The 230686-nt window shown below is 68.2% G+C and carries 189 protein-coding genes and 46 pseudogenes (1 of these 235 only partly in view); 124 read left to right on the top strand and 111 right to left on the bottom strand.

From position 1 onward, the window contains the following. The first annotated feature begins 142 nt into the window (after nt 1–142). From OG978_RS40765 to OG978_RS40755, 3 genes are read left to right on the top strand one after another with little or no spacing between them, the layout of a single operon-like run. A complete protein-coding gene (locus OG978_RS40765; RefSeq protein WP_326763237.1) occupies nt 143–877 on the top strand; it encodes a hypothetical protein in 735 nt (244 codons plus the stop codon). Further along, nucleotides 874–1284 carry a hypothetical protein gene (locus OG978_RS40760; RefSeq protein WP_326763238.1) on the top strand — a complete coding sequence of 137 codons (411 nt, stop codon included), beginning with the start codon at nt 874–876 and terminating at the stop codon, nt 1282–1284. Before OG978_RS40765 ends, OG978_RS40760 begins: the two co-directional genes overlap by 4 nt. Nucleotides 1285–1329: 45 nt before the next feature. Beyond that, on the top strand, nt 1330–3258 hold the full coding sequence (locus tag OG978_RS40755) for an integrase (protein WP_326763239.1): 1929 nt from the start codon (nt 1330–1332) through the stop codon (nt 3256–3258). Between the two features lie 255 nt (nt 3259–3513). Here OG978_RS40755 and OG978_RS40750 read toward each other — a convergent pair whose 3' ends face one another. Further along, entirely contained in the window at nt 3514–4410 is an 897-nt protein-coding gene (locus OG978_RS40750; RefSeq protein ID WP_442817626.1) for a trypsin-like peptidase domain-containing protein, read from the bottom strand. Between the two features lie 230 nt (nt 4411–4640). Here OG978_RS40750 and OG978_RS40745 point away from each other — a divergent pair, with 230 nt between their 5' ends. Then, a complete protein-coding gene (locus tag OG978_RS40745; protein WP_326763240.1) occupies nt 4641–5180 on the top strand; it encodes a hypothetical protein in 540 nt (179 codons plus the stop codon). A gap of 46 nt (nt 5181–5226) precedes the next feature. On the opposite strand, the gene OG978_RS40740 is transcribed toward OG978_RS40745, so the two are convergent. Next, nucleotides 5227–5496 (bottom strand): hypothetical protein, encoded by a 270-nt coding sequence (locus OG978_RS40740; protein ID WP_326763241.1) that lies wholly within the window; start codon nt 5494–5496, stop codon nt 5227–5229. Between the two features lie 129 nt (nt 5497–5625). Here OG978_RS40740 and OG978_RS40735 point away from each other — a divergent pair, with 129 nt between their 5' ends. From OG978_RS40735 to OG978_RS48570, 5 genes and pseudogenes are all read left to right on the top strand, one after another. Then, a complete protein-coding gene (locus OG978_RS40735) occupies nt 5626–6456 on the top strand; it encodes a hypothetical protein (protein ID WP_326763242.1) in 831 nt (276 codons plus the stop codon). Beyond that, a complete protein-coding gene (locus tag OG978_RS40730) occupies nt 6453–8813 on the top strand; it encodes a hypothetical protein (RefSeq protein WP_326763243.1) in 2361 nt (786 codons plus the stop codon). The genes OG978_RS40735 and OG978_RS40730 overlap by 4 nt, the downstream gene beginning before the upstream one ends. A 391-nt stretch (nt 8814–9204) precedes the next feature. Continuing rightward, nucleotides 9205–10008 (top strand): annotated as a pseudogene (locus tag OG978_RS40725) (TniB family NTP-binding protein); the annotation flags it as partial. A 164-nt stretch (nt 10009–10172) separates the two neighbouring features. Next, nucleotides 10173–10961: a hypothetical protein gene (locus OG978_RS40720; protein WP_326763244.1), complete on the top strand. Its 789-nt coding sequence runs from the start codon at nt 10173–10175 to the stop codon at nt 10959–10961. Between the two features lie 266 nt (nt 10962–11227). Beyond that, the gene (locus tag OG978_RS48570) at nt 11228–11584 is read left to right on the top strand and encodes a helix-turn-helix domain-containing protein (protein WP_442817627.1); all 357 of its coding nucleotides are present in this window, start codon (nt 11228–11230) and stop codon (nt 11582–11584) included. 165 nt (nt 11585–11749) lie between these two features. On the opposite strand, the gene OG978_RS40715 is transcribed toward OG978_RS48570, so the two are convergent. Further along, nucleotides 11750–12298, bottom strand: a complete 549-nt coding sequence (locus tag OG978_RS40715; RefSeq protein WP_326763245.1) for a hypothetical protein — start codon at nt 12296–12298, stop codon at nt 11750–11752. Between the two features lie 39 nt (nt 12299–12337). On the opposite strand from OG978_RS40715, the pseudogene OG978_RS48565 reads away from it, so the two are divergent. Beyond that, a pseudogene (locus tag OG978_RS48565) lies at nt 12338–12464 on the top strand (DUF4259 domain-containing protein); the annotation flags it as partial. Between the two features lie 12 nt (nt 12465–12476). On the opposite strand, the pseudogene OG978_RS40710 reads toward OG978_RS48565, so the two are convergent. Both OG978_RS40710 and OG978_RS40705 read right to left on the bottom strand, forming a co-directional pair. Then, nucleotides 12477–12740 (bottom strand): annotated as a pseudogene (locus tag OG978_RS40710) (helix-turn-helix domain-containing protein); the annotation flags it as partial. Between the two features lie 96 nt (nt 12741–12836). Then, nucleotides 12837–13046, bottom strand: coding sequence for a hypothetical protein (locus OG978_RS40705; RefSeq protein WP_326763246.1), 210 nt, complete (start codon nt 13044–13046; stop codon nt 12837–12839). A gap of 14 nt (nt 13047–13060) precedes the next feature. On the opposite strand from OG978_RS40705, the gene OG978_RS40700 reads away from it, so the two are divergent. After that, nucleotides 13061–16084, top strand: a complete 3024-nt coding sequence (locus OG978_RS40700) for an NACHT domain-containing protein (RefSeq protein WP_326763247.1) — start codon at nt 13061–13063, stop codon at nt 16082–16084. A gap of 345 nt (nt 16085–16429) precedes the next feature. Here the strand turns inward: OG978_RS40700 and OG978_RS40695 are convergent, their stop codons facing one another. From OG978_RS40695 to OG978_RS40655, 9 genes and pseudogenes are all read right to left on the bottom strand, one after another. Next, nucleotides 16430–17149, bottom strand: a complete 720-nt coding sequence (locus OG978_RS40695) for an IS6 family transposase (RefSeq protein ID WP_326763248.1) — start codon at nt 17147–17149, stop codon at nt 16430–16432. 47 nt (nt 17150–17196) lie between these two features. After that, on the bottom strand, nt 17197–17394 hold the full coding sequence (locus OG978_RS40690) for a hypothetical protein (protein WP_326763249.1): 198 nt from the start codon (nt 17392–17394) through the stop codon (nt 17197–17199). Nucleotides 17395–17576: 182 nt separating this feature from the next. Beyond that, a complete protein-coding gene (locus tag OG978_RS40685; protein WP_326763250.1) occupies nt 17577–17747 on the bottom strand; it encodes a hypothetical protein in 171 nt (56 codons plus the stop codon). Between the two features lie 503 nt (nt 17748–18250). Next, nucleotides 18251–19501: an MFS transporter gene (locus OG978_RS40680; RefSeq protein WP_326763251.1), complete on the bottom strand. Its 1251-nt coding sequence runs from the start codon at nt 19499–19501 to the stop codon at nt 18251–18253. Then, a complete protein-coding gene (locus OG978_RS40675; protein WP_326763252.1) occupies nt 19498–20136 on the bottom strand; it encodes a GrpB family protein in 639 nt (212 codons plus the stop codon). Before OG978_RS40675 ends, OG978_RS40680 begins: the two co-directional genes overlap by 4 nt. 94 nt (nt 20137–20230) lie before the next feature. Next, nucleotides 20231–20776, bottom strand: coding sequence for an ISAs1 family transposase (locus tag OG978_RS40670; protein WP_326763253.1), 546 nt, complete (start codon nt 20774–20776; stop codon nt 20231–20233). 43 nt (nt 20777–20819) lie between these two features. After that, nucleotides 20820–21206, bottom strand: a pseudogene (locus tag OG978_RS40665) (hypothetical protein); the annotation flags it as partial. Next, nucleotides 21176–21403 (bottom strand): annotated as a pseudogene (locus tag OG978_RS40660) (transposase family protein); the annotation flags it as partial. The pseudogenes OG978_RS40660 and OG978_RS40665, both read right to left, overlap by 31 nt. Before the next feature lie 403 nt (nt 21404–21806). Further along, nucleotides 21807–21995: a hypothetical protein gene (locus OG978_RS40655; RefSeq protein WP_326763254.1), complete on the bottom strand. Its 189-nt coding sequence runs from the start codon at nt 21993–21995 to the stop codon at nt 21807–21809. A gap of 117 nt (nt 21996–22112) precedes the next feature. On the opposite strand from OG978_RS40655, the gene OG978_RS40650 reads away from it, so the two are divergent. After that, nucleotides 22113–23243, top strand: coding sequence for an alpha/beta hydrolase family protein (locus tag OG978_RS40650; RefSeq protein ID WP_326763255.1), 1131 nt, complete (start codon nt 22113–22115; stop codon nt 23241–23243). A gap of 221 nt (nt 23244–23464) precedes the next feature. Here OG978_RS40650 and OG978_RS40645 read toward each other — a convergent pair whose 3' ends face one another. The 5 genes and pseudogenes from OG978_RS40645 to OG978_RS40625 form a co-directional block, all read right to left on the bottom strand. Further along, nucleotides 23465–23887: an RICIN domain-containing protein gene (locus OG978_RS40645; protein ID WP_266767452.1), complete on the bottom strand. Its 423-nt coding sequence runs from the start codon at nt 23885–23887 to the stop codon at nt 23465–23467. Between the two features lie 44 nt (nt 23888–23931). Next, nucleotides 23932–24213 (bottom strand): hypothetical protein, encoded by a 282-nt coding sequence (locus OG978_RS48560; RefSeq protein ID WP_442817628.1) that lies wholly within the window; start codon nt 24211–24213, stop codon nt 23932–23934. Between the two features lie 190 nt (nt 24214–24403). Next, nucleotides 24404–24751: pseudogene (locus OG978_RS40635) on the bottom strand (Tn3 family transposase); the annotation flags it as partial. A 382-nt stretch (nt 24752–25133) separates the two neighbouring features. Continuing rightward, nucleotides 25134–25388, bottom strand: coding sequence for a DUF6332 family protein (locus OG978_RS40630; RefSeq protein WP_326763256.1), 255 nt, complete (start codon nt 25386–25388; stop codon nt 25134–25136). A gap of 55 nt (nt 25389–25443) precedes the next feature. Then, nucleotides 25444–26622, bottom strand: coding sequence for a peptidoglycan-binding protein (locus tag OG978_RS40625; protein ID WP_326763257.1), 1179 nt, complete (start codon nt 26620–26622; stop codon nt 25444–25446). 223 nt (nt 26623–26845) lie between these two features. Between OG978_RS40625 and OG978_RS40620 the strand changes: the two genes are divergently transcribed. The 3 genes from OG978_RS40620 to OG978_RS40610 all read left to right on the top strand — a co-directional run bounded on the left by OG978_RS40620 (nt 26846) and on the right by OG978_RS40610 (nt 31094). Next, complete coding sequence (locus OG978_RS40620; protein ID WP_326763258.1) at nt 26846–28555, top strand: GH25 family lysozyme; 1710 nt, start codon at nt 26846–26848, stop codon at nt 28553–28555. A gap of 497 nt (nt 28556–29052) precedes the next feature. Then, on the top strand, nt 29053–29415 hold the full coding sequence (locus OG978_RS40615) for a hypothetical protein (protein WP_326763259.1): 363 nt from the start codon (nt 29053–29055) through the stop codon (nt 29413–29415). A 1100-nt stretch (nt 29416–30515) separates the two neighbouring features. Beyond that, nucleotides 30516–31094, top strand: a complete 579-nt coding sequence (locus OG978_RS40610; protein ID WP_326763260.1) for a hypothetical protein — start codon at nt 30516–30518, stop codon at nt 31092–31094. 1023 nt (nt 31095–32117) lie between these two features. On the opposite strand, the gene OG978_RS40605 is transcribed toward OG978_RS40610, so the two are convergent. Beyond that, a complete protein-coding gene (locus OG978_RS40605; protein ID WP_326763666.1) occupies nt 32118–33809 on the bottom strand; it encodes an ISAzo13 family transposase in 1692 nt (563 codons plus the stop codon). Between the two features lie 179 nt (nt 33810–33988). Between OG978_RS40605 and OG978_RS40600 the strand changes: the two genes are divergently transcribed. Continuing rightward, complete coding sequence (locus OG978_RS40600; protein ID WP_326763261.1) at nt 33989–34276, top strand: hypothetical protein; 288 nt, start codon at nt 33989–33991, stop codon at nt 34274–34276. A 139-nt stretch (nt 34277–34415) separates the two neighbouring features. On the opposite strand, the gene OG978_RS40595 is transcribed toward OG978_RS40600, so the two are convergent. Beyond that, on the bottom strand, nt 34416–35438 hold the full coding sequence (locus tag OG978_RS40595) for a DNA-directed RNA polymerase subunit alpha (protein WP_326763262.1): 1023 nt from the start codon (nt 35436–35438) through the stop codon (nt 34416–34418). Between the two features lie 364 nt (nt 35439–35802). On the opposite strand from OG978_RS40595, the gene OG978_RS40590 reads away from it, so the two are divergent. Further along, a complete protein-coding gene (locus tag OG978_RS40590) occupies nt 35803–36231 on the top strand; it encodes a hypothetical protein (protein WP_326763263.1) in 429 nt (142 codons plus the stop codon). A gap of 77 nt (nt 36232–36308) precedes the next feature. Then, nucleotides 36309–38588, top strand: coding sequence for an FxSxx-COOH system tetratricopeptide repeat protein (gene fxsT / locus OG978_RS40585; protein WP_326763264.1), 2280 nt, complete (start codon nt 36309–36311; stop codon nt 38586–38588). Nucleotides 38589–38655: 67 nt separating this feature from the next. Here the strand turns inward: fxsT and OG978_RS40580 are convergent. Beyond that, nucleotides 38656–38871, bottom strand: a pseudogene (locus tag OG978_RS40580) (IS6 family transposase); the annotation flags it as partial. Between the two features lie 186 nt (nt 38872–39057). Here OG978_RS40580 and OG978_RS40575 point away from each other — a divergent pair. Then, nucleotides 39058–40717 (top strand): annotated as a pseudogene (locus tag OG978_RS40575) (transposase domain-containing protein). Nucleotides 40718–40823: 106 nt separating this feature from the next. On the opposite strand, the gene OG978_RS40570 reads toward OG978_RS40575, so the two are convergent. After that, nucleotides 40824–40952 carry a hypothetical protein gene (locus tag OG978_RS40570; protein ID WP_326763265.1) on the bottom strand — a complete coding sequence of 43 codons (129 nt, stop codon included), beginning with the start codon at nt 40950–40952 and terminating at the stop codon, nt 40824–40826. A gap of 46 nt (nt 40953–40998) precedes the next feature. Further along, complete coding sequence (locus tag OG978_RS40565) at nt 40999–41262, bottom strand: hypothetical protein (RefSeq protein ID WP_326763266.1); 264 nt, start codon at nt 41260–41262, stop codon at nt 40999–41001. A gap of 648 nt (nt 41263–41910) precedes the next feature. Between OG978_RS40565 and ltrA the strand changes: the two genes are divergently transcribed. Continuing rightward, complete coding sequence (gene ltrA / locus OG978_RS40560; protein ID WP_326763267.1) at nt 41911–43365, top strand: group II intron reverse transcriptase/maturase; 1455 nt, start codon at nt 41911–41913, stop codon at nt 43363–43365. A gap of 189 nt (nt 43366–43554) precedes the next feature. Here ltrA and OG978_RS40555 read toward each other — a convergent pair whose 3' ends face one another. Further along, nucleotides 43555–43950 carry a GNAT family N-acetyltransferase gene (locus OG978_RS40555; RefSeq protein ID WP_326763268.1) on the bottom strand — a complete coding sequence of 132 codons (396 nt, stop codon included), beginning with the start codon at nt 43948–43950 and terminating at the stop codon, nt 43555–43557. 41 nt (nt 43951–43991) lie between these two features. After that, nucleotides 43992–45410: pseudogene (locus OG978_RS40550) on the bottom strand (ISL3 family transposase); the annotation flags it as partial. A 71-nt stretch (nt 45411–45481) separates the two neighbouring features. Here OG978_RS40550 and OG978_RS40545 point away from each other — a divergent pair. Together OG978_RS40545 and OG978_RS40540 are read left to right on the top strand one after the other, a co-directional pair. Beyond that, nucleotides 45482–45865, top strand: a complete 384-nt coding sequence (locus OG978_RS40545) for a hypothetical protein (RefSeq protein ID WP_266726502.1) — start codon at nt 45482–45484, stop codon at nt 45863–45865. Nucleotides 45866–45885: 20 nt separating this feature from the next. Then, entirely contained in the window at nt 45886–46890 is a 1005-nt protein-coding gene (locus tag OG978_RS40540) for an IS3 family transposase (RefSeq protein WP_326763270.1), read from the top strand. A 33-nt stretch (nt 46891–46923) separates the two neighbouring features. Here the strand turns inward: OG978_RS40540 and OG978_RS40535 are convergent. From OG978_RS40535 to OG978_RS40510, 6 genes and pseudogenes are all read right to left on the bottom strand, one after another. Beyond that, nucleotides 46924–47121: pseudogene (locus OG978_RS40535) on the bottom strand (ISL3 family transposase); the annotation flags it as partial. Between the two features lie 435 nt (nt 47122–47556). Beyond that, on the bottom strand, nt 47557–48186 hold the full coding sequence (locus OG978_RS40530) for a hypothetical protein (RefSeq protein WP_442817629.1): 630 nt from the start codon (nt 48184–48186) through the stop codon (nt 47557–47559). Between the two features lie 111 nt (nt 48187–48297). Continuing rightward, nucleotides 48298–48525 (bottom strand): hypothetical protein, encoded by a 228-nt coding sequence (locus OG978_RS40525; protein WP_326763272.1) that lies wholly within the window; start codon nt 48523–48525, stop codon nt 48298–48300. 1032 nt (nt 48526–49557) lie between these two features. Then, nucleotides 49558–49746 carry a hypothetical protein gene (locus tag OG978_RS40520; protein ID WP_326763273.1) on the bottom strand — a complete coding sequence of 63 codons (189 nt, stop codon included), beginning with the start codon at nt 49744–49746 and terminating at the stop codon, nt 49558–49560. A 266-nt stretch (nt 49747–50012) separates the two neighbouring features. Next, nucleotides 50013–50621 (bottom strand): NAD(P)H:quinone oxidoreductase, encoded by a 609-nt coding sequence (gene wrbA, locus OG978_RS40515; RefSeq protein WP_326763274.1) that lies wholly within the window; start codon nt 50619–50621, stop codon nt 50013–50015. Between the two features lie 149 nt (nt 50622–50770). Next, nucleotides 50771–51073 carry a muconolactone Delta-isomerase family protein gene (locus tag OG978_RS40510; RefSeq protein WP_326763275.1) on the bottom strand — a complete coding sequence of 101 codons (303 nt, stop codon included), beginning with the start codon at nt 51071–51073 and terminating at the stop codon, nt 50771–50773. 202 nt (nt 51074–51275) lie between these two features. Here OG978_RS40510 and OG978_RS40505 point away from each other — a divergent pair, with 202 nt between their 5' ends. Both OG978_RS40505 and OG978_RS40500 read left to right on the top strand, forming a co-directional pair. Beyond that, nucleotides 51276–51989, top strand: coding sequence for an SDR family NAD(P)-dependent oxidoreductase (locus tag OG978_RS40505; RefSeq protein ID WP_326763276.1), 714 nt, complete (start codon nt 51276–51278; stop codon nt 51987–51989). A 217-nt stretch (nt 51990–52206) separates the two neighbouring features. Continuing rightward, entirely contained in the window at nt 52207–53238 is a 1032-nt protein-coding gene (locus OG978_RS40500; protein ID WP_326763277.1) for a nitronate monooxygenase, read from the top strand. A gap of 105 nt (nt 53239–53343) precedes the next feature. Here the strand turns inward: OG978_RS40500 and OG978_RS40495 are convergent, their stop codons facing one another. Next, nucleotides 53344–53964, bottom strand: a complete 621-nt coding sequence (locus OG978_RS40495; protein WP_326763278.1) for a TetR/AcrR family transcriptional regulator — start codon at nt 53962–53964, stop codon at nt 53344–53346. Nucleotides 53965–54117: 153 nt separating this feature from the next. On the opposite strand from OG978_RS40495, the gene OG978_RS40490 reads away from it, so the two are divergent. Further along, the gene (locus OG978_RS40490; RefSeq protein WP_326763279.1) at nt 54118–54471 is read left to right on the top strand and encodes a nuclear transport factor 2 family protein; all 354 of its coding nucleotides are present in this window, start codon (nt 54118–54120) and stop codon (nt 54469–54471) included. A 335-nt stretch (nt 54472–54806) separates the two neighbouring features. Here the strand turns inward: OG978_RS40490 and OG978_RS40485 are convergent, their stop codons facing one another. Next, nucleotides 54807–55526, bottom strand: coding sequence for an IS6 family transposase (locus OG978_RS40485; RefSeq protein ID WP_442817630.1), 720 nt, complete (start codon nt 55524–55526; stop codon nt 54807–54809). Nucleotides 55527–55697: 171 nt separating this feature from the next. Here OG978_RS40485 and OG978_RS40480 point away from each other — a divergent pair, with 171 nt between their 5' ends. After that, nucleotides 55698–55829 carry a hypothetical protein gene (locus tag OG978_RS40480; RefSeq protein WP_326763281.1) on the top strand — a complete coding sequence of 44 codons (132 nt, stop codon included), beginning with the start codon at nt 55698–55700 and terminating at the stop codon, nt 55827–55829. Nucleotides 55830–55853: 24 nt separating this feature from the next. Beyond that, nucleotides 55854–56942 (top strand): serine hydrolase domain-containing protein, encoded by a 1089-nt coding sequence (locus tag OG978_RS40475; RefSeq protein ID WP_326769876.1) that lies wholly within the window; start codon nt 55854–55856, stop codon nt 56940–56942. 131 nt (nt 56943–57073) lie between these two features. On the opposite strand, the gene OG978_RS40470 is transcribed toward OG978_RS40475, so the two are convergent. Together OG978_RS40470 and OG978_RS40465 are read right to left on the bottom strand one after the other, a co-directional pair. Next, nucleotides 57074–58123 (bottom strand): IS110 family transposase, encoded by a 1050-nt coding sequence (locus OG978_RS40470; RefSeq protein WP_326763282.1) that lies wholly within the window; start codon nt 58121–58123, stop codon nt 57074–57076. Between the two features lie 266 nt (nt 58124–58389). Then, a complete protein-coding gene (locus OG978_RS40465) occupies nt 58390–58632 on the bottom strand; it encodes a hypothetical protein (protein ID WP_326763283.1) in 243 nt (80 codons plus the stop codon). Nucleotides 58633–59882: 1250 nt separating this feature from the next. Here OG978_RS40465 and OG978_RS40460 point away from each other — a divergent pair. Continuing rightward, nucleotides 59883–60266 (top strand): hypothetical protein, encoded by a 384-nt coding sequence (locus OG978_RS40460; protein WP_266726502.1) that lies wholly within the window; start codon nt 59883–59885, stop codon nt 60264–60266. 20 nt (nt 60267–60286) lie between these two features. Next, nucleotides 60287–61291, top strand: coding sequence for an IS3 family transposase (locus OG978_RS40455; protein ID WP_326763270.1), 1005 nt, complete (start codon nt 60287–60289; stop codon nt 61289–61291). Between the two features lie 13 nt (nt 61292–61304). On the opposite strand, the gene OG978_RS40450 is transcribed toward OG978_RS40455, so the two are convergent. Next, on the bottom strand, nt 61305–62168 hold the full coding sequence (locus OG978_RS40450; RefSeq protein ID WP_326763284.1) for a hypothetical protein: 864 nt from the start codon (nt 62166–62168) through the stop codon (nt 61305–61307). A 115-nt stretch (nt 62169–62283) separates the two neighbouring features. Between OG978_RS40450 and OG978_RS40445 the strand changes: the two genes are divergently transcribed. The 8 genes from OG978_RS40445 (at nt 62284) to OG978_RS40410 (ending at nt 68351) form a co-directional block, all read left to right on the top strand. Beyond that, nucleotides 62284–62802 (top strand): tyrosine-type recombinase/integrase, encoded by a 519-nt coding sequence (locus OG978_RS40445; protein WP_326763285.1) that lies wholly within the window; start codon nt 62284–62286, stop codon nt 62800–62802. Between the two features lie 64 nt (nt 62803–62866). Next, nucleotides 62867–63298 carry a hypothetical protein gene (locus tag OG978_RS40440; RefSeq protein WP_326763286.1) on the top strand — a complete coding sequence of 144 codons (432 nt, stop codon included), beginning with the start codon at nt 62867–62869 and terminating at the stop codon, nt 63296–63298. Next, a complete protein-coding gene (locus OG978_RS40435) occupies nt 63282–63989 on the top strand; it encodes a tyrosine-type recombinase/integrase (RefSeq protein ID WP_326769896.1) in 708 nt (235 codons plus the stop codon). The genes OG978_RS40440 and OG978_RS40435 overlap by 17 nt, the downstream gene beginning before the upstream one ends. Next, complete coding sequence (locus tag OG978_RS40430; RefSeq protein WP_326763287.1) at nt 63989–64330, top strand: helix-turn-helix domain-containing protein; 342 nt, start codon at nt 63989–63991, stop codon at nt 64328–64330. Before OG978_RS40435 ends, OG978_RS40430 begins: the two co-directional genes overlap by 1 nt. Beyond that, nucleotides 64327–66783, top strand: coding sequence for a site-specific integrase (locus tag OG978_RS40425; RefSeq protein ID WP_326763288.1), 2457 nt, complete (start codon nt 64327–64329; stop codon nt 66781–66783). Before OG978_RS40430 ends, OG978_RS40425 begins: the two co-directional genes overlap by 4 nt. 6 nt (nt 66784–66789) lie before the next feature. Beyond that, entirely contained in the window at nt 66790–67215 is a 426-nt protein-coding gene (locus tag OG978_RS40420) for a hypothetical protein (RefSeq protein ID WP_326763289.1), read from the top strand. 12 nt (nt 67216–67227) lie between these two features. Next, nucleotides 67228–67836, top strand: a complete 609-nt coding sequence (locus OG978_RS40415) for a hypothetical protein (RefSeq protein ID WP_326763290.1) — start codon at nt 67228–67230, stop codon at nt 67834–67836. After that, nucleotides 67833–68351 carry a DUF6262 family protein gene (locus tag OG978_RS40410; protein ID WP_326763291.1) on the top strand — a complete coding sequence of 173 codons (519 nt, stop codon included), beginning with the start codon at nt 67833–67835 and terminating at the stop codon, nt 68349–68351. The genes OG978_RS40415 and OG978_RS40410 overlap by 4 nt, the downstream gene beginning before the upstream one ends. A gap of 178 nt (nt 68352–68529) precedes the next feature. Here OG978_RS40410 and OG978_RS40405 read toward each other — a convergent pair. After that, a pseudogene (locus OG978_RS40405) lies at nt 68530–69761 on the bottom strand (IS701 family transposase). 167 nt (nt 69762–69928) lie between these two features. Here OG978_RS40405 and OG978_RS40400 point away from each other — a divergent pair. The 3 genes and pseudogenes from OG978_RS40400 (at nt 69929) to OG978_RS40390 (ending at nt 72980) form a co-directional block, all read left to right on the top strand. Then, nucleotides 69929–70334, top strand: a pseudogene (locus OG978_RS40400) (type II toxin-antitoxin system PemK/MazF family toxin). 165 nt (nt 70335–70499) lie between these two features. Continuing rightward, nucleotides 70500–71850: pseudogene (locus OG978_RS40395) on the top strand (IS630 family transposase). Nucleotides 71851–72323: 473 nt separating this feature from the next. Continuing rightward, nucleotides 72324–72980, top strand: a complete 657-nt coding sequence (locus OG978_RS40390; protein WP_326763292.1) for a class I SAM-dependent methyltransferase — start codon at nt 72324–72326, stop codon at nt 72978–72980. Nucleotides 72981–73046: 66 nt separating this feature from the next. Here OG978_RS40390 and OG978_RS40385 read toward each other — a convergent pair. Both OG978_RS40385 and OG978_RS40380 read right to left on the bottom strand, forming a co-directional pair. Continuing rightward, nucleotides 73047–74271 (bottom strand): annotated as a pseudogene (locus tag OG978_RS40385) (IS30 family transposase); the annotation flags it as partial. Between the two features lie 74 nt (nt 74272–74345). Continuing rightward, nucleotides 74346–74810 (bottom strand): MarR family winged helix-turn-helix transcriptional regulator, encoded by a 465-nt coding sequence (locus OG978_RS40380; RefSeq protein ID WP_326763293.1) that lies wholly within the window; start codon nt 74808–74810, stop codon nt 74346–74348. A 57-nt stretch (nt 74811–74867) separates the two neighbouring features. Here OG978_RS40380 and OG978_RS40375 point away from each other — a divergent pair, with 57 nt between their 5' ends. The 5 genes from OG978_RS40375 to OG978_RS40355 all read left to right on the top strand — a co-directional run bounded on the left by OG978_RS40375 (nt 74868) and on the right by OG978_RS40355 (nt 81817). Next, a complete protein-coding gene (locus OG978_RS40375) occupies nt 74868–75734 on the top strand; it encodes an SDR family NAD(P)-dependent oxidoreductase (protein WP_326763294.1) in 867 nt (288 codons plus the stop codon). A gap of 173 nt (nt 75735–75907) precedes the next feature. After that, nucleotides 75908–78142, top strand: a complete 2235-nt coding sequence (locus OG978_RS40370) for an MMPL family transporter (protein WP_326763295.1) — start codon at nt 75908–75910, stop codon at nt 78140–78142. Between the two features lie 197 nt (nt 78143–78339). Then, complete coding sequence (locus OG978_RS40365) at nt 78340–79659, top strand: sensor histidine kinase (protein WP_326763296.1); 1320 nt, start codon at nt 78340–78342, stop codon at nt 79657–79659. Further along, complete coding sequence (locus OG978_RS40360; RefSeq protein ID WP_326763297.1) at nt 79656–80333, top strand: response regulator transcription factor; 678 nt, start codon at nt 79656–79658, stop codon at nt 80331–80333. Before OG978_RS40365 ends, OG978_RS40360 begins: the two co-directional genes overlap by 4 nt. A gap of 206 nt (nt 80334–80539) precedes the next feature. Then, entirely contained in the window at nt 80540–81817 is a 1278-nt protein-coding gene (locus OG978_RS40355; protein ID WP_326763298.1) for a metallophosphoesterase, read from the top strand. 444 nt (nt 81818–82261) lie between these two features. Here the strand turns inward: OG978_RS40355 and OG978_RS40350 are convergent, their stop codons facing one another. After that, nucleotides 82262–82444: a hypothetical protein gene (locus tag OG978_RS40350; RefSeq protein WP_442817631.1), complete on the bottom strand. Its 183-nt coding sequence runs from the start codon at nt 82442–82444 to the stop codon at nt 82262–82264. A 36-nt stretch (nt 82445–82480) separates the two neighbouring features. Here OG978_RS40350 and OG978_RS40345 point away from each other — a divergent pair. The 4 genes and pseudogenes from OG978_RS40345 to OG978_RS40330 form a co-directional block, all read left to right on the top strand. Further along, nucleotides 82481–82901, top strand: a pseudogene (locus OG978_RS40345) (ISAzo13-like element transposase-related protein); the annotation flags it as partial. Nucleotides 82902–83341: 440 nt separating this feature from the next. After that, nucleotides 83342–84156 (top strand): annotated as a pseudogene (locus OG978_RS40340) (IS110 family transposase); the annotation flags it as partial. A gap of 428 nt (nt 84157–84584) precedes the next feature. Beyond that, on the top strand, nt 84585–85826 hold the full coding sequence (locus OG978_RS40335; protein ID WP_326769881.1) for an IS110 family transposase: 1242 nt from the start codon (nt 84585–84587) through the stop codon (nt 85824–85826). 23 nt (nt 85827–85849) lie between these two features. Further along, a pseudogene (locus OG978_RS40330) lies at nt 85850–86239 on the top strand (transposase); the annotation flags it as partial. A gap of 22 nt (nt 86240–86261) precedes the next feature. Here OG978_RS40330 and OG978_RS40325 read toward each other — a convergent pair. Then, nucleotides 86262–86657, bottom strand: coding sequence for a hypothetical protein (locus OG978_RS40325; protein WP_326763299.1), 396 nt, complete (start codon nt 86655–86657; stop codon nt 86262–86264). 624 nt (nt 86658–87281) lie between these two features. Between OG978_RS40325 and OG978_RS40320 the strand changes: the two genes are divergently transcribed. Continuing rightward, the gene (locus OG978_RS40320; protein ID WP_326763300.1) at nt 87282–87992 is read left to right on the top strand and encodes a hypothetical protein; all 711 of its coding nucleotides are present in this window, start codon (nt 87282–87284) and stop codon (nt 87990–87992) included. Between the two features lie 336 nt (nt 87993–88328). Here the strand turns inward: OG978_RS40320 and OG978_RS40315 are convergent, their stop codons facing one another. Both OG978_RS40315 and OG978_RS40310 read right to left on the bottom strand, forming a co-directional pair. Further along, nucleotides 88329–89216 (bottom strand): alpha/beta fold hydrolase, encoded by an 888-nt coding sequence (locus tag OG978_RS40315; RefSeq protein WP_326763301.1) that lies wholly within the window; start codon nt 89214–89216, stop codon nt 88329–88331. Nucleotides 89217–89218: 2 nt separating this feature from the next. Next, on the bottom strand, nt 89219–89668 hold the full coding sequence (locus tag OG978_RS40310) for a DUF6204 family protein (protein WP_326763302.1): 450 nt from the start codon (nt 89666–89668) through the stop codon (nt 89219–89221). On the opposite strand from OG978_RS40310, the gene OG978_RS40305 reads away from it, so the two are divergent. The 6 genes and pseudogenes from OG978_RS40305 (at nt 89661) to OG978_RS40285 (ending at nt 93876) form a co-directional block, all read left to right on the top strand. Then, nucleotides 89661–90221 (top strand): GNAT family N-acetyltransferase, encoded by a 561-nt coding sequence (locus tag OG978_RS40305; protein WP_266816616.1) that lies wholly within the window; start codon nt 89661–89663, stop codon nt 90219–90221. The two genes, OG978_RS40310 and OG978_RS40305, sit on opposite strands and share 8 nt — an antisense overlap. A gap of 422 nt (nt 90222–90643) precedes the next feature. Then, entirely contained in the window at nt 90644–91708 is a 1065-nt protein-coding gene (locus tag OG978_RS40300; RefSeq protein WP_326763303.1) for a 2,3-butanediol dehydrogenase, read from the top strand. 1 nt (nt 91709) lies between these two features. After that, entirely contained in the window at nt 91710–92264 is a 555-nt protein-coding gene (locus OG978_RS48555) for a substrate-binding domain-containing protein (RefSeq protein WP_442817632.1), read from the top strand. After that, nucleotides 92204–93061 (top strand): annotated as a pseudogene (locus OG978_RS40295) (IS256 family transposase); the annotation flags it as partial. The gene OG978_RS48555 and the pseudogene OG978_RS40295, both read left to right, overlap by 61 nt. Nucleotides 93062–93076: 15 nt before the next feature. Further along, entirely contained in the window at nt 93077–93631 is a 555-nt protein-coding gene (locus OG978_RS40290; protein ID WP_326770306.1) for an alpha/beta fold hydrolase, read from the top strand. Further along, the gene (locus tag OG978_RS40285) at nt 93628–93876 is read left to right on the top strand and encodes an alpha/beta fold hydrolase (protein WP_326763304.1); all 249 of its coding nucleotides are present in this window, start codon (nt 93628–93630) and stop codon (nt 93874–93876) included. The genes OG978_RS40290 and OG978_RS40285 overlap by 4 nt, the downstream gene beginning before the upstream one ends. Nucleotides 93877–94227: 351 nt before the next feature. Here OG978_RS40285 and OG978_RS40280 read toward each other — a convergent pair whose 3' ends face one another. Beyond that, complete coding sequence (locus tag OG978_RS40280) at nt 94228–96060, bottom strand: alpha/beta fold hydrolase (RefSeq protein ID WP_326763305.1); 1833 nt, start codon at nt 96058–96060, stop codon at nt 94228–94230. Continuing rightward, nucleotides 96057–96650 (bottom strand): TetR/AcrR family transcriptional regulator, encoded by a 594-nt coding sequence (locus OG978_RS40275; RefSeq protein ID WP_326763306.1) that lies wholly within the window; start codon nt 96648–96650, stop codon nt 96057–96059. Before OG978_RS40275 ends, OG978_RS40280 begins: the two co-directional genes overlap by 4 nt. A 123-nt stretch (nt 96651–96773) precedes the next feature. Between OG978_RS40275 and OG978_RS40270 the strand changes: the two genes are divergently transcribed. Next, nucleotides 96774–97100, top strand: coding sequence for a recombinase family protein (locus OG978_RS40270; RefSeq protein WP_326763307.1), 327 nt, complete (start codon nt 96774–96776; stop codon nt 97098–97100). A gap of 30 nt (nt 97101–97130) precedes the next feature. On the opposite strand, the gene OG978_RS40265 is transcribed toward OG978_RS40270, so the two are convergent. Both OG978_RS40265 and OG978_RS40260 read right to left on the bottom strand, forming a co-directional pair. Continuing rightward, nucleotides 97131–97385 (bottom strand): hypothetical protein, encoded by a 255-nt coding sequence (locus tag OG978_RS40265; protein WP_326763308.1) that lies wholly within the window; start codon nt 97383–97385, stop codon nt 97131–97133. 11 nt (nt 97386–97396) lie between these two features. Further along, nucleotides 97397–98302: a PhzF family phenazine biosynthesis protein gene (locus tag OG978_RS40260; RefSeq protein ID WP_326763309.1), complete on the bottom strand. Its 906-nt coding sequence runs from the start codon at nt 98300–98302 to the stop codon at nt 97397–97399. Nucleotides 98303–98364: 62 nt separating this feature from the next. On the opposite strand from OG978_RS40260, the gene yczR reads away from it, so the two are divergent. The 3 genes and pseudogenes from yczR to OG978_RS40245 all read left to right on the top strand — a co-directional run. After that, nucleotides 98365–99732 (top strand): aminotransferase-like domain-containing protein, encoded by a 1368-nt coding sequence (yczR, locus tag OG978_RS40255; RefSeq protein WP_326763310.1) that lies wholly within the window; start codon nt 98365–98367, stop codon nt 99730–99732. A gap of 151 nt (nt 99733–99883) precedes the next feature. Further along, a complete protein-coding gene (locus OG978_RS40250; RefSeq protein WP_326763311.1) occupies nt 99884–101119 on the top strand; it encodes an IS110 family transposase in 1236 nt (411 codons plus the stop codon). Nucleotides 101120–101509: 390 nt separating this feature from the next. Further along, a pseudogene (locus tag OG978_RS40245) lies at nt 101510–101614 on the top strand (hypothetical protein); the annotation flags it as partial. 80 nt (nt 101615–101694) lie between these two features. Here OG978_RS40245 and OG978_RS40240 read toward each other — a convergent pair. Together OG978_RS40240 and OG978_RS40235 are read right to left on the bottom strand one after the other, a co-directional pair. Further along, a pseudogene (locus tag OG978_RS40240) lies at nt 101695–101919 on the bottom strand (ISAzo13 family transposase); the annotation flags it as partial. 97 nt (nt 101920–102016) lie between these two features. Beyond that, entirely contained in the window at nt 102017–105463 is a 3447-nt protein-coding gene (locus OG978_RS40235) for an ISAzo13 family transposase (RefSeq protein ID WP_326770305.1), read from the bottom strand. A gap of 185 nt (nt 105464–105648) precedes the next feature. On the opposite strand from OG978_RS40235, the gene OG978_RS40230 reads away from it, so the two are divergent. The 5 genes and pseudogenes from OG978_RS40230 (at nt 105649) to OG978_RS40210 (ending at nt 110201) form a co-directional block, all read left to right on the top strand. Continuing rightward, nucleotides 105649–107028 (top strand): IS1380 family transposase, encoded by a 1380-nt coding sequence (locus OG978_RS40230; protein ID WP_326769875.1) that lies wholly within the window; start codon nt 105649–105651, stop codon nt 107026–107028. Between the two features lie 218 nt (nt 107029–107246). Next, a pseudogene (locus OG978_RS40225) lies at nt 107247–108416 on the top strand (IS4 family transposase); the annotation flags it as partial. A gap of 16 nt (nt 108417–108432) precedes the next feature. Further along, on the top strand, nt 108433–109383 hold the full coding sequence (locus tag OG978_RS40220; protein ID WP_326763312.1) for a family 78 glycoside hydrolase catalytic domain: 951 nt from the start codon (nt 108433–108435) through the stop codon (nt 109381–109383). Nucleotides 109384–109396: 13 nt separating this feature from the next. Beyond that, on the top strand, nt 109397–109519 hold the full coding sequence (locus tag OG978_RS40215) for a hypothetical protein (protein ID WP_326763313.1): 123 nt from the start codon (nt 109397–109399) through the stop codon (nt 109517–109519). A gap of 61 nt (nt 109520–109580) precedes the next feature. Further along, entirely contained in the window at nt 109581–110201 is a 621-nt protein-coding gene (locus OG978_RS40210) for a DUF7691 family protein (RefSeq protein ID WP_326763314.1), read from the top strand. A gap of 167 nt (nt 110202–110368) precedes the next feature. Here OG978_RS40210 and OG978_RS40205 read toward each other — a convergent pair whose 3' ends face one another. Further along, complete coding sequence (locus tag OG978_RS40205; protein ID WP_326763315.1) at nt 110369–110953, bottom strand: DNA-binding protein; 585 nt, start codon at nt 110951–110953, stop codon at nt 110369–110371. 333 nt (nt 110954–111286) lie between these two features. On the opposite strand from OG978_RS40205, the gene OG978_RS40200 reads away from it, so the two are divergent. Beyond that, complete coding sequence (locus OG978_RS40200; RefSeq protein WP_326763316.1) at nt 111287–111673, top strand: hypothetical protein; 387 nt, start codon at nt 111287–111289, stop codon at nt 111671–111673. A 254-nt stretch (nt 111674–111927) separates the two neighbouring features. Here OG978_RS40200 and OG978_RS40195 read toward each other — a convergent pair whose 3' ends face one another. The 3 genes from OG978_RS40195 to OG978_RS40185 form a co-directional block, all read right to left on the bottom strand. Beyond that, complete coding sequence (locus OG978_RS40195; RefSeq protein ID WP_326763317.1) at nt 111928–112686, bottom strand: IS6 family transposase; 759 nt, start codon at nt 112684–112686, stop codon at nt 111928–111930. Between the two features lie 62 nt (nt 112687–112748). Further along, nucleotides 112749–113165, bottom strand: coding sequence for a nuclear transport factor 2 family protein (locus tag OG978_RS40190; protein ID WP_326763318.1), 417 nt, complete (start codon nt 113163–113165; stop codon nt 112749–112751). Nucleotides 113166–113274: 109 nt separating this feature from the next. Continuing rightward, entirely contained in the window at nt 113275–114243 is a 969-nt protein-coding gene (locus tag OG978_RS40185) for an NADP-dependent oxidoreductase (protein ID WP_326763319.1), read from the bottom strand. Between the two features lie 129 nt (nt 114244–114372). On the opposite strand from OG978_RS40185, the gene OG978_RS40180 reads away from it, so the two are divergent. Then, nucleotides 114373–115353, top strand: coding sequence for a GlxA family transcriptional regulator (locus OG978_RS40180; RefSeq protein WP_326763320.1), 981 nt, complete (start codon nt 114373–114375; stop codon nt 115351–115353). 54 nt (nt 115354–115407) lie between these two features. Continuing rightward, a pseudogene (locus OG978_RS40175) lies at nt 115408–115791 on the top strand (transposase); the annotation flags it as partial. A gap of 27 nt (nt 115792–115818) precedes the next feature. Here OG978_RS40175 and OG978_RS40170 read toward each other — a convergent pair. After that, a protein-coding gene (locus OG978_RS40170) for an IS3 family transposase (protein WP_326769883.1) occupies nt 115819–117029 on the bottom strand; the annotation gives its coding sequence in 2 pieces (ribosomal slippage) (nt 115819–116735 and nt 116735–117029; 1212 coding nt in all). Nucleotides 117030–117080: 51 nt separating this feature from the next. Beyond that, nucleotides 117081–118706, bottom strand: a complete 1626-nt coding sequence (locus OG978_RS40165; protein ID WP_326763322.1) for an IS4 family transposase — start codon at nt 118704–118706, stop codon at nt 117081–117083. Between the two features lie 645 nt (nt 118707–119351). Here OG978_RS40165 and OG978_RS40160 point away from each other — a divergent pair. Both OG978_RS40160 and OG978_RS40155 read left to right on the top strand, forming a co-directional pair. Further along, nucleotides 119352–119525 carry a hypothetical protein gene (locus tag OG978_RS40160; protein ID WP_164495457.1) on the top strand — a complete coding sequence of 58 codons (174 nt, stop codon included), beginning with the start codon at nt 119352–119354 and terminating at the stop codon, nt 119523–119525. Between the two features lie 5 nt (nt 119526–119530). Then, entirely contained in the window at nt 119531–121663 is a 2133-nt protein-coding gene (locus OG978_RS40155) for a SpoIIE family protein phosphatase (RefSeq protein WP_442817633.1), read from the top strand. Here OG978_RS40155 and OG978_RS40150 read toward each other — a convergent pair. The 4 genes from OG978_RS40150 to OG978_RS40135 all read right to left on the bottom strand — a co-directional run bounded on the left by OG978_RS40150 (nt 121647) and on the right by OG978_RS40135 (nt 127238). Next, nucleotides 121647–123137, bottom strand: coding sequence for an ISKra4 family transposase (locus OG978_RS40150; protein WP_442817814.1), 1491 nt, complete (start codon nt 123135–123137; stop codon nt 121647–121649). The two genes, OG978_RS40155 and OG978_RS40150, sit on opposite strands and share 17 nt — an antisense overlap. Before the next feature lie 29 nt (nt 123138–123166). Continuing rightward, nucleotides 123167–123586, bottom strand: coding sequence for a hypothetical protein (locus OG978_RS40145; RefSeq protein ID WP_326763325.1), 420 nt, complete (start codon nt 123584–123586; stop codon nt 123167–123169). Nucleotides 123587–124304: 718 nt separating this feature from the next. Beyond that, the gene (locus OG978_RS40140) at nt 124305–126134 is read right to left on the bottom strand and encodes a hypothetical protein (RefSeq protein WP_326763326.1); all 1830 of its coding nucleotides are present in this window, start codon (nt 126132–126134) and stop codon (nt 124305–124307) included. Between the two features lie 207 nt (nt 126135–126341). Then, the gene (locus OG978_RS40135; RefSeq protein ID WP_326763327.1) at nt 126342–127238 is read right to left on the bottom strand and encodes a LysR family transcriptional regulator; all 897 of its coding nucleotides are present in this window, start codon (nt 127236–127238) and stop codon (nt 126342–126344) included. 212 nt (nt 127239–127450) lie between these two features. On the opposite strand from OG978_RS40135, the gene OG978_RS40130 reads away from it, so the two are divergent. From OG978_RS40130 to ku, 5 genes are all read left to right on the top strand, one after another. Then, a complete protein-coding gene (locus OG978_RS40130; RefSeq protein WP_326763328.1) occupies nt 127451–128329 on the top strand; it encodes a carbon-nitrogen hydrolase family protein in 879 nt (292 codons plus the stop codon). Continuing rightward, entirely contained in the window at nt 128326–129696 is a 1371-nt protein-coding gene (locus OG978_RS40125) for an APC family permease (RefSeq protein ID WP_326763329.1), read from the top strand. The genes OG978_RS40130 and OG978_RS40125 overlap by 4 nt, the downstream gene beginning before the upstream one ends. A 915-nt stretch (nt 129697–130611) precedes the next feature. Beyond that, nucleotides 130612–130938: a hypothetical protein gene (locus OG978_RS40120; RefSeq protein ID WP_326763330.1), complete on the top strand. Its 327-nt coding sequence runs from the start codon at nt 130612–130614 to the stop codon at nt 130936–130938. A 5-nt stretch (nt 130939–130943) separates the two neighbouring features. Beyond that, on the top strand, nt 130944–131135 hold the full coding sequence (locus OG978_RS40115) for a hypothetical protein (protein ID WP_326763331.1): 192 nt from the start codon (nt 130944–130946) through the stop codon (nt 131133–131135). Between the two features lie 236 nt (nt 131136–131371). Beyond that, nucleotides 131372–132319 carry a non-homologous end joining protein Ku gene (gene ku / locus OG978_RS40110; protein ID WP_326763332.1) on the top strand — a complete coding sequence of 316 codons (948 nt, stop codon included), beginning with the start codon at nt 131372–131374 and terminating at the stop codon, nt 132317–132319. A gap of 207 nt (nt 132320–132526) precedes the next feature. On the opposite strand, the gene OG978_RS40105 is transcribed toward ku, so the two are convergent. Then, nucleotides 132527–133894 carry a transcriptional regulator gene (locus tag OG978_RS40105; protein WP_326763333.1) on the bottom strand — a complete coding sequence of 456 codons (1368 nt, stop codon included), beginning with the start codon at nt 133892–133894 and terminating at the stop codon, nt 132527–132529. Nucleotides 133895–134088: 194 nt separating this feature from the next. On the opposite strand from OG978_RS40105, the gene OG978_RS40100 reads away from it, so the two are divergent. The 8 genes and pseudogenes from OG978_RS40100 to OG978_RS40065 form a co-directional block, all read left to right on the top strand. Continuing rightward, complete coding sequence (locus tag OG978_RS40100) at nt 134089–134958, top strand: aspartyl/asparaginyl beta-hydroxylase domain-containing protein (protein WP_326763334.1); 870 nt, start codon at nt 134089–134091, stop codon at nt 134956–134958. Nucleotides 134959–134998: 40 nt separating this feature from the next. Further along, on the top strand, nt 134999–135913 hold the full coding sequence (locus OG978_RS40095) for a nucleotidyltransferase domain-containing protein (protein ID WP_326763335.1): 915 nt from the start codon (nt 134999–135001) through the stop codon (nt 135911–135913). After that, nucleotides 135910–136464: an LOG family protein gene (locus OG978_RS40090; protein WP_326763336.1), complete on the top strand. Its 555-nt coding sequence runs from the start codon at nt 135910–135912 to the stop codon at nt 136462–136464. The genes OG978_RS40095 and OG978_RS40090 overlap by 4 nt, the downstream gene beginning before the upstream one ends. Next, a complete protein-coding gene (locus OG978_RS40085; RefSeq protein WP_326763337.1) occupies nt 136461–136985 on the top strand; it encodes an orotate phosphoribosyltransferase in 525 nt (174 codons plus the stop codon). Before OG978_RS40090 ends, OG978_RS40085 begins: the two co-directional genes overlap by 4 nt. Then, nucleotides 136982–137641, top strand: a complete 660-nt coding sequence (locus OG978_RS40080) for an HAD family hydrolase (protein WP_326763338.1) — start codon at nt 136982–136984, stop codon at nt 137639–137641. The genes OG978_RS40085 and OG978_RS40080 overlap by 4 nt, the downstream gene beginning before the upstream one ends. A gap of 188 nt (nt 137642–137829) precedes the next feature. Further along, a complete protein-coding gene (locus tag OG978_RS40075) occupies nt 137830–139242 on the top strand; it encodes an NF041680 family putative transposase (protein WP_326763339.1) in 1413 nt (470 codons plus the stop codon). A gap of 201 nt (nt 139243–139443) precedes the next feature. Next, entirely contained in the window at nt 139444–140373 is a 930-nt protein-coding gene (locus tag OG978_RS40070; protein ID WP_326763340.1) for a phosphotransferase family protein, read from the top strand. Nucleotides 140374–140775: 402 nt separating this feature from the next. Then, a pseudogene (locus OG978_RS40065) lies at nt 140776–142032 on the top strand (IS1380 family transposase); the annotation flags it as partial. Here the strand turns inward: OG978_RS40065 and OG978_RS40060 are convergent. Continuing rightward, nucleotides 142000–142149, bottom strand: a pseudogene (locus OG978_RS40060) (NUDIX domain-containing protein); the annotation flags it as partial. The pseudogenes OG978_RS40065 and OG978_RS40060 sit on opposite strands and share 33 nt — an antisense overlap. Before the next feature lies 1 nt (nt 142150). On the opposite strand from OG978_RS40060, the pseudogene OG978_RS40055 reads away from it, so the two are divergent. The 9 genes and pseudogenes from OG978_RS40055 to OG978_RS40015 form a co-directional block, all read left to right on the top strand. Further along, nucleotides 142151–142696, top strand: a pseudogene (locus OG978_RS40055) (PLP-dependent aminotransferase family protein); the annotation flags it as partial. A gap of 211 nt (nt 142697–142907) precedes the next feature. After that, nucleotides 142908–143124 (top strand): annotated as a pseudogene (locus OG978_RS40050) (MBL fold metallo-hydrolase); the annotation flags it as partial. A 482-nt stretch (nt 143125–143606) separates the two neighbouring features. Continuing rightward, entirely contained in the window at nt 143607–144659 is a 1053-nt protein-coding gene (locus OG978_RS40045; protein WP_326763341.1) for a LacI family DNA-binding transcriptional regulator, read from the top strand. Nucleotides 144660–144670: 11 nt separating this feature from the next. After that, the gene (locus OG978_RS40040) at nt 144671–146266 is read left to right on the top strand and encodes an FAD-dependent oxidoreductase (RefSeq protein WP_326763342.1); all 1596 of its coding nucleotides are present in this window, start codon (nt 144671–144673) and stop codon (nt 146264–146266) included. A gap of 24 nt (nt 146267–146290) precedes the next feature. Beyond that, nucleotides 146291–147586: an extracellular solute-binding protein gene (locus OG978_RS40035; RefSeq protein WP_326763343.1), complete on the top strand. Its 1296-nt coding sequence runs from the start codon at nt 146291–146293 to the stop codon at nt 147584–147586. 116 nt (nt 147587–147702) lie between these two features. Further along, nucleotides 147703–148560: a carbohydrate ABC transporter permease gene (locus OG978_RS40030; protein ID WP_326771045.1), complete on the top strand. Its 858-nt coding sequence runs from the start codon at nt 147703–147705 to the stop codon at nt 148558–148560. After that, nucleotides 148550–149422 carry a carbohydrate ABC transporter permease gene (locus tag OG978_RS40025; RefSeq protein WP_326763345.1) on the top strand — a complete coding sequence of 291 codons (873 nt, stop codon included), beginning with the start codon at nt 148550–148552 and terminating at the stop codon, nt 149420–149422. Before OG978_RS40030 ends, OG978_RS40025 begins: the two co-directional genes overlap by 11 nt. Before the next feature lie 8 nt (nt 149423–149430). Then, on the top strand, nt 149431–150804 hold the full coding sequence (locus tag OG978_RS40020) for a glycoside hydrolase family 5 protein (RefSeq protein WP_326763346.1): 1374 nt from the start codon (nt 149431–149433) through the stop codon (nt 150802–150804). A 26-nt stretch (nt 150805–150830) separates the two neighbouring features. After that, on the top strand, nt 150831–152786 hold the full coding sequence (locus tag OG978_RS40015; RefSeq protein ID WP_326763347.1) for a hypothetical protein: 1956 nt from the start codon (nt 150831–150833) through the stop codon (nt 152784–152786). A 418-nt stretch (nt 152787–153204) separates the two neighbouring features. On the opposite strand, the pseudogene OG978_RS40010 reads toward OG978_RS40015, so the two are convergent. Further along, nucleotides 153205–153395 (bottom strand): annotated as a pseudogene (locus OG978_RS40010) (IS630 family transposase); the annotation flags it as partial. A gap of 155 nt (nt 153396–153550) precedes the next feature. After that, a pseudogene (locus OG978_RS40005) lies at nt 153551–153820 on the bottom strand (hypothetical protein); the annotation flags it as partial. Here OG978_RS40005 and OG978_RS40000 point away from each other — a divergent pair. The 3 genes from OG978_RS40000 (at nt 153819) to OG978_RS39990 (ending at nt 155536) form a co-directional block, all read left to right on the top strand. Then, complete coding sequence (locus OG978_RS40000; protein ID WP_326763348.1) at nt 153819–154025, top strand: hypothetical protein; 207 nt, start codon at nt 153819–153821, stop codon at nt 154023–154025. The pseudogene OG978_RS40005 and the gene OG978_RS40000 overlap by 2 nt on opposite strands. 10 nt (nt 154026–154035) lie before the next feature. Continuing rightward, nucleotides 154036–154653 carry a TetR/AcrR family transcriptional regulator gene (locus tag OG978_RS39995; RefSeq protein WP_326763349.1) on the top strand — a complete coding sequence of 206 codons (618 nt, stop codon included), beginning with the start codon at nt 154036–154038 and terminating at the stop codon, nt 154651–154653. 88 nt (nt 154654–154741) lie between these two features. Then, nucleotides 154742–155536, top strand: coding sequence for an SDR family NAD(P)-dependent oxidoreductase (locus OG978_RS39990; RefSeq protein ID WP_326763350.1), 795 nt, complete (start codon nt 154742–154744; stop codon nt 155534–155536). A 152-nt stretch (nt 155537–155688) separates the two neighbouring features. On the opposite strand, the gene OG978_RS39985 is transcribed toward OG978_RS39990, so the two are convergent. The 7 genes and pseudogenes from OG978_RS39985 to OG978_RS39955 all read right to left on the bottom strand — a co-directional run. Beyond that, entirely contained in the window at nt 155689–156366 is a 678-nt protein-coding gene (locus OG978_RS39985; protein ID WP_326763351.1) for an IS6 family transposase, read from the bottom strand. Nucleotides 156367–156524: 158 nt separating this feature from the next. Continuing rightward, nucleotides 156525–156782, bottom strand: a complete 258-nt coding sequence (locus tag OG978_RS39980; RefSeq protein WP_326769884.1) for a hypothetical protein — start codon at nt 156780–156782, stop codon at nt 156525–156527. Nucleotides 156783–157115: 333 nt separating this feature from the next. Then, nucleotides 157116–157328, bottom strand: a pseudogene (locus OG978_RS39975) (DUF3761 domain-containing protein); the annotation flags it as partial. Between the two features lie 82 nt (nt 157329–157410). Next, nucleotides 157411–157818 (bottom strand): annotated as a pseudogene (locus tag OG978_RS39970) (transposase); the annotation flags it as partial. A 23-nt stretch (nt 157819–157841) separates the two neighbouring features. Further along, nucleotides 157842–159083: an IS110 family transposase gene (locus OG978_RS39965; RefSeq protein WP_326769885.1), complete on the bottom strand. Its 1242-nt coding sequence runs from the start codon at nt 159081–159083 to the stop codon at nt 157842–157844. A 428-nt stretch (nt 159084–159511) separates the two neighbouring features. Continuing rightward, nucleotides 159512–160324 (bottom strand): annotated as a pseudogene (locus OG978_RS39960) (IS110 family transposase); the annotation flags it as partial. 286 nt (nt 160325–160610) lie between these two features. Further along, nucleotides 160611–160739 (bottom strand): annotated as a pseudogene (locus tag OG978_RS39955) (undecaprenyl-diphosphatase); the annotation flags it as partial. Here OG978_RS39955 and OG978_RS39950 point away from each other — a divergent pair. Together OG978_RS39950 and OG978_RS39945 are read left to right on the top strand one after the other, a co-directional pair. Continuing rightward, complete coding sequence (locus OG978_RS39950; RefSeq protein WP_326770308.1) at nt 160696–160845, top strand: hypothetical protein; 150 nt, start codon at nt 160696–160698, stop codon at nt 160843–160845. The pseudogene OG978_RS39955 and the gene OG978_RS39950 overlap by 44 nt on opposite strands. A gap of 176 nt (nt 160846–161021) precedes the next feature. Continuing rightward, nucleotides 161022–161939, top strand: coding sequence for an IS5 family transposase (locus OG978_RS39945; protein WP_326763352.1), 918 nt, complete (start codon nt 161022–161024; stop codon nt 161937–161939). Here OG978_RS39945 and OG978_RS39940 read toward each other — a convergent pair. From OG978_RS39940 to OG978_RS39920, 5 genes and pseudogenes are all read right to left on the bottom strand, one after another. Beyond that, nucleotides 161896–162429: pseudogene (locus tag OG978_RS39940) on the bottom strand (hypothetical protein). The gene OG978_RS39945 and the pseudogene OG978_RS39940 overlap by 44 nt on opposite strands. Nucleotides 162430–162491: 62 nt before the next feature. Beyond that, nucleotides 162492–162872: pseudogene (locus OG978_RS39935) on the bottom strand (transposase); the annotation flags it as partial. An 82-nt stretch (nt 162873–162954) separates the two neighbouring features. Continuing rightward, complete coding sequence (locus OG978_RS39930; protein ID WP_326769886.1) at nt 162955–163446, bottom strand: NUDIX hydrolase; 492 nt, start codon at nt 163444–163446, stop codon at nt 162955–162957. Nucleotides 163447–163550: 104 nt separating this feature from the next. Continuing rightward, a complete protein-coding gene (locus OG978_RS39925; protein ID WP_326763353.1) occupies nt 163551–163823 on the bottom strand; it encodes a DUF6225 family protein in 273 nt (90 codons plus the stop codon). A gap of 337 nt (nt 163824–164160) precedes the next feature. Next, nucleotides 164161–165099 (bottom strand): alpha/beta fold hydrolase, encoded by a 939-nt coding sequence (locus OG978_RS39920; RefSeq protein ID WP_326763354.1) that lies wholly within the window; start codon nt 165097–165099, stop codon nt 164161–164163. A gap of 128 nt (nt 165100–165227) precedes the next feature. Here OG978_RS39920 and OG978_RS39915 point away from each other — a divergent pair, with 128 nt between their 5' ends. After that, a complete protein-coding gene (locus OG978_RS39915) occupies nt 165228–165863 on the top strand; it encodes a TetR/AcrR family transcriptional regulator (protein ID WP_326763355.1) in 636 nt (211 codons plus the stop codon). Nucleotides 165864–166023: 160 nt separating this feature from the next. Next, complete coding sequence (locus OG978_RS39910; protein WP_326763356.1) at nt 166024–166500, top strand: hypothetical protein; 477 nt, start codon at nt 166024–166026, stop codon at nt 166498–166500. 27 nt (nt 166501–166527) lie between these two features. Here OG978_RS39910 and OG978_RS39905 read toward each other — a convergent pair whose 3' ends face one another. Beyond that, nucleotides 166528–166716, bottom strand: coding sequence for a hypothetical protein (locus OG978_RS39905; protein ID WP_326763357.1), 189 nt, complete (start codon nt 166714–166716; stop codon nt 166528–166530). 32 nt (nt 166717–166748) lie between these two features. Here OG978_RS39905 and OG978_RS39900 point away from each other — a divergent pair. Together OG978_RS39900 and OG978_RS39895 are read left to right on the top strand one after the other, a co-directional pair. Continuing rightward, nucleotides 166749–167408: pseudogene (locus tag OG978_RS39900) on the top strand (TniB family NTP-binding protein); the annotation flags it as partial. Nucleotides 167409–168039: 631 nt separating this feature from the next. Next, nucleotides 168040–168239: pseudogene (locus tag OG978_RS39895) on the top strand (ferredoxin). 30 nt (nt 168240–168269) lie between these two features. Here the strand turns inward: OG978_RS39895 and OG978_RS39890 are convergent. The 3 genes and pseudogenes from OG978_RS39890 to OG978_RS39880 all read right to left on the bottom strand — a co-directional run. Next, the gene (locus tag OG978_RS39890) at nt 168270–169409 is read right to left on the bottom strand and encodes a lipid II:glycine glycyltransferase FemX (RefSeq protein WP_442817634.1); all 1140 of its coding nucleotides are present in this window, start codon (nt 169407–169409) and stop codon (nt 168270–168272) included. A gap of 217 nt (nt 169410–169626) precedes the next feature. Further along, nucleotides 169627–170373 (bottom strand): cation:proton antiporter, encoded by a 747-nt coding sequence (locus OG978_RS39885; protein ID WP_326770304.1) that lies wholly within the window; start codon nt 170371–170373, stop codon nt 169627–169629. A 187-nt stretch (nt 170374–170560) separates the two neighbouring features. Continuing rightward, a pseudogene (locus tag OG978_RS39880) lies at nt 170561–171259 on the bottom strand (ABC transporter transmembrane domain-containing protein); the annotation flags it as partial. Nucleotides 171260–172124: 865 nt separating this feature from the next. Here OG978_RS39880 and OG978_RS39870 point away from each other — a divergent pair. Continuing rightward, nucleotides 172125–172398, top strand: a pseudogene (locus OG978_RS39870) (IS5/IS1182 family transposase); the annotation flags it as partial. 160 nt (nt 172399–172558) lie between these two features. Here OG978_RS39870 and OG978_RS39865 read toward each other — a convergent pair. From OG978_RS39865 to vanH, 4 genes are read right to left on the bottom strand one after another with little or no spacing between them, the layout of a single operon-like run. Then, nucleotides 172559–173230 carry a hypothetical protein gene (locus OG978_RS39865; protein ID WP_326763359.1) on the bottom strand — a complete coding sequence of 224 codons (672 nt, stop codon included), beginning with the start codon at nt 173228–173230 and terminating at the stop codon, nt 172559–172561. Continuing rightward, nucleotides 173202–173810, bottom strand: a complete 609-nt coding sequence (vanX, locus tag OG978_RS39860; RefSeq protein WP_326763360.1) for a D-Ala-D-Ala dipeptidase VanX — start codon at nt 173808–173810, stop codon at nt 173202–173204. The genes OG978_RS39865 and vanX overlap by 29 nt, the downstream gene beginning before the upstream one ends. Beyond that, nucleotides 173807–174847 (bottom strand): D-alanine--(R)-lactate ligase, encoded by a 1041-nt coding sequence (gene vanA / locus OG978_RS39855; protein WP_326763361.1) that lies wholly within the window; start codon nt 174845–174847, stop codon nt 173807–173809. The genes vanX and vanA overlap by 4 nt, the downstream gene beginning before the upstream one ends. Further along, a complete protein-coding gene (gene vanH, locus OG978_RS39850) occupies nt 174835–175875 on the bottom strand; it encodes a D-lactate dehydrogenase VanH (RefSeq protein WP_326763362.1) in 1041 nt (346 codons plus the stop codon). Before vanH ends, vanA begins: the two co-directional genes overlap by 13 nt. A gap of 441 nt (nt 175876–176316) precedes the next feature. On the opposite strand from vanH, the gene OG978_RS39845 reads away from it, so the two are divergent. Together OG978_RS39845 and OG978_RS39840 are read left to right on the top strand one after the other, a co-directional pair. Next, the gene (locus OG978_RS39845; protein ID WP_317865730.1) at nt 176317–177699 is read left to right on the top strand and encodes a UDP-N-acetylmuramoyl-tripeptide--D-alanyl-D-alanine ligase; all 1383 of its coding nucleotides are present in this window, start codon (nt 176317–176319) and stop codon (nt 177697–177699) included. 266 nt (nt 177700–177965) lie between these two features. After that, a pseudogene (locus OG978_RS39840) lies at nt 177966–178259 on the top strand (peptidoglycan bridge formation glycyltransferase FemA/FemB family protein); the annotation flags it as partial. A 118-nt stretch (nt 178260–178377) separates the two neighbouring features. Here the strand turns inward: OG978_RS39840 and OG978_RS39835 are convergent. Further along, the gene (locus tag OG978_RS39835) at nt 178378–179499 is read right to left on the bottom strand and encodes a sensor histidine kinase (protein ID WP_326769889.1); all 1122 of its coding nucleotides are present in this window, start codon (nt 179497–179499) and stop codon (nt 178378–178380) included. After that, complete coding sequence (locus tag OG978_RS39830) at nt 179492–180187, bottom strand: response regulator transcription factor (RefSeq protein ID WP_317865726.1); 696 nt, start codon at nt 180185–180187, stop codon at nt 179492–179494. The genes OG978_RS39835 and OG978_RS39830 overlap by 8 nt, the downstream gene beginning before the upstream one ends. Before the next feature lie 86 nt (nt 180188–180273). Here OG978_RS39830 and vanY-N point away from each other — a divergent pair, with 86 nt between their 5' ends. Further along, nucleotides 180274–180825 (top strand): D,D-peptidase/D,D-carboxypeptidase VanY-N, encoded by a 552-nt coding sequence (gene vanY-N, locus OG978_RS39825; RefSeq protein WP_266694172.1) that lies wholly within the window; start codon nt 180274–180276, stop codon nt 180823–180825. Next, nucleotides 180806–181498 carry an ATP-binding protein gene (locus OG978_RS48550; RefSeq protein WP_442817635.1) on the top strand — a complete coding sequence of 231 codons (693 nt, stop codon included), beginning with the start codon at nt 180806–180808 and terminating at the stop codon, nt 181496–181498. Before vanY-N ends, OG978_RS48550 begins: the two co-directional genes overlap by 20 nt. A 28-nt stretch (nt 181499–181526) precedes the next feature. Here OG978_RS48550 and OG978_RS39820 read toward each other — a convergent pair whose 3' ends face one another. The 3 genes from OG978_RS39820 to OG978_RS39810 form a co-directional block, all read right to left on the bottom strand. Then, the gene (locus OG978_RS39820; RefSeq protein WP_326763363.1) at nt 181527–182447 is read right to left on the bottom strand and encodes an IS3 family transposase; all 921 of its coding nucleotides are present in this window, start codon (nt 182445–182447) and stop codon (nt 181527–181529) included. Next, nucleotides 182444–182752, bottom strand: a complete 309-nt coding sequence (locus OG978_RS39815) for a transposase (protein ID WP_176740405.1) — start codon at nt 182750–182752, stop codon at nt 182444–182446. The genes OG978_RS39820 and OG978_RS39815 overlap by 4 nt, the downstream gene beginning before the upstream one ends. Before the next feature lie 951 nt (nt 182753–183703). Next, a complete protein-coding gene (locus OG978_RS39810) occupies nt 183704–183898 on the bottom strand; it encodes a helicase associated domain-containing protein (protein ID WP_266767368.1) in 195 nt (64 codons plus the stop codon). Between the two features lie 288 nt (nt 183899–184186). Between OG978_RS39810 and OG978_RS39805 the strand changes: the two genes are divergently transcribed. The 4 genes and pseudogenes from OG978_RS39805 to OG978_RS39790 all read left to right on the top strand — a co-directional run bounded on the left by OG978_RS39805 (nt 184187) and on the right by OG978_RS39790 (nt 186267). Then, nucleotides 184187–184495 carry a hypothetical protein gene (locus OG978_RS39805; protein WP_326769874.1) on the top strand — a complete coding sequence of 103 codons (309 nt, stop codon included), beginning with the start codon at nt 184187–184189 and terminating at the stop codon, nt 184493–184495. 326 nt (nt 184496–184821) lie between these two features. Further along, nucleotides 184822–185214, top strand: a complete 393-nt coding sequence (locus tag OG978_RS39800; RefSeq protein WP_326769873.1) for a helicase-related protein — start codon at nt 184822–184824, stop codon at nt 185212–185214. Next, a pseudogene (locus tag OG978_RS48545) lies at nt 185193–185690 on the top strand (helicase associated domain-containing protein); the annotation flags it as partial. The gene OG978_RS39800 and the pseudogene OG978_RS48545, both read left to right, overlap by 22 nt. Before the next feature lie 148 nt (nt 185691–185838). Next, nucleotides 185839–186267: a helicase associated domain-containing protein gene (locus tag OG978_RS39790; RefSeq protein ID WP_326769872.1), complete on the top strand. Its 429-nt coding sequence runs from the start codon at nt 185839–185841 to the stop codon at nt 186265–186267. Nucleotides 186268–186319: 52 nt separating this feature from the next. On the opposite strand, the pseudogene OG978_RS39785 reads toward OG978_RS39790, so the two are convergent. Together OG978_RS39785 and OG978_RS39780 are read right to left on the bottom strand one after the other, a co-directional pair. Continuing rightward, nucleotides 186320–186640: pseudogene (locus OG978_RS39785) on the bottom strand (DinB family protein); the annotation flags it as partial. Next, nucleotides 186637–186996 (bottom strand): ArsR/SmtB family transcription factor, encoded by a 360-nt coding sequence (locus OG978_RS39780; RefSeq protein ID WP_317860415.1) that lies wholly within the window; start codon nt 186994–186996, stop codon nt 186637–186639. The pseudogene OG978_RS39785 and the gene OG978_RS39780, both read right to left, overlap by 4 nt. A gap of 85 nt (nt 186997–187081) precedes the next feature. On the opposite strand from OG978_RS39780, the gene OG978_RS39775 reads away from it, so the two are divergent. Together OG978_RS39775 and OG978_RS39770 are read left to right on the top strand one after the other, a co-directional pair. Continuing rightward, on the top strand, nt 187082–188161 hold the full coding sequence (locus OG978_RS39775; RefSeq protein ID WP_326769871.1) for a cation diffusion facilitator family transporter: 1080 nt from the start codon (nt 187082–187084) through the stop codon (nt 188159–188161). A gap of 44 nt (nt 188162–188205) precedes the next feature. Then, nucleotides 188206–188748, top strand: a complete 543-nt coding sequence (locus tag OG978_RS39770; protein WP_326769870.1) for a GNAT family N-acetyltransferase — start codon at nt 188206–188208, stop codon at nt 188746–188748. A 267-nt stretch (nt 188749–189015) separates the two neighbouring features. Here the strand turns inward: OG978_RS39770 and OG978_RS39765 are convergent. The 10 genes and pseudogenes from OG978_RS39765 to OG978_RS39715 all read right to left on the bottom strand — a co-directional run. Next, nucleotides 189016–189381, bottom strand: a pseudogene (locus OG978_RS39765) (flavoprotein); the annotation flags it as partial. A gap of 150 nt (nt 189382–189531) precedes the next feature. Beyond that, the gene (locus OG978_RS39755) at nt 189532–190203 is read right to left on the bottom strand and encodes an HAD family hydrolase (RefSeq protein WP_326769869.1); all 672 of its coding nucleotides are present in this window, start codon (nt 190201–190203) and stop codon (nt 189532–189534) included. Nucleotides 190204–190287: 84 nt separating this feature from the next. Next, the gene (locus OG978_RS39750) at nt 190288–193329 is read right to left on the bottom strand and encodes an alpha-mannosidase (RefSeq protein WP_326769868.1); all 3042 of its coding nucleotides are present in this window, start codon (nt 193327–193329) and stop codon (nt 190288–190290) included. Between the two features lie 80 nt (nt 193330–193409). Continuing rightward, entirely contained in the window at nt 193410–195089 is a 1680-nt protein-coding gene (locus tag OG978_RS39745) for a glycoside hydrolase family 13 protein (RefSeq protein ID WP_326769867.1), read from the bottom strand. Nucleotides 195090–195168: 79 nt separating this feature from the next. Further along, nucleotides 195169–196923, bottom strand: a complete 1755-nt coding sequence (locus OG978_RS39740) for a glycoside hydrolase family 35 protein (RefSeq protein WP_326769866.1) — start codon at nt 196921–196923, stop codon at nt 195169–195171. Between the two features lie 48 nt (nt 196924–196971). Further along, complete coding sequence (locus tag OG978_RS39735; protein ID WP_326769865.1) at nt 196972–198939, bottom strand: glycoside hydrolase family 5 protein; 1968 nt, start codon at nt 198937–198939, stop codon at nt 196972–196974. Nucleotides 198940–199026: 87 nt separating this feature from the next. Next, nucleotides 199027–199872 (bottom strand): carbohydrate ABC transporter permease, encoded by an 846-nt coding sequence (locus OG978_RS39730; RefSeq protein WP_326769864.1) that lies wholly within the window; start codon nt 199870–199872, stop codon nt 199027–199029. A gap of 5 nt (nt 199873–199877) precedes the next feature. Continuing rightward, nucleotides 199878–200870 carry a carbohydrate ABC transporter permease gene (locus OG978_RS39725; RefSeq protein WP_326769863.1) on the bottom strand — a complete coding sequence of 331 codons (993 nt, stop codon included), beginning with the start codon at nt 200868–200870 and terminating at the stop codon, nt 199878–199880. Then, on the bottom strand, nt 200867–202141 hold the full coding sequence (locus OG978_RS39720) for an ABC transporter substrate-binding protein (RefSeq protein ID WP_326769862.1): 1275 nt from the start codon (nt 202139–202141) through the stop codon (nt 200867–200869). Before OG978_RS39720 ends, OG978_RS39725 begins: the two co-directional genes overlap by 4 nt. Before the next feature lie 141 nt (nt 202142–202282). Then, a complete protein-coding gene (locus OG978_RS39715; protein WP_326769861.1) occupies nt 202283–203440 on the bottom strand; it encodes an ROK family transcriptional regulator in 1158 nt (385 codons plus the stop codon). Between the two features lie 154 nt (nt 203441–203594). On the opposite strand from OG978_RS39715, the gene OG978_RS39710 reads away from it, so the two are divergent. The 3 genes and pseudogenes from OG978_RS39710 to OG978_RS39700 all read left to right on the top strand — a co-directional run. Then, nucleotides 203595–205712, top strand: a complete 2118-nt coding sequence (locus OG978_RS39710) for an alpha-galactosidase (protein ID WP_326769860.1) — start codon at nt 203595–203597, stop codon at nt 205710–205712. 42 nt (nt 205713–205754) lie between these two features. Then, entirely contained in the window at nt 205755–206615 is an 861-nt protein-coding gene (locus OG978_RS39705; RefSeq protein WP_326769859.1) for an alkaline phosphatase family protein, read from the top strand. Nucleotides 206616–206631: 16 nt separating this feature from the next. Next, nucleotides 206632–207336: pseudogene (locus OG978_RS39700) on the top strand (IS6 family transposase); the annotation flags it as partial. Nucleotides 207337–207699: 363 nt separating this feature from the next. On the opposite strand, the gene OG978_RS39695 reads toward OG978_RS39700, so the two are convergent. The 3 genes from OG978_RS39695 to OG978_RS39685 form a co-directional block, all read right to left on the bottom strand. After that, nucleotides 207700–208410, bottom strand: a complete 711-nt coding sequence (locus OG978_RS39695; protein WP_326770302.1) for a tetratricopeptide repeat protein — start codon at nt 208408–208410, stop codon at nt 207700–207702. 10 nt (nt 208411–208420) lie between these two features. Further along, nucleotides 208421–210745: an AfsR/SARP family transcriptional regulator gene (locus OG978_RS39690; RefSeq protein ID WP_326769858.1), complete on the bottom strand. Its 2325-nt coding sequence runs from the start codon at nt 210743–210745 to the stop codon at nt 208421–208423. 498 nt (nt 210746–211243) lie between these two features. Continuing rightward, nucleotides 211244–211999 carry an IS6 family transposase gene (locus tag OG978_RS39685; RefSeq protein ID WP_326769857.1) on the bottom strand — a complete coding sequence of 252 codons (756 nt, stop codon included), beginning with the start codon at nt 211997–211999 and terminating at the stop codon, nt 211244–211246. 17 nt (nt 212000–212016) lie between these two features. Between OG978_RS39685 and OG978_RS39680 the strand changes: the two genes are divergently transcribed. From OG978_RS39680 to OG978_RS39660, 4 genes and pseudogenes are all read left to right on the top strand, one after another. Further along, nucleotides 212017–212163, top strand: coding sequence for a hypothetical protein (locus OG978_RS39680; protein WP_326769856.1), 147 nt, complete (start codon nt 212017–212019; stop codon nt 212161–212163). 23 nt (nt 212164–212186) lie between these two features. After that, nucleotides 212187–212372, top strand: a pseudogene (locus OG978_RS39675) (IS110 family transposase); the annotation flags it as partial. Between the two features lie 409 nt (nt 212373–212781). Next, nucleotides 212782–213033: a helicase associated domain-containing protein gene (locus OG978_RS39665; protein WP_326769855.1), complete on the top strand. Its 252-nt coding sequence runs from the start codon at nt 212782–212784 to the stop codon at nt 213031–213033. 96 nt (nt 213034–213129) lie between these two features. Continuing rightward, nucleotides 213130–213459, top strand: coding sequence for an antibiotic biosynthesis monooxygenase family protein (locus tag OG978_RS39660; RefSeq protein ID WP_326770301.1), 330 nt, complete (start codon nt 213130–213132; stop codon nt 213457–213459). A gap of 1157 nt (nt 213460–214616) precedes the next feature. Here the strand turns inward: OG978_RS39660 and OG978_RS48540 are convergent. Next, nucleotides 214617–214739 (bottom strand): annotated as a pseudogene (locus tag OG978_RS48540) (IS630 family transposase); the annotation flags it as partial. 441 nt (nt 214740–215180) lie between these two features. Between OG978_RS48540 and OG978_RS39655 the strand changes: the two are divergent. The 3 genes and pseudogenes from OG978_RS39655 to OG978_RS39645 all read left to right on the top strand — a co-directional run. Next, nucleotides 215181–215339, top strand: a pseudogene (locus OG978_RS39655) (IS1380 family transposase); the annotation flags it as partial. Between the two features lie 227 nt (nt 215340–215566). Continuing rightward, nucleotides 215567–217273, top strand: coding sequence for a sensor histidine kinase (locus OG978_RS39650; protein WP_326769854.1), 1707 nt, complete (start codon nt 215567–215569; stop codon nt 217271–217273). 74 nt (nt 217274–217347) lie between these two features. Further along, nucleotides 217348–218001 (top strand): response regulator transcription factor, encoded by a 654-nt coding sequence (locus tag OG978_RS39645; protein WP_326769853.1) that lies wholly within the window; start codon nt 217348–217350, stop codon nt 217999–218001. 190 nt (nt 218002–218191) lie between these two features. Here the strand turns inward: OG978_RS39645 and OG978_RS39640 are convergent, their stop codons facing one another. Then, nucleotides 218192–219085, bottom strand: coding sequence for a transposase (locus OG978_RS39640; protein ID WP_326769852.1), 894 nt, complete (start codon nt 219083–219085; stop codon nt 218192–218194). Nucleotides 219086–219306: 221 nt separating this feature from the next. Between OG978_RS39640 and OG978_RS39635 the strand changes: the two genes are divergently transcribed. After that, nucleotides 219307–220719, top strand: a complete 1413-nt coding sequence (locus tag OG978_RS39635; RefSeq protein WP_326769851.1) for a serine hydrolase domain-containing protein — start codon at nt 219307–219309, stop codon at nt 220717–220719. Next, nucleotides 220679–221752: a dipeptidase gene (locus tag OG978_RS39630; protein WP_326770300.1), complete on the top strand. Its 1074-nt coding sequence runs from the start codon at nt 220679–220681 to the stop codon at nt 221750–221752. Before OG978_RS39635 ends, OG978_RS39630 begins: the two co-directional genes overlap by 41 nt. A 95-nt stretch (nt 221753–221847) precedes the next feature. Here the strand turns inward: OG978_RS39630 and OG978_RS39625 are convergent, their stop codons facing one another. The 5 genes from OG978_RS39625 to OG978_RS39605 form a co-directional block, all read right to left on the bottom strand. Beyond that, complete coding sequence (locus tag OG978_RS39625; protein ID WP_326769850.1) at nt 221848–222030, bottom strand: IS3 family transposase; 183 nt, start codon at nt 222028–222030, stop codon at nt 221848–221850. Continuing rightward, entirely contained in the window at nt 221945–222442 is a 498-nt protein-coding gene (locus OG978_RS48535) for a transposase (protein ID WP_442817813.1), read from the bottom strand. Before OG978_RS48535 ends, OG978_RS39625 begins: the two co-directional genes overlap by 86 nt. Before the next feature lie 200 nt (nt 222443–222642). Continuing rightward, nucleotides 222643–228999 (bottom strand): type I polyketide synthase, encoded by a 6357-nt coding sequence (locus OG978_RS39615; protein ID WP_326769848.1) that lies wholly within the window; start codon nt 228997–228999, stop codon nt 222643–222645. A 137-nt stretch (nt 229000–229136) separates the two neighbouring features. Further along, on the bottom strand, nt 229137–230471 hold the full coding sequence (locus tag OG978_RS39610) for a beta-ketoacyl synthase N-terminal-like domain-containing protein (protein ID WP_326769847.1): 1335 nt from the start codon (nt 230469–230471) through the stop codon (nt 229137–229139). Nucleotides 230472–230598: 127 nt separating this feature from the next. Continuing rightward, nucleotides 230599–230686, bottom strand: the 3' portion of a protein-coding gene (locus OG978_RS39605) for a DUF5988 family protein (RefSeq protein WP_326770299.1). The gene runs 122 nt beyond the window's last position; 88 of the gene's 210 nt are visible here — the last part of the coding sequence; its start codon lies beyond the right edge, outside the window — the gene reads right to left on this strand; the stop codon is at nt 230599–230601.

Here is a 230686-nt window from a genome sequence, read left to right as displayed (position 1 = left end):
CTGGTTTCGCACACGTATCTGCCCTGTTCCCTCGATCGTGGGGTGGAGCCGGGTGCGGCTGCGCATGCCCCATCCGTACGTGGATGCTGGAGCAGGGGCACGCACGGTGCGGCCCACGACAACAGCCAAGGGGGCGGCGGACATGCCAGGGGCCCCGGTCAGCGCATGCGACATCACCGTCTGCTACCTCGACCGGTTCGGACGACAGCGCGAGTGCCCGGTGTCAGAGGCCGGCGAGGTGCCGTTCGAGGAACTGGCACCGCTGGAGCGGCCCGTGCCCTACCCGGGACGGCAGTCGTTCGTCACCAACGCGTGGGCCTCGGCCACCGACCAGTTGCTGGCCTGCGGCTCGCTGCGGCAGCAGCGCTGCGGCATGGTCCTGGACCGCGACTTGGCGGTCGGGCTGCGCAGCGCGGGGCCGATGGAGCTGCGCTGGAGCCAGCAGGGGCGCCGCCACCGCCTGCGGCCAGCGTTCGTCGCCTTACGGGCGGGCTGGCGCGAGGTGATCTGCGTGCAGCCGGAGCAGTTCACCGACCGGTGGCAATCCGAGCAGGCGGTGCTGGCGGTGGCTGCGGCAGCAGCAGGCTGGCAGATCCGGGTGATGGAACCTCCCACCGGGGTGGAACTGGACAACCTCCAGCTTCTCTACGCCGCCCGCAGCCCACGATGGCTCACGGCAGGGCAGGACCAGTTGCTGGCACAGCAGTTCACCTCGCCTCGAACCATCCGCTCTGGGCTACGAGCCGCCGCCCTGCCCCCGTACGCGGGGGTGGACCTTGCCTATCACCTGATCTGGGCGCAGCGGCTGCATACCGACATGGGTGTCCCGCTCACCCCGTCGTCGACGGCATGGGCCCGCTCAGGGGAGGCCGTGTGACCTCGGCTTCGCGGCACACCGCAGGTGCGGGGGCGCTCGCCGCTGCTGACACCCTGGCTGTGGGGGACACTATCCGCTTCCGCGGCGTGGCCTGGGTCGTGACCGCCTTCCACGGACCGCGTCTCTTCCTCGACGCCGCAGAGTCGGCAGAGCCTGTGGAGCCGCTGATCATCCTGCAGACGGCCGTGACCTCGGCCTCCGACTTCGCCGTGCTGAACCGGGCGGCGCCGCGCAGTTCGCTGCCCGGCCGCCTCGGCGAGTTCCGTGCGCTGCCGAAGGATGTACGCAAGGCCGCCCTCGCGTGGGAGCGGCATGTCAAGGAAGTACTGCACCAGCAGGCCCCGAACGTTCCCGCCACCACCGAGCCCCGACCGGCCTTCGACCCGCAGCGGCGCACCCTGCGTTAGCGCTACCAGGCCAAGGCCGGCCAGTTGTCGCAGGCAGGAACACCGGTGTCCGCGGCCACTGTCGAACGGAAGTGCGCGGCCTGGCGCAAAGAAGGCCTGATGGGCCTGGTCGACAAACGCAGCCTGCGCAGTACGGCCCCGCACGGGCGCGTCGATGCGCGGGTGGTCGACCTCGTGTGGGAGATCCTGGACGACGAACGCGACAAGGGCCTGTCTCCGGGAACCCTGTCCCGGCTGATCGACCGGGTGCAGCAGACGGTCCGGACCCGCTACGCGCAGCTGCTGGCCGATCCGAAGACCGCCCGGGGCCTGGTGATCAGTCCGGCGACGTTCTACCGGCTACTGGAGCGCCTCGGGATCACCGCGCAGAACGCGCACGACGCGGCGGCCCGCCACGCGGCCGGACCTGCCACATCCGCAGAGCGGCCGGTCGCCCGGCGGGCGACCTGGGCCCGCTGGCCCGGGGAACTGGTGCAGATCGACACCACCGGACTGGACGTCCTCGTCCTCGGCGACGACGGACGGGGCATCTCTGTGGAGCTCACCATCGCCATCGACGTGGCCACCCGCAGCATCGTGGGCTCTCTGCTCGTGCCCAAGCGCACCGGCCGCACAGGCGGGACGGGACGGTGGACCGCCGGGCGGGCCACCCGCTCGTTCGACACCATGCAGGTCGTCGCCCAGACCACGGCCCCGCTACCCGCGCGCCCGGGCTGGGCACCGGAAACCTTCATGGAAGGATCCGACCTCCCCTTCGAGGACCTCCTGGCGGCCGACCCCCGCTTCGCCGGCGCCGCCGCCAGGCCCGTCATCAAACCCGAAACACTCGTCATCGACCACGGCTCGCCGTTCATCTCCGCGGACTTCACCCGCGCCTGCCACTGCATGGGCATCGAAGTACGCGAGGCACGGCTGCGCACCGCCGTCGACAAGGCCATCGTGGAGCGCGCCATGCTGGCGGTGAAAACCGGCTTCAGCCAGTACCTGGCCTCCTACACCCATCACCGTCTGGACCTGCGTGGCAAACGCGTCCGCAAGCAGCCTCTGTGGACAATCCCCCAGCTCCAGGAACTGTTCGAGCAGTGGGTGGTTCTCCGCTGGCAGCAGACCCCTCACGCAGCACTTCGTAGTCCGTTCACTCCTGGGCTGTGCCTGACTCCCAACCAGATGTACGCAGCCCTGGTGTCCCTGCGCGGCTACCGGTCCACCACGCTGACCGCGCAGGAGAACCGCAAGCTGCTGCCGACGGTGTGGGTCCGGGTCAGCCGCAAGGGCTTCCAGATCAACAACCGCACCTACAACCTCGACCGGGGAAAGCTGGACCTCTTCCGTGGGCCCTCCGGCATCGCAGCGCAGCAGGGGCGCTGGGAGGTCCACTACTCCCCCGACCACCCGGAAGTCGCCTGGCTGTTCAACCACCGGGCCGAGCCGGGCACCGACCCGTGGGTCGAGGTGCCCTTCATCCACCGCCGACTGCTCAAGGACCGGTGGACCGAGGAAACCTGGGACCAGGCCCTGCGTATCCACCTCGCCGCCGGCGGCAGCCGCCGTGACGAGGCCGCCGTCACCCGGGCCACCGCTCAGCTGCTGCGCACCGCGGCCGCCGGGCCCTCGCCTACCGCGGCCAGGCCGGGTCCCCGCGCGGCTGCCGCGGTGCCCCGCCCCGCGCGGCCGACGCCCACCACCAAGCCCTACGCCGACGGCCTGCCGCCCCTGGACCCGGACTCCGTCCGCCCCTTCCGCTCCCTCGACCGTCCCTCCGGAGAGCTGTTCGACACGCCCGAGCCCGTCCGTGGCGCGGGCCTGAGCCTGGACGACTTCCTGGCCTCCCTGCCCGGCCTCCACCCGCCCGGCCCCACCGATCCCGGGCCCGTGGGCGACAACAACTGCAGGCCCACCCCAGACACCACCCAAGGTGACAGCAGCACCGGCCCTCCCCCACCGGGCAACGGGCGACAGGGAGATGACCGGTGAAACCCCCCGTACGTGACGCTCAAAGTGTCCCGCCGCCCGCGTCGGCGCCGGCCCTGTCTCCTGGGTCACCGACCACTCTGCACGGCTGGCGCGCCCGCGTACGGCACCAGCCGGCCCCTCCCCCGATCCCGCCGGTCGACGGCCCCGTGCCCGTCGACGAGGACGACCCCCGGGTGCGTTACCACGCCCAGCTCAGCCTCGTCGAAACCACCGACATCGCCACAGGCATGAAGACCGCACGGCGGATGCTGCGCCTCAACGGCGAACGCCGCCACCCCTGCCAGCACGTCGCCATCGACAGCGACTGCCGCGGTACTGGCAAACGCACCCTGCTGCACCACATCGGGCTGGCCCACCAGGGACGCCGCGAGAATCGGCCACCATGAAGCCGACATTGTGCCGGTTCGCCGCGTACTCGGGACCGGGGTCCCCGAGGGTGACCTCGGCCGTTGCCGTCCGGCCGTCGCGCTGGTAGGTCAGCGTCACCCGGTCGCCGGGCTTGTGGGTCCAGATCTCGCCGATCAGGGTCGGGCCGCTGTCGATCACGGTGTCGTTGAACTTCGTGATGACATCGCCCGCCCTGAGGCCGGCCCGGTCCGCGGGGCCGTCCTTCGACACGGCTGCCGTACCGTCCGCCCCCTGGTCGGAGATGACCGCGCCGCCGGTCTTCTCGTCCATGCTGACCGTGGCTCCGATCACCGGGTAGACCGGCTTGCCGGTCTTGATCAACTGCTGGGCGACGTTCGTCGCCTGGTTGATCGGAATCGCGAAGCCGAGGCCGATGGAGCCCGCCTGGGTCTGGCCGACGCTGCTGCCGGTCGACTGGATGGCCGAGTTGATGCCGATGACCGCACCGCGCGCATCGAGCAACGGGCCGCCGGAGTTGCCCGGGTTGATCGAGGCGTCGGTCTGCAGGGCGCTCATGTACGAGTTGCTGCCGCCGGAGCCGTCACCGGAGGCGACCGGGCGGTTCTTCGCGCTGATGATGCCCGTGGTGACCGTGTTGGACAGGCCGAACGGGGCGCCGATGGCAATCGTGGAATCGCCGACCGCGACCTCGTCCGAATTGCCGAGGGCCAGCGGAGCGAGCCCCGACGGCGGGTTCTTCAGCTTCAGAACGGCGACGTCGTATCCCTGCGCCCGGCCGACCACCTCGGCGCCGTACTTCTTGCGAGGTCGCGCGGGTTGGCGGTGACCTCGGCGAGCAGCCCCTGCCAGATGGTGGGGACGGCGGCCACGGCATCGACGACAGCCGCATCCCCGTCGTCTGCGTCAACGCCCCGCCCGAACCCGGCACATCCGCCGACTGGTCCGCGGCCCTGGCCGTCTTCCTCGGCTGGGATCTGTACCGCCCGGACACCGAGCAACGGCCCGTACAGCGCATGAAGGACTTCACCGGGCCTGCGGTCCACGTGATGCGCCATGCCCGTACGGAGGTCTGCCTGATCGACGGAATCGACCGGCTGCGGCCCGAGGACCTGCAGCCGACGTTCGACTACCTCGCCGACGAACTGGGCCTGACCGTCTTCTGGAGCGGCATCGGCTCCAGCGACATCCTGCGTGAGGCCCGCGCCGCCCGCTTCCCCGCCCTCAGACGCCTCACCGAGGCTACCGCCCCCATCCGGCCACGCTCAGTCCCCACACTCTGGGTCAACCGGCTCCCGCCTCGCTGCACGGAACACCCCGACGAATGGGCCGGCACCCTGGCCACCCTCGACAGCCTGCTGCGGCTACGGCACCACAAACTCGGCAGCCTCCTGGACCACGAGGAAGAGCTCTACCGCATCACCGACGGACTCATGGAACACCTCACCCCGCTGATCGGTATGGCCGCCCAACTCTCCATCCTCGACCGCACCGAAACCCTCACCCGCGATGTCCTGCACGACGCCGCCCGCTACCTCGACCTGCCTCTCGGCTGACGGCGTCGGCGCCATCCGTGGCGACAGCCCCGCACGCAGGTCCTGTTCAGCAGGCGTGGCGAGGTTCATCGGCGTGACATCGCAGCACCGGCGCGGCCGGTGGCGCTGGGCTGTGCCGGGGAGTGCGGGTGCGTGTGCCACATGCCCAGGAAGTGGCTGATGCTGCCGGTGTCTTCCGTCCGGCGGCGAGGTGGACGCTGACACCGTGCTGGAAGTAGGCCTCGGTCAGCGGAGAGTCCGGGGGCGGGCTGGTCGCCTCGCCGACGAAGATCACGCCGCTGGCCTCGTCGACGAGCAGGGTGCCTCCCGTGGCCATTCACGTCTGTCCCTGCAGCTGCGACGACGGCATGCTGCCGCCTGGCCGGGCGCCTCGACGGGAGGGTGGGGGTGACCGTACGACCCGTCTGTGACGGCACGCCATAATGCTCCTGTTATAGGAGGGGTCGTGAGTCTGTCGTTTTCTCACCAGTTCAACGTGCAGGCGGTCGCAGCGGAAGGTGGTCCCGCCCGGTTCGGGACGAATGTGCTGGCCGGCCTCGTCGACGGGATCGACACGTTCCGGAACGAGTTGGAGCAACAGCGGCGCTCACGCAGCCTTGGGGCCGGGATGCTCGGGGCGTTCTTGTGGGTGGACGACACTGAACTGCTGCGCCGGATAGCCGGGTTCCCGTCCGCATGCGTGGTGGTCAGTAAACAGTCAAGGGGCCCACGGTCCCTGGAGAGACTGCGCAAGGTGGCCAACGCGGTGAAGGGCGCGGCCGGCTTCCCCGCTCGGGCGCTGCCCAATCTGGAGGGACTGAGCCTCCATGAGGACGGCGCGGCGCCTGTACTCGGTCCCGGCTCTGCGTCACCGGACATCCAGCTGCCTGCGCTACGCAGCCTCGGTTACCGCAAGGCCGGTGATCATCTCGTTCCGATCCTGCACACCAAAATGTTGCTGCTGGGTGAGCTGTGGCGGCACGACGAAGACGGGTTGGGCGGGGTGGCCGATGTCATCGGCTTCCGGCCCAGCCGGCTGTGGCTGGGAAGTGCCAACGGCACGGAAAGCTCCCGCCGCAGCCTGGAGTTCGGGCTGTGGACACGGGACCCCGGTCTCATGAAGGCCGCGCAGAAGTTCCTGGTCGAGGTCGTTGCCCAGTCCGAGGAGCTGGATCCCGACAGCAACATCCTGACCCCAGACCTGGTTGAACCGGACTACGACGACGAGGAGATGTGGGAGGCGCTCACCACGCTCAGCGACGGCTCAACCGATGACGGCCACAAGGACGACGTATGACGGGGACGAGCGAAACCATCGCCCCCGGGTCGCCTCGCTTCGCCCTGCACACCCTGGGCTGGCGCGCCTTTCAGGACCTGTGCGCAGCTGTGCTGCGGGAGGTGTGGGGACAGTCCGTACAGGCGTTCGCGGACTCCAACGACGGGGGCAGAGACGGCGCCTTCTACGGCACCTGGCAACCGCCCGACGAGCCCGGAGGCGTGCAGGATGTGCCGCCGGGCCCCTTTGCGCTGCAGTGCAAGCACACCAAGAAGGCGGATGCCACACTCGCCCCGTCGGAACTCGAGGACGAATTCGCCAAGGTCCGTGCCTTGGTTAAGCGCGGGGTATGCGCGACCTATGTGCTGCTGACCAACGCCCGGGTCAGCGGCCTGTCCGAGGAAAAGATCCAGCGGCGACTACGCGCCTGCGGGGTGGCACACCCCCTGGTCCTCGACGGGCAGTGGCTGAGCGACATGATCGCCTCACATCGAGAGCTGCGGATGTTCGTCCCCCGTGTCTATGGACTCGGTGACCTGTCACAGATTCTCGACGAACGCGCCTACACCCAGGCCTCAGTGCTGATGAAGTCCGCGCCGGAACAGGTCTCCACGTTCGTCGTCACCAGCGCCTACCGCAAGGCCGCCCGCGCACTGCGCGACCACGGCTTCGTACTGCTGCTCGGCGACCCGGCCGTGGGCAAATCCGTCATCGCCCTGATGCTGGCCATCAGCGCCGCCGACAACTGGAGCTGCGTGGCCATCAAGCCGCGCACCTCCGACGAACTGGTACAGCGCTGGAACCCGCACGAGAAGGACCAGTTCTTCTGGCTCGATGACGCCTTCGGCGCCGTCCGCCATGAGGAGATCCTCACCCACGCCTGGGCACGGGACCTGCCGCACGTGATGAGCGCCGTGAAGAACGGGGCCCGGGTCGTGCTGACCTCCCGCAACTACATCTACAACGAGGCCCGGCCCCTGCTGAAACCGTATGCCTACCCCCTGCTGCACGAACAGCAGGTCACCGTCGATGTCGCCGACCTCGCCCGCACGGAGCGGCAGCAGATCCTCTACAACCATCTCGCTGCGGGCGATCAGCCGGCGGACGTGCTCAGCCGGATGAAACCGCACCTCGAAGCCGCAGCCGACGCCGAGCCGTTCCGCCCCGAAGCCGCACGGCGCCTCGGACTCCAGGCATTCACCACGGGGCTGTCCCTGACCCGCGAGAGCATTACGTCCTTCATGGCCCGGCCCCGGCAGCTCCTGATCGATGTCTACGACCAACTGGACGTACACGCCCACGCAGCCCTCGCCCTCGTGTACGCCACAGGTCAGGACAAGGGGCTGCCCAGCCCCCTCGCCCTCGATCCGGCCCAGCGCGACATCATCGATCGGGCTGGCGCCGCCCCCGGCGCCGCCAGCCGGGCCATGACCACGCTGACCGGCACCTTCCTCACCGAGGCGACCGCCCTTGACGGGCAGGCGTACTGGTCATTCCACCACCCCACTCTCCGGGAGGGCTTCGCCACCTGGCTGACCACCCAGGCCCACTTGCTGCCCATCGTCCTCACCGGCATGACCGACCGGGCCCTGCTCTCCCGCACGGACTGCCTGCCCACCGGCAGCGAACAGCGCCAGGGCACTCTCCTGCGTATCCCGCCGCCTCTGTACCAGGCGACGGCCAAACGGATCTCCGCGTTGCGCCGACATCGCCGCAGTCCTCTGAGGGATTGGCAGGAGGAGTACGAGCGTCGACAGAGCGTCTTCTCCTACTTGTCGCGGGACAGCAGCGACGGCTTCCTACGCGCCTACCTCATGGAAGATCCCGATCTCCACTCGGTGCTCATGGACTTCGGCACGCCGGCCAACGACGACATCCGCTCGCGGGTACTGGCCCGCCTCCACCGCGCCGGTTTGCTCCCCGAAGACATCCGGCAGCAGGCGATCGCACGTATGACGGACCTAGCCGTCATGGCACCCGACGCCTCGTGGATTGAAGACAACGACTTGCACCATGCCTGGCACGTCCTCCTCACGGAAGAGGAACGCGAGAACCTGTTCGAGCACGTATGCCGTGAACTCGTTCCCCGCCTCGAACAACGGGTATACGACTGGGCCTCGGAGTTCAACGGCGACCCAGACAACGACCCCGTCGACGACGCGCTGTTCTGGTACAGCCAAGCCTTCGAGCGACGGCTGGACGATGACACCGCCGGTGAGTTCGACCGCGCACAAGACATCTACCAACAGATCCGCGAGGATCCGGACGAAGCACACCGCGACTGGGCTCCCGATCCTCTTCCCTACCGACGAGAGACCCCACAGAACAGCCAACCGATCCCAGAACAGCGCAGTCTTTTCGACGACATCGACCACTGACAGACGGCCAGAACGCCGCCCCGGGCCCCGCGTCCGCAGCGTTCCCGTGGCTTCCGTCACGCCCTCCAGCAAGACCCCTGCCAGACACCGCTCCCTGCCGATCACGAGGACGCACACCCGCGGCTCCACAGCGAAGCCGGAACCGGGTGGGCGGCGGGCGTGCATCATCCGCCTCGAACCAACCCAGCCGCACCGGCACGTGCAAGCGAGCAGAGGAAAGGGGTGGTCGTGCATCAGATTTCTCAACATATCTGCAGGCTTCTCACTCAACTTGCAGCAGTACAGGTCAAACACCCTTACGACGTGACAGAACAGGACCACGACATGTCTCATCCGCCTGCAACACCCCAGGTCAGAGGCATACCTCCGCTACAACAAAAATGAGAACTCACACCAGGCAGTCACCGCACGGCCGTCCCTGATCGTCACCGGCCCCGCCGGCGCCGGGAAGACCACCGCGCTGCTCCAGGTCGGTCGTGCCTGCCACCTCGCCCACACCCGACGCCACGGCCCCACAGCCACAGCCGGGCAGGTGCCTGTCGCCTACGTCCTGGTCCCGCCCGCCGCCAGCGCCAAGACCCTGGCCACCGAGTTCGCCCGCTACCTCGGCATCCCCGTCGCCGCCGGCATGTCCCAGGTCCAGATCACCAACGCGGTCTGCCACACCTACACCGCTGCCGGCGTCCAGCTGGTGATGATCGACGAGGTCCACCGGCTCAACCCCCGCACCACCACCGGCGCCCAGAGCGCCGACCTGATCAAAGACCTCACCGAACGCATCGGCGCCACCTTCGTCTACGCCGGAATCGACGTCACCACCACACCTCTGTTCACCGGGGTGCGCGGTGCGCAGCTCGCCGGACGCGCTTCCCTCATCGACTGCGCCGCCTTTCCCGCCCGCCTCGGTGAGAGCGAACCCTTCCGCGACCTCATTACCGCCATGGAAGGCGCGCTCGACCTGCGCCACCACCGGCCCGGAACTCTCCCCCAACTGGCCCCGTACCTGCACGAACGCACCGCCGGCCGTATCAGCAGCCTCGCCCGCCTCATCCGCCAGGCCGCCATCGCTGCCCTACTCGACGGCACCGAACGCATCACCAGAACCAGCCTCGAAGCCATCCGCCTGGACCACCTCGCCGAACAGCACTACCGACCCCACACCCGGCCCCGAAGCCGCAGCGCCAGCACCCTGTGAGCCGGACAGACGTTACGGACCGTGCCGTAGCAGAGGCCGGCGCCCCACAGTGCAGCGCCGTCACCGCAAGGGCATGGCTGCAGGTCCCGGCAGCCGCGCCGGGCGTGTTCCGAGTACGGCCGCTGCCCGGCGAAGCGACCGCCTCGTACGCCCAACGTATCGCTATGTCCTATCAGCTGACTCTGCCCCAGCTCCTCGACGGGGCTGGTATCGCCCTCCACGGCCACGGCACACTGCCGGCAGCCGAACTCCACCTCAACCACAACGCGGCCCGGCACCTCGCTGCCCTCGCCCGGGTCCCACTCCCCAACCTCCTGCGTGCCTTGCCCCGCCCCGCCCTCAACGACACCGCCCCCAGCGCCGAGGCCGCCGCACGCTGGAAGCGGCTCAACGCCGCACAGCAGCCCGTCCGCGCCTGCACCCTGTGCACCCACCACCGCAGCCACGGCACCACCGACACCGCCTGGGTTCACCCACCGCCGCACCGGCTGGTGTGCCCGCGTCACCACCAAGCCGCCCCCGACCCACGGCTTGCCTCCCCCATCCACACGTGGGCCGTGCCCCAACTCGCGGCCGCGCGCCACGCCCACCAGCGCCTGCTACGACATCCCGGCGCCGCTACCGCCTGGACCGCGGCACGCGCCATCACCACCCGCTGGTACGACCACCAGCAACATCTCACCCACCGCTGGCACACCCGCCTGACCCGACTCTGCGCGGGCAACCCCCACCTGGCCACCACGGGCAGCGCCTCCCCCGCACTCCTCGCGCGCGACCTGGTGATCTACCCGGAAACCGTCGCCCTCACCCGCGCACTCGCCACCCTGCCGAACCGGCCACACCGCACCACCAACGACGCCCTCGGCCTCATCGCTCACCGGTTGAACCTCACCCACCTGACCCCCAGCGCGAACGACCCCCTCCGTATCTTCCTCACCCACACACACCACTGACCAGCCAAACCGCGCTTTGAAGCCCGGATAGAACGCAGCCGCCTATAGACGCACCACTACATCAACGGGAAACCCAAGATCATTCCCACACAGCCACCGGACCGCAGGCCAAACGCCCGAACAACCAAACCGAACGCGATCCCAGGCCACACCCATCACACCCGAACACAGCCACTTCAGCCGTCCCGAGTCCCACTCCAAAGACGGAACACCAGACCAAAGCAGCCCAACCCCCTGAACATCACTGCTCCGTCACAGTTGCCGAGGTGTGGAGTCGGCTGCGCGCCGGCCACGGACAGGTATCCGCCAAAGAATTGGCCGCTGCCACGGGCCGCGGCAGTCGGCGGCTCCAGGTGCTGCTCCGCGAGCAGATCGGACTGCCGTCGCGAACCGCCAGCCGAATACTGCGGTTTCAACGGGCGCTCACCTTACCGACTGGTGCCTGCAGGTCGCTGGCTGACCGGGCGGCTGTGTGTGGCTACTACGACCAGGCACACATGAACCGCGACTTCCGCGACCTTGCCGGACTCACCCCGGCACAGCTATGCCTTCTCACCGACCGTGCCGTTTCCCGAGGCAGGGCTCCTATCGAAGGACGGCTGGCCAATGTCTTCGATCATTGAAGCCGTCGTGGGCCCGTCGACGGTCCGGTGCGACTTTCCGCCGGGACCGCCACGACATCCTCCGGTGACCGCTCCCGGCGGGGCCGGTTCGCCGCCGGCGGGCTGCGTTCGGCACGCTACCGACGGGACATTTCGGCCCCGACCGAACCGTCCTGCACTGGAACGTCAGGCCCGGTCCGGCAGCAGTTCCGCGTTGAGTACGGCGATGCCCGCCTCGCCCTCCTCGAACAAGGCGATCAGCTCCTCGGGCCCGGCATCCGGACCGGCGGTGTGGTCGACGAGGAGGACCGGCTGGAACTCCCCGCCCTGCTCGACGGGGACGAAGCCGGTGGTCAGCTCGCGGCGGAGCAGGACGACCCGGTCGGCGTCGAGCGGATCGGAGGGCAGTGCTCCGGACAGTACGCGCCCCTCCTCCGGGCGCGCCCGGAGGCTGTGAGCGAGGACGTCCCGGCGGGCGAGGAGCGTCACCGCGAGCCGGTCACCGGTCCGCTCGTAGCGGGCGGCCAGATCCTCCGGCAGCAGATAGAAAACGCCCTCCTCACCCTCGTGCCCCCGGTCGAGAAGAAGCCGCGCCAGCCGGGCTCCGGGCTCGTCGGCGTGCGAACCGAGCCCCAGAAGCACATCACGCCCACCGGGCCCGAGGGAGGGCACCGCCCCGATCCACAGCTCGGCGGAGCCCTCCGGGGCCTGCTGGATGTCGTCGTCCTTCGTCATGGCGGCGATCCAAGCACACGGCACCGACAGGCCGTTGTCAGTGCGCTGCTCGCGGCGCAGCGCCCGGGGGGTGACCCGGTGACCACCTCGTACGCCCCGAAGGAGCCCCTGCCCGCGCTCTCGGCGGATCTGCGGCCCCTGGCGGTGGAGGCGCTCGACCGGATCCTCACCAAGGAGTCTTGGACTGCTCGGCGATCGCGTGGTCGCGGGTGGGCACCAGGGTGCCGTCCACGATGAGCACGGTGTCCTTCGCGAACCGCTTGCGGGGATGCAGCGCGAGTGACGGGCCGAGGTCGTCGCTGATGCGGTCGGCTGCGGACTTCGGAACGCCGAAAGGCGAAGCAAGTTGACGCAACGTCAAGTTCGTGCGGCAGTGGGCCGCCACGAGCAGCACCCGGTCCTCCAGGGGAAGAGACCACGGGCGGCCCTTACGGACCGGATCCTGGAAAACACCATCAAGATCACACCAGCCGAGGAGAACGAGCGGCCTGTGAAACGGACGCAAGATGCAAAGTGGGCGGTCAACCTGGCACTCGGTTCACAACGCCGTGAGGACGAAGGTCAGCAGCGCCAGGGACAGGGTGGCGCTGCCTGCGAAGGCCACGGCACCACGCAACAGGGCGGTGGCGTAGGTGGCTCCGTCGATGCGAGCGAGCAGGCCGGCTGCGGCTCCGACGAGCGTGCAGAAAAGCGCGACGACCGAGAGGAGGAGGACCAGGAGCATCAGGTGGTTGGTGGAGGTGTTCATGCCTTCTTCCCGAGGTGGTTGACGACGGCGACTTCGATGAACTTCGCGGTTTTGGTGTTCACAGGGGTTCAGGCCGAACAAAGATGAATGAAGACGGTCGCCCAAGAGAGGAGAAGCAGGACATGGAGGAGGTGCACGAGGATCCGTTGGCGGAGCTCGCGCTGCGGCTGCGCACCCTTAAGACACAGCGAGGCCTGCAGATGGCTGGGCTGCAGCAGCGGACAGGGCTAGGGCGAACAACGGTCAGCCAAGCGCTGAGCGGTCATAAGGTGCCATCCGAGGCCACGCTGGTGATCTTGGCTAAGGCGCTGGGTACGGAGGTAGTCCCGTTGCTGGCCTTACGCCGCGCCGCCGCGTGCATGCCGCAGGTGGGGGAGGGCTCTCCGAGAAGAGTGCTTCGTAGGTCGGTGCGGCCGACGGTGCAGCCTTCGTTCGAGGAGCGGTACCTCAGCTACGTCGCGGAGCGGCATTCCCGGCTGACTGTCGTAGGGCTGGACCTGAGCCGGCCAGAACGTGCACACTGGCCGCTGGACGCGGCGTACTTGAGCTTGGAACTGGCGGAGCAGCCAGAGAGTTGGCCTTCGAGTAGCGAGGAGGCGGACCGGCCATCCGTTGTGGTGAAGCGTGCAGAGAACGCGTTGGCCAGCTGTCGACGGGTACTTCTGCGAGGGCTCGCCGGCAGCGGAAAGACAACGCTGCTGCAGTGGTTGGCTGTCGCCACAGCGCGCGATGAGCTGCCGGATGAACTGGCGGACTGGCGGGGGAAGATTCCGTTCGTCCTGCCGCTGCGCACACTGGTGCGGCGTGGGCCCCTTCCGGAGCCACATGAGTTCCTCTCTGCGGTCGGAACACCTCTGGCCAGCTCCCAGCCTGAGGGATGGGCCGATGGCGTGCTCGCCAGAGGTGAGGCCCTGGTCCTGGTCGACGGCATCGACGAAGTCCCCCAGGAGGATCGGGCTGCCACACGGGACTGGCTTGAACAGCTCTTGGCGGCCTACAAGGACGCATACTTTGTGGTCACCACCCGGCCGTCAGCGGTTCCCGAAGGTTGGCTGGCTTCGTCGCGCTTCACCGAATTGTCCGTACGGCCCATGAGTGCCGCTGACACGGGCATGTTCGTCGGTCGGTGGCATACCGCTGCCCGGCACAGTGCGGCGACCGACACCGAACGCTCGCAGCTGCGTGATCTCGAAGCAGTGCTCCTGGTGACGGTACGTGCTCAGCGTGACCTGGCACAGTTGTCCAGCACTCCCCTGATGTGTGCGCTTATCTGTGCGCTGCACCGGGACCGCCGCGGTCATCTGCCTCATAGTCGTATGGAGCTCTACGAGGCAGCACTGTCGATGCTCCTCGTGCGCCGTGACCTTGAGCGCAGCATCGACGTCCCAGAGGGCATTCAGCTCACCGAGCACCAGAACGTCCAGCTTCTTCAGCGTCTGGCCTACTGGCTCATCCGCAACCGCCAGACAGAGATGGGCCGGGCAACCGCGCTGGCCCTAGTCAGTGACGCGCTGCCGGCCATGCAGGCCGTGGCCGAGCAAGGCACTGCCGACCAGGTTCTGACTCACCTGGTTGGACGCAGCGGGCTCCTGCGCCAGCCCACCATGGACACCATCGACTTCGTGCACCGCACTTTCCAGGACTACCTCGGGGCCAAGGCCGCCATCGAAGCCCACGACTTCCCACTCCTGGTCAACAACGCCCACGATGACCAGTGGGAGGACGTCGTACGCATGGCTGCCACCCACGCCAGGCCAGTCGAAAGCGCCGATCTGCTACGGCGCCTCGTCGAACGCGGTGATGCTGAGAACCAGCACCGTCCCAGGCTCCACCTCCTGGCGGCAGCCAGCCTGTACTACGCGACCGAAATCGAGCCCGACACTCGCAGACTGGTCGAACAGCGTGCGCGTGTCCTGATGCCTCCCCGCTCCGCGGAGGAGGCGGAGGCGCTTGCCGCGCTGGGGCCGGGCGTCTTGGAGCTGCTGCCGGGGCCCCAAGGCCTGGAAGACGATGAAGTGGGTCCCGTCATCGAAACTGCAGCCGCCATCGGCGGCGACCAGGCCTACGCCTTCCTCTACCGCTTCGTACAGTCCATGCCTTCTGACGCAACGCCCTCCGCGCTATTCCGGCGCTGGGAGCACTTCGAGGCTGATCAATACGCCCGCGACTTACTGCTCCCCCTTCCGGATCAGGAACGTCTGTTTCTGGAAGTACACACCGCTGATCAGCTGAACGCGCTGCGACTCCTGAAACCCATCACCAACGTCGCCTTCCGAGGGAAGTTCACCGCAGGCGAGATCGTCGAACACCTCTCACCTGAACACACCGAAACTCTGCGGATCTACTCCGGCCAATTACTCCAAGACTTAAATTTCGCTCGCGGATTGCCAGCCCTAAAGGAACTAACCATCTCCGAATGCACCCAAATCACAGAGATAGAAGAACTTGCAGGACTTCCGTTGCTCAATTTGAGCCTCCTTCACTTACCGGACGAATTCTCCTTTGACGCATTGGATTCCCTGCCCAAAATAACCAATCTTACCCTCTACACGCGTCTGCCCTGGGAAACCCTGGCGGAACTGCCAGCACCCAAAGGTCTGACGCGGCTAGAGCTTGGCGGCTGGGTCGGCACACGCTTGGCCGGCATCTCCAGGTGGCAGCAACTGCAGGAGTTAGTAATTAACGCCGCACCCAGCAGCGGAGAGTGGCAAGAACTTTCCACGCTCCCCCGCCTGACTGAGCTGTGCATTTCAGAATACGACCTCAACCACGCCGCCCCAATGCCCAGCATCACCTATCTCCGCCTTCTCCCAAATTCAGAAATACAGCTGGATCTAGTCCCGGACCTCTTCCCAAATCTCGAAAGCTTCTTCATTAACTGTCGCTCGGCACGAACTTCCATGATTGACATCACTCCACTGAGCCATATCGAGGGAATCCAGATCTCCATCAGCTACGCAAGCAATGTCGTCGGTCTCGGAAAATTCGCCCCAGACGCAGTCAGGCTGTACCCGCGACCGCGGACAGCAAGCAGTTGAGGTGTTCGCACAGCCTCGTCCAGGACCACGCCGATGTCGTGCAGATAGAGGCTGAGCAGATAGTCGGCCAGCGGTGACGAGCCTGCCCTGGCCTCGTGAGAGGGCGCGCGAGTTTCGTGCTTGGTAGGGGTCTGTCAAACGAGCGGCTCTGTTCGTCGGTGGTGACGGTGCGTTCTCCTTATTGCAGGAGGATGCGGTGACGGAGGAGGTCGAATCCTGCTCGGCCGCGCATCTGCCGCATGATCTTCTTGGTTCGGGTATTGACGCCGGCGTTGTCACGTTGGTGCGGTGTTGATCGATTGAGGGCGTGTCAGGGTGTGTAGGGGTCGGGTGGGGGGGCTTGGCTTACGCTGCGATGGGCTGGTCGGTGGCGCCGGTGATCTCGTCCCAGATGGCGAAGCGGGTGGTCGTCTCGGTGTGGTATTCGGTGGCGGTCATCAGGTGGCGGCGTGGTCGGAAGTGCGGTGAGATGCCGCTGAACGCGGACAGGAACCGCTGGGCCCCGCCGGTACTGCGGAAGCCCTTCATCGCGCGTTCGCGCTGCCTCGTCGGCTGATGACTGTTCTCGGCCCGGTTGTTCAGACCCTTGTGGGAGCGATGCTCGACGGAGGGCATGACCTCGCGGTGGGCCGCGCCGTAGGAGCGCAGCTTGTCGGTGACAACCACCCTCGGCACCGAGCAGGTCTTCTTGAGCAGTTTGCGGAAGAACCGCCTGGCCGCAGCGGTGTCCCGCCGGTTCTGGACCAAAATGTCGAGCACGTTGCCATCGGCGTCGACGGCCCGCCACAGGTACTTCAGCTCACCGTTGATCCTGAGGAAGACCTCGTCCAGGTGCCACTTGTCGCCCGGCTGCACACGCCGGCGGCCCAGGCCGTTGGCGTAGGCCTGCCCGAACTTCGTACACCAGCGGCGGACCGTCTCGTGGGAGACGATCACGCCGCGCTCGAGCATCAGCTCCTCGACCTCGCGGAACGACAGCAGGAAACGGAAGCACAGCCACACGCAGTGCGCAATGATCTCCACCGGGTACCGGTGCCCCCTGTACGACGGCGGCGCGCTGTCCACGGACGCCCCCTCCCAGCACGACCAACCAGAAGATCATCCCAGGCCGGTCAGTCAACGTGACAGTGCCGCTCCACGCCTTGCGCGCGATCGAACAGTTCTACAACTCCCATCGGCCGCATCAGGGCATCGCGAATGCCCGCCCGCTGTATCCATTGCCCACGCCGATCACTGTTCCGGACGAGATCGCCCGCCTCGACATACGCCGCCGCGATCGCCTCGGCGGCATTCTCCACGAGTACCGACATGCCGCATGACCTCAATGGATGACGTTTTCGGCAAGGGCAACGTCAGTCGCATGGGAACCACGCTACTCGCCCGGCGCACAGGGCTCAGGCCCCGGCGGATTCGCGCGGGGGCCTGAACGGTTTTGACCGGTTGATAGTCAGCGGGGGTTGTCGTTGACCATCGTGCGGGAGATTCCTTTCTGCTACTCCGGCGGCGAATCGACGATGGCGTCCCAGTAGCCCGCTACATCGGACGCGTCGATCCGCAGGTAGGCAGGGCCGTTGGAGCCGTCGTCAGCGTGCGCGGGTGCGGTGGCGGCCAGTGCGCCGAGGGACAGGGCCACGGCCCCGATGATGCGGTGTGTGGTGTTCATAGCGGATGTAACTACGAGGCTGGCAGACGGTTACGGGGCCGCAGTCCGTCAGTTGGGCTCACCCCCATGTCCTTCGAGTTAGCCGGGGAGGACACCTAACTTGCCTTACTTGCCTGACAAGCAAGCAACGACCTGACTTCTAGGGATAGTTGACAGACCTAGATAACGATCGTCGGCGCCGGGGTCCTCGGGCGGGTGCTCGGCGTCTCGGTAGCGGGGCAGGCGGTAGACGGCCTCGGCGTACGGCGCAGGGGCATTGCATAGTCGCGATCGGTCCGGTTCGTCTGCCTCATGCGTGACGTGGCGTCATGTCCCGGCCTGGTCTGAGATGCCCCCGGGAAGCAGAGCAGGCACGGTGCCGGTGATCATGTGGTTGTCGGCGATCAGGCAACGACCTGGGCCCTGGCCGACCACAGCTAACCTCGCCGTTTCGGGTGGGCTGAAGCGGCGTCGCTGATGACCAGCTGTGGGGTGGTCAAGGCATATTGATCCTCTGCGAGCTCTTATTCGGGTACATGCTCCGGGACAGTGCAACGAGCCGGGAGGTTGCGGACGGCCGAGAGGAGGAGAGGGATGGTGCTGGCCAGGAGGACGAGTACACCGCTGAGCAGGAGTGTTTCGGCTATGCCGATGTGAGCAGCCACCGGGCCTGCCACGGCGAGGCCCAGGGGCGTGCAGATAAAGGAGACCAGCGAGTCATATGAGCTGATCCGGGACATGGACTGCTCGGGAACATGAGTGTGGACCGTGGTTCTCCACAGGACCTCGAACACATCAATGCAGATGCCAGCCACCAGCATGCTGGTGGCGATCAGCCAGGTTGGGGAGCCCCCGGCGAGGAACAGGTAGGCCGGGAAGAAGCCGAAGGTGACGAAAACGCCCGTACGCAGGGGGTAACGGGGACGGATGCGGATCGCGATCAGGCTGCCGAGGACGAAACCGGCCGAGTGGGCGCCGAGAACGACCGACCAGGCGACCGCCCCGCCCAGCTCCTGCTTGGCCACCGCCGGGCCCAACACCATGATGGCTCCTCCGAAGGAGGCGTTGACGATGGCGAACTGGCCTACGACCGGCCACATCCAGCGCAGGGAGGAGAACTCTGTCCAGCCGCTGCGCAGTTCGCTGAGGAGACTGGTCGGCGCCTCTGTCGCGGTGAGTGCCCGCGATGCCGTACGAGGGCGGCTGAACATCAGCAGCACGGCGGACAGGAAGTAGGTGGCGGCGTCGGCCGCCAAGGCCCAGCCAGGCGCGACGGCCGCGACGAGTACTCCGCCGGCGAACACGCCTCCGATACGCGAGAGGTTGGCCGCTAGGCGCAGCAACGCATTCGCAGGCTGAATGCGTTCGGCGTCGACGAGCTGGGGTACGAGCGCGGTGGCGGCTGGTTGGCTGACAGCGGAGGACGCGCCGTTGACGGCGGCGAGGACGATCAGAAGGTTCATCGGCACGCTGCCGTGCAGAAACAGGGCGGCGGTGAGCGCTTGGGAGCATCCGGCGGCGGTCTCCCCCACGATGATCAGACGCTGGCGGGGGAACCGGTCCGCGAGGACTCCGCCCAGCAGAATCAGACCGAGCTGAGCGACTGTGCGGGTCCCCAGCAGTAGTCCGAGTTGGGACGGGGAGCCGTCAGGCAAGGCCAGCACGGCGAAGGCGAGGCCCAGCGGTGCGATGACGTTGCCCGTCAGGGACGATGTGCGGGCGAGGAAGAACAGGAGGAAATTCCGCTCCCGCAGCAGGCTGAGATCACCTTTCATGAGCTGCCATGGGCGCTGGGAGGTTCAGCTCTCATGGCACGTTCGAGGATGTCCGCGATGACTTCGCTCTTCGCGTCGGCGTAGTGCTGCATGTACGTCCATGTCCGCTGTGCGAGGTCCCTTTTGGTTCGGGCGTAGAGGTCGCGATCGTTCGTGTGGGCGCGCAGCCAGTCGCGGAAAAGGATCATGCGCTGAATCTCGGGGCAGCCGGTGGAGAGCACGTGCAGATTGGCTGATTCGGCACTGGGCGCGAGGTCGGGCTTGCGCAGGACGCGGTGCTCATACCAATCGGGCTCCCGGACCGCGAGCGCGTAACCGAGGGGAGCCAGGCTGGGCACGTAGGCGGATTCGTCGGCGGAGTCGGGAACGATCAGCAGGATGTCGATGACCGGTTTGGCGGGCAACCCGGGTACCGAGGTGGACCCTGTGTGTTCGATCCGGTGTGGCAGCGCGCCCAGCTCGTCGCTCATCCGGCGGGCCTCCTCCGCGAACGCGGCGGCCCATTCCGGCGTGTACTCCATCAGCTTGATGTTGCTGTTGAGTAGGGGGGGCGTCTTCAGGTTCGCCGCTTCGATCTCCTCGTCAGTCATCGAGACGCGGGGGATCTCCTGCTCTTGACGTTCCTGTGGCATCATGACATTTCGTCCTTGTTCGGTTCGCTTGTCAACTCCAATAGGCTAGAGGGTAGTTAGCCAGGGCCGTTGCCTGATCGCGATCTGTCCGGGTTGATCACGTGAGGCCGAGGGTCGACAGCGGCCGGTGGTAGTCGCGGCTGGTGCGGCGGAGGGCGGCGGCGATGTTGGTCTCGCCGTTCTGGCGGAAGACGCTGATGGCGAGGTTGCGCAGGCCGGCCATGGTGCGGGGCAGGTGGCCGGTGCGGACCTTGGAGTCGTCCTCGCAAAAGGTGCGGTCGCGGACGTGGTGCAGGCGGTTCTCGATGCCCCAGTGGCCTCTGATCCAGGTGGCGAGTTGGGCCGGTGTCGCGTCGAAGACGTCGAGGCTGGTGATCACGTAGACGCGCTCGGTGGTCAGTTTCCCGGTGCTCAGCTCGCGCCGCCACCGGACGATCTGGATGGCCTGGCGGGCGCCGGGATAGCCGAGGTGGTGGAAGGCGACGACCTTGATCCGACGGATCTCGTCGCGGTGGTGGGCCCGGTCCCGGGTGCGGTGGTCCAGCGGGATCTCGGCCCAGGGCAGCTTGGTGACCTGCGCATACAGTCCGGGGTGGTTCTTCTTCACGATGGCCAGGTAGTCGTCGGCGGAGGTACGCACCATGGCTGTGTTGGGTGTGCAGGGCGTCGCCGGTCAGCACGGTGTTCTCCACGTTGATGGTGTCCAAAAGTGGCTGGAAAGATGGAATCTCGTTGCTCTTGGAGGCGACCTGACGCTGGGCCAGGACCACGCCGTGGTGGTCCATCGCGGCCAGCAGCTGGACCGCAGTGGTCGTGGCGGTGCGGGAGCCGCGGACTGTCTTGCCGTCGACCGCGATCGCCCGCAGAGCCGGCTTCGGCGGCGGCTCGGACTCTTCCGGCCGTGGCGTTCTGGCCTGGAGGTAAGCACCGATGGCCGCATCCAGCGCGTCGCCGTCGACGCGTTGGAGCAGGCGACGGACGGTGGCGGCGTGCGGCGCCGGCCGGATGCCGGTGAACGGTCGGCCGGGAAGCCGAGCACACCCAGGACGGGCTGCGGGGCATCGCCGATCCATTCACCGATCGCGATGAGAGACCGGGCACCGGTCAGGACGGCTGCCGCGGCCGCGCACAACAGGGGGAGCAGCGGATACCGTCGTCCTCGCAGGCCACGCGGATCGGGCACCCAGACTAGGAAGCGTCGCAGGTCAGCGGCGTCCTGCGTAGTGGCGCAGAGGTTCGGGAGGGCCAGATTCCCCAGCCCGGCGGGCATGGGCGATGATGTCCGGGCAGGCACGGTCTCGCTCGGTTCTCATGGGTCTTCGACAACCACATGATCACCGGCACCGTGCCTGCTCTGCTTCCCGGGGGCATCTCAGACCAGGCCGGGACATGACGCCACGTCACGCATGAGGCAGACGAACCGGACCGATCGCGACTATGCAATGCCCCTGGCGTACGGCGTGAGGTCGGCGGGGTGGAGGTCCAGGCGCCGGGCGAGTTCGAGGACGACGTGCAGCGGCTGGTTAGGCAGGGCGTCCATGGTGACGTCGTGCTCGTGGACGCCGAGGAGGTCGGCGAGTTCCCATACGGAGAGGCCCGCGTTGTGCAGGCGGCGGCGCAGTTCATCGCCCCAGCCCCGGGGCTGGTAGCGCGGGGCCAGTGGAAGCGGTCGGTCACCAGTCGGGGCCGTCCTCGGAGAGGATCACCACGTCCATGCGGCGTGCGGCCATCCAGTCGGTCAGGAGCGCCGGGCCGCCGCCGATCCCCGCGACTTCGCAGAAGCCGCGGTGGGGAGCGCTTGCCCATTGGTCCTGGGTGGGGGCGCGCGGTGGACGTGGGTGCGCTGTCGTGTCCCCCTGCACGCCCTGGTCAGGCTCTTGCAGAGCGAGAAATGATCTGGAAGACGTCGGGCTGTCCGGCGGAAAGCCCCGTCGGCCTGCTCAGTGCATCCGGTCGACGGAATCGAGAGGGCATGTTCCATGAGCGTTGAACAGGACGAGGCGACCACCACGGTCACCGCGGCAGACGTGGCCCGGATCGCGAAGCAGGGTGTCTTCGCGACACCGACTTCGCTCGACCCGAAAGCCGTCAATGTGGGCCATGCGCTGATCGCCACGCTGCAAGGCGCGGCGGAAAAGCCGCTGCTGACCGATGACCTCCAGCGGCTCACGGAGCAGGTGCGGCAGAAGGCCACCATCGGCTTCCCCCGCATCACCTCCGCCGACGGGATCCGGTTGTCGGCACACACCATCAAGCTCAATGCCCCAGAGCCCCGGCCGGTGGTGATCGTGCCGTCCGACTGGACGCCTGCCGGCTGGCCCCTGTTCGAGCACACGTATCTCAAGCTGGCGCTGCGCGGCTACCACGTGCTGGCCTACACCCCCCGCGGGCTCGGGCTTACGGCAGACGTGCACGGCGGCGGGTACATGGACGGCCCGTGCACCTCCGGAGGGACGATCGACGTGGCCGGCCCCCTGGACTGGGCCGACGGCTCGACCGTGATCGACTACGCTCAACAGCACTTCAACCCGAGCCGTATCGCCTTCTTCGGCAGGGCCTACGGCGGGCTCATCAGCCAGCTCGTCGCGGCGCACGATCCTGGCGCCCGTGTGGACGCCGTCGTCGCGCTGAGCACGTGGGAGGACCTGGTCGCCGGCCACCAGAACGACCGCGGACACCTCGCCGCGGTCGCCGACCTGACCAACTTCACCGGCGGACCGGTGAAGCACAAGTTCGATGAGGACACGCAGCAGATCCTCGCGGACCTCCAGGCCGGAGAAAACCCCGACGATGTCGCCTCGTGGGCGATGCAGCGGGCTGCGTTCTCCTACGTCGGGCAAACCAATGCCCGTGGCACCGCGACGTTCATCTCCCACGCCGGGAGCGATGCGCTGTTCCCGCTCAGGCAGATCACCAAGCACTTCGAGCAGCTCACCGTGCCCAAGCGACTGAGCCTGCAGAACGGCAGCCGGCCCGCACCTGAACACGCCGGGCTGACCGTCCCGCTCAGCGACACCGCCCCGACACTCGACGAAGCCTTCGCCTGGCTCGACCACCATCTCCTCGGGGCCGCCAACAACGTACCCACCTGGTCACCGGTCAGCAGCTAGTGACCCGAGACGGGATTGGGTGGCCCGCATCGCTCCTGTCGAGCCCGTTTTCACGAATGCCAGGTTCACCTGAAAGCGCTGGCCGCAGCCGGTGGGCGTGACGCGGTGGCTTCGTTCACTCCCGCCCCACTCGTAGTCGCGGCGACCACTCCGTCCAAGAGCCCATTTCGCAGCGGGGCCCCCGCCGGGGTGCTTTCCGGCAGGGGCTCCGAAGGCGTGGCTCAGCCGAGGCGGAAATGCTGGTTGGGCTTGTTCTTGTCGGTCCACTGGACGAGCTTGGCACCGTCCGCGGTGTCCTCGCCGACGACGGACAGGAGCTTGCCGCTGTGGCGTGCCTCCAGGGAGAAGTACCCGTCGTCCTTCTGGACGAGCTTCCACTCCTGGTTGGGCTTGCCCTTGTTGGTCCACTGGACGACGGTCCCGCCGTCCTCGGTGTCCGAGGCGGTGACCGACAGGGCCTTTCCGCTGTGCACGGCAATCACGTTGTAGTAGCCACCCGTCGTCGCCACCAGGTTCCAGTGCTGGTTGGGCTTGTTCTTGTCGGTCCACTGGACGACCTCGGCGCCGTCCTCGGTCCCCGAGGCGGTGACGGACACGAGCTTGTCGCTGTGACGGGCCACCAGAGCGGCAGTGAAAACGGCCATGAGTTCTCCTCGTTCAGTGATCAATTCGACCACCGGCATAACGATCACTGCCCCGCCTCCGTCGTGATCAACAAGCTGTATGACCAGAAAGCGCCCTGTGAGGGCTCGGGATAATCGGCCGGCTCGAACAGCCGTCGGTTCCCGACAGCCGGACTCCAGCAGTCGATCGGGCAAGGCGGCGCGAAACGCCCGGCTCCGGGCGTGGTTACCAGCCCGATGGCCTGGGCGGCCAGTTCGGTGCCCTGCAGACGGTCCTCGATCTTGGCGAACGCCGTCTCCCATGAGGTGGAGGTGTCGTCCGCGAAGGGAAGCGAAGCCCGGGTCACAGCAGGTGCCCAGTGGGAGCTCTCACTCCCCTGACCAGGTAATCCTCACCCAGTGACCAGCTAATCCTCACGACTTGTCCAACATCATCGCCCGGTCATCAGCGCTCAACACCCCAATGAAACAAACCGAATCAGCCCGGCCCACAGCACCCAAGACCGGACACCGAACCGAGAACCACCCCAGACAAAGAAGCGAAGACTCCCAGGCCATGTCCTCGTCCTTGATGTCGTGGCCCTCCGCGCGGAGCTGGGCGACGGCGGCGTCCAGGTAGCGGGTGTTCCACAGCACGACGGCGTTGAGGACGAGTCCGAGGGCGAGCTGGTCCTCCTGGCCGTCCCGGTACGCCTGGCGGATCTGCCCGCGGCCACCGTGGCAGATCGCGCGGGCCAGGCGGTGGCGTGACTCCTGGACGGTGAGCTGCCGGTTCATCAGGCGCCGGTAGGTGTCGTCCACCGGGTCGACCAGGGCGAGCAGGTGCATGGTCTTGTCGATGCGCCCGTACTCGGCGAACGCCGCCCCCAGCGGTGTGGGGTGCCCCTCGCGGCCGAACAGACTGGCCGGCCGCCGATCCCCGAGGCGCTCCCGCCCGCCCCACCCCCACCCCTTTCTCTTTCGGCAGTTCGGGCAGCAGGGGGTGCGCAGAGGGGATGCCAGCACCCCGACCACGCCCCTACAGGCATGGTGACCTGCACAAACACCCGACGCCTTGGTGAGAGGGCGCAACAGATACCGCAGGAGAACCCGCGGGGCATGACGCAACAGGTGCCGCAGGAGATTCCGGCTCCGGGACATCGGCGGGCCCAGGGCACGGTCGCCATGCCGACGCCGACCGCCACCCTGAGGCCGCGGGGGGTGCCTCCGGCACCACATGCTGGAACAACCGCCGGTGGGCTACCGACCTCAAGGAGGAGGCCTGCGGTCAGTGACCTTTACGGCGCTGTGCGTCGAACCGGCGCAGCACCCGGACCAGACGCCACACTCCGGCCGCCGCTCCGAGCAGCGCACCCCCCACCAACGCGCCCTTCCCCGCTGGACCAGAGACGCCAAAAGCCAGTGCGAGAGCCAGAGCGACGGCAAAGACCGCCGCAGCCAGCACGACGGCAGTCACCAGAGCAAAAACGATCTCCACCGTCATTGCGTCCTTTTCCCACCGCGACTCACGCCCCATATCCATGCTGCAAGTCTCACATCACGTCAAGCCATTGCGCCTGGACCGAACAGCACCTGGCTCAGTGGCCGCAGCCGGACATGGGGGTGTCGAGGTACTTCCAGGTCTGGGGTCCGACCTGGCCGTCGGGATTGAGACCGCTACAGCTCTGCACGGCACGTACGGCGACGTCGGTACTTTCTCCGAACTTGCCGTCGACGGTGAGTGTGTAGTCGTAGTTGGAGTTCAGCAGGCACTGGATCTGCTTCACCTTCGAGCCGACCATGCCCTTAGCCATGACCTGGGTGCGGTCCCAGTTGTAGCGGCAGCTGGCGCGGCCGGCGGCGCCGGGCGAGGCGGCCGTACTGGGAGAGGCAGAAGCAGAGGCCGGGGAAGAGGCCTGGTCCTTGGCTGAACTGCTGGGGCGCGGTGGCTTCGTGTTCGTGTCCTCCTCGCCCGTGGAGTCCTGGTCCTTGTCCTTCTTCTCGTCGTCCGGCGGAGTCTTGGTCGGTGCGGTGCTGCTCTTCGGGGGCACGGGGGTTTCGTCGGCCACTGGTTGGTCGTCGCCGGGGCGGTTGTCGCCGCCGGTCTCGGGCTGGGAGACGGCGGAGTCCTTCGTCTCGTGGACCGAGTACCAGCGTCCGACCAGCAGCAGCGCGGCGAGGGCAGCGGCGATCAGCGCGAGGATTTTGATCCTGCTTCGGGGAGCAGCGGCCGGCCTTGCCGGTTCGGCCGGGCCGGGCGTGGATGGTGCGGGAGCCGGGGTGGCCGCTGCGGGTTTCGGAGCTGCGGTGCCAGGAACGGTGTCCGGGACTGTCGGCGGCACGGGGTCCGCGGCTGCCGACGGTGTGGGGTCTGGGGCTGCTGTCGGTGGTGTGGGGTCCGGTGCAAGGGCTGTCGGCGGTGTGGGGTCCGGTACGCCTGGTGCGGAGTCCGCCGGTGCCGGAACGTGCGCTGCTTCGGACGGTGCTTCGTCCTGGGTGTCTGCGGCGCGGCGGGCCTGGTCGGCGGTGTCCCAGAGGCCGAGCAGGGTGTTCTTGTCCAGGCCGCGGCGGGAGCAGAGTCGTTCCACGGCTGCCCGGGGTGGGAACGCGGTGCCTTTGAGGACCCGGTTCCACGAGGAGCGTGAGTAGCCGGTGTCGTGGGTGAAGGCGTCCAGGGAGAGGTTCTTGGATGTCTTGACCTGCCGTAGTGCCTGGAGCAGTGCGGTGACTTCCGGCAGTGGCTGTGCGGGTGAATTGTCGCCTTGGTTGGGTTGCACAGGTCTCCCCCTGGTGCCGATGTGATCGTCGTGTTCCAGAGCCGTTCCTTTTCGCAGGTCAGGGGCCTTGTGGGACGGCCGGGACGGCGCAGTACGGCTGGAATGGCGATCAGGCTACCGGTGGGACGGCGGTACCCCGAATCTTCATCTCGTCGACGCCGCAAAGGCGCCGTGTGAATCGCCCTCCGGATGTGTGCCGGTGGGTCTGACGAGGGGTGAAGTCGTGTGCATCATCAGCAAGAAGACGGGTCTTCAGGCGGGTGCCATGGTGGCGGTCGCGGCCGCCGGATTTGGCCTGATCAGCTACTCCGGCAACGAGCAGGCGCAGGCGAACAGCCCGGCCGCGTACAGCGTGAAGGGCTTCGACACCAGCCACCACAACTCCCACCCGATCCAGTGGTCGGCAGCCGCGAGGGCCGGGTACTCGTTCGTGTTCCAGAAGGCGACCCAGGGCACCGGCTACCGCGACCCGCAGTTCGCCGGTGACTTCGCAGGCGCCTCGCAGGCCGGGCTGATGGCCGCGCCCTACCACTTCTACGACTCCGGTTCCGGCGTGGCCCAGGCCGACCACTTCGTCCGTACGGCCCGGGCCGCCGGCTACGACGGCAAGCGGCCCGGGCAACTTCCCCCGGTGGTCGACCTGGAGAAGATCCGCGGCCGGTGCCCGGCCGGGGTGAACAACACCCAGGTCGCCGCGTTCCTCTCCAAGGCCCGTCAGGCGTTCGGGGTGAACCCCATCGTCTACACCTCGAAGGACTTCGCCGACACCTGCCTGCGCGGCAACACCGGCGCCCTGGCCAACAGCCCGCTGTGGCAGCCCCGCTACGAGAGCGGAACGCGTGAGCCCGCTCCCGTCGGCGGCAGGTACTGGTCGATCTGGCAGTACACCGAGAACGGGACGGTACCCGGCCTGCGGGGCAAAGCCGACATCAACGTCTACAAGGGCACACTGACCCAGCTCCGCGCACTCGCCCACCTCAGCCCCGGCCAGACCCCCACCCGCCCGGGAACAGGTTCGACAACCCCGCCTGCTCCGCCCACGACGCCGCCTGCTCCGTCCACGACGCCATCTGCTCCGTCCACGGCCGTCTGGCCGCTGCTCAAGAACGGGACGCGCGGCGTCAACGTCACCACCGCCCAGCACCTGCTGGCCGCGGGCGGCCAGTCCGTCACCGCCGACGGGATCTACGGCCCGAACACCCGGAACGCCACCGCCGCGTTCCAGCGCTCCCACGGCCTGACCGCCGACGGCATCATCGGCCCGAACACCTGGAACAAGCTGGTCCGCACCGTTGGCCAGGGCTCGAAGGGATCCACGGTGAAGGCGGCCCAGGCGCAGCTGGCCGGGTATGGCAACCGCATCGCGGTCGACGGGGCGTTCGGCCCGGCCACCCAGGCCGCGGCTGCCGCGTTCCAGCGGTCCCACGGCCTGACCGCCGACGGGATCATCGGCCCGAAGACGTGGAACAAGCTCGTCAACGGAACCAAGACGAGCACCCCGACCACGCCTGCCCCGACCACGCCCGCTCCGGCGAACGGTAGGCTGACCCAGCGCCAGGCCCTCACGCAGCTCGCCGCGGCCGGTATCAAGGCCCCGGTCGGGCGGACCTCTTTGGCAGGTGTCCGTGCCCGGACCATCCAGGGCGTCATCGCTCTGAAGAAGGCCAGCGGCTGCACCATCGTCATCACCGGCGGCACCGAGTCCGGCCACAGCACCCGGGGCAACCACTCCCACGCCAACGGTTACAAGCTCGACCTGCGTACCCGTGACGAGGGCCGCTGCGTGACCAACTGGATCAAGACCACCCAGCGCAAGGGCGCCCCGCGGGGCAACGACGCCCGCTGGCACGGCACCCTCAACGGGATCTCCGCCGAGTACGTCTACGAAATCCCCCGCAGCGGCGGCATCCACTGGGACATCACCCTCATCTGATCCCCCTCCAAGTCGACTGACACCTGCGCCACCAACGTCCGGTGGGCGGCACCCCATGCGGGTGCCGCCCACCGGACGTTTCAGACGGGCGTAGCGGCGAGGCCGTGGTCAGGTTCGGGGTCGATGTCGTCGCAGGACCGGGGGTGAGGATGCCGGTGGCCGCAGTGTTGGCGAGGTACTGCGGGGGTGGCTTCGAGCAGCAGCTCGCCGATCGCGTGGGCGTGGGAGGCGAGGTCGTCGACGGTCCGGCGCGGGTGTGGCGAGAACCAGGATCCGTTGGCTGGGCCTGGTGCTCAACGCCGCCGCCAGTCAGATGGGTGGCCCTGGTCCGCGGGTGCCGAACCTGGCTGGTGGGGAGAGGCGTACGGGCGCGGTGGAAGCCGCCGGGCGTACTTCAGGTCCGCTCGAACCGGGGGTTTGTCTCCGGCAGGAGATCAAGAGATCGGTCCTGCTCATACCGTGTGATGTGCCGCACCCCTGCTGAGCAAGGAGTATCTGTGGCCAACAACTTTCAACTCGGTGAGATCCCGCACGGTTTCGCGTTCACCGAGACCGGCGGTCTCATCCACTACAAGCACACCATCATCCTGACCGTGCCGCCGCCCAACGCCGGCCCGTGGGGCGACTGCTGGCTCAGCTTCGGCTGCGCCTGGGCGGACACCAAACTCGGCGTGAGCATCTACACCGGCAGCACCTGGGGCGGTGTCCAGCCCCGGACCGTCCCCGACAACGGCAACCGCCTCGGCGAACGGCTCCCCGCCGGCACCCAGAAAGTCGTCATCGGCCGCATGAAGAAGGACGGCGGAGACTCCGCAGACGACGTGCCTATCAGCTGGCTCCTCGAATACCTCGGAACCTGACACACCCCCACCGGTGCCCCGGCCCGGCCCACCAGCCGGACCGGGGCACCGGCCTGCCCACCGGCCACCGGCCACCGGCCACCGGCCACCGGCCACGGTCCAACTTCTCCCCACGACGAACACCGCCGGCGCCGACACCGGTCCGGCGACACCGCCCTGGACCTCGTCGTTCTCACCCATACCCTTCAGGATGCGCCGCACCGACAGCCCAGGGCCGTGCGCACCAATCCCGACAACCCCATAGAATCACCACTCACCCACCATCAAAAACTGACCCGCAATCAACACCCGAAGGGCCCGAGAGAAACCCTCTCTCGGGCCCTGAAACGTACTCAGAATCCACCCTGCGGGAATCCCATAAAGAATCCCTTGAATCCGAGCAGGAAGAAGGACGAATTTGAGATGAAAAACGATCACGACAGCGACGGGGCGGCCGCCCACGGCACGACCCAGGCCCCGACCACAGCAGGTCACAGATGAGACACTCCCAGGCCAGACCACCCACCACCCCGACCAGCCCGTTCCCGACTGGTTCTCAACCAACCCGCAACACCCCAGCCCACACCACTCCCAGCACATGCTGGCGGGATCGACGCCCCACACGTTCGTCCGGGAGCCCACCGCGATGCGCTTGAGGCTGCCGGAGACGTTCACCCGCGGGTTCGAAGCCCCCTGGTCCCCGGCGTACCGGAAGATTTGATTGCCGCCGTTAACGCGTAGTGCCTTGTTTGCGGTGCTATGCACCGCAGTTGGCGAGCTGGTTGGGCCTATGAACTCGCGCTATCCCACACGGGACCCCGGTCCCAGACCTCTGGCTGACCAGTTCCACATACACCGAAGGGCGCAGGGCGGGCCGTATCCGCCACTTCTTTCGTGTCCGCACGCGGTCGGCAAGAGGATGCACCCGCTCGCACCTTTGTCCTGAAAAGACTGTTCGCCCAGTACGCGCGCTATCAGTTCAATTCATCTGAAGGTGTGCTTTGCATGTATTGCCCGGGCGCGTCGTCGCCGCCGCCGACACCATCCGAAGTGTCGGGCCCCGCCTGCTGTCCAGAGCGGGAACCGGCTCAGCGCGGATCCACCGAAGAGAGGAACCAGTGATGGCGAACGAGTTGCGTTACGGCGACCGGCTGCACCTGCAGAACCTCTATCAGGGCGACGGGGGCTACCTCGACACCAATGGCACTTCCAGCGCGCCAGGGGCCAAGCTGGCAGTTTCCACGGCCCCCACCGCCACGCGCGCGCCGGGCACCGGTACCTGGGAGATCGTCTCCGGTTCCTGCCAGGCCGCCGGCTCCCCGGTGAGGAGTGGCGACATCGTCTACCTGCGCAATCTCTGGGACGGTAACGGCGGCTACCTGGACGTCAACGGCGCAGCCAGTGCTGGCCAGCAGAGCTCTGGTGGCATCTACGACGTCACTACCGCCTGGGGCAAGGACCGCGACGAGAACAGCAGCCGCTGGCAGATCTTCGACACCACCTCCGCGCCCCTGGACGGCCTCGTCCGCTTCAACGACACCGTCCAGCTGTGGAGCACCTACCACAACAGGGGCGGTTTCCTGGACACCAACGACGTCAGCACCGCGACCGGCGCCCGGTACGACGTGGACACCAGCGCCTACTCCAACCGCGCCAACGCCGACGTCGCCTTCTGGAAGGTCCTGCGACCGCAACCCTGACCCCCTCACCCCAGCCAGCCTCACCCCGGCGGCAAACGACACGAAGCCCTGACGGCCTACACGAGCCGTCAGGGCTCCTTCGCACTCGGGCTGGCAGCTCCCCGCTCCCCGCTCCTCACGACAGGCGGAACGAGTCATCAGCCCGTTCGGCGCGTCAGCCAATGGAGGGGGTGGAGTGCCGCCCACCGGGCGTTTCGCGGGCGCGGCAGCACTCAGGTGCCGCACCATCGCTGAGGGAGTGTCAGGCGGGATGGCAGGGCTGTTCCTCGGCGGTGCGGCCACCGGTTCCGAAGGTCCGCCGCGGGGACGGGGCGCCGCCGGGCGAGAACCGAGCACGCCTCGGGCTCGCAGTTCATCGAGGTCGGACAGACGCTCTCCGGGAAGAACATCGAGCAGGTCGGCCTGGGCGGCGCGAATGCTGGGCGCGGGAGCCTGGGGGCCTGCGCCAAGGGCACGGCCGTGGGTGTGCACGGTGACGCGTCGGCCGCCCGTGCCGGCGGGCTGGTGCACGGTGATCGGCGCGCTGGTCATGACTCCAGCGTGCTCCCGGCGCTCCGGTCCTGCCATCGCGGCGGTTTCGTACTCGGTCAGGAAGGGGCACCGAGCGTGCACTTTCGTTCATGGCGGAGGGTGGCCGTGCCCCGGCGCTTAGAGTGCGATCGCGCGGTGTCCCTCTTCGCGGGTTTCCCTCCGGACCAGCTGGCTGGAGGGAGGAAGTGCCTCTCCCGGCCTTGTCGAGGAGGCAGATCATGAAGTGGGACGATGCGCCGGACTACGCCGCGTGGAGCTTCTACCTGAGTGCAGTCGAGTTGCTGCTCGACTTACTCAGTCGGCTCCCGCTGTAGCCCGGCGACCGCTCCGCGGGGCCGTTCCTTCAGGGGACGGCCCCGTTCCTGCGTCTCACGACGACACCGCCGATGCTACGCACGCGGGCACTGCACAGCTACCAACTTCCAGCGAACGGAGTATGCCAGGGGCATACTCCGTTCATTGCCTGGGCTGCGGCTAAGGGCTCGTAAAGAATCAACACGTTGGTTTGGTCTCTGTCGTGAGGGTCGCGCCGTGTGCGGTGGCGTGGACGAGGAGTCCTGCCAGGGTGCTGAGGTGTGCTGCTGGGGGCTGGGGTGTGTGCGCGTGCTGGTCCATCAGTCGTCGGATCTCGCTGGTGGTGTGGCGGATGGTGTCCTTGCTGACGGCGAAGAGGTGGGCCAGCACGGTAGGCGGCAGAGCGAGGTTTTGTTGCAGCACGGTGGCCAGGACCCGGTCGGCCAGGTCGAGTTTGGCTTTGCGGCCGCCGCCCGGGGCCCGGCGCCGGGTGCCGCCGTCGCGTCGGGTGGCCGGGTCCTGTTTCTGCAGCGCCTGCCAGCCAGGGGTCAGGGTCTCGGTCAGCTCGGCCAGTGCGGTGCAGGTCATGCCGGTCAGCGCGGGATGTGACAGGGCACCGCGGTCGAAGACCGCCGCCGGCCCGGGCGTCGGCCTGGTGGGGTCTGCCGGGCTGGCGGGGTGGGGGTGCACGGTGTAGTTCCATTCGCCGTGGAAGGCATGTCCGGTGACCGGCGCCGCGTTCAGCTCGGTGTCGCTGACCTTCACACCGGTGGGATAGGTGCCGGTGTCGAGTTCGGCGTGGACGGTGAGACCGGTGCGGGTGGTGGTCGCGGCGATGGACTGCACGACGACCTCGTGGCTGTTCAGCGCTCTGCCGCGCCAGTTCATGGTGATCGCGGAGAACAGCCGATGCTCCACCTTGTTCCACTTCGATGTGCCCGGCGGCATGTGGCAGACCGTGACGGCCAGGCCGGTCCGGGCGGCGAACGCGGCCAACTCGGTCTTGAAGGCCCGGGTGCGGTAGCCGTTGGAGCCGCCGGCATCGGCAGTGATCAACAGACGTCTGGCCTGCGGGTAGTCGAGGCGTCCTTGCCCGTTCCACCAACGGCGGATCGATTCGACCGCGAAGGCTGCGGTGTCGTGATCCGTACCGACATTCACCCAGCCGGTGTCCGCCGCCAGATCGTAGATGCCATAAGGCAGGGCCTTGCCCAGTGCATCGCTGGGGAAGTCATGGACGTCAACCCGCACGGGTTCACCGGCCGGCCGCCATTGACGTCCCGCATTCTTGAAATCCCCGACGACTTCCTTCTTTTTCGTGTCCACACTGACCACCGGCTCGCCCTCCGCCTGATGGTCCTTGACCTGGTCGTTGATGTACCGGAACTGCGCGTCCCGGTCGGGGTGCTGAGCGCCCTCAAGGGTCTTGGCATTGGCCTGCAGACTGAAACCGTTCTCCCGCAGCAGCCTGCCCACGGTCGGCGCCGACGCGGTATGGCCCTGCCGCGTCAGCTCCCCGGCCAGAGACCGCAGCGACTTGGTCGTCCACCGCAGCGGCGACATCGGATCCCCCCGCTCATCCGGCTCGACCAGCGCCAGCAACGCCGGAACGAGCAGCCGGTCAAGCTTCTCGGCGCTCTTGCGACCGCCGCCGTCCCGGCGGACCCGGCCATCGGGCAGTGGGTCCTCACCGCCCTCCAACTCGAAGACACCCTTCCGCACCGTCGTCTCGCTCACCCCTGCGGCACGCGCGACGGCCCGGACCCCACCGTGCCCCAGCAGCCGGGCCTCGGCGGCCAGCGCCAGCCGCTGCTGCCGCTCATTCAGATGAGGGAACAACACTCCGAATCTCAGGGCAAGTTGGTCACGAACCTCACTCGGTATGCGCATACCACACCAACGACAGGGAGACCGTGAAGCAACGTGTTGATTCTTTACGAGCCCTAAATACGAAACAGGAAACATCCGTAAGCCGCGCCCGCGGCCACGAGCGTGCCATGCAGGCTGAACACATGCCCGCGGCCGCGGAGTCGCGGCCTGAGGGCACCACGGCGACCAGGGAGAAATTCATGCGGATCAGTGCGGGAGACAGTGAGTTCTACCGGTGGCTGCTTCACCACGCCCGGCTGATGAACTGGGACCTCGACGCGGTCGACGAGCTGGACGGTGTCACCGTCCCGCGGCGCCGCTTCTTCCTCGTGTGGGCGTCGATCGCACTAACCAACGGGCTCACTCCCGCGCAGACCGGGCAGCTCGCCCGCGGTCTCGGCGTCACCCCGGACGAGGTGACCAACGCGTACACGCCAGAACTGCGGGCCACCACCATCGACGAACTCAACCAGGCACTCCGGTACTGAGGAGCGGAGCGGCGTTGCACGGACCGGGGTCGTTGGTTGCCTGGCCGTGAAGGCCCCAGCGGGGAAGGGGCGGACGCCCAAGCGGTGGCGCGCATCCGGCGCGGACGGGCGCCAGCGCCGAACCTCGTGAATCGCCCTGTCAATACTGTTCGGTCTCGACGAACCCGGCGTCGGCGTCGTCGCCAGCGCCGAACGCGTCCGCCGCGGCCGTCGGGTCGAATCCGGGCGGGCTGTCCTTGAAAGTCAGGCCCATGCCGGCCAGCTTCGCCTTGACCTCGTCGATCGACTTCGCACCGAAGTTACGGATGTCGAGCAGGTCGGCCTCCGAGCGGCCCACGAGCTCACCCACGGAGTGGATGCCCTCGCGCTTGAGGCAGTTGTACGAACGGACCGTGAGCTCCAGCTCCTCGATCGGCAGCGCGAGGTCAGAGGCGAGGGCGGCGTCCGTCGGGGACGGGCCCATGTCGATGCCTTCGGCGTCGATGTTGAGTTCGCGGGCAAGACCGAACAGCTCGACCAGGGTCTTACCGGCCGAAGCCATGGCGTCACGGGGACGCATGGCCTGCTTGGTCTCGACGTCGACGATCAGCTTGTCGAAGTCGGTGCGCTGCTCGACGCGGGTCGCCTCGACCTTGTACGTGACCTTGAGCACCGGCGAGTAGATGGAGTCGACCGGGATACGGCCGATCTCCTGGCCCGCCTGCTTGTTCTGGACGGCGGAGACGTAGCCGCGACCGCGCTCGACGGTCAGCTCCATCTCCAGCTGGCCCTTGCCGTTCAGCGTGGCCAGGACCAGGTCCGGGTTGTGGACCTCGACACCGGCCGGCGGGGCGATGTCAGCAGCGGTGACCAGGCCGGGGCCCTGCTTGCGCAGGTACATCACGACCGGCTCGTCGTGCTCCGAGGAGACGACCAGCTGCTTGATGTTGAGGATGAGGTCGGTGACGTCCTCCTTGACGCCCGGCACGGTGGTGAACTCGTGCAGGACACCGTCGATCCGGATGCTGGTGACAGCAGCGCCGGGGATCGAGGAGAGGAGCGTACGGCGGAGAGAGTTGCCGAGGGTGTAGCCGAAGCCCGGCTCCAGCGGCTCGATCACGAACCGGGAGCGGAACGCATCGACAACCTCTTCGGTCAACGCGGGACGCTGAGCAATCAGCATAGGGTGCTGCCTCCATTTTTCGGCGCCCGCTATTTGACGCCGTAGACACCGCACGGTATCGGCAATACGACCTCACAAGAGGCCGCACCGCCCGGCTCGGGGCAAAGCACAGATTTCCGCAGGATGGAACGGCGCACAGGAGTGAGTGCGGACCTGGATGCCCTCGGGATGAGCTGGTAGCCGCAGCGCCATCGGCGGGAGGACGGCAGCTGGCACGGATGCGTCGGCGGGGGTGGGCTTTCCTGTTTGGCTGGGGCGAGGGAGCGCTGGGCCGCTACGGTCTCAGTAGAGCTGACGGCACATTGGATTCTCGGCTCTTGAGATTTGAACTGCTTTGTTCATGTGGTCTGTTGCGGGAAGGTCGGTGAGCTTTGTGGCTTCGGCGGGGGTGGCGCGGGTGTGGGTGTGGGTGACGGCGGTGGTGGCGTTCCTGGGAACGGTGGGGCTGGTTTTGGTGGCGGTTCTGGCTGATCTGGACACGGCTGGTCAGGCTGCGAGCGTGGTGGGTTCGATGGTGGCGCTGGTGGCGTTGCTGGTGTCGGTGGTCGCGCTGTTCCGCGGCGGTGGATCCGCGAGCGGGCGCCGTGTGCGTGGTGGTCGTGGTGCGGTCGTGGCCGGTGGTGACATCACGGGCTCCGCTCTCGGAAAGGACTCGAAGGTGACCGGTCCCCGCACCCCGCCGAGGATGGGCTCCTCGCGGCGGGATGGGGATGATGTGCGTGCCGGGCGGGACGGGGTCGCGGCTGGTGGCGACATCACCGACAGTGCCCTGGGTGAGGGAAGCGAGCGGTGAGCCTTTTCCCTCGGGCCCGTCGCGGGCGTAAGTCTGGAGACGGTGCGACTCCCCCAGGGGCGGGGGCGGCGCGCAGAGTGTCCGCTGGGGCAGGTGGGGTCGCGGCGGGCGGGGGGATCACCGGTTCCGCGCTGGGTGACAACAGCCGGGTCACGTATGTGGACAAGCAGTACGTGGCAGAGGCCGGCGTGCCGGTGGGGTGGCCGGTGGTGGTGGGGACGGTGCCGGTGCTGGCGTCCGCGTTCCAGCCGCGCGAGGTACTGCGTCAGGCGGTCGACGAGGCCCGCGGGCACGGCCGGAGCGTCGTGCTGGCGAGTGACACCCCGCACGGTGAGCGGTCGCGGTCCGGTACGCGTGCGTCTGTGCAGGTGATGTCGGGCGGCGGCGGGGTGGGCAAGTCGCAGCTGGCCGCCGCCTACGCCCGTGAAGCGGTCACGGACGGCGCCGATCTGGTGGTGTGGACGCCGGCAACCGATATCCAACAGGTTCTGACCGTCTATGCGCAGGCCGCTGCGCTCGTGCAGGCGCCCGGCCATACCGGCACGGACCTGGAAACGGACGCACGAGCCTTCCTCAGCTGGCTGGCGGCCACCGACCGACGATGGCTGGTCATCCTGGACGACATCACCAACCCGGATGCGATCGAGCCCTGGTGGCCAGACAGCCAGCGCGGCACCGGCTGGACCCTTGCCACCACCCGCCTCAAAGACCCGCGCCTGACCGGCGGCGGCCGGACCCGCATCGACGTCGACGTCTACACCCCAACCGAAGCAACCGACTACCTCACCACCCGCCTCACCCACGACCACAAAGCCCACCTGGCCGACCACCGAGCCCCGGCCCTCGCCGAGGCACTCGGACACCTGCCGCTGGCACTGGGACACGCCGCCGCCTACATGCTTCGCGAGAACACCTCCTGCAGCACCTACCTGGAACAGTTCACCGACCGCGCCACGCACCTGGACAAACTCCTGCCCCACTGGGCCGACGCCGAACGCTACGGCCGGCAGGTCACCACCACCCTGCTCCTCGCCCTCGACGCCACCGACCAGGACCCCCACGGACCCCTGGCCCGCACCGCCCTCCGCATCACCGCCTACCTCGACCCCGCCGGACAACCCGCCGCCCTATGGACCACCAACGCCTTCCTCACCTACCTCATCCAGCAACAGCGCGCCGCCGTCCCGGCTCGGCGGAACCTCGGCCTGCGCCGACGGCGCAGGAGCGCGGTGCGGACCGTCACGGGTGACGAGGCAGCCGCAGCGCTGCGGCTCCTCGACCGGTACGGACTGATCACGTACGACTCCGCCGACAACCCCCGAGCGGTGCGTATCCACGCGCTCACCGCACGCGCCGTGCGCGAGACCACTCCTCAGGACCAGCAGCCGACGACCGCCGTCACCGCCGCCGACACCCTCGTCGAAATATGGCCAGACCCCGACCACACCCAGCGCGAACTGGCCAGCACGCTACGCGCCAACACGGATTCCCTCACCACCCATGCCGGAGAGTCCTTATGGACGCCCGACGCCCACCCCGTGCTCTACCGCACGGGAGCAAGCCTCCTCAATGCTCACCTGCACAGCGCCTCCTCGACGTACTGGGAACACATGGTCGCCGACTGCGAGCGGCTGCTGGGCGACGAACACCCCGACACCCTGGCCGCCCGCGCCAGCCTCGCCGCCTCCTACTGGCAGGCCGGGCGCACCAACGACGCCATCGAAATCGAAGAGCACGTCCTCGCCGAGTACGAGCGACTCCTCGGCAACGAACACCCCCACACCCTGGCCGCCCGCGCCAGCCTCGCCGCCTCCTACCGGCAGGCCGGGCGCACCAACGACGCCATCAACCTGCTCGAACACGTCCTCGCCGAGTACGAGCGACTCCTCGGCAACGAACACCTCGACACCCTGGCCGCCCGCGCCAGCCTCGCCGCCTCCTACCGGCAGGCCGGGCGCACCAACGACGCCATCGAAATCGAAGAGCCCGTCCTCGCCCAATGCGAGCGACTCCTCGGCAACGAACACCCCCACACCCTGAGCGCCCGCGCCAACCTCGCCGCCTCCTACCGGCAGGCCGGGCGCACCAACGACGCCATCGAAATCGAAGAGCCCGTCCTCGCCCAATGCGAGCGACTCCTCGGCAACGAACACCCCGACACCCTGAGCGCCCGCGCCAACCTCGCCGCCTCCTACCGGCAGGCCGGGCGCACCAACGACGCCATCGAAATCGAAGAGCGCGTGCTCGCCGATCGCGAGCGGTTGCTTGGCAACGAACACCCCGACACTTGTTCTGCTCGTGATGCTCTGTCCCGGTGGCGGTCGGCGGGGGATGGTCTTGGGGAGCCTCCGTTGTAAAGAGGGACCGCGAAGATCCTGGTGGGCGGGGCGTCTTTCTGGTCGTGCATGAGGCGGTCGTGCGGGTGCGGCGGCGCAGGGCGGCCGCGTAGCGGGGGCCGAACCGGTCGCACCACCGGCGGATCGCCTCATGGGAGACGGTGATCGCGCGTGCCAGGAGCAGCTCCTCGACTTCGCGGAAGGAGAGCGGGAAGCGGTGGTACAGCCATACTGCGTGGGAGATGACCTCCGCCGGAAACCGGAACCCCTTGTACGACGGCCCTTCCCCGGCGCCCTCCGCCACCAGCTACTCCCGAACGATCAACAAACCCGGCTACCATTCCGGCCCGGAGACCACTCAAGGCCACGAAGTTAAGGGCGTGGGGGAAACTGCAACTCGCCTGACGGTTGGGGACCTTGGGGATGCGAGAACGGGACCTCTGGTAGAAGCGGGAGACCGACCAAAGTCTTCCTGCCGCGAGAGGTCCCGTTGTCCGACCAGTCTGCCACCACGACGCTCACCCGTACCATCACGGTTGCGGATGGTGTCTTCGCTCCTGGCCACCTGGGCGAGCTGACCCAGTACCTACCCTTCGAGCTCGTCGATGACGTGCTGGAACAGACGCGAGCCGTGCAGCACCGGCTGCGACAGCTGCCGTCCCGGGTGGGTGTGTACTTCGTGCTGGCCTTGGGGCTGTTTCCCGGTCTCGGGTACGCGCGGGTGTGGGACAAGCTGGTCGCTGGCCTGCACGGACTACCACTACCGGCCCCGTCGGAGAAGGCCCTGCGCGATCTACGCCGACGGCTGGGGCCCGCTCCGTTGAAGGCACTGTTCGAGGTCATGGCCGGGCCCCTGGCTCAGCCCGCGACGCCGGGGGTGTGCTATCGGCGATGGCGGACGGTCGCTTTCGACGGCTGCAGCTCCATTGAAGCCCCTGACCAGCCCCGTATCCGCGCTCTTCTGGGCAAGATCCGGCGTACCCGTGGCGGCCTGGAGGGCTATCCACACCTGCGGCTGATGGCCCTGTGCGAGACGGGCACCCGCGGACTGCTCGGTGCGGTGTTCGGCCCGACCAACACCGGAGAGACGATCTACGCCCGTCGGTTGCTGCCGCTGTTGAACCCGAGCATGCTACTGCTCGCCGACCGGGCCTTCGACGGCAGCGGCTTCCTCACCGCGGTGGGCGACACCGGAGCCCAGATGCTGATCCGCCATCTGGGCCGCGCTGCCCGACGGCTCTTTCCTCACTCGCATCGACGGCCGGACCTTCCGCATCATCGACGCAGACGTGACCGTCATGTGCGGCGACGGGCACCGCATCCGCGACCGTTACCGGCTCGCCACCACCTTGCTGGACCACCGGGCCGACCCGGCCGCGCGCCTCGTGCACCTGTACCACGAACGCTGGGAGGTCGAGTCATCCTTCCTGGCCCTGCGCCACACACTGTTCGCCGGCCGAGTCCTGCGATCGGCCGACCCCTTCGGCCTGGAGCAAGAACTCTGGGCCCAGCTCGCCCTCTACCAGACGTTGCGCCGCGCCATGGTCGATGCCGTGGAGTCCGCACCGGGGACCGACCCCGACCGCGCTGGCTTCACCGTGGCCCTCCAGGCCACCCGCGACCAGGTCATCACCGCGAGCGGCATCATCCCGGCCACCGCCACCCCTCGGGCCGAAGCCATCGGTAAAGCCATCCTGAACAACCTCCTGCCGCCTCGCCGCGCCCGCCTCAGCGCCCGGAAAGTGAAGTGCCCTGTCTCGCGCTACCCCGTCGAACAGAACGAAAAGCGCCCCGCACGCAGCCAGAACATCGTGTCCATCGCCGTCGACGTCCTTGCCCGTGCCGCCTCACGACCCTCCCCGCGGCTGCCAGAGACCATGAACGCCCGCTCCGGGACGAGCCGCTGGGACCGGGCCCTCCAGCTCCTGCGCACCGAGCCAGACCGGTCCTGGCGGACCATCGAACTCGCCGCCGCTCTAGAAATCAGCCACTACCGCAGCTTCTGTGCCCAGTTGGGACAATGGACCAAAGAAGGGATACTGCAACGCCTCGGACGCGGGCGCTACACACTCGCTGCGGAGTTGATCGCTCCCACCTCGTCCCAAGGTCCCCAGCTGTCAGGCGAGTTGCAGTTTCCCCTGCGTCCTTAACTTCGTGGCCTTGGGAGACCACTCACTCAACTTGACAGTGCCGACTCAGAAGTTCAGCGAGCGTCTGGAGTTGGTCCTCGTACTCGCCGGGGCTCGCGTCCAGCTCCTAGTCCGTGAGCCCGCGTTTCGTCGCCATCCCGCGCAACATGGCGTACATCTGTCTCTGGCCGTCGTCATAATGCTTGATCATGTTGTTGCGGGTGTCGGTGTCGACCTTGGCGTTCTCCTCGTTCACGTGAACCGTGGCTCGCCAGGTTGTACCGCCCCACCAGCGGGCGCTGTCACCCGGACGTGGCACCGCCCTGGTCGCCTTGGCCTCGGCCATGGGTGCTGGCCAGGGTGACGAGCGCGATGTGAGGGACGGCGTTCAGGCAGAGTTCCGCCGCCGTGCTCGGATCGGTCGCGGTGCGCGCCTCCTGCAGCGCCAGCAGACCGGTCAGCACCGCGGAGTCGACCGCCTCGTCGAGAACCTCGTCCGCGGCGAGTTCGCCGCCGGCCACCAGCTCGCGCAGCCAGGCGGCTGCCTCTGCGGACCGGTCCGCCACCGCGCGGCCAGCTGGCTTTGTTCATGAAAACGGGTTCTGGCTCAACTTCTGTTTGCGCCGTGAGGCGCTGTTGGTTCGAGTGGAGGTGGAAGGCCTGCACCAACCCGCTGTCGCAGCAGCTGGGTTGAAGCTGAGGGCAGCCTGATCCGGGTGATGCCGGGGAGGGTGAGAGCGGCCCTGACGAAGCCGGGACGTGACCAGTACTGCCAGATGGGGCGGGTCCGGCAAGTGTGATGGAGAGGAGTACGCGAGGAACCGGCGTTTTACGTCTCTTAACGAGCCTCCGGCTCCAACCTGGTGGATCTGGGCCGGAAGCGGTGCGTACTCGGGTCATCCTTTCGGGTGGTCTGACAACTCCTGGGTCGGTTTACGAAAGCTGGCCGGGAGGCCACGAGGAAAGCCTGCGGCGTACTCGTGGCGATGCCGCAGGGACACAGTCGGGCTCCTACTCCGTCGAGCGAACCACAGTGAACACGGGAACCGTCCCGAACCTCGCCCCGCTACCTGTCTCCAGCAGGCTGCCGGGGCTGGGCGCATCGACCGCCGATCGGTCCGGGACGGGGCGGAGCCGCCGTAGTACTCCGAGGCCGGGAAAGCCGGCCGCATGGGGAAGGGCGGCAGCGGTATCGAGAAGGGAAGGACGCTGCAATGCCGGAAGATGCCCCGCCGAATGGCGGAGCCCCGGGCCCTCGGGCCCGGGTACTGGAGATGCAGGCCAAGCTTCACCGTTGGGCGGTGGCCGATCCCGGCCGCCGGTTCGATGACCTGTTCAACTTCGTGCACGATCCGGCGACGCTGTTGGTGGCGTTCGACCGGGTCGCGGGCAACCGGGGAGCCCGGACTCCCGGCGTCGACGGCCTGACCGCCACCGACGTCGAGGAATCCATCGGTGTCCCCGGATTCCTGAACGACCTGCGGGTCGCCGTCAAGGGCGGTGCGTTCTGTCCTCTGCCGGTGCGGGAACGCAGCATTCCCAAGCCGGGAGGCTCGGGAAAGGTCCGTAAACTCGGGATTCCGACGATCGCGGACCGGGTCGCTCAGGCAGCGCTGAAACTGGTGCTGGAACCGATCTTCGAGGCCGACTTCAAGCCGGTCTCCTACGGGTTCCGGCCCCGACGGCGGGCCCAGGACGCCATCGCCGAGATCCACTATTTCGGCACCCGGGGATATCGCTGGGTGCTGGATGCGGACATCGAGGCGTGCTTCGACTCGATCAACCACACGGCCCTGATGGACCGAGTGCGTCATCGGGTGAAGGACAAGCGTGTCCTGTCGCTGGTCAAAGCCTTCCTCAAGGCCGGGATTCTTACTGAACTCGGTGAGAACAAGGAGACGTTGACCGGCACCCCGCAAGGCGGCATCCTCTCCCCGCTGCTGGCGAACATTGCTCTGTCGGCGCTCGATGAGCACCTGCACGAGACGTGGGAGCCGGGCGGGACGATGGCCACCGAAGGTAAACGCGCCCACCGGCGCCGCAAGGGTCGGCCGACGTGGCGGGTCGTCCGCTACGCGGACGACTTCGTCGTCCTGGTGCACGGCACCGAGGCCGACACTGCGGCACTGCGCGAAGAAGTCGCTGACGTGCTCGAACCTCTGGGATTGCGCCTGTCGCAGGCGAAGACCCGGATCGCGCACATGAGTGATGGGTTCGACTTCCTGGGCTTCCGCATCCAGTGGAAACGCAAAGGAGGCACGGACAGATGGCACGTCTACACCTTCATCGCGGACCGGCCCATCCGGTCCTTGAAGGCGAAGGTCCGTGCTGTGACAGGCAGGACATCGCAGCAGGATCTCGCCACCGTGCTGATCAGACTCACTCAGATCATGCGCGGTTGGGCCAACTACTTCAAGCACGCTGTCGCCAAGCATGTCTTCACGAAGCTTGACGCCTTCGTGTGGTGGCGTCTGATCCGCATGCTGCGGGAACGTCACCACTGGAGTTGGGGCGAAGTCCGCCGCCGGTTCACCACCCCCACCGGGCGGTGGCTACCGATCGCGGCGGACGGGGCCGAACTGTTCCAGATCGCATCGGTCACGGTCAGCCGTTACCGATACCGGGCCAGCAGGATCCCCAACCCATGGCACCCTGCGAACCCCGTCTGACGGCAGAGACCGTGGAGAGCCCGTTGCGCTGAGAGGCGCACGGCGGGTTCGGCGAGAGGTCCGGAGAAACGGACCGGGAGCAATCCCGGCACCGCGCTCCGGGCCTACTCAGCGGTGCCGACACGGTGAGTGACAGCTGGGAATGAGTGGGGCGGTGTGCACCGGGGCTGAGGGGGTCGGGCCGTGGTGTTACAGGGCGATCAGCCCTGCTGCTGTCTCCCGGAAGCCACAGGCGTCGAAATAGAACGAGCGCAGATGTTCCTCGAAGTCGACGTGGAGCCACTCGCACTTCGCGGCACGGGCTTCTTTGGCTGCGACTGCGACAAGCGCGGCGCCAACCCCTATCGACCGAAGATGCTGGGCGACCACCGTGTCCAGAATGAAGGCGTGTGCTCCGCCGTCCCAGACAACGTTGACGAATCCGATCAGATCGCCATTTTCCCTCGCGCAGACCCAGCCAAGGCTGTGGCGCTCAAGCCGTGCTTGCCAGTCGGTCTGAGCGACCGGGGATCCGAAACCGTCGGCGTGCAATCTGTTGAGGGATGCGTTGTCGAAGTCGCCTTGCCACTCATACTTGATCGCCACGTCCAGATCCTAGTGCCGAGAAGGTACTTGGTCCGCATCGACTACTGGGCGAGGAGAACCCGCTTCCGGAGGAGACGGAAGCCGGCACGGCCGAACATCTGGCGCTTGAGCATCTTGATCCGGTTGACATGGCCTTCGACGACACCAGAGCTCCAGGGGAGGGTCAGGCCGGCGATGACGGCGTCACGGTCGCGGCCGATGCCCGCGGCGAGGGTGTGGAGGCTGGGGAGATCGTCTTGTCTCACGGCGGTGAGCCAGTCCGGCAGGAGCTCGCCCTGGCGCTCGGTGAGCATGGTCGCGAAGGACCGGACGTGCCTGGTGAGTGCATCGATTTCGGGACAGTTGGCCCGGACGTGCTTCAAGCGGAGTTGTTCAGTCTCGGAGAGGCTTTCCGGTCGGCGGAGGACCCACCCGGCGACGATCCGGGGCGAAGGCGCACGGGCCGTCACCGGCCCTGGTGAAGTGCGTTTCTGGCGGAGGTAGGCGCGAACCCGCTGGTAGCTGCCCGTGTAGCCGAGCGGAACGATCTCCTCCCACAGCTTCCAGGCGTTCGTTCCGCCCTCGTTCCAGCGGTCGTCGAGATAGGGCTTGTACTCGTCGAGAACCGAGCGCCGTGCTTGCCACTGACCGGTGAAAAGATCTTCTGGCCTGGCAGCGTCCGCGTACCGTTTGACGGTTCGGCTGGTCATGCCGAGCTGCCGCTGGATCGCGCGGCGGCTGTGCCCCGCCTCCACCAGGGCGTGGACCGTGGCGTGAACGGTCCGGGTTCGGTCGGCGAACCGGTGGCCGGTCGGCCAAGGCGAGTCGGAGGACTCCTGCACAGGTCCTGGCTCCGCCTCGGGCGTTTCAGGTGTCTCGGGCACCAGGACACGCAGGCATCGCCGGTGCTGGGCGATGCTCCGCTCGGCTGCCTCACTGAGGTTGTGCCAGAGGTGCCACCGGTCTGCGACCTGCACGGCCTGCGGGGCGCCGACGGCGGCGCCTTCGGCGAAGAACGGCGCGCGGTCCCGGCAGACCACCTCGATTCCGGGCCGCTGGGCCAGCCACGCAGCCAGGGTCGACGACTCCCGGTCAGGCAACAGGTCGATGGGCCGGCGGGTCTCGACGTCCACAAGAACGGTCCCGTAGTGGCGGCCCTTGCGGGTGGCGTACTCGTCGACGCCGACCACCCGCGGAGCGGGCACCTCCGGCTCGGGAAGCGCGTCGACCAACCGCAGGACCGTGCTGCGGCTGACCGCCCCGCCCACGATGGCAGCCAGCCGGGCACCGGCCCGGCCGGCCAGGGCAAGACCGATCGAGGCCAGGGTCGAGCGGAGCCGCTCGGTCCGCTGACCGTTTCTCCGGGTCAGGCCGGGTATCTGCTCGACGAACGTGCGACGTCCGCACTCAACGTTCCCGCAGGTGAACCGGCGGACCCGCAACTGGAGAACCACGCTTCGTCCCGCGCTCGGAACCCTCTCTGTCAGCCTTGGGTGAGACATCCCGTTCTGCGGGGTTAGCCTGAGAGGGCACGACAGGAGAACCGTCCCTTATGCCCAGTACAGAGCCCGTCGGGTCCGAGCCGGCGCCGAGGCCGAAGCGCCGCACTTTCACCTCGGAGTACAAGCTGCGAATCGTCGCCGAGTACGACGCCGCGCCCAGGAACGAGAAGGGTGCGGTCCTGCGCAGGGAACGGCTCTACCACTCGCATGTCAAGGAGTGGCGGGCCGCCCGGGATGCCGGGGCCCTGGAAAACCTGGTCGACCGCCGGACCAGCCCGGCCCGTGCGAAGAAGTCCGCCGCGGAGGTGGAGAACGAAAAGCTGCGGCAGCAGGTGGAGCGGTTGCAGAGGGACCTGGCACGGAACAAGGCCGCACTCGAGGTGATGGGAAAAGCTTCCGCGCTCTTGGAAATGATCTCCGAGAGCGCGGACTGAAGCCTGCCGCCGACCCTGTCGTGGACGAGGCGTTCACCAGCGTCGAGGTTCAGCTGGGCATCACGGCCGCCTGTCGGCTGACCGGCCGCTCCCGCGCCACGCATTACCGTCGGCTCCGGCCCCCACCACCACGCAGAACACGTGCCCCACAGATGCAGCCGTCGGCCCTGACGGCCGAAGAGCGTTCTGCGGTACTCGAGTTGATGAACGGCGACGAGTACGCCGAGCTGGCGCCCGCGCAGATCTGGGCCCGCGAGCTGGATGCCGGGCGCTATCACTGCTCCGTCTCGACGATGTACCGGATCCTGCGCGAGCAGGATCAGTCCGGTGAGCGCCGACGGCAGGCCACCCATCCCGCCAAGGCGGTGCCCGAGCTGGTCGCCACCGGGCCCTCGCAGGTGTTCACCTGGGACATCACCAAGGCGGCCGGGCCGGCCAAGGGCGTCTGGTATCACGCCTACGTGATCATCGACATCTTCAGCCGGTATATCGTCGGCCACACCGTCGAGCGAGCCGAATCAGCTGTGCGGGCCGAGGAGCTGATCCGCGAGACCATCGCCCGCAACGGCATCGTGCCCCAGACCGTGCACGCGGACCGCGGCACCTCGATGACGTCGAAGAAGGTCTCCCAACTACTGATCGATCTGGGCGTGACGCGGTCGCACTCGAGGCCGAAGGTCTCCAACGACAACCCTTACAGCGAGGCCCAGTTCAAGACCACGAAGTACATGTCGGATTATCCTGAACGGTTCGATTCGCTGGCCCACGCCCGCGAGTGGTTCGACGCGTTCATCGCGTATTACAACCATGAGCACCGGCACTCGGGTATCGGCTGGCACACACCAGCCTCCGTCCACTTCGGGACCGCCGAGGAAGTCCGCGACCAGCGCGCGGTCACCCTCGCCGAGGCATACGCCCGCCACCCCGAACGCTTCGGCCGCCGCCCCAGACCACCCGAGATACCCCAGACGGCCTGGATCAACGACCCGGCCAAACGCAGGGAACCCGCACCACAAACCTCATAGCGTCACGACCGTCTCACTGGACTTGAAATCTTCCGGAACATCATCGGGAAATCGCAGGTAGGAGCCGTGCACCTTGGCTGACCATGCCCCACAACCCGGACACGAGGCACCAGCTGCGGTGCACCGCACATCAACACGCACTATCGCGATGTTCACGTCTACCGACAGCACCGCGACATCCGCGATCGACGGGAACAACAGCTCCTCCAGCCGGAACAAGATCTCATTCACAGCCACGAACTATCGGCCCAGCCACGCATGCCACTGCTCGTTTTGAGGCAACTTACCTGGCCGCCCCAGGGAGTTCAGTCGTTACTCACAGTGCACGGACCACACAACCTGAGCCAGAACCACTACTGGTGAATAAAGCCACCGGGCTTACGGCTGCACCGCCCGGGCTACGCGTCACGGAGCAGGCGTAGTTGAAGGGTCTTCTCCAGGGCTTGGGAAGCGGCCGGGCGTGGGCGGCCAAATGCGGCAAGGACGGGTGTGGCGCTGGTTGGGCTGGGTTTTTTGTGAGGCTGAAGGCGGTGGGCTGGGCGTTCGTAGCGTCGCGGGATCCGGATGGGCAGGCCGGAGCGAGTCTGGCCTGCTGGCGGGTAGGGGCGCTGCGGGCCCTTCCAGATGCGGGGCATGTCGGTGTTCATGTAGTCGCTCACCACTTGGTCACGGAGGTAGTCGTAGTCGGGGCCGTTCGCGGCTGCGGTCATCAGTAGGACGGGGGGTTGGGGTGGCACGGCCGTCCGCGACGCGGATCTCGACGACAGCCGGAGGCTGGCGGGCGTGGGTTTGCGCGATCCGGTCCCACGCTCGTTCCCACGGTCTGACTTTGCGGGGGGAAGCGCCGAGGGCTTCCATGAACGCGGTGACGTGCTCGCGGGAGGGGACCGCTTCCCCCCGCAGAACGGCGCTCAGACTGCTCTTCGGGAGCCGGAAGTGCCGGCCATCAGCGGTCCGCCCGGCCTCGGATTGCAAGTAGCCCAGAGACGGCTGGCCCTCCCTGGCACGGACCTGGATCATCGCCCGGCGTAACTGACCGAAGGTCTCGATCAGTTCCGGGTGAGTGAGTGCGGAGCGCACCGAGGTGGCCAGGTCCTGGAACTCTGTGGTGGTCTCCTCTCGACGCCGGAGTTCTTCCTCGGAGCGGCGGGCGGCTTTCCACAGGCGGATCGCGTCTGCGGGATCGGCGTCGCAGGCTTGTGCGTAGGCTTCGACGAGTTTACGGGAGGGGACTTTCCCGCTGGCGCCGCGCGAGAGCATGGTCGCGGTGAACCGGTATCCGATCAGTTTGGCCATCGCCGCGTAGGTGACGCCTCGGCGCTCGCGCTGGGCACGTAGCCACAGCGCGAGCGCTTCGGACTGCCGGGTTCTGCGGCGACGGCGTTCTCACGCCGTCCCATAGGTGGGTCAGACTGCCTCGGGCGAGGGCGCTGTCGTCGTGCGCATCGCCCTCAGCGAGCTGACGGCGACGTAGAGGGCGCCTGCGATGAACTCAAGAGCGCCGAACATCGGCAGGCCGGCCAGGGCGAGGGCTCCTGCCACGAGGATGACGACGAGGATGATGACCACCTCGCCGGGCGTCAGCGCGCCCGGGTAGGCGCTGGGCGAGGACGGCGGGAAGAGTGATGAACGCATGCGTGTCTCCAACTGGCGTCGCGTCAGAACCCTGAATAGGGCGCGGACTTGGGCTGCACCGTGAACAGCTGACGGGGACTTCCAGGTCCGGTCCGTCAACGTTCGGCGATCCTCTCACCAGTAACCCGACCATCACAATGCGTGGCCCTTCGGGCAAGGGCGTTGATTCATGAACGTCCAGAGCCCGGGTCCGCGATGCGGGCGAACGGGTGGACGAGCCGGCAGCCGGCTACCAGGAGGCTGCAGGTCAGGAGAATGAAACCAATTTTTTCATTCGTTTCCGTCCATCCGGCGTTGCCGAAGGCACGCACGCGATGACACCCTCCTAGCAACGCTGTCTCGGGTACTCGTACCCGAGGTCTCCCTGGCGTCGTGGCTGCACCATGGAACAGGGACCGGGCATCACCGCGTTCCAGCGCGGCGCCCCAGAGGGTGGCGCATCCTCACCGGATGCGGCCACCCTCCGCACCCTCATAAGCCAAAGCAGTCAACCGGTTCATGGAATCTGTCCCTGCACACATACGGCTTCACCCACGGCATAACGAACTCCCCCTCCCCCGACGGGCAGCACCCCCTTTCCGCAGCCGATCCACCAACCGGGCCAGGAAGTCCCCGTCCGAGCGGCAGCGGTGCCTGAGCGCGGGAAAGCCCCGGCTGGCCGGGGAAGACCGGCCGGGACCGTGAGGTGTGTGGGTGCGGAGGGTGGTCACCTCTCGGCGGAGGGCTCCATGGGGCTCCAGCCGAACGATCGACAGGGCTGCTCGGCGCGGGTGACGGCCCCGCTCACGGTCCACCGGGCCGTGCTGGCGCAGTGCACCGACCTCGCCGGTGACGGTTCTACCCCCGGCCGGGCGCAAGGCGCACCGGATGCCTGACCTCATGTGAGGTTCCGCTGGACGTGGTAGTGCCACCACACCAGGCCTCGCGAACTGCGGCGTTCGAAGGAGAGGCGATCTTATGGCTCAGGGCCTCGCACGCATCCAGGTGCGAGACCCTGAGCCGCGGCCCTCTACCATTCGGTCTGAATGGGGGTCACCAGCGGGAGTGGAAGTACAGGGCGTGGAAGGCGGCGCGCAGCGGGGCGGCTCCCGCGCCAGTGTCCGTCCAAGTGGAGCCGGCGTCATTGGAGTACGTCATCGCGTGCCTGCCCTTGGTCAGCACGCGCAGCTCGCTGTGGTCGATACCGGCTTCCTTGCGGTAGAGCACGATGTGACCGGCCACCCATCGCACCCTGGGCCATGAGCAGCGCGCCGATCCTGGTGCACCGGCCGTCGCCCACGGGTGGGCGTCGGGTCACCTGCTGCGGGCAGATTCTCGGGCTCGCGCACGGCGATGGGGCCACAGCACCGCTTTGCCGCCGTCGGGCGGCGAGCGACCGGAGTCGCTGTAGGCCCGGCCGGGTCCGCGCCCTGCGCCGGCGCGGTGACGCGTCGGCCGGCGCCGCCGGTGTGGCGGCGCCGGCCTGCCTGACGCGGCTGGTGGACGGGTCAGGCTGCCTTGAGCTGGGCCGCTATCCTCACGACGCGTTCGGCCTGGTGGCGGGCGGCGGCGCGGGTGGTGTCGTCCACCGGGTTCGTGCCCTGCCCGTCCACGTGCGAGGTGCCGTAAGGGTTGCCGTCGGCGAACTTGACCGGGTCCGTGAAGCCGGGGGCGACCACGATGCCGCCGAAGTGGTGGACGCTGGTGTAGAGCGCCTGGAGCGTCGTCTCCTGTCCGGCGTGGAGGGTCGCGGACGAGGTGAAGCCGCTGTAGACCTTGTCGGCCAGCTTCCCCTGTGCCCACAGCCCGCCGAGGGTGTCGATGAACTGCTTGAGCTGCGAGGAGAGGTTGCCGAACCGGGTGGCGGATCCGAACAGTACGGCGTCGGCCCACTCGATGTCCTCGGGTGTCGCCTCGGGGATGCCCGCGGTGGCGGCGTGGTTGGCTGCCCACGCCGGATTGGCCTCGATGGCCGCCCGCGGGGCCAGCTCGGCGGCCTTCACCAGGCGGACCTCGGCACCGGCCTTCACACCGGCATCGCGGAGCTCCTCGGCTATCTCGGCGATGGTGCCGGTGGAGGAGTAGTAGACGATCGAAAGCTTGACGGGAGTAGCCACGGCAGCGGCTCCGTTCCTTGTGGGGATTCTGGTGGGGTTGTCGCGAGACCGAACTAGACGACCGGTCCACTAATTCAAGGTAGACGACCGGTCCAGATGATTCAAGGCCGGGTGCCGCGGTTACGGCGGGAGCGACGAGGCCCGTGCGATCAGGCGGTGACGGCAGTCCTGCCCGGGTCGTTGGGGTGGGACTGCAGGACCGTCACCACCGAGGTCATCCACGGCCAGAGCGGCAGTGCGCCGAGCACCTTCTCGTACAGCTCACCCTCGTCGGCGGCCCGCCACAGACCGATGCTGCGCAGTTCGCCCACCGGGCGCCACAGCCTGACGAGGTGACCGGCCGCGGCCAGCTCCCCAGCCCTTACGGATTCCTCGGCGCGACGGCGGTCGACCTCCGCCGGGTCGGTGCCCTCGGGAACGGTGGTGGTGAGCTCGACCAGGAACTCCTTCATGGCACTTCTCCTTCTCTCTGCGGGGCCTACCGGCCCCTCGTGACGACGCACACGAGGCGGCGCAGCCGCCCTTCCGCGGGCGCACACCCTGCCGCCACGACGGTACGCACGCCTTTTGAAATATTTCGACCGGTCGTCTACTTTGACATAAGTGACCGGTCGGCTAGTCATCTCATCCTCATCTCCCTGGAAGAAGGTCATCATGAGCACGCAGGTTCAGAAGGTCGCGGTCGTCACGGGTGCGTCGCAGGGCATCGGAGCCGGGATTGTCACCGCCTACCGCAAGCTGGGCTATGGCGTCGTCGCCACCTCGCGCCGCATCCCCGCGTCGGACGACCCCGACGTCGTCACCGTCCAGGGCGACATCGCCGACCGCGCGACCGCAGAGCGCGTCATCGCCGCCGGCGTCGAGCAGTTCGGCCGTATCGACACGCTGGTCAACAACGCGGGGATCTTCGTCGCGAAGCCCTTCACCGACTACACCGAGGACGACTACGACGCGGTGCTCGGCGTGAACCTGGACGGTTTCTTCCGCATCACCCAGCTCGCGGTGGAGCGCATGCTCGAGCAGGGCGGCGGTCACGTCGTGCAGATCACGAGCACGCTCGCCGACCAGGCCAGCTCCAGTGTGACCTCCGTACTCGCCTCTCTGACCAAGGGCGGACTGCAGTCCGCCACCAAGGCGCTGGCCATCGAGTACGCCGGCCGCGGCATCCGCAGCAACGCCGTGGCGCTGGGCACCATCAAGACACCCATGCACCCCGAGGAGCATCACGCGGCACTCGCGGCACTGCATCCGGTCGGCCGTATGGGCGAGGTGAGCGACATCGTCGACGCGGTCGTCTACCTCGAGAACGCCCCGTTCGTCACAGGCGAGATCCTCCACGTCGACGGCGGCCAGAGCGCCGGGTACTGAGCGCGGGCACTCAACGCCTGGCTTCGCCCGCGCGGGCCCGAGGCGGGGCGCGCCACCGTGCCCGTGCCCTTGCCAGCCGCCCCGGAACCGGCTGCCGACGGCCCGGCGCCGACGACGAACCGGCCGGCACCGGCCCCCTCGGGGACCGGCCCGGGGCGGGCCACTGCCTCCTGCCGGACCAAGTCCGTCCCCATCTCACGAGGAGAGAAGACACTCCATGACCTCGCCACTCGACGGCCTCGCCGTGGACAACCCGGTTCTGGCCGCGCCGATGGCCGGCGGTCCCAGCACCCCCGCACTGGTCGTGGCGGCGGCCCGTGCGAACGGACTAGGGTTCCTCGCCGGCGGATACAAGACCGCCGACGCACTGGCCGAGCAGATCGCCGAGGTCCGACGCCACGACATCGCCTTCGGGGTCAACCTCTTCGCTCCCAACCCCCTGCCGGTCGATCCGGAGGCCTTCCGACGCTATGCCGCCGCGATCGCCCCCGAAGCCCGGGTCTACGAACTCGACATCCAGGCAGCGGAAATCGTCGAGGACAACGACCACTGGTCGGACAAGATCGACTTGTTGCTGTCCGCACCGGTACCGGTCGTCAGCTTCACCTTCGCCATCCCGGACACAGCCGTCATCGCCTCACTGCGCGCCGCCGGAACCCTGGTCGTCCAGACGGTCACGTCACCGGCGGAGGCCCGCCTGGCCGCGGACGCGGGCGCCGACGTACTGGCCGTACAGGCGTCGGCCGCCGGAGGGCACTCAGGCACACTCACCCCAGAACGTGTTCCGGCCTCCGTCCCACTGACCGATCTGCTGGGGCAGATACGGGAGGCGGTGTCGCTGCCGCTCGTCGCCGCGGGCGGGCTGGCCACCCCGGCCGGCGTGGCCGAGGCACTACGCGCCGGGGCCGAGGCGGTAATGGTCGGTACGGTCCTGCTGCGGGCGGACGAAGCCGGTACGTCGCTCCCCCACAAGGCGGCCCTGGCCGACCCGAAGCGCCGCCGGACCGTGGTGACCAGGGCGTTCACAGGCCGGCCCGCACGGGCTCTGGCCAACCGGTTCACCGACCACTACAGCGGCCTCGCCCCCTCTGGCTACCCCGCCCTGCACCATCTGACCAGGCCGATGCGCCAGGCCGCCGCCGCGGCCGGCGACCCCGAGCGGATCAATCTGTGGGCCGGGACCGGGTACCGCCAGGCCACCGCCGAGCCCGCCGCCCAGATCCTGCGGAGACTGGCCTCCCACGTCTGAACGCCCTCGGCGCCCGACGCACACCAAGGCACCGGCAGTCCGGGACCTCCGGGCCAACGGGACTCTGGCGCCCGACACTCCGACCCGCCGGCAGCGGACCGGGGCTCATGCCTCGGCCGCTGCCTCCTGCGGCGCCCGGGCGCCCAGCAGAGCCAGGCAGTTCGCCCAGAGAACGCTCAGCTGGGACGTGCTGTTGTAGAGCTTGGCGAACAGCACCTGTCCTTCGAGCTGCGCGACGACCGATCGCGCCGCCTCACGGGTGTCGGCGACAGTGACCTCGCCACGCTCACGCGCCTCGGCGACGACCGACTCCACCATGTCGACCTGGGCGTCGAAGATCTCCTGCAGGCGTCGGCGGATCGCTTCGGTCTGATTGCTCAGCTCCAACGTGAGGTTCCCGAACAAGCAGCCGGAGACGGTGCCACAGCTCTTCTGCCCCGCGCGCTGGATCGCCTCGGTCTCCTCGAAGAGCTGCCGCAGCCGCTGCAGAGGGTCGGCGTCGCCGCGCAGAACACGGGCCCACTCGCGACGCTGGTCGGCCCAGTGCTCGTCGAGCACAGTCAGCGCCAGAGCCTCCTTGGACTCGAAGAAGTAGTAGAAGCTCCCCTTGGGCACCCCGGCCGTCTTGCAGATCTCGGCCACGCCCAGCGCCGAGTAGCCACGCAGCTCGATGAGCGACTGCGCGGTGCTGATGATCTTTTCCCTGGCGTCACTGGTCCGTCCCATGGTTGCAAGTATACGACCGCTCGACTATTTTGTACTGGACCGGTCGGCTAGCAACTCCGCGGGACCACTCGGTCGCAATCCGCGACCGTCCGCAGCTGGAGCCGCTGCCCGCACACCCACGCGCAGATGAGAGCTAAAGCAATGACCCACCCGATGCATGACGTCCTTCGGCGCTGGAAGGCCGCTTTCGACGGCCACCAGCCCGACACCATGGCCGATCTGTTCACCCCGGACACCCTCTTCCAGGGCTTCGGACCCGCCGTCCTCACCGGCCGGGACGCGGTGCGGGGCTACTACACAGCCGTACCGGCCGACCGAAGGGCCGAGGCAACGATCCTGCACACATACACGATCGGCGAGCAGGTCGCCGGAGGCTTCGCGGACGTCACGTTCGGCGACGCGCACGACTGGGAGGCCCATGTACATCTGTCGCTGGTCCTCCGCCTCGACAACGCCGGCTGGCAGATCCGCCAGTACCACGTCTCCCGCGTCGACGCCGAGCACTAGGGCCTGCCTGGAGTCGTGATGACGTGGATCGAACATTCTGCGGCCACTCAACGATCACGCTTGACTGCTTTCCGTAAGCGCTCGCGAGAGCGGATCAGCGCCGAGATAGGGCACAACCTGTATGATTTCCGTGAGGACTGATTCGTCGGTTGCCGAACACATGTAGCAGAATGGCTGATTCTCGCCGCATATAACTCCCCGTCAATCACGATGTTTCAGCGCGCTGGTCAGTTCCCGATTGGCGGCCTGGGCCGCATCGGGCGTTGTCACGTTGTCGGGGGTATAGGCGTCTGGCGGTGCGTCAGGGCGTGGTCGAGGCGGCTGTCGGCTGTCGGTCAGGCCGTGGCGGGCAGGCCGGCGGTGCCGGTGATCTGGTCCCAGATCGTGAAGCGGACGGTCATCTCGAGGCGGTGGTCGGGTGCGGTGCGGTGGTAACGGCCGGGTCGGAAGTGGGGCGAGATACCGCTGAACGCGGCCAGGAATCTTTGGGCGCCACCGACGCTGCGGAAGCCCTTCATCGCGCGCTCGCGCTGCCTGGTGGGCTGGTGCGAGTTCTCCGCCCGGTTGTTCAGTCCTTTGTGGGAGCGGTGCTCGACCGAGGGCATCACCTCGCGGTGGGCGGCGCTGTAGGAGCGGAGCTTGTCGGTGACGACCACCCGCGGCACCGTGCCGGTCTCTTTGAGGAGTCTGCGGAAGAAACGCCTGGCCGCGGCCTTGTCGCGGCGGTTCTGGATCAGGATGTCGAGCAAGTTGCCGTCGACGTCGACGGCCCGCCACAGGTACTTCACCTCGCCGTTGACCTTGATGAAGACCTCGTCCAGGTGCCATTTATCGCCGGGCCGAGGACGGCGGCGCCGCAGGCTGTTCGCGTAGGCCTGGCCGAACTTCAGGCACCACCGGCGCACCGTCTCGTAGGACACCATGACGCCGCGCTCGAGCATCAGCTCCTCGACCTCGCGGAAGCTGAGCGGGAACCGGAAGTACAGCCACACGCAGTGGGAGATCACCTCGACCGGGTACCGGTGCCCCTTGTACGACGGCGGCGTACTGTCCACGGACAACCCCCTCCACCATGATCAACCCGAAGATCATCCCACCCGTCAGCCAACGTGACAGTGCCGTCCGTCGACCTGCGGCCCTTGAAGGCGGTCGCGGGCTCGGGGGGCAGCGGCTCCACCGCGGGGCCGGAGGGGATACCGACGACACGCGATCCGCGAGGTGACGGAATGTACGTCGCGGTCAACGGACCGGCGGCCGAGGCGGGTTGGGGCGACACTCTCCCCGCGGCGCGTGCGGTCAGGGTAAAGCGGTTGCTCGCAGGCGGACTGGTGACGATCATCATCACCGATGACTGGTGAACTTTCTTCTGTGAGGGGTCTGCGGTGACGATCGTGACGAGGGCTGACGGATTCGATCCGGCTTGCCTGGAGGAGGCCGTCTCCGCAGTGGCGCAGGAAAGGGGGTTCTCCGGCACGGTCCGGGTCACGCGTCACGGGGAGCCGGTATTCACCCGCGCGTTCGGGATGGCGTCACGGCGGTGGTCCATACCGAACACGTGCGACACGCGATTCCGGGTGGCGTCGGTGTCCAAGATGTTCACAGCGGTGGCCGTCCTGCAGCTCGTCGAGCGGAAGCAGGTCTGCCTCGACGACGCGCTGGTGGGCTTCGTGAAAGAGCACATGCCCCAGCTCGATCCGCGTGTCACGGTCCACCACGCCCTGACGATGACGGCGGGCATCGGCGACTGGTTCGAGGAGGGCAGCGACGACTGGGAGGCCGAATGGGCCGCCCTGACCTCCTCCCACCCGCTCTACCTGCTGCGGAGCAACAAGGACTACCTGTCGCTGTTCGCCGGTAAGCAGCCCCACTTCCCTCCCGGGGAGCGTCATCTGTACAACGGCGCCGGCTACATCCTGCTCGGCCTGCTCATCGAATCGGTGACCGGCCGCTCCTTCGAGGAGGTCATCGCCGACGATGTATTCGCCCGTGCCGGAATGAGCGCGGCAGGATTCCCGGCCCTGGACGACCTGGGGCCGGACATTGCCGAGGGATACCTCACCACCGCCGGCAGCCCCACCCCGTACCGGACCAATCACTACGCGACCACCCCCGGGGCCGCCGCCGACGGAGGGGCTACCTGTAGCGCCGCCGATCTGACGGCCTTCGCCCACGCACTGCGCCACGGGCGGCTGCTGAACGAGGAGACCACGCGCCTGGCTCTGACCCCGCAGGTCGACGAGCGTGAGGAGAAGGTCCGCGGCTACCAGTGGATGTACGGCTTCGGCCTCACCCACATCCTCGACGACGAAGGAACCATCGTCCGCTGGGGCCACACGGGCGAGGAGGACGGGGCCAGCGCCCGCCTCTATCACTACCCGCAGCAGGGCCTGGACGTCGCAGTCCTCGGCAACATCAGCTGGTGCGCCGGCGACATGGGGTGGGCCATCCACGACGCCCTGGTCGGCAACTGAGCAGCCGCGTGCCGCGTTCGCGACGCCGGGCGCTCAGCAGACCGGACAGGCATCGAAGGGTGGAACTGGACAGATCGAGCCCCAACAACAAGCTGAGATCTCTACCGAACCCGGGGTGCCTCTGTGTCTTGTCAAGTCCCTTGGATAGGGAGCGGCTTGGCTTTTCGCTCATCGGCGATCATGACGCGCCACACGTGGTCGGCCAGGCGGCGTTTCAGGCACCGCTTCGCTTCCTTCGGCGTCTTACCCTCGGAGAGTTTGCGCTGGTAGTAGGCGTGTCCGGGTGATTTCGGCATCCGTATCTGCACGACCGCGATGGTGTGGAGGACGGAGTTGAGCTGGCGGTCGCCGGAGCGGGAGAGCCGGTGGCGGGCTTTGTCCGCGCTGGCGATCTCCACCGGGGCGGCACCGGCATAGTTCGCGAATGCCGCCGAGGTGGAGAAGCGGTGAGCCCGTCCGGTGCGGCCGATCAGCCGAGCGGCCATGACCGGCCCGATGCCCGGGGTGTCCATCAGCGTGCTGCTCGATGCCTCTACCAGGCTCTGCATCCGGGCAGCGTTGTCCGTGAGCTGCTTGTCCAGTTTCCGGATCTCGGCGACCAGGTCCCAGGCGATGTCCTTCCGGACGGTCTCGATATCGCCGGCGGGGCGGACGGATCGCAGCAGTTTGGCGGCCAGGTCCGCGGACAGCTGTGGCGGGGCGCCGCCGGGCAGCAGGTCACGCAGCAGCGCGTGGAGCTGGTTGACCGTGCGCACCCGGGCCTGGGCCAGGTTCACACGCCGTTCGTCCAGGAGGGCCAGCGCCGTGGTGTGATCCTCGGGCGCGAGATCCCGCCCTTCTCCCTGCAGATAAGCAACGGTGGCTGCGGCCGCTGCGTCTATCTGGTCGTTCTTACGCCGTCCACCGCGGGAAAGTTCGCGCACCCGGCTGGTCGCCGCGGCAGGCACGTCGACGACGCTCTCACCGCGGGCGATGAGCCACTGGGCGAGATGCCGGCCCAGGCCGTTGGCGTTCTCCACAGCCCACTTCCGCTGTGGCCACCGCTTGGCCCAGGCCAGCAGCCGCCGGTAGTCCGCCAGACTGGCCTCGATCCGCATCGACCCGACCTGCTGGTTCGAGACCGGCTCGACGGCGGTGGCGGTGTGGGTGGACTTGTGTGGGTCGACACCGAGCAGTATCACGGGACCTGATTCCTCACAGTCGGACGACGGGGACAGCCACGGTCGACACGCCGACTTCCGGAACCAACCTGGCCGGGACACGCCTCTGCTGAGTCAGACCGCGGACGGACACCGGACCGGCGACATACCCCGGGAGAGCCAGCCCCGAAGAGCGGCAGACGGTTCACGAGTCACCCGGACTGGCGTCCTACGGCACGCTACGAGCGGCCAACCCGACCGCGTCCCGCTTTCCCCATATAAGTCGGCGGTTCAGACCTCCCCATTGCCTATTTCTTGGCAAACTCGATAACGGCTAACACCACTCCGACGACCCCTGCGATTTCAGCAGCTACGGTAAAAATAGAGCGCTTAGGGCCCTCGTCGATATTGTCCGGGTAGAGCCATACACCGACTGCCGCCAATAGACCGATGAAGATTGCTAGGGATCCGTCACCTTTATCCAAAGAATGCAAGACGAGAAATGTTGCGGTGCTAACTAAGAGGAATAACCCTACTTGCTTGTCAGTCACTGCTTCCCCCTCCGTCACAACCCCATGCGGCCGCCTTCTGGCTCCTGGCGAACAGCACAGACACCGGATCGTGCCACTCGGACGCTTGGTAGAGCTGAGCCGCCGTCACCTACCTGCATAGACTATTGGACAACGCCTTAGGGCTGTCCCGTATACGCCACCGCAGGCCAGCGCTCGGCACGTCGGGTGGCACGCATGCTGCTGGCCGCGCAACCGGAAGGAGCTCACGGAGAAACTCGAATTCGAGCATGAGCAGTGGTCGTATGCAAAGCACAGAGCCGACGGGTACACGCAGGACACCCTCTCCTTCAGCCTCACGTGATGCCGCGGCGCGCCGGGCCGTGGCCCGTTGCTATAAGAAGGGGCATGGGAATCTGGACCGACGCCTTCATCCCGCCCCCGGCACCAACTCTCGTGCGGTCGGAGGCGTTCGGCCGGCTCGCGGTCGAGCTGGCGCGAGAGCGTGTGGTCCGGACCCCGTGGGCGCTCCTCGCGGGGAACCTCTGCGTCAACGCGAGCCTCAACTGGGGCAGCGTCAGCGGCCAGGCCAACCGGGACCGGCCTCCCGTCGGTGCGGTGCTGCAGACCGAGGCGTACCCGTGGGACACAGAGGACCCGGACGACGCCCCCCGCCCCGGGGCCCCTCGCACGAGGAGGCCCGGCTGCTCGCCTCCGGCGAGAAGGTGCTCGACATCCTTCCGGCGCTGCGGGCCGCCCCGTACGGCGACGCGGACGTCGCCGTACTGGATCCTCAGCTCCCAGAGGAACTTCTTCGAGTTCCCCTTCGGCATCCGGCAGATCTCAATTCCAAGGGGGCGCCACGCCGTTCGTGCCCTTTCTGGCCCTGGGTCACGTCGAAAGGGCTCTGACTGATCCCCCGCCTCCGTGAGACTTCGGGCCCGGCCTTCCGCTCCGTCGAAGGACCGGGCCCGTGCCGTGTGCCGGCCCCGTACGACCGGTCTTGCCCGAAGTCCCCTTTTCCCCTGCCCCAGCAAAGACCGGCCCATGTCAGCCATCCCACTGCCGGCGCTTCCGCCTCAGTGAGGCAGCTCGGTGTCGAAGAGCTTGGTCACTGAGGTGACGAGCATCAAGGCGTACACGGTGTTGATACGCGAGTACTGGGCCTTGGAGACTCCGTGGGCACTGGGGTGTCTACCGAACGTGCGGGGGATCCCTCTCTGTCAGCCTTGGGTGAGACATCCCGTTCTGCGGGGTTAGCCTGAGAGGGCACGACAGGAGAACCGTCCCTTATGCCCAGTACAGAGCCCGTCGGGTCCGAGCCGGCGCCGAGGCCGAAGCGCCGCACTTTCACCTCGGAGTACAAGCTGCGAATCGTCGCCGAGTACGACGCCGCGCCCAGGAACGAGAAGGGTGCGGTCCTGCGCAGGGAACGGCTCTACCACTCGCATGTCAAGGAGTGGCGGGCCGCCCGGGATGCCGGGGCCCTGGAAAACCTGGTCGACCGCCGGACCAGCCCGGCCCGTGCGAAGAAGTCCGCCGCGGAGGTGGAGAACGAAAAGCTGCGGCAGCAGGTGGAGCGGTTGCAGAGGGACCTGGCACGGAACAAGGCCGCACTCGAGGTGATGGGAAAAGCTTCCGCGCTCTTGGAAATGATCTCCGAGAGCGCGGACTGAAGCCTGCCGCCGACCCTGTCGTGGACGAGGCGTTCACCAGCGTCGAGGTTCAGCTGGGCATCACGGCCGCCTGTCGGCTGACCGGCCGCTCCCGCGCCACGCATTACCGTCGGCTCCGGCCCCCACCACCACGCAGAACACGTGCCCCACAGATGCAGCCGTCGGCCCTGACGGCCGAAGAGCGTTCTGCGGTACTCGAGTTGATGAACGGCGACGAGTACGCCGAGCTGGCGCCCGCGCAGATCTGGGCCCGCGAGCTGGATGCCGGGCGCTATCACTGCTCCGTCTCGACGATGTACCGGATCCTGCGCGAGCAGGATCAGTCCGGTGAGCGCCGACGGCAGGCCACCCATCCCGCCAAGGCGGTGCCCGAGCTGGTCGCCACCGGGCCCTCGCAGGTGTTCACCTGGGACATCACCAAGGCGGCCGGGCCGGCCAAGGGCGTCTGGTATCACGCCTACGTGATCATCGACATCTTCAGCCGGTATATCGTCGGCCACACCGTCGAGCGAGCCGAATCAGCTGTGCGGGCCGAGGAGCTGATCCGCGAGACCATCGCCCGCAACGGCATCGTGCCCCAGACCGTGCACGCGGACCGCGGCACCTCGATGACGTCGAAGAAGGTCTCCCAACTACTGATCGATCTGGGCGTGACGCGGTCGCACTCGAGGCCGAAGGTCTCCAACGACAACCCTTACAGCGAGGCCCAGTTCAAGACCACGAAGTACATGTCGGATTATCCTGAACGGTTCGATTCGCTGGCCCACGCCCGCGAGTGGTTCGACGCGTTCATCGCGTATTACAACCATGAGCACCGGCACTCGGGTATCGGCTGGCACACACCAGCCTCCGTCCACTTCGGGACCGCCGAGGAAGTCCGCGACCAGCGCGCGGTCACCCTCGCCGAGGCATACGCCCGCCACCCCGAACGCTTCGGCCGCCGCCCCAGACCACCCGAGATACCCCAGACGGCCTGGATCAACGACCCGGCCAAACGCAGGGAACCCGCACCACAAACCTCATAGCGTCACGACCGTCTCACTGGACTTGAAATCTTCCGATCGTGCCTCCGTTCGCCGGGAAGTACTTGGCGTGCGCGTACCAGACAGGGGCGAACGTGCAGGCCGTCCTGAACTTGTAGGCGTCCAGCTTGAACTTGGCACCATTCTTCTTGAAGTCGTTCCTCGTGAGCTCGACTCTCAGTGCCTGGCTGAGGTGGCGCTGGAGGATGGAGTCAAGCAGGTTGGTCGCCAGGGCCTGGGCCGCGCTGGTGTGGCCGTCCCGCAACGCGTCCACGACGTCCAGGGCGAAGCTACGGACATCCTGAAGGTCGGGGTGCCTAACCTCTTCCAGGGCATCCTCGCAGCTGTTGACGATGCCATTCCAGCGCTGCCCGATGAGCCGTCTGCGGGCAGCGGCGTCGGGAGCCTCCAGGAGAACCTGAACCGTGCTTGGTCCGGGAACCCACATGAGCGGGATCCCCTCATCGACAAGGAGCGTCTCCATCTCGTCGAGCCTGGGCGCCAGCTCTCGCAGGTTCTCCGGGTAGATACTCCGGGCTGCTTCGGCCAGCGAGGAGAAGACCTGGTGCCAACGCGCGGTCTGGAAGGTCGCAGCTGTAAGCGGTGCGAGGGCCCGTGTGATCGCGTCGTTGAAACCAGTCAGGTCAACCATGTCGAAACGCATGGCCTCTACCGCGGCGGTGAGTTCCGAGGTTGGGATGGCCACACGTGGGACGGCAAGCCCGGCAACGAGCCTTGACAGATGACTCTGCTGCTCACGGTACGGATTGAGGATCGACTTGTAGAAGCCAGACAGGTCCGGCAGGACAATCCGGGAAAGGTCTATTCCTCCGAGCGTCTCGTCCTCCGGCTCCGGCTCCGGCTCACACTGCTTGTTCATGGCCGCATGCTCGCATATCGCAGACAGGGCAAGTCACCTATTTTCGGCAGCATCCAGAGCCCTGCCCTCGAACCACAGACACGGCGTTCCAGTCGTCGAAGGTGCCGGTCATGTAGTGGCCGACGAGCCGGGACCTGCTGTCGGGCTCACCGGCACCGGCATCTTCATCAGCCTCACCTACGGATCCCTCATCGCCTCGTCCGACGGCCACGGCTTCACCTACTGGCTGTTCATCACCATGCTCGTCGCCTGCAACATCGGTGCCTTCTGTGTGACTCTCTACGTCCTCGTCCGCGGCGCGGTCGGGCGCCGTCGAACCTGGGTGGATTCACTGCCCGAGTTCCTGGTCCCCACCGTGGTCACAGTCAAGGACCGCCAGGTCACCCAGATGCTGCCGTTCGACAAGGCTAAGATTTTTCCCTACGCCTACCGACACACCTACGCTCAGCGGCACGCTGACGCCGGCGTCGCTCCCGATGCTCTGCAGTCACTCATGGACCATCGTCAACTGACGACCACCCAGCAGTACTACCGGAACTCTCAGGAATTGCATCAGACGGGCGAGAAACCGCAGGTCGCGAGGTCAGGGCGGGGCCTGACAAGGACTCCATCCTCCTGCAACTTGGCGTCCTGAGCTGGGAGTTTGGCGATCAGATCCCGTCTGATGCAGGATTTGCCCTCTGAAGGGGAGGGTGAAAGTGGGTCTACAGCGACGTGCCGACCTGGCGGGGGCGGCTCAACTGGAGCTGGTCTCCGGGGTGGCCCAGCTGCGTCCACAGGACGCGATGGTCGAGGCGATGGTGCGGGGCTGGAGGGCCCAACAGGCCGCTCGTGGGCTCCGCGAGGACACGGTCACCGCCCGGGAACGACTCGTACGCCGGTTCCTGGAGTACACCAACGAATATCCGTGGGCCTGGGCTCCTGGCCATGTGGACGAGTGGTCACTGTGGCTGACCAGCGAGAAGCACCTCGCGCCGTCCACGATCCGCAGCTATCAGGGCAGTCTGCGCCTGTTCAGCGAGTTCTTGATCGACGGTCGTTACGGCTGGTCGGTGGCCTGCGAGGACGCCTTCGGCACTCACCCGGTGGCCATCTGCCACCGGGTGGAACACCATCGCCCACCTCAATGACTACGAGGGGCGCCCCGAGGCGAGGCCGTTCACCCGCGAGGAGATCCAGCGCTTCCTCGACTACGCCGACGACCAGGTCGAACGGGCGGTCCGGGCCAAGCGCAAGGGAGCCCTCGCCGCCTACCGCGACGCCACCCTCTTCAAGGTCATCTACGGGTGGGGTCTGCGCCGGACCGAGACATCGAAGCTGGATGTGGTGGACTTCGGGCGGAACGCGAAGGCTCCGCAGTTCGGCCGGTACGGCACACTCAACGTCCGCTACGGCAAAGCGAAGAAGGGTCAGCCACCGCGTCGTCGGAACGTGTTGTCGGTGATGGACTGGGCGGTGGATGCGGTCGCCGACTACGTGGAGAACGTACGGCCGCGGTTCGGCTGCGAGGACCACCCCGCGTTGTGGGTGACCGAGAGGGGCGGCCGGGTCAAGCCGGCGGAGATCAATGCCCGGTTCGTCGCCTACCGCGACGCACTGAAGCTCCCGAAGGCGCTGACGGTCCACTCCGCTCGCCATTCTTACGTCACCCACCTCACGGAGGACGGGGTTGACCGGCGGTTTCTGCAGCAGCAAGTCGGTCACGAGAATGACAGCTCTACCGCCATCTACACCCACGTCAGCGACGACTTCATGAACACGATGCTCCACAAGGCACTTGCTCCCGCGCTCGCCCCGATCCCCGCAGACAAGGACCGCTGATGGCCGCGAAGCTCGACTACCACTGGCACCTGCGCAAGGTCATGGCCGACCGTGGGCTCTTCTCCACCACCGACCTCATCCCGCTACTGGACAAACGGGGCATCACCCTGTCGTCCAGCCAGGTCTACCGGCTCGTCGTCGAGCGCCCCGAGCGGCTCAGCCTGAAGATCCTCATGGCCCTGCTCGACATCCTTAACTGCACCATGGACGACCTCATCGAGCCCGTCGCCGCAGCAGGTTCCGGACCAACTACCCGGACAAGGAAGGCCGTTGGTGCCGAGACAGGTGTCGGTGACCTGCGACCCAAGCGAGCCCGCATCCGCGGTCTCGAGCGGCCGTGACCACACCCGGGCTCCCCGATCGGGCCGTCTGCGACCCGATCGGGCTCATCGTGGACCTGGTCGCGGCCGTCGAACATCAGCTGGAGCCTGACCGGATCCGTGCCGTGGTCGCCAGCGTCGCGGGCGGCCGCTCGAAGTCACGCCGCCTCGCGGCACATCTCTCTGAGCATCCTCGCGTGCTGAACGACGGTCGCTCGCCGGCGCCCAGGGCCGTCGGCGACCTGCTCATCGCCCTGCGTGAGGCCGGGGCCCAGAGGGTCTCGCCGCCGTGTTGCGCCGAGTGCGGCAGGCAGATGCGAACTCTCCAGCGCCGCGGTCAGGACTGGTACTGCTGGAACTGCGGGCCGCAGCCCGAGCCATGTGCTGCCTGCGGAAACGCCCGCCGGGTCGCTTCACGCGACCGGGCCGGGCGGCCACGATGCGGCAAGTGCCCGGACACCGACGGACGTGACCCCATCGCAGTGATCGGCGCCCTGATCGCCGCGCTGGACCCGCAGGCCGGACGAGAGACGATCGCCGACGCGGTCCGCCGATCGGCGCCTCGTCCCTCCTACCAGCAGAAACTCGCCTGGACCCTGGAATCCAACCCCGCTCTGTTGACCGGGGAAGGCCACCTTGCACCCCACCGCGCGGTCCTCAAACTGATCGACCTGCTGCACGAGGCCGGCATCGCCGGGATCGTCCGGCCCTCCTGCCCCGGCTGCCACAGAGTCGTACGCATCGACAAGCCTCTGGACGGAAAGCGGGTCTGCCGCATGTGCATCTCCCACTCCCGCATCGAGGAGTGCTCGGGATGCGGAGCCCGCCGAGAGCCCGCCACCCGCGACGACCAAGGCCGGCCAGTGTGTCCGAACTGCCTGGTCAGTGCCCCGGCGAACCTGGAGACCTGCATCAACTGCGGCCGGCGAAAGGTCGTGAACACCCGCACACCGGACGGTCCGCTCTGCGCGAGCTGCCCCTCTTTGCCCACCGCGACTTGCAGCATCTGCGACGCGGAAAAGCCCTGCGGCACCTCCCGCACCACGGGTCGGCCATGGTGCCTGGACTGCCAGCATCGCTCAGCGCCGTGCTCGGCCTGCGGCGGCGTCGCGGCGGTCGTCTCCGGCACTCTCGACCAGCCCCTTTGCACGGACTGCACCGCGCTTGAGGTCTGGCACACCTGTCCCACCTGCAGCGATCCCGACTACCCGCACCCCGGCCAGTGCGCTCGCTGTCTCATCAACCGGCGCCTCAACGAGCTCCTGGGCCCTCCATCCGATGCCCTCCACCCCGCTCTCGAAGTCCTGCGGAACAACATCGCCACCGCCGAGCACCCCATCACCGCCAAGCGGTGGCTGAACAAGCCGTCCGTGTCTCCGGTTCTGGCCGACCTCGCGGCCAGCAGACGAGCCCTGACTCACGAGGCCCTCGACGAGCTGCCCGACAGCCCACCTCTCGCTCACCTCCGCCAAGTCCTCGTCGGCGTCGGTGCACTGTCCGAGCGGGACGAGTACATGGTCCGCCTCGAACGCTTCCTCACCGGCCTTCTTGCATCACAGCAAGACCCCGAACAGCGCAAAGTCCTGCACCGGTACGCGATATGGCACCTGGTCCGGCGACTACGTCGACGCAGCAACAGCCGACCCCTGACCCCGCAGCAGTTCATGTCCGCGCGTCAACGAACCCACGCGGCCGTCGCCTTCCTGACCTGGCTGAAAGCTCACGACCTCGCCTTGGAGACCTGCCAGCAGGCCGACCTCGACCAGTGGCTCACCGACGACTCCGCCACCTACCGCCACACGGCCGGACACTTCATCCGCTGGGCTCGCACCAACAAGCTCACCACCGTCCACGTCCCCGCCGTCCGCTGGCACGGCCCCACCCAGCCACTCGATGACGAGCATCGATGGAACGTCGCACGCCGACTCCTGCACGACGACACCCTCAAACCAGAAGACCGCCTCGCAGGACTCCTTCTCCTCCTTTACGCCCAAGGACCGTCAGCGATCAGCCGGTTGACCACCGAGGACGTCGAGGCCAGCGCCCAGGAAGTACGTCTCCACCTTGGCGATGCCCCCGTCCGGTTGCCCGAGCCCGTCGCCGCACTGGCCCGCCTGGTTGCCGCGAACCGCAAGGGTCACGCCACCATCGGGGCCTTGACTCCGTCTCCATGGCTCTTCCCTGGCGGCCAGCCCGGACGGCCGATCAGCACCACACAGCTGACCCAGCGGCTGAACCAGCTCGGGATCCGGCCCAATCAGGCCCGCAGCACCGCGCTCTTCCAGCTCGCCACCGAGATCCCGGCCGGGATCCTCGCCCGCACGCTCGGCATCCACACCGATGTCGCTGTCGCCTGGCAACGTCTCTCCGCGGGCGACTGGGCCACCTACGCAGCCGAGATCAGCCACAGAACAAGTCGCCACGACCACGAAATCGCGTCCGGCGACCGGTGCCGCGACTCACGACACGAATGAGATCCAATGCGAACCTATCGCTACAAAGTGCAGAAGAGTGGCTTCGGACTGTTTCTCGGGATCGCAGCCGAAGCCATCCGGCTGACGGTCCCGCCAACTGCCGGCGCCCCCGTCAGCGACCGGGTCTGGCTAGACGCTTCCGAGGTCAACAACGCCTACTACGGCAGTCGGCTGACACTCACCGAGAGTGAAGTCGCCACGCTGCGAGTCGGCCTGGGCAAGGTCTCTGGCGACATCGAACTCGTCGAAAGCAGCCCTTACATACTGATCGCAGTCCGAGCACTGGAGATCTTCGAGGTCGATTACGCAGAGGTGGCCCTCGCGCCGGCGATCGCCAGGTGGGCCGAAGCGGAGTTCTCTCTGGCACCCCGCCGCTGCCACGCCACTCGCGACAGCGCTACCGGCGAGTTCACGTTGGACTGTGATGAGTGACCTACATGGCCAATGGTGTCATCGGGTGCGATCACGCCCAAGGCATTCGGACAGTTCCAATACCCGACGTCACCATTAGTCGGCGAGAAGCGCAAGCGTGAGGCGGTGGAACGGGTCACCTCAATGCAGTTCGACCGGAACGGCAACCGTGTCTGGCGCAAGGCACAGGCCCTGCTCGACTCCGAGCATGCCCGCCGGGCCATCGGGGAGGTCCAGGTCCCTTATGGGCTCTGCACCGAACCCACCAACGTCCAGGCCGGTGGCCACGACTGCCCCGTCCGATTCCGCTGCGTCGGCTGCGACCACTACCGCACCGACGTCTCCTACCTTCCCGACCTGGAGGCATACCTCGCCGATCTCCTCCGCGGCCGCGAACGCCTCGCCGCATTCGCAGCCGATTCCTGGGCAAAGGACGAGGCCATGCCTTCCGACGAGGAGATCACGCGGGTCCGCCGCCTGATCAAACGCGTTCGGGAGGACCTGGGCGACCTCACCGAGGAGGACCAGATTCAGATCAAGGAAGCCGTCACTGTGGTCCGCCGCACCCGTCGCGTCGTCTCACTCGGCCTGCCCCGCGTTGGACCACCCGAGGGCCTCCGTCCCGAAAGGCCCGCAGGATGACCAATCCCATGATCGATGGAAAACGCGCAGACTCGGCCCGCCGCCGCGAACGCGTCCTCAAAGCCATCGACACCGCCGCCAAGAACGGCGGAGACATCACCGTTTCCGGTCTCGCCAGAGCCGCCCGAGTCGATCGCACCTTCCTCTATCGCCACCGCGACCTACTCGAACGCGTCCATGCCGCCGCCAACACCCCTGTCAATGAGGGGCGAATCGCCGCGGTCAGCCGGGCTTCGCTCCAGGCTGACCTCACAAACGCGCTCGACCGTAACAAGCGCCTTGCGGCACGAGTCCGACATCTAGAGAGCCGGTTGTCCTCCCAACTCGGAGAGGCCATCTGGGCCGAATCCGGCCTCGGCACCCCGGTCGACATCGACCGGCTCCAACACCGCATCGCCCTCCTCGAACAAGAGCTCGCCACCAAGCAGGGCGAACTTGAAGAACGAACAGAAGAGTTGGATGCCTCGCGGGCGGCCAACCGGGAGTTGACCCGATCCCTAAATTACCGGCCTTGATCACGACCGGCCACTGTCTGAACTGAGCCAGTCAGACCATCCGCCCCGGTTCTCGGCGTCCTGCGTCTGTCGAGAACCGGGGCACGTTACCCGATCGGTAGCCTCCGATGCCGCAGCCGGCGCCTCCATCTCCAGGTCGGGGGCATATGGCTAATACTCCAGCCGTAGATCGTGATCTTCATGCCTGAGTGGCTTGTCGACGGTAGTGGCTGGCCTGGGATCGGGCCTGGTGGCGGCGCCGCCAGTCGGACCAACCGAGCCGGTGGGCGGCATCGTGGACGGGTCGGACAACGAGTGTGATGAACAGGCGCTGGATCTCGTTGCAGGTGAGCGGAATGAGGGCATCGGGTGCGGGGCGGGTGTGCTCGTCTGCGCGTACGACGGCGAGGAAGGCGTGCGCGAGCATGGCGAGGGTGACCCAGCGGGACCAGGAGGCATAGCGGCGGACCTGGTGCTCGTCGAGCGCGGCCAGGCCCTTGCCCGACTGGAAGAACTCCTCCACCCGCCATCTTGATCCAGCGACTCTGACCAGCACGGTCAGCGGCACGGGTGCGCGCGAGTAGCAGCGGTAGTAGGCGAGTTCGCCGGTGCTGCGGTTACGGCGGATCAGCAGCTGACGACTCCCGGGTCGGGGGTCGGCGAGGTCGATGACTGCCCAGTCGTAGAAACGGTGGCCCTTGGCCCCGGCCCCTGTGGAGAGCTTCTGCCAGGCCCGCTTGGGCACCTTCTTGGCCAGGGTGTCCGCGCGGAACTTCCCGGCGCCGGTGGTGACTTCGTGCGAGCAGGCCACCGCGAGGACGTAGCCGGTGCCGCGTTCCTCCAGTGCGGTTCGCAGCCTGGGGTTGCCGCCGTAGACCTCGTCGCCGGCGACCCATGCGGCCTGGTGGCCGGCGTCCAGGAACCGGGCAACCATACGAGTGGCCAGTTCCGGCTTGGTGGCGAAGGCGGTGTCCTGGTCGAGTCCGGCATCCCGGCAGCGGTCAGGGTCGGAGGTCCATGAACGCGGGACGTACAGTTCCCGGTCCACTGCCGCGTGCCCGCGCCGGCCGGCGTAGACCAGGTAGACGGCGACCTGGCATTTTCGATCCTGCCCGCGGTGCCGGTGTACTGGCGCTGAACGCCGACCGTGCCGGTGCCCTTCTTCACGTCCCCGGTCTCGTCGACCACCAGTACCGCCTGGTCGTCGTGCAGGTGGTCCACCACGTAGTCACACACATCGTCGCGGACCCGGTCGGCGTCCCACTTGGCCCGCCCCAGCAGATGCTGCATGCCGTCCGGGGTCCTCTCCCCGGCCCATTCGGCGATGGTCCAGCAGTTCTTGCGCGGCAGGTCCGACAGCAGTCCGAGCACCAACTTCCGGACCCGGAACCGAGGTTCGACCCGTGTGAACCGTCCCGCTATCCGGCTCATCAGGCCCTCGAACGCCTCCTGCCAGCGGGCAGGGTCTACGCTGTGACCTGCGGCCACCGCGTGATCGTTTGTCTTCACACACCGATGATCAACGGGTGGCCGCACCCGTCTCCACAGCGCGTCGGGGTCGCGCAGCGCCCGCCCGCCGTCCTGTGTCAGGAGGACATGTGCAACGTGGCGAAGTCTGGTGGGTGGAGTTCGACGAGCGGCGGCCGGTCGTGCTGCTGTCGGGAGACGACGCGTCCGGGATCCGGGTGATGCAGGTCGTCGCTCGGGCGGGTGTCGACATCACCGATCTGGGCGTCGAAGTGGCAGTAGGCGCCGTGGAAGGACTGCCCTTTGAAGGCGTGCTTCGGTTCGCGTTCCCGCGTCCGGGGCTTTACCCCTTGCACGTGGCTGACCACCGTGTCCCGGGACGACCTGATCGAGCGGGCGGGCGCCCTGTCCTCCGCGAAACTCAGCGAGATTGAGAACGCCCTCCGTCTCGGTGAGCAGGCGAAGGAGTGGACCCCGGCGACGACCGCGAAGCTCAGCGAGATAAGGAACGCCCTCCGTCTCGGTGGACTCGGGTAGGCGGAGAAGGAAACGAACGCCCGCGACGGCGTGGTCGGTCTCATCCAGATGATCGACGCTGCCGGCTGCCTCCTCGGCGCCCCTCACGATCGAGATCACGAACTACGGCTGGAGTACTAGTGTGATGCGCCAGAAAAGGCGGTCTTAAGTCTGTAGGCTGTTTTTATGTCGCATCGAGGCCCTCGTGCTGTCGAAGTCGTGCTGTCCGCTGAGGAGCGTGCGGAGTTGCTGCGCTGGGCGGGTGGCGGGGTGCCGGCCCGTGTGGCCGAGCGGGCGCGGATCATCCTGGCCTGTGCGGACGGGGCGTCAAATACCGCTGTGGCGGCGGACTGTGGGGTGTCCGTGGAGACGGTGCGCAAGTGGCGTTCGCGGTTCGTGGCCCGGCGGCTGGCGGGCTTGGTGGATGAGCCGCGGCCGGGCCGGCGCAAGCCGGACCTGGTGCTCAGCGAAGCCGAGCGTGCGGAGCTGACGCGCTGGGCGCGGCGGGCGAAGACCGCGCAGTTCCTGGCACTGCGCGCGAAGATCGTGCTGCGGTGTGCGGAGGGCGGGACGAACAAGGAGGTCGCGGCCGAACTCGGCATCGCCCACGCGACGGTGAACCGCTGGCGCTCCAGGTTCATCACCCTGCGTCTGGACGGACTGACGGACGAGCCCCGCCCCGGCAGGCCGCCCTCGGTCCTGCTCGACCAGGTCGAGGACGTACTCGTGGCGACTCTGGAGTCCGTCCCGGGCAAGGACACGCACTGGTCGCGTGCCTCGATGGCGAAGCACAGCGGGCTGTCGAAATCGACCGTCGGGCGGATCTGGAAGAAGTTCGACCTCAAGCCCCACCTGCAGGACTCCTTCAGACTGTCCACCGACCCGCAGTTCGTCGCCAAGGTCGTCGACGTCGTCGGCCTCTACCACCAGCCGCCGGAGAAGGCGGTGGTTCTCTGCGTCGATGAAAAGAGCCAGATCCAGGCACTGGACCGCTCGCAGCCGGTACTGCCGATGATGCCGGGCATGCCCGAACGCCGCACCCACGACTACTACCGGCACGGGATCACCAGCCTGTTCGCCGCCTTCAACATCGCCGACGGCACCGTCATATCGGAACTGCACCGCCGCCACCGCGCCATCGAGTTCAAGAAGTTCCTGATCCGGATCGACAAGGCCGTGCCCAGCGGACTCGACGTCCATCTGGTCTGTGACAAATTACGCCACCCACAACACCGCCGAGATCAAGACGTGGCTGGGAAAACACCCCCGCTTCCACGTCCACTTCACCCCGACCGGCTCTTCCTGGATGAACCAGGTCGAGCGGTGGTTCGGCCTGCTGACCGACAAACTCATCCGCCGCGGCGTCCACACTTCCGTGACAGCCCTGGAGAAGGACATCACCGCCTGGATCGACACCTGGAACGAGAACCCGAAGCCGTTCACCTGGACCAAGACCGCCGACGAGATCCTCAAGTCCCTCGCCGACTACCTCACCAAAATCAGCCCACCCAGCACCGAAAACCAGCGGCAGACTTAAGATCACCTTTTCTGGCGCATCACACTAGCACTCCTGCTGTAGATCGCGATCTTCATGCTTGAGTGGGTTGTCGCTGGTAGTGGCTGGTCTGTGACAGGGCCTGGTGGCGGCGTCGCCAACGAGACCCCGTGGGGGCGGGCCGGCGGGTGAGGGTGGCTGGCCTGCCCCGCCGGGGTTTCGGGCTCGCCGCAGGCGGGACCAGGACGTGACGTACGAGCACGACGAGGGGACGAAGGCAGAATCCGCAGCCTGTTCCGTCGGCGGCCCTGACTCCGGCAGGGCGATGGCGTCGGATTCCAAGGATCGTCGCAACACGTGATCGCCGTTGTGTGATGGCGAGCAGTCTAGACAGCCGCTCCGCCGGGCTACCCGGCCGAGCGGCTGTCGGTCGTTCCAGGCCGGGCGCCCCGGCCAGCTCACATTTATCTCGGTTGTGGTTTCGCAGGCGGCCGAGGGGCTGATGGACTCACGCCATGACGACTTTGCTGCCCCGCGTCCTTCGAGCACTTGAGCAGTTCCATGCCGCCCATCCCTGGGACCACAACGCCCATTACCACCGGTGGATCCTGCGCCAGCTGGCCAGCCGTTTCAACAGGGCTTTGGACGTCGGATCAGGGAGCGGTGACCTCGCCAGACTCCTGGCCTCACGGGCCGGAGCGGTGCACGGTATCGACGTCGATCCCACGATCGTCGATCGCGCGCGGGAACTCACAAAACCCGCCGCCCCGGTGACCTTCACTGTCGGAGACGCCTTGAAGGATGTGCCGCCTGGTCCCTACAACGTCATCACATGTGTCGCCACCATCCACCACATGCCGTTCAGCGACGCCCTCACCTGCTTCCGTCAGGAGCTGGCGCCTGGCGGAACGCTGGTCGTCGTCGGCGTGTATCGCCCGCAGTCTCGGAGCGATTACCTGATCGACGCCGTGGCCATTCCGGCGAACGTGGCCATGGCCTGGATCAAGAACAAGGGCCGCAAGGCGCCGCGACCAGCCTCAATGACCGCCCCGACCCGACCGGCAACTACGACCTTTGCAGACATCGTTCGCGACGCCCACCAGGCGCTACCCGGTGCACGGCTGCACCGACGACTGTTTTGGCGCTACACGCTGGTCTGGCACCGCCACTAGGAGGTCGGCCTCGGCTTGGCCTGGGGCCAAAGGCGCCGCGCGGAGGGCCCCCTGTGCCGTCAGGAGTCCCGTACTCAGCAGACTTTGCAGGCGCTCGGCTGGAGTTTCCCAGCCGAGCGTTTTGCGTGGGCGGCTGTTGAGTTCGGCAGCCACCGCGTCCAGGTGCTCGCGGGTGTGCCGGGACAGGTCGGTTCCCTTGGCAAAGTACTGCCGGAGAAGGCCGTTCGTATTCTCGTTCGAGCCGCGCTGCCAGGGACTGCCCGGGTTGCAGAAGTAGACCGGCATGTTCGCGGCGGCGGAGAAGAGCTCATGACCTGCCATCTCGTTGCCCTGGTCCCAGGTCAGTGACCGTCGCAGATGGGGCGGAAGCTGGCTGATGGTGGCGGTGAGCGCCTGGTGGAAGTGCTCTGCCCGATGCCCGTTGGGCAGGTGCACCAGCATGGTGAAGCGGGTCGTGCGCTCGACGAGTGTGCCGATGGCGGAGCGGTGGTCGGCGCCGACGATGCAGTCGCCTTCCCAGTGGCCGGGTATGGCGCGATCAGCCGCTTCAGCGGGCCGGTCGCTAATCATCACCATGGGGGCGGTGAACCGGGGCTGCCGCTTGTTTGCCTGGCGGTGGGGGCGCCGGCGGGCCCGCCCGCTCCGCAGGGCCTTGGTGAGTTCGCGGTGGAGTTCTCCACGGCCTTGGATGTAGAGGGCCTGGTAGATCGTCTCGTGCGTCACGCGCATCTCCGGGTGGACGGGCAAGTCCCGGCGGAGCTGGTGGGCTATCTGCTCCGGGCTCCAGCGCCGTTCCAGACGCTCTTGAATGTAGTCACGCAGCCGCGGACACCGGCCGATCTTCCCGGCCTTGGGGCGAGGTCGGCGGGCATCGGCACGGGCCTGGGCGACGTCAGGCCGGTAGGTCCACTCGGTGCCGCGCCGAGCGCGCCGTTGCGGCGTATTTCTCGGCGATGATCGACGGGCTGCGGCCCAGCTCGGCGGCAATCGTGCGGATGGACACCTTCTCCCGCAGCCGGTCAGCGATGTGGATGCGCTCATCTGCACCGAGGTAGCGGCCGGACGAAACGGGGACGGCCGCCCGCTGTGAACGAACGGGCGGCTCGACCCTGCCGCTATTGAGCAGGCGGCCGTTACGCCACCCACGAGCGGTCCGCACATGGACACCTACACGCTTGGCCGCATCTGCACTGCTGTAGCCCTGTTGCACGAGCCGGAAGTATTCCTCCCGCTCAGCATGGAGCCTCTTGCGCCCCTGCGGCCTGCGGTCCTTCCGAGCTTCGAACCCCATCGCATCCCCTGAGCTGGGGTGTTGCGACGACGGCTAGAACGGAGGCCACTGGGGCGGGGGCTCTTTCGTGCCTGTCAGCCGGTCTTGCCGCCAGTGAGGGCGATGTCCAGGTGCGCGAGCAGTGTGTCGAGTGTGGCCAGCTGTTGTGGTTCGAGGCGGCCGAAGCGCTGGCGAAGCACGTGCGTGCCTGCTTCTTCCGCGGCCCTTAGTGCCGTGCGGCCGATGTCGGTGATGGAGACGGTCTTGCGGCGGCGGTCCTCGGGGTCGCCGGTTCGGGCGACCATGCCGAGGCGCTCCAGGCCCTCCACGATCTGGGTGACGGAGCGCGGTGCTTGGCCGAGGGAGGCGGCCAGCTGTGCTTGGTGGAGCGCGCCGCTGCTGACCAGTGCCTGAAGGACCTTGGTGCGGGACAGGGACAGGCCTGCGGTCGCCAGCATGTGCTGGTCGACCTGTTCGCGCAGGCTGTACGCGAGGGTGAGGAAGGACAGTCCCACCTGCTCCGGGGCGCTGCCTGCCGTTGTTGATTCGTGCTGCTCCATGGTTCGGGTATCCTCGCACAACATAATCATGAGGTACCTCACGAAAGGGGTTGTGGGATGGATCGTCCCGTCGCTGTGATCACGGGAGCCACCTCCGGGCTGGGCCGCATCGCTGCCTTCGAGCTGGCCCGCCGGGGCTACCACATCGGCACCGTGGCCCGCTCCCGCAGCAAGGCACAAGCCCTCGTCGCCGACCTGAGGGCGGTGACCGCCGAGCCCGTCGATGTCTTCCATGCCGACCTCGGCGTGCTCTCCGACGCCCGCCGCGCGGGCGAGGAGATCGCCGCGCGCTATCCGCGCCTGGACGTCCTGGTGAACAACGCCGGCCTGCACGCCTTCGCGCAGCGCATCACCACCGAGGGCCTCGCGGAGATGACGGCGGTGAACTACCTCGGCCCGTTCGTCCTGACCGAGGCGCTGACGGCGAAGCTCGGCGCCTCGGCGCCGGTCCGGATCGTCAACGTCGCCTCCGAAGCAGCCCAGCAGGCGAAAACGATCGCCCCGGCCGAGGATCTGCGGCGCACCGAGCCCTACACCCGGCGGGAGTCGATGTCCCTGTACGGGCGCACCAAGTTGATGACCATCATGTGGACGCAGGAACTCGCCCGCCGCCTGGATGCGGACAAGGTGACCGTGAACTGCTGCGACCCCGGCTTCAACGCCACCGGCCTGGGCCGGGACCTGCCCGGCTCCGCCGTCCTGCAGCGGGTGCTGAACACCCTGAGGATCGGCGATCCCCGCAAGGGCGCTGGCATCATCGTGCGACTCGCCACCGACCCGGCGCTCGCGGGCACCACCGGGGGCTACTTCTCCGTCCGTGACGCCCGTCCCTTGCAGTGCCCCGAGCCCGGCCGGGAGCCGCGCGTGCAGCGGGAGCTGTGGGACGCGACGGTGGCGCTTCTTGCCGCCCGCCCGGCTGGCTGAGACCCGGGACGTCCGCCTCGAGGAGGACACCGCCCGGTACGGGGGTACCGTCCCGGCCGCAGATTCGTCCTCGCGTAGCTCATTTCAGCCGCACGCGACTTCTACGTTCATGGGCGGAGCCTGTCGGGCTCGCCCTCACACATCCGTTTTCCCTCTTGGTGGGAGTAACTTTCGTGGCCACCTTTCTCTACCGGCTCGGCCGGCTCGCCTTCCGGCGGCGCAGGCTGGTGCTGCTGGCGTGGATCGCGGTGCTCGTCGCCGCGGTCATCGGCGTCAGCAGCGTGTCGGGCAGTACGACGGACGACTTCACGCTTCCCGGAACCCAGTCGCAGCAGGCCATCGACCTGCTGGAGAAGGAGTTCCCGCAGGCTTCGGCCGGCGGCGCCACGGCCCGTGTGGTCATCGAGGCTCCGGACGGGCAGAAGCTGACGTCCGCCGCGCACAAGCAGGAGGTGGAGTCCCTGGTCGCCGACCTGCGCAAGGCACCGCAGGTGGCGAACGTCGCCGACCCCTTCACCGCCGGCCTGGTCAGCTCCTCGGGCAGCATCGCCTACGCCCAGGTGACCTACGCCGTCCCGCAGGCCGACATCACTCCCGCCGCGTCGGACGCCCTGCACGAGGTGGCGGACAAGGGCGAGAAGGCAAGCCTGAAGATCAGCCTCGGCGGCAACGCGGTGCTGGAGGAGGAGCAGAGCAACGCGGCCGAACTGATCGGCCTGCTGGTCGCCGCATTCGTCCTGGTCATCACCTTCGGTTCACTGGTCGCGGCCGGACTGCCCCTGGTGTCTGCGATCGTCGGCGTCGGCATCGCCCTGTGTGCCATCACCGTCGCCTCGTCGTTCGTCGACATGGCCTCCAACGCGCAGACCCTGGCGCTCATGCTGGGTCTGGCGGTGGCCATCGACTACGCCCTGTTCATCGTCTCCCGCTACCGCACAGAGCTGCGTGAGGGGCACACGCCCGAGGAAGCCGCCGGGCGTGCCCTGGGCACCGCGGGCTCGGCGGTGGTCTTCGCCGGTCTGACCGTCGTCATCGCGCTCGCCGGTCTGAGTGTCATCGGCATCGCGATGCTCACCACCATGGGCCTGGCCGCGGCCTTCGCCATCACCGTCGCCGTGCTGGTCGCGCTCACCCTCCTGCCGGCCACGCTGGGCTTCACCGGTACCCGCGTGGCCCACGGCCGCCTCACCACACGCCGCGTGCGTGCCGAGCAGCACGGCCGACGCGTCACGATGGGCGTTCGCTGGGGTCGCTTCGTCACCCGCCACCCCTGGAAGATGCTGCTGGCGTCGGTTATCGGCCTGGGTGTGCTGGCCATTCCGGCACTGTCGCTGCGGCTGACCCTGCCCGACGACAGCATGGCCGCTCCCGGCAGCACCCAGCGCGTGGCCTACGACACGCTCAGCAAGGGTTTCGGGCCGGGCTTCAGCGGCCCGCTGACCATCGTCGTCGACGCTCGCGACAGCGACGACGCCAAGACCGCGGCCATGGACACCTCCGCCATGCTGGAGGGTCTCGACGACGTCGCCACCGTACGGCCCCCGGTCTTCAACGAGGCCGGTGACGTCGCCCTGATCACTGCGGTGCCGAGCAGTCCGCCCACCAGCCAGGAGACCGTCGACCTGGTCGGCGACATCCGCGAGGGCAGCGACGCGGTGGAGAAGGACAGCGGCACGCAGGTGATGGTGACAGGCACGACCGCGCTCAACATCGATGTCTCCGCCAAGCTCGGCGAGGCGATGGTGCCCTACCTGGCCATCGTCGTCGGCCTCGCGCTGGTCCTGCTGCTCCTCGTGTTCCGCTCGGTCCTGATCCCGATCAAGGCCGCGGCCGGCTTCCTGCTCAGCGTCGTCGCCACCCTCGGCGTGCTGGTCGCCGTGTTCCAGTGGGGCTGGCTCAAGGACGTCTTCGGCGTCGACGAGACCGCACCCATCGTCAGCCTGCTGCCTATCCTGCTGATCGGCGTGGTCTTCGGCCTGGCCATGGACTACGAGGTGTTCCTCGTCTCCGGGATGCGCGAGGCCTATGTCCACGGCGCCGGCCCCACCGAAGCGATCGTCACCGGGTTCCGCCACGGCGCCCGCGTGGTCACCGCCGCCGCCATCATCATGATCTCGGTGTTCGCCGGGTTCCTCCTCGACGACATCGCCCTGGTGAAATCCATCGGCATGGGCCTTGCCACCGCGGTCCTCTTCGACGCCTTCGTCATCCGCATGACCCTCGTCCCCGCGGTGATGACCCTGCTCGGCGCACGGGCCTGGGCACTTCCCCGCTGGCTCGACCGCCTCCTGCCCAACGTCGACGTGGAGGGCGAGAAGCTCCGCCGGGTACTGGCCGAACGCGACCGCCAGACCCGCTTCCCCGCGCAGAACGACCAGGAGCCGACGGCGCCCGCGCCCATCGGATAGGCACAGCCCCGGCACACCCCGACCCCGCCTGCCGGCCCCCACCCCCCCGAGGGGCGGCAGACGGCCCCCGGGGCCCGGACAGCACACCGTGCACCGCACATCGGCTGTCCGGGCCCCTTTTGCCCCCGCCCGCCGGTTCACGCTCCCCATGGAGCGGCGGGCGGCCCTCCCGGACAGCGAAAAGGCCCCCACCTGCCATGAGCGAGCCGACCACCCGAGAACCTGTACACGGCACCTCGCCCCATGCTTCCCGGCTTCCGCGGTCACTGACCAGCGACCCCGACCACCGCGTCACGGTGTCGATCATCAGCGGGCTGGCCGCCTGGCGGATACTCGACCGCGACCACCCCCGTCTGCGGCTGTGGGCCGTGCCCGTCTTCTGCGCCGTCCTCGCACTGCCCGCTCTGCTCAACCCGGCCAACCGCGCCCACCTGCCAAGCGAGATCGTCCTCACCCTCGCCTACACGGTTCCGCTGCTGTGGCGGGAACGACGGCCCGGCCTGGTGTTCGCGATCACCACAGCCGCCTCCGTCCTCGCGCTGCCGCTGAACGTCCTCAACGGCGCCGACGCGGCCCGGATCGTCGCGCTCTACAACGTCGGCCGCTACGGTAGCCACCGCCAGCTGGTCCTCGCCTGCACGGTCACCGCCGCCCAGCTCGTTCTCTGGATCGCGGCATTCTGGGGAAGCGGCCATCTGCAACACGCCAAGCGCCCAGAAATCGTCACACTGCTGGCCATGCTCGCCGTGACCGCCTGCGCCGCACTGGCCCTCACCGGACGCCTGGCGAAAGCCTACATTGTGGCCCTGGAGACCGAGCGGGACCAACAGACCCGCCTGGCCGCAGCCGCGGAGCGCACCCGCGTCTCCCACGAGATGCACGACATCCTCGGCCACACCCTCGCCGTGATCATCGGGCTGGCCGACGGAGCTGCCGCTCTGGCCAGGTCCCGCTCGGAGAAATCCGCCGACACCCTCGACCTCATCGGTGACAGCGGCCGCGAGGCCCTCGCGGAACTACGCCGCCTGCTCATCGTGGTCGACAACCCCGCGACACCACGGGACACCACCCCGCTCGCCCCGCAGCCGACCCTTCAGGACCTGCCCACGCTGCTCCACCGCGTCCGCGCCGCCGGCCCCACCGCCGACCTGCACACCAACGGGGACCTGACACCGCTCAGTCCCGGCCTTCAGCTCACCGTCTACCGCATCGTGCAGGAAGCCCTCACCAACACCCTCAAACATGCCGCGGCCGACACCACCGTGTCCGTCGACCTGTACAGAGATGAGGAATCGGTGCACGTCACGGTGGAGGACACGGGCCCGACCCGTGCGGCGGACAGCGAACGGCACGCCAGGCACAGCGGGCAAGGACTGGTCGGCATGCGCCACCGCGCCGCCCTCTACCAGGGGCGCATCAGCGCAGGCCCGACCCTCGCTGGCGGCTGGCGCGTCCACACCGTCCTGAGCACATCCCGCACCCTGCCCAGCGCCGCCCAGGAGAAGCACCGCATATGACCACCGTCCTCATCGTCGACGACCAGACCCTGCAACGACTGGGCTTTCGCATGCTCCTCGAAGCACAGCCGGACATCTCGGTCGTCGGCGAAGCCTCCCAGGGCCAGGAGGCCGTCCGCCTGACCGCGGAACTGCGTCCCGACGTCGTCCTGATGGACGTCCGGATGCCCGGCGTCAACGGCATCGAGGCCACCCGCCGCATCGTCGAGTCCGGCGGCCGTTCGCGGGTTTTGGTCCTGACCACCTTCGACCTCGACGAGTACGCCTACGAGGCCCTGCGGGCCGGCGCGGCCGGCTTCTTCCTCAAGGACGCACGCCCCGAGGAACTCGTCGTCGGCATCCGGGCCGTGGCGGCCGGCGACAGCGTCATCTCCCCGAGCCTGACACGCAGACTCATCGACGCCTTCACTACCTCTCACCCACAACGGACGTCCGGCGCTCTTGTGCTCAGCCCCGGACAGCGACGACAACTGGCCGCCCTGACCGAACGCGAACGCGAAGTTCTCGCCGCCGTTGCCACGGGATGGTCCAACACCGAGATAGCCGCCCACCTCCACCTGGCCGAGTCGACGGTCAAATCCCACGTCAGCCGCATCCTGGCAAAGATCGACGTCCGCGACCGCGTACAGGCCGTCATCTTCGCCTACGACGTGGGCCTGGCCCGCCCGCAGTGAATCCGCGCGAGCAGACAGATGGACCCCAGATGCCGCCGTCCGACGCGGCCGTCCCTCCGGCCGGGCGCCCCGCCCCCCGGACCAGCCGACCCTGACCGTTCGACAACTCTCCCGGAGCACCCCGCCGCCATGCACCGACACCTCGGCCCCAGCACCCACGACGGGCGATCCGTCTCCAGTCCGTTCCCACCGGCTGAGGCAGCGGCGTGAGCACCCTCGCGCAGGAAGCCACCGTCGCCGCCGTGAGCATCGTCGCCTCGGCCGCCGCACACCGCTACCTCTACCTGAGGCTCGTCAAGGACGTCACATCGTCCGCCCGGCTGCGCAGCGCGGGCGGGGCCACGGCGGTCGCCCTCACGGTCCTGGTCCCCACCGGTGTCCTCGCCGCTCAGTACGCGAACCCCACACGCATCGCATGGCTGGCCTGGCCGGCCTTCGTGTGGGTCGCCCTGGCCGCCTACCTGCTGATGACGCTCGTCGCCCTGGAGATCCCTGCACGCCTCACGGCGCGTGCACTGCGGCGTCGAACCGGAACCGGCCCCGCGATTCCCGCGCAGGCCCCTCGGGCGCCGGTCGTGCAGCAGAGCCAGTCCGTCGCGGCTCCGATCATGGGCGCCCCGAATCCCCGACCGGCCCAGGACCCACCGCGGATGGTGGACCGCCGTCTCGTGCTGGCCCGCTCGGTCGCGCTGCTCGCCACCAGTACCGCCATGGCCACCACCGGCTACGGCTTTCACCGCGGCCTGGGAGCACCCGATGTGAAAGTCGTGCCCGTGGCCCTGCGCCGACTGCACCCCTCCCTCGACGGCATGCGCATCACCATGGCCAGCGACCTCCACCTAGGGCCATTCTTCGGCCGCGCCCACACCGCACGCATGGTCCGGATGATCAACAACACGTCGCCCGACATCGTCGCCATCGTGGGCGATCTCTCCGACGGCACCGCCGGCGACCTGGCCGCTCACGCCGCGCCGCTCACCCGGCTGTCCTCGACCCACGGCACCTTCTTCGTCACGGGCAACCACGACTACCGCCACGATGTCGACGCCTGGATCGCCACACTCGCCGACTTCCGCGTTACCACCCTGCGCAACACCCGAACACTCATCAAACATCGGGGCGGAGCCATCGACCTCGCAGGCGTCACCGACATCACAGGCGAGCAGAACCGCGACACACCCGACTACGACAGGGCCCTCGGCGACCGCGACGCCTCCCACCCCGTCGTCCTGCTCGCCCACCAACCTGTGCAGGTGCACGAAGCCGCCCGACACAAAGTCGATCTCCAACTGTCCGGGCACACACACGGCGGAGCCTTCTTCCCCGGCAACCTGCTCGTGCCACTGACCCAACCCCTCACAGCGGGACTGGCTACCATCGACCACACACAGCTCTACGTCTCCCGCGGAGTCGGAGCATCCCTGCCACCCATCAGAGTCGGAGCACCACCCGACATCACAGTCATCGAACTGCGCAGGCAATAACGCACGCGTGGCGTCGGCGATCAGGACCAGCACAGCCCAGCTGTTCCGGCCCGGCTTCGGTAACCGTGCCGCTCACCCCGCCGGGGCGCCGTGGCTTCTGAGTACACGGGCTACCCTGCGGGTGGTTCCGGAGCATCTGCGGCGATCAGCTGGCTGTTCTCGACCATCAGCCGCTGGTTGACGTTGCGGAGTGCCTGCATGGCGGCCTCTACCTGGCGGCCGCCCTGACCAGCTAGTCAGCCACTCCCGCGCAGCGGGGAACCTCAGCGTAACGAGCTGGTGCGTGATAGCGGGTGATGTGTTCTTGCTGGTGGGTGGCATGATCCGGATGTGGCGATCATGCTCAGTCGGACGGTTCTCGCGCATCAGGTGTTCACAGGGCGTTGTCACGTTGGTGGGTTGTTGATCGGTTGAGGGCGTGTGGGGGTTGGGCGGGGGCCTGGGTCACGCTGCGGTGGGCGGGGCGGTGGCGCCGGTGATCTGGTCCCAGATCACGAAGCGGGTGGTCATCTCGGTGCGGTGGTCGGGGGCGGTCCTCCGGTGCCGGCGTGGCCGGAAGTGGGGTGAGATGCCGCTGAACGCGGACAGGAACCGCTGGGCCCCGCCCAGGGGATTGTAAAGAATCAACGCGTTGCTTTGGGGGCTCTGGCGCGTTGGTCTGGTATGCGCATACCGAGTGAGGTTCGTGATCAACTCGCCCTGAGGTTCGGGGTGTTGTTTCCGCATCTGGATGAGCGGCAGCAGCGGCTGGCGCTGGCCACCGAGGCCCGGCTGCTGGGCCACGGCGGGGTCCGGGCCGTCGCGCGCACTGCGGGCGTGAGCGAAACGACGGTGCGAAAGGGGGTCTTCGAGCTGGAGGGCGGCGAGGATCCGCTGCCCGGGTGGAGGGTTCGCCGCTGTGGTGACGGGGCACAAGAGTGCCGAGGAGCTGGACCCGCGGCTCGTTCCGGCTCTGCTGGCGCTGGTCGAGCCGGACGAGCGGGGTGATCCCATGTCGCCGCTGCGCTGGACGACCAAGTCGCTGCGGCACCTGGCCGAGGAGCTCGCCGGGCAGGGGCATCCCGTCTCGGCGCCCACGGTGGGCCGGCCACCTCCACGGCGCCGGAACGTACCGCGGCGGCGGAGGCGCTGACGCTGTTCGCCGACTGGGAGCCAGGCACCTACGACCGCCTGGACTGAACCGGCACCCACCGCGGCGCCTCGCCCCGGCACGGGGTCAGGTGGGGTTCAGTGGAGTGATGCCGGTACCCGCGTACGGTTCGGGCTCCAGCGACAGGACCGTGATCGGCTCCCCCCCATTTACCTTTTTGGTGGCTCCGCAACGGGGCTCCCGGCCTCCGGGCTCGGCATGACTTCCCCCCTTGTTAACCATGATCCGGGGGGTGGTGTCACCGAGCCCGGAGGCACTGACTGACCGCTGATTAGGGGCATGACCACCGACTCTTCGCAGGTCGGGAGGCTCTTCGTAATGTGGATGTGGCGATCGGTGCCGTGGACGAGGCCGGGCAGAAGCACGACCGGAGGATGCACGTGATCGACACCGGCGACATCGACGTCTATCTCGGCCTGGACGTCGGCAAAGGCGAACACCACGCCACCGCCGTCACCCCGGCAGGGAAGAAGGCGTTCGACAAGCGCCTGCCCAACACCGAGCCCAAGCTCCGCGAGCTGTTCGCGAAACTCCAGGCCAAGCACGGAACGGTGCTGGTCGTGGGCAGCCGGCCTCGATCGGAGCCCTGCCGCTGGCGGTGGCCCGGGACATGGGCTGCCCCGTCGCCTACCTGCCCGGTCTGACGATGCGGCGGATCGCCGACCTCTATCCCGGCGAGGCCAAGACAGACGCGAGGGACGCGTTCATCATCGCCGACGCCGCCCGCGCGATGCCTCACACTCTGCGCTCGGTCGACCTCGAAGACGAGACGATCGCCGAGCTGGAGATGATCGTCGGCTTCGACGACGACCTGACCGGTGAGGCCACCCGGGTCGCGAACCGGCTCCACGGCCTGCTCACCCAGATCCACCCGTCCCTGGAACGGGTTCTGGGCCCACGGTTGCAACACCCGGCTGTCCTGGCCCTGCTGGAGCGGTTCGGGTCACCGGCCCAGATCCGCAAGGCAGGCCGTCGGCGGCTGGTCACGCTGCTGCGGCCGAAGGCGCCGCGGATGGCCGAGCGGCTGGTCGAGGACATATTCACCGCGCTGGACGAGCAGACCGTGGTGGTTCCCGGCACCGAAGCGGCCGCGCTGATCGTCCCGAGCCTGGCCGGCTCGCTCGCCGCCGTCCTTGACCAGCGCAAGCTCCTGGCCGGGCGCATCGAGGAACTGCTGGAGGCCCACCCTAATGGGCAGTGATGCGGGGCACCGCCAGGCCCACCCCGGCCCGTCGACGCCTTGAAAGAGACTGCGGGCCCCGCATCACCCTCGTGACGGTGGTCGGTGCCGGAGAAGCCGCGCACACCCCCAGGGACTTGGATCCCTTGGTCAAGAGTCGGCCTCCGGTGCCGTCCAGCGTCACGAGTCCGTACCCCACCGCATCCAGTCCGATGATCGGATCGTTGAAGTTTGTGGTCCGAGCCGCCCACAGGGGTCACCTCTCACCACGCCTGGAGCCGCCGAGCTCTGGAGCAGACCGAGGGCCCTGTGAGTCGCTGGGGTCACGAACGGCTAATCGGATGCAGGGCCATCGAGCCCTTCCATTAGGGAGACGCGTGCCCCCGCACGGCTGCGACCAGCAGGACACCCCAGACCGAGAGGACGAACACGCCACGATGACCGTCACCTGCGGAATCGACTGGGCCAGCGACCACCACGATGTCGCTCTGATCGACCACGAGGGCACCTTGTTATCCAGGGCCCGAATCAACGACGACCTCGAGGGCCTGCACCAGCTCCTCAGTCTCCTCACCGCTCACGGCGACAGCGCGAACACCCTGATTCCTGTCGCGATCAAGACCTCCCGCGGCCTCCTTGTGGCCTGCCTGCGAGCCACCGGCCGGCCCGTCTACGCGATCAACCCGATGGCCGCCGCACGCTACCGCGACCGGCATACGGTCACCCGCAAGAAGTCCGACCACCTCGACGCCATGGTGCTCGCGAACATCTTGCGCACGGACAAGGCCGCCCACCGGCCGCTGCCCGACGACAGCGAACTCGCCCGCGCTATAGCCGTCCTGGCCCGCGCTCAGCAGGACGCGGTCTGGGACCGCACCCAAGCGGGCAACAAACTCCGCTCCCACCTGCGCGAATGCTTCCCCGGCTTCCTCGCGACCTTCCAGCACAACCGCGAAGGAATCAGCAGCAACGTCGCCCGCGTCCTCCTGGCCGCGGCCCCCACACCCGAACAGGCGGCCAGGCTCACCCGCGTCCAGCTGCGCTCGCTCCTGAAAAGGGCCGGCCGCCAACGCGGCATCGAGGCGGAAGCCGAACGGCTCCGAGACGCACTGCGCATCCCGCAGATGCGCCAGCCTCCGCAGGTCGAGCAGGCCATGGGCCGCCAGGCCATCGCCCTGCTCAGACAACTTGATGCCGCCTGCACCAGTGTCGACGACCTCGCCGAAGCGACGGTGGAGTCTTTTGACACGCACCCGGACGCCGAGGTCATCACCAGCTTTCCAGGGCTCGGGGCTCTCACCGGCGCCCGGGTGCTCGCCGAGATCGGTGACGACCGATCCCGCTTCACCGACGCTAGAGGGCTCAAGGCCTTCGCCGGAGCCGCACCGGTCACCCGGGCGTCCGGCAGGAGCCTCGCGGTCATGGCCCGACGGGTCAAGAACCAGCGTCTGGCCTCGGTCGGCTATGTCTGGGCCTTCGCCAGCCTGACCGCTTCACCCGGAGCCCGGGCCCACTACGACCGGCGGCGAGCCGATGGAGACCGTCACACCGCCGCTCAGCGCAACCTCTTCAACCGCATGCTCGGCTGCCTCCACCACTGCCTTACCAAGCGAACCCGCTATGACGAGCTCGCCGCGTTCCCCGCACCGTCAACCCCACAACTCACCATCGCCGCTTGACAGATCAACTGCATCGGATGTCTCTTTCCCCGGTCCTGACCTCGATGCCCGGAGTCGGGATCAGGACCGGAGCCAGGATCCTCATCGAGGTCGGCGACGGCAGCAGCTTCCCCTCCGCCGCCCACCTCGCCGCCTACGCAGGACTCGCCCCGGCAACCCGCAACTCGGGCTCCTCGATCCGAGGCGAACAACCGTCCCGGAGAGGGAACAAACAGCTCAAACGGGCCTTCTTCCTCTCCGCGTTCGCAGCCCTGGGCGACCCGACCTCCCGGGCCTACTACGACAAGAAGATCGCCCAGGGCAAGCACCACACTCAGGCCCTCCTCTGCCTCGCGAGACGACGAGCCGATGTCCTCTTCGCGATGCTCCGCGACAGCACCTTCTACGAGCCCCAACCCACCCGATCAGCTTGACCGAACACCATGCTGCGAGAGCTCACGAGACGGGCTGATCTGCGACGTCTCGGTACTCGTCCACGAGCCGGAAGAAGGCGTCAAGCGGAGGTTCACCAGGAAGGTTCTCCACAATCGCAGCGTCCCATCCAGTTGCCATCGACCAACCACGGGTCCTGCTGAGCCAAGAGGCAAACCCTCCACTTCCACGATGAAACGCGAACTCCTCATCGGCATCGTGGACCTGAAGAGCGAGGTGGTAGCCGAACATCATCACCGCCAGTTCCTGCAACGAGCTGTTACGCACCCATGCGTTCGGCCGCTGCCGAACGGCTTCCAGCAGGTCATAGACGTCCCGCCACTCTTCAGCAGCGCGTGCCTTCGACTCTCCGCCTGGCACCCCCACCGAATCCCCCTCTCCAGCCGGCATCACCAGCAAGCTAACCCGCCGCCTTGACGAACTACATAGGGGCACCCCCCCGCCTTCACCGCATCCGGACCACGGTGAGGGTGCCGTGCCGGCCGGACCCGGCCAGCACATCCACGACCAGGTCCGTCTCCACCCGCTTATCCGTCTCCACCCGCTTATACGGCTCGCCGCCTGCCGTCCTCTCCCCCACCACGACCGCGCCACTCAAGGCCTCACCGACACGAGTCGCAAGGACAGGTTCCAGGCGCGCGGACATTCGGGCCGGCCCGCCCTCGTCCCGGTCGTGGCCTGCGCCGTCTGCCACAACCGCATTCATTCGGAACAGCCAGCCAGAACATTCACCGTAGTCACTGGAGAGCCGGATGACCGGGAAACCGTCATGTCCGGTTCGGCGGGAGGCCGCGCGGAACAGGACTCGCCCACGGCGAGCACCTCACCGCGCGGCCGACCCAACCTCCTGGCTGACCGGATACCACCGCCTCAACCACCGCTACGAGCGCAAACCAGGCAACTACCTGTCCTGTCTCGGACTTGCCGCCGCCCTCTGCTGCTACAAACGGCTCCTCAAACTGACCATGCAGGAAACGGTCTCAGCAGCGATCACCACCTGGCTGTGAGACTGCCTGCGCTCGCGTGACCATCGTCGCCCCGTTCACGCGTCTCACGCCCTCGTTCGGATTTGTCTATCGTGGTGTCATGCGAGCATCGGATGGTTCGGTCGAGTGGCTTGAGGACTTCATCACTGCGTGGCACGGAGCACGTCAACCGAGCTACGGCCTGACCGAGACGGAACTACCCGACTTCCTCCCAGTACCGCTCCGATGCCTGTATCGCCATGCCGGACGCTGGCCCGGCCCGAATCCGGAGGAGCACTTGCCGGACTCGCCCGGGATCTTCCAACAACAAGATGTGCTCGTACGCGCCGAGGCCCTGAGCCTTCACGACGGAACGGTCGAGTTCCTCAGCGAGAACCAGGACAGCTGGACATGTCGTGTTACAGCCGCCGGTCCAGCGGCACCCGTCGTGCTGAGCAACGCCCACTGGATGTGGGACGACGACTCGGAAGGCGAGTACATGCCGCTGACACCATCTCTCGAACAGTTCCTCACGAGCTTCGTGCTCCAAGAAACGGTCTTCGGATGCCGCAACCTCGCCACCACCAGCGAGCCGGCGACCCCGACCAGTCGATCCCGCTCTGGCTGGACGGCTGGTACGTCTTCGAAGAACCCAGCCACAGCTTCTGGAACGTTGACTCCGCGCTCGTCGCCGACATCAGTGGAACTCGCTGGGTTGGCTGGAACGGTCCAGACGCGCCCTCAGCCGAGCTCGGCAAGCTGCAAATGATCCGAAGCTAGTGTTCTGCACCCATCGACGCCCTCTCACAAGATCCTGACCATACGCGGGCCAACACCGCTTCCCAGGCCTTAGAACCCTTCGTTTCCGCTGGTCAACGACGTATCGAGTCTGTACCACCAGCAGACGAAGAACCTTCTCGTGTCGTACTCACCCCGATCGCCACCCGGTTCCTGGCGTTGCCGTAGAGGAGGCGGATGCGGGCCGGGTGAGGACCAGGGACCGAGCAGCGGAAGGCGTCGCCCTACGTCGGCAGTCGTTGGGCACTACAGACCGAGCGCACTATCTCCGGTCTCGCGGCGTGCTGCTTCGCTGAGCATGTCTTGCTCATGTGCGTGTCGTGTGAGCACCCACGGCGTCGATGATTGCGGGCCAGAGTTCTCGTGGTCGGTCGTGGCCCATGTCGGCGAGCAGGATCAGTTCCGCGCCGGGCACGAGTTCGGCTGTTCGCTTCCCTCCTCTCGGGTCGATGAGGGTGTCGTCGAGGCCGTGGATCACGAGGGTCGGGACGGTGAGGGAGGTAAGTGCTTCGGCGCGCGATCCTCCGAGGATCATCGCTCCGAGCTGACGGCCTGTGCCCGCTGGGTAGTACGCGCGGTCGTAGCTACGGGCGGCGAGTTCTCGGATGCCGTCGATATCGGTGTAACGCCGGGACGCCCAGATGGCTTCTTTCTCGGATGCGTTGATGTATCCGGCACGGTCTGCGGGCTTGGGGCTGAACAGCGCCTGCTGGGCTGCGGGACTGGGTTGTCCGTATTCGGACTCGCCGGTGGAGGACATCATCGAGGTCAGGGTGAGGCACCGCTCAGGGTGGGTGATCGCCATGGTCTGAGCGATCATCCCGCCCATCGACGAGCCGAAAATGTGGGCGCGAGTGATCCCCATGGCGGTGAGCAGGCCCAGGCCGTCGTCGGCCATGTCCTGCAGCGTGTAGGGGATCATCGCTTGAGCAGCGGGGATTTCGCCGGCGCTCACTGTCTCGATGAACCGCGTCATGTCGACCGGATGGGCGTCGAACTTGGTGGACAGGCCGCTGTCGCGGTTGTCGTAGCGGATCACGTAGCGCCCTCGCGCGGCGAGCATGTGACAGAAATCCTCGTGCCAGGAGATCATCTGGGCTCCGAAGCCCATGACCAGCAGGACGGGCGGATCGGCAGCCTCGCCGAAGGTGTCGTAGGCGATGGAAGCCCCGGAAGGGACGTCGGCGATGGGCATGGTCAGTCCTCGTGAACGTGGTGTTGGTCGCGGCGCCCTTGCGGATGGGGGCGTTTGATCTTTACGTCGTCCAAGCAGGTCGTGGTGGTTCTCAGGTGCTTGAACGGGATCTTCTCGGATGTCAGATAGTCGATTGCCATGACTTCGGCCTCCACTGCGGCGAGGTCGTCGGCCTCGACAGCGGTGTCCGCGTCGGCTTCGATGCGACAGCGGAATGTGAATCTGGTCAGGGTCGGTGTGTACGTGAAGGTTCCGTCCTCGGTGAAGGCCGCGAACTGCAGGTCATGTTCGTGCTGCTTGTCGAGCAGGCGTGTGCGGAGCAGCTGTTCGAGCTCATCGAACCGGCCTGTCACCTGAGCTCTAGCGGCATGAGCAACCATCCCTTCGCCGGCCTGCTGCGAATATCCGGTGGCGGGCTCTACTGCCGGTGGTGAAGATCGCGGCATGAACATCTTTCTGGAGACCGATCGGCTCGTGCTGCGCGCGTTCACCGAGGCCGACGTCGACCATCTGTTCGCGCTGGACAACGATCCCGACGTCATGCGCTTCATCAACGGCGGCCGGCCAACGAGCCGCGAGATGATCCAGGCACAGACCTTGCCCAGGCTCCTCCACGAGTACCCGTGCTTCGGGACCCGCGGCTACTGGGCCGCGCAGGAGAAGGACACCGGGGCCTTCCTGGGCTGGTTCGAATTCCGCCCCCTGGACGAACACAGCCCCGCTTTGGTGGAGCTCGGCTACCGGCTGAACAAGGCCGCCTGGGGCAGCGGCTACGCCACCGAGGGATCACGGGCCCTGATCCGCAAGGGATTCATGGAACTCGGGGTGGGTCGGGTGACCGCGAACACCATGACGGTCAACGCGGGATCCCGACGTGTGATGGAGAAGGCGGGCCTGTCCTTTCTCCGCAACTTCACCGGCGACTGGCCGGAGGCGATCGAAGGCTCCGAGCACGGAGAAGTCGAGTACGAACTCACCCGAACCAAGTGGGAGCAACGTTCATAGAAGTCAGCCGCTCAGCTGGAAGTCCAGCGGTTCCGCTCCGAACAGGCAGCCTTGCCCTCAGGCGATCCACAACTCTTGACAATTACTCGGCCGCCCGTCTCGTCCGGGAGACTCATGGCTTCCTGGTCGAGTTCCAAGTCGCCGACGAACGGATGGGCAGGTGGCCGACTTGCAGCCGGATGACCGTGCCTGAGATGACCGGGAGGTCGCCGGCGGGGTGGTCGGCCAGGCCGAGCATCGGCTCAGCAGCGGGTGCAGCCGGTGCGCTTCTCGGGGGCCGCCATGGCCGCCGCGCGTGCCCGACCGTATCGAACCGTATTGTGCATTGATAATGTAAATGCGCCGCGCGAGGCACACACCTCACTCCACGGCAGACCCGACACGAGGTGTGAGCAGAAAATAGACGAAGGAGCCGGCTCAAAGTGAAGGCTGCACGCTACTTCGACCGCGGTGACATCCGCATCGAGGACATCCCGGAGCCCACTGTCCGACCGGGCACGGTGGGCATCGACGTCGCATACTGCGGGATTTGCGGCACCGACCTACACGAGTACCTCGACGGACCGATCTTCGTCCCGCCGGCCGGCCACCCGCACCCGGTCTCGGGTGAGTCCGCCCCCGTGACGCTTGGCCACGAGATGTCCGGCGTCGTGTACGCGGTGGGTGATGGCGTCGAAGGCCTGAAGCCGGGCGACCGCGTCGTCGTCGAGCCCTACATCCTGCGCCCCGACGTCGACACCAGCGAAAATAACCCGACTTATCACATCTCGCCCGATATGAACTTCATCGGGCTGGGCGGGCGCGGCGGCGGGCTCGCGGAGAAAGTCGTCGTCGAGCGCCGGTGGGTCCACCCGGTCGGAGACGTCCCGCTGGACCAGGCGGCCCTCATCGAGCCGCTGTCGGTTGGGTACCACGCGTTCCAGCGCTCGGGCGCGAAGGCGGGCGACTTCGCCCTCGTCGGCGGCGCCGGCCCCATCGGGCTGCTCACCTGCGCGGTGCTCAAGGCGATGGGCGTCGAGGTCGCGGTCACCGAACTCAGCCCGCTGCGCCGGCAGAAGGCGCTGGACACCAAGGTCGCCGACCACGTCATCGATCCCGCCGCCAGCGACGTTGCCGAGGAGGTCCGGCGTCTCACCGGCGGCAAGGGCGCGGACGTCGCATTCGAGGCCACGTCCGTCAACGTCGTCCTCGACACACTGCTGGACGCCGTTAAGCCGGGCGGCGTCATCACCGTCATCTCAATCTGGGGCAAGCCCGCGTCGCTCGACATGCAGAAGCTCGTCCTCAAGGAGGTCGACCTGCGCGGCACGATCGCCTACGTCAACTCCCACCCGCAAACCATCAAGCTCGTGCAGGAGGGGCGCATCGACCTGGCGCCGTTCATCACCAAGACCATCGGCCTGGACGACCTCGTCACCGAAGGCTTCGAGACCCTAATCCACCACAATGAGACGGCCGTCAAGATCCTCGTAGACCCCCACTCCTGACATGCCGACGGACCCGGCCGCGGGTTACCGGGGCTCGTCTCTCCTTCCTCATCCTCATTTGGTTGCAAAATGGTCCCCGATGGACCGTCCCGGCACCGACGCACTCATCTGTGGCCCCGATGGCACCGCCCAAATCGCCCAGCACGCCCTTCAGATGATGGGCCGCGCCATCGGCCAGGACATTCTCCTCGCGGCCTGCGTAGACTCCCCTGGGCTGCCCCTGTGTTCCCCGCCCATCACTACAATCAACCTGCGCCCCCAGCCTTGCGGGCTACCCCGCGATCGTTCCGCAGCAGCCAGCCACCCGGGCCAGATCCTGAAGACCGACGGAGACCGCCTGGCGGGAGATCCGTTGCCGCTTCGCGGGTGTCCCCGACATCTCCGGCACCGTCCCTCCCGCCGCCGGTGCCGGGACCCCACCAAGTGCACCGCCCTGCGCACCGGGCACCGCTTCAAGCGGGACGGACGCCTGACCATGTCCTCCGGCGACTTCGTGCCCGCCAGCAGTTCCTCGGCTCCTCCGCCGGGCTCTCTCCGGCGACGGTCACCCGGCTGACCCAGCAGTGGCAGGCCGATCACGCCGCGTTCATGGACCGTGATCTGTCCGAGGTCGACTATGTGTACATGTGGGCCGACGGCATCCACCTCAACGTCCGCCTGAAGGAGGCCAAAGCCTGCGTCCTGGTGCTCATCGGGGTCCGCGCCGACGGTTCCAAGCAGCTGGTCGCGCTCAAGGATGGTTACCGCGAGTCCGGTGAGTCGTGGGCCGACCTGATGCGGGACTGCGCCCGCTGGGGCATGCGCGCCCCGGTGCTAGCGGTCGGGGACGGTGCCCTGGGCTTCTGGAAGGCGCTGGCCGAGGTGTTTCCCCACCACCGCGAGCAGAGGTGCTGGGTTCACAAAACCGCAAACGTGCTCGACTCCCTACCGAAGTCCGCGCAGCCGGGCGCGAAGAAGGCCATCCAGGACATCTACAGCGCGGAGGACATGCAGCACGCTGAGGCGGCGATCAAAACGTTCGTGCAGCTCTACGGGGCGAAGTTCCCCAAGGCCGTCATGAAGATCACCGACGACCAGGCCGAGCTGCTGACGTTTTACGCGTTCCCGGCCGAGCACTGGATGCATCTGCGGACCACGAATCCGATCGAGTCCACGTTCGCCACGGTCCGGCTGCGGACCAAGGTCACCCGCGGGACCGGCTCCCGCACCGCCGCCCTGGCGATGGTCTTCAAGCTGGTCGAGTCCGCCCGGCAGCGGTGGCGGGCGGTGAATGCGCCCTACCTCGTCGCCCTCGTCCGGGCAGGCGCCCGCTTCGAACGCGGCCGGCTCGTCGAACGGCCGACGCCAGCCGATTACCTGGGGGCCGACGTGGCATGGTCTGAACACGTAGTGGTGCGAGACGGCGTCCGGCTTACCTGCCGGGACTGGGGCGGGCCGGGACAGCCCATCGTGCTGCTGCACGGCTTGGCCGGTCACACGGGTGAATGGGACGTGCTGGCACAACGCTTGAGCTCCGGGTATCGGGTCGTCGCGGTCGACCAGCGCGGGCACGGCGCCAGCGAGCGTCACCCGCGGGACGTCTCCCGCGCCGCCTACGTCGCCGACGTCATCGCCGTTGTCGATCAGCTGGCGCTGCCGCGGCCCGTCCTGGTCGGCCAATCGCTGGGCGGGCACACCGCCATGCTCACCGCCGCCGCACATACCGGGCTCGTCCGCGCGCTCGTGCTCGTCGAGGCCGGCCCTGCGGGGCAAACCCGAACGGCCCCGCGGACATCGGCGGATGGCTCGACTCATGGCCGACACCGTTCCCCTCACGCGAAGCGGCAGCCGCGTTCCTCGGCGGCGGACCAGTCGGCGCAGGCTGGGCGGCCGGGCTGGAGGAACGCGAGGGCGGATGGTGGCCTCGCTTCGACCGGGACGTGATGGTCCGCTCGCTGGCGGAGAACGCCCAGCGTTCCTTCCATCACGAGTGGGGTCAGGTCGCATGCCCCACCCTGGTCGTCCTGGCCCAAACCAGCTTCATCCCCGCGCAGGAAGCCGACGAAATGCTCCGGCAGCGACCCGCCACCATGGCCATGAGCATCCCCGGCACCCGCCACGACCTGCACCTGGAACAGCCTGAAGCCCTGCACACCGTGATCTCGGACTTCTTCAAGGGCCTCGCCTGAGAAACTCAGCCCGGTCATAGCGTCACCAAAGTCAGACTCCGCAGAAAGCCACCGATCCGCAGGCCTTGACGATCACTCCGACATGGACAAGCGCCTCGACCTGGGGATCATAGTGCCCCGCCCCCAAGCCCCGGCGGAGGCCGTCGCCCATTTGACCGTGGAGACACGATGAAGGACTTCGCCGACCTCATCGCCACCCTTGGACGACTAACGTGGCGGGCGCTCGACCTGATGCGTGTCTGCGCCGCTCGCGACCGCGCCGCGATCGTGGAGCATTTCGCGCACCTAGGAGGCGGACCAGTTGGCGTACCCGCCGTGCTCGTCGCACTGCCTCGACTGCCAAGCACCTCGTCACCGCGGTCGTGCGCGTGCCGCCCTGACGCCGGGTTCACTGTGCGAGCCCAGGAAGGCGGTCTGCGAACCGATGGCCTGAGCGACGACTTCTGAGTGCGTCAGCTGAGGATGGTGCCCCGCGCCGGCAACCACTGTCACGGTGGCGTGCGGGAGGGTGTCCAGCAGCGACTGTCCCTCAGCGGTGAGCGGATCGTTGGATCCCAGGACGATGTGGACACGCCCTGGGTAGTGCTGCAGCTTGGCCTGGAGGTCGGCACGCCACTGCGGGTTCGCCGTGGCGGCCAGAAGCCCGGCGGCGGTGGCCCCAACGGTGCCGCGGCGAAGATCCGCGACAGCCGACCGGAGCGCGGCCGCGTGGCCCGTGGCGCCGGTCAGCCGCTCGGCCAGCGCCTCGGGGGGTGTCCGCCTCAGGTACCAGCGGGTCAGGGCCGGCCGCCTGGCGGTGCGGGGCGGGTGCCCCTGCAGGAAGAACGGTGACACCAGCGTGAGTTGATCCACCGCATCGGGATGGGCGGTCGCGGCGTCGACGGCGGCCGCGGCGCCGATGGAGTGACCCACCAGGTGACGGGCACCGGTCTCGGTGACCAGCGCGGTCAGCCAGGACTGCCAGTCCTCGCGGCGTCCGGCGCTCATACCCAACCCCGGCAGGTCGACGGCGCGCGCGTGCCCGACCGCCGTAACGACCGGCGCCCAGGTGTCGGCGTTGACCGGCAGACCGGGCAGCACCACCGTGGGTGCGCCTGCCTTGCCGAGCTCGAAAGTCCGTATCCCGCCCAGCTTGGTGAATCGTCTGTCACCTGCGGGGGCGTCGCCGAAGCGGTGGGCTGCAAGGTGGTCGGCCCAGCGGCGGATCGTCGTGGCGGTGTCCGGCATGGCCAGCCCGTGCCGGGCGGCGAAGGCACGGGCCGAATCGGTCGGGTAGCGGTCGGTCGACAAAAACGTCACGGTCTCCGGATCAGCCTTGGTGAGCCACTGGGGCAGCCGCTTGAGCAGGGACACCGGGACCCGTGTCCTGGGTGCCTTGACCCCGTAGTGCTCCGCTATGAGCGTGAGCAGGTCGGGCAGTGCGGGCGTGCCGTCGTCCAGCGTCCAGTACGCAGTGCGGTGGGTGGCCTCGTCCATCGGAAGCAGCGTCATGAAACGGGCGAGGTAATCGACCGCGACCACGGGGACGAACGTGTGCCCGTTGCCCGGGAGCACGGGAAGCGAGCCGTGCCAGAGGTCTTTCACATTGGAGGCGAGTCCGAGGTACTGGTCGGACTCCCCGGTGGCGCTGTCGCCGATTACGCTGGCCGGGTTGACGATGGACCAGGGGACACCCAACTGCCCTGCCAGATCCTGGAAGACGGCGTCCGCCTCGGCCCTGGACGCCTCGTAGGCGCCCAGGGCCCGGTAGGTCTCCTGTCGATACTCCTCGCTCCACGGGGCGGCGTCCTGCCCGCCCACGCGGTATCCGGAGACCTGAACCAGGCGGCGCAGGTTCGGCAGCCGCGCCCCGAACGCGACGACCGCGCGGACGCTGCCAACGTTGGCGCGACGCGCCTCATCCACCGACATGCCGAACCGGTAGGCGCCGGCGCAGTTGTAGATCTCGGTGATGTCGTCGCACTCGCCGTCCATCAGTGACGCCTTGGCGAAGTCGACCCGGAGGTCGATCGGGACCTGGTCATACCCGCGCCCGGCCAGCCACCGAGTCAGCCGCTGGTAGGACTCATGGCTCCGGCTGGCCGCGCTGACTCGAACGCCGGCCTGGCCGAGCGCGAGTACCAAGTGGCGCCCGATGAAGCCGCTCGCACCCAGCACCAGTGCATGCCGGTCCTCCGGGCTCATGCCGAAGCCTCCGCGCTCTGTTCCAGCAGCACGGCGATCGCCTGGGCGGCGCAGTGCAGCGGCTCGGTGGACCGCTGGGCACGCGAGACGATCACCGCTCCTTCCACCATGCTGACCACGGCTGTCGCCAGGGCTCGGGCGACGGGACGAGGGTGGCCGTGCGCACTGAGCAGGTCACTTACCGGCGCGATCCATGACTCGAAGGCACGGGCGCAGGCGTCTCGCAGACGTTCGCTCTGCGCACCCATCTCCAGTGTCACCACCGAGACCGGGCATCCCAGCTGGAAGCCGCTGTCGTTGAGTATCCCGGCCAGTTCGTCGATCACACGGCGTACCACCTCACCCGGCGTGGCCGACCCTCGCGCCGAGTCGGCGACGAGAGAGCCAAATCGCGCGGCCGCCAGCTCGACGGCCTTCTCTCCGAGGGCCTCCTTCCCCTGGGGGAAGTGGAAGTAGAGCGACCCTTTCGGGGCACCCGCGTGCTCCACCACCGTGTTGAGTCCCGTGCCGCTATAGCCGTGCCGCTGGATCAGTTCCAGCATCGATTCCGCCAGCCGCGAGCTGGTCCTGGCTCCCTTGGTTCCATCCATGACTCAAGAATAGACCGGTCTATAGATTTTGTGAAGCGTCTCAAGCTTGTCGCAGCGATGTCCACGTCGGAGTCAAAAGCGGGAGTGGCGGGTGCTTCATGAGTGGACCGAGCTGCCCGGCCGGTGAGCGCCGGCGCTGAACCGGCCGGGCACGTCCGTCTCGGCTACGCACGGGCCTCGACTGCCCGGCAGTCCCTCGACGCACAGCTTGACTCCCTCGCCGAGACCGGGGTGACGCGGGTCTTCTCGGAGAAGATCTCCACCCGCGCCACCCGGCGCCCCGAGCTGGAGGCCGCCGTGAAGCTCGCCGGGGAGATCCGCTCCTCCGGCGTCGCCGTGACCCTCGTCGTCCACGAGCACAAGCGGCACGGCCGCGGCATCGAACTCGCCATGCTCGCCGAGGAACTGAAGGCGAGCGACATCGGCCTGGAGTTCCTCCCGGAGAACTGAAGGGCTCCCACGACCCCTCCAGCATCGAGTTCACCGCGCTCCCGGCCATGTCCGGGATGGAGCAAACACCAGCCCCACCGATGCGCCGGCATCCCGCATGACGTGCAGGTGGGCGGTCTTGACATGGGAGTCCCCGCCGTCGGCGACGGGCAGTACCGCCGACGGCGCCCGGGCGCCGTCGGCGGTACTGAACGCGTTGAAGGCGTCGGCGACCGGCTCCGCGAGGTCGGTGAGGTCCACGACCGCGCGAATACGGTCGGCCGTGTGAAGGGGAAAGCTGGGCATGGCAATGGTCCTCACTCGGGCAGGGCGTCCAGGGTTCCCCGGGCCACCATGCTCACGTCACCGCCGACCCGGATGTTGTGCAGCGCGTCGGGGCGTCCCTGCGGCAGGACGGTGAGCCGGCTCGGACGGCCGGTGAAACGCCCCTGCCCCAGGGTGAACTCCTCCTCGACGGGCACAACGCCGTGCAGAGCCAGGTACGCGCCGACGCAGCCCGCCGCACTGCCGGTCGCGATGTCCTCCAGAACGCCGTCGTTGTTCCAGTGGCGACCTTCCAGTGCCTCGATGTCGAGCACGTACGCGAACTGCGCGCCGTACCGCCCGACGAGCTCCGCGAAGTCGCTGCGGACGATCCTCGCCTCGGCCAGACCCGCCACCACCGGCACGATGAGATAGCGCAAGCCGGTGGAGACGACACACAGGGGAAGGTCGGCGAGTGCCCGGGTGGGCAGATTCAGCGCCGCGGCGATCTCCGTCCTGTCCTCCGCCGGTACAGTCGCAAGGAATTCCGGCGCTCCCTGGTCGAGTTCCGCGTGGTACCCGGTGGCGGTGCGCCGGGTCGTCACCTCGACGGTCCCGCCGACCAGGCGCAACGTCCAGCGCCGCAGGCCCCGGCCGCCGTCACGCTCGTGAAGGACGGCGGCCGCGCCCAGGACCGGATGTCCGGCGAAGTCGAGTTCCTCGAAGAGGTCGAACACCCGGGCGGTGACGTCCTGGCTCTCATCCTCACCGCGCAGGAAGATCGTCTCGAAGTGCCGGAGTTCCTGGGTGATCGCGAGCATCTGTGCGGCGGAGAGGCCGGGGACGTCGGGAAAGACGGCAAGGGAGTTGCCGGTGAACGCCTTGCTGGCAAACACATCGACATGGCGGTAGTGCAGGGGCGTGTGGTCTTCAGGACTGATGCGGTAGTGGCTGGTCACGGCTCGACGCTAGGGCGAGACCATCCATCCGGTCATGGTCCAATCCCAATAAAGTGGCCTACGTGAATGGCACGGTGTGGCACGTCCCGGCGTCACGGTTCTTCCAGTTGCTCGGCAACTGGCTCGCCGGCGACGGACCGCTCGCACGACGGTTGGCCGATGCCGTGGAGAAGGCCATCCGCGACGGTCGGCTTCCTCTCGGGGCGCGGCTTCCCGCCGAACGCCTGCTCGCCGGCGAGTTCGGTCTCGCTCGGGGCACCGTGACGATGGGCTACCAGATCCTGCGCGCCGAGCAACTGATCGTTACCCGGACCGGCTCCGGCAGCACCGTCTCCCTGCCCCGGCTGCACGAGCGCCTCTCGCCCTGGGCCAGCGACCGGGGCGAAGCAGGCAAGAACGGGGCACCGCTGGACCTCACCATCGCGGAACCCGCGGCACCCTTCGGCGAACTGCTCCAGGCCGTGAGGGAAGCGACCGACACGCTGTCCGCCACACTGTTGCGCGCCCCCTCTGAAGGCGCCGGTCCGTCGGCGCTGCGCACAGCCATCGCCGACGCCTACGAGGCCCAAGGGCTCGCGACCGACAGCGGGCACCTCCTGCTGACCAGCGGCGCCGATGTCGCGCTGAGCCTGCTCAGCGCGGCATACCTGCGGCCGAACAGCAGAGTCGTCCTGGACTCCCCCACCTATCCGGGCGCGCTCGCCCTGTTCCGGGGCGCGGGTGCCCGGCTGGTCTCCCAGCCCCTCACCCCCACCGGCTGGGACGTCCCCGCCATGGACCGTACTCTCGCGACTGCCCGGCCGTCCCTGACTTACCTGATCGCGGATTTCCACAACCCGACGGGCCTGTTGATGGGCAAGGAGGAGCGCGCCGAACTGCGCCGGCGGTTGCACGCCCACGACACCTTGGTCGTCTTCGACGAGACCATGCGGGACTTGGACCTGCGCGAGGGAGCCGCGCCGCCGCCGCGTATCACGTCATGCGCCGGTGACCGGCACGTCGTGTACGTGGGTTCCTTGAGCAAGTCCTTGTGGCCGGGCCTGCGCGTAGGTTGGATCCGGGCCCATCCCGACGTCACCCGGCGGCTGGCGGCGCTCCCGCTCGCGGCCGCGCTCGCCCCCTCGCCGTTCGACCAGCTCGTCGCCGCCCGGCTCCTGGAGCGCCAGCGGACGGTCCTCGGCCGCCGACGCGCCCAACTCAGGTCCCAGAGAAACTACTTGGTCGCGCGACTCGCAGGTCTTCCGTGGTGTTGTTTCCCGGTCCCGCAGGGCGGTCGGTCCCTGTGGCTCATGCTCCTCGACGCCGCCCCGTTACCTTTTCTGTGGCCCCGAAATGGGGCGCCTGGCCCCCGGGTCCGGTATGGCTGTGTGCCCCCTGTCGAAGTCGATGACCTGGGGGGTGTTGCCGCCGGGCTTCGGGGCACCGCTTGACCGCTGATGAGGGGCCTGACGACTGCCTGGTCCGGTGCAACGCCGGACCTCTTCACGGGCGGGATGTCTGCGTAACGTGGTTGCCGGCGTGTGGTGCCGCAGGGACGGCCGGGACGGATGCGAAAGGCACGACCGAAGAGGGGCATCGCGCATGGCCGACACCGTCATCGATATCTCCGGCATAGGTCTGTTCCTCGGCCTGGACCTGGGCAAGGAGTTCCACCACGCCCGCGGCCTGACCGGGCAGGGCAAGACCGTCCACGACAAGAAGCTGCCCAACACCGAGGCCCGCCTGCGGGAGTTGTTCGACAAGCTCAGGGCCAAGTTCGGCACCGTCCTGGTGATCGTGGACCAGGTCGCCAACATCGGCGCGCTGCCACTGACCGTGGCCCGCGCGACCGGCTGCCGGGTCGCTTACCTGCCGGGACTCTCGATGCGCCGGGCCGCCGACCTCTACCCGGGCGAAGCCAAGACCGACGCCCGCGACGCCTTCGTCATCGCCGACACCGCCCGGACCATGCCGCACACCCTGCGCGCGGTGGACCGCGACGACGAGAAGCTGGCCGAGCTGACCATGCTCACCGGCTACGACAACGACCTGGCCGGCGAGGTCAACCGCACCTCCAACCGGCTGCGCGGCCTGCTCTCCCAGATCCATCCCACCCTGGAGCGGGTGGTCGGCCCCCGGCTGGGCTACCCCTACATCCTGGCCCTCCTTGAACGGCACGGCTCCCCGGCCAGGCTGAAGAAACTGGGCCACGCCCGCTGCGAGGCCCTGCTCAAGGCGCACGGCTCGCGCAAGGCCCACCACCTCACCGCGGAGATCTTCGACGCGCTTGCCGAGCAGACCGTCATCGTGCCCGGCACCGAGGCCAGCGCGCTGATCGTGCCCGGACTTGCCGCCCAGCTCGCCGCCGCCCACACCCAGCGCCGCCAGGCCGAGCAGGAGATCGCCGCCCTGCTGGAGGCCCTCCCTCTTTTCCACCTCCTGACCTCCATGCCCGGCATGGGCGTCAGGACCACCGCCGCCGTGATCGTCGCCATCGGCGACGGCACCACCTTCCCCACCGCAGGACACCTCGCCTCCTACGCCGGACTCGCCCCCGCCACCAAGTCCTCGGGCACCTCCATCCGTGGCGAGCACGCACCCCACCGCGGCAACCGACTCCTCAAACGCGCCCTCTTCCAGGCCGCGTTCGCCGCGATCGGCTGCAAATCCGACCGCTCCTCCCGCACCTACTACGACCGTCAACGCGCACGCGGCAAGACCCACACCCAAGCGATCCTCCGCCTGGCCCGCCAACGTGTGAACGTCATCCACGCAATGATCCGCACCGGGGCCCTCTACGAACCACGAACCCCCGGCGACATCGGCCTCGCGGCCTGACAGCACCACCGCCCCTCCCTTCCTGACCCCATCACGCGCGCACCGGCACGGCCACCCCCGCCGTGCCGGCCACCGGGCTGCCCATCAGGCACCCGATCCGCCGGGAACGTCCCGCTTCGCGGGACGTTCCCAAAACCAGCACCAACACCCACCAACCGACCCTGACAGGGTTGACGAAACAGATAGGGGCACCCCCCGCCGGTTGGCCGACCTGGCGGCCACGCGCAACCTCGCCCTCACTCCGGGCTTCCACTTCTCTCCCGACGGCGCTCTGGATCGCTATCTGCGGCTTCCCTTCACCCTTCCGCCCGAGGCACTCGGCACCGCGGTCGCTACTACACCGACGGCACCCTGGAGGCGGAGCGCCTCGTGGAGCTGGAGGCATTGGGGATGGTCTGGGCCGAGCGGGACGCGGCCTGGGCGGACGGGGTGGCCGCGGCCCGGCTCTACACCGCCGCCCACGGCCACTTCCTCCCGTCGACCAGTGCGGTGTGGGCCGACTACCCGATCGGGGTCTGGGCCAAGAACGCCCGCACAGCGGCCCGCCGGGCCGCCGAGAACGACGAGCTGCGCGCGGCCGGGCGGTTGCCACCACCGGGCCGGCGAACCCACCCCAACGGCGCCTCTCCGGAGTCCAGTTCCCGCACCCCGAGCGACACAGTGGCCTCCCGGACGCCGACGGCACGGGCGACCGCCCGGATCCCGCCGTGACCGAGCGACCGGGCCTCCGCCCCTATCAACAGACGACGCTGCCGCTCGTCGAGATGCGGCAGAATCGCCCCGAACTTGGCTGACAACACGGCTGTTGCTCTTCCAACCCACCCATGCCAGACCAACGAACCACCGAGCGGAAAGCCACGGGTAAAAGATCTGCACGCCCTAAGGGCTCGTAAAGAATCAACACGTTGGTTTGGTCTCTGTCGTGAGGGTCGCGCCGTGTGCGGTGGCGTGGACGAGGAGTCCTGCCAGGGTGCTGAGGTGTGCTGCTGGGGGCTGGGGTGTGTGCGCGTGCTGGTCCATCAGTCGTCGGATCTCGCTGGTGGTGTGGCGGATGGTGTCCTTGCTGACGGCGAAGAGGTGGGCCAGCACGGTAGGCGGCAGAGCGAGGTTTTGTTGCAGCACGGTGGCCAGGACCCGGTCGGCCAGGTCGAGTTTGGCTTTGCGGCCGCCGCCCGGGGCCCGGCGCCGGGTGCCGCCGTCGCGTCGGGTGGCCGGGTCCTGTTTCTGCAGCGCCTGCCAGCCAGGGGTCAGGGTCTCGGTCAGCTCGGCCAGTGCGGTGCAGGTCATGCCGGTCAGCGCGGGATGTGACAGGGCACCGCGGTCGAAGACCGCCGCCGGCCCGGGCGTCGGCCTGGTGGGGTCTGCCGGGCTGGCGGGGTGGGGGTGCACGGTGTAGTTCCATTCGCCGTGGAAGGCATGTCCGGTGACCGGCGCCGCGTTCAGCTCGGTGTCGCTGACCTTCACACCGGTGGGATAGGTGCCGGTGTCGAGTTCGGCGTGGACGGTGAGACCGGTGCGGGTGGTGGTCGCGGCGATGGACTGCACGACGACCTCGTGGCTGTTCAGCGCTCTGCCGCGCCAGTTCATGGTGATCGCGGAGAACAGCCGATGCTCCACCTTGTTCCACTTCGATGTGCCCGGCGGCATGTGGCAGACCGTGACGGCCAGGCCGGTCCGGGCGGCGAACGCGGCCAACTCGGTCTTGAAGGCCCGGGTGCGGTAGCCGTTGGAGCCGCCGGCATCGGCAGTGATCAACAGACGTCTGGCCTGCGGGTAGTCGAGGCGTCCTTGCCCGTTCCACCAACGGCGGATCGATTCGACCGCGAAGGCTGCGGTGTCGTGATCCGTACCGACATTCACCCAGCCGGTGTCCGCCGCCAGATCGTAGATGCCATAAGGCAGGGCCTTGCCCAGTGCATCGCTGGGGAAGTCATGGACGTCAACCCGCACGGGTTCACCGGCCGGCCGCCATTGACGTCCCGCATTCTTGAAATCCCCGACGACTTCCTTCTTTTTCGTGTCCACACTGACCACCGGCTCGCCCTCCGCCTGATGGTCCTTGACCTGGTCGTTGATGTACCGGAACTGCGCGTCCCGGTCGGGGTGCTGAGCGCCCTCAAGGGTCTTGGCATTGGCCTGCAGACTGAAACCGTTCTCCCGCAGCAGCCTGCCCACGGTCGGCGCCGACGCGGTATGGCCCTGCCGCGTCAGCTCCCCGGCCAGAGACCGCAGCGACTTGGTCGTCCACCGCAGCGGCGACATCGGATCCCCCCGCTCATCCGGCTCGACCAGCGCCAGCAACGCCGGAACGAGCAGCCGGTCAAGCTTCTCGGCGCTCTTGCGACCGCCGCCGTCCCGGCGGACCCGGCCATCGGGCAGTGGGTCCTCACCGCCCTCCAACTCGAAGACACCCTTCCGCACCGTCGTCTCGCTCACCCCTGCGGCACGCGCGACGGCCCGGACCCCACCGTGCCCCAGCAGCCGGGCCTCGGCGGCCAGCGCCAGCCGCTGCTGCCGCTCATTCAGATGAGGGAACAACACTCCGAATCTCAGGGCAAGTTGGTCACGAACCTCACTCGGTATGCGCATACCACACCAACGACAGGGAGACCGTGAAGCAACGTGTTGATTCTTTACGAGCCCTAAGGGCTCGTAAAGAATCAACACGTTGGTTTGGTCTCTGTCGTGAGGGTCGCGCCGTGTGCGGTGGCGTGGACGAGGAGTCCTGCCAGGGTGCTGAGGTGTGCTGCTGGGGGCTGGGGTGTGTGCGTGCTGGTCCATCAGTCGTCGGATCTCGCTGGTGGTGTGGCGGATGGTGTCCTTGCTGACGGCGAAGAGGTGGGCCAGCACGGTAGGCGGCAGAGCGAGGTTTTGTTGCAGCACGGTGGCCAGGACCCGGTCGGCCAGGTCGAGTTTGGCTTTGCGGCCGCCGCCCGGGGCCCGGCGCCGGGTGCCGCCGTCGCGTCGGGTGGCCGGGTCCTGTTTCTGCAGCGCCTGCCAGCCAGGGGTCAGGGTCTCGGTCAGCTCGGCCAGTGCGGTGCAGGTCATGCCGGTCAGCGCGGGATGTGACAGGGCACCGCGGTCGAAGACCGCCGCCGGCCCGGGCGTCGGCCTGGTGGGGTCTGCCGGGCTGGCGGGGTGGGGGTGCACGGTGTAGTTCCATTCGCCGTGGAAGGCATGTCCGGTGACCGGCGCCGCGTTCAGCTCGGTGTCGCTGACCTTCACACCGGTGGGATAGGTGCCGGTGTCGAGTTCGGCGTGGACGGTGAGACCGGTGCGGGTGGTGGTCGCGGCGATGGACTGCACGACGACCTCGTGGCTGTTCAGCGCTCTGCCGCGCCAGTTCATGGTGATCGCGGAGAACAGCCGATGCTCCACCTTGTTCCACTTCGATGTGCCCGGCGGCATGTGGCAGACCGTGACGGCCAGGCCGGTCCGGGCGGCGAACGCGGCCAACTCGGTCTTGAAGGCCCGGGTGCGGTAGCCGTTGGAGCCGCCGGCATCGGCAGTGATCAACAGACGTCTGGCCTGCGGGTAGTCGAGGCGTCCTTGCCCGTTCCACCAACGGCGGATCGATTCGACCGCGAAGGCTGCGGTGTCGTGATCCGTACCGACATTCACCCAGCCGGTGTCCGCCGCCAGATCGTAGATGCCATAAGGCAGGGCCTTGCCCAGTGCATCGCTGGGGAAGTCATGGACGTCAACCCGCACGGGTTCACCGGCCGGCCGCCATTGACGTCCCGCATTCTTGAAATCCCCGACGACTTCCTTCTTTTTCGTGTCCACACTGACCACCGGCTCGCCCTCCGCCTGATGGTCCTTGACCTGGTCGTTGATGTACCGGAACTGCGCGTCCCGGTCGGGGTGCTGAGCGCCCTCAAGGGTCTTGGCATTGGCCTGCAGACTGAAACCGTTCTCCCGCAGCAGCCTGCCCACGGTCGGCGCCGACGCGGTATGGCCCTGCCGCGTCAGCTCCCCGGCCAGAGACCGCAGCGACTTGGTCGTCCACCGCAGCGGCGACATCGGATCCCCCCGCTCATCCGGCTCGACCAGCGCCAGCAACGCCGGAACGAGCAGCCGGTCAAGCTTCTCGGCGCTCTTGCGACCGCCGCCGTCCCGGCGGACCCGGCCATCGGGCAGTGGGTCCTCACCGCCCTCCAACTCGAAGACACCCTTCCGCACCGTCGTCTCGCTCACCCCTGCGGCACGCGCGACGGCCCGGACCCCACCGTGCCCCAGCAGCCGGGCCTCGGCGGCCAGCGCCAGCCGCTGCTGCCGCTCATTCAGATGAGGGAACAACACTCCGAATCTCAGGGCAAGTTGGTCACGAACCTCACTCGGTATGCGCACACCACACCAACGACAGGGAGACCGTGAAGCAACGTGTTGATTCTTTACGAGCCCTAACCTCGCGCTTTCATGAGCGTGCTCGTCCATGCCTTGATCAAATAAGCAGAGAGTGCTTCTGACCTGCAACGATGGGACTTGTCTAGGGTCCTGTTGGCTGCACGGAAAGAAGCACTCTCCAGGTGAGTAAGCGTATCGGGTTGTACCCACGTGTCCGCGTCGAGGGCGGCGGCAGAGGGGCGGTCTCGCAGGCCGGGGCGGTGCTGCTGGTCGAGACGGTCCGCACGTTGGGCCTGGACGATGCGATATCGGCGGCGCTGGCGCCCTGGCGCAAGCCGCGGACGATGCATGATCCGGGCAAGGTCCTGCTGGATATCGCACTCGCGACGGCTCTGGGCGGGGACTGCCTCGCTGATGTCGCCATGCTGCGGGCCGAGGCCGACGTGTTCGGTCCAGTGGCATCGGACCCCACGGTCTCCCGGCTCATCGACGCGCTCGCCGCGGCCGGGCCGAAGGCGCTCACCGCGATCCGCGCGGCACGAGCCGAAGTGCGCACGCGAGTATGGGAGTTGGCCGGTGAAGACAATCCGGCCGCCGGTGGCAGCGTGATCGTGGACATCGACGGCGTGCTGGTGCTTGCGCACTCCGAGAAGCAGGACGCCACCGCGACCTGGAAGAAGACCTTCGGTCACCATCCGCTCGTTGCGTTCGTCGACCACGGCCAGGCCGGTTCCGGGGAACCGGTGGCCGCGCTGCTGCGGCCTGGCAACGCAGGCTCCAACACCGCGAGCGATCACATCGAAACCACCCGCCTCGCCCTGGCCCAACTGCCCAAACACCTGCGGCGGGGACGGCAGACGCTGGTCCGCACCGACTCCGCCGGCGGCACCCACGCCTTCCTCGACTGGCTCTCCCGCCGCGGCCGGTGGCTGTCCTACTCGGTCGGAATGACCATCACCGACGCCATCCACCAGGCTGTGCTGAAGATCCCGAAACGGGCCTGGACACCGGCCTACGACTCCGACGGCACCGAACGGCCCGGCGCCTGGGTCGCAGAGATCACCGACATGCCCGACCTGAGCACCTGGCCCAAGGGCATGCGGCTGATCGTCCGCAAGGAACGGCCACACCCCGGCGCCCAGTTGCGCTTCACCGACGTTGACGGGCTGCGACTGACCTGCTTCGCGACCAACACAAAGGGCGGCCAGCTCGCCGACCTCGAACTGCGTCACCGCAGGCGGGCCCGCTGCGAGGACCGCATCCGAAACGCCCGCGATACCAGCCTGCGCAACCTGCCCCTGCACGACACAGCCCAGAACCGGATCTGGCTGGAGATCGTCTCCATCGCGCTCTACCTCCTCGCCTGGATGCCGATGCTCGCCCTGACAGGCGAAACCCGCCGTTGGGAGCCGAAGCGCCTCCGCCTCCGCTTGTTTTCCGCCGCCGCCCAGCTCGTGAACACCGGCCGCCGCCGCTGGCTCCGCCTGGCCGCCCGATGGCCCTGGACATCCGTGATCACCAGCGCCATGGACCGGCTCCAGGCCCTACCGAACCCCGGCTGACCAGTAAATTCACCCGTCCCAACAACCTGCACGACCACCCCGGGAGTGGAACCCGGCGCCCACCCGACGCGACAACCGGGCCACCAACATGCCCTCGCACATCCGCAACAGCAAAACGGCCCGACGGAAGAACCGACGGACCGTCATGCAAGATCGAGGCTAAGCTTGGCTTAAACCCAATACCGTTCAGTTAAGGGTCAGGGCGGTACTGTGGGGGCATGCCGCGTTCTGGTTGGGTGAAGCCGTCTTCTGGTGTCCGGTTGTCGGATTTGGTGTCTGTGGGGTTGCTGACGCGGGTGTTTCCCGCGGACGTGGTTGACGCGGTGATCGAGGAGGCGGGGCGTACTGAGCGGCGTCGCCGGTCGTTGCCCGCACGGGTAATGGCGTACTTCTCGATCGGGATGGCGCTGTATTCCGATGACTCGTACGAGGATGTGTTCGCGCAGCTCACGGACGGGCTGTCGTGGGCGTCGGGGTGGTCCGAGTCGTTCCCGCCGCCGTCGAAGTCGGCGATCTTCCAGGCCAGGTCTCGTTTGGGGTTCGAGCCGGTGCGGGATCTCTTCGCGCGGGTCGCACGTCCGCTGGCGGGGCCGGGCACGCCGGGGTCGTGGCTGGCGGGGCGTCGTCTGGTGGCGGTCGATGGGACGTGCCTGGACGTGGCGGACACGTCAGTCAACGCAGAGTTCTTCGGGCGGCCCGCTTCAAGCCGAGGGGAGCGGGCCGCGTTTCCGCAGGCCCGCCTGGTGGCATTGGCTGAATGCGGCACCCATGCGGTCTTCGACGCTGTTACCGGCCCGTGCGGTGTGTCGGAGATGGAGTTGTCCCGGCAGCTCGTCGGGCGGCTGGAGCCGGGCCAGCTGGTCCTGGCCGACCGGGGTTTCTACGGGTTCCGCCTCTGGCAACAGGCCGCAGCCACGGGCGCGGATCTGCTCTGGCGAGTGAAGACGAACCTGAGGCCCCGGTACCTGGAAACCCTGGCCGACGGGTCGTGGCTGGCCCGGATCGTCCCGACATCGGGAACGAACCGGGCCACGACGGATCCACTCACGGTCAGAGTGATCGACTACACGATCGATGACGGCCGGGACAACCCCGAGGAATACCGGCTGCTGACCACGATCCTCGACCCTGCCGAGGCCGGCGCCGAGGACCTCGCAGCCGCCTACGCCCAACGGTGGGAAATCGAGACCACCTTCGACGAGCTGAAGACCCACCAGCGCGGGCCCCGCGCGGTACTGCGCTCGAAGGCCCCCGACCTTGTCCAGCAAGAAATCTGGGGACACCTGTGCTGCCACTACGCCATTCGCACCCTGATGGCCGACACCGCCGCCCACGCCGGCCACGACCCCGACAGAGTCTCCTTACGCGCTTCGAGTACTGCAAGGCGAGTGGATCACGGACTCGATGACGTACGCAGCCGACGAAGATCCGGTGCTCTACTTCGGGGCCGCCCTGGAAATTCCCGAACGGGTCGTCCGGGCCCGCGCCTACGCCTCGGCCCTGGGCTGGTACCGCCTGGTGGTCAACGGCAAGGACCTGACCGGGGCGAGCCTGGTGCCACGCTTCACGCCGTTCGAGCAGGAGGTCGAGTACCGCGAGTACGACCCGGCCGGCGCGATCGTCCCCGGCATGAATCTGTTCCACCTGGTGGTCGCCGACGGGCGTTTCCGTGGCCGCCTCGGGTTTCTCGCACGCCGCTGCGTCTACGGGCCGGAACTGGCGGCATACCTGCACTTGGAGCTGGAGTTCGCCGACGGAACCCGACGCACGTGGGGCACGGACGCCACGTGGACCGTGGGCCGCGGGCCCGTCGTGCGTGCCGACCCGAAGTTCGGTGAGTTTGCAGATCTGCGTATCCCTGCGCCGTGGAGTCAGCCTCATGACCACGCTCAGTCGCGCCCGGTGCGTCCGTTCTCCCCGCACTCCCGGCAGCTGATCGCTGAGCAGGTACCACCGGTCACTGCCGTGAAAGAGCTGACACCGGTTTCGGTGTGGCGATCCCCCAGGGGACGCCAACTGGTTGATTTCGGGCAGAACTTCGCCGGCGTCGCGCGCCTGCGCCTCACCGGCCGGGCGGGCACCTCTGTCCGCGTCACCTATAGCGAGCTCATCAGCCCTGACGGCGAGCTGGACACGCAGTGGATTCTGAGCGACAGGAAAAAGCCGTGGTACCAGCGTGACGAGGTCATCATCGGCGCCCCGGGTGAGTGGTTCGAACCGAGCTTCACCATCCACGGCTTCCGTTACCTGGAGATCGAGGTCCTGGATCAGGACCTGGCGCCCAACGACATCGTGGGCGTGGTTCTGTCCTCCGAGCGGGACGCGGTCGGGTTGGCCGCTCGTAGCGTGCCGTAGGACGCCGGTCCGGGTGACTCAGGGTGAAGCCGCGGGGCGGACCGGCATCGACGACATGCAGCGCGTCGACCGTTCCGCGCTCCTCCGCGGTGGTCATGATGACCGGCACGCCCTCGAAGACTGCACCGGGCCGTGACCTGCCTGGCCGGGCGGTGCCCGCGCGCAGCAGTGTCAGCGGCTTCCCTTAGGTTCGTCCCATGAGTTCTTCTCTGAGCGTCTACCTGCTCGACGTGGCCGCTACGCGCGCCTTGGTCGGATCCCGCGACAACCAGTTGCTGGAGGCGATCCGCAACGGCTTCGGGGACGACCTGGCACGCGACGACGACTATTTCAGCGACGCGATCGAGGAAGGCGCCCCCACGGCATACGAGGCACTGCGCGCGGTCATCGACGGCGAGCCCTTCAGTGAGGATAGGGACCACGCCTTCCAGTACGGCTACGCCTACAAGCGGCTGTGTTCGCTCACCGGCTCGTTCTTGGACAACGACCGTTTTACGCCGCACCGGGGTGACTGGCTGTCGGTGGTCGACGAGGGCCTGAATGCTCTGGGCGTCACCGCCGTGTCTGTTGAGGACTTCAGCTACAGCGACCTGCCCGATCCTCTGCCGTACACATTCATACCGGGCTGCGGCGAGTGGACGCCCGATCACATCGCACAGGCGCTGGAGCAGTTCGAGGCCACCAAGCGGGCGGTCGACGAGTCGGGCCAGGCGCCACCGCTGGAGTCTGAGGTCGTGGAGGCCGTTATGCAGTGTCTCGGCTGGATGCGGCACGCCGCGGGACGGCCTGGCTTTGGAGTCATCGGCTTCCGGTCCTGAACGCGAACACCGACGCCAGGCCCTCGTACGGCACCTCGGTGAGCAGTACCGCCGACTGTCCGAGCGCTTCCTGATGCCGAACGGGGTGTCGCTGGAGAACCGGCGCGACCCGCATTCGCTGCTGATCTCCACGGTGCCCCGGATCGGGGCGCGGACGGAGAAGAAGGTCACCGGGACGGGGAGCTGCGGTGGGCTTGGGCGAGGAGCCGTTCCCAGGTACGGGTTGATCCGCCGTACTGGGCGGCGAGAGCGGCCGCGAGGCGGGTACGGGGGACGTCCTCGGCGGTTTCGAGTGCCTCGGTGGCGGTGCGCAGGCGGGGGTCGCCTTCGTAGGCGTGGGCCTTGAGGGGCCCGTTCCCTGTGCCCGGGGGGCGTCCGCCTCCCTTTCCCTGCCGGGGAGGGGCGTTGCGGCGTTTCTCGACGTCGCGTCGGGCCCAGAGTCGGAGGCTGTAGACGGTTGTGCCGGGCGGGAGGTAGCCCTGGGTCGCGTAGGCGCGGACGGTGCTTGCCGCGACGTCGAGCAGGGCGGCGGCCTCCTCGTCGTTGAGGAGGTCGTCGGGGTGTTCGCGGGTGGGCAGGGCGGGGATGGGCCGCCCGTCGAGGTGGGCCTGGGCCTGGGCGAGGTCGTAGACCAGGACGCGACTGTCGGGGAAGAGGGTTGGCACGTGCTGGCGGAATGCGGGGGCGTCGCGGCGCCGCCAGGTGGCGATGGGTACGCCGGCCTGCTGGGCGATGTCGGCTTCGTTGATCACGGGGCGGCTGTGGGGGATCACGGGCGGTTGGCTTCTCTCGGGTGTTCCGGCGGACGGGCTACGCTGGTGGGACTTCCTCGGCTGGCGGTGACGTCTGCGTGGATGTTGGTCAGGGGCCGGTGGTGTGCCGGGTCGCTTCTCGCAAGTGGCTCTCCGCCGGCCCCTTCTCTGTCTCCCTCTTCCAGCGGCGGACCTCGCGCGGGTTGGCTGAACTTTCGGCTGCGGGCGATGGGCTGGCAGACCGCGCGCGCCTGTGCCGTCAGCTCATCGCGGAGCGCACCTGAGGAAGGCCACGGTTTCGCGCAGACGTTTCGCTGCCCGGGTTGACTTTAAATGGAGGCCGATTCCACTGCCACCGGATCGGGCACGGTCAATTTCGACGACGAGTCGCCGAAGTACACGGACGGCGGCCCGTACCCCGGTACCGACTACTCCGGCAAGGTGCCGGGCGACGACGCCGAGCTGACCCATTCACTGATCGACGAGTACAGCCGCAGCTTCCCCGGCAAGAACATCATCGTGGCGAAATCGTTCAACAACCTCTCCTTCTCCGGGGTGTCCGGCCTCGAACATCTTGCGGTGGTGGACGGTGTCGATGTGTTCGCCCTCGACAGCGGAACCATCACCAACAAGGGGGACGGCGGCTGGAAGAACTGGGGTTTCACCGGCAACTTCGAGTACGCCGAGGACGCGAAGGAGGTGACCTTCGGCGACCGGTGAGGTAGAGGTCGACCGCGCGCCCGTCGAGGGCTGAGGGGTGCCGTCGGAGACGCTGATCGGAGGACTGCCCACCACCTGGCCGGGCGCAAGGACCTCGGACGGTGGGTAAACGTGCAGCGGTTCGGGTGGGAGCAGCTCCTACCCGAACAGCAGTGGATCCTGGAGAACACCCTCACGGGTGCTGTTACGTTGTTGGGTTGCAGGTGCCTGACGGTGCGTCGTGGCCTGGTGGGGCCCGCGGTCCGGGCCTGTGGTCAGGCTGTGGTGGGCCGGCCGGCAGCGCCGGTGATCTGGTCCCAGATCGCGAAGCGGACGGTCATCTCGGCTCGGTGGTCGGAGGCGGTCATCAGGTGGCGGTGAGGGCGGAAGTGGGGTGAGATGCCGCTGAACGCGGACAGGAACCGCTGGGCCCCGCCGACGGAGCGGAATCCCTTAATGGCACGTTCGCGCTGCCGGGTAGGCTGATGACTGTTCTCGGCCCGGTTGTTCAGGCCCTTGTGGGCACGGTGTTCCACCGAGGGCATGACCTCGCGGTGCGCCGCGCCGTAGGAACGGAGCTTGTCGGTGACGACCACCCGCGGCACCGTACGGGTCTTCTTCATCAGGCGGCGGAAGAAGCGTCCTGCCGCGGCCTTGTCCCGGCGGCTCTGCAGGAGGATGTCGAGCACGTTGCCGTCCTGGTCGACGGCCCGCCACAGGTACTTCTGCTCTCCGTTGTTCTTCACGAAGACCTCGTCCAGGTGCCACTTGTCCCCGGGCCGTGGCCGACGGCGGCGCAGTCCGTCCGCGTAGGCCTGGCCGAACTTGGCGGACCAGCGGCGGATGGTCTCGTAGGAGACGATGACGCCGCGCTCGAGCATCAGCTCCTCGACCTCGCGGAAGGACAGCGGGAAGCGGAAGTACAGCCATACCGCGTGCGCGATCACCTCCACCGGGTACCGGTGGCCCTTGTACGACGGCGACGCGGACGACACGAACGAATCTCTCCCCGGCACGACCAACCAGAAGATCATCCCACCCGGCCAGTCAACGTGACAGTGCCCTGGAGCACTGTGCGGTAGTTGCCGACGTGTGGTCAGAAGGTGAAGGCTTCGCTGATGGCGTGGCTGTCCTCGTACATGCGGTAGCCGGTGATCTTGCCTTCGGCTGCGGTGATGTGGAGGGCAAAGTGGTTGGTGAAGGTCTTGCCGGTGGCCAGGACCCCGAAGCGGTTGTGGCCGATGACCACGGCGTGGTCACCATCGACGACGGTCGTGGCGACGACGTACTCCTTTGCGGGGGTGAGGTGCCGGCCGAAGGAGGCGAAGAACGCGGCGATGTCGTCCTTGGTGGTGCGGTTTCCGGCCCAGGGGACGTTGGGAGCGCCGCCGACGTGGAAGGCAATGTCGTCGGCGAACAGGTCCAGCAGGGCGGGCATGTCGCCTTCGCCGAAGCGGGCGAAGAATGCGTCGACAACGTCACGGGTGCTGGCCTGGGCGGTGATGGTGCTCATGGTGGTTCCGTTCTGTGTGGTGTGTGTCGTGCGGGTGGGATGGGTCCTGCCTGACGCAGGCCGGGGAGCCGGCGGTCTGGCTGCCGCAGGGCAGAAGCTGCGGGGCGGGTCAGGGGGCGATGGAGAGGACGATCTTGCCGGTGGTGCGGCCGATCTCGCCCAGCGTGTGGGCCCGGACGGCTTCTTCGAGGGGGAAGACCGCGTCGACAATCACGCGCAGGTGGCCGTCCTCGACCAGGGAGGTGATCTCGCGCAACCCCGCATGGTCGGGCTCGACGAGCATGAACACCGCCCGGATACCGGCCGCCTCGGCCTCCTTCGCGGGGAAGGTGTCGTCCAGCGGCAGGATCGAGATCAGCGTGCCGCCCGGCCGCAGCGTTTGCAGGGACCGGGCCCAGTTGGGGCCGCCGAGGGTGTCCAGGACGACATCGACGTCGCGGAGGGTCTCGGCGAAGTCCTGGGTGCGGTAGTCGATCAGCTCGTCGGCGCCCAGCGAGCGCAGCAGCTCGTGCTTGGCCGCGCTGGCCGTGCCGATGACGTACGCGCCGCGGGCCTTGGCGATCTGCACGGCCAGGTGGCCGACGCCTCCGGCGGCCGCGTGGATCAGGACGCGCTGGCCGGGCTGGACGTTCGCGGTGTCCACCAGGGCCTGCCAAGCGGTCAGCGAGGCCAGCGGCAGGGCGCCGGCCTGGATGTGGTTCAGGCCGTTGGGGCGCGGGGCGAAGTGGCGGGTCGGGGCGGCGACGTACTCGGCATAGGCCCCCGCCGGGTGCGGGAAGCGCGGCATCCCGAACACCTCGTCGCCGACCTCGAAGAGTGTCACCCCGCCGCCGACCGCCTCGACCACCCCAGCGACGTCGAAGCCCAGGGTGAACGGCGGCCTGGCTCCGGTGGCGAACACGCCGCGCTCGCGGGTCTTCCAGTCGGCCGGGTTCACGCCTGCCGCGTGCACCCGGACCAGGATCTCGCCCCGGCCCGGGACCGGACGCTGCGTCTCGACGGTCTTGAGGACCTCCGGGGCTCCAGCGGCGTCCTGGGAGACGGCGCGCATGGTCGAGGGGCTGGTGGCCTGGTCCATGATGACGTGCTCTTTTCAGCAGTGCGTTTCTTGTCGTTCGTGCCGTTTCTCCTGGGCACGTCCTAAGACTGCCTGGGAGGAAAGACCCCCAGTAGTGGCCCGATGGCCATGGAGTGAAAGGATCGGGTCATGCACCACATTGGCGTTCTGGCCCTGGAAGGTGTCGTCCCCTTCGAGCTCGGCATCCCCGCGCGGATCTTCGGCGCCGCCCGCGACGGCACGGGCAACCGGCTCTACTCCGTGACCACGTGCAGCCTGGACGGCCACCCCGTCCGCACCGAGGCCGACTACCAGCTCACCGTCTCCCACGACGCCTCCCTGCTGACCACCGTCGACACCGTCGTCATCCCGCCCTCCCACGCGCTGGGCCCCATTCGCGAGGAGGGCCGCCTGCCCGACCCCCTGCGCGAGGCCCTGGCCGCCATCCGCCCCGAAACCCGGATCGTGGCGATCTGCACCGGCACCTACGTGCTGGCCGCCGCGGGGCTGCTAGACGGCCGCCCCGCCACTACCCACTGGCGCGAAGCCGACCGCCTGCAGCGCATGTTCCCCACCGCGCGCATCAACCCTGACGTCCTCTTCATCGACGACGGCGAGATCCTCACCTCTGCCGGGGTCGCCGCCGGAATCGACCTGTGCCTGCACATCGTCCGCCGCGACCACGGCAGCGAAATCGCCAACGAGGTCGCCCGCTCGTGCGTCGTACCGCCCTGGCGCGACGGCGGACAGGCTCAGTACATCCAGCGCCCCGTCCCCGACCCCACTGCCCCCGGCACCGCCCCCACACAGGCGTGGATCATGGAACACCTCGCCGAACCCGTCACTCTGGCCGATATGGCCGCCCACGCCAACGTCAGCGTGCGCACCTTCACCCGCCGCTTCCGCGACGAGGTCGGCACCAGCCCCGGCCAGTGGCTCGTCCGCCAGCGCGTCGACCTGGCCCGGCACCTGCTGGAGACCACTGACTGGCCCGTCGACCTGGTCGCCGGCCGCGCCGGATTCGGCACCGGTGTCTCCCTGCGCCAGCACCTTCATGCCGCCATCGGGATCACACCCCAGGCATACCGCCGCACCTTCCGCCCCACCCCCGCAACGCTGGGGGGTGGCTAGTAGGGCTTTGTTACGTATCTGGGCAAGTGGTCGCCTTGATGGTTTCCTGCAGTTATGAGGGCGGATGAACTCGCGGCGTGCAGGGCCCGGTTGGAGGAGTTCGCTGGGGAGGTGTTCGCGCCTTTGGCGCGTGCTGATCAGCGGAGGAAGGGCGGGCTGTACCTGCGGGGCCTGCTGCTGGACGGGCATCGGAAGTCGATGCAGCCGATGGCTGGTCGGCTGGGTGTGGACCACCAGCAATTGCAGCAGTTCATGACCTCGTCGACCTGGCCGGTGGACACGGTTCGTGCCAGGCTGGCTCGCAGGGCGGTGGCTGTGGTCCGGCCGCAGGTGTGGGCCGTGGACGACACCGGGTTCCCGAAGGACGGAAGGTCCTCGCCCGGGGTGGCCAGGCAGTACTCCGGCACCCTGGGCAAGGTCGGGAACTGCCAGATAGGGGCCTTGACCCCTGATCTTGAACACGGGTTATGCGGATTCGGCCAGCGTAGTTGATGTTGTTCGGAGTGCTCGCTCGTAGGCGATGGGGCTGCGATGTCCGAGGCGGGAGTGGCGTCGGACGGTGTTGTATCGGTGGAGCCAGCGGAGGAGGTCCAGGTGGGCCTCGTGCTCGGTGTCCCAGGCCCGGCGGCCTTGGAGGGTCTCCCGTTTGCAGGTCGCGTTGAACGACTCGGCGAGTGCGTTGTCCGCGCTGGAGCCGACCGCGCTCATGGACTGGGTGACGCCGGCTTCGCGGCAGGCATCGGCGAAGGCCCGGCTGCAGTACTGGGCCCCGTGATCGCTGTGGAAAATGGCGCCGGTGAGATTGCCGCGGGTCCGTTCGGCCGCATGCAGGGCGTCGATGACGAGGTCGGCCCGCATGTGGTCGGCGATCGCCCACCCCGCCAGGCGCCGCGAGGCGAGGTCGATCACGGTCGCCAGGTAGCGGAACGTCCCGCCGCTCAGCGGCAGATAGGTGATGTCGCCGACGTACTTGGTGTTGACGTCGGTGGCGGTGAAGTCGCGGCCGATCAGGGCCGGGACCTTCGCGACGGTGAGGTCGGGGACGGTGGTGCGGTGCCGGCGGCGCAGGCGGAGCCCGGCCAGGCCGATGGCCTTCATGACCCGGGCGACGCGTTTGTGGTTCACCACCTCACCCCCGTCGCGAAGCTCGGCGGTGATCCTCGGGACACCGTAGGTGCCGTCCGAGGCTCGGTGGACGGTGCGTATCAGGGTGGCAAGCCGTGCGTCGGCCGCCTGCCGGGCTGCCCGCAGCGACGCCGTCCGGCGCCAGTAGTAGAAGGTCGACCGGGCCAGGCCCAGCACACGGCACAACCGCTTCACGCCGTATCGGCGCTGGTGGTCCTCAACGAACTGGCAGCGGTTCACCAGCCCGTCTCCGCCGCGAAATAGCGGGCCGCCTTGCGCAGGATCTCGCGTTCCTTCTTCAGCTCGGCGTTTTCCCGTCGCAGGGCGGCGACCTCGGCTTCCAGCGCCGACGGCACTACCGGGGCTGAAGACGGGGCGGTCGAACGGCGGCCCCGCGGGCAGCCGGAGCCGGCCACCCGGATCCAGTTCCGCAGGGTCTCCGGGTTGATCCCCAGGTCCGCGGCAACCTGCTTGATCGTCGCTTCCGGCCGCGACTCGTACAACGCGACCGCATCCGCCTTGAACTCGGCGGAGTAGTGCTTCATGACCACGACACGTCCATCTCTCAGATCCTCAAGATCCACTATCTCGAGTGTCCAAGATCAGGGGTGAGGGCCCAAGGCCGGGTAGTTAGCGTTTTCGCTGGTCACGCAAGGGGAGTTGGGGTCCATGTTGTGGCGGCGTAGAGGCCGGGGCCGAGTTTGTGGATGAGGCCGGTCTCGGCCCATCTGGAGGCGCCAGAGGCGGTCGGGGTCCTTCTCGAGCAGGGCCAGGATTCGGTGCCGGCGGCGCTTGGCGAGGGCGGTGTGCCGGTCGTCGCGGGAGACGGCGGGGAGCTGAGGGTGGGATTCCGGAGGCTCGAGGATGTTGATGTCGAGACCGGTGACGGTGCAGGTGTTGTCGGGCCTGCCGTCCTCGTGGCGGGTGCTGTAGCGGGACATCGGTGACTTGACCTTGCGGGTGCTGACCCGCTGGCGTCTGGGCGGGAGGAGGCGGGTCAGGATCCGGTGGCCGATCAGTCCGGGACGACCGGCATCGACGGGGTCGGTGATGACGGCGGCGGCCTGGACGACCTGGTCACGGGCGGTCTGGAGGGCGACGGTGAAGCAGCAGCGGTCCGGGTCGGTGCCCGGCAGCGACTCCGCGGCCTCGACCATCACGGTCCGCAGGGTCTGGTAGAGAGTGAGCAGGGCCCACATCTCCTGTTCGACGCCGGCCGGGTCGCCCGAACGCAGGACGCGCCCGTTCATGATCGTGTGGCGGAGCGCGTAGTACGCCGATTCGTGTTCCCACCGCTGGTGGTAGAGACCTGCCAGCACGGCCGCCGGGTAGCGGCGGGCGTCGGTCAGGGTAGTGACCAGCCGGTAGGAGCCTGCGAAGACGGTCCCGCCCGCGCAGGTCACCGTGATGGTCGCGTCGATGACACGGACTTTCTCCGTACCGATCACCGACAGGTACGAGCCGTCACCGAGACGCGTCAGGACCGGAGTGCGGCGGTTGGCCCGGAGCCGGCCCAGCACCTGAGCGCCGGTCGCGTTCACGGCAGCGAGGAAGCTGTTGCCGTCGAAGCCCTTGTCCCACAGGACCAGCATGTCCGGCCGCAGCAGATGCAGTAGCCGTGAGGCGTAACCGGTTTCGCCGCCGGACGGTGGCCCGAACACCGCGCCGATGAGCGCCCTGGTCCCGGTCTCGACCAGCGTCATCAACTCCATGGTCGGATAGCCGTGGTGAGACGTCCGCCCCAGCCAGCCCCGGTTCCGCTCGGAGTCGGCGACCTTCTGTGAACTGCACCCGTCGAACGACACCGTCCGGAACGGACCGAATCGCACCCCCGGTGTCGTCGGCCGGGCCAGCGGACCGGCCAGCACCTCGAACAGTGCCCGAACCGGTGCGGCTCCAAGCCGACGGCGCAGATCACGCAGGGCCTTCGGCGTCGGACCGGCCACCGAAACCCCGTCCAGGCCCGCCGCCAGCTTGTCCCAGACCAACCGGTATCCGACCTCGGGGAACAGGCACATCGCGAGCAGGAAGTACACCCCCACCCGCGACGGGAGATCACGCAGTCGCCGCTGTATCGACCGCGTCTCCTCCAGGACCGCGTCGACCAGCTCAAACGGCACGACGGCTGTCAGCTCGCCCAGATGCCCCGGCGCGAACCGGCCCGCCGCCACGGTGACCGTACGGGTGATGGCCACTACCGGGGCCGAAAGGACATGATGAAACGGCAACGGACCTCCTCGGGAACAAGCTGTCTTGGACGACTGTCTGTACCAACGAGCTCCGTTGCTCCACGCCGAGAATCCCTCAACGGGCTTGCGTGACCAGCGAAAACGCTAACTACCCGGCCTTGGGCCTTGACCCCGGGTTTTGGACACCGGAGAGACTTTCGCGTTTCAGCTCGATACCCGAGACCAGAAGGACGCGGTCGGCCGCGTAGTGAGGGCAGCACAGGCGGTGCCACGTCAGGGTGAGGCGGTCCCGGCTGCGATGCAGGGTTGCGGTCCCTGCGCGACCCGGACAAGGTTCTGGACAAAGCCGAGGCGGAGTAACGGATGCGCTGCTACGTCCCTCTGACGAGGTCGGGACGGGGTGCCGTCACACAGGGACGGGCATATTGTCCGTATATGGGTGACGTGCGGTGCGGCTGGTGCGGTGCGCGGCTGTCGGGATCCGAGGCCCGCGGGCGCCGGTACTGCCGGCCGGCTCACCGGCAGGCGGCTTGGCGGGCCCGGCGCCGTTGGCGGGAGGCAGCGCCCGCGCGGAAAGGGGTGGCCGCGGCCGGTGAGCTCCTGTTGCTGCACGTCACAAGCGTCGCGCGGCTACCCGTGGAGCCGCCTCGCCCGGGTTCGCCCGTGGGCTGGAACTGCGCTGCCGTGGCCCGGGTATCTGATCTGGCCGGACAGCTGGTCCGTGCGGCGGTGCTGGCGGATCGGCGGGCCGGGGCGAGCTGGGCACAGATCGGTGCGGGGCTGGGGATCAGCGCCGAGGCGGCCCGCAGCCGCTTCGGGCGCAGCCGCAGAGCCGCGCCTGCCGGCCGGGGCGGGTGACGGCCATGCGGGGCCCTGCTGTCCCTGCAAGTGCTGCCGGCCCCGGAAAGGGGCTGCTGGATGCGGTCCTGGTCGACGTCATGCGGGATACCGGCGCATCGGTGGGCCTGGTGTTTCTGCTGCCGCCGGGGGAGCGGGTGCTGCGGCTGGTGCTGGCTTCCGGGATGTCCCGGGAGATCGCCGCTCCCTGGGCCCGTGTTCCCATCAATGCGGCGATCCCGGTGGCGGACGCCGTGCGCCAGAGGTGCCTGGTCTGGCTGGGCAGCCAGGAGGAGATCGCCCGCCGCTACCCCCGGGTCGGCATCGTCCTGCCGTACGACTTCAGGGTCGCCGCAGCCCCGATCACCGACGGCACCACCGTGTGGGGCGGCATCGTGCTGCTGTGGCCCGTCCGGCACCCGGCGCAGCTCAGTGCGGCCGAGCAGGAGACGATCACCGCCTGCTGCCGGCGCGCGGCACCGCTCTTGCAACAGGCCGCCGACAGCGGCCGTCCGCTGGGGTTCGCCGACGAACCCCGTCTGCTGCCTGCGCTGCACTCCCGCGAGGCCGACTCGGCCCGGGCCGTGGCCGCCCTGGACTGTGCCGAGCGGCTGCCCGTGGGCTGCTGCGCGCTCGATCTGGACGGCCGACTCACCTACATCAACCCCGCCGGCGCCGGACTGGTCGGTGCCGGTGCCGCCTCCCTGCTGGGCAAACGCCCATGGGAGGTACTTCTGTGGCTGTACGACCCGGTGTTCGAAGACCGCTACCGGGAGGCGGTGGTCTCCCGGCAGCCCACCTCCTTCACCGCCAGGCGTCCGCCCGACATCCGGCTGTCCTTCCAGCTCTACCCTCATGACAGCGGCATCAGCGTCCACATCACCCCCACCGCCGGGGATCCGACCGCCACAGCGGCCAAGGCCGCGGCCCCATCCCCCGCCGGGCTCGTCGGCGCGACGGGGCTGTACCACCTGACGCACCTTGCCACCGCCCTAGCCGAGGCCGTCAGCGTGCAGGACGTGGTCGAACTTGCCGCCGACCAGATCGTGCCGGCCTTCGGCCCGAAGGCGCTGGCTCTTCTCACGGTGAACGACGGACGGCTGCGGATCACCGGCTACCGAGGCTACAGCCCGGAACTAATGGACCGCTTCGACGCGGCCCCCCTGACCTCTGACATCCCCGCTGCACATGTCATCACCACAGGTGTGGCCAGCTTCTTCGCCACCTTCACCGATCTCAAGAGGGCCTACCCTCCTGCCGTGCACCAGGACGAGATGGCAGGCTGGGCCTTCCTCCCCCTGATCGTGTCAGGACGCCCGGTCGGCTCCCTGGTCCTCGCCTACGACCAGCCTCGGCCCTTCCCGCCCGCCGAGCGGGCCATGCTCACGTCATTGACCGGCCTGATCGCCCAGGCCTTGGACCGCGCCCGCCTCTACGACGCCAACCACACTCTCGCCCACACCCTGCAGACCGGACTGCTGCCGCACACCCTCCCGCGCCTCACTGGCTTTGACGTCGCCGCCCGCTACCGGCCAGCCGGTCACGGCATGGACATCGGCGGCGACTTCTACGACCTCATCGTCTGCACACCCACGACGGCCGCCGCGGTGATCGGCGACGTGCAAGGCCACAACACCACCGCCGCCGCCCTCATGGGACAGGTCCGCACCGCCGTCCACGCCTACGCCGCCACCGCCAGCGCCTCCCCCGGCGCGGTCCTCGCCTGCACCAACCGCCTCCTGGCCGACCTCGACCCCGGCCTGTTCGCCAGCTGCCTCATCGCCCACCTCGACCACACCCACCACCGCGCGCTTCTCGCCACGGCCGGACACCCCCCGGCCCTGCTCCGCCACCCCGACGGGCACACCGACATCCTTCGCGTGCCGCCAGGGCTGCTGCTGGGCATCGACCCGGACGCCGACTACCCCACCACCGAGATCCCCCTCCCTCCCGGCGCCGTCCTCGCCCTGTACACCGACGGACTCGTCGAAACCCCCGGCACCGACATCGACGACGCCACCAACACGCTCGCCGGCCACCTGGCAGCAGCGGAACCCGAGAACCTCGACGCCCTCGCCGATGTCCTCCTCCACCACGCCGAACAATCCGCGCCGGGTGCAGATCCAATGAGGGTTCTGGCGATCAAGCCGCTGGTATGAGCGTGTCGCGGTATCGGGCCTGGTGGTTGCGCGTGAACTCCTGTGTCTCGTGCCAGGCCCAGTAGGTGTCGAAGTCGCCGTTGCTGCGCAGGGCACGGAGTTTCAGGACGGCTTCGGCGCCGGAGAGGCCCCAGCGGGCTCCGGTGATGTCGAGGCGGTCTTTGACCAGGTGGCGGCACGCCCCCTCGATGATCCCGGTGGCGATCGGGAAGCCTTCGGTCAGCGCGGTGTCGTAACGCAGGTAGGCGGCCTTGTTCTTCAGGTAACCGACGGCGTCGTCGATACCCTTGCGTGAGCCAGGCCTGAGCCCGACGGCGTCGGCGGCGGCGCTGATCGAGGCCGCGGCCTGCTCGGAGCCTCCGGCCAGGATGGTACGGGCCTGTCCGGCGACCCAGGCCTCGGCCGCGCGGTCGCCGGCCGGGTGCAGGCAGTGCGCGGCGCCCCACAGGTATTCGAGCACGTGGATGATGTCGATGACGATGTGCACGGTGACGTTCCGGCGTGCTGCCTCGGCTCGGATGAGGTCGAGCTGGTGCCGGGCGCCGTCGACCAGCACGACCCAGGTCCGGCGGTGGGCGGGGTCGCGGGCTTCGGCCTGGTCGAATACCGCGGCGATGACTTGTTCGGCGGTGTCGTTCACCGAGCCGCACAGCCACTTGGACCTGGCTCTCGGTCCCGGGCGACACTCCTTCGCGGGGTCGGCGGGGTCGGCGATGATGTCGTCGACGCCGCGGACGGCGGGCTCGGTGTCGTAGACGGTGCCCAGGGTGGCCATCCGTTTGCGGCCGTGCTTCTCCCCGGGCGCGAGCCTGGTCGCCATCTTGTTGCCGCTCTTGGTCGCAGCGGCCTTCGCCGTGGCCTCGCGCAGCGCCTCGGGCCTTATCACCACGCCCTTGCCGTCGGTGGACAGCACCAGCAGCGTGGCGTCGGTGCACGGCTCGGGCACCAGGGCCTGGTAGAAAGCGTCGATGCCGGCCGCGGCGGCCACGGCGAGCTCCTGGACCTGCCTGTGGCCGACCCCGGCGCCGGTCAGCGCGTTGACGCGGTCGACCGCCTCGGCGAAGGAGCCGCGGGCGGACTCGGTGGCGGCGAGCCTGGCCAGCCCATGGCTGTGCATCCCGGCCGGCATGTTCAGCGCGGCGTCGGCCAGGTGCAGATCCGCCGAGCCGGTGGCCCGGTAGGCGATCCGGGTCGCGGTGACCTTCCCGAACACCGTGGCCAGGATCCGGCGTCGGCCCCGCTCGATCCGGGTGCGTTCAACCCCGGTCTCATCGACCACCTGCCCGGCCCGCCGCTCGCGCACCGCGCGCAGATCCAGATGGTCCTGGAACAGCTGCCGGGTCACCTCGCGCATGCGCGCCGCGAGCAGGTCTTCCAGCCCTGAATGCGTCAACGCGGCGGCGTCCGGCGACGTCAGATCCTTGGCGACCTGCTCGAACAGGCCGCGGGCGGCGGCGAACGCGGTCTCGGCCACCGCCGGACCGCCGGTCTCCAGGGCGGCGCTCACCAGCCCAACTCCCGTCCGTCCACCCTGAACAGCCCCGGCGCAGTCTCGGCCAGGATCCCCCGCTCCACCAGGCGCTTCAGCTTCGAGCGCATGCCCTCCACGTGACGGGCCTCGGTCTGAAGCCCCAGCTCCACGCACACGTCCTTGCACCGCCACGCCGACCCCGACGTCGCGAACAGCGCGGTGATCCGCTGGTAGTCCGGCGACATCACCGTCACATCGCCCGCGGCCTCGGCGGCCAGCAGCGCCGCGGCAACATCGACCGGCCCGGACGCCGCCGGCACGGAGACATCACGTGTGGCCACCGGACCGTCGGCCAGCACCTGCTTCACCGTCTCCCGCGTGATCTGCAACCGGGACAGTTCAGCTTCCGCCTGGGACACCGCTTCGGAAAGCTCTGCGATCTGCTTGCGCAACTCCGCGACCCTGGCCCGGCATTCACTCTCTCTGGCATCCAACGCGGCCATCAACGACGGCACCACACCACCCCGCCTCACCCGGTGCCCGCACCCACGGCCGGCTCACCTCGCCGACGTTAGAGACCGCCCCACACCGGCACATCCCGAACCTCTGCGAATCACCCCAACGAAGCACCCTCACAAGATCTGCACCCATCGAAGTTAGTCGGGTGGAGTGGGCTGACCTGGGGCGACTGAGTTGGATGTCAAGGGGGAGGCTGGCCATTCACTCAGGAGATGCCCGACAGCGGTTGAGAGTGAAGGCCGTATATGAGGATGCTTGCACGGCAATTAGCGCTGGTCACGGCTCCGCTAGCAGGCGAGGCTTCCGCCTCATGGGTCGACCGGATGGCGCGGCTGAATAGGTCTTCGCCAGCAGCGGTCGCAGATTCTGATGGGCCCCTTGCGTGGGAGCTATCAGTTGAGCCTGGGTGCGTCATTGCTTGATCGCGATCCCGCCCCGGTGACGCACCCAGGCACGCTCCTGCCCGTCGGTTGTAGCACCCGACGGGCAGGAGCGTGACCACACGAAGGAGGCTGAACTGTCCACCCCTCAGCGCCTGTCGGCTGGCCGGAGTCTCCTATCGAGCCTGGAAGGGTTCGGGTGGGACACCCCGGCAACGGTCATCGTCAGGCGAAGCGCATCCCAGGCCGACAAGGGTGCGTTCGATGGGGTCTACCTCGCAGTAACTGCCGCTCCGGGCATGGGCGCCAGCTTGTCGGCTTCGACGACGGCGGCGTTCCAACTGAACTCGTTGTTGTCGCTGAAGTAGTAGTAGGTGGCGCCGTTCGGCATCATCGCGACGGTGATGCCGCCGTATCCCGACATGAAGGGTACGTAGAAGGGGCTGGTGTAGGCGGGGTTGTCGGCGGAGGTGAACTCCTGGCCCCAGAAGCCGTTCTGGTACTTCATGGGCTTGGTGCCGGTGGTGGTCATGCCCGGGGCCTCCGGTGTGCGTTGCATGGTGGCCGCGAGCAGTGTCGGGTCGAGTATCTGCGTGCCGTTGACGGCGCCGTGGTCGTTGTTGAGAAACTTCGCGAACCGGGCGATGGAGTCCTGCGTCCAGAACATGCCGTAGCCGCCGAAGGGCACCCCGCCGGGGCTGTTGTCGGTGCGGGAGGAGACGAGGGAGTCGGGCCCGACGCCGATGGGTTCGAGCACGTCGTCGCGGAGCATGTCGAAGATGTCGGCGTCCGAACCGGCCTTGTCCCGCAGGTAGTTGTTCATTGCGCGGGTGGCGAGGAAGGTGTCCGAGGTGTGGTAGACCCACTTGCTGCCGGGGCTGGCCTTACGTGGGAAGGACAGGGCGAGTCGCATCTTGTCGGCGTAGGGCTCGGCTGCGAAGAAGTCCGCCATGGTGCGGCGCGATTCGTCGGTCTCGTAGCCGGGCGAGGTGTAGTTCCCGGTGGCCATGTCGAGGGTGTGGTCGAGTGTGACGCCGCTCCAGGCAGTGTTGCCGGCGGTCTCGGGGATGCGGTTGGAGAGTTTCTCCTGGGCCACGGCCGGGCTGTAGCGCTGCGCCAGACGCAGCATGGCTGTTCCCGCGAACGCCGACTTCGCGGTCGAGTACGAGGGCAGCAGCATCTGGCCGCAGAACGGGTACTCCCCTTGCCGCGTGCGACAGTTGCCCACGTAGTGGACTCCGCCGAAGTAGAAGCCGAAGGTGCTCAGCGCGGACGGCGTGATGCCGGAGCCGAACTTCGTCACGTCCACCCCACTGTCCGGGTAGTCGGTGGCCAGCGCCGAGATGGGCTTGGCCGGAAGCCGGTCCCCGACCTCGGCGGCGTACGCGTCGCGCCGGTTCTCGGCGCCGTCGACGGGTCCGGGCCGGTAGTCGGCCGTTACCTGGCCCCACATGTCGAACTGGAAGTACTCGCAGGTCTCCGTGGTGATCTGGTAGCGGACCTCGGAGATCGATGTGGCGTCGAAGAGGAACGTCAGGGCGCCGTTGTGCACGCAGTTGGCGTTGCGCTCGACGAGCGCGAACGGCAGGGAGGCACGGGTGCGTTCGCCGTCGCCGTCCTCGTTCCACGCGCGGCCGGGTCCCACCGCCAGGTTCCACGCCGGGTTCCCCGTGTACTGCAGCCCGCGCTTCGCCGGGACGAGGTGGCTGCCGTTCTGCACGAGGGCGACGTCGATCGGCGGCAGGTGTCGGGTTGCCGCCGTGTCTCCGTATCCGTTCGGGTCCTTCAGTGCGCGGAAACCGCCGGCGGTGGAGAGCCCGTCGAGGGTGAGGGTGCCTTCGAAGCTGTGGGTGGGTGGCGCCGCTTGCGCCGGCAGGGCGAAAGCGCTGTCGGGCACGGTGTCCTCGGCGCTGCCCCCGGTGAGTTGGCCGGCGGTGAGTTCGGTCCGGTTCACCGCACCGCTTCCGGTGAGCGGATCACCCGGTACGGGTGCGGTTGCGGGCGCCGCCATCGTCGGCAGCGGGACGGCGAACAGCCCCGCGAGCACGGCGGCAGTGGCGGCGGCACGGCGTAGCCGCCGGGCATGGAACGGTCTTGGCATGGTCCGAGGTCCTCTCGGGCTGGCAACTGATGCGGAATATCGCTGCATGGTGGGGCGCACCGGTGCCGCCGTCCAATGCCTGCCCGGTCTGGTCAGGCTGCTCGCCAGGCATACCTCCAGCTCTCCTTGGCCTGTCGGCCGTCGGGTCGGCGTGCGGTCACGCCTCGCGTTGTGGTGAGGGCCGTGGTCTGGAGTCGTCGCTGCAGTTCACAGGCGGGCGGCGACCTGTGGCCCGTACCGCTCGACACAAAAACATGACAGCCCGGCCGCGAATGCCTCGATGCTGTGCAGCGCGTAGTGGCCGGCGTCCCACGCCGCGTGCAGGTGGATCTGCAGCGGTTCGCCCGTGCTGTCGAGGATCAGCAGCGGGTGCAGGTCGAAGCGGGGATCGTCGGAGACCACCGCGACACCATGGCCCGAAGCCGCCATGGCCTGTGCGACGTGCGGGGTGTCGCATTCGAGCACGATGTCGTACGAGGCGTCCGCATCCTGCACGGCATGGTCCAGGATGCGGCGGGTGCCGTGCGCCGGGGTGAGGACGATGAGGGGCTCCGCGGCAAGTTCCCTGATGGTGACGCGGCCCCGGTCCGCCCAGGCATGGTCGGCACGGACGTAGGCCCACAGCGGCAGGCGGGCCACCGGGAGCCCGGCGAAACGGCGCCTCGGAGGTGCCGAGGAGATGGCTACATCGGCGCCCCACGCAAGGGCCTGGTACGCACGTGCCGGACTCTCCGCCTGCACGGTGACGAGCGGATCCTCCGGCCCCCAGGTGGCCAGGAACGGCGCGATCACGTCGGTGATGGTGGTGGGCGGCGCCGCCACGGTGATCCGCATGGCACGACCGGCAGCCAGCGCACCGACTGCGGCCTCGGCGGCATCCGCACGGGCGACCAGGTCGCGGGCCAGGGGAAGGAAGCGCCGGCCGGCCGCCGTCAGGACCATCTGCTTGCCGCCGCGGTCGAAGAGCGTCATCCCCAAGGACCCTTCCAGGCCGCGCAGTTGACGCGACAGCGAGGGCTGGGCGACGCGGACCACCTCGGCAGCCTTGGTGACGGAACCGGTCTCCACGATGGACAGGAAGTAGCGCAGCACTCGGAGTTCCATGGCGGTGGCCCCTCGGGAGACGGAGGAGGCATGACACCCTCATGCCTCGAAGGCATGATAGTCAACCCTCACAAGTATTTGAAGCTATGGCTGACTGGCTGCATTCTTGTCCCACCCTCGGCCCCGCCCTCCAGAATCTCTGGCCGGCGGCGCCCGAATCTCCGTCGGTTTCTCCTCGTAGAACCCTCCCTTCGATTGGCTGGTGTTCCCGCATGGCCCGCCCCCTGCCCCTGATCCTCGCCCAGGCGCCCGGCCGCCCGGCCGACGACCTCGCAGGCTTTGCCGCCGACGTGGAGCGGCGCGTGAAACTGCGCGCACCCGGCGCCCTCGTCGTCTACCCCGAACTGCACCTAGGCGAGAGCGCCCCCGGCGTCCCGGCCGCCCCGGAGAAGGCCGCCGAGCCGCTCGACGGCAAACGCGATGCGGCCTTCGCCGAGCTCGCGGGGGATCTGGGCATCTGGCTGGTACCCGGCAGCGTCTACGAGCGAGGCACCGGCGACCGCGTCCACAACACGACACCGGTCTATTCACCACGAGGTGAGCGCCTCGCCGCGTACCGCAAGATCTGCCCGTGGCGCCCGTACGAGACGACCACACCCGGCAACCGGTTCGAGGTCGTCGACCTCGCCGGGGTCGGCCGCATCGGACTGTCCATCTGCTACGACACCTGGTTCCCGGAGATCTCCCGCCATCTGGCCTGGATGGGCGCCGAGCTGATCGTCAACGTGGTCCGCACGTCGACGAGCGACCGCGCGCAGGAAGTCGTCCTCAGCCGCGCCAACGCCATCACCAATCAGGTCTTCGTTGCCAGCGTCAACTCCGCCGCCCCATCCGGGATCGGCCGCAGCCTCGTCATCGATCCACAGGGCACGGTGCGCGCCGAAACCGTCGATGCCGGAGACTCCACCCTCACCGACGTGATCGACCTCGACGAGGTCAGCAACGTCCGCCGCTACGGCACCGCCGGTCTCAACCGGATCTGGGACCAGTTCCGCCCCGGCGACCCAGCCCTCGAACTCCCGCTGTACGGGGGCCGCATCGACCCCGCCACCTGGAACCCCGCCCACACCACCGAGGAGCCGCCACGATGAACAGCGAGACCACAGGAAACACCATGAGACTGAAGGGCGACCTGAGCCTCCTCTCCGTCGTCCTGTTCGGCCTGGCCTACATCTCCCCCGGCATCGTCGTCACGATCTTCGGCGTGGTCGCCGCCACCAGCGGCGGCGCGGCCCCGACCGCGTTCGCCATCGCCACCCTCGCGATGCTGCTCACCGGGCTGAGTTACGCGAAGATGGCGCGCGCCGTGCCCGGCGCGGGATCGGTCTACACCTACGCCCGCAAGATGCTCGACAGCCGCATCGGTTTCCTGTCCGGCTGGGCGATGCTGCTCGACTACTTCTTCATCCCGATGGTCGGCTGGCTGATCACGGCGATCTACTTCAACGCCCAGTTCCCTGACATACCCAAGTGGGTCTGGCTGATCGTCTCGGTAGGCATCACCACCGCCATCAACGTCTTCGGCATGAAGCTCGCGGACCGCGTCAACAAGGTCCTGATGTTCATCGCTCTGGGGTCGCTGGTCCTCTTCGCCACCCTGTGTGTCGTCTTCCTCGGCAAGCACGGCTCGTCCGCCCCTGCCACGGACGCCGTGTGGAACTCCGGCACGTCGATCGGCGCGGTCACGGCGGCCGCAGCCATCGCCGCGTACTCCTTCCTCGGCTTCGACGCCGTCTCCACGCTCGGTGAGGAGGCCAGGGGCGGGGCGAGGACGATCGGCCGCGGCATCATCGGCTGCGTCATCGCCGCCGGAGCGATCTTCATCGTGCTGTCCTTCGTGATGCAACTGGTCCACCCCGGCGCGAAGTTCGCCGACGTCGACGCGGCCGCCTACCACCTGAAGGTGCAGGTCGGCGGCAAAACGTACGCCGAGATCATCAACTTCGTCACCATCGCCGGATCCATCGCCTCCTGTATCGCCCTGCAAGCCTCCGCCGCCCGCCTCATGTACGTCATGGGACGCGACGGCGCACTGCCCAAGGCCGTCTTCGGCAACCTGTCGAAGAAGACCGGCACGCCCGTCTTGAACCTGCTGCTGACCGCGGCCGCCGGTGTCATCGCCATGAAACTCGACCTGACCACAGCCACCTCGTTCATCAACTTCGGCGCCTTCCTCGGCTTCGCCCTGGTGAACGTCTGTGTGATCGCCCACCTGGTCCGCGAGCGCAGACACGGCCGCACCCCCAACCTCTTCTCGTTCCTGGTGATGCCGGCCATCGGCGCCGGCGTTTCCCTCTACCTGCTCACGAAGCTCGGTGACGTCGCACTCCAGATCGGCGGCGTCTGGCTGGCGATCGGCGTCGTCTACCTGGCCGTCCTGACCAAGGGCTTCCGCCGGCCCGCACCGGAGATGACCTTCGACGACGACACCACGGCCACGGACGCAGTCACCGCGTAGCTCCCCTCCCTCGCCCGGGCTCGTCGTGCGGTGTCGCGACGGCGTCACCGGCCGGGTGAGGCACGGCCGTACCCCCTCCGAGCTGCCCTTTGCCCTGCGTCCAGGGCCGGCTGCGGCGAAGTCGACAAAGGGAAGCGCGTCCATCAGCTCGCACACGGCGGAGCGGATGGTGCGGCGGCGGATCAGACCAGCCGCGTACGCTTCCTCGCCGACCCGTGGAAAGTGGACCCCATTGGCGTCGCCGACATCCGGCACCGCCGCGACCCAGTTGTGGCCGATGCCTGCGAAGGCAGACGTGACCCGGCGCTCGTAGAGCTCGGCGAACGGGCAGTCGTTGCCCAGCGCACCAACGAGGGCTGGCCGTTGCGCTGGCAAGACGGGGCATGCGCAGGAAGGGGGCGTGCTCGACTGGCGCGTTCAAGATCCACCGTCGACCGTACATACCCCTGTTAGAGAAGTCGGAACGACTGGGTTCGATGTCAAACGACTCGGTTGGATGACAAAGGACACCAAATGTCCTGTCTCGACGAACCGAGTTGTCCGCCGATCCGTCTCATCGAATCCAGTCGCTGCAGGTCGGCGTCCTTGAGAGAGCGGCTCCGTTCCAAGGCGCCCGTCTCAACGAAGTTTGTCCGCACTGGTCAGCAACTCGGGATCGACTGGCTTGGTTGAGACAGGACACCAAAGTGCCGGACAAACGCTGCTGCTGAAAGTGAACGAAGCCACGGCGAAAGACCGGCCACTTCTCTATCGGGGTCATCCTCACGCTTTCCCTCGGTCCGTGGGCACCGAGGGACATGATCACCCCGGCTGATTCCACGTAACTTCTAGGGTGCGGAGACGCGGCAGATCGGGCGGCAAATCGTATATGTGTTCTACTCTACGCCGTGGGACTGAGCGGACGAGGAGGACAGCATGATCAACGCTGACCTGCTGCGATCCCTCGCCATCGACCCGTCGGACCTGGATCCCGCCCCGCCATGGACGCCGTGCGGGAGCGCAGGCATCCAGCGTCTCCATGGCAGGCATCCATGCGTGCGCTGTGGCCGGCCGTCGACCGTGGCCGGGGTCGTCGAAGTGCCCGAGCACGGCCGGCGCTGGGTGGACCGCTGCGTTCCCTGCCTCGTCGCCACCACCCCGCGCGGCGGCCCGCAGGCGCCCCTCGCGGAGCCGCTCGCCGTGCTGCGGGAGGCGGCCCGAACGGCGGGCGTCACCCTGACGACTGCCGCTGACGGGGTGTAGCGATCATGGATCGCTATCGACTGACCCTGGCGATCGGAGCCCGGACCATCATGCGCGGCTGGTGGCCCGACCTACCAACCGCCGAACGGAAGTACCTGCGATGGATCGGCGAGCGCGGCAGCGTAAACGGTGCCCGGGTCACCCTCGCCGACGAAGCGGCCGACGGGCGCGTGCTGAAGTCGTGGCCGCCGGACTGACCAAGCCCGGTTGTCATCGCTACTCGTACCGTTCCGCTGGGCGTACCCGGCATCTGCCTCAGCTGCCGGCGGCCACGGGTGGCTACCCGATCCAGGCAGCCGGCCGCTCCGTATGCGATCACGTCCGCCTCAGGCAAGGATCGTATTGGCGGCCGGTCGCGCCCCCGACTCCTGCCTTTCCCCGGTGCTCCGACCGTTTCCCGGCGCAGTGCGATCAGGGGGTTCTGGAGGTACGTATGCCGCGGCCCTTGTGGACCGGAGCCATTTCTTTTGGCCTGGTTACCATCCCGATCAAGGTCGTCAGCGCGACCGAAGACCGCTCGGTTCATTTCCACCAGGTCCATCTGGAGGACATGGGCCGGGTCCGAACCCGCAAGGTCTGTGAGATCGAGGACGAGGTCGTGCCGCAGGAGGAGATCGGCAAGGGCTACGAGGTCGCCAAGGACCAACTCGTCGCGGTCACCGATGAAGAGCTCGACGAGATGCCGCTGCCGACCGCGAAGGCGATCGAGATTGTGGCGTTCGTCGATGCCGACAGCATCGACCCGATCCGGATCAGCGACAGCTACTACCTCGCGATCGACGGACAAGTCGCAGCCAAGCCCTACACGTTGCTCCGCAAGGCGCTGGAGCGGTCCGACAAGGTCGCCGTCGCCAAATTCGCGTGGCACAACCGCGAAAGGCTCGGGCTGCTCCGGGTGCGCGAGGACGCGATCGTGCTGCACGCGATGCGATGGCCCGACGAGATCCGCAGCCCCGAGTCCCTCAAGCCGAAGGACGTCGACCTGGACGACGACGAGATCGAGCGGGCCGTCCAGCTCACCGACACCATGGCCCTCGACGACATCTCCGGCTTCCGGGACGAGTACCGCGACGCCCTGGAGGAACTGATCGAGGCGAAGGCGGAAGGCACGGAGCTCCCGGAGCCGGCCGAGGGCGAGGAACGGGAATCCGGGAAGGTCGTCGACCTTATGGCGGCCCTGAACGCCTCAGTCAAGGCAGCCAAGGAATCGCGCGGCGAGCACGGCGGCCAGGACGCCACTGTGCACACGATGCAGCCCCGCAAGAAGACCGCGGCCAAGAAGAAGGCCGCCCCGGCCAGGAAGACCACCGCGAAGAAGACCACAGCCACGAAGAAGCGCACGGCGAAGAAGACCACCACGAAGAAGCGCAGCGCGTCCTGAGCAGGCGCGAAGCGGGATGGTCATGAGGTTGCCGCGGATCGCTCCGATGCTCGCCACGCCCGGCAGCCTGCCGCCGTCGGGCGCCGAAGACCACTGGGCATTCGAGGTTGTTGTAGACAGCCGCTCCCGCAATCGGACAACCCCGCATGGCCTTTGAGAACGGTTGAGCATGGCCGGAGGGGTGCCTGGCGGCCGGCCGTTGGGCGATCACTCGGTGTTGGTGTAGTCCAGGAATTCGGCGACGGCGGGTATCCCGCGGCGGCGGGCGAGTTTGCTGCGCAGGTCTTCCAGGGTGTGGGTGCTGCGGGCGGAGGTGATGCCTCCCATCCGGTCGACGGCGTCGTGGGCGGTGGCCACGGCGGCATCGACATCGCCGAGACCGAGATGGGCCTCGGCGAGCCGGGCGAGGTAGATGGCGTGGCCGCGGGGGAAGGCGTCGCCGTTGTATGCCTCCTGGTTGGTGTGGACGGTGGAGGCTTCCAGGAAGTGGGCGAGGGCCCGTTTGGGGTTGCCCAGGTTGAGGGCGGAGCTGCCGATGAGCTGGTGGGTCTCGCCGAGGTTGTACCAGTAGACGCAGGAGAGATCGTCCTCGATGGGTCCGGCGTGCTCGTAGGCGTCCAGGGCGGCGTTGGCGGCCCGGTCGGCGGCCCGGGCATCGCCGGCATGGGCGTGGGCCCGGCAGGCGCGGGCGTGGAGCATGGAGGTCAGGCGGGGCGAGCCGGTCCTTGGTGCTTTTGACAGGGCGGCCTCGATGAGGTCGACCGCGCCGCGGGGATTGCCGGTGGAGTAGTGCTGGATGGCCCAGAAGGCGAGAGTGTTCGCTCCGACCACGGGGTCGTCGGCGCTGGCGGCGGCGCGCAGGGCGGTGACGTAGTGGCGTTCGGCGGCGGCGGTCTTCCCGCTGTCGTAGGCCGTCCAGCCCGCGGAGCGGGAGGCTTCGGCCGCCGCGGCGAACAGGCGGCGCTCGACGCCTTCGCCGAAGGAGGCGTTCTTGAGGGTGGCGGTGATCAGGCGGAGTTCGGCGCGGGCCGCGTCGTAGACGTCGCCGGAGCCGACGGTGTCGTCGAGCCGGCGCAGGCCCTCAAGGCGGCGTTCGAAGAGGTCGGGGACGTCGTCACCGATCCGGCAGCCCGTGGTGGGGGCCGCTCCTGCGGGGGCGGCGGCGGACCATTGCGCCACGGTGGTGCCCAGGGTGACGGATGTGGTGATCAGAAACTTCCTGCGGTCCACCGGACCTCCTGTGATCTCCAGTGCCTGCACCACCCCCGTGGTCGTCCACGGGAGGGTGAAGAGGGTGTGGTCCGGCAGGGCCAACAGGAGCCAGCCCGGCCAGCCGTGGGCGTGGATCGCCTCGGGCGGGATGCCTTCGAGCGCGGCCATGGCGAGCTGGGTGCGGTAGTTGGGCGCGTAGTCCCCCCTGATCCAGCGGGATGCCTTCTCCCGGCGGTACGCCATCTGCCCGTATCCCATGCGCTGGTGCTGCTCGGCGACCCGGAGCAGGTACGCCTGCGCCTTCTGGCCGCGTACGGCCAGGAGGTAGGCAAGCGGGTGGCGTTCGGCGGCGTCAGTGGTCACGGCCATCCCTTTTCGCGGGCGCGGGCGCCACCAGTTTCCCGGCTTCCGGCGGGCGGGGGAAGGCCGCCGGAGGTGAACGGCAACGGCCTGCAACGGGCGGCAACGCCAGCGGTCTGTGAGGCGGTTCGTGCCTGCGGTGTCCTTGCACGGCTGCCCTGCAGGGCAGCGTCCGACAAGATGTCAGGAGGATTCCGATGGTGACCATACTCCCCGCAGCCACCCCGGTGGCGCAGGCCGGCCCCGGGCGGGCGGACGTCCTTGCCCAGGTCGCCCGGCTGGCCGACCTGGACGAGCTGACGGTCGAGCAGATGCGGGCCGAGGCGCTGGCAGCGCCCGCCCGCGGCGTCGTCGCGTACGGCGAGTACCAGTCGGGCGGCTGGTGGACCACGTCGCTGCTGAACCACTCCGGTGACCCCCACGACGTCGTGATCGGCGACGGCCGCCCCCGGCCCACCTCCTTACTGGAGGCCATGCCCGCCACCACGCGGTTCCTCGACGGGCTGGGACTGGACTTCATGTACGTGCGCCTGGCCCGCCTGGAACCGCACTCCTACCTGTGGGAGCACCGCGACTACGCGGAACTGCGAGACATGGGCAGGCACCGTCTGCACATCCCGCTCGTCACCAATCCTTCGGCAGTTCTGGTCACCGCAGGGACCAGGGTCCACATGGCAGCCGGCGCATTGTGGCGGCTGACGCCCTCGCAGGCACACGGCGTATGCAACACGACCGGCCCGGACCGGCTCCACCTGATCGCCGACGTGTACGCCAACGACGCCTACCAGGCCCTGGCCGCCCGCCCCTGCCTGCGTGACGGGGACGCGGCGGACCTGCCGGAGATGACCGGGGCGAACCGGGCCGCACTGCTGTCCGGGGCCGGGCAGCTTGCCGAACTCGGCTTCACCGACGCGGCGGAACAGACCCTGCTGCGCGCTTTCTACAGCTACGCCCTGCCGGAGGGCGGGGCCTACGACCTGATCGCCGAACTCCACACGGGCCGCGGCGCGGACAGCGATGCGCACCGGTGGCGCCAGGCGAAGGCGCACCTGCTCGACCGCCCCTGACCCCAGCCCCGATCCTCTTCATCCGAAAGGCAGGACACTGATGTCCACCTCGGCATCCCCGCCGCGCGAGCTGCCCGCGATCGAGGAACTCGCGCACGCCCACCGGCCGGCGCAACTCGCCGTCCTGGGCGACCTGGTCCAGGCCCTGTCCGCCACCACGGCCGTGACCCACCTCCTGGTCCGCGGCTCGCTGGCCACCGGCACCGCGGACCGGCTCTCCGACGTCGACCTGGTCGTCGCCGTCCACGACAGCCGACTGCCCGACCTGATGAACAGCCTGGACGCGCTGATGTCCACCACCTTCGGCACGCTGCTGCCCGGATGGCGGGACACCATCGTCGGCGATCTCGGCGGCGCCGGGTTCGTCTACCTGCTGCCGCACGACGGCCACCTGCTCCAGCTCGACCTGTACCTGTGCCCGACCAGCACGGTCGGGGCGCTGCGCCGCAGGATCGGCCCCCGCCTGCTGTGGCAGGGCCCCGGCGCCGACAGCCTCGCCGATGCCGGCACCCGGCAGCGCACGGCGCAGGAACTCGCCCGCGCGGCACAGGCACCCGCGGACTGCGGCAGTCTCCTCGTCCAGGCGATGGTCCTGCACGCGATGCTCCGCAAACGCCTGGCCAGGGGCCAGCACTACATCGCCTACGGCCTCCTGCACGACCTGAACGCCACCTGCCGGGACGTGATCCGCACCGCGCTGGTGCCGCACTCCCGGCATCACGGCTGGTACCACCTGCCCGACGAAGTCGGCCGCACCGCCACCGGCCGGGAGTGTCTGGCCCAGCTGACGCAGGCGCTGACCAGTCCGCCGGTCCCCACCGTGGCGCAGGCCGATGAAGCACTGGACCGCATCGTGCGCCTTGCGCAGCGGATCGCCCCGCACGCCGCCGGCTCGCTGACCGACGAGATCTCCGCATACCGCTCCTACCAGCAGCACGAGGAAGGACTCGTATGAACAGCACCGACCTCACCGCGGCCCTGTTCGCCGGAGTCGTACCGCCGGACGGCGAGGAACCGCTGGCGGAGGCTGCCGGCGCCGCACTGGCCCGCGCCGGGTACGCCCTGCGGCACGGCGGCTACAACGGACTGATGGAGGCCGCCGCGCGCGGCGCCGCACCCCACGGAGTACCGGTCACCGCGATCACGCTGGCCGGCCGCCCCGACTGGGGAGCGCTCAACCCCCACGTCACCGCCACCGTGTACGCCCCGACCATCGGCGCCCGGCTGCATGCCTATCTCGACGACGCCGACCTGGTCGTCGCGATGGGCGGAGGGGTCGGCACGCTGCACGAACTCACCGCCGCCCTGTACTACGCCACCACGATCCGTTCCCTTCCCGTGCGGCTGCTCGGGCCCACCGCGTGCCGTCTGGGTGCGTTCCTGCGGGCCGGGGGATGGCTGACCGAGAGCCCCATCCGGCCGCTGGGCTTCCTGCGGGAACTGCCCGACGCCGCGGCGCTCGAAGCGGATCTCAAGGCCCTCGATGCCGGGCGGTGCAAGCGATGACGTTGCCCGCCGTCACCTTCGCGGAGAAGATCGCGGGCGTCGCCTACCGGCCCGGCCCCTACCGGCTGCCGGAAGGCGGCACCCTGGACACCTACTTCGACCCGTACCGGCTGGCCGGTGACCCGGAGCTGCTGGCGGAGACCGCAGCCGCGCTCGCCAGCCTGCTGCCCGCTGGCACCGAGGTCCTGGCGGGTCCCGCGCTGGCCGGCATCCCGCTGGTCACGGCGGTGTCCCTGCACACCGGTCTGCCCGCCGCCTTCCTTCGCCCCTCTCCCAAGGAACACGGCACGTGGCAGCAGATCGAGGGCGCCGAGCTGAGCGGCCGGCAAACGGTCCTGCTGGACGACACCGCCCGCAGCGGCACAAGTCTCCTGCGCAGTGCCCGCCTGCTGCGGATGGGCGGCGCGCGGGTCGGCACGGCCCTGTGCGTCCTGGACCGCGACGCGGGCGCCGCCACCCTGCTCGCCGACCACCACATCGTCCTGCGCGCCCTGGTCCAAGATCCGGACGGTGCCCGGTGACCGGGCCCCGCCAAGCGGCGCTGTTCGACCTGGACGGAGTGCTGCTGGACAGTGCCGCCGCAGTGCGCTCCACCCTCGCGGCGGTCGCCACCTGTGCTCTCGGCCGCCGGGTGATGCCGGATGACCTTCCGCCTGCTGCCCTGCGCCGCCCCCGCTGCGAGGTCCTGGCACTCCTGGACGTCGCCGATCCCGACGACGCCTGCGACCGGTGGTGGGACGGCGCGGCGTCAACCCTCCCCGTCGAACCGTTCCCCGGGATTCTCGCCGGGCTGCTGGCCCTGCGCGCGCAGGGCACGGCCGTCGGCGTCGTCACGGTCCAGGACCCCGACCGGCTGCGGTGGCTGCTGCCACCAGCCCTGACCAAACTGCTGGAGGTCGTCGTCACACGGCAGGACGCGCCGCCCAAACCGGCTCCCGACGGACTGCATCTCGCCCTGAGCCGGCTCGACATCCCACCGGAACGCGCGGTGTTCGTAGGGGACAGCCCCACCGACATGACCGCGGCCCGCGCCGCCGGCGTCGTCGCACTCGGAGCGGTCTGGGGCTGGCACCCTCCCGCCGCCCTGCACGCCGCCGGGGCCGATCACCTCCTGCCCGAACCCGCCAGCATCGGGCCGTCCCTGCTCAACCACCTGCCCCCAACCGACAGCGCGTGACCCACCCGCCGCACTACAGTGAAGGGGCGCCCCCACGGGCGCCCCTTATTGCACTTCTGCACTCAGCTTGGCTTTAAACCCCACCAAGATCATTTCTTGGTGGGGTTTGTCGTTCGCCTGACAGCTGAGCGGCCTCTGCTTGATCATATGTTTCCGCCAAGAGACACGTTGATCAACCAAAGGCCGTGATGGACAGTCTGCAAGACGGCGCCGTGCGCGTCGAGGCCCTGGCCAGGTTGTCCCGGTTTCGCCGTGAGCTGTACGAGTGCCTGACGTTGCGGGCGGATGCTCTGTTCGAGCTCATGGATGCGGTGCTGTGCGCAGACGGGCCGGTGACGTCCCTGCCGGAACTCTCGCTGTCGGGGGTGCATCGGCGCGGGCACGGAGCGATGTACGACGCGCTGACCCAGGGACACATCAACGTGTCCCGGCTTCGGATGGCGCTGGCCGGTCTGCGGCTGCCGCGCGGGACGGACGGGCAGCTGTCGATCGCGTTGGATGTCACGCCGTGGCCGCGTCCGGATGCCGAGTGCTCGCCCGAGCGGCTGCACTGCCACCGTCCGTGCCGGTGCGACGGGGTGCGTCAGACCATCCCGGGCTGGCCCTACCAGGTCGCGGCGGCCCTGGGTGGGGGCCGCTCCTCGTGGACCGGGCCGCTGGACGCGGTGCGGTTGGGGCCCGAGGACGATCCCACCGAGGTCACCGCCGCCCAGATCCGCGACCTTGTCGCCCGCCTGGAGCGGGCCGGGCAGTGGCGCCCGGGGGACTTGCCGGTGCTGTTCGTCCTGGACTCCGGCTACGACCTGGTTCGTCTGACCTGGCTGCTGCGCGAGGAGCCGGTGCGGCTACTGGGACGCATCCGCGCCGACCGGGTGATGCGCGCCCCAGCCGGCAAGCGCCGCGGGACGAACCCCGGGCGCCCGCCCCGGCATGGAGCGGAGTTCCGCCTGGCCCACGCCGCGACCTATCCCGCGCCGGTCCAGGAGTCGGCCGGCGTCCACGACCGCTTCGGTCAAGTCCTCGCCCGCTGCTGGGGCCGCCTGCACCCCAGGCTGGACCGGCGCGGCTCCTGGGCTGACCACGAAGGCGAACTCCCCATCGTCGAGGGAACGTTGGTCCATCTGGCGGTCGAGCACCTGCCCGGCAATCGCGACCCCAAGCCGCTATGGCTGTGGCACAGCGACCCCGACGCCACCGCGCACGACGTCGACCGCCTCTGGCGGATCTTCCTTCGAAGGTTCGACATCGAGCACACTTTCCGCTTCTTCAAGCAGACGCTCGGCCTGACCCGACCCCGCTTGCGCACCCCCGAACAGGCCGACCGGTGGGTGTGGCTGATCCTCGCCGCCTACGCGCAACTCCGTCTCATCCGGCCTCTGGCCGAGGACCTCCGGCGGCCCTGGGAGAAACCCCTGACACCGGATCAGCTCACCCCGGGCCGAGTCCGACGGGGCTATCCCCGCATCCGACGGACCGTGGGCACTCCAGCCCGCGCGCCAAAAGCCTCCCGCCCCGGCCCAGGCCGCCCCAAGGGCCGCACCTCCACACCCGCACCCCGCCACCCAGTCGGCAAGAAACAGCGCAAAACGGATAATGCCTAGACGCGACGGGGCCGACCAGCAGCCTTAAAGATCAAGCTCAGAGGACACAGGCGAATGCGCGTGATGCGGCGACGAGCGCCCGGCGCCGAGCTGGAGCACTGAGAGAGCGGACCCCGCCCCTCAGCCCCGACTCCCGGTCCGGCTCGGCGCGCACCCCCATCACCCCGTCACCCGTCCCCTGGACCTCTGAAAGCTGCCCCGATGCCTGTACCGCCCACCAGCGGCCGTCTGCAATGGACCGACGTCCCCACGGCGCTGCGCGCCCGCCTCGAAGACGCCCTCGGCGCACCCGTCACCGACACCGTCACCCCCGGCGGCGGCTTCGGCCACCAACTGGCCGCCGCCCTCCGTCTGGCCGACGGGCGACGGGCCTTCGTCAAGGCAGCTCCCGACGACGACCCGCTCACCGCCGCCAACGTCCACGAAGCCGCCGTCCTGGACGCGCTGCCTCCCGGCGCCCCGGCCCCAAAACTGCTGGGCATCCACCACGCCGCCAACTGGACCGCCGTCGTCATCGCCCACCTCGACGGCCCGCACCCCGACCTCTCCCCCGCCTCAGGCGACGCCGGGCAGACATGGGCGCTCCTGGACAAGCTCACCTCCAGCCCCGCCCCGGCACCGTACGCCAAGGCGGTCAGCACCACACCCTCGACAGCGGCCGGCCTGCACGGCTGGGACGAACTCCTCCGCGATCCGCCCGCAGACCTCGCCCCCGCCGCCCGTGACCGCCTGCCCCAGCTCGCCGAACTGGAAGCCGCCTGGCCCGCCCTTGCCCGCGGCAACCGCATCGTCCACGGAGACCTGCGGGCCGACAACATGGTCCGCGACCGCCACCTCGGCGTGACCTTCGTGGACTGGGCACACGCCACCACCGGCCCGGCCTGCATCGACGCCGCATCTCTCGCCCCGCAACTCGTCCTCGCCGGACACGCACCCGCAGACATCGCCCGCCTGCTTTGCGACCACCCCGCCACCGCCACCAACCCCGACGCCACCACCGCGTTCCTCACCGCACTCACCGGTCACTGGCACCGCAACGCCCGCAAACCCGCACCCCCGGCGCCCCCGGACTGCGCGCCTACCAGCACCGCGCCGCCGCCGCGGGCCTCGCCCTCCTCGGCTACCGCCTGAGCTGAGACATCGACCTGGACGAAGACGGCCTGACTCAGGAAGCGAACCCCGGTCAAAAGACCGGCGTGGCTTTATCGAGCAGCAGTGAAGGCGCTTCTCGATGGGTTTGGGAGGCGCCTTCGGTGTCCCGATCCCGGTATCGACGAGTACGGGAGGCAGTGCCCACGGAGACCTCCGCGCCGGCAACGGAGTCGGTCCACCCGGCCACCTGATCCCGTAGCCAGCATCTTTGACCTCAGCTTGCCTCGGTGCGGGGACGCGCAGACGGGAATTAGGTCACGCGGATCCAGGAGTGTGCCGTCCGGACTCGTCGACATTCGGGCCCTCTGGAGTGCGTACGCGCCTCCCGAACTGCCCGAGAATCGAATCGCTGTTCCTCGTCATCAACAGAGCCAAGGGGTTCTGTCGGTCCAGGCGGAAGGCACTTTCTGCGTGCAGGGTATCGGTTCGCGTCCCAAGCTCCATGTCTCTGCTGACGGTGCCGGGGTGGTTGGTCACGCCGGGGCACGGTTGCTGGCTGATCTTGCCGATGCCACCGAACTGACCAGCGCGTACTCCACCGCGTTGGGACCACTTCGGCCACGCGGCACTGGCCACGACCCGGGCCGGATCGCCACCGACCTCGCGGTGATGCTGGCTGATGGCGGGGAATCCATCACGGATCTGGCCGTGTTGCGGGACCAGGGCAAGGTGTTCGGCCCGGTCGCCTCGACACCGACGGCCTGGCGGCTGCTCGCCGACATCGACGAGACCGGACTCGCTCGGCTGCGAGCGGCCCGCGCCCAGGCACGGGAAGTGGCCTGGCTGCAGGCCGCCGAGACCCGCTGCGGAATACCGGCGGCAAAAGCCGGCGGACGGGAACTGCCCGGCCTGGTCCTGGACCTCGACGCCACGCTGGTGACCTGCCACTCCGAGAAGGACCAAGCCGCACCCACCTACAAAGGCGGCTTCGGATTCCACCCTCTGGTGTGTTTCCTGGCCAACACCGGCGAGGGCATGTCCGGGCGGCTGCGGCCCGGCAACGCCGGAGCCAACACCGCCGCCGATCACATCGCGGTGCTGGACGACGCTCTCGCGCAGATCCCCGACACCCACCGGCACGGCACCGACATCCTCGTCCGCACCGACAGCGCCGGATCGGCGAAAGCCTTCCTCGCCCACGTCCGAGACATGCGGATACGAGGAATCCGCACCTTCTTCTCGGTCGGATACGCGGTCACCGAACCGGTCCGCCGCGCGATCCGGGCCCTGCCCGAACAGGTCTGGCACCCCGCCCTGGACCAGGACGGAACACTGCGTGCCGGCGCCTCGGTCGCCGAGCTGACCGGCACGGTCGACATTGCCGGCTACCCGGACGGCACCCGCATCATCGTGCGCCGCGAGCGCCCGCACCCCGGAGCCCAGCTCTCCTTGTTCGACCAGGACGAGGGCCTGCGGCACCAGGTCTTCCTCACCGACACCCCGCTCGCCGGCGCCGGCTCCGCCCAGTTCCTGGAAGTCCGCCACCGCGGGCATGCCACCGTCGAGGACCACATCCGGTGCGGCAAGACCACCGGCTTCGGACGCTTCCCATCCCGCCACTTCCTGGTCAACGCCGCATGGCTCGAACTCAGCCTCGCCGCGACCGTGTTGAACCCCGGTGCCGCCCTCCAGCTCGTCGGTGATCAGGTGGACGAGCTCGGCACGTTGCAGCTTGCCGCCCAGCTCCTCGAATACCTCGCGGTGCAGGGCCGCCTCGATGGTCGCGTCGTCCTCCTCGACCCCGCCGCCGACCGACGACGAAGTGCCGCCGCTCGCCTCTCTGGCCCCCCAGCAGACCGTCCTCGTCGACAGCCTGTCCAAGCGCATAGCCCCTGGCCTGACCCTCGGGTTCGTGGTGGCGCCCGGCTTCCTGGTGGGCGAGATCGCCACGTCGCTGCGCTCGGGGGGCTGGACCCCCATGCGCTTCGCACTGGAGGCGGCCTACCACTGGCAGCAGGACGGCACCGTGAAGGCGCTCGTACAGGCCAAGCAGCGGGAAGCCGCCGTACGACAGGAGATCGCGGCCCGGCACCTCGGCGGCTTCGCTGTACGGAGCGACCCGCGCTCGTACCACTGCTGGTGGCAACTGCCCCGCCCGTGGCGCGCGGACACCTTCGTCGCCGCCGCTGCCCGGCACGGCATCGGAGTGGTGCCGGCCGCCGCGTTCACCGTCGGCAATAACCAGGCCCCCAACGCGATCCGGCTGGGGCTTGCCTCCCCGCAGACCGACGTTCTCTCCCAGGCGCTGGCCACACTGGCCGAACTCGCCCGGTCCGCCCCGGACGACCTCGTCACCGACTGACGCCTGCCCGCGCGCCGGCGACCGTCCGGCGAAGACCGAGGCGAAGCCCACGGCCACAGACACGGGATCGGCATCGAGATCGTCGAGCGGAACCCGCAGGACAAGAGCTTCATCGCGACTCCGAGGGGGCCGGGCGGCCCTCGTAGTCGCGGACCAGTCGCCGGTGCAGTATCAAGGTCGTCAACACCTGTGGATCAAGCGTTCTCCCCGGATGACCACCGAGCTTCTCCGTCTCACCGTCCCGGGGTGTGCGACGCCTTGTCCGAGCGTGGACAATCCCTTGCTCCGGCCACCTGGTGTCCAGCGGCGACACACGGGTGTGGATGGACGCGGGCAGCGGGACGCTGGCTCAGCTTCAACGGCACGTCCAACTGGATGAGCTGGACGCGATCTGGATCTCGCATCTGCACGCCGAGCACAGCGCGGACCGGGAACCTCAGCCCTGCCCGACGCGGTGAACACCGTCTGGCTTCCCGGTCGCCTGAGCCTCGATTTACCGGTCCGGTTTGAAGTGGTTTCCTGAGGCTGTGCAGGGCGGCGTTCGGTGCCGTTGGCCGGGTGCGGGCAGGGGTCATCCGCTGGTCTGACCAGAGTGTCCACGGGTTCCGTTCCGGTTGTGACCAAGTGGGGCATCAGCCGCTACGACGCGCTCAAGCGCCTCTTCACCACCGGGGCGTGGATCCCTCACCCGCGAAATCACCCTCGCCCTCCACGACATCCCGGGAACGAATCAGACATCCACGGAACACTCCGGCGCTCTGGCCCGCCCCCGGCTCAGCTGCTGCCAACGGAAGCTGTTGACGCCCGACTTACTAATTCGCATTATCAGCGCCCCCAAGTCTTGACGTGTTTGAAACACAGGGTTCACACTGATCCCGAGGCGAGATAATTCGTATTAGCGGAGGCTCAAGTGACAATTGGTCGCCCTGCGCGGCGGATCACGCAGCGGGACATTGCCAAGCTGGCCGGGGTGAGTCAGCCGACCGTGTCGCTGGTGCTCAACGGTCGGGCCGACGCGGATATCCGGATTCCCGAGGAGACCCGCGAGCGCGTGTTGAAGGTGATCCGGGAATCCGGGTACGTGCCCGATCCAGTGGCACGACGGCTGGCTGACAAACGCAACCGCATACTGGGCGTCTTCACCTATGAGGCGGTCTTCCCCAGCGCCACCAGCGACTTCTACCACCCGTTCCTGGTCGGTATCGAGGGCGCGGCCGAACAGGTCGGCTGCGACCTGCTGTTGCTCACCAGCACATCAGTGACGGGCGGTCGGCGGCGTGTCTTCGAGGGCGACAATCGGCTCCGGCTGGCGGACGGCTGCCTGCTGCTCGGCCGGTCGCTCGACCGCGACGACCTGAGGCGGATGGTCGCCGACGGATACCCCTTCGTGGCAGTTGGCCGGCGCGATGACGCCGGAGGCCCGGTGCCTCACGTGGGCGCCGATTACGCGACGGCCGTCAGCCGCCTCGTCGAGCTGGCGGTGACCCGCGGCCACCGTCGCGTGGCATACCTCGGACTCCCCACCGACGTGGAGTCCTCCGCAGACCGTCGGAAAGGCTTTCTGCAGGCCACCCAGGCGGCACCGGGGCCCGGCGTCCTCATCGCGCTCGACGAGCTGTCTCCCGGACGCGAACCCGACGAGTTGCTGTCGGCGTTGCTGGCCTCACGCGCAACGGTAGTCCTGGTCGAAGACTTCGCCACCGCTGCGGATCTGGTCGCTTCCGCGCGTCGGCGCGGCCTGGCCGTACCGGAGGACCTGTCGGTCCTGACTCTCGGCGATCCGACCACGCCCGTACCTGCCGATGTGGACTTCACCGGATTCAAGATCCCGAGAGAGGAGATGGGCCGACAGTCCATCGCGCTGCTGACCGACCTCCTCCAAGGCACCGCGGACACCCCGCAGCTACTGCTGCCCTGCGAACTCGTCACCGGCGCCACCCTGGCGCCCGCACCCGCACAGTGAAAGGAACGTGGATGGAAACGGAGATCCTCGTCATCGGCGGAGGGCTCGGCGGAGTGGCAGCGGCATTGGCCGCCCTGCGCGCCGGCCGGCGGGTAGTGCTCACCGAGGAGTACGACTGGCTGGGTGGCCAGCTGACGAGCCAGGCCGTCCCACCGGACGAGCCCAGCTGGGTGGAGCAGTTCGGTGTGACCGCCGGCTACCGGGCACTGCGGGACGGAATCCGCGACTACTACCGCCAGCACTACCCGCTGACCGAGCGGTCCCGGGCCTGGCGCCACCTCAACCCGGGGGCCGGACACGTCAGTCGGCTCTGCCACGAGCCGCAGGTGGCAGTGGCGGTCATCGAGGCAATGCTCGCGCCGTACCGGGGCAGCGGGCGGTTGCGCGTGCTGCAGCCGTACCGACCGGTGTCCGCCGAGACCGACGGCGACCGGGTCTGTGCCGTGACGGTGGGGCACTGCGGAGATGGCGACGAGATCACCATCGCCGCACCGTACATTCTCGACGCGACGGAGACCGGCGAGCTGCTACCTCTCACCGGTACCGAGTACGTCACCGGCTTCGAGGCGCAGTCCGAGACCGGTGAGCCGAGCGCCCCGGGCACGGCGCAGCCCTTGAACATGCAAGCCGCCTCGGTCTGCTTCGCGCTGGACCATGTGGACGGCGATCACACGATCGACAAACCGGTCCGATACGACTTCTGGCGCACCTACCAGCCGGACTTCTGGGGCGGCCCGATGCTCTCCCTGAGCGCGCCTCACCCACGGACCAAGGAGATCGTCGAGCGCAGCTTCACCCCGAATCCCGACGACGACCCGCTGGCCGTCGTCGCGGACCAGCGGCTCAGCGCCGGCGACAGCAACCTGTGGACGTTCCGGCGTATCGCGGCACGGCGCAACTTCACCGACGGCGCGTACAGTAGCGACATCACGCTGGTCAACTGGCCGATGATCGATTACCTGGCAGGTCCAGTCTACGACGTACCTGATGCCGCGCAGCACCTCGCGGCCGCTCGCGAACTGTCCTTCGCGTACCTGTACTGGCTGCAGACCGAGGCTCCACGGCCCGACGGCGGCACCGGCTTCCCCGGTCTGCGGCTGCGCGGCGATATCACTGGCTCGGCCGACGGTCTGGCACAGGCACCGTATATCCGCGAGTCACGGCGTATCCGCGCCGAATACACGGTCGTCGAACAGGACCTGTCCATCGCGTTACGGGGCGACAAGGGTGCCGTGGAGTATCCCGACACGGTGGGCATCGGCATGTACCGCATTGACCTGCACCCCACCACCGGCGGCGACAACTACCTCGATGTGGCGTGCTGCCCGTTCCGGATCCCGCTGGGTGCGCTGCTCCCACAGCGGGTGGAAAACCTGCTCCCCGCCTCCAAGAACATCGGCACGACACACATCACCAATGGGTGCTACCGCCTGCACCCCGTCGAGTGGAACGTCGGCGAGGCGGCCGGTGCACTGGCCGCCTTCTGCCTGGAGCGCCGGGTCTCCCCGCGCGCCGTCAGAAACACGCCCGGCCTCCTGGCCGACTTCCAGGACCGTCTCACCGGCGACGGGGTCGAGCTGCAGTGGCCGCGAATAGCGGGTTACTAGCCAATCATCGCAAGGAGTACAGCAATGAACCCATCGAGACGCTCCGTCCTCGCGGCGACCGCGGCCGCAGCCGCGACCGCTGCCCTCACCGCCGGCTGCGGCAACGGCGGCGGTCGGTCGGGAGCCGACGACGGCAACCTGCGCATCGCCGTGTGGACGGCGGTGAAGGAGCATCTGGCGCTGCTGAACAGCATCGCGGACGCCTTCAAAGCCAGTAACCCGAAGGTGAAGAGCATCAAGTTCGAATCGCTCAACCCCATGGACTACACCACCGCGCTGACCACTCAGCTCGCCTCGGGCAACCCGCCCGACCTGGGCTGGATTCTGGAAACGAACGCGGCCGACTTCATCGAGGCCGACACGCTCGTCGACATGGCTCCGGCCATGAAGGCGGAGAGCGGCTACGGATACAACGACTTGGAGCCGGCGCTGCTCAGCCAGTGGCGGCGCGGCAAATCGCTCTACGCGTACCCGTTCTCCAGCTCGCCCCTCGCGGTCTTCTACAACGCCGACGCCCTGGCCAAGGCCGACGCGGACGATCCGGCCAAGCTCGCCTCCGAAGACGCCTGGACATGGGACGCGCTCGCCGCCGCGGCCAGGAAGGTCACCGATGCCAAGACTGCACGGTTCGGCCTGCTCGTCCACGATTTCGACTACAAGCACTGGGACCGGCTCTATCCGATCATGAGCGCGTACGGGGCGGCACCGTGGACGTCCGACAACGACTGCGGGTTCTCCGACGGGAAGATGGTCGACGCGATTGACTTCTTCCGGAAGATGGCCTTCACCGACCGGAGTACGCCGGGGCCCGGAGAGCAGGCAGACTTCTTCTCCGGCGAAAGCGGCATGATCATTACCCAGGTCAGCAAGGCCGGCCCGCTCGCCGACGTCTCGTGGAAGTGGGGCGTCGTACCGCTGCCGTCCGGACCGGCCGGAGCTCACCAGGTGATCGGGCAGGCCGGCCTGGCCGTCTTCGCCAAGGCCAAGAACCAGGAACTGGCCAAACAGTTCTTCCTCTTCGCCACCGACAAGAAGAACACCGCCGAACTTGCCCAGTTCTTCCCGCCGCCGCGCGCCTCACTGCTGACGGCCGAGACCCTTGCCAGAACCAACCCGCTGCTCAGCAAGGACCAGCTCCAAGAGAGCATCATCGATTCGCTTAAGTCCGGTACGGTGCGCCCCGGCCATAGCGGGTACGCCGAGCTGAACGAGAAGACGCGGGCGGCCCTCGACGCGGCATGGAAGCCGAAGGCCGATACGCACAAGGTCACCCGTGCCGTCTGTACCGCCATCGAGCCCCTGCTGCAGGCCGGATCGTGAGCCTGACAAAGAAGGCCCCGACCCCTGCCGTGTCCCGGCGGGCCACCGTGCCTCTCAAGGTGCGGCCGGCCCGCCGGGGCGGGCGGCAACGGACCCCGCGGTGGCGTCGGCGGGACATGCTCGCCGGGTACGTACTCATCGCCCCGCAGATGGTGGGATTCGCCGCTTTCGTGCTGGGGCCCCTCATAGCCGTCGTCTACTACAGCTTTACGAAGTACAACAATCTCACCGGCGATATCAGCTTCATCGGCGGTGACAATTACCGGAAGCTGCTCGACGACCCGCTCGCGATTGAGGTGGCTCAGAACACGGCCGTGTTCTCCCTGGGTCTGGTGCCGCTCAACATCTGCCTCGCCCTGCTGCTCGCCGTGCTGCTGGACCAGGGGCTGCGCGGCACCATAGTGTTCCGCGCGATCTTCTTCTCCCCGACCGTCGTGTCGGTCATCGCGTGGACCATCGTATGGAGCTTCCTGCTCAGCAAGGACGGCGGCCTCAACCTGCTCATACGCATGGTCGGCGCCGATGGTCCCAACTGGCTGCGCGAGCCGGACACCGCGATGTTCTCGGTGATCCTGGTGCAGGTCCTCAAAGGTGTGGGCGTGAACATGGTGCTCTTTCTGGCCGCCCTGCAAAGCGTCCCCACGGAGCTGCGGGAGGCGGCAAGGGTCGACGGCGCCCCTCCCTGGACCATATTCCGCCGGATCACCCTGCCGATGATCAGCCCGACCATGCTGCTGGCCGCGATCGTCACGGTGATCGGCTCGCTTCAGGTCTTCGGCCAGGTCATGGTGCTGACCGGCGGCGGTCCGGGTAACGCCACGACCGTACTCGCCTACTACGTCTATCTGCAGGCATTCAAGTTCTTCGACCTCGGCTACGCGAGTGCCCTCGCGGTACTGCTCTTCCTCGCTGTCCTGGTCCTGACCGTCGTGCAGTGGTGGTTGCGCAAGAAGTGGGTGTTCCATGAGCAGTAACCCCTTGGCCCTGTTCCGACGCAGGGCTCGGAAGCCCGCATTCGGGCGGATCCTGCTGTACGTACTGATGGTGGCCCTCGCGGTGCCGTTCCTCCTGCCCCTGCTGTGGATGGTGAGCAGCTCCCTCAAACCGATCTCGGAGATCTTTTCCTATCCGCCCTCGCTGCTCCCGAGCGACTGGCGGTGGGACAACTACGCCCGTATCACCGATTACCAGCCCTTCGGCCGTCAGTACTTCAACAGTCTCTATATCGCGGCGTTGGTGTGTGTCGGCAGCGTCGTGGTCTCGGCCATGGCCGGTTACGCCTTCGCCCGGGTCCGCCTCATCGGCGGCGGCACCATGTTCGTCCTCCTGCTCACCGCATTGCTGATGCCGAGCGAGGTCATCATCGTTCCGCTGTTCCGGCTGTTCTCCGAGATCGGCTGGACCGACACGCACTGGCCGCTGATCATTCCGGCCGTGTTCGGCAGCAACTCGGTCTTCGGCACCTTCGTCATGCGCCAGTTCTTCCTTGGCCTGCCGGCCGAGCTGGAGGAGAGCGGAAGGCTCGACGGTCTGGGGCGTTTCGGGCTGTTCTTCCGGATCGCGCTCCCGCTGGCCGGACCTTCGCTCTCAGCGGTGGCACTGCTCTCCTTCCTGCACAGCTGGAACTCCTTCCTGGAACCGCTGGTGTTCCTGCGCAGCCCGGAGATGTTCACCCTGCCGGTAGCGCTCACCCAGATCGTGGACAACTTTGGAGCCCCGGTCTGGAATGTGCAGCTCGCGGCCAGCACGCTCACGGTCATTCCGGTTCTCGCGGTATTCCTGGTGGCCCAGCGCTGGTTCATCAAGTCAATCGTCAACAGTGGTCTGAAGGGTTAGTCATGGAAATGCTCACAGTATCCGGTGACCGGTTCGTCACCCCGTCCGGAAATCCAGTGACTCTGCGCGGCACCGGGCTCGGCGGCTGGATGATGATGGAGAACTTCCTCAACGGCTTCCCCGGCGCCGAGCACCAGGCCAGGGACGCGCTGCGGCATTCCATGGGCGCAGAAAAGGCCGACCGGCTGTTCGACCTCATCCTGGACGAGTTCTTCACCGACGCCGATGCAGCGCTGATCGCCCGCACCGGACTCAACTGCGTTCGCATTGCGGTCAATTACCGGCACCTCTCCGACGATGCCAACCCGTTCGACATCAAGGAGGACGGAATACGGCGGCTCACTACCGCCATCGACGCCTGCGCCCGGCACGGCATCTACACCATCATCGACCTGCATGCCGCACCAGGCTTTCAGAACCAGTCCGAGCACAGCGACAATCCGAGCCACCATGCCTGGCTGTGGCGCCACCGCCACTTCCAGGACCGAGTGGTGGCCATCTGGGAGGCGCTTGCGGACCGGTTCCGGGGCCGGCCCGAGGTAGCCGGGTTCAACCTGCTCAACGAGCCCGGCGATCCCACCGGCGAGGTGATCGGTCCGTTCTACCGCCGACTCGTCGACGCCGTACGGGCCATAGACCCGGACCATGTGATCTTCCTCGACGGCAACCGCTACGCCAACGACTTCGATGCCATCGGCAGTGGATTCGACAACACCGTGTACTCCGCCCACGACTACGCCCTCGCCGGAATCCGTGACGCGACCGAGTACCCGGGCGTAGTACGCGGACAGTATGTCGACCGCAGCTGGCTGGAGGAGCGCTTCCTGGAGCGAACCGAGCACTCCCGCAGAACGGGCACACCAGTCTGGGTGGGCGAGTTCGGGCCGGTCTATTCCGGCGACCCCGCAGTCGACAAGCACCGCTACGCCGTACTGCGCGATCAGCTGGAGATCTACCGTGAGCACGGGGCGAACTGGTCCATCTGGACCTACAAGGACACCCATCTGTCCGGGCTGGTGTCCCTCGACCCCGACTCACCCTGGTCCCGGCTGCTGCAGCCGATCAGGGAGAAGAAGGAGCGGCTGGGCACCGAGCCTTGGTCCACCGGCGAGGAGGGCATCGGCCACGCCCTCGCCCCGCTCGATGAGCTGATGGCCACCGAGTACCCCGACTTCGACCCCCAGCCCTTCGGCCAGCGCTGGTACGTGCGCAGGCTCGTCCGTGAACTTCTGCTCGGGGAGCCCATGCTCGCCGACTTCGCCGCCCTCTTCGCCACTGTCGACGACGCCGGCATCGCAGCTCTGGCCGGCTCATTCCGCGTCGACGCCTGTATACCTCGCACGCCGCTGGCGGAACTCCTCACTGAATTCACCCGCAGCTGAAACCACCTCTTCAGAAGGAGACACCAGTGCGACACCCGACCGACAGACCTATCCACACCGCGCCCGGACTCCCCGGCCTCAGCCGCCGCGCGCTGCTCGGAGCTGCCGGCGCCGCAGCGCTGCTGACCGCGCTGCCCGCCCGCCCCGCCGGCGCCACCGAGGGGACGACCGCCCTGCGGCTCCTCGACCCGCTGCCCCCGGGACTCCCCGACCGCACGCTGTTCGCCCCCGAGGAGCAGCGGTACGCGCCGTACCTGGTGACCCTCGCGCCGATGGCAAACGACATCGAGGATGCCGACCCGGCCACATACGGCTGGTTCAAGGGCGGCTGGTGGCGCACGCCGGACGAGCCGTACAACGCCCGGATCCAGGAGCACGTGTACACGCTGAGCTGGTTCTACGCCAACTCCCGGCCCTGGAACCCGTACGCCGGTGACCCGGCACTGCTGGCCCGCCTCGACGCAGCGCTCCAGCACTATCTGCGCCTGCAGCACGACAACGGCTCATGGCCGGAGTACCGCCCCACCGAATATTCCAGAGCGGCCACCGGTTTCGGACTCGGGTATCTGAGCAAGACGCTGCAGGTTCTGCGCACGGCCGGGGCCCTGCCCGAGCGGCAGACCGAGATCCGGACCGCCGTGCACAGAGCGATGGTGTGGTTCCTCGACCCCGGCAACACCACCGTCTGGCAGAACCCCCTGAGATACACCAACCACTACATCGCCGGCCTCGCAGGCGCGACTCTGAGTCTGCAACTGGACCCCGATGCCGCTTTGCAGACACGGCTGGCAGAACGCATCACCTTCATCGCAGACCGCGGTCAGAGCCCACAAGGTTTCTTCTACGAACCACGCGGCATGGATGTCGGCTACAACTTCGATGTCATGCTGCCGGACATGGCCGAGCTCTATCACCTCACCGGCGATCCGGCCATGCTCTCCATGGCCCGCAAATTCGCCCCCTGGCTCGGCTACAACCTGGTGTGGGAGCCCGATGGATCGGGCTACTTCACCAACGTCGCCGCCTCCGCCCGCACCAGCTCCCTCTCGTACGACGGGGTCATGCTGGAGCCCGACCGCACGCACCTCGGCTCGCTCTTCGTGCCTGAAACACCCGAGCTCGCGGCGTTCTTCACCGCCCGTGAGGACCGGGCGGACGCACGCGCCGCCTGGGCGGCGGATCCGAATCCCGTGCCGGTGCTGGAGCGCGGCAAGACCTCCCCGCGCGTCATCGCGCACGTCCCTTACGGCGATGGGTCCCCGACCCGTGCAGAGAAGAACGACGCGATCTCCGATCTGCCGTACCTGAGGCAGGACAACTTCGTCGAACTCCGCCGTGACGCCAAACAGGACTTCCTCTTCATCCGGCGCCCCAGCCTCTACCTGGGAACCTTCTTCGGCACCCGAGCCACCAGCCTCGTCCGCTCCGGCCTCACCTTCCTGTGGCACCCCGACGCAGGCATGGTCGTGTACTCACTCAACAACGGCGACTCCTGGGCCACCGAGCTCGACGGCGGCCGGCTCGACGCCAACAGCGACCTGACGGCCGAGTACTTCACCGGTGCGCCCACCGCACGGCCCTGGACCGGCGGCGACCTCTCCCCCGGCGAACCCTTCTGCATCCAGTATCGCACCCCCGACTCCGCGGTCACCACCGACGTCACTGTCGCCCAGCAGTCCGTGCGTCGCGTCGTGACCGCCGGCTCGGCGGCGAGCGAACTGATCCCGCTCGTGCTGCACCCGACCGACCAGGTGACCTTCACCGACGGCACGGAGGCGGCCTACGGCAGCGCGACTTCGGCTGCCGCGGACGGCCTTACCGTGCGCCGTGGCGACACCACGATCTTGATCCGGTGGGATGCCCCACGCGCCGCCAGCCTCACCAGCGGCCCCACCACGTTCCTGCGCGACGCCACCCGCCGCGCCCACCTACTCCGCATCCCGCACCCTGGCGCTCTCCACCTGACGATCACGTTCAGCTGAACCACACCAACGGGACGTCACCGGCGTCCCCGAAAGAATCGGACAGGCATGACGATTCGACCGTCTCAACGAAAGTCGACGGTTGCGTGGCTGCTATCTCGATGAGTATTCCTGGCATCGGGTGACCCGCTGGCTGCGTAAACGACATCCTCGTGTCCCGTGGGCATCCTTGTTCCGGCGTTTCCTCCCGGGGAAACGCCGGCCGAAGACGGGATCTCGCTGATCCAACCCCAAAAGGTTCCGGTGGTCCGCTACCGATATCGGAGGCGGAACATACCGACACCATGGACGCCAATACCGGCAGCCGTCGGCCAACCGGCGGCAAGAGCACGTGGAGAGCCGGATGCTCGGAGACGGGCACGTCCGGTTCGGCGGGCGGGCGGGCCGGGGAAACGGAACACCAGAAATGGTGTCACCGCGCCCCAGTCCGACCCGACTCATCCACACAGAACACCAATGCCCGTTCGGCGGGTCCAGGTAGAGGCCGACGACATCGTGGACCTTGTCGACGACGTACGGATCGGTCGACAGCTTGAAGGTCTTCTCCGAGCGGTGCGGCTGTGGGTCGAACGCCCGCCAGATCCGTGACACCGATGACTGCGAAAGTCCCCGACACTATGCCGCCCACGCGGGCCTGGTTCGCCCTTCAGCCCCTTTTCATTGTGCAGGGCCCCAGAGCGCCAGACCGTGGCCCCGCTCGCCGGGTAGACGACCATGCAATAGCCTTCTGCGCAGCGCTCCCAGCCATTGCGCCGCCCGCTGGCCAGGTCCACCGGATCGCCGTCGGCGATGCCCAGTTCGGCCAGGTCTTCGGGGTTGACCATGATGACCGGCGGGCGTAGTGGAAGCAGTTCGGCAGCCTCGCTGTCCACGACACTGGTCCAGCCGTGCCGCTTTTCGGCCCCTCGGACACGGTCCTGGGCGGCCAGGACCGCGTGGGGGAAACCGGCCTGTTCCCAGCCGGGACAGCAGCCGATCGCTAGCGCCGGCCGCGTCAGGGTGCGCGGCCTGGGCCCGGCGTACAGGGAGCGCATGGACGGGCAGAACCGCTTGGCTGAGACCAGCGGGCGGCGCCAGGGCCTCGTCGAGGGCGGTCTGGGCCGCCTCCACGATTCCCGGATCGGGCACCTGCATCCGGCCGGTCATGCCGAACACACCAGTTCGCCGCTCGCCGCGGCCGGGGCCCTCCGGGTGACGCGGCTCTTGATCAACTTGAAAAACCGACTCGAAGGTATTTAGTATTGGGGGCATGGGAAGGCCAGTGGATCAACTGACACCGAAGGGCGCGGCGACGCGCCGGGAGATTCTGCGCGCCGCCGCCCGTGTCTTCGATGCCAAGGGGTACGCCCTGGCCCGGATGGACGACGTGGTGAGCGAGACCGGCCTCACCAAGGGTGCCGTGTACTTCCACTTCAAGAGCAAGGCCGCCCTGGCCCATGCGGTCGTCGACGATCAGAAGCAGGGGATGCTTGCGCATGTGCGCAGGCAGCTCGAGGGGCTCGGAGGGCCGGCTGCGCAGGTACGCGGACTCGTCCCCGTCCTCGTGGACCTCGTCATCGCCGAACCCGCGGGATGGTCCGTCGTGCGGCTCGACCGCGAGCTCACCACCGAGTCACCGCAGGAACGCGCTCAGGTGTCCGTTCTCGCGGAGTGGGTCGGCCTGGTCGAAGAACTCCTTCTGGCCGGCGCCCGCGCGGGCGACCTGCACCTTCCGGCCGACGCCCACGTGCTGGCGACCGTATTCGTGGGCGCGTTCGACGGGCTGAAGGGCGTCCTCGAGGCCACGGGGCGCGCCACTCCCGAAGAGCTGCGCCGTGCAGCAGGCGCTCTCGCCGAAGTCATTGAGGCGACCATCGAAGCTCACTGAACGCGGGCAGGCCGGACATCACGCACGTCGGCCACGTCGGCCTTTTCATCGCCAAGAAAAAAACCTTCAAGTCGGTATGGAGACAGACATGAACTACTCGGACACTCTCACCTCCCAGCTGGCCGTCGTCACCGGCGCTTCGTCAGGGATCGGCGCCGAGTTCGCCCGACAGCTGGCCGCCCGCGGTGTGGACCTGGTCCTCGTCGCCCGTTCGAAAGACAAGCTGGAGGAGCTCGCCTCGACCCTGCGGACCAAGCACGGCGTGACCGTCAGACCCATCGCCCTCGACCTCTCCCTGCCCGACTCCTCCGAGACCCTCGCGCGCACGCTCGACAAGCAGGGCGTCGTGGTGGACATCCTCATCAACAACGCCGGCTTCGCTTCCCACGGCGACCTCGCCGAGGCCGACCCCGGCCACATGGCGTCCCAGGTGCAGCTCAACGTCGGCACGCTCGTCGGCAACACCACCCGGCTCCTGCCCGGCATGGTCGAGCGCGGGCGCGGCACCGTCATCAACGTCGCCAGCACGGCCGGATTCCAGGCGGTGCCGCACATGGCGGTGTACTCCGCGACGAAGGCATTCGTCCTGTCCTTCACGCGTTCCCTCTGGGGCGAGACCCGCGGCACCGGTGTGACCGTCCTCGGGATCTGCCCGGGCGCCACCGACACCCCGTTCTTCGACGTGGCCGGTGACAACGCGTCGGTCGGCAGCCGGCGCACACCGCAGCAGGTCGTCGCCACAGCACTCGCGGCGCTCGGCGGACGCAAGGCGACCGTCGTCGACGGCGCCGGCAATGCCCTGGTGTCACGCGTCGTCAGCCGCCTGGTACCCGAGCGCCCCCTGATCCGCATCGCCGAACGCAGCGTACGCCCCAGCGCGTGAAAGGCCCGCTGGCGAACCGTGAACGCAACGTCGTCGTCCAGGGCGAAGACCTCGGACGGTGGGTGAGTGCGCAGCGGGGCGTTGTCACGTTGGTGCGGTGTTGATCGATTGAGGGCGCGTCAGGGTGTGTAGGGGTCGGGTGGGGGCCTGGCTTACGCTGCGATGGGCTGGTCGGTGGCGCCGGTGATCTCGTCCCAGATGGTGAAGCGGGTGGTCATCTCGGTGCGGTATTGGGTGGCGGTCATCAGGTGGCGGCGTGGTCGGAAGTGCGGTGAGATGCCGCTGAACGCGGACAGGAACCGCTGGGCCCCGCCGGTACTGCGGAAGCCCTTCATCGCGCGTTCGTGCTGCCTCGTCGGCTGATGGCTGTTCTCGGCCCGGTTGTTCAGACCCTTGTGGGCGCGGTGTTCTACGGAGGGCATGACCTCGCGGTGGGCCGCGCCGTAGGAGCGGAGCTTGTCGGTGACGATCACCCTCGGCACCGAGCAGGTCTTCTTGAGCAGTTTGTGGAAGAACCGCCTGGCCGCAGCCTTGTCCCTTCGGCCCTGGACCAAAATGTCGAGCACGTTGCCATCGGCGTCGACGGCCCGCCACAGGTACTTCAGCTCACCGTTGATCCTGAGGAAGACCTCGTCCAGGTGCCACTTGTCACCCGGCTGCACACGCCGGCGGCCCAGGCCGTTGGCGTAGGCCTGCCCGAACTTCGTACACCAGCGGCGGACCGTCTCGTGGGAGACGATCACGCCGCGCTCGAGCATCAGCTCCTCGACCTCGCGGAACGACAGCGGGAAACGGAAGTACAGCCACACGCAGTGCGCAATGATCTCCACCGGTTACCGGTGCCCCTTGTACGACGGCGGCGCGCTGTCCACGGACGCCCCCTCCCAGCACGACCAACCAGAAGATCATCCCAGGCCGGTCAGTCAACGTGACAGTGCCCGGGCGAGGGCTTCACGGTGGGTGATCACGACGACAGCGCGCTCGGTTGTCAGTCGGCCACGGTGTGCAACGCCTCAGATGCGGTCTCCTGGTCGTCGTGCTCGTAGTTGGCGAGGGCCAGACCGATAGCGAAGAAGGTCGGCGCCCACTCGCCGACGAAGATGCCCCAGTGATCTGCACGCCCCGTCCGGCACTCCGCTTTCAACGACCCGGCCCACGAGGCAACGGCCAGACCGACGGAAAGGAAGCCGGCGCAGTACGCGTGCTCGGACTTCAGGCCCTTCTCGTGCAGCACTTTGATGATCATGGCTCTCCCGAGAGTCAGATGGCCCCCATCCACCGTCGCGCAGGAAACCGTCCGCTGCACCTGGGGCAGGCGGTCACTGAAAACCGGGCCCGAATCCCAAGACACCCAAGGACATCGGCGCCTGGCTCGACTCGTGGCCGATCCCGTTTCCCTCGCCCGAAACAGCAGCCGGTGAGGGCGAGTGGGGCGGTCTCCTTCGCTCGGCGAACCTGAGGCGCGTGTCGTGATGTGCCACCACCACACGTGGACGGCTCCGTGGTGGCCGAGCAGGTCGATCGCGCACCAAGTAGTCTCCAAGCAGCTGTACTTGTACCTGTACCGAACACCGCCGTGGCGGCTGCAAGTACCGCGGAACGTCTTCGAGGAGCTGTAGGCCCCGTCCTTGCATTGGGCGGTGACACCCGCCGGGGTGCGCGCTGCCGGCCTTGCACACGCCGGTGGCGCGGGGCGCGCACGCGGCCGTCGCCTCGGCCTGAACAGCCGGGACCAGGAGCGCGGCGGCGACGGCGAACGCGGTGCCCCCCACGCCCTGACGACGCGGAGCAATCTCGCTTTCTGGCGGGGGGTGCCTCTATGTTCTTCGTCAACCCCAAGGTGCCGGTTCTGGGGTGGTTTGCCGGGGTGGGGTTCATGCGGTTGCTGGGGTGTTGGTTCGGGGTTCGCGGGGCTCGTAGAAGGTGCCGTCTCGGAGCATGGCGAACAGGACGCTGATGCGTTGGCGTGCGAGGCGGAGGAGGGCCTGTGTGTGGGTCTTGCCGCGGGCGCGTTGTTTGTCGTAGTAGGTGCGGGAGACGGGATCGGCGTTCATGCAGGCGAAGGCGGAGAGGAACATGGCGCGTTTGAGCTGCCGGTTTCCTCCTCGGGGTGCGTGTTCGCCGTGGATCGATATGCCTGACTGCTTGGTGGTGGGGGCGAGGCCGGCGTAGGAGGCGAGGTGGGCGGCGGTGGGGAAGCCGGTGCCGTCGCCGACGGTGGTCAGCAGGACTGCGGCGGTCCTGACGCCGACTCCGGGCATCGAGGTCAGGACCGGGGAAAGAGACATCCGATGCAGTTGATCTGTCAAGCGGCGATGGTGAGTTGTGGGGTTGACGGTGCGGGGAACGCGGCGAGCTCGTCATAGCGGGTTCGCTTGGTAAGGCAGTGGTGGAGGCAGCCGAGCATGCGGTTGAAGAGGTTGCGCTGAGCGGCGGTGTGACGGTCTCCATCGGCTCGCCGCCGGTCGTAGTGGGCCCGGGCTCCGGGTGAAGCGGTCAGGCTGGCGAAGGCCCAGACATAGCCGACCGAGGCCAGACGCTGGTTCTTGACCCGTCGGGCCATGACCGCGAGGCTCCTGCCGGACGCCCGGGTGACCGGTGCGGCTCCGGCGAAGGCCTTGAGCCCTCTAGCGTCGGTGAAGCGGGATCGGTCGTCACCGATCTCGGCGAGCACCCGGGCGCCGGTGAGAGCCCCGAGCCCTGGAAAGCTGGTGATGACCTCGGCGTCCGGGTGCGTGTCAAAAGACTCCACCGTCGCTTCGGCGAGGTCGTCGACACTGGTGCAGGCGGCATCAAGTTGTCTGAGCAGGGCGATGGCCTGGCGGCCCATGGCCTGCTCGACCTGCGGAGGCTGGCGCATCTGCGGGATGCGCAGTGCGTCTCGGAGCCGTTCGGCTTCCGCCTCGATGCCGCGTTGGCGGCCGGCCCTTTTCAGGAGCGAGCGCAGCTGGACGCGGGTGAGCCTGGCCGCCTGTTCGGGTGTGGGGGCCGCGGCCAGGAGGACGCGGGCGACGTTGCTGCTGATTCCTTCGCGGTTGTGCTGGAAGGTCGCGAGGAAGCCGGGGAAGCATTCGCGCAGGTGGGAGCGGAGTTTGTTGCCCGCTTGGGTGCGGTCCCAGACCGCGTCCTGCTGAGCGCGGGCCAGGACGGCTATAGCGCGGGCGAGTTCGCTGTCGTCGGGCAGCGGCCGGTGGGCGGCCTTGTCCGTGCGCAAGATGTTCGCGAGCACCATGGCGTCGAGGTGGTCGGACTTCTTGCGGGTGACCGTATGCCGGTCGCGGTAGCGTGCGGCGGCCATCGGGTTGATCGCGTAGACGGGCCGGCCGGTGGCTCGCAGGCAGGCCACAAGGAGGCCGCGGGAGGTCTCGATCGCGACAGGAATCAGGGTGTTCGCGCTGTCGCCGTGAGCGGTGAGGAGACTGAGGAGCTGGTGCAGGCCCTCGAGGTCGTCGTTGATTCGGGCCCTGGATAACAAGGTGCCCTCGTGGTCGATCAGAGCGACATCGTGGTGGTCGCTGGCCCAGTCGATTCCGCAGGTGACGGTCATCGTGGCGTGTTCGTCCTCTCGGTCTGGGGTGTCCTGCTGGTCGCAGCCGTGCGGGGGCACGCGTCTCCCTAATGGAAGGGCTCGATGGCCCTGCATCCGATTAGCCGTTCGTGACCCCAGCGACTCACAGGGCCCTCGGTCTGCTCCAGAGCTCGGCGGCTCCAGGCGTGGTGAGAGGTGACCCCTGTGGGCGGCTCGGACCACAAACTTCAACGATCCGATCATCGGACTGGATGCGGTGGGGTACGGACTCGTGACGCTGGACGGCACCGGAGGCCGACTCTTGACCAAGGGATCCAAGTCCCTGGGGGTGTGCGCGGCTTCTCCGGCACCGACCACCGTCACGAGGGTGATGCGGGGCCCGCAGTCTCTTTCAAGGCGTCGACGGGCCGGGGTGGGCCTGGCGGTGCCCCGCATCACTGCCCATTAGGGTGGGCCTCCAGCAGGGTGTTGATCTGGGCTTCCAGGGCCCGGCGTTGTTCGTGGACGGCGGCGAGCGAGCGGGCCAGGGAGGGCAGGACGATGTCGAGGGTGCCGGTCCCCGGGACCACGACGGTCTGCTCGTCCAGGGCGTCGAAGACGTCGTCGATCAGCCGTCCTGCCATGCGCGGGGCCTTGGGGCGGACGAGCTCGACGAGGCGGCGGCGTCCGGCTTTGCGTAGGGCGGCCGGCGAGCCGTGGCGTTCCAGCAGCCAGGTGACGGCCTGGTGGTCGAGACGGGGGCCGAGGACACGTTCCAGCGAGGGGTGGAACTGGGTGAGCAGGCCGCGTATCCGGTTGCTGGTGCGGGTGGCCTCGGCCGCGAGGTCCTGGTCGAAGCCGGCGAGGACGGTCAGCTCGGCGGTGATCTCGTCGGTGAGTTCCAGGGTTCGCAGGGTGTGCGGCATGGTGCGGGCCGCGTCCGCGATGACGGCGGCGTCGCGGGCGTCCGTTTTGGCCTCGCCGGGGTAGAGGTCGGCGATCCGGCGCATGGCCAGGCCGGGCAGGTAGGCGACCTTGCAGCCCGTGTCCCGGGCGACGGCCAGGGGCAGGGCTCCGATGGAGGCGGGCTGGTCCACGATCACCAGGACGGTGCCGAACTTGGCGGCCAGTTTGTCGAAGACGGCCCGCAGTTTCGGCTCGCTGTTGGGCAGGGGCTTGTCGAAGACCTTCTTGCCTGCCGGGGTGAGCCCGTGGCCGTGATGGGCCGTCTTGCCGACGTCCAGGCCGAGGAACACGCCCACGTCTTCGGTTTCGAACATTGTTCCCTTCCAGGGGAGTTGAACGTGCCGGCCTCGGCGTCGGTGTCGTACGCGCGCATCCACGTTATGCAGACCTGCCGCCCGCGAGCTGTCCGGCATTGCGCCGGACCGGGCGGTGGCCGGACCTCTCATCAGCGTCTCCGACGGCACCTCCCGGGCCCGGTGACACCACCCCCCAGGTCATCCGTTCGACAGGGGGACACAGTCATGCCGGGCCCGGAGGCCAGCGGCCCTCTTGCAGGACCGCGAAAAACATAACGGGGGGAGGCAGGGGATGGAGAGTGGATCACCCGGCAGACTCGCCTGCGTGCGGGCTCAGGACTCCCGCGCCGACCAGGACAAAAAGCAAAATGCCCAGAATGATCCGGTAGATGACGAACGGCATGAAGCTCTTGGTCGTGATGAACTTCATGAACAGGGTGCTCGACGGCTTGTTCATTGCCCCCGCCCAGCCCGCCCAGCCCGCCGCCCAGAAGGCCAGGCGCGAGGCCCGCCAAGAGCCGAACGCATCGGGTACCTGATCTCATGGGCGCCACATGGTGATCCCGCCGCTCAGAAGCTGTTGTCTTTTCGATCTTGAGCGGTGGCGGTCGAACGTGGATTCCCGGTTGGGTGATCCTGCCGTGGCCAGGGCATGAAGACGGGACCTCCTGAACAGCTCGTGGGTGTCGAATCCATAGAGCAACAGGAGGCCCCGATGCCGCAGTCTTCCGTGCCGACGGCCGGGCAGTCCAACTCGGCTGCTCCATCGTGTGATTGCCTCGCGCACGTGTACGGCAACGCGGCCGACCGGCCCGCGCGGCAGCGCCGGTACCCGACGGACATGACGGACGGGGAGTGGGCTGAGGTCCGGCCGCTGCTGCCGGTGCCGGGCTGGATGCGCGGGCGGGGCGGCCGGCCGGAAGGGTACTGCCACCGCGCGCTGCTGGACGCGGTCCGGTATCTCGTGGACAACGGGATCAAGTGGCGGGCGATGCCCGCCGACTTCCCGCCGTGGGACCGGGTGTATGCCTTCTTCCGCCGCTGGCGCGACCACGTGCTGGTCAAGGAGTTCCACGACCGGCTGCGTGCCAGGGTCCGCGAGAGGCTGGGCCGCGATGCGGAGCCGAGTGCGGGTGTGATCGACTCGCAGTCCGTCAAGGCGGACGCCGTCGTCGGCGTGGACAGCCGCGGCTTTGACGGCGGCAAGCTGGTCAACGGGCGCAAGCGGCACGTCGTGGTCGACACCCTCGGCCTGCTGCTGGGCGTGATGGTCACCGCCGCGGACACCGGCGACCGCGCTGCCGCCCACGTCCTGCTGAGGCAAGTGGCCGACTCGCACCACCGCCTCGCCCGCGTCTGGGCCGACGGCGGCTACACCGGCAGCCTCGTCGAGCACTGCCTGGCCACGCTCGCCCTGGTCCTGGCGATCGTCAAACGCAGCGACGACATGCGCGGCTTCGTGGTGCTGCCCAAGCGGTGGATCGTCGAACGGTTCTTCGCGCATCTGATGCGCACCCGCCGCCTGGCCCGCGACTTCGAGCGCCGCACCACCAGCGCCGAGGCGATGATCTACTGGTCGATGACCCTGCTCATGACCCGCCGCCTGGCCCGGCCACACCCGCAGCGAGCGTGAACCGGCCCGGCTGCCGCTCGGCCAGTCAGCCGCGCGCGACCAGACGTTTCGCCTTCGACCGCAGCGCCTCCACCTTGGCCGGCACCGGGTCCACGCCGAACACCGCGGCCATCTCCTGGCAGGTCAGCGGCCCTTGACCGAGCCGGGCCCGGTCCGCGAGAGCCTGCAGAATGCGCTGGTAGTCCACCGACAGCGCCGCCGAGGAAAGACCGTCACGCCACACCGGCACCTGCGACTTCGGCTTCGCCGCCTCCCCAGACACTGACCGCGCCTCCGCGTCCCGCGGATCCTCGGGGACCTCCGTTTCGGCGGTGCCGCCGACCGGAGCCAGCACCGCATCGACCCGCCTGCGAGCGATCGCCCACTCCTGCCATTCCAGCTCGGCCGCAGCCAGCTCGGCCTGGATGCGGTCGGCCTCCGCCCGCAGCCCGTCGACTCGACGCCGAGCAGCGAGTTCGTGTTGTTCCAGCAGTCCAACAACCGACGGCATCCGCGACCTCCCGGGGAACGACGACCCGACAGGCCACCACTCCCACGAACCCACCACTCCTATCCCCGACCAGCGGAAACACGTCCATCACGTCCGGAAAGACAACAGCTTCTGACGTGCGAACCGTCGATCGCAGCGTCATCCATCTCCAGCAGACCTTCTCTGCGTAGTTCTGCAAGCAGGACCTCATGCAGGCGGGGCCATACGCCAGCCTCGGTCCAGTCCCGCAGGCGCCGCCAGGCCGTCACCCCACTGCAGCCGACCAGCTCTGCAGGTACATCCCGCCAGCTCACACTCTTGCGCAGCACGTAAACGATGCCCCGCAGGGCAGCACGGTCATCGGCGGGCAACCGCCCGGGATACCGCTGCCGACGAGGCGGACGAACCGGCAGCAGCGGGGCTATGCGCTCCCACAAGTCATCAGGCACAAGATCAGCAGACACCCGGCAGATCCTGCCGACGCAACACCTAAGTGCCAAGCCAACACACCGATCTCATTCTGAAACGATCAGTAAGGACGTGCGCTCAGCCGTCTACGGGGATCGGTCGGTCCGGTGGGCCGTCGGTCAGCAAGGACGCCAACAGTTTCGGCAGCCCAGCCGGCCGCAATACATCCGAGGTCGCGGCCAGTTCCGCTACGGTCCACCAGCGGTGCCCAGTGATCGCGGCCTTCTCGATCTCCTCGAAAGCCGAGGTATCGACCTGGAACGCAGGCACCCGGGCCATGTAGTAGCGCTGGCGAACCTCATAAGCGACGCTGCCCCGGACCGCTGTCCACGGACGCCCTCGCCAAATCTCCGGACCCAGCGAGAGGTTCGTCAGCCCGGTTTCCTCCTGCAACTCCCGCAGGGCTGCCTGCTCGTGGCTTTCGCCTGGCTTGAGCCCGCCTCCAGGGGTGAACCACCGGACGGAACCGTCCCCCTTGTTCAGGGCGGAGAACAGCAGTAGCCGACTGACGTCGTCCAGCAACACCACGCGCGCGCTCGGGCGCGGCACCAGGCTCCCCTCCGGTTTCATCACCTCGTCAGATTAGAGCCGCTGTCCCTGGGCGACCAACGGAGTTGGTCACCGGGCTGAGCTTTCACGCAATTCCGGTCAGAGCCGGATTCAGGTTCACAGGTTCAGTCGAGCAGGTCGTACTCTCCGGGCGTCCAGTCGGCAAAGAGAGTGAGCGCCTTCTCCTTCTCTGCCCGTTCGGGCGTGGTGCCAGTGGCCGGCCACCAGTTCTCCACGTGGTCGGCGTCGACGAGGACGGATTCGCGGTACCCGCCGAAGTCGCCGGGGTCTTCAGCGACACCAATGTGAATGGGGGTGTCGTCGGGCAGGTCCTTGAGTGCTGCGCGGAGCTGCGCGGCGTTCCATACCTGCGGCGCGTGGTCAAAGACGTCGGTCATGCGCACAGAGTGCCGAACCAGGCGGCGTTGCTGGTGGAGACACGGCTGTACCCCGGGCCAGAGCGCTGATCCGGGGTACAGGGGACTGGGGTGAAAAGCTGATCACCGGTGGTGAAGCAGGCCCAGCCGGTGGATACCGTACCGGGCGGCCTCGAGGTCGGTCCGCTTCGGGGAGGGTCCAGCCTCTCGGGCCAACGGTGTCGACTCTCGCCTATTCGGGGCAGGCGATATCCGTCACCAAGGCCACGTCTCCTCGCCGTGGTCCTGGTCGTACCACCGCTGCACCTGCACTGACTGCAGCCGCCACACCTGCGCCAGTGTTCCCCAGCCGCAGGTCCTACGCGTCGACTGCGGCCGGGTCGAGGGAGTCGACATCCTCCATGAAGCTCAGCATCCGGGCGTTGACCACGTCGGGATGGTCGATCTGCGGTCCGTGGCCCGTCGCGGCGATGATCTCGGCACGGGCCCCGGGGATCAGGCGCGGCACCCGCTCCAACTGCCGTTGCGGGTGTACCAGAAGGCTGCGCTTGCCCATGATGACGTAGAGCGGGGTCCGGATGGAGCGCAGTGCATCCTCGGCCAGCGGCAGCGGTGCGGGGCGGCGGATCCTGAAGGCCCGGGCGCCCACCTGGACCCACTTTCGCAACTCGGGAACGGCGATGACCGGCTGCTCCAGCCAGGAGGCGAGGCGGGGGCGCAGCGCCTTGGGGGCGAAGCTGGCGAAGAGGCTCACGAAGACCCAGGCGAAGAAGCGCAGGCCTACCTTCTCCAGGCCGCCGGGGTCGAGGGCGGTGACCGAGGCGAGCCGTCCGGGTCGGCGGTGCGCCTGGTTGAGCACCAGCCAGCCGCCATATGAGGAGCCGACGAGGTGGACCCGGTCCAGGCCGAGCGCGTCGAGGGCCTCGTCCATCCACTGGGCGGCACGCTCGGGCTGCCACATGGGCTCCCGGTGCACGCTGCGCCCGGCGTCACCTGGGGTGTCGAGCGCGTAGACGGGCCGTTCGCCGCTGAGCGCGGGGGTGTTGGGGTACCACATCGCCGAGCAGTAGCCCGCGCCGTGGATCAGGACGACCGGCGTGCGGGATTCGGCGGCGGGGTCCGAGGGGCCGTACCGGTAGACGTGCGTGGTGCCGAAGCTCGTCTCGACGTCCGTCTCGGAACGAACGGGTGCGCCCATCGCGTAGAGGACGTCGCTGGCGGCGAAGTAGCGGTCGCGCAGGGTGTCGTTGACGTAGCGGCCGACGTCGCGGCGCACACGGGTCGTGTTCTCGGGCACGGGGCACCTCCGGGAAGATCCGTTCTTCGTAATACGACCGTACCATGATGGTGGTACGGCGGTACCATGAAGGGGTCCGGAGAGAGCGGACGGCGAACCCCACCACCGACGGGCGGAGACACCGGCACATGCCAAAGCGTGTGGATCACGAGGAGCGGCGCACCCAGATCGCCGATGCGTTCATCCGGGTCGCGGGGCGGCGAGGACTGCACGCCGTCGGCATGCGCGACGTGGCCGCGGAGGCCGGAGTGTCACTCCGGCTCGTGCAGTACTACTTCGAGACCAAGGAGAAGCTGCTTTTCTACGGGGTCCAGCACCTGACCGATCGCTTCACCGCACGGGTGGGCACCCGCCTGGCTGCCGCCGGCCCGGACCCGGGCCCCCGCGCGACTATCGAGGCGATCCTCGTGGCGTCCCTCCCCACCGACGAGGAGAGCCGCACCTTCCACCTCCTCTACAGCTCCTACTCGATCCTGTCCGTGACCAATGAGGCGCTGGCTGCTCAGCCCTTCCTCGACAACCCCGACGCCGCGGAAAACGCCCTGACAGGCTTGCTCGAACAGACCCAGGCATCAGGCCTGGCCGGTCCCGACATCGACGCACGCACGGAGGCGATCAGTCTGCTTGCGATGGCGGCGACCATGGGCACCAGCATCCTCGTGGGCCAGCGGAGTCCGGAGTCGGCCATCGAGGTACTCCATCATCACCTGGACCGGATCTTCGTGACCGTCGAGACGTCGGTGGCTGGGGAGAATCCAATCTGACGTGCCGTTGCGGCAGTTGTGGCACGCGGATAGTGCGCGACTCTGAAGGATTCAGGCAACACATCCGGCGCCGCTGCAAACGCCCCGCTCGGCGACGCTAACGCCTCGACCCACAGGTTTTGACGATTGCTGTGGTCAGGGCTATGCCGAGGGTGGGTTGATGGCCGAGGTCGATGAGCAGCAGCTGTTCACCGAGGCGTGCCTGCACGGGCTGAGGGCCAGGCTGTGTGACGACGTCGACTCGCTGGACGGCTACCTGCCGCCGCAGGTCGCGGGGCTGGCGCGGAAGGTCGCCGAGATCCTGGAGGAGCCGCAACTGGCCACCCCATGGCAGCGGGCGTCGGCGAGCTGGTTTCAAGAATCGGCCCTGCCCCGAGGTCTGCTGGGCGGGGGTGGACGACCTGGTCCGCTGAAGCCGGTCGTCCACCTTCAGGAATCCACACTGGTCAGCCAACCGAACAGCCCTGGACGAGAACCGGTCCTCACGGCCGCCGCGGCCGGAGCAGCCGCGGACCGATGTCGTCCTCCTGGTGCTCAACGCTGTGCGTCTGACCCGAATCCTGACCCGCGCACCCGGACCGGCGCTGCCGTCGTAGTTGTCGTACTCGGGGTCGTCGTAGCCGGGTCCGATGATTGACATAGGGGGTCTCTTTCCTGGTCTCGCTCAGTCCAGGTCGGCGCTGGCCAGGGTGACCGCGAGCGCGATGTGGGGCACAGCGCTCAGGCACAGCTCCGCCGCCGTGCACGGATTGGACGCGATGCGCGCCTCCTGCAGCGCCAGCAGACCGGTCAGCACCGCGGAGTCGGCCGCCTCGTCGAGGACCTCGCCGGCGGTGAGTTCGCCGCCGGCCACCAGCTCGCGCAGCCAGGCCGCCGCCTCCTGCGCCGGTGCCGGTCGCCTACGTCCTGGTACCGCCCGCGGCGACAGCAAAAGCCCTGGCCACGGAGTTCGCCCGCTACCTCGGCATCCCCGTCACCGCCCGCATGACCCAGGCCCAGATCACCGACGCCGTCTGCCACACCTACAACCATGCGGGCGTGCGTCTGGTACTCATCGACGAGATCCACCGGCTCAACCCCCGCACCACCACCGGCGCGGAAACCACCGACCTGCTCAAAGACCTCACCGAACGCATCGGGGCGACGTTCGTGTACGCGGGCATCGACGTCACCACCACCGCGTTGTTCAGCGGTGTGCGCGGGGCCCAGCTTGCCGGGCGGGCTTCCCTCGTGGAATGCGGGGCGTTCCCGGCACGGCTCGGCACACGCGAACCCTTCAGAGAACTGATCGCGGGCGTAGAAGCCGCACTCGATCTCCGCGCGCACCGGGCCGGGACACTCCCCCGCCACACCGCCTACCTCCACCAAAGGACCGCAGGCAGGATCGGGAGCCTGACCCGGCTGATCCGCCAAGCCGCGATCACGAGCATCCTCGACGGCACCGAACGCATCACCAAGGCGTCCCTGGACCAGGTCCGCCTGGACCACCTCGCCGAAACCCACCGCCGCCCCGCCCCGAACGGGTCCCGCGCACCCCGCCGGTAGCCCCTCTCATTTTCTGCCCAGCGGTCGACGCAGAAGGCTGTGACCAGGGAAAACACACTTGGTCCTTTAGGAGTTGACGCTATCTGAGGAACGCCAAGGTGATCTCAACGAAGAAGAGACATCCCCAGACCAGCAGGCCTACGCCCCCGCGAACCCGCGCTCACACGGTCTCAACCAATCCCGGATATCCCCAGCACACACCCCTCCCCGTACCTCAACTACACCCCACGAAACGACACCGAGCATGGTGTCGTCGGCGTAACGCGAATATCGCAGTCGCCGGTAGCCAGGCAGGGCGATTGCAAAGCCCCGGGGATCTTGTGAGTGCGCAGGTCACAGTAGCGAGACGACGATGGATGGATGCGCAACCACACGCAACGAAGCTTCTCCGTTGCGGAGGTGACCTTCCCAAGTCCCCTTCGCGCAACGGAGTCATCCCCGGCCCTTCCAGTGCCCGCCCCGTACCGAACTGCGGATCGTCCTGCCCGAGCTCTTCCGGCACCTCCCGACCTGAAGATTGCCGTGCCCCGGAGGGAGATCGACTTCAGGCAGGGCTCCATCGTCTACGGCGTCGAGTAAATACCCGTCATCTGGTGACGGGCCCCACACAGAGAAACAGGGAAGAACCATGATGCGTGTTGAGGTCGACGTTCCCAGGTGTGTTGCCTCGGGCCAGTGCGTGATGCTCGCCCCGACGTCTTCGACCAGCGGGACGAGGACGGCATGGTCGAACTCCTCGATGACACTCCGCCCTCCGAACTCCACGACGCCGTACGCGAGTCGGCCACGATATGCCCCGCGACAGCGATCCGGCTCGGGGAGTCGTCGTGACCGCCGCACCGATCGAGTCGTGTGTGCGGTTCAGCGTCCGCGCCGCCTCATATAGAGATCGAAGGCCCGGTAAACCATCGGTCGCAGCGGCAGGTCCCACTCGCCGATGTACCGCATCGCCTGGCCGCCGGTGCCGACTTTGAACTGGACAAGGCCGACGTGCGGGTCGTCGGCGTCGAGGGTGGGGGTGATGCCACGCAGATCGTAGACGTCGCAGCCGGCCGCGAGCGAGTCGCGGATCATCGCCCACTGGCAGGCGTTGGAGCCGCGCACCTCGCGCTTCGCGGTGGAGGAGGCGCCATAGGCGTACACGGCGTGGGTGCCGACGCGGACCAGGAGAGTAGCGGCGGCCAAGTCGCCCTGATGGCGGGCCAGGTAGAGCTTGATCCGCTCGGGGTCCTCGGCACTCAGCGCCGCGAACATGGTCTCGAAGTAGCGCAGCGGCCGGGGTGTGAAGTGGTCGCGCTCGGCGGTGTGGACGTAGAGGTCGTGAAACGCCTTGAGGTCCTCCGGGCCCCTGTCGCTGACCGTGACCTCGACGCCCTCCTTAGCCGCCTTCTTGATGTTGCGACGCCACTGCTGGTTCATGCCCCTGAGCAGCTCGTCCTCGGTCCTGCCTACCATCGGGATCTCGTACTTGAACTGTGGATGCCCGACCCCGAACCCGTCCTCCGGGCTCTGCGGCAGCCAGCCGGCGTCCCGGAACCAGCTGGCCACGCGGGCACCGACCGGGTCGGCCCAGTGGCCGGAGATGTCGGTGAGCCGTTTGCTGCCCGGGTCGGCGATGCCCTCCTTGACCTGGGCGGCGCTCCAGGTGTGTGTGCACACCGGCGGGCCGAGCCGGATCGCGAACGCGCCGTGGGCCTTGAGATGGATCGCCAGCGGATCGAGCCAAGCACCGATCTCGCCGCTCCAGTCGATGACCGGGCCCTCGGGTAGATACGCCAGCGTGAAGCGGTCGAGCCGCGGCACCGGGCGGTGCAGTACGAGCCCAGCACCAACCAGGCGCCGCCCCTCGAACCAGCCGAGGGACTCGCTGCGCCACTCGGTCTTGACGCGGCCCCACGCCGGGGTCTGCAGAAAGCTGACCGACCGCTGGGCCCGCACGAACGCCATATGCTCGGCGGCGCTGATCGGCCTGACGACCGGATTCCGGGCTGCAGGTCGCATTGGTTCGCTGGAGGGGTTGAAGGACATGCCACCAGTCAATGTAGCAGGGTGTTGCCCGGGCGTATGCGATTCTCGATACGCCGACGATATGTCACCACCCGGCGGCTCACTATCTGGTTCTGGCCGCCACCAGCCGGTGGCTGCCGGGATGTCCTCGACCCGACCATGGGTCTGGACCTCCGGCGGGTACTTGCACATCAGTGCATGTCGGTTGTCGTCAGGGGGCGTGGTGCCGGCGCCGGAGTGGGCGCTTCGCTGCCGAGTGCATCTCCAGGTGTTTCGGGAGCGCCCGGCGGTACAGCGGCAGGGCCGCGGTGCTCGTGATGACGGCGACCATGACGAGAACGGAGAACACCGGCTTGGTGATCAGGCCCTGCGCCAAGCCGATGTTGATGAAGATGATGATCATCATGCCGCGGGCGTTCATCAGTCCTCCCACAGCGAATGCCTCGCGCCAACTGAAGCGGAGTGTCTTCATAGCCAGGGTGCTGCCGAAGTATTTGCCCGCGAGTCCCGCCAGGAGCGCGGCGACGCCGAACAGCAGGGTGTCGGCCGAAATGCTCCGCAGGTCGGTGGTGAGGCCGGACAGGGCGAAGAAGACGGGCAGCAGTAGCGTGGAGACGGTATCCATCATCCGGCTGTGCAGCGCTTGGCGGAACTGCGGGTCACGGGGCATGGCCAGGCCGGCGATGAAGCCGCCGAAGACCGAGTAGATCCCGATCAGGTCGGTGAGGTATCCGCAGACGATCGGGACGATGACGACGACGTACATCACGCCGGGGCTCAGCGTGCCCTGTCGGCCGACGTGCCGCGCCAGCGGCCGCAGCAGCCGGGACACTCCGAGCAGCATCACGGCGGTGAACAGGATGCTGTAGCCGATCATGGGCAGAGCGTCGGCGGCCCCGGAACCGGTGTGCACGGCCGTCAGCGTGGCCAGGAAGCACCAGGCCGCCGCGTCGTCGATCGAGGCGGCGACCAGGGACAGCCGCCCCAGGCGGGAGTTCTGCGGTGAGGGTTCCGGCCTGCACGTGAAAACTCACGTCGCGCAGGACATCCGGCGTCGCTTTCCCGTGCTCGCGATCGGTCCGCAGATGCTCCAGAGACGCCAGTGAGACCTCCTCCGCGGTGGGATAGCGGAAGAGCGAGGCCATCAGCGTCATCATCACGAAGGCCATCCGGCCCCAGACGGCAAGGTTCACGCCGATCTCGCGGATCCTATTGGCACGATCCGCGTATTCGGCCATCTCCTCGTCCGGACGGCCGAAGAGCTTGGAGAGCATCGCCCCCTGTACGTTGAACCGCTCCTGCAGCCGTCCGCCGAGGCCGGCGTTCTCGTCCATCTGCCGTTGGGTGCGCCGCTGTATCACCCGCCCCACGTGAACCCAGGGCACGATGAATATCGGAACCAGCGCCAGCGTGATGACGCCGACAAGCCACGACAGGTAGAACAGCTCGGCCAGCACCACCACGACCATGACCGCACTGGTGGCCGCCATCAGCAAGCCGCTGAACTGCTGCTGTGCCATGATCAGTTCGGTGTGCAGCCGGCCGACCAGCACCCCCGTCTGGGTGCGGGTGAAGAACGCGAGCGGCAGCCGCCGGACGTGGTCGAGCGCCTGAACCCGGAGGTCGTAGCTGACCACCTGCCCGATCCGCCCGGAGATATAGGCGGACACCAGCGACAACCCCGCGCCCAGCACGGCAAGGCCGACGGCCAGGCAGGCCGTCAAGATCACGACCCCGCGATCGTTCTTGACGATGCCGTTGTCGACGAGCTCCCTCAGCAGCAAGGGAGTTGCGGCGACGGTCAGCGCCTCCATCGTGGCGACTACGACGAAGAGCGCCACCATGCGGATGTGCGGGCGGAAGTAGGCGAGCACTCGGCGCACCGTCCCCGGGTGGATCGTGGTCCGCCAGGGATCGGGATCGTCATCGCTCTTCCTCACCCCCTGGTAGCGCAACACCATTTCCACGCAGGTGCCCCTCTCACACGGCTCACGAAGTCAGCGAATCTCAATCGTGCTGAACCAAGTCGATGTCCACGAGTGAGTCCAACTGAAGACTTCGGGCACTTGGACGCATCTGTCGGTGTCCGTGCCGCACGGCTGCCGCGGCGCGGGGGACCACCGCGATCACCCTCTCGCCCCGGGGCTCGTCGGCTTGCCGCCGTGACGTGATCCCGCTTTTGCCGACGGTGAGCCTCTTCGAGGTGGCCGCGTCAAGTGACGGTCTGCGAGCCGCCACGAGCGAGGCCCCGGGGCTGTTGATCGAGATGTCTGATGTCTCCATCATGCTGCCCGGGGGGCCTCGTTGGTCATCTGTCCTGCCGTACTCGACCCTCTGCCGGGCGGCGCCCTCGCCGAGTGCGACCGGGTCGCAGTCTCACGCGCGGACTGCTCCCCCACGCGCCGCCGGCACGGGGTGCAGGTGCGGGCAGTCACCGGGCGGCCGGCTTTCACCTTCATGCCGGGCAGCCCGGAACAAGCCCTGGTCCTGATCCCGAGGGTCATGCAGCCCACCACCGAAGTGGTCGGCCCCGACTGCAGTGAGGCACCGCCGCGAACAGGGCCCCGGTGATCGCCGTACCGCAGGGGTCGGACCGGTCCGGCAACGCGGACCGGCCGGTGGAGCTGGGTGTGGAGAAGGCTGTGTACGGGGGCGTCCCGACCCCCGTGGTACATCTCAGCGACCGTCGTGGGGTATTCCGCCCGCACGCTGTCGGGCCGGGCTCACGACCTGACCGCGCCCGCACTCACCGGATCATCCGCATCTGTGAGGGCCAGGCCGTTTCCGTCCTGGCCGATCCCGCCGACCCAGGGCGCCGGCCCCTGGCTGAGCGCGGGCGTCACCGGGGCCCCCGGCGGGCCCGGGCACCGGTCGAGCGCGGCGCCGCCCGCCTGACGTCCTGGCGGGTCGTCCGCAGATACCGTGGCAGTCCCACCGCAGGACGTCAATCGTCGAAGCGGTCTCCAGCCCGCAGCGGCAGCGCCGAAGAAGCTCAACTGGAGCTCTTTCAGGCCGACCACGGCTCGGGGGACGGGCCGTGAGGGACCACACTCCTCCCGCGCCCGCCCGGGCCGGGCTGATGCCGGCTCAGCAGACCCTCAATCGTGCGCTCGCAGCGGCGCGCGGTGCCGGTTCGCCTGGCCTCACGGTGTCACACTGACCAGGATTCCTCGTCCTGCGTGGAAGCGCTCGAATACGCGCATGGGCAGCGATGCGGAGTCCGCATTGTGGGAGTAGCCCGACGGATTATGGAACCGCACCGTCCCGCCATGGACCTCATGAACCAGCACAAGATGCCCTCCCCGCCGCGGTTTATAGGTGCTTGGGTCGCGAATCTCAGGAGACACTGAAGCGATCAGGGCTTGCCCGGGGCGCACCGCTCGGGCGGATGCTTGAATCGGTGTGTTCTCGACCAGTTGGCATTTGAATCCGAAGTGTGAGCTGACCCAAGCCATGAATGGCCGGTATATCAGTCCTTGGACCTTGCCCTGGGGTTCCACCACGTAGCAACCCCAGTCGAGGGCCAGCGCAAGGAGTTCACGCATCAGCAGTCGGGTGTCCGTCCAGCCGTGGAGCAGGGACTGCAGACATGCCAAGCCGCAGACTTTGCGGGACCAGAACAGGTACTCCTCGCGCGAGTGGTACCCGTCGGAGGTCCAGTCGTGCAGTTGCGATGGATCGGTGCGCCTCAGGAAGACGTCGATCCTGGATGGGGCGGCACGCCGCATGACGACCTCGTCGTTCCGGTCCAGGCTTCCCCACTGTGAGACGTAAGGGAGGCTTCCATCAGGTGATGGGAAAGTCGAAATAGACATCTGAGTAAGGCTCGCTTTCCAGCGTGTAGTGCCACCACTCGCAGGCGTAGCGAGCAAATCCGCAGTCCTCCATTACGGAGCAAAGGTGCTCGCGGTTTTCCGCTTCGATGGGTCTTATTCCTGCTGCTCCATGATGTGAGATCGAGTCCATGAGGTCGTGTTCACCACCCATGCAAGCATTTTCTCCGGTGGCAAGGGTGTAGAGCGTCAAGTCGACGGAACTGCCGCGGCTGTGGCCTGACTTGGCAGCCACGTATCCCTTGTCGAAAAGCTCGGACCTGTCGATATTGGGGTAGTGCCGCTGCTTTGTCCGGCCGTCCTCCGACTGTTCGGACCAGCGCATGAAGCAGTCGACGGCGCGTTGCGGACGGTATCCGTCCCAGACAAGCAAGCCGAAGCCGCGGGACGCGGCTTTTTCCTGCGCTCGCCCCAGGGCTGCGCACAAGGCTCTGGTGCCGACTATCCGATTCACCAGGTATCCGTCTACCGGCTTTCCGGTGAAGTTGTCCCCGGTGGCGTACTTGGCATCCCAACGGATGCCGGGCACCAGCTCGTCCAGGTACCCGAAGTCGCCGTTCATCGCTTTTTCCGGTGCAGTGTCATTGACACGAGCCGGTCGATGACGTCGGAAAGCGGCATTCCTGCGGCGCCCATCATCCGTGGATAGCGGCTGTAGGAGGTCATGCCGGGAAAGGTGTTGACTTCGTTGAGTACCACCTGGCCGTCGTCCTGGAGGAACACGTCCACGCGGGCAAGCCCCTGGCAGCCCAGTGTGCGGTAGATGGTCTTGGCGCTCTCTTGGACGAGCCGACGCGATTCTTCGGAGATGTCGGCGGGAACGATGAACGTCGAGTTCTCCGAACCACTCTCGGGTGACTCCTCCTGGTGGATCCTGAAGAATCCGTGGGAGAGGGCTACGCGGTCCACCTCGCCCGCGATCGGGGTGGATGGGTCCCCCAGGATCGCGCAGCCGACCTCACTCCCGGCCACGGCCTCTTCGATCAGGACCTTCGAGTCGTACTGCCGTGCGGCCTCCAGCGCACTCGGCAAGTCCTCTGCTCCGGCGACTTTGCTGACGCCGAAGGATGAGCCCGAACGGGCTGGCTTCACGAAGACGGGATAAGGAAGCTGTTCGGCGTCGACCTTCTCGTCTCCCGCGACCACCCGGAAATTTGGCGTGGCGATGCCCGCGCTCTTGGCGACGGCGTAGGTCAGGGATTTGTCCATGCAGATGGCAGAGCTCTGGATATCGCAGCCGGCATAGGGGACGCCAGAGAGCTCCAACAGGCCCTGGATCGCCCCGTCTTCGCCGAGTGTGCCGTGCAGGACGGGCAGCACGAGGTCCAGACGGATCACTTCGAATCGGTCCTGTTCCAGGACGAGCAGTCCGTGGACGCTTCGGTCGGGTGACAGCATGACCGGCCGAGCGTCGGTGTTCTCCCAGTCTGTGCCAGGGGAGTCACAGAGCTGCCAGGCACCGGACTGCGTGATGCCGATCCAGTACGGCTCGTATTTACCGGTGTCGAGGTTCTTTGCGACCTCTTGGGCGGACTTGACGGAGACGGGGTGTTCTTCGGAAGAGCCCCCGAAGATGACGCCGATCTTCAACCTGTCCATGTTTTCCCGCTTTCAAAGTTGAGGCAGTTGATGAGGCTGTTTCTGATGGTGTCGCTCAGCGCGTGGTCGGTGTAATAGGCCGTGTGCGGGCTGATGAGCACATTCGGCAGATCCTGTAGTCGCAACAGCTGGCGGTTCTCTATGGGCTTGTTCCGGCAGTCGGTGTAGAAGATTCCTTCTTCGCCGTCGAGGACGTCCAGCGCCGCGCCGCCCAATCTGCCGCTCTCCAATGCCGATAGAAGGGCTTCGGTATCGATGAGTGGCCCGCGTCCGGTGTTGACGATGAACGCGCCGTGTTTCATCTGGTCGATACGTCGGCGATCGACGAGATGGCGGGTTTCTGCGGTGAGCGGGGTGTGGAGCGTGACAATGTCGCTGTGCTGAAGCAGCTCGTCGATCGGCGTGTAATCGGCGGGGGTCTTGGGGCGATTGCCGTAGGCCAGCACGCGGCAGCCGAAGCCTCGCAATCGGTCGATGACTGCTGTGCCGATACGCCCCGTGCCGACCACTCCGACAGTCAGGTCGCGCAGCTCTTTGCCGCGTATCTCACTCAGCCGGTAGTCATGAGCATCGGTGCGGCGGACGGTGGCCTTCGCGTGGCGCACGGCCATCAGCATCAGCATGAGCGTGTAGTCGGCAACGCTGTCGGGAGAATACGCCACGTTTCCGACGGAGATACCGACGCTGTCCGCGTAGCTCACGTCGATGTGGTTGCATCCGACGCTTCGTGTGGAGAGATACTCCACACCGGCGCGGCTCAGTGCGCTGAGTGTGGCACGGGTGACGTGCGTCTTGTGGCCGATGCTGATGTATCGGTTCCCGACTGCCAGGTCGATATTGGCTTCAGATACCGCTTCCTTTGTGATGGTTGGCGCCATGCCAAAGCGAGGCGCCATTTCTCGGAATAGAAGGGCCTCGTCCTGCTCGCACCCATAGACTGTGATTCCCGTTGCCGAGACAGCCCGTGAGGGCGACGCTGGCGCTCGGGTGCGGCACGCCGCTGCTCGTGTTGGTCCGCTGGAACTCATGCCTTCCAGTCAAGAGAGCGTGGTGTTGCCAGCGCGTATGCATTTTTTGATACGCCGACGATACGTTGCCGGCCAACACCCTGCGCGAGCATGGATGCGGCTGGTCGGCCGCGCTGGCTTCGCCCGTGGGATCGACCGGAGCTCTGCGGGCGACACGCAACGTGTTGTGCATTCGCCTCGCCGGCACCTCTACGGGCTGGGGACTCGTCCTTGAAGATCAGGACGAGCATCGTCCTGCGCCTGTAGCGGCCGGCAACATACATATCGTCGACGTATCGAAAACTGCATACGCGCCGGCAACACCACGCTCTCTTGACTGGAAGGCATGAGTTCCAGCGAATCAGCCTCTGCCATCCTCTACTTCGCCAGCCCGCCCCCGATCGCCAGCACAGCGACCGGACGGTTGTTGATGTGCTTCGCCGATCCTTGCGTGGTCCGGGCATGATCCCGCTCAGCCTCGGTGAGATCGCCACAGTTGTCGGCGGGACGGTCGAGGGCGACGGCGCCGTGACAGTGACCGCGCCGGCCGTGCTCGACGGCCGGCAGGCCGAGCCGGGCGGCCTCTTCGTGGCCTTCGCCGGCGAACACGTCGACGGCCACGACTACGCCATCCAGGCCGGCCGGGCCGGCGCGGTGGCCGTGCTCGGCTCCCGGCCCACGGCGCTACCGACCGTCGTGGTCGAGGACGCCAAGGCCGCGTTGCAGGCGCTCGCCACCCACGTCGTGGCACGGCTGCGCGACGGGCTGACTGTCGTCGGGGTGACCGGATCCCGCGGCAAGACCAGCACCAAGGACCTGCTGGCGGCCGTGTTGTCGAGCGCCGCGCCGACGATCGCCACGATCGGCTCGCTCAACAACGACCTCGGCGTGCCGCTCACCATGCTGCGTTCCAACGCGGCCACCCGGTTCCTCGTCCTTGAGATGGGAGTCCGCCGCATCGGCGACATCTCCAAACTCACCGGCCTGGTCGCGCCCGACGTCGGTGTCGTCCTCAACGTCGGCCAGGCCCACCTCAGCCATCTCGGGTCGCGCGAGGCAACCGCCCAGGCCAAGGGTGAGCTGGTGCAGGGTCTGGCGCCCGGCGGCACCGCGGTCCTGAGCGCCGACGATCCCCGGGTGGTCGCGATGCGCTCGCTCACCGACTGCCCGGTGCTGACGTTCGGCCAGGCGGAACACGCCGACGTTCGCGTACTCGACGTAGTCCTTGACCGGCTCGCCCGGCCGTCCTTCACACTGCGGACCGCCGCCACCTCGGCTCGCGTCGGGCTGCCGCTCGTGGGCACTCACCAGACGCTCAACGCGTCGGCTGCCGCGGCGGCAGGGCTGGCGGCCGGCGTTCCCCTCGATGGGGCCGCGGCAGCGCTGCCCACGGTCTCGCTGTCGAAGTGGCGCTTGGAACTACGTGACCTCGTCGGCGGCGCAACGCTGCTCAACGACTCCTTCAACGCCGACCCCGACTCGACCCGCGCCGCCCTGGACGCGCTGGCGGCAATCGAGGGCGGGCGCCGCATCGCCGTCCTCGGCGAAATGCTCGAACTCGGCGACGACAACGAGGCCGAGCACCGCGCCATCGGGGAGTACGCCGCCTCCCGGGCCGACGTGGTGGTCGCGGTCGGCACCCGGCCGCTCGCCGACGGTGCCGGAGAGCGGGCGGTGGCGCTGGCCGACAACGCCGCGGCCGTCGAGTGGCTGCGCGGTCGGCTCACTGCCGGCGATGTGGTGCTCGTCAAGGCCTCCCGCGGGGCGCGCCTCGACAAGGTCGCCGCCGCGCTCGCGTCCGGACCCCACGATGTGCTGGTAGGTCGACCGATGGACGACAGGTAGGAGCGGCTGTGGCTTTTCGGGTACGTGCCATCACGGTGAGCGATCACGCCTCGTCCAACGCGACCCAACCTGCGGTGGCGGCTGCCCGGGTTCAAGACATCGCTGGCGTACCTGCCCGAAGGGCCGGTGATCGACTGGGCCTCGGATGATCTGGCCGGCTGGCTCGACCCATTGGTGGACCACCTGAAGCACTCTGGCACCTTCGCCCTACGCATCGGGTCGACGGCGGTGGCCCGCATCTGGAGTGCTGCGAGCTGCGGGCCCGGGTCGGAGAACACGCCTGGTACAGCTACGGCGCCTCCGCCACGGCCGAACGGGAGGTATGTGGGTCGAACGCCGTGCAGCGGAAGATGATCACTGATGCTCTGGCTGCCGGATGTACGGTCCACGACCTGCGCGGCATCACCGGCGCCGTGGACGACAACTTCCTGCACCTGGGCCTGATCCAGTTCAAGGTCGGCACCGGCGGCGAAGCCTTGGAGTATCTCGGCGAATGGGATCTGCCGCTGAATCGCCTGCTTTGTAAGGCATTCGACGTCTCCATATCCCATCGAGGCTGAGGCGGCCTGTCGGTGGCGGAACTCGGCGGGCGAGACGCGAAGTGGGCGTGGAAGCAGCGACCGGCGTAGTTCGGGCGTGAGCAGGCAGCGGGTTTCCCCGGTGAGATTCGGACGTTCTTCAGGCCTGATCGCCATCTGTTTGTGTGTGCGCTGACGCGGCGGGCAGTTGCACCGTGACGCGGAGCCCGCCGGCGGGGCGGGGGGTGAGGGTGAGGGTTCCGTCGTGTGCCTGGGTGATGGTCTTGACGATGGCCAGGCCGAGGCCGACACCTGCGTGGCTGCTGTGTATGCGTTCGGTGCCGCGCTGGAATGGCTCGGTGAGTGTCGAGACCAGCTGTGAGGTGAGCTTCTCGCCAGTGTTCTCGACAGTGAGCACAACAGTGTCGGGGCGGACGCTGGTATGCACCCATACGGTGCCCTGTTCAGGCAGGTTGTGGCCGATCGCGTTGTGCAGAAGGTTCATGACCATCTGCAGCAGGAGCGCCTGTGAGCCGATGGTGGTGCTCATGTCGCCGGAGGTTTCGATGGTGACGCCATGCTTTTCTGCCAAGGGGAGGAGCGTTTCAGTGGCTTCTTCCGCCAGGAGGGACAGGTCGACGTCTTCCCTGGTGAATGACCGCTGGTTGGCGCGGTTGAGCAGGAGCAGTGCTTCAGTGAGGTCGATGGCTCGGGTGTTGACCACGCGGAGGCGCTCGACAAGCTCACAGGTGTCGCGGTTCGGATCGTTGCGGGTCGCGTCGAGAAGCGTCTGCGTGACCGCCAGCGGGGTGCGCAGTTCGTGAGAGGCATTGGCCGCGAATCGCTGCTGTTCGGCGACGTGGGCTTCGAGCTGCGCGAGCATGGTGTCGAAGGAGTCGGCGAGTTCGCGGAACTCATCTCGGCGGCCCGGTAGGCGGATCCGGTGGGAGAGCGGTCCGTTCGCCACCCTGTGTGTGGCGTCGGTGATGCGTATCAGCGGGGCGAGCATCCGGCCGGCCAGAATCCACCCGCCCACGAGACCGAACACCAGCAGGAACCCCAGCGCCAGGATTCCCGCCGGGACGAAGACGACTGGGCCGAAATTGCTTGGCTTGAAGACGCGTAGGAAGTCGGACCAATCGGGGACGGCCAGGCTGTTCGACCTTCCCCGCAGAAGGAACACCCACACGGCGGCGAGCAGCAATGCGCCCGCGATCACGAGGAACCCGGCATAGCTGAGGGTGAACTTGAGGCGGACGCTCAACCCTTGACGCCTATCCACGCACCGCTCCCCGGTCATCGGCGTCCGGTCCTGCGTCGATGCGGTAACCGACCCCGAGCACGGTGGCGATCAGCCAGGGCTCGCCAAGGCGTTTGCGCAGGGCCGAGACCGTGATGCGCACGGCGTTGGTGAACGGATCGGCGTTCTCATCCCACGCTCGCTCCAGCAACTCTTCTGCGCTGACGGCACCGCCTTCGGCAGCGACGAGGACTTCGAGCACAGCGAACTGCTTCCTGGTCAGCGCGATGTAGCGGCCCTCGCGGTAGACCTCGCGGCGGAACGGATCCACACGTAAGCCTGCGATCTCTCGCACAGGTGGTCTGTTGTGGGCTCGCCTGCGGTCGAGTGCTCTGAGCCTGAGCACGAGTTCGCGGAGTTCGAAGGGCTTGGTGAGGTAGTCGTCGGCGCCGATCTCGAACCCGGTGGCCTTGTCGTCGAGCCGGTCGGCAGCGGTCAGCATGAGGATCGGCATGCCGCTGCCGGAGGCGACGATGTGTTTGGCGATCTCGTCACCGGTAGGTCCGGGGATGTCCCGGTCGAGGACGGCGATGTCGTAAGCGTTGGTGCTCAGCAGTTCCAGAGCGGTATCACCGTCACCGGCGGTGTCGGCCGCGATCGCTTCCAGGCGCAGCCCATCGCGGATCGCCTCTGCCATGTAGGGTTCGTCCTCGACGACTAATACACGCATAGTCCGATGTTACGAGCCGGTACGTATCGTCGGTATATCGAAAACTGGATACGGGCTGGCAACATCACGCCCCCTTGACTGGGGGCATGAACGAGCCACACGTTATCCCGCTTCGGCCCCGTGACCGGCTGTTCACCGTACTTGCGGTGGTGCTCGCCGTGCTCCTGCTCCCCGTTGCGTTCGTCCGCGATCCCGGCCGCGCCCGTGAACTGGCCTGCCACTGGGCGTTGGGGATCCGATTTCCTGCCGAGGATCTCACCGGGCTCACCGACGGTGCCAGGGCGGCGTTCACCGCTGCACGCGCTGAGGCGCTCTGGCGTCATGGGCAGCTCGTCGGCCTCACCTCGGGATACCGCGATCCCCTCGTCCAGCAGCGGTTGTTCGACGAGGAGGTGCGCCGCGTCGGCTCACCGGCCGCGGCCCGGATGCTCGTACTGCCACCGGCGGAATCCAGGCACGTCAAGGGCACCGCGCTGGATGTGCGCCCGTTCGAAGGCGCGCGCTGGCTCGAGGAACACGGTGCCCGCTACGACCTCTACCGCATCTACGACAACGAGTGGTGGCACTTCGAGTACCGCCCGGACGCCGACGTGCCACCAACGACCCAGGAGATCCGCGATGCCCTGCAAGCTCGTTGACGAGGGGCAGCATGCCGGGCGCCTGGAGGGGCGTCTCCAGGCCGCGAGGCAACGTGCCTTCGTCGGACGAAAGGAAGAGCTCGCTGCCTTCGAGGAGGCGCTGTGCACCGGCGGCCGAGTGCTGTTCATTCATGGCCCCGGCGGTGTCGGCAAGTCGGCGCTGCTGGGACGCTTCGCCCAGCGGGCCGCAGCAGCGGATCGCACCGTACTGATGCTGGACGGGCGGAGTCTCGAGGAGTCCCCCGCAGCCTTCGTGGCCGAGGCCAGGGCGGTGCAGCGCCTGCGCGCAGGCCACCGCACACAGCGCCATCGTCCCCGAACCCACGACGCGCGCGACGGCACCCCACCCCGACGCTCTCCCAGAACGCCGCAAGCAACGGGAGCGCGGGCCAGGGGCGGCAGTTCGGATCCAGGAAATGCTCAGCTACCTCGCAGCCGCCCTCCCCTCCGAGGTCGGTGCCGCTGCGCGGCTGCTGGCTCTGCAGTGCGCGCTGCGGGCAACTGTCTCCGGCCGGCTCTGGATGCTGGCAGGGCTACTGCGAGGCCTGCGCATGAATCGTCATTCGTCTCTCTGGCAAGAGCTGGAGCAATCCGGCTGGCTCACGCGTCTGGCTACGAACCCGCCTTGGGCAAAGCAGCGCGGGTTCGCGGTGCAACTTCTCGACGCTGCTGAGGTTCCCCCGCAGCGCGGGAGTGGCTGACTAGCTGGTCAGAGCGGGTTGACGTGGTTTCAGGTTCACTTGTTCGGTCGCTGCCGGGGCGGCGTAGTACTTCTCCTCGAACTCGATCGGGCTGAGGTAGCCCAGTCGTTTCTGGATGCGGCGGGGGTTGTAGAAGCCGTCGATGTACTCGAAGAGCGCGAGGTTCGCTTCGGCTCTGGTGGCGAAGACGCGGCCGCGGATGCACTCGGTCTTGATGACCATCCACAGGTTCTCCGCCAGGGCATTGTCGAACGAGTCGCCGACCGAGCCCATGGACGCCTGGATACCGGCCCTGACCAGGCGTGTTGTGAGCTTCACGGACGTGTATTGACAGCCGTGGTCGGCGTGGTGAATGAGCTCACCGGGGGCGACCTCGCGGCTGGCCAGGGCATACTCCAGCGAGGTGAGGACCAGGTCGGCGTCCGCGCGGGCGGAGGTCTCCCAGGCGACCACCCGGCGGGAGAACGCGTCGCGGATCGCGGACAGCCACAACGGCCCCTCCCCGGTGGAGATCATGGTCAAGTCGGTAACCCACAGCCGGTTCGGCCCATTCGCGGTGAGGTCGCGTTGCACCAGGTCAGGGGCCAGATCGGCGTCCGGGTCACGGCGAGTGAAACCCGTGCCCCGGCGGGGGCTGATCCCGGCCAGGCCGGCCTCCCGCATGAGCCGCTCGACGCGCTTCCTGCCGACGTGGACGCCCTCACGCTTGAGGACGGCGTGCACGCGAGGTGAGCCATAGATCCCGCCGGACTCGTCGTGGACCTGCTGGATCCTGCCCGTCAGCTCGGCGTCCCGGCGGCGCCGTTCGCACGGTTCCTTCTCGGCCTGGCGCCACCGGTAGTAGGTGGAGGAAGGGATGTTCAGTTCCCGGAGTACGGGCTCGACCCCCAGATGCGGGTGCTCGTCAACGAGCGCCGTCACCTGGGCCGGGTCGGGTCGAGCTGGGCCGCGAAAAAAGCCGAGGCCGTCCGCAGGACCTCATTCGCACGCTTGAGCTGGGCATTCTCCTTGCGCAGGGCGGCAAGCTCCTCACGCTCGGCGGTGGTGAGCAGGTCGTCGCGTTCGCCGGCGTCGGCCTCGGCCTGGCGGATCCAGTTGCGCAGGGCCTCGTGGTGCACGCCGAGTTCCTCGGCCATGCGGCGGATCACGGGCTTCGGCTCGGCGGTCCGGTACATCCGGACCGCACGCTCACGCAACTCCAGCGGGTACTTTCTCGGCGCAGGCATCGTCTGGGCTCCTCTCATGAGACCCATCTGACCTTCTGTCACCCATCCCCGCATCTCGGGGGAACCTCAACTTCTCGACGCTGCTGTCCTGACACAGGCCCCTGGGCGCCGGGACCGTGCCCATGCCGCCGACGCAGCGCTGCGCCTGACATCCTGCCCGGCGCTTCGCAGCCTGTCGGCCTCAGAACAGCTCGCCGGACTCGCGCTGGCCACCTACCTCTCCCCCGGCCACGTGCACGGCATCATCGAGGCAGACCGACTCGGGCGCGTGTGCGCAGCAGACACACCTGGCGCCCTGACTGCCACCCTCGACCGGCTGGTTGCCGCCCGGGTAGCGGACGGGTGGTCGTACGACCCGGGATCCGACGACATCACGTGGGTTCTAGGGCCCGCGTTGGCCAGGCGGTACCAGAGCGTGACCGCCGGGAATGACTCTGCGGTCACGTGACGAACTCTCGCAGCATGCGCGTGCAACTCGCCCCCGCCACCAGGTGACCAACCCGCCCCGCCAGCGCTGCCCTCACCCACCAGACCAGCATTCAGGAATCGGGCGTGCGAGCCCCGGGTCCGACCCGTCGAGCCTCGCGACAGCGATCGTGCAGCAGCTCAGAGAGCCATGAGGCGGTGATAGTCCTGGACCTGCTGGGCCAGGTCGTCTTCAGGAATACCGGTCCAAGCGCTCATCTGGGCATAGGGCAGGCCGCTTCCGCGTCCGACCAGCGCGGATCCAGCGGCACGGACCGGGCCGGCCATGAGGTTTCCCCGGTGTGCGGGAGGTGCCGATCAGCTGGTCAGGGCGGGTTGACGGGGTTTCAGGTTCAGTTGTTCGACCGTCACCTGGCCGACGCAATACTTCTCCTCAAACTCGACGGGACTGAGCCAGCCAAGCCGCTGCGGCGGCCGTTGCTGGTCAAGTACGACGCACGACTGTTCGTAAGCGGGTGTGGCCGGTCAAGCGCCTGTGTGGCTGGGGCGAGGGATCCAGCGCATGTCGAGGGCCTCGAGGGCGGCGATCTGCTCAGCTCTGAGCTGGGTTACGTTCCGGCGTCGTTCCGCGATCCAGCGCCCCAGATGGAGGCTCTGGCCGTCCTCCTCATGCAGGTAACCGTAGGGGACGTCGAAGTGTTCGTGGCGGCGCCAGAACATGTAGGCAGCATGCAGGCCCTTGCTGAAGGCACGTTGCGACGCCCCGCGGGGACGGCGCAGCAGATAGGCGAGGGGGTGGCGTTGGCGGGAGTGGTTAGTGGCTTCTTCCTCGGTCGGCGGCAGGTCAGGGACCAAGCTGCGGTTGAGCACGGCCAGTGGCTCCGTGGACAGCGTCAGGACGCATACGTTGCACTCCTTGATGCCTGGGACACCGCGGTGAAGGAATTCCAAGAGGAGATCGACCAGGGAGAGTACTTCGACGAAATAGCGGCGCATGAGGAAGCTCGGATGGGCGACAGCTTCTGGGAGGACCACGAAGAGAGTACGGCGGCCCATGTGGATCGGATCTCTGAAGGTGTGCAGCGTCCCCTGGAGCGGGTGCTGCTTCTCGTCCCGGAGCTTGTGGACAAGGCGTGCATCAACCTTGCCGAGGCGCTGGAGGCCCTGGGATCTTCGGTGCGCTCGAAATCCGGAACCTCGGGCTGGCCCAACTACGACATATATCGCGACATGTACAGGAATGCAGGGAAAGCTCGCAGTGCCTTCCTGGACGCGTCACGCGAATCCATGCGCGCGGCACCACGCCCCGGCCGCTGACCCATCGGACGGCCACGGAGGAGACGGACAGATCCACTCTGCCGCACACTCAATTCGACCTTTCACCGGCTCGCCGTGATCAGCGGTCCGTTCGCCACCTTCACCGGGATCGGACACCCGCCCACACCACACCACTGACCAGCACGAACACCCCACCCTCGTAGCGATCAGCAGCAAACCGACCACCACGCCCCGCAAGAACGACAGTCCTTCATCGGCATCCGCTGTCAGAACCCAGCACCCCGCATCATCGGCCAGGAAACACCACCGAGCCACTGACAAAACGATGACGAACACCCACCGACAAAACGACACCGATCACCACGGTGAAGGTGCTGGGCGAGGGGGTCGATACGGCGAATTGTGATTCCGTCGCGTTCTGCGATGCGCGGGGGTCGATGATCGATATCGTGCAAATGGTCGGTCGCGCCCTGCGAATCAAGCCCGGGGAAGGGAAGATTGCTTCTCTGATTGTTCCGGTATTCCTCGCTCCGGGTGAAATACCGGGCGAAATGCTGACCTCGGACGCCTACGGAACCCTCGCGAAGGTCCTCGGGGCGCTGCGGGCGCACGACACCGAAACGATCGAACACCTCGCGGATCCCCGTATCCGGGCGGGAGTTGGCACCCGGAGGGAGCCGAGGAAGGCGAAGCGGAGGCTGAGCGGGAAGAGCCGGAGGGTGAGCGGGGGCCGAGCGTGCCCGCGCGGGAGCTGCTGAAGTTCAGCACACCCAGGGATCCGGCACTGCTGGCCCAGTTCGTGAAGCTGCGGGTCATCGAACCCGAGAACACGTTTTGGCGGCGCGGTATCCAGGCGTGCGTACGGTACGTGAAGGAGACCGGGGCAGCGCAGTTGCGGGTGCCGTACGACTACATCACCCCCGATACCTGGGTGCCGGCCGGGTTCCCGCTGGGGACCTGGCTCGCCGACCAGCGGAAAACCCACAAGGCAGGGTGCCTGGATGCGGGGCGGGTGAAACAGCTCGACGGGCTGGGCATGGTGTGGTCCCACCAGGACGTCGCGTTCGAAGAAGGCCTCACAGCCGCCCGCGCCTGGGCCACGGCGCACGGACACCTGCTGCCACCCACGACCGCGGCATGGGACGGATACCCGGTCGGGACCTGGGTCAAGAACCAGCGATACGCCGCCCGGGCAGCAGATCAGAACGCGCAACGTCGGCAGGCCGGCCTCCCCGTCGAAAACAGTGCGGGTGCCTTGACCGAAGCGCGGCGAGCGGCGCTGGAGGAGATCGATCCGGGCTGGTGCCCGGTATGGGACATCGGGATGGCAACGCTGTTTCCGGCTCATCCAGAACCTCCTCCAGGACGGCGGGGCCTTGCCGGTGGTGGTCGGCAAAGTGATCGTGCAGGGCGAGGACCTCGGGCGATGGGTCGCGGCGCAGCGGCTCGGGTGGGAACAGCTCCTTCCCGCACAGCAGTGGCTGCTGGAGAACGTCCTCGGGATCGAACCCGCCGAGGAAGCAGAACGGCCGGTGAAACGGACGCAAGACGACAAGTGGGCCCTCAACCTGCGTGCGGCACGGCAGTTCCACGCCCGCGAGGGGCACTTGCGGGTACCCCGTAAGCACGTCGAGCAGGTGGGGACGGAAGCGGGCTTGGCGGGCTGTCAGGCAGGTGCTGGAAGGGTCGTGGTCGTCAAGCTCGGCACATGGCTCGACAACACCCGCAAACGCGCCGACAAGCTCAGCGCGGAACGCCGAGCCGAACTCGACCAACTCGGCATGCGCTGGGCATCTGGACGGGTGGGATGAGTGCGGATGCGTACACCGAGGACGCGGTGGGCAGGCGGCAGAGGAAGTGGGCGGGCGTCGTGTCCCCCGGCCACGCGATGCCCGCCCGCTCTCGAGGTGTCCGGACGCGCACGGGTCAGTGGCCACGATCAGCCACCATCCCAGGTGCCAGCTCACCCAGCCGACAGTGGGGACCGGCACCGGATCCGGCTTTGTCTCCCCAGTCCGGATCCCAGTTGCCCTCGATGTCCTGGCGAACGGTCCGGCACTCAGCAGTCGGCTCCCACAGGACGTCCCTGGGCTCCAGACGCTCCAGGTGGTACTCGAACAACGACCAGGTCAGGTCGAACTGCCAGCGCAACAGACCACATCGAGGAAAGCTCGGCGTTTTCAGTCGTGCGCGGGCCGGTTGGTGAGCTGGTGGTCGGCCAGGTTCAGTGCTTCGTCCACGACGCGGCGCAGGTGTCCGTCGGCCAGGGTGTAGATGACGCGGCGGCCTTCCTTGCGTGTGCGGACCAGGCCGCTCAGTCGCAGGCGGGCCAGATGCTGGCTGACGGCGGGGCGCTGGGCGCCGCATGCTTCGGTCAGTGTGGTGACGTCCGCTTCCTGCTGGGCGAGAGCGTGCAGCAGGGTGAGTCGGGTGCGGTCGGCGAGGAGGGCGAGGATCTCGGCGGCGAGGGAGAACTGTTCCTCACCGGGGTTGTGCGGGTGCGCATCATGCGCAGTTGATAGGTGCGTGCGTGCGCTCATACGCACATAATGGAGGGTGTGCTGCTCCCATGTCCACCGGGGGGGCGGCTTCGCCCTGCCCGCGCACTCGCACGAGGAGGAACACGTGAGCCACGACCACGGCCACCACCCCCACCCCGACCACCAGGACGGGCACCACCCTCACGGCCTCGCGCACGGTCAGGAAGGCGGACGGCTCGCCCGGCTGCGGCATCGGGCCGGGCATCTTCTGGTGCCGCACTCCCACGAGTCGGCCGACAAACTGGACGCGGCGCTGGAGTCCTCGGCGCGGGGGATGCGTGCGCTGTGGGTCTCCCTGGCCGTCCTGGGCGTCACCGCCCTCGCGCAGGCGGTGATTGTCGTGATCTCCGGTTCGGTCGCACTGCTGGGCGACACCGTGCACAACGCCGCCGATGCGCTGACCGCCGTCCCGCTGGGCATCGCCTTCCTTCTGGGCCGCCGCGCCGCGACCCGCCGCTTCACCTACGGATACGGCCGCGCCGAGGACCTGGCGGGCATCGTCATCATGGCCACCATCGCCGCCTCCGCCGTCTTCGCCGCCTGGACCGCCATCGACCGGCTGGTCGACCCGCGCGAGATGCAGCACCTGTGGGTGGTCGCGGCTGCGGCCGTGACCGGGTTCATCGGGAACGAGTGGGTGGCCCGCTACCGCATCAGGGTCGGCCGCCAGATCGGGTCGGCCGCGCTGGTCGCCGACGGCCTGCACGCCCGCACCGACGGATACACGTCGCTGGCCGTGCTCCTCAGCGCCGGCGGCGCCGCACTGGGCTGGCGGCTCGCCGACCCCGTAGTCGGGCTGCTGATCACCGCGGCGATCCTGCTGGTCCTGCGCGACGCGGCCCGGGAGATCTTCCGCCGTGTGATGGACGCCGTCGATCCCGCCCTCGTCGACGCGGCCGAGACCGCTCTGCGCCAGGTGCCCGGCGTGCGGGAGGTCGGCGGGCTGCGGCTGCGCTGGATCGGCCACCGCCTGCGCGCAGAGGCGGACATCGTCATCGACGGCCACCTCAACGTCCGGGCCGGACACCACATCGCGGTCGAGGCCGAGCACGCGCTCCTGCACGCCGTCCCGAAGCTGGCCGCCGCCGTCATCCATACCGACGTCGAGCCCGACACGGGCGAGCGCGACCCGCACCACCTGCTGGCCCACCACACTGCCGCCTGACACCAACGGCCAATCCGCCACTTTCCGAGCCACAAGGAGAGCATGTGACCATCCCCGCCCCCGTCTTCACGCAGTACACCTCTGCCGGCCAGGTCACCCCTGACCTGCGGCAGGCCCTGACCGAATGCTGGGTGGAAGTGACCAACGCGGGCGGCGCAGCCGGATTCCCCTTCCCGCCGGTGGAGACCGCCGAGGCCGCTTCCGCCCTGGAGACCGTCATCAACAGCCTCGATACGAGAACCAGCCGCTTGCTGACCGCCCACCTCGGCGGACAGCTCGCCGGATGGCTCAGCCTGCGCCGCGACCCCTGGGCACTCATCTCCCACTGGGGCACCCTCCACCACGTCCAGACCCGCACCACCATGCGAGGACAGGGCATCGGCGCCGCCCTGATGAACGAAGTACGCCGCATCGCCCGCGACGAGATGGACCTGGAACAACTCCACCTCGCCGCTCGCGGCGGCATCGGCCTGGAAACCTCCTACGGGCGGCTGGGCTGGAAAGAGACAGGCCGCTGGCCCGGCGCCCTCCGCCTCACGGACGGCAAGGACCACGACGAGGTCCTCATGCTCCTCACCGCTCTGTAACCCCAGGCACCCACCCCGGCACAGACCATCTGTGTCGGGGTACACGAACGCACTTGGCCGCATCCGGATGAACATGCAGAGTCCGTGATGTGCTGAGGGACCGGGTCCTGAACTCTTCCGCCTGCTGGACTGGCCGCAGAGAGGCATAGGCCGTGGTCTTGTCCCTTCGGCTGGTGATCTGCGTCAGGCAGAGCGTGGCAAGGCGGCGCGGGGCCGCGACCGGCCCCCTGCTCCGGTCACGGCCCCGTCTGCGGGTGTTGAGGTCGGTCACGGGCCGCAGCAACCGCCCGTGGACTGCTCGTTGGCCGTGGGTGCAGCAGCCGTGGTGCCGAGCTGGACCAGCTGCGGGGCGGTGGCCGGGGCGCAGCAGCCGTCCTCGGTCGCCTGGTCGGTGTCGGGCTGGTCGAAGAGTCCCACGCCGCAGCAAACGCCTATCTCGGGCAGGACGAGTTCGACGCGTTCGGCGGCTTCGTGGTCATCGGCAAGTGCGGCGGCGACGGCGCGGGCCTGCTCGCAGCCGGTGAGAGCGAGGAAGGTGGGGGCGCGGCCGTAGGGCTTCATACCGACCAGGTACACGCCCTACTCCGGGTGGGAGAGCCCCTTCATCACCCCGTGCGGGTGGACGGTCCCGCAGGGGGTGCTGGTTCCACCCGTACGAACCCGGCCGACGATGTCGTCGACCGCACCTACCGCCAGGCCATCACCGCCGTCGGCACCGGCGCCGCCGCCCTCGACACCGAGCGCTACCTCACCTCCCGCAGCACGGCCGAGACCACGCCCGCATCAGGCGGTCGGCGTCGTCGGCACGATCAGCGTGGACAGCAGCGCCAGGTCGGCCTGCTCGAGGCTGTCCAGCAAGGTGATCCGTTCGGCCTTGGCGATCGGCACAGCTGAGGGAACGGCCAGCACCGAGCAACCGGCCGCGCGCGCGGAGGCGACCCCGGTCGGAGTGTCCTCGACGGCCACGCAGGCCGCAGGGTCCAACCCGAGTCGATCGGCGGCGGCCAGGTAGGGGGCGGGGTCGGGCTTGGTGCGCTCGGTGTCCTCAGCGGCGAGAGTGACGGTGAACCAGTGATCGCCGAGGCTGCCGAGGACCAGGTCCACTACGCGGCGAGGGGAGGCCGAAACCAGCGCGGTAGGCACGGCGGCATCGCCCAGTTCGGCGAGCAGCGCCAGTGCGCCGGGCCGGGGGACGACCTCGGCGGCGACCTTGCTGCTGAACGTGTCGCTGAGGATCTCGGCCAAGGCGTTCGCGGTGAAGCTGGTCCGGGTCATGCGGCACAGGTGGGCGGCGGTGTGGTCGACAGCGCGGCCGAGCACCTCGGGCAGGTCCTCCTCGGTGAGGGTGTGGCCGAGGCCGGCGGCGAGTTCGGCCGTGGTCTGGAGCCAGAGATGCTCTGTGTCGACCAGCGTGCCGTCCATGTCGAACAGGACAGCTGCGGGAAGTACAGGCACGGCGGTCCTACCTTCTTTGGTCATGGCTTGATTGATCACTCGTAGGGTCGGTGGCTCCGGGGTCCCATTCCCGGAGGGCCTCGGTCAGTCACCCGTCCGGGGCCTCAGCCGGAGAGTGAGGATCTGGAACGGGCGGAGTGCCAGGAGCACCCTTCGGCCGTCCGCTTGTACGGCGTCCACGTTCTCGCTCGGGTCGAGTTCGCGCTCCAGCAGATCAGTCTCGGCCGCCGACACCAGCGGGAAGCCGGCGGTCAGAACGGTTCGTGCGCGTCCGCCGTGGGCCTCGTAGAGGCGTACGACGATGTCGCCGGAACGATCGTCGGCAAGTTTGACCGTCTCGATGACGACGGCCTCGTTGTCCGCGGTGACGAGCGGTTGGACCTCGGTCGAGCCGGGAAGGCTGCGTTCCTGCTGGTTGAACGCGTAGCCCTCGCGGACGGCATCGGCGATGTCGGCGCCGATGACGAACCCGTAGCGCAGGCGGTGGTGGCCCTGGTCGGCATCCGGGTCCGGGAAGCGGGGAGCGCGGAGCAGGGAGAGCCGGACGGTGGTGGTGGTGCCGCCGTCTGCGCGGACGTCCCGGGTGACCTCGTGTCCGTAGGTCGAGTCGTTGACCAGAGCCGCGCCCCACCCCCGTTCGCCGAGGTGCATGAAGCGGTGGGCGCAGATCTCGAACTTGGCGGCGTCCCAGCTGGTGTTGGTGTGGGTGGGGCGCCGGACGTGTCCGAAGGGGATTTCCGCACTGGAGTCGTCGGCCCGCACGTCGAGCGGGAAGGAGGCCTTGAGGAGCTTCTCCTTCTCGTGCCAGTCGATCTCGGTGTCGATGTCCAGACGCCGGGAGCCTTCGGACAGGGAGAGCAGCTGTTCGATGCAGGAGTCACCGAAGGTCCGCACGATCCGGACACCGCCTTCCTCTGCCCTGACCGAGTCGGCGTCGAGGAGGTTGTGAACGGTATTGCGGTAGAAAGCGTCGATGTCCCAGGCGTCGTACTCGTTGGGGAAGTCCTGGTGCAGCTGGAGTAGGTTGGCGGCGGTGCCGGGGGCCAGCGCTTCGCGTTCGGCCGCGATGTCGTACGCCGAGGTCACCAGGCCCTGGGCATCGATCCGGACGCGGACCAGGCCGTTGTCCAGCACGAAACCGTCCCGGCAGGGGACCGGGGCGACGGGTCGGCCCTGCGGCCGGGTCCGGAGCGTGGCGCCGAGGGCGGGGACACCGTCGCGGGCGAACGGAGCAGCGTTGAAGACCACTGGCAGGTTGCCCTCGCCGGCCAGGGCGCGCTGGGCGGCGTCCGTGATCGCGCACAGCTCGGCGGTGACGGCGGCGTAGGTCTGCTCCGCCTCCCGGTGCACCCAGGCGATGGAGGAGCCGGGCAGGATGTCGTGGAACTGGTGCAACAGGACCGTCTTCCACAGCCGGTCCAGCGCCTGGTAAGGGTACGCGAATCCGGTGCGCACGGCGGCGGTCGCCGACCACAGCTCGGCCTCTCGCAGCAGGTGCTCACTGCGCCGGTTGCCCTGCTTGGTCCTCAGCTGGCTGGTCAGCGTGCCGCGGTGGAACTCCAGGTACAGCTCCCCCTGCCACACCGGCGCGTCGGGGTATTCGGCATGTGCCCGCTCAAAGAAGTCCGCGGGGCTCTCGATGACGACCCTGGCCGAGCCCTCCAGGTCGACGAGACGCTCGGCCCGGGCCAGCATCTCCCGGGTGGGGCCGCCGCCGCCGTCTCCGTAGCCGAACGGGAGCAGCGAGCTGTTGGCTGCCTCCTTGTCCTGGAAGTTGCCGACGGCATGGGCGAGTTCGGCGCCGGTGATCTCGGCGTTGTAGGTGTCGACCGGCGGGAAGTGGCTGAAGATCCTGGTGCCGTCGATGCCCTCCCACCAGAAGGTGTGGTGCGGGAACTTGTTGGTGGTGTTCCAGGAGATCTTCTGGGTGAGGAACCACCGGACCCCGGCCAGTTTCATCAGCTGCGGCATGGCCGCGTTGTAGCCGAAGGTGTCGGGCAGCCACATTTCCTCGGTCTCGACGCCGAACTCCTCGAGGTAGAAGCGCTTTCCATGGATCAGCTGCCGGGCGAGGGCCTCGCCGCCGGTGATGTTGGTGTCTGGTTCCACCCACAGACTGCCGACGGGGAGGAACTGCCCCTTCTTCGCCTTCTCCTGGACCCGGCCGTAGACCTCGGGGCGGTGCTCCTTGAGCCAGGCCAGCTGCTGGGCCTGGGACATGGCGAATAGGAAGCCCGGGTGGTCGTCCATGAGATGGGTGACGTTGGAGAGCGTCCTGGCGACCTTGCGGACGGTCTCGCGCAGCGGCCACAGCCAGGCGGTGTCGATATGGGCGTGTCCGACGGCGGACAAGCGGTGGGCGCTGGCGGCCGCGGGGGCGGCGAACGCCGGGCGCAGCACCTCGCGGGCGGCGGTGGCGCTGCCGGCGATGTCCTGCAGGTCGACCGCGTCCAGGGCCCGCTCGATGGTGTGCAGGAGCTGCCAGCGGCGCGGGTCGGCCTCGGGCAGTTCGCGCATGAGCCCCCCGAGGACGTCCAGGTCCTGGGCGAGTTCCCACACCTGTGCGTCGAAGACCGCCAACTCCAGTCGGAGCAGCTGGTACAAGGGTGCGCTCTCGGAGCCGACTCCCGTCATCCAGGAGGGCCGGTCCCCGGTCCGGGACGGGACGTGGTCATCGTTCAGGTTCGGGTTGGCGGCGGCCTCGACGTAGAAGGTGAACTCCTCGCCGCCGACCGCCGGATCGGCGACCGGGATGTAGGCGTTGCGGGGGTTGAGGGCCTTCACCACGCTGCCGTCCGCCCGGTAGACCAGGCCCTCGGTGGAGAAGCCCGCGCCGGTGACGTTGAAGCCGAGGTCGATGACCGCCTCGACCCGCAGGCCGGCCCACTCCTGCGGAACCCTGCCGCTGATCCTGAACCAGCTCGTGGACCAGGGCGGCCCCCACCGGTGCCCGAGCGCCACGGGTTCGTACGGTGCGGCCAGGCCGTCGGCCACGGGGACCGGCTCGCCCGGCACGCTCCAGATCGCGATCTCGACCGGGACGGTGCGGGCGTGGACCGCGGGCCGGATGCGCTGGTTCAGCACCCGGTAGAGCCGCTGCTCGGTGAGGCGTCGCTTGCTGTGCATGGAATCCTCTGTCGTCGGTGGAGGACGGTGATCTTATTGCGGTCGGCTCGCCGACAGGAGCGGTGTGGGAACAGGGGACGTCAGACCGTCCACCACACCGTGGCGTTCGCATCCAGCTCGAAGCTCGCGCCGTGGGAGCCGTTGGTGGGGCCGACCGGGGAGCTGGCGAGCAGCAGACGCCCGGGGGCGGGGATGCGTACCGCCTCATCGGTGGTGTTCATCGTGCAGACGAAGCCCTGGCGGCGGAAGACGAGTACGCCCGCAGGCGCGTCGGTCCATTCGACGGCGTCTCCCGCGCCGAGCCCCGGGTGCGCCCGCCGTACCGTGAGCGCGCTGCGGTACAGCTCAAGCGTCGAGTCCGGGTCGCCGGTCTGGGCTTCGACGCTGAGGGCTCCCCAGCCCTCGGGCTGCGGCAGCCAGCTGCCGCCCGTACCGAAACCGCACGAGGTGCCCCCGACCGTCCAAGGGATCGGTACCCGGCAGCCGTCGCGGAAACCGTCCTCCCCCCGGGTGCGGGCGAAGGTCGGGTCCTGGCGGACCTCGTCGGGCAGGTCGGTGACCTCGGGGAGTCCCAGTTCCTCACCCTGATAGAGGTATGCGGCCCCTGGCAGCGCGAGCATCAGCAACGTGGCGGCACGAGCCCGGCGCAGACCGAGTGCTCGGCCCCCCGCCTCAGCGAGCCGGCTGCCGGTCTGTGGTCCGGCGAAGCGGGTGGAGTGCCGGGTGGTGTCGTGGTTGGACAGCACCCAGGTCGTGGGAGCGCCCACGCGCCGCATGGCTTCCAGCGCGGCGTCGATGACCCGGCGGAACTCGTCAGCGCTCCAAGGGGCGTACATGTACGAGAAGTTGAACGTCTGGTGCAGCTCGTCGGGGCGTACGTAGCGGGCGGTGCGCTCTTCCGTCGGCGTCCAGGCCTCGGCTACCGCGATCCGCTGCCCGGGATATCCGTCGAGGATCCGGCGCCACGAGCGGTAGATCTCGTGGACCCCGTCCTGGTCGAAGGACGGCATTTCCTCGGTACCCAGCATGTTCCGCTGGTCGGTGCGCCCGATGTCGGGCAGGCCTTCGGCCTTGATCAGGCCTTGGGCGACATCGACGCGGAAGCCGTCGACGCCCATGTCGAGCCAGAAACGCAGGATCGAGCGGAACTCGTCGGCGACGGCCGGGTGTTCCCAGTTGAAGTCGGGCTGCTCGGGCGCGAAGAGGTGGAGGTACCAGACGCCCGGGGTGCCGTCCGGGTTCTTCGTGCGGGTCCAGGCGGGGCCTCCGAAGACGGACGTCCAGTCGTTGGGAGGCAGCTCACCGTTCTCGCCCTTGCCGGGGTGGAAGTGGTACCGCTCCCGGAGCGCCGATCCCGGGCCCTCCTCCAGCGCGCGGAGGAACCACTCGTGCTGGTCGGAGGAGTGGTTGGGCACGAGATCCACGATGATGCGCAGCCCGAGCCCGTGGGCGTCCCGGATCAGCGCTTCGGCGTCAAGCAGCGTGCCGAGCGTGGGCTCGACCGCACGGTGGTCGGCGATGTCGTAGCCGGCGTCGGCCTGTGGGGAGGCGTAGAACGGGTTCAGCCACAGGGCGTCGACGCCGAGTTCCTTCAGATACGACAGCCGGCTGCGCACGCCCGGGAGATCGCCCATGCCGTCGCCGTTCCCGTCGGCGAAACTGCGCGGGTACACCTGGTAGATGACGGCTTCTCTCCACCAGTTCGCCAAGGATCCGGCCGGGGCGGCGATGTCATGGTCGTTGGCAGGGGGCTGGGGCATTCTCGGTCCTTTTGGAGGTTCATGTCGGCGTGGCCGGTCGGTCCAACTGGCTGAGGCCTGTTGTCCGGTGTCACGGACATCAGTCCTCGACGGGGCCCAGATCGGGAGTACCCCGCAGTTCCACCGTGCGGGTGGTGGCACCGTGCAGTTCGAGGACCGTGATCTCGTTCCGGCCGGCGTTCAGGATCGGTGCGGGGACGTAGAGAGTGGTCTGCGGTCCTCGGGACCAGTACCGGCCGAGTGCGAAGCCGTTGATCCAGACGTGGCCCTTGGTCCAGCCGTCCAGGGCGATCCAGCCGTCGGCCGGCTGCTCGATGTCCAGGTGCCCGCGGTGGAACGTGGGGCCGACCGGGGGCGAGGCGGGCTCGAACGCGGTGAAGGACAGCCAGCCCAGGTCGTCGAGAGGCAGCGGCCGGCTGTACCAGCTCTCCGGCGCCAGTGCGTTGACGGAGACCTCGCCGAGCAGTCCCTTGCGGTCGTGCATGCCCTGCCCGTAGTTGACCCTGCCCTGGTTCTCCACCAGCACGGCCAGTTGCGCACCGCGCCGGGGGCTGTGGAAGGCGAGGGCGTGCTCATGGTTCTCGCGTTCCAGGACGCCGACCGGCTGGCCGTCGACGAAGACCTGGGCGCGGTCGTGCACCTGGGCTATGCGGAGGACGGTCGGCCCGGCCGCCGGGAGCGCCGTCTCGTACAGGATGAATCCGAAGGACTGGCCGATCTGTTCCATGACCTGCGGGCGGTCGGCGTGCACCGCGCTGCCGAGCCGCTCGCGCTGGTCCAGGAGGCCGGCGCATGCGGTGAGTTCCACGGCGGCCGGGGCGAGTTTGGGTGCGGGGGCGGGTACCGGCTCCTCGGGGACGGGCGCATGCCGGGCGATGACCTCGCGGAAGGCGGCGTATTTGGGGGCGGGATCGCCGGCCTCGTCCAGAGGCGCGTCGTAGTCGTACGACGTGACGGTGGGGCGGTACGTGCCCTTGTCGTTGGCGCCGTTGGTGAATCCGAAGTTGGTACCGCCGTGGAACATGTAGATGTTGACCGAGGCGCCGGCCGCGAGCAGCCGGTCGAGGTCCGCCGCGGCGTCGGCCGTGCTGCGGGTGACATGGGTGCCGCCCCAGCGGTCGAACCAGCCGATCCAGAACTCGCTGCACATCAGCGGCCCGGACGGCTGATGCTTGCGCAGTTCAGCGAGCCCGGCGTCCACCCGGCTGCCGAGATTGACGGTGCGCAGGACGCCGTCGAGGCCGCCGCGCTCCAGGTCGGAGGGCTGGTCGCAGGTGAACAGCGGTACGTCGACTCCGTGCCGGTGGAGCAGCTCCGCCAGATCCTCCAGGTAGCCGGAGTCGTCGCCGTACGCGCCGTACTCGTTCTCCAGTTGCACGGCGAGGATCGGGCCGCCACGCGTGGAGAGGTAGGGAAGGACGGGCGGCAGCAGGGCAGCGAGGTAGTCGTCCACCGCTTTCAGGTAGCGCGGGTCGCGGCTGCGCAGTTCGATGTCCTCGTCGGCGAGCAGCCAGGAGGGCAGGCCGCCGCCCTCCCACTCGGCGCAGATGTACGGGCCGGGGCGGAGCAGTACGTGCAGGTCTTCGGCGGCGGCCAGATCGAGGAATCGGGGAAGATCGAGACCTGCGTCCAGCCGGAACGGTCCCGGATGGGGCGAGTGGAGGTTCCATGGGACGTAGGTCTCGATCGTGTTCAGTCCCATCAGGCGCGCCTTGCGAAGCCGGTCGGCCCACTGTTCCGGATGGATCCGGAAGTAGTGCAGCCCGCCGGAGATGATCCGCAGCGGTCGGTCGTCGAGACGGAAGCCGTCTGCGGCAACCTCGAGTCGGGGCATGGCCGTGGTCTCCTCGATGATGGAACTGATGGAACTGGTGAAGGTGGGTCAGCTCAGCGGGCGGCAGAGCAGTGCGTCGGGGACTCCGCCGTGGTTCCACTTCCAGGTGAAGGCGACGCCGGCGACGTACTCGTTGTCGGCGCACTGACCCTTGTAGTAGCCGGGAGCCCAGTCGCTTTCGACCGAGCCGCCGGTGGCCGGGCGGTTGTTGCCCTGGTCGAACCAGACGTTGCGGCCGTTGAGCGGCAGCGGTGCAGCGGACGGCGCGCAGAGCAGGCCGGCCATGGAGTTGCCGTTGACGCTGTAGCCGACGGCGAAGGTGTTGTCGGGGCACTGGAGTTTGTTGTAGCCCGAGGCCCAGTCGCCGTGGGTGACGTAGCGCTCGTCATGGACGGCCACCCAGTCACCGGCTCCCTTGGCGGGCTGGTTCGCGTCGGTGCACAGGCCGCGCTTGTCGCTACGGCCGAGACCGGTCAGGCGCTGGCTGTCGGGGCAGTTGCCCTTGCGGTAGCCGGGGCTCCAGTCGCCCTGGGCGAGCATGCGGGAGGAGACGTTGTGGTCGCGGAAGTCGAGGTTGAGCATGTTCCAGTGGTTGACCTGTGCGACCGGACCGGAGACGCCCGAGGCGTTGACCAGCTTGTTCCAGTCGGCTGACCGCCAGTCACCGGAGTCGCTGAGGCTCTGTCGTTTGCCGGCGGTGTCGTAGGAGATCAGGGCCCAGGTGTCCTGCGGCGCGCCGTTGGCACCGGTCCATCCGACCAGCGGCCAGATGGCGAAGTCGGTGTCGTTCTCGACCAGGATGTCGGTGAAGTTGCCGAACCAGGTCTTCTCCTTGGTGTCCTGCGACCCTCGGCCGCCGGCACCGAACTCACTGATCCAGACGGGGGCGGTGAAGTGCTGGCCGGACTGGGTGACGAACAGGGCCTCGTCGTGCACCAGTTGCTTCAGCTTTTCGAGCGGGAAGTCCTCGTACGGCCAGTCGTTGGTGTGCCCCGGTCCGCTGTCGGCACCCGTATAGTTCGGGCCGGTGTAGCCGTAGAAATGCGCGGCGTAGACCAGCTTGCCCGAGGTGATCAGAGTGTTGGAGAGTTCACGGACCGGCGTCAGCATCGGCCTGCCGTAGTCCAGCCCGTCCAGCGGGATGCCATACCAGTTGATGCCCTCCATGATGACCAGCATGTCGGGGTCGGCCTGCAGGATGCGGGTGCCCGCCAGCTCGAAGGCCGCGTATGTGTCGTGGTCATCACCCCAGCCCCAGTTGGGGTCGTCCCAGGTGTCGCGGCGGATCTCGTTGCGCAGGTCGGCGCCGACGACACGCTTGTTCGCCTTGTAGCGGTTCACCAGGAAGAGCCAGTCGTCCTGCCACTGCTGGGCGGACTGGCCGCTGTTCCAGCGCTCATTGCCGTCCAGGCCGCAGCAGAAGCGGTAGGAGGTGGTGTGGTTGTTGAGGATGACCGCGAACCCCTCAGCGGTCAGGGCCGCCACCACCGCGTCGAACACCTGCAGCGGGGTCTTTCCCTTCAGCGGCGGGTTGGCCGCGACCGCGGAGTCCGGTACGACCGTGGTGTCGCGCATCATCGCGTTGGCAAACGGCAGCCGGATGCTGTTCAGCCCGAGCTCGTGGAAGTCGGCCATGATCTGTGTCATCGGCGCGCGGTCCAGGCCCAACGGGAGGTTGTGCGACATCTGGTCCGCCTGGTGGTTCGCGGGGTCGTTGACGTCGCCGCTGCCTTCCCAGGTGCCCTGGGCACCGGCCCAGTTGCCGGCCTTCAGCTTGAAGCGGTTGCCGTTGGCATCGACGATGTACCGCCCGCGGGTACTCAACGGCCCCGTCCAGGAGGCTGCCAACTGCGGTCCGGTCATTGGAGTGGTGGTCGCGGTGGTGGTGGCGACGCTGGGGGGCGCTGCGACGGAGCCGGTGGTTCCCGCGAGAACGAGGGTGACCGCGGCTGCCGTGGCGGGCAGGATTCGGGAGAAGAATCTCCTGACGGCGGGAGCCGACCTGTCGGATCTCATGATTGTCCCCTCCAAGGGTGGGGTGGGTGTGGGGGTTGGATCTTCAGGTGGTGCGGCCCGGACCGGTGGTCCGGAGTCAGGTGCGGCTCAGCCCTTGAGGCCGCTGGTGGCGATGCCTTCGACGATGTAGCGCTGGGCGACCAGGAACATGGCCACCAGTGGGGCGATGGTCACGACGGCTCCGGCGAACAGGCCGGGCAGGTTGATGGTCTGTGAGGTGAGGAACGTCGACAGGGCGATCTGGGCCGTCCACGCGGACGGGTCCTGGCCGATGACCAGCGGCCACAGGAAGGCGTTCCAGCTGTCGATGAAGGCGAGCGCGCCGAGCGAGGCGAGCATCGCTCCGGACGACGGCAACGCGATCCGGCGGTAGAGGCCGAGCCAGCCGAGCCCGTCCAGGCGTCCGGCCTCCTCGATCTCGCTGGGGAACTGGAGGTAGAAGTTACGGAAGAGCAGAACGGCGAAGGGGTTGAACAGCCCGGGTGCGATGATCCCCCACAGCGTGTTGACCCCGCCCATGGAGCCCACGACAACGAAGGTGGGGACGAACGTCACCGAGCCGGGGATCATCAGCGTGGCCACCACCAGGGCGAGCAGGACGCCGCGTCCGGGTACCGGGATGCGCGCGAGGGCGTATCCGGCGGCCGAGGCGAGGAGCGTCGACACCGGGGCGGTGATCGCGGCGATCAGCAACGAGTTGCCGAGGGCCTGGCCCATGTGCAGTGCGGGGTCGCTGAAGAGCGAGGTGAAGTTCTCCCAGTGCATCGTCGACGGCCACCAGGTCCAGTCCGGTGACGTCAGGCCCTGCGTGTCCATCAGCGCGTTGCGCAGCATCAGGTAGAAGGGCGCCAGGAACACCGCCGTCAGCAGGCCGGCCAGCAGGCCGCGCACGGACCGGCGTACTACCTGCGGCAGTTGTCGTGTTGTTGTCATGTTGCTCACTCCTCCCCCTTGCCGAAGCCGGTGAGCCGGCCCTGGATCAGGGTCACGCCGACGATGAGGGCGGTGAGTACGAAGGCTCCGGCCGATCCGAGGCCGTAGTTCTGGGAGCCCATCGCGGTGTCGTAGAGGTAGCCCAGGGGGGTTCGGATCGGGGCCGCGGCCGATCCGGACAGCCCGCTGTTGAACAGGTTGTAGAACTCGTCGAACGCCTGGAAGGCGGCGATGAACTGCAGCATCAGGACGGCCACCGAGGTGTTGCGCAGCATCGGCAGGGTGATCCTGCGCAGCAGGCGCAGGCCGGTGGCGCCGTCGAGGGCGGCGGCCTCGTACATCTCCTTGGGGATGGCCTGGAGCCCGGCCAGGAAGAGCACCATGTAGAAGCCGACCTGGAGCCAGAGGCGGAGAGTGACGAGGACGACCCAGTACAACGGCGGCGAGGTGGTCTGCAGCCATGGGACGGCATCCATGCCGAACCATCCGCCGATCGTGTTGGCGATGCCGCTCGGCAGCCCGTTGAACAGGCTCATCTTCCACAGCAGGGAGGCTGCGACGTAGGAGACGGCGGCCGGGATCAGGAAGGCGGTGCGCAGCACGGCCCGGCCGCGCCGGATCCGGTGCACCAGCAGCGCCAGCCCCAGCGAGGCGGCGAACGTCACCGGCACGATGAACACCGTGAACAGCAGGATCTGGCCGAGCGACTTGCGGAACACCGCATCGGAGAGCAGCGTCTGGTAGTTGTCCAGGCCGACCCAGTGACCCAGGGCGATGGTGCCACGGGCCTCGCTGAGGCTGAGCAGGAAGCTCCAGCCGATGGCGACGTACTTGAAGAGGCCCAGGCCGATCAGCAGGGGCCCGGCGAGCAGTGCGAATGCTCCCCAGGCACGCCAGTCCGGGCGGGAACGGCGGACGGGGGCGGTGCCCCGCGGCTCGGCCGGGGAGCACTCGACACGCTCGTGGTGAAGCGTGGGTGGAGGTGCGGACTTCATCATGCGCGCTGCTTGTCGATCTCGCCCTGGGCCTTCTTGGCCGCGTCGGCCAGGAGCCGCTCCGCATCGCCCTTCCCGCTGACGATCTTCGCCGCAGCTGCGGTGAAGAGGGAGCTCACAGCAGTGTTCCAGGTGCTGGGGTTGTTCCTGCCGTACTTGGCGGCCAGCTCGACGGTCTCCTTGGCGGGCCCCTGGGTGAGCTTGTCGGCGGTGGCGGCGACCGAGGTGCGCGGCGGGATGTGGAGGCCGTAGCTCTGCGACCAGTCCGTCTGGAGGTCGGTCTGCTGGATCCAGAGCCACTGGACGAACTTCTTGGCCGCGTCCACGTTCTTGCCCTTGGCGTTGACGCAGGTGCTCCAGCCGCCGACGCGCACCACAGGCTTGCCGCCGGGCTTGAAGGCGGGCCACGGCAGGACGCCGAAGTCGTCGCCGAGCGCGGTCTTGATGGCGGGCATCGACCAGAGGCCGCCCCACTGCATCGGGACGACGTTCTGGGTGAGGGCGGCGGGATCCCACCAGTCGGTGGTGAAGCCGAGCAGCAGGGACCGGTCGTCGTGAAGGCGCTTGAGCCCGGCCACGGCCTCGGCGGCCTGGGGGGAGCCGAAGCCCGCCTTGCCGTCGGCGGTGACGAGGTCGCCGCCGTTGGAGAACACGGACAGGATGGCGCTGTCGCCCAGGCCGTCCTGGCCGACGAACAGACCCTTGGTCTTCTTGGAGCTCAGGGCCTTGGCCGCGTCGGCGAGCGCGTCGAAGCTGTCGGGCGGGGTGATGCCGGCCTTGGACAGCACGCTCTTGCGGAAGTAGAGCATCATGACGTCGTCGAGCGTCTTGACGCCGTAGAGCTTGCCGTCGACGGTCACCATGTCGCGGGCGCCCGGGTTGAAGTCGGACTTGGCGCTGCCGTAGATGTCGTCCAGCTGGGCTATCTGGCCCTGCCGGGCGAGGCTCTCCCTGAAGTCGCCTATCTCGAAGACGTCCGGGGCGGCGTCGGTGAGCAGGGTCGCGTTGAGCTTGCCGGAGTAGTCGCCAGGGGTCCAGGTGACCTTGACCGCGATGTCCGGGTTGGCCTTGGTGAACGCGGTGGCATAGCGGGTGAGGGCCTGCTGGGTGCCGGCCTCGCCGTAGGCGTGGGACCAGACGTTCAGGGTGGTCTTCGCCCCGGCGGAGCCACCGCCGGTCGGGTCGGTACTGCAGCCGACCGCTGCTCCGGCGACGAACAGGATGGATCCGCCGAGGAATCCTCTGCGGCTAAGCTTGGAGCTCCGTGCGCTCACTTCGCGTCCTTCAGGTTGAGAGGGTTGGGTGTACGTGTTGTTGTCCGGCGCAGCCGGTGTCCGGCATTCACAGTTGGCAGACGGTGATGGACATCGGTTGCGCCGGAAGCTTGGGCCGGCGAACGGGATGGTGACACTCGTTCAGGGGAAGAGGGCCTGGATGCCGACGACGGCGGCGCCGCGGGCCCACTCCTCCCAGGGGAGCGGACGCAGGGTCAGCGGGCATTTCGCCGCTGCTTTGAAGCAGTGCGCTTCGTAGGCGTCCCTGATGTGCATTCCGAAAAGGTCGTAGGTGTCGAGCCCCTCGCCTGTGACGACGACGCGCTCGGGACCTACGAGGTTCACAAGGGTGGCGATGCCGACGCCGATGGCGTGGCCCGCCCTCGCGAAGGCGCTCTGCGCGGCGGGGTCTCCACCACGGGCGAGTTGAACGGCGCCGTCGAAGTCCAGGTCCGGGTCGTCGGTGGCGCAGCGGATGGCGGCGAGGACGGCGTCGCTGGAGGCGACGGCCTCGACGCAGCCGACCTGGCCGCAGTGGCACCGTGGCCCGGCCGGGTCGATGCTGATGTGCCCCATTTCTCCGGCGACGCCGTACGCACCGGCGACCAGCTCACCGTTGATGACGATCCCGGAACCGATCCCCGCTCCGATGGTGACCAGTGCGAAATACTCGGTGCCGATGCCCTCGCCGAACCAGTGCTCGGCGGCGGTGATGGCCTTGACGTCGTTCTCCACGGTGACGGTCAGGCCGGTCGCCGCGGCGAGGTTGTCGGCCAGCGGCACGTCGCGCCAGTTGGGGAGCGCGGAGTAGCGGACACGCCCGCAGGGGCGGTCCACGTCGCCGGAGACCGCGATGCCCAGGTGCCGGGTGCGGGCCCGGTACTCGGGTTTCGCGTCGAGAAGTTCGGCGACGAGTTCGGCCAGCAGCCCACACACGGCGGCCGGGTCGCGGTCGCCCAACGGTCGGCTGGCGGTAGTGCGCATGTGGGCCCGCAGGTCGCAGACCGCGCCGTAGAGGGTGTCGGCACTGATCTTCACACCGACGACGAACTCCCGGTCGGGAGTGACGGCCAGCGGGTTCACGGGGCGTCCGGCCCCTGGAGCGGTGCGCTCCGGGGGAAGTTCGTGGAGGTAGCCGTCGTCGATGAGTGGTCGCGCGGCCTTGGTCACAGCGGTCGAGGACAGACCCGTCCGGCGGGCCAGCTCCACCCGGCTGAGCGGGCTTTCGGCCAACAGCAGGGCGAGGATGGCGGTTTCGGCCGGTGCCGTCACCAGTGGTCGCGAGTGGTTTGGAAACACGGCGGCAACCTACGATAAATAAATAACTTCGTCCAGTATTGATTTTCTCGTTCGAGCGACCCTACGCTCTGGCCCAACTCCGGCCACTTCAAACGTCGTTCGCCGTTTCCGTTTGCCGGTCCTCACCGACGCTCGACACCCCTCGGGACCTCCTGTGCCTCCCACGCCCTCATCCGTTTCCTTCGACCCCACCCGCGGGCTGGTGGTCCTGCGGACCCCGAACAGCGTCTACGCCGTGCGCATCGGCGCCGACGGCAGCCCTCGGCATCTGCACTGGGGGGAAATGCTCGACACCGACGCCCTCTGTGGACTGCCCGCGGCCACCTCACCTGCCGCGAGCAGCTTCGAGTCAGACCCCGCCCCGGACGAATTGGCCCCGCAGACTGGTGCGCGGTTCGGGCCGGCCGGTCTCCAGGTGCGGTTCGCCGACGGCACCCGCGGCGCCCAGTGGTCCTATACCGGGCACACGGTCCGGGACGGGGAGCTTCGCCTGCACCTGGCCGACCGCCGTTACCCGTTGGCCGCCGAACTGGGCTATCGCGTCCGTCCCGGCAGTGACGTCATCGAGCGCTGGGCGGAACTCACCCACACCGGAGCCGGCGATTCGGGCCCGATCACCGTCGACCGGCTGGACTCGGCCTCCTGGACGGTACCGGCGCTGCCCGACTACCGGCTCAGCCACCTCGTGGGCGGCTGGAACAGCGAGTTCCAGCTGCAGCGCGACCGGCTCCCAGTCGCCGAGACCGTGCTCACCAGCCGCCGCGGCGTCACCAGCCACCATGCCAACCCCTGGCTCGCCCTCGACGACGGCACCGCCGACGAGGAACGCGGCGAGGTCTGGAGCACCGCCCTGGCCTGGAGCGGAAGCTGGCGCATCACCGTGCACCGCGACCCGGTCGGCCGGACCACCTGGACCGGCGGCTTCGGTCACGAAGGACTCAGCTGGACCATCCAGCCCGGCCAGAGCCTGTACACACCCGTCTTCGCCGGCCTCTACACCCGCGACGGCTTCGGCGCCGCCAGCCGTGCCTGGCACACCCACATCCGCACCAGCGTCCTGCCCGCCCCCGACCAGGACCGGCCCGTCGTCTACAACTCGTGGGAAGCCACCGGCTTCGACGTCGGCCAACCCGGCCAGCTGCACCTGGCCCGGCTGGCCGCACGTCTGGGCGCCGAACTCTTCGTCCTCGACGACGGATGGTTCGGCGGCCGTACCAGCGACCGGGCGGGCCTCGGCGACTGGACACCCCGGCCCGAGGCATTCCCCGACGGGCTGCGCCCATTGGCCGACGAAGTGCACCGCCTGGGCATGGCGTTCGGGCTGTGGGTGGAGCCGGAAATGGTCAACCGCGACAGCGACCTCTACCGTGCCCATCCCGACTGGGTCGTCCATGCGGCGACTCGGGACGCGACCGAACTGCGCAACCAGCTCATGCTGAACTTCGCCCGCCCCGAAGTCGAGGCCTGGGCCCATCGGACTCTGGACCAGTTGGTGCGCGACTACGACGTCGACTGGTTCAAGTGGGATGCCAACCGGGTCGTCACCGAGGCCGGATGGGCCGGCCATCCGGACCCCGACCGGCTGTGGATCGACCACACCCGCGCCGTCTACCGGATCATGGACCGCCTCCGTGCCGACCACCCCGGCCTTCGCATCGAGGCCTGCGCGGGCGGCGGCGGACGGGCCGACCTCGGCATCCTCGCCCGCACCGACCAGGCCTGGACTTCCGACAACACCGATCCCGTCGACCGGATCAGCATCCAGCACGGCTTCAGCCAGCTCTTCCCCGCCCAGGCCATGGCGGCCTGGGTGACCGACAACCCCAATGTCACCACCGGCCGCACCACCCCTCTCCGGTTCCGCTTCCATGTCGCCATGGCCGGAGCGCTCGGCCTCGGCGGGGATCTCACCGCCTGGTCCGAGGAGGAGCTCGACGGGGCCACCGCGCTCGTCATCCGCTACAAACAGATCCGCCCCTTGGTCCAGCACGGCCGCCAGTACCGCCTCCACGGGCCCGACGGAGTGACAGCCGTGCACTACGCGTCCCAGGACGACACCGAACACGCCGTCCTCGCCTGGCGCCCCGCAACCCGCTTCGGCCACCCGGCCCCCGGGCTCGCCCTGCCGGCCCTGGACCCCGCGGCCCGCTACCTCGACATCGACGAGGGCATCACCCACAGCGGCGCCGTCCTGACCCGCCGGGGCATCGACCTGCGGCTACCCGCCGGCGACTACGCCAGCCGCCTGATCCGGCTGCGCCGCACCGTCTGACCCCGCCCCCTTCTCTGCCCGACCCACGAAGGAACCGAGAACATGCCCACACCCCGCGTCCTGGTCGTCGGTATCGACGGCGTCCGCCTCGATCTGCTGCCGATGTTGGAAACGCCCAACCTCGACGAACTAGCGAATGCCGGCTTCCTCGCGCCCGTCCACATCGACGACAACACACCAACCATGTCGGGCCCCTGTTGGACCACGGTCGTCACCGGTGTCGGCGTGGCCAAGCACGGGGTCTGGGGCAACAACTTCACCGGAAACCGGCTTGGGGTGTTCCCCGACTTCACCACCCGGCTGGCCGCCGAGCAGGGGCTGCGGACCTTCGCGGCCGGAGGTTGGGAACCCCTGTTCCTGGCCCGGCAGGGCGGCCCGGTCTTCGCGGCCCCGAGCAGGCTCGCCTACATCGCCCCGCGCGAGGACACCCCGCAGGCCTGGGAGGAGTGCGACCAAAGCGTGACCGACGAAGCCGTAAGGGTTCTCAGCTCCGGCGAAGACCTGGACGCCTCCTTCGTCTATCTCGGCGCTGTCGACGAGACCGCCCACTTCCTCGGCTGCGGCCCCGAGTACCGGCACGCGATCGAGATGGCCGACCGACGACTCGGACAGCTCCTCACCGCCGTACGCGGACGTCCCGACGCCCGGTCCGAGGAGTGGACCGTCATCGCAGTGACCGACCACGGCCACCGCGACGAAGGCGGCCACGGCGGGCGCAGCACATCGGAGCGCACCGCCTGGATCGCCGCGAGCGGCCCCGGCATCACCCCCTCCACCACACCGGACATCCTCCGCCACGCCGATGTCGCCGCCCACGTCTACGCCGCCCTGGGTATCGCGCCCGACCCGCACTGGACGCTCGACGGACGGCCCTTCCACTCCCTCACACCACAGACCGCCTGACGCCGGCAGGAAACCACCGTCGTGCAAGGGGCACCGACACCCGGTCGAGGTCATCTCGCACTGCGTGTGGCTGTACTTCCGGTTCCCGCTCAGTTTCCGTGAGGTGGAGGAGCTGATGTTCCAGCGCGGCGTGACCGTCTCCCACGAGACCGTGCGCCGCTGGTGTCTGAAGTTCGGCCAGGCGTACGCCGGCGCGCTGCGCCGCCGGCGGCCCCGCCCCGGGGACAAGTGGCATCCGGACGAGGTCTTCATCAAGATCAACAGCGAGCAGAAGTACCTGTGGCGGGCGGTCGACCAGGACGGCAATGTCCTGGACATCCTCGTTCAGAACCGGCGGGACAAGGCCGCAGCCAGGCGATTCTTCCGCAGGCTGATGACGAAGACGGGCAGGGTGCCGCGGGTGGTCGTCACCGACAAGCTGCGTTCCTGCGGCGCCGCTCACCGCGAGGTCATGCCCTCGGTGGAGCATCGCTCGCACAAGGGCCTGAACAACCGGGCCGAGAACAGCCACCAGCCGACGAGGCAACGCGAACGGGCGATGAAGGGCTTCCGCAGCGTGGGCGGGGCCCAGCGGTTCCTGTCCGCGTTCAGCGGTATCTCACCCCACTTCCGGCCCCGACGCCACCTGATGACCGCATCCGAACACCGAGCCGAAATGACCATCCGCTTCACCATCTGGGAACAGATCACCAGCGTCACCGGCCGACCTACCGCGGCCTGAACCCAGGCCGGCACCCAGCCCCACCACACCTCGACGCACCGTCAGACACCCACGCACCCAACAACGTGACAACGCCCTTCACATGCCTGCGCAGGATGGCATTCTCGTGCAGCACCAGCAGTTCGGCATCCTTGGCGGTATCTCGGCACAGTAGGACCGCGGGGACGGACAGTAGCGCGCGGGCGGTGCAGTAGAGCAGGGACACGATCATCAGGGGCAGCATTACAAGTCCCCACCGACGACCCTGGAGGCGGGTACTGACCAGCAGCGATGACTTTACGAGCCCCACAGGTTAGCGCCGGAATCTGAGGAGAGGGTGAGAACAGGCGCCCTGGGGCGGGCCGGGCCACAGTACCAGTGCCGCTACGTCGACCCGGCCAAGGACCGGGCAATGCGGAACTGCTGCTCGGCCTTGGCCGGGTGGCCCGCAGCCGCGTAGGTGCGTCCGAGCCGACGGCGGACCTCCATCTCCAGCGGCCTGCTGGTGTGCTCGGTGAGTGTGGCCAGGGCCTCTCGCTGGAGAGTGATGGCCAACGGCAGGTCTCCGCGGCCGTGTTCCGCGGCTCCGAGCAGGGACAGGCTCGTCGCGCGCAATTGCAGGTCACCGACCTCCTGGGCCAGGCCCGCCGCGCGCCGCGCCAGGTCTTTGACCTCGGTGTGCCGGCCGAGTGCCAGGTGGGCCTCGGCGGTGAAGCACAGGGTCTTGCTGATCATTCTGGGGCGGCCGATCTTCTCGGCGAAGGTGAGGGAGGTGGCGTAGTACGTGAGCGCTTCCTCATGCCGTCCCTGCTGGCCGTGGAGAGCGCCGAGGTTGCAGCTCGACATCCCGGCCAGCCAGTCGTCGTTGAGCCGGGCCGCCAGCCTCATGGCCTCGCGCAGGTGGGCGGCCGCCTCCCGGAAACGGCCCAGCGCACGCTCCGCGGCACCCATGACGGCCATCGCCCGGGCCTGTTCACGCAGGTCGCCCTGGTGGCGGGCGAGGCGCAGCGCATTGGTGCACCAGGCGTGAGCCTGCTGGAAGCGCCCCTGATAGATGTCCGCGACGGCCAGGCAATTACGCAGCGAGGAGGGCATCCGCCGGTCGTCAGCCAGGTCGGCGCCGGGCAGCGCGAGCTCCAGGGCGGAGCGGCACTCGTGGAAGCGGCCCTGGCGGACAAGCGAGTCGACCAGGGACTCGGCGATCCAGCAGGCGTGGTCGCGCTGCCCGGTGGCCGCCGCGAAAGCGACCACGTCGAGCAGTTGGCCGCCCGCGGCCCTCCAGCCATGCGTCGGCTTCCCGCCAGTCCGAGAAGGGGGAATGGGAGACATCGGGGCCCGTCGGGAAGCCCTCGGGGCCCCAGTCGCTGGCGATACGCCCGGCGGCTGTGTAGAGGTGCAGCACGGCGGCGCGGTCCGCGGCGGCCTCCTCGGGCACGGCGGCGGCGAGGAGGCGCGTGTGGTCGCGTACGAGATCGTGCAGCCGGTAGCAGCTGGGCCGTGGCTGCTGCAACAGGCTCGCGTCGACCAGACGCTCCAGGAGGTCCTCGGTGTCCTGGAGCGAGCGGCCCAGCATGGCGGCGGGGGTGAGCCCGTCGAACTCGGCGGTCGGGACCTGGCCCAACGCCCGGAAACCGCGGCGCAGTTCGGGGGCGAGCAGATCGTAGGACATCCGGAAGGCGGCTTCCACACTGCGGTCCTCTGCCCGGAGTTCGCCCAGGCGGCGTTCATCGTCCGACATCCGGCCGACCAGGTGGGTCAGTGTCCAGGACGGGAGGTTCTGCAGCCGGGCCCCGGCGATCCGCAGCGCCAGCGGGAGACCGCCGCAACGGCGGGCGAGCTCCTGCGCGGCCTCCGGTTCCTGTCCAGCGCGCGTCTCGCCAAGGAGGCGCGTGAGCAGTGTGACCGCCTCGCCCGTATCCAGCGGCTCCACGGTGAGCCGCCGGTCGGCGTCGAGGCCGGGCAGGCGCTGGCGGCCGGCCACAAGCACCCGGCTGCCCGGGCCCGCGGGCAGCAAGGGGCGTACCTGTTCCGCACTGCGGGCGTCGTCCACGACCAACAGCAGCCGCAAGGAGCTGGTGGCCGCCCGCCAGGCGGTGACCAACTCGTGTAGCTCGTCAGGCAGTTCGCCGTCGGCGCCGTTGACGGCACGCAGCAGCTGGTGCAGTGCGCGCTGCGGGCGCAGGCTCTCGTGGGGGGCGCCGTGCGCGTGCAGGTCCACGAACAGGCAGCCATCCGGGTACTGGTCGTGCAGCGTCCAGGCGGCGCGGACCAGCAGCGCGGTCTTGCCGACACCCGCCGTGCCGTCCACGGCAGCCACGGAGACGGAGCCGACGGGCACCGACGCGGTGAGCAGATCGAGTTCCGCCTCCCGGCCGACGAGCCAGGCGGTGTCGCCGGGGAGTTCGTTGCGGCGAGGTCGTGACGGGGGCGGGGACGGGGAACGCTCGGGCGCCGATGGCTGTGTGGGTGCGGCTGCCGGGGGCGGTGCTTGCGCGGCGGCGGAGCCTGTGGCACGGGGTGACGGGGCCCGGCCGAGCAGCATCGGATCATCCCGGCGCAGCACGCCCTCGTGCACCCGGCGCAGTTCCTCGCCGGGCTCCACGCCCAGCTCGTCGCGCAGCCGGTCCCGGGTCTCCTGGTAGGCGGCAAGTGCTTCGGCCTGCCGGCCGCTGCCGTACAGCGCGCGCATACGCAGGGCGGCGAGTGGTTCGTCGTGCGGCTGCGCCGTGGGCGCGGCCAGAAGCTCGTCCAGGGCCTCCGCATACCGGCCCAGGAGCACCAGGGACTCCACCCGCTCCTGGTGGAGGGTGCGCCGCTGCCGGGCAAGACGCTGCCGCTCGGCGTCGGCGAGCGGGCCGGGCAGGCCAGCCAACGGCTCCCCGCGGAACAGGTTCAGTGCCCGCGTACAGCCGTCGAGGGCAGTGGTGAGGTCACCCGCGGCCTTCGCGCCGCGTACCGCGGCGGCCTGTCCGGTCAACTCACGGATGTCCGTGCGGGCTTCGCCGGGTACGAAGCGGTAGCCGCCGCGCTCACCGCGGATCACGGATGCGGTGGGGCCAGTGCCGGGCACGTCCAGTGCCTTGCGCAGGGGGTAGACGTAACTGGACAGGACCCGGCGGCCCGTGCCCGGTGGTTCGAGTCCCCATACGTCGTCAAGGAGTTGCTGTTGGGTGACGAGCGTCTCCGCACGCAGGATCAGTGCGGCCAGCACCGCCTGACGCCGCACGGGCCCGAGGTCGAGCGGCACCACGCCGCGGTGGGCGCCGACCGGGCCGAGCAGGGCGAAGCGCAGCCGGTCCGCCGCAATCTCCGCACCGGTCGTGCCTGCCGTGCCTGCCGTGCCTGCCGTGCCTGCCGTGCCTGCCGCAGCTGTCGCGTCAGCCGGATGCCACGCGCCCCTGCCTGAGCCGGCTGCGTCCGCTGTGTTCATCGTGTTCGCTGTGTCCGCTCTGTTCGTGCCCACTCCGGACTCCCCCATGATCCCCGCAGTCCCCCGCAGTCTCCCGCTTTCCCTGCGGGCCGAATCCTCTGCTTCAGCAGAATTTCATCGGCATTGCAGTGTCTCGCGAGAGAGTTCGGCGCGTCGTGTCCGGTCCCGGTCGATCTCCGTTCCGGCCTATTCCCCTGGGACGGGTTCCTGCCGTCCCGAGGGCGTGAACTGTAGGAAAGCGAGCTGTTTCGTGAGTGAGAACCCGCAGGTGGACCCCCGGCAGGGCTTCGGTGAGAACCGTCCCGCCCAGCCGCTCGGTCAGGGCGCGCCGGCCTGGGGGCCCGCGGCGCAGGGCCCCGGTCAGGCGCCGCCCCCGATGTCCGGTCAGGCGCAGCCCCCCGTCCCGTCACAGCTCCCGGGTGGGCGTTGTCACGTTGTTGGGTGTGTGGGTGTCTGACGGTGCGTCGAGGTGTGGTGGGGCTGGGTGCCGGCCTGGGCTCAGGCCGCGGTAGGTCGGCCGGTGACGCTGGTGATCTGTTCCCAGATGGTGAAGCGGATGGTCATTTCGGCTCGGTGTTCGGATGCGGTCATCAGGTGGCGTCGGGGCCGGAAGTGGGGTGAGATACCGCTGAACGCGGACAGGAACCGCTGGGCCCCGCCCACGCTGCGGAAGCCCTTCATCGCCCGTTCGCGTTGCCTCGTCGGCTGGTGGCTGTTCTCGGCCCGGTTGTTCAGGCCCTTGTGCGAGCGATGCTCCACCGAGGGCATGACCTCGCGGTGAGCGGCGCCGCAGGAACGCAGCTTGTCGGTGACGACCACCCGCGGCACCCTGCCCGTCTTCGTCATCAGCCTGCGGAAGAATCGCCTGGCTGCGGCCTTGTCCCGCCGGTTCTGAACGAGGATGTCCAGGACATTGCCGTCCTGGTCGACCGCCCGCCACAGGTACTTCTGCTCGCTGTTGATCTTGATGAAGACCTCGTCCGGATGCCACTTGTCCCCGGGGCGGGGCCGCCGGCGGCGCAGCGCGCCGGCGTACGCCTGGCCGAACTTCAGACACCAGCGGCGCACGGTCTCATGGGAGACGGTCACGCCGCGCTGGAACATCAGCTCCTCCACCTCACGGAAACTGAGCGGGAACCGGAAGTACAGCCACACGCAGTGCGAGATGACCTCGACCGGGTGTCGGCGCCCCTTGTACGACGGCGGTGCACCCACCACAGACGTCTCCCCCAACGTGATCAACCCGAAGATCATCCCACGGGCCAGCCAACGTGACAGCGCCCTCCGAGGCCATGATCAAGGTGGCGATGATCCGCCTGATGCTCGTCCGGCTCGCCGGGCAGCCATCACGGTGGAGCCATGAATCCCACCGCAAGACCGCCCGAACCAAGACCATCGAGGACCTCATCGCAGCGTAATCAACCGGCCACCCGACAGGCTCTCAGCCGGAGCGCGGGCTCACTACGACCGCCGACGTGAGGCCGGAGACCGTCACACGGCTGCCCAGAGAAACCTCTTCAACCGGGTGATCGGCTGCCTTCACCACTGCCTGTCTCACCGCGTCCCGTTCAACGAGGCTGTGGCCTTTCCAACCTCGCGAGAACCCCGTCTTACGCTCGCTGTTTGACACGTTCTTCGCATCGAATGTCTTCTTGCCGCCGTCATAGCCCCGGCTGCCGGAGCAGACGACCGCGTCGGCCTTCACCGGCTGCGAGTCGATGACCGCCGCACTCGGCTCCGCCTCCCGCCCGGCAGCCTCCCGGACCCGGCCCCGCAGCCGGTCGTGGAACTCGGCGATCAACCCGGTCTCGCGCCAGCGCCGGCGGAGTGGCAGCGGCACTTCGCCGCGCTGCGCGAGCTGGTGGCCGACGAAGAGGGCCAGGCGTAGGTCTTGCCCGGGTTCACGATCCACGGGATGAACGTCGGGATGTGGCTGGCCAAGCAGCGGAAGCCGGAGGTCTGGCAGGCCACTGACGGATGGGCAGCGCAAGCGCCTGGAGCAGCTCGGTATCGTGCCGCTGGCCCCGGAGCCGGAGATGCCCGCGAAGCCGTCCTCGGCCCCCGTGAGCGCCTTCGAGCGGGGCGTGGCGGCCCCTTGGCGCAGTACGAGGCGCGTACCGGGCTCTCTGACCGTCCCCAGGGCCCATGTAGAGACCGTTGTCGTCGACGGCCAAGAGCACGCCGTGAAGCTCGGTGTGTTCCTGTCGAACACAAAGTCGAGGCGCGGCAAGCTCGCCGCCGACAAGCTCCAACAGCTGGCCGCCCTCGGGCTCGACTGGGCGGCGTAGCCGGGCGGGCGCCGTCGCGTGCCCCGCGCCCCGCGGAACCGCGTCATGCACGAGCCGTTCCTCATCCTGCGGATCGCCGTACGGCAGGATGAGGTCATGAGCGTAGTCAAGATCAACGTACTGACCGTCCCCGCCGATCAGCGGGAGACGCTGGAGAAGCGCTTCGCCTCCCGTGCCCATGCCGTGGAGAACTCCGACGGGTTCGAGTGGTTCGAACTCCTCCGCCCCGTCGAAGGGACCAATAACTACCTCGTCTACACGCGGTGGCGCGACGAAAAGTCCTTCCAAGCCTGGATGGAGGGCCCCATGAAGACAGCACACCAGAGCGGTGACGCGGAGAGCAGCGAGCGCCCCAGGCCGGCGGCGAGCGGGTCCGCCCTGTGGTCCTTCGAGGTCGTGCAGCAAGCGGCGCCGAAAAGCGCGTAGACGCGAGCGCCTCGCCCCGGTGCCGGGGCGAGGCGTTGTTCGTCGGATGGGTCGGCCGAGCCAGGCGATGTGCAGGACGGACAGATGCCGGGTGAGCCGGTTGATGACGTAGGTGCCGGACAGCTGGCCGATGAAGGCGGCGTGGACGTCCTCACCCTCGGGGTCGTTCGTGTTCCACTCCGGCCAGCCCCACGCGACGCCGAATGATCCGCTTGGTAGGTCGACGCGTATCTGCGCGTCGTCGTCGGAGAAGTTGCGCGGGACGTGCAGGTAGCAGCGCGGGGCGGTCTGTTCCGCCGTCCCGAGCAGGACGGCGAGACGTGGATGCAGGCCTGGCGGCCCGCTAACAGGATCTCGTGCACCGCCCGGAGAAGAGCCGGTTCCTCTCAATGCAGCCACGGTGCGGGCGCTGGCCAGTTCCATTGGGGCGCAGGCTGATGAGATCGACATCGCGCGGCCTCCCCTGCTGTCCGCTGACGAGCAGGTGGGACGGTCCTTGTCGTATTCACCGAGCATGTCCTACTGGCCGCACAGTCGGAGCTCGGTCGCGAGGCCGGCCAGCGTGGTGGATGTCGCCGTCGTCGGGACGGTACGTCACCGTCGCGACGCGCCCACAGGTGGGAGATCCGCTTGGTGTCGAGGACCAGGGCATGGGCACCGTGGCGCAGGAACTGGGCGGCGAGGGTGCGCAGGATCGTCGAGCTGCCGCCGCCACTGCTCGTGCAGACCAGGATGTGCGCGGCGGCGTCCAAGTTGACGGAGACCGTCTGCCCGTCGGTGCCGAGGCCGATCAGCACCGCGGAGGCAGGCAGGTGTCCAGTGGCTTGCGCAGCTGATGAGATCGACATCGCGCGGCCTCCCCTGATGTCCGCTGACGAACAGGTGGGACGGTCCTTGTCGTATTCACCGAGCACGTCCTCCTGACCGCGCAGTTGGTGAACCTGGGAGCGGTACAGCACGGCCTGACGGCCCGGGAGTTCCTGAAAGTAGATCTCGCTGCCTGAACCCGTGGCGGAAGCGCAATCCGCGAGGAACCGGCGCCGTGCCCCGACCGTTGGCGTCCAGGGAAGAAACAGGCAACATCCGGAAGAACCATCCCGCCTGCGGGATGTTGTGCAGGCTACTGAACTTGAATGTGTGATGTCGGCCTGATCGTGTCAGCTGGTCAGGGTCAGGCCGGTGCCCATGAGGCAGCCGTCGATGAGGTGCGGTCGGTACTGGGCCTTCTGGAGACTGCGTTTCACGGCGGCGGCGAGCTGGTCGAGGTTCGCGGCGGCGAGGCCTCGGGCAGTGGGTGAGTGCGCAGCGGTTCGGGTGGAGACAGCTCCTGCCCGTACAGCAGTGGCTTGTGGAGAACACCCTCGGGACCTGGGCGGCCGGGGAGAAGGAGCGGCCGGTGAAGCAGACGCAGGACGCGAAGTGGGAAGGGCAGCGCCGGAAGGGGGCGGCCCCGGCCGTACTGCCTCCCGTCACGGGGACGGGGGCCTGTCCCGCACGCTCCATTCCGGCGCGGGCCAGGGCAGAGACTAGGGCCTGTCCGGCGGATCAGGGTCGGACAGGGCGCGGCGTCTGGTGCGGTGCATCGCAAAGCGCCGGAGCGTCTTAATAGCGGAGCTATTCGGACGTTTCGGCAACGCCGCGAGGTGCCGTGCCAGACGCCGCGACCCCGGCCATGATCCGCCGGACAGGCCCTAGTCCGTCGGGGTGCGGGAGGGCCACGGCTCGACATCGACGGGGTCCTGGTCCTCGCGCACTCGCAGAAGGAACACGCGGCTGCGACCTGTCGGAAGGCCTTCGACCATCACCCGCTGTTCGCGTTCGTCGACCACGGCCGGGCAGGGTCCGGCGAGCCCGTCGGCGCTCTGCTGCGGCCGGGGTCTTGTCGGTGGCCGATGGATGCCGGGCCGCCGCGCCAGGTTGGACTTTCGTCGTTGGCCGTCGCGACCAATGGCCGACGCGGAGCGGGTGGAGAGGGTCTTAACGTGGCCGGGTGACTCGTGTGGAATCTACGGCCCTTAAAGCATCGGCTCGCCAGGCACTGGCGGCGAGGCTGCGTTCGGCGACCCCGCGGCTGGCTGCCCCGGGCAGGGCTCTCTTGGCTCCCGGAATGTGGTCTCCCTGGCGTATCGTGGGCGAATCGCTGCTGAGCGTAGCGTTCGGGCTGCTGGGAGCAGGTCTCGCGGCCCTGGACCACGGCGGCACCGTACGGATCGCTGCCGCCGGGCTGGCGATCGCGGGGCTGTCACTTTTGCGCCGAACGCTGCCCGCGACCGTACTGCTGGTGACCGCCGTCGGCTCTGTCCTGTTCGGCGGTCTCGCTCCGTTGGTCCTTGTCGCCGCCTGGTCGGCGGGGCGGCGGATCGACGGGGTCGGCAAGGCCGTCGGCACCTTCGCCCTCGCATACGTCCTCAACCTCGGCCTGGCAGTCGTGCAGGCGCTGCCTCACCTCTCACTCCCCCGCTTGGTCTTCGACGTCCTGTGGCCGCTGGTCGCGGTCATAGCGCCCGGCCTAGCCGGCCGCTACCGGTCGCAGCACCATACGCTGACCGACACGCTCCGGGAGTACGACGCCCAGCAGCAACGCGAGCGCGCAATGATCGCCGGACAGGCCCGGGCGCGGGAGCGTCAGCGCATTGCGCAGGACATGCACGACAGCCTCGGCCATCAGCTGGTGCTCATCTCGGTGCACGCGGGCGCGCTGGAGGTGGACCGCGAGCTGACCGGACGGCAGCGGGAGGCAGTGGGGGTGCTGCGTGAGGCGTCGGTGGCCGCGATGCACGAGCTGCGCGAGGTGGTACAGGTGATGCGGGACAGCACGGAGGCCCCACACGAGGACCACACCGCCCCAGGCGTCGCGGCTGCGGCGGCGGAGGACACCACGGCGCTGTCGCGCGGGGTGGCGGGCATCGAGGGCCTCGTAGGAACGTCCCGGAGCGCGGGCGCGGCCGTGGAGCTGCGGCACTCCGGCGAGCCGTGCCCGCTCCCCCCGACCGCCGATCACGCGGCGTACCGCATCGTCCAGGAAGGCCTGACCAACGCCCACAAGCACGCCCCGGGCGCCCCGATCACCGTCGAGCTGCGGTATGAGCCGGACTCGCTGGTCGTGGAGGTCGCCAACGGACCCGCAACCGGGACGACGGACAACGGCCGGGGCATGGTGAGCGGCGGCCAGGGGCTGACCGGGCTCGGTGAGCGGACCCGGCTCATCGGGGGCATGGCGCACGCGGGCCCGACGGCGGACGGCGGCTTCCGGCTGGCGGGCGTGCTGCCGTACACATCGCCGGAAGCCGGTGTCCCGAGCCCCGCGCCCGGCAACGTGGCGACGACGTTCGTTGATCCAACAGGCGCCTTTTGGCAGCAGACCCCGGGGGACTCCTTGGACGAGGGTGGTCCTGTCATGAACGGGAACGGTCTGAAGGAGCTGGCCAAGGCAATGAGCAGGAAGAACGGAAGCGGCGTGGCCATCGGCTGCGGGATGGCGGTACTGATCCCTCTGCTGCTGGTGATCGCCGCCGTCGGCGTCGGGGGATACGTCCTCCTGGACAAGGCGGAAAAGGCCAGGATCGAGCCGAAGCAGTACGACGCGGTGAAGGTGGGCCAGTCCGAGGCAGAGATCCGCAAGCAGTTGCCCAAGGAGGACCCCTTCCTGACCGACGGCCTGGAAATGGGTGCGCCGCCCGTGCCCAAGGGCGCGAAGTGCCTCAGCCTGACTTCCACGGAGTCCAGCAACAATCCGGACATGGAGCCGGTCTTCCGGTTCTGCTTCAAGGACGGCAAGTTGACCGAGAAGAAGTCCTTCGAGGTGAGGAACTGAGGAGTATCGGGCGCTCGATCAGGGATGATGGCGAGTGACCGCAGGTAGACACTCAAGGACCACGCAGGGGAGTCATGATCAGGGTTCTCGTCACGGATGACGAGCCGCTCATCCGGGCAGGCGTCAGGATGATTCTCTCCTCCGCCGACGACATCGAAGTCGTCGCCGAGGCGGTGAACGGCCGAGAGGCGGTCGAACTGGCCCAGACCCGCCGCGTGGACGTCGTGCTGCTCGACATCCAGATGCCGGTCATGGACGGACTGACGGCCCTGGCCGAGCTGCACCGGACCGTGCCTGACACGCGGGTGCTGATCCTGACAACCTTCGGGGAACAGCAGAACGTACTGCGCGCCCTGACCGGGGGCAGCGTGGGCTTTCTGCTCAAGGACTCGGCGCCCGCGGAACTCATGCGCGCGGTCCGGGCTGCCGCGGCCGGAGACGCGTACCTGTCGCCGGGTGCCACCCGCCGTGTCGTGGACTCGTTGGCGTCCAGCCAGAGCGCTCACCGTGCCGAGCAGGCCCGCCGCCGGCTGGACGCGCTGACCAACCGCGAGCTGGAGGTCCTGGCGCTGCTGGGTGAGGGCCTGTCCAACGCGGACGCCGGTCAGCGGATCCATATGAGCGAGGCCACGGTCAAATCATACGTGAGCCGGATCCTGACCAAGCTGGACTGCCAGAACCGAGTGCAGGCCGCACTGCTGGCACGAGACGCCGACCTGGGAACCTGACCACACCACTCGATGACGTTGATGCAGAGCCCGCTGCAAGTGGATCTCAACGGACAGGTCCGAGCCTCATTTAGCTCGCGCTTTCATGAGCCTGCTCGTCCATGCCTTGTTGCCGGTGCATTTGAGCCGGTCGACGCATTCGCGGCAGGCCTTGCGTGGGAATGAGGTTCCCCCGAGATGCGGGGGAACCTCAGGGCGTCACCTCCCCGGGGAAGCCGGTCATAGCGGACCGGGTGGTCGTAGCGGTCACCCCAGTCCGCAGTGACGAGTCCGGCCAGCCATTCCTCGCCGTGCGCAACGAGCTCTTCCGAGCCGCCCGCAGGGTCTCGGCGACGAGTTCACCCCAATTGGGCCGGCGTACTGCCGCCAGCACGTGGGTCGAGTCGGTGCGGACCCGGGCACGGCGTTTGACCAGGCCCGCAGCCGCAAGACGTTCGACCATCACAGCCAGCAGCCGGTCTGCACGGTCCCCTTCGGCCAGCCGGTCACGGAACTCGCTCAGCACCGGGAAGTCGAAGCCGGCGTCGTCCAGCTCCAGGCCCAGGCAGTACTTCCATTCCAGACGGCACCGGACGGCCTCCGCCGCCTGCCGGTCGGTCAGATTCTCCGTGTATTGCAACACCGACACCAGCGCGAGCCGGGCCGGTGACAGACCCGGGCGCCTGTCCGCCGGATGCCAGTCGGCGAAATCCTCGTCCACGAACAGCTCGTCGAGCCGGTCACGCATCCACATCGCTGCCGTGCGACGCGGATTACTCGCCCGGGCCATCTTCACGGTCCACCAGCGCGTCTCCTCTGCGAAACACCGGGCTGCCTTGCGGAGGATGTCGCATTCTTCCTCCAGCTCGCGGATCCGATTCCGCGCTGCGGTCAGCTCCCCTTGAGCCGCGTCATCACCAGGCCGCGCCGGCGCCGCAGGTGCGAAGTGCGCGCTGGACCGGCGCCGTCGGCGGCCCGGATCCAGTTTCCGCAGCGTCTCGGTGTTCACCCCCAGATCGGCGGCGACCGACTTGATCGTCGCTCCCGGACGGGACCGGTACAGCGCGACCGCGGCCGCCTTGAACTCAGCGGGGTAGTGCTTCATCCCCACGGGGACTCCGTTCTCCTGGACCATCGAGATCCAAGTCTCTCCGGTGTCCAAAAACCGGGGTCAGCGCCCCAAGCCTGCTCCCCCACCCGTCGAAGCGGCGAGCCGCCCGGTTCAGCCAGTCGCACCAACGCAAGGGCCGCATGTGGTGGGAGTGGACGAAGAGGGCGGTTTCCGCAGGTCCTAAGCTCCTGCGCAGTCGAGCAGGGAGGGATGCCGTGCAGAAGCTGGACGGGTCGGATCAGCTGAACAAGCTGGAGGAGGTCGGTGCCTGGTTGCGCCGCCGGTTGCCAGATCTGCTCATCGAGAGCCAGGTGCCCGGGGCAGCCGTGGCGGTCCAAGCCGGTGATGAATGGGTCGAATCCGCGGCCGGTGTGCTGAGCACGGCCACAGGAGTCGACGCCACGGTGGGCTCTCTCTTCCAGATCGGGTCGATCACCAAGGTGATGACCGCGACGCTGGTCATGCAGTTGGCCGACGAGGGACGACTGGATCTGGACGCTCCCGTACGGGCCGTCCTGCCAGAGTTCCGGATCGCCGACGAGGAAGCGACGCGAGGGATCACCACGCGGCATTTGCTGAGTCACGTCGCGGGTTTCGAGGGGGACATCTTCACCGACACCGGCAAGGGTGACGACTGCCTGGAAAAGTACCTGGGCGTCCTGCGGGACGTGCCGCAGCTCTTCGAGCCTGGCGCGATGTTCTCGTACAACAACGCCGGGTACTGCGTGCTCGGGAGGATCGTCGAGGTGCTGCGCGAGGAGCCGTTCGACGTCTGCGCCCGGCGACACCTGTTCACTCCGCTGGGTATGAGTCACACCGCGAGTGACCCCTACGAGGCGATCCTCCACCGCACGGCAGTGGGTCACATCGAAACGGTGCCGGGGGCGCCGCTCGAGCCGACGCCGGTGTGGGCCCTGGCACGCTCGAACGCACCGGCCGGATCGATGATGGCGATGCGTGCGCGCGATCTGCTGGCCTTCGCCCGGATGCACCTCGCCGGAGGCCGGGGCCCCGACGGGGTGACCGTGCTCGGCCCGGAGACCGTCCAGGCCATGCAGCGGCCGCAGGTCACGCTGCCCGACATCGACCAGGGCGCCGCCTGGGGGCTCGGCTGGGAGCTCTTCGACCTGTCGGGCGGCACAGTCATCGGACACGACGGGAACACCATCGGTCAGTCGGCTTTCCTGCGCCTGGTGCCGGAGCGGGATGTCGCGGTGGCGATCGTCACCAACGGCGGCCTGTCACGGCGCGTGTACACGGAGATCGCGGGCCGGGTCCTCGGTGAACTCGCCGGGGTCGGTCTGCCCGCCTCGCCGGTGCCGGACGTGGGCGCTCCCGTTGCGGAGACGTCCCGGTACGTCGGTACGTACACGTCCAGCACCGCCGAGACCACGGTGAGCCGGGACGCCGCTGGGCGGCTGTGGCTGGAGCGCACTCCCCGGGGAGCCATCGCCGAACTGGACGAGGCGCCGAACCGCACAGAGCTGGTCGGCAGGCGCGGTGACACCTTGATCCCGGTCGAGCCGGAGCGCGGGGTCCACGCGCCGCTTGCCTTCCTCGGTGACGACGGGCAGGGACACGCGCTGTATCTGCACACCGGCCGGGCCGAGCGGCGGGCACCTCGATGAACGAGAGCACCGACGCGCGATCGTGGCAGACCTGCACAACGACCTGCTGTGTGCGGTGGTCGCCCGGCCGGTGGACCACTGGGCGGAGTTCTTCCGGGAGCGCTGGCTGCCGCAATTGCAGGCCGGCGGGGTGAACCTTCAGGCACTGCCGGTGTTCGTCGAAGATCCGTACCGGCCGGAGGGGGCGCTTCGCCGCACGCTGCGCATGATCGAGGCGGCGCACCGGCTCGCGGCGGGCAACGCCGATGCCGTCACGCTGTGCACGGACGGCGCCCAGGTCGACCAGACGCTGGCTGAGGGCCGGATCGCCCTGGTGCTGGCACTGGAGAGCGCACCCGGCGTGGGCGAGGACGTGGAGCTACTGGAGACCCTGTTCCGGCTGGGGGTCAGGATCGCGTCCCTGGCCCACTTCGGTCGCACCTCCCTGGCCGACGGCAGCGGCGAGGACGCGACGGGCGGCCGGCTGACCCGCTCCGGGGTCGCGGCGCTGGCCGAGATGGAGCGCCTCGGCATGCTCTACGACATCAGTCATCTCGGCGCGCCCGGGGTCGAGCACGTCCTGGAGCTGTCCTCACGGCCGTTGATCGCCACGCACTCCAGCGCACGGGCGCTCTTCGACCACCACCGCAACCTCACGGACGAGCAGATCCGGGGCGTCGCCGCGGGCGGCGGAGTGGTGTGCGTGAACTTCTTCGCTCCGTACCTGCACGAGAGCGACTACTCGATCGGCCGACTGATCGACCACATCGAGCACATTGCCGGGGTGGCCGGCGTCGAGCACATCGGGCTGGGTCCCGACTTCATCAAGGAAGTACTTGCCGACACCACTCCCCCGTGCTGCGAGCCGGCCTTCGTCGAGGGAGTGCCGGCCGACGCCTATCTGCCCGGGCTTGCGGGTCCGGCCGGGCTGCCGCTGGTCACCGATGCGCTGCAACAGCGGGGGTGGCCGGAGCGCGACATCGTCGCGGTCCTGGGGGAGAACGTACGGCGCCTGCTGCAGAACGAACTGGGCCGGCCCGCGTCCGCCGGCTGAGCGCCGTGCGCGGCAGGAGATTCCCTTCGTGCGATCGGAACGACGCACACCTGAATGTTCAGTGAACCCGACGAACGACGCCTGAAGTACGTGTCTCAAACCTTCTTTCCGCGGACGGCGGCGGTGATGCCGAGATCGCGCATCAGGCGTTCGGCGGTGCACCGGGCTACTTCGTGGCCCTGGCGGTGCAGCTCACGCCAGACCTTCCTGGCGCCATAGACACGGAAGTTGGTCTCGTGGACCTCGGTGATCAGCTCCTTGAGGGCGGCATCCCGCACCTGCCCGGCCGAGGGGGTGACCGCGCGTTTCTTCGCCGCGTAGTAGGTGGACGGGGCAATCTTGCAGTCGTGCTCGGTGAGTGTCCTGCAGATCGGCTCGACGCCGCCGAAGCGGCCCTTGCGCTCGTCGATGAACGCTACGAGCGAGTGTGTGGCCGGTCGAGCCCGGCCGCGAAGAAAGAGCCGCGGCCTTCAAGATGTCGTTGGCCCGTTTCAACCCGGCGATCTCCTTCTTCATCGCCTTGATCTGCGCGGACTCCTCCGTGATCGTCCCCGGACGCTGCCCGGAGTCGATCTCGTCCCGCTTGACCCAGTTCCGCAGAGTCTCGGCCGAGCCGATACCGGGCTTCTGGGCGACCGCCCTCAGCGCGGCCGACTCGTTCGGGTAATCGCCACGAACCTCAGCGACCATACGGACCGCTCGTTTACGCAGCTCAAGGGGATACGAAGAAGGGCGTGCCATGACTCAATCCCTTCACGGAATCAAGTCTCTATTCGAACCGGGGCGATTCAGCCCCGCAGGAGGGTTTGGGCCGTGCAATATATGAGGCCCGGAACTGCCACGGTAGCGGTCGTCCGGCTGTCCGACTGCGCCGCTCGGCTGCTGCTGCGTCACACGTTCCGGTAAGGATCGGTGCTCTGCAGTTCCAGGCCCATGCACTCGGCTAGTCCTGTGGCCAGTGCCGACAGCGTCGGATGCTGCCAGACAAAGTTGTTGGCGAGCTCGACCCCGAGGTCAGATTCCAGACGGACCCGTAGTTCCATGGACAACAGTGAATCGAAACCCAGGGCCTTCAGAGGGGTCTGCGGGTCAAGAGTGGTGCTGCCCAGCCGGAGAACTCCGCGAATGTGCTCGGCCATGTAGGTCTCGAGGGCCTCGCGCCGGGCAATACCTGGCGCGAGGCCCTCGAGACGGCTCCGGATGTCGCGGGAATCCTCCGGCGCGTCTACCGAGTGTTCGTTGTCCGGGGCAAGGAGGCTGAAGAACGAGGACTGCCTTCCGGTGAGGGGAATCCAGGTGCTCGGCTTCCCGGGAATCACCCCGGTCTGGACGCGTCCGTGTGCCAGGAGCGACTGAAGCGCCAGCAATCCCTTGTCGGTCGGGATCGTCTCGTAGCCCCGGCTGCCGAAGTCGGTTGCGACACCGGTCTCGCCCCATGGCCCCCAGTTGACGGCGAGCGTGGGCATGCCTGCGCGGCTCCGCCATGCGGCGAAAGCGTCGAGCCAGGAGTTGGCGGCTGCGTACACGCCCTGCCCGGGGTTGCCCAGCAGGGAGGCCATGGAGGAGAAGACGACAAACCAGTCCAGTGTGTGCGCTGCGGTGGCATTGTGCAGTTTCCACGCGCCGGTGACCTTGGGGTTCCATACGCGCTTCAGCTGGGGGTCTCGGATGTTGGTGATCGCGGCGTCCTCGAGGACCATGGCACAGTGGATGACACCGCGTAGGGGTGTCCGGTCTTCGGTGGCGGTGGCCACCAGGCGTTCCGCGGTACCAGGTTTGACGATGTCGCTCAGTACGACAGTGATCCGGGTGCCGCCGGCGGACAGCTCCGTGATCGCGCGCGCGGCGGCAAGGGAGGGAGGTGTGCGGCCGTTGAGGACAATGTGGCTCGCGCCCTGTTCGGCCAGCCAGTGCGCGGTTGCCAGGCCGAGGCCGCGCAGGCCGCCGGTCACGATGTAGGCGCCATCTGTGTGAACGACAGGCGGTCCCTCGGGAAGGACCGCAGTGGTCTTCCCTCGGTTCGGGATGGTCAGGACCAGCTTGCCGATGTGGCGGGCGCTGGCCATCAGCCGGAAGGCGTCGGTGGCTTCGGCGAGCGGATACGGGGTGCAGAGCAGCGGCTTGAGACGGCCTTCGGTGAACTCGGTGACGACCTCACGCAGCACGGTCGCGAACATGTCGGGGCGGGTCCGCTGGAGTTCGATGAGATCAACGGTGCTCAAGGTGATGTTGTGCCGGAACGGAGCCAGCCCGACAGGGGCGTCGGCCAGGATGTCGCGCACTCCCAGTTCGACGAAACGGCCGAAGGGCCGAAGCGTCTCCAGTCCTGCGCGGACTGCCGCACCGGAGAGCGAGTTGAGGACGACATCGACGCCCTGGCCGTGGGTGGCGTTGCGGGTCTGCTCAGCGAAGTCCAGGGATCGGGAGTCCATCACCCGGCTGATCCCGCTGCCGCGTAGGTATCGTCGCTTCTCTTCGTTGCCAGCTGTGGCCAGCACCTCGGCGCCGAGCAGCTTGGCGACGGCGACCGCCGCCAGACCGGTGCCCCCGCTGGCCGAATGGATCAGGACACGTTCTCCGGCGCGCAGCCGGGCGACGTGGCGCAACGCGTACCAAGCAGTGAGGAAGGCCGTGGGCACTCCTGCCGCGGCGACAGGATCGAGCATGGCCGGAATCGGGGCGACCACGGTCGCGGGCACAGTGACGAACGAGGCGAAGGCTCCGCCTTCGAGGTGAACGGCGAGCACCGGGTCGCCGACGCGTAGGTGCTCGACGCCAGGCCCGACCTCGGTCACCACACCTGCGCACTCGAAGCCGATCCGGTACCGGATGTCCTGCTCGCCGGGCAGGAGGCCCATAGCCGTGAGTACGTCGCGGAAGTTGAGGCCCGCTGCCTGGACGCACAGCTCTACTTCGCCCGGTCCTGGAGTCCGCCGCCCGGTCGCGGCGAGTTCCAGACTGCCGAGATCCCCGAGCCGCCCCGCCCGGAGGCGGAATCCGTCCACCCCGTAGCGCACAGTGCGGGTGGCCGCTGCGACCTGTTCGGAGGCGGCAAGGGGGGCGTGATCGAGACGGGCGATGTACCGGGTGGTGCCTCGTAGGGCGATTTCGTCTTCGTGGCCATCGGCGAGCAGTTCCGCGGCCAGGCTCCGCAGGCCTGGGTCGCCGTGGTCCGTGTCCACCAAGGTGGCACGCATGTGCGGGTGTTCGAACGCCAGGACGCGGATCACGCCACGCAGGGCACTTTGCTCAAGATCCACGGTCTCGTCGGCCGCTACCGCGCGGGCGGCCCGGGTGACGGCGTACAGGCGAGGAGGGGTGGAACTGCGGGCGGCTGCCTGGGCAGTAGCGAGGATTCGTCGGGCACGCCGCTGGGCACCCACAGTGGGATCGTCCGTGGTGGTGGGCGATGTGCCGCACAGCATCACGACGGCGCGCGCGGGGGACGCGATGGCCTCCAGGTGTGTACTGACGGATTCAGCGAACGGTCCGAGCCGCTCATCTCGCAGCGGGGTTTCCCACGCCTCGGCCTGAGCCCCGGCCTCGCGCAGGATGGTGGCCAGTGCCTCGGCGTCTCCTTGGCCCTCCCCGATGACGAGCCATTTTCCGGGCGCTGGCTGCGAGGTGGCCTGTGGACGTGGGACCGGATGCCAGCCGGCCTCCAGGAACCACTGGTCGACCTGGTCGGCCTTCCGAGTGCTTCGGCGTGCAAACTTCACTCCGTCGATGGCCATAACCGGATTGCCTGTCTCGTTCAGCAGACGGGCATGCCCCATGACGCTGTCGGCTGTGGTCTCAACGATCCGGGCGTGGCAGTACACAGCGGTCGCGGGATCCCCCAGAATCCGTACTGCCCCCATCTGGACGGGAAGGATCAGCCCCTGGCCGATGTCCTCGACGGGCCCTGCGACCAGGAGTTGCAGGCAGAGGTCGACGAGGACAGGGTGAACCCGTAAGCAGAGGTCTCCGGTCCGCGCGGGCTCCGGGACAACGACACGGGCCCAGAAACTGTCTCGGCTGCGGGAGACATGCAGATCCGTGATGCCGGTGAACGCCGGACCGTGTTCCAGTCCCCGGGAGCGAAGTCTTGTGTAGAGAGCTGCGGGATCGTCGGTGACCGAGTGCCTCCGTGCCAGGGTGGCGACGGACGCGGTGTGAGTGCGCGTGGGCCGGGAGAGACGGCGCAGCACGGCTGAGGCGTACGTCACCCACTGGCCGTCATCACCGCGTCCGAAGATCTCGCATGTGGCGTGGTCCGGGGCGGTCATGGTGACGGTCGTGCTGAGGTCGGTGTGCTCGGTCAGACGTAACAGCTCCCGGAATGAGACGTCGGTGATCTCTACGTCGGCGGGGGTGGCGTCGAACACCTCACAGGCGGTGGTCAATGCGATGGCGTAGTGGGCGGCGCCGGGCAGTACCGGGGTTCCATGCACTCGGTGGTCGGTCAACCAGGGCAGCCCCGTGGTTCCGGCGTCCCCCTGCCAGCAGTGGCGCACCTGCTCGCCGGGCACCTCGGTGTGGCTGCCCGGCAGGGCGACGGCCGAGCGCGCGGCGCGCTGCTCGGCGGGGGTGGCCGGCCGGGCGGCTTCCACCCAGTGGTGCTTGCGATCGAAGGTAATGGTGGGGACGTCAGCGAGGTCGCCCCGCGCGTACAGCGGCGACCAGTCGACGCTCACACCCGCGCAGTGCAAGGCCGCGAGCTGGGTGCGGAACGTGGTGGGTTCGTCCTCTCCGCGGCGTAGCGTGGGCAGCACGACCGGTTCGCCGGTCAGGTCTTGCAGGCTCTCCGCGACGGCGTGTGTGACCACTGGGTGCGGGGAGACCTCGAGATACACCAGGTTGCGGTCCGCGGCGGCCGTGGCCACCGCCGGGCAGAAGCGCACCGGGTTGCGCAGGTTGGCGCACCAGTAGGCGGCATCGAAGGCCGGCACCTCGTGCGGGTCCTTCAGCACGGTGGAGTAGAAGGGGATCCTGGGGCGCTGAGGAGTCAGGTCGCCAAGGCTGGTGAGAAGTTCTGCGAGCAGTGGGTCCACCTGAGGGCTGTGGGAGGCGACGTCCACCGCCACGGTCAGTGCCGGGATACCGCGGTCCTTCCAGCCGGCGACGAGCCTTGCGACCTGGATGGGGTCGCCAGCCACGACGGTGGAGTTCGGCGCGGCAAGGACCGCCACGGAGACTGACTCGGCATTGTTCGCGGCGAGTTCGGCCTCCACCGCGGCCCGGTCCAGTCCTACGGTTGCCATGGCACCGGCTCCAGCGATCCTGGTGAGCAGCGCGGAGCGCCGGCAGATCACCTTGGCGCCGTCCTTCAGCGACAGGGCCCCGGCCACGACAGCGGCCGCGACTTCTCCCATGGAGTGGCCGATGACACCGGCCGGTTCGACTCCATGGGCGCGCCAGGTGGCGGCCAGCGCGATCTGCAGGGCGAACAGCACGGGCTGCACTTTGGAACATTCCGTCACCGGTTCACCGGCTTGTACCACGTCCAGTACGGAGAACGTGGCCTCGGCGAAGATGTGAGCGTCGACTTCGGTCAGGGCCGCTGCGAAAGCCGGTTCCTGCAGCAGTCCCCGTCCCATGCCCGGCCACTGCGAGCCCTGCCCGGAGAATACCCATACGGGCTGCCGGGAGGCGGTGATGCTCGTCGGCCCCGTCACCACGGCCGGGTGGGCCCGGCCCGCTGCGAACGACCTCAGTGCGCCGACCGCGTCGGGCGTCGAACGGGCCACGACTCCGAGACGTCCCCGTCCTGCGCTGCGTCGCAGGGCCAGGGTGTGCGCGACGTCGCTCAGCGGTACCTTCGCGCCGTCGCTCTCCAGCCAGTCGGCCAGACGCAGTGCCGCGGCCGGTAGTACGGCGGGGGATCCGGCCGGAACCAGGAGCACTTCGGATGCGGCAGGAGGGGTCTGTCGTCGGCGTGACAGGGCCGTTCGGCTGTCCTGTGGCGGTTGTTCCAGGATGACGTGGGCATTGGTGCCGGAGAATCCGAAGGAGGAGACCGCGGCCAGCCTCGTCGGCGCCTGTACGGGCCACGGAGTCAGCTCGGTGGGTACGAAGAAGCGTGTCTTGTCCGCGGCAATGGCCGGATTCCAGCGGGTGAAGTTAACGTTGGGGGGGATGAGCCCGTGTTGGAGGCACAGGACGGTCTTGATCAGTCCGGTGACCCCGGCGGCGGGCTCCAGGTGGCCGAGGTTGGTCTTGACGGAACCCAGAGCGCACCGGCCGTGGCCGGTGCCGTACACCTGCGCCAGGCTGGCGAACTCGATCGGGTCACCGAGCGGGGTTCCCGTTCCGTGAGCCTCGATCATCCCCATGTCCTGCGGGTCGATCCCGGCGTTTGTGAGTGCTTGCTGAAACAGGGCCTGCTGGGCTGTGGGAGAGGGCGCGGCCAGGCCGTCGGACCTGCCGTCCTGGTTCACGGCGGACCCGCGGACGACGGCGAGGACGCGGTCGCCGTCCCGTTCGGCATCGGCCAGACGTTTGAGTACGACCGCGCCGCAGCCTTCACCTCGGACGAAGCCGTCCGCGGCTGCGTCGAAGGTGTGGCAGCGCCCTGTGGGCGACAGCATTCCCATCCGGGCAAAGGACAGGGTTGTCCTGGGGCGGAGCATGAGTGTGACGCCGGCGGCGAGGGCGAGATCGCATTCGTTCTGAAGCAGCGCCCGGCAGGCCAGGTGGAACGCGACGAGCGAGGACGAGCAGGCCGTGTCGAGGGCGACGCAGGGGCCGTGCAGGCCCAAGAGGTAGGAGATACGGCCTGCGGCGACGCAGTGCCCGTTCGTCAGAATGGAGCCCTCGAGTTCCTGGGGCTGTCCGGCGAGCTGATCCATGTAGTCGTTGTAGCTGAGACCGGTGAAGACCCCTGTCGGCGAGCCGGTCAATCGATCCGGTGGCAATCCGGCGTGCTCCAACGCCTCCCAGGCCACCTCCAGCAGCAGCCGGTGTTGGGGATCGAGTACGTCCGCCTCTCGGCCGGAGACACCGAAGAAGTCCGCGTCGAAACCGGACACGTCATTCAGGTAGCCGCCCTGCTGAGGAGGTGTGGGCTCGCCGGGGGTTCGCTCGGCGCCGTGTTGTGCCCAGAGCGTCTCGCGTCCCGGCGGCGGATTCCCGACCGCCTCTTGCCCCTCGGTGAGCAGCTGCCACAGGGCTGCGGGTGAGTCGATATCGCCAGGAAGCCTGCAGCCCATGCCAATCACAGCGATGGGGTCCGTTGCCTTGTTCGAGGGATGCCTGTGTCGGCCCACGGGGTTTCTCCTTATCGATTGACTGCGCAAGGAAGCGGTGAGCTCCCGCTCTGCTGACGGCTCATCCGGGCTCGCAACGCGCACGGGCAGGGGTCGGACCGGGTGCCGTGGAGGGCTGAGGGTTACCGGGGCGGGCCTCAGACGTCGGGGCTTCCCAGGAGAATCGCGCTCTTCACCCCGCCGACCTGGTAGTTGAAACTCAGCGCGTAGTCGAAGTCGAGAGGCCGGGTGCGCACGCCGGGAACGGGGTCGAAGGTGAGGTTGTCTGCCGGCTGCTCGCAGTTCGCGGTGGGACATACCTCGCCGCGCTCCATCATGAGCAGGGTAAGAGCGACGCCGAGACAGCCCGCGGGCGCGCCGTTGTGGCCGAAGCAGCCTTCCTGAGACGTCATCAGCAGGTCCGGGGCGGCGGAGCCGTACAGTTCCTTGATCGCGTTCGCCTCGAAGGCGGTGACCACCACGTTGCCGTCGCTGCCACCGTGGACGTAGGGCACCTGGCCGATCTCCCAGCGGTCTGCGAGACATCGGCGGACGGCGGACACCAGTTCGCGGCCCGTCTCGTCGGAAGCCAGAGGGTTGGTCAGCCCGTCGCGGGTCGTGGCCTGGGCGAGCACCTGACCGTACAGGTGGGCCCCGCGCCGGGTGGCGTGCTCGCGGCTTTCCATGATGACGGTCACCGACCCCTCGCCGTGGTTGATGCAGTCGGCACGCCGGTCGTAGGGGCGCATGAGGGAGTCGAAGGACGGCAGAAGCGCGGGCATGTCGTCGGACCGGATGATCTCGTACGTCTTCTGCGCGCCCTGCAGCAGGCGCTGGATGTTACGGATCAGTTTGACGCTGAAGATGTCGACGCCGGTCACGACGGCGATGTCGACCTCGCCGTCGGCGATCAGGCGTCGGGCGTTGCCGATCTGCACCGCGGATGACGCGCAGCCGCACGAGACCGTGAAGTTGGGGCCTTTCGATCGGGACAGTGCGCCTTGGACCAGGGCAACGTCGGAGGGAGTGACGGCCTGTTCTGCCGCGACGAACAGTTCCATCGCCTCCGTCACGCGAATGGTCTCGGGATCGGCTCGCAGCACGGCGAGGTAACTGTCGATGTTCGCGTCGACGCCGCCGCGTCCGGCCAGGATCGCCGCGTCGGCCAGGTCGCCCGAGTAGGGATCCAGTTCGGCGTCCGAGCATGCCTGCGCCATGGACACCAGGCCGAACCGGTGCGCTGCGGTGTAGTGGCGTGAGAAGAAGGGGGCGACATCGGGGAGGAGTTCGTCGAACATTGCGTCCGAGAGGTCTACCGAGCCGTAGTAGGCATTGCTCTGCGTGAGGCAGGAGGCCCCTCGGGAGGCGATGTTCCACAGGTCGTCCGCGGTGAAGACGGGTCGCCCGTCACCGGGAAGGCAGAACCCGATACCGGTGACCACGGCATCCCGCGCGTTCCGGCCGCCTCCCGAGAGGGGGGCCGCCCCGCTCACGACACACCTACGTGCAACAGAGAATTCGTCATTTTGATCCCCTCCGGATCAGTTGGTAGCCCTCGCGCGTAATCGGCTGTGTGCTACTGAGGAAGAGATTCCGCAGCGGCCGGATTCGAGCAGGGATCTATTCGGCAATGTATGTGCGGTAGATCCATCGGTAGACCGGAAGCATTTCACCATCGAGTTCGGCATGGTGATCCGCGAACTCAAAA

It is taken from the genome of Streptomyces sp. NBC_01591, from assembly GCF_035918155.1.
Lineage (GTDB): Bacteria > Actinomycetota > Actinomycetes > Streptomycetales > Streptomycetaceae > Streptomyces.
This window is presented reverse-complemented; position numbering and strand designations above follow the sequence as displayed.

Excerpts from the sequence above, each read along its gene's own strand:
- OG978_RS40765 (WP_326763237.1), top strand. The coding sequence starts at position 143 with ATGCCAGGGGCCCCGGTCAGCGCATGCGACATCACCGTCTGCTACCTC.
- OG978_RS40745 (WP_326763240.1), top strand. The coding sequence starts at position 4,641 with ATGAAGGACTTCACCGGGCCTGCGGTCCACGTGATGCGCCATGCCCGT.
- OG978_RS40740 (WP_326763241.1), bottom strand. The coding sequence starts at position 5,496 with ATGGCCACGGGAGGCACCCTGCTCGTCGACGAGGCCAGCGGCGTGATC.
- OG978_RS40730 (WP_326763243.1), top strand. The coding sequence starts at position 6,453 with ATGACGGGGACGAGCGAAACCATCGCCCCCGGGTCGCCTCGCTTCGCC.
- OG978_RS40720 (WP_326763244.1), top strand. The coding sequence starts at position 10,173 with ATGTCCTATCAGCTGACTCTGCCCCAGCTCCTCGACGGGGCTGGTATC.
- OG978_RS40715 (WP_326763245.1), bottom strand. The coding sequence starts at position 12,298 with ATGACGAAGGACGACGACATCCAGCAGGCCCCGGAGGGCTCCGCCGAG.
- OG978_RS40705 (WP_326763246.1), bottom strand. The coding sequence starts at position 13,046 with ATGAACACCTCCACCAACCACCTGATGCTCCTGGTCCTCCTCCTCTCG.
- OG978_RS40690 (WP_326763249.1), bottom strand. The coding sequence starts at position 17,394 with ATGTCGGTACTCGTGGAGAATGCCGCCGAGGCGATCGCGGCGGCGTAT.
- OG978_RS40685 (WP_326763250.1), bottom strand. The coding sequence starts at position 17,747 with ATGAACACCACACACCGCATCATCGGGGCCGTGGCCCTGTCCCTCGGC.
- OG978_RS40680 (WP_326763251.1), bottom strand. The coding sequence starts at position 19,501 with ATGAAAGGTGATCTCAGCCTGCTGCGGGAGCGGAATTTCCTCCTGTTC.
- OG978_RS40675 (WP_326763252.1), bottom strand. The coding sequence starts at position 20,136 with ATGATGCCACAGGAACGTCAAGAGCAGGAGATCCCCCGCGTCTCGATG.
- OG978_RS40670 (WP_326763253.1), bottom strand. The coding sequence starts at position 20,776 with ATGGTGCGTACCTCCGCCGACGACTACCTGGCCATCGTGAAGAAGAAC.
- OG978_RS40650 (WP_326763255.1), top strand. The coding sequence starts at position 22,113 with ATGAGCGTTGAACAGGACGAGGCGACCACCACGGTCACCGCGGCAGAC.
- OG978_RS40645 (WP_266767452.1), bottom strand. The coding sequence starts at position 23,887 with ATGGCCGTTTTCACTGCCGCTCTGGTGGCCCGTCACAGCGACAAGCTC.
- OG978_RS40630 (WP_326763256.1), bottom strand. The coding sequence starts at position 25,388 with ATGGATATGGGGCGTGAGTCGCGGTGGGAAAAGGACGCAATGACGGTG.
- OG978_RS40610 (WP_326763260.1), top strand. The coding sequence starts at position 30,516 with ATGGCGAACGAGTTGCGTTACGGCGACCGGCTGCACCTGCAGAACCTC.
- OG978_RS40605 (WP_326763666.1), bottom strand. The coding sequence starts at position 33,809 with ATGCGCATACCGAGTGAGGTTCGTGACCAACTTGCCCTGAGATTCGGA.
- OG978_RS40600 (WP_326763261.1), top strand. The coding sequence starts at position 33,989 with ATGCGGATCAGTGCGGGAGACAGTGAGTTCTACCGGTGGCTGCTTCAC.
- OG978_RS40595 (WP_326763262.1), bottom strand. The coding sequence starts at position 35,438 with ATGCTGATTGCTCAGCGTCCCGCGTTGACCGAAGAGGTTGTCGATGCG.
- ltrA (WP_326763267.1), top strand. The coding sequence starts at position 41,911 with ATGCCGGAAGATGCCCCGCCGAATGGCGGAGCCCCGGGCCCTCGGGCC.
- OG978_RS40545 (WP_266726502.1), top strand. The coding sequence starts at position 45,482 with ATGCCCAGTACAGAGCCCGTCGGGTCCGAGCCGGCGCCGAGGCCGAAG.
- OG978_RS40530 (WP_442817629.1), bottom strand. The coding sequence starts at position 48,186 with ATGGCCAAACTGATCGGATACCGGTTCACCGCGACCATGCTCTCGCGC.
- OG978_RS40525 (WP_326763272.1), bottom strand. The coding sequence starts at position 48,525 with ATGCGTTCATCACTCTTCCCGCCGTCCTCGCCCAGCGCCTACCCGGGC.
- OG978_RS40510 (WP_326763275.1), bottom strand. The coding sequence starts at position 51,073 with ATGAAGGAGTTCCTGGTCGAGCTCACCACCACCGTTCCCGAGGGCACC.
- OG978_RS40505 (WP_326763276.1), top strand. The coding sequence starts at position 51,276 with ATGAGCACGCAGGTTCAGAAGGTCGCGGTCGTCACGGGTGCGTCGCAG.
- OG978_RS40500 (WP_326763277.1), top strand. The coding sequence starts at position 52,207 with ATGACCTCGCCACTCGACGGCCTCGCCGTGGACAACCCGGTTCTGGCC.
- OG978_RS40495 (WP_326763278.1), bottom strand. The coding sequence starts at position 53,964 with ATGGGACGGACCAGTGACGCCAGGGAAAAGATCATCAGCACCGCGCAG.
- OG978_RS40490 (WP_326763279.1), top strand. The coding sequence starts at position 54,118 with ATGCATGACGTCCTTCGGCGCTGGAAGGCCGCTTTCGACGGCCACCAG.
- OG978_RS40480 (WP_326763281.1), top strand. The coding sequence starts at position 55,698 with ATGTACGTCGCGGTCAACGGACCGGCGGCCGAGGCGGGTTGGGGCGAC.
- OG978_RS40460 (WP_266726502.1), top strand. The coding sequence starts at position 59,883 with ATGCCCAGTACAGAGCCCGTCGGGTCCGAGCCGGCGCCGAGGCCGAAG.
- OG978_RS40450 (WP_326763284.1), bottom strand. The coding sequence starts at position 62,168 with ATGAACAAGCAGTGTGAGCCGGAGCCGGAGCCGGAGGACGAGACGCTC.
- OG978_RS40430 (WP_326763287.1), top strand. The coding sequence starts at position 63,989 with ATGGCCGCGAAGCTCGACTACCACTGGCACCTGCGCAAGGTCATGGCC.
- OG978_RS40420 (WP_326763289.1), top strand. The coding sequence starts at position 66,790 with ATGCGAACCTATCGCTACAAAGTGCAGAAGAGTGGCTTCGGACTGTTT.
- OG978_RS40415 (WP_326763290.1), top strand. The coding sequence starts at position 67,228 with ATGGTGTCATCGGGTGCGATCACGCCCAAGGCATTCGGACAGTTCCAA.
- OG978_RS40410 (WP_326763291.1), top strand. The coding sequence starts at position 67,833 with ATGACCAATCCCATGATCGATGGAAAACGCGCAGACTCGGCCCGCCGC.
- OG978_RS40390 (WP_326763292.1), top strand. The coding sequence starts at position 72,324 with ATGACGACTTTGCTGCCCCGCGTCCTTCGAGCACTTGAGCAGTTCCAT.
- OG978_RS40380 (WP_326763293.1), bottom strand. The coding sequence starts at position 74,810 with ATGGAGCAGCACGAATCAACAACGGCAGGCAGCGCCCCGGAGCAGGTG.
- OG978_RS40375 (WP_326763294.1), top strand. The coding sequence starts at position 74,868 with ATGGATCGTCCCGTCGCTGTGATCACGGGAGCCACCTCCGGGCTGGGC.
- OG978_RS40365 (WP_326763296.1), top strand. The coding sequence starts at position 78,340 with ATGAGCGAGCCGACCACCCGAGAACCTGTACACGGCACCTCGCCCCAT.
- OG978_RS40360 (WP_326763297.1), top strand. The coding sequence starts at position 79,656 with ATGACCACCGTCCTCATCGTCGACGACCAGACCCTGCAACGACTGGGC.
- OG978_RS40335 (WP_326769881.1), top strand. The coding sequence starts at position 84,585 with ATGACCGTCACCTGCGGAATCGACTGGGCCAGCGACCACCACGATGTC.
- OG978_RS40315 (WP_326763301.1), bottom strand. The coding sequence starts at position 89,216 with ATGCCCATCGCCGACGTCCCTTCCGGGGCTTCCATCGCCTACGACACC.
- OG978_RS40305 (WP_266816616.1), top strand. The coding sequence starts at position 89,661 with ATGAACATCTTTCTGGAGACCGATCGGCTCGTGCTGCGCGCGTTCACC.
- OG978_RS40310 (WP_326763302.1), bottom strand. The coding sequence starts at position 89,668 with ATGTTCATGCCGCGATCTTCACCACCGGCAGTAGAGCCCGCCACCGGA.
- OG978_RS48555 (WP_442817632.1), top strand. The coding sequence starts at position 91,710 with ATGCCGACGGACCCGGCCGCGGGTTACCGGGGCTCGTCTCTCCTTCCT.
- OG978_RS40280 (WP_326763305.1), bottom strand. The coding sequence starts at position 96,060 with ATGAGCCCGGAGGACCGGCATGCACTGGTGCTGGGTGCGAGCGGCTTC.
- OG978_RS40275 (WP_326763306.1), bottom strand. The coding sequence starts at position 96,650 with ATGGATGGAACCAAGGGAGCCAGGACCAGCTCGCGGCTGGCGGAATCG.
- OG978_RS40265 (WP_326763308.1), bottom strand. The coding sequence starts at position 97,385 with ATGCCCAGCTTTCCCCTTCACACGGCCGACCGTATTCGCGCGGTCGTG.
- OG978_RS40250 (WP_326763311.1), top strand. The coding sequence starts at position 99,884 with ATGGCCGACACCGTCATCGATATCTCCGGCATAGGTCTGTTCCTCGGC.
- OG978_RS40220 (WP_326763312.1), top strand. The coding sequence starts at position 108,433 with ATGACGTACGCAGCCGACGAAGATCCGGTGCTCTACTTCGGGGCCGCC.
- OG978_RS40210 (WP_326763314.1), top strand. The coding sequence starts at position 109,581 with ATGAGTTCTTCTCTGAGCGTCTACCTGCTCGACGTGGCCGCTACGCGC.
- OG978_RS40200 (WP_326763316.1), top strand. The coding sequence starts at position 111,287 with ATGGAGGCCGATTCCACTGCCACCGGATCGGGCACGGTCAATTTCGAC.
- OG978_RS40195 (WP_326763317.1), bottom strand. The coding sequence starts at position 112,686 with ATGATCTTCTGGTTGGTCGTGCCGGGGAGAGATTCGTTCGTGTCGTCC.
- OG978_RS40190 (WP_326763318.1), bottom strand. The coding sequence starts at position 113,165 with ATGAGCACCATCACCGCCCAGGCCAGCACCCGTGACGTTGTCGACGCA.
- OG978_RS40185 (WP_326763319.1), bottom strand. The coding sequence starts at position 114,243 with ATGGACCAGGCCACCAGCCCCTCGACCATGCGCGCCGTCTCCCAGGAC.
- OG978_RS40180 (WP_326763320.1), top strand. The coding sequence starts at position 114,373 with ATGCACCACATTGGCGTTCTGGCCCTGGAAGGTGTCGTCCCCTTCGAG.
- OG978_RS40155 (WP_442817633.1), top strand. The coding sequence starts at position 119,531 with ATGCGGGGCCCTGCTGTCCCTGCAAGTGCTGCCGGCCCCGGAAAGGGG.
- OG978_RS40140 (WP_326763326.1), bottom strand. The coding sequence starts at position 126,134 with ATGCCAAGACCGTTCCATGCCCGGCGGCTACGCCGTGCCGCCGCCACT.
- OG978_RS40135 (WP_326763327.1), bottom strand. The coding sequence starts at position 127,238 with ATGGAACTCCGAGTGCTGCGCTACTTCCTGTCCATCGTGGAGACCGGT.
- OG978_RS40130 (WP_326763328.1), top strand. The coding sequence starts at position 127,451 with ATGGCCCGCCCCCTGCCCCTGATCCTCGCCCAGGCGCCCGGCCGCCCG.
- OG978_RS40125 (WP_326763329.1), top strand. The coding sequence starts at position 128,326 with ATGAACAGCGAGACCACAGGAAACACCATGAGACTGAAGGGCGACCTG.
- OG978_RS40120 (WP_326763330.1), top strand. The coding sequence starts at position 130,612 with ATGATCAACGCTGACCTGCTGCGATCCCTCGCCATCGACCCGTCGGAC.
- OG978_RS40115 (WP_326763331.1), top strand. The coding sequence starts at position 130,944 with ATGGATCGCTATCGACTGACCCTGGCGATCGGAGCCCGGACCATCATG.
- ku (WP_326763332.1), top strand. The coding sequence starts at position 131,372 with ATGCCGCGGCCCTTGTGGACCGGAGCCATTTCTTTTGGCCTGGTTACC.
- OG978_RS40100 (WP_326763334.1), top strand. The coding sequence starts at position 134,089 with ATGGTGACCATACTCCCCGCAGCCACCCCGGTGGCGCAGGCCGGCCCC.
- OG978_RS40095 (WP_326763335.1), top strand. The coding sequence starts at position 134,999 with ATGTCCACCTCGGCATCCCCGCCGCGCGAGCTGCCCGCGATCGAGGAA.
- OG978_RS40090 (WP_326763336.1), top strand. The coding sequence starts at position 135,910 with ATGAACAGCACCGACCTCACCGCGGCCCTGTTCGCCGGAGTCGTACCG.
- OG978_RS40085 (WP_326763337.1), top strand. The coding sequence starts at position 136,461 with ATGACGTTGCCCGCCGTCACCTTCGCGGAGAAGATCGCGGGCGTCGCC.
- OG978_RS40075 (WP_326763339.1), top strand. The coding sequence starts at position 137,830 with ATGGACAGTCTGCAAGACGGCGCCGTGCGCGTCGAGGCCCTGGCCAGG.
- OG978_RS40070 (WP_326763340.1), top strand. The coding sequence starts at position 139,444 with ATGCCTGTACCGCCCACCAGCGGCCGTCTGCAATGGACCGACGTCCCC.
- OG978_RS40040 (WP_326763342.1), top strand. The coding sequence starts at position 144,671 with ATGGAAACGGAGATCCTCGTCATCGGCGGAGGGCTCGGCGGAGTGGCA.
- OG978_RS40035 (WP_326763343.1), top strand. The coding sequence starts at position 146,291 with ATGAACCCATCGAGACGCTCCGTCCTCGCGGCGACCGCGGCCGCAGCC.
- OG978_RS40030 (WP_326771045.1), top strand. The coding sequence starts at position 147,703 with ATGCTCGCCGGGTACGTACTCATCGCCCCGCAGATGGTGGGATTCGCC.
- OG978_RS40025 (WP_326763345.1), top strand. The coding sequence starts at position 148,550 with ATGAGCAGTAACCCCTTGGCCCTGTTCCGACGCAGGGCTCGGAAGCCC.
- OG978_RS40020 (WP_326763346.1), top strand. The coding sequence starts at position 149,431 with ATGCTCACAGTATCCGGTGACCGGTTCGTCACCCCGTCCGGAAATCCA.
- OG978_RS40000 (WP_326763348.1), top strand. The coding sequence starts at position 153,819 with ATGGACGGGCAGAACCGCTTGGCTGAGACCAGCGGGCGGCGCCAGGGC.
- OG978_RS39995 (WP_326763349.1), top strand. The coding sequence starts at position 154,036 with ATGGGAAGGCCAGTGGATCAACTGACACCGAAGGGCGCGGCGACGCGC.
- OG978_RS39990 (WP_326763350.1), top strand. The coding sequence starts at position 154,742 with ATGAACTACTCGGACACTCTCACCTCCCAGCTGGCCGTCGTCACCGGC.
- OG978_RS39980 (WP_326769884.1), bottom strand. The coding sequence starts at position 156,782 with ATGATCATCAAAGTGCTGCACGAGAAGGGCCTGAAGTCCGAGCACGCG.
- OG978_RS39965 (WP_326769885.1), bottom strand. The coding sequence starts at position 159,083 with ATGACCGTCACCTGCGGAATCGACTGGGCCAGCGACCACCACGATGTC.
- OG978_RS39950 (WP_326770308.1), top strand. The coding sequence starts at position 160,696 with ATGACGAACGGCATGAAGCTCTTGGTCGTGATGAACTTCATGAACAGG.
- OG978_RS39945 (WP_326763352.1), top strand. The coding sequence starts at position 161,022 with ATGCCGCAGTCTTCCGTGCCGACGGCCGGGCAGTCCAACTCGGCTGCT.
- OG978_RS39930 (WP_326769886.1), bottom strand. The coding sequence starts at position 163,446 with ATGAAACCGGAGGGGAGCCTGGTGCCGCGCCCGAGCGCGCGCGTGGTG.
- OG978_RS39925 (WP_326763353.1), bottom strand. The coding sequence starts at position 163,823 with ATGACCGACGTCTTTGACCACGCGCCGCAGGTATGGAACGCCGCGCAG.
- OG978_RS39915 (WP_326763355.1), top strand. The coding sequence starts at position 165,228 with ATGCCAAAGCGTGTGGATCACGAGGAGCGGCGCACCCAGATCGCCGAT.
- OG978_RS39910 (WP_326763356.1), top strand. The coding sequence starts at position 166,024 with ATGGCCGAGGTCGATGAGCAGCAGCTGTTCACCGAGGCGTGCCTGCAC.
- OG978_RS39890 (WP_442817634.1), bottom strand. The coding sequence starts at position 169,409 with ATGCGACCTGCAGCCCGGAATCCGGTCGTCAGGCCGATCAGCGCCGCC.
- OG978_RS39865 (WP_326763359.1), bottom strand. The coding sequence starts at position 173,230 with ATGTCTATTTCGACTTTCCCATCACCTGATGGAAGCCTCCCTTACGTC.
- vanX (WP_326763360.1), bottom strand. The coding sequence starts at position 173,810 with ATGAACGGCGACTTCGGGTACCTGGACGAGCTGGTGCCCGGCATCCGT.
- vanA (WP_326763361.1), bottom strand. The coding sequence starts at position 174,847 with ATGGACAGGTTGAAGATCGGCGTCATCTTCGGGGGCTCTTCCGAAGAA.
- vanH (WP_326763362.1), bottom strand. The coding sequence starts at position 175,875 with ATGAGTTCCAGCGGACCAACACGAGCAGCGGCGTGCCGCACCCGAGCG.
- OG978_RS39845 (WP_317865730.1), top strand. The coding sequence starts at position 176,317 with ATGATCCCGCTCAGCCTCGGTGAGATCGCCACAGTTGTCGGCGGGACG.
- OG978_RS39830 (WP_317865726.1), bottom strand. The coding sequence starts at position 180,187 with ATGCGTGTATTAGTCGTCGAGGACGAACCCTACATGGCAGAGGCGATC.
- vanY-N (WP_266694172.1), top strand. The coding sequence starts at position 180,274 with ATGAACGAGCCACACGTTATCCCGCTTCGGCCCCGTGACCGGCTGTTC.
- OG978_RS48550 (WP_442817635.1), top strand. The coding sequence starts at position 180,806 with ATGCCCTGCAAGCTCGTTGACGAGGGGCAGCATGCCGGGCGCCTGGAG.
- OG978_RS39815 (WP_176740405.1), bottom strand. The coding sequence starts at position 182,752 with ATGCCTGCGCCGAGAAAGTACCCGCTGGAGTTGCGTGAGCGTGCGGTC.
- OG978_RS39810 (WP_266767368.1), bottom strand. The coding sequence starts at position 183,898 with ATGTTCTGGCGCCGCCACGAACACTTCGACGTCCCCTACGGTTACCTG.
- OG978_RS39805 (WP_326769874.1), top strand. The coding sequence starts at position 184,187 with ATGGGCGACAGCTTCTGGGAGGACCACGAAGAGAGTACGGCGGCCCAT.
- OG978_RS39780 (WP_317860415.1), bottom strand. The coding sequence starts at position 186,996 with ATGAGCGCACGCACGCACCTATCAACTGCGCATGATGCGCACCCGCAC.
- OG978_RS39750 (WP_326769868.1), bottom strand. The coding sequence starts at position 193,329 with ATGCACAGCAAGCGACGCCTCACCGAGCAGCGGCTCTACCGGGTGCTG.
- OG978_RS39745 (WP_326769867.1), bottom strand. The coding sequence starts at position 195,089 with ATGCCCCAGCCCCCTGCCAACGACCATGACATCGCCGCCCCGGCCGGA.
- OG978_RS39740 (WP_326769866.1), bottom strand. The coding sequence starts at position 196,923 with ATGCCCCGACTCGAGGTTGCCGCAGACGGCTTCCGTCTCGACGACCGA.
- OG978_RS39735 (WP_326769865.1), bottom strand. The coding sequence starts at position 198,939 with ATGAGATCCGACAGGTCGGCTCCCGCCGTCAGGAGATTCTTCTCCCGA.
- OG978_RS39730 (WP_326769864.1), bottom strand. The coding sequence starts at position 199,872 with ATGACAACAACACGACAACTGCCGCAGGTAGTACGCCGGTCCGTGCGC.
- OG978_RS39725 (WP_326769863.1), bottom strand. The coding sequence starts at position 200,870 with ATGATGAAGTCCGCACCTCCACCCACGCTTCACCACGAGCGTGTCGAG.
- OG978_RS39705 (WP_326769859.1), top strand. The coding sequence starts at position 205,755 with ATGCCCACACCCCGCGTCCTGGTCGTCGGTATCGACGGCGTCCGCCTC.
- OG978_RS39695 (WP_326770302.1), bottom strand. The coding sequence starts at position 208,410 with ATGCCCTCCTCGCTGCGTAATTGCCTGGCCGTCGCGGACATCTATCAG.
- OG978_RS39690 (WP_326769858.1), bottom strand. The coding sequence starts at position 210,745 with ATGAACACAGCGGACGCAGCCGGCTCAGGCAGGGGCGCGTGGCATCCG.
- OG978_RS39685 (WP_326769857.1), bottom strand. The coding sequence starts at position 211,999 with ATGATCTTCGGGTTGATCACGTTGGGGGAGACGTCTGTGGTGGGTGCA.
- OG978_RS39665 (WP_326769855.1), top strand. The coding sequence starts at position 212,782 with ATGCCCGCGAAGCCGTCCTCGGCCCCCGTGAGCGCCTTCGAGCGGGGC.
- OG978_RS39660 (WP_326770301.1), top strand. The coding sequence starts at position 213,130 with ATGAGCGTAGTCAAGATCAACGTACTGACCGTCCCCGCCGATCAGCGG.
- OG978_RS39650 (WP_326769854.1), top strand. The coding sequence starts at position 215,567 with ATGTGGTCTCCCTGGCGTATCGTGGGCGAATCGCTGCTGAGCGTAGCG.
- OG978_RS39645 (WP_326769853.1), top strand. The coding sequence starts at position 217,348 with ATGATCAGGGTTCTCGTCACGGATGACGAGCCGCTCATCCGGGCAGGC.
- OG978_RS39640 (WP_326769852.1), bottom strand. The coding sequence starts at position 219,085 with ATGAAGCACTACCCCGCTGAGTTCAAGGCGGCCGCGGTCGCGCTGTAC.
- OG978_RS48535 (WP_442817813.1), bottom strand. The coding sequence starts at position 222,442 with ATGGTCGCTGAGGTTCGTGGCGATTACCCGAACGAGTCGGCCGCGCTG.